The organism is Streptomyces sp. NPDC096205, from assembly GCF_044763135.1.
GTDB lineage: Bacteria > Actinomycetota > Actinomycetes > Streptomycetales > Streptomycetaceae > Streptomyces.
In genome coordinates, this window is the sequence record NZ_JBIWFS010000010.1 from 218,926 (window position 1) to 397,525 (window position 178,600).

Sequence of the window (178,600 nt, forward strand, 5' to 3'; positions counted from 1 at the left end):
ATTGCCGCCCGGGCCGCGGTCGGGCGCCCCAGCCCCGACCGCGCGTTGGGCGAGATTTTTTATTTAATCCCCCCGGCCGGCCCGGGGGGGGGGGGGGGGGGGCGGGCGCGGGGGCCCCCGCCCCCCCACAGGTCAGGCGGCATCCGTTCGGCGTTCGATCGGCGCAGCCATCGGCCGGGAACCCGCCTCCGGTGCCCCACCGGGGATGAGCCGCAGATGACGCCGCCCACGAGCGTGGCGAGGCACCGAGGCCGACGCGGACAGCCAGTTCTCCACACGGTCCATGGCCCACAGCATCAAGCACAGCGTGGGCAGCACTGCGACCGATATCGTGATCACCACGACGCGTCCCTTCATCGACAGGCGTTCCGCACCGAGTGCCCTCGCCTGCCGTTCAGTCAGTCGACGCTTGTGAGGATCACGTGAAAAGCCGCGTCCGGACCATGCGGTGGCCGCTGACGGGGAAGGCCTCCATTTCGCCGACGATCCTGTGTGCTGTAACCGCCCCTTGCCAAGGCAATGTGGGCAGCGGGTCCGAGTCGAACCGGTGGCGGCCCGGAGACCGGGCACGCGCGACTGATGACCTCCACACGGTCCACACCTCGCACCGACTCCTCAGGCCGGTGCTGAAGTCCACTCAACTCCCGGGTCAGGTGAGTCGACCCACGAGCCCGGACAGGCTCAGTGGGCCGGGCGCCGCGGGGCACTGGCCACCCCTGACGCCCGGCCGCTCAGCGCGGCATCCAGCGTCTCCTGGGCCATGCGCATCGCCTCGGCGAACTTCGGCTCGGCCATACGTTCCCAGGCCCGGTCCGGTGCGACGTCCTCGACCCGGCTCACCACCCACCAGATGTTGCCGAACGGATCCCGCACCCGGCCACCGCGGTCTCCCCAAGCGCTGTCGGCGACCTCGGTGATCACCTGCGCCCCGTGGGCAACAGCAGCGGCCATGGCAGCGTCCGCGTCCGGGACGTAGACCCGCAGCAGCGAGGGCATGGACGGCCAGTCGGGCCGTCGGTCGAAGGCCAGCACCACCGTGTCGCCGACACGGATCTCGCCGTGCCCGATGGAGCCGTCCTCGACCGGCACCCGGGCGAGTTCCTCGCCGTCGAACGCGGCGGTGACGAAGTCGAGCAGCGCACCGGTGTCGTCGGTGACGACCCACGGCGCAACGCTGGTGTAGCCCTCGGGTGCAGTGTGCTTCATCGTGCTGTCCCCTCGTGTGGTCCTGTGATGCGACGACCCTAGGGCTCCACTAGGACAGATTCCGGCCTATATCGCGCGCGGGTGGCTGCGGGCCGCCTTCCACCGCGGACCGCACAGCGCTCCATGAGCGATGGACTCTCCTCCCGCTCGCGGCTGCCGAGGGCACGGTACCGCCCAGGCGGGCGTGAGGTGCCACGGCACGTGGCGTGATGGACGGGAACGGCCGGTGGGCTGCGCAGCGGTCGCTTCCCCGCACGGCCGGTCACCGTGCGGCGGAGACGACGGTCATCGGAGCAGCACGCGGGGCCGGCGTGAGCTGGCTGAGCCTGTTCGCCTTCTCCACCGAGAGCCGGCCCCGCCCCGACGCCGAGATCGAATACCTGATGCATCTGGTGCGCCGGGTGCTGCGCAAGCACGCACCGCTGCTGCACGCCCGGGGCATCCGCTGCCGGTTCCCCGGTGCGACCGGCCCCCGCACCCCCGCAGAACTCGCCCGGGACATCGCCGACTGATGATCCTGACCGTCGCCTTCGACCACGGTGGGCGAGGCGGAACTGCGCCCGGCCGAAGCATGGGTTGGTCGCCCCGGCTGGATCGGCGCCTTGTTCGGCGGTGACCATCCCGACGCGTAGCCGCTACTCCGTTTTCCCGCACGGCCGTTGACGGCGCATGTGGATCGCCTGAAGTATCGATCACCTATGTGCGACCGGGGGCTCGGGGCATGTCGAAACGGTTCGACAACCCAACTCCACAGGGGAGGGACACGTGAGGAAGCGTTTGATGCGTGCGGCCGCCCTGGCCGGCGCCGTCGTCATGGCCGCCGGCCTTTCCGGCAGGGCACAGGCGACGTCAGGAACGGCGGCCGACGGGGCGGTGACCTCGGAGGAGAAGGGCCACTACCTGTTCTGCACGGGCCGGTCGGGCGACAGGTCCATCGTCGTCGACCTGTACGAGAACTCTCTGTACGGCTCGGTCGTCAGCGTCGTCGTAGAAGGGCCGGACGGGGAGTACGGCGGCGGCTCCAGCCCGTCGCGCCTCTTCGACGACGGCTCGGTCTCCGCCGAAGTGCTCATGGAGTCGCCCGGTGAGGGCGGTGGCACGGCGGGCACGGCGGTCATCCAGGGCACCTACGCTGCCTCGGGAGAGCCGGAGCGGGTCCACGACGTCGTCAGGGAGCCCTCCTGGGTCGTCGTGGCGCGCGGAACCAGGCAGCAGCTCAGCTCCTCGGTGAGCCTCACGGTGTTCGGCGAGACCACCCCGCTGTCCTGCGAATCGGGGTTCGCCTACGACCTCAAGGTGACGCGGACGCCGGAGTAGGCGTCCCGGTCCGCCGGTGGTGGGTCACCATCGGCGGGCCACTTCGACGGGCGCTCGTCATAGGCGTGCCGAGATGTGCACGCGGGGAACTCCGGGCAGCAGGTCGCCTTGGCGAGCTTCGGCTTCAACGCCTCACCGAATGGCCCGGCATGCGGAAAGCGTGTGCGAACTCAGTCCTGTCCACGCAGGACATGAAGGTCGAGCTCCGTGTCGGAGGTCATCAAGAAGCCGCAGCCACCGTAGCGGTCGGCGCCTTGGCATATGCCCGAACCCCAGCTCTGGACGAAGTCCACGGGATCGAGGGTCACGAAGTTGTTGTGGCGGATGATGTACCTGCACTCTTTGGCAGGCTCGTTGATGGTCTTGCCGCAGGCCGCTTGCTGCCCGTCGTTGTGCGCGACCTGCACCTCGCCGTCGGAGTCGGCATAGATCCGGATGGTCAAGGTCCAGTTGTCGCGCGGGCTGGTCTCTGTGCCGGCTGTCGTGGCAGGGCTCACCGGAGCCTGGTTCTCGGGGTCGGCTTCGCGCTCGGAGCTTCCTCCGTCCTGGCCTATTGCGCGATCGGGCGTTTCTCCGCTGCCCTGGCTCTCTTCGCCGTCGCGGGCTCCGGTGGAAGGAGCGTCGCCACTGCTGGGAGCGGTAGTGCGCTGGGATGGCCGGGGTACAGCGCCCTCCTCGACACCGGCGTCCCTCGGACTGCCGGACGTCTCCCTTGGGCGTGCCTTGGTCGTGCCGGGCGAAGCCGGTTCGGTCGCACCGGCTGAAGGACCAGCCGATACGGTGTCCGGGCGCAGGGCATGGTCCAGGAGCACGCCAAGCAGCAGCACGACAACCACCAGGACAGCCGTGACCGCGGTGATCGCCGCGGGGCGAGCGGTGCTCCGCGGTGGCTTCTGCCCCAGCCCTGAGGTCGACATGGGAGGAGCCGTTTCAGCTCCCGGTACAGCCTCCAGGGGAGTCGTCTCCGGCGTGCCCTCCTCCTCAGCCTCCTCCAGCACGGCGATGTGCCGGATCACCGACTCCCCCACCAGACCCAGGACTTGTCGGATCTCAAGCAGCGTGGCAGAGCTAGGGGCTGAATCTGACGGGGACTCAAGCCGCTGCGGGGGCTGAGTGATCAGTGGGATCTGCGTCTGGGCGACCTGCTGTACGTGCTGTAGGACCTCGTCCCGCAGACGCACCACCGAGGGCTCCAGAGCAGGGTGATCCTCAGGAGCATCCGATTCCGCCGCGCTCCCCGCTTGACCGAGACGGCTCTGCCTCTCCACTTCGAGGAGCAGCCGCCGTGTCTCGTCCTCGACCACGTACACGTGGTGCAACTCGGGCTTGGCCGCCGCCAGTGCCCGCATGTACACCTCATATACGTGGCAGCGCACGTCCTCGGTCAACGGTTGCTCGGCGATCTCCTCGACCAGGCTCAGAATCGCGGTCAGCTTCACACGGTTGGGAACCGTCCGGCCGTTCGCCATCCGGCTCAGCGTCGTACCGCTGAAGCCCGAGCCGAGGCGCCGGCCGATACGAGCGTAGTCCCAGCCCGACGCCTTCATCCGGTCGAAGAACTCCGTTCGCATCAGGTTCGCGAAGGCCCGCCGCTCCGGGTCGAGCTCGGAGGACAGCTCATTCCTCGGCCGGCCGCGGGCCGCACGTCCCGAGCTGTCCGACTGGTCGCCCCGCACCTCATCGGACACCCAGCCCCCTCCCCCACCCGGACTCGACGGAGTTGTTTCCGCAACGGCTGCGAAACTCCTTTGTTTCGTCCCGGCCAGCGGTTTCTTAGCTCTTGTGCAAGAAATTACGCCCTCTGACGGTGGGTTAAACGCTCTCGGAGCGACGTCCGGAGCGCGACCGACCCTCGTCCTAGGAGACCAGGATGGCCAACAAGGCCCAGCACCGGCAGGCGAACGCCCACACCCGCCCCACCCCTTCGAGCCCGGCGACGTCTCCCTCCCCCACGCCGTTCCTCGAGCTGCGTATCGGAGGACTCCACGTGACCGTCCAGCGTCTGCCGTACGGAGTGATCGCCTTCTTGACCACCGTCGGCGGTGCCATCAGCGGCGCGACCTGGATCGCAGGGCGATGAGCAAGCCGGACCCACCCTTGCAGGGGGCCGCTCGGCGAGCAGCCCCTTGCAAGGCGCCGAGGAACAAGCTCGCCCCGCTCGGCAGGGGCCCCCGAGGGGCGGCCCCACGGCTACGGCCCAGGAGACGGCACCGAGGGTTGCTCGGTGCGGTTGGCCCATCAGGACTTCATGCTCCGGATGTGGATGATCGACCAGTTGGGCCCTGACGACGGGGACCGTGACTGGTGCCCCGAGGCGCTGGCGTCCGACACGCTCGACGCGCTGACCTTCTCGCCCGCGCAGGCCGCTGATCTGGCTGAGGGAACTTGCGACAGGGCGCTGGGCGCACAATCGCCGTGCGGTATTGGCGAGATGGGGCGCTGCGCAGGTCACGCAACGCAGCCGTCGGCCGACGGGCCCTTCGCCGTGCCCGGCCTCGCGGCGGCCGAGCCGGCCGAGAACTACGCGGGCCTGCCCGTGGGGCAGACCACGCAGTCGGTTCCCGGTGGCTCTGGCGCTGCCCGCGCCCCTGATGCAGTTGCGGGTGGCTCCTGACCCCAGAATGATCAACGAGGCCCGAGTGCGCGGGTCCGCGGCAGCGGCGTGAGGAGAGTTGTGGAAGAAGTCATGCAGTACATCCGGGAGACCCACTGGCCGGACGAGGCTCCGGTGACGCTTCCCGACAAGCAGTTCCTCGCACAGTTCGAAAAGGATCACGGCATCCGACTGCCCGAGCAGTTCCGGGAGTTCCTGCTCCGCATAGGTGACGTCGAGCGCGCCCGCCTGGAGCCGGTCACCGTCACGGACGAGGACGGGTACACGTACCTGCCGGACCTCATGACCATCGCATGGGGCCAGGGCGTCCCGCGCGACCTGATCGTCCTGTGCGAGGACGAGGGCGACTTCTACCTCGTTCGCCCCGACGGTGCCGTCGTCTTCTGGTCGTGCATCAAGCCGGGCGGCTTCACGGAGGACTACTGGGAGTCCGTGTGGGACTGGGCCCGCAAGGAGTGGCTCCGCCTGTGACCACGGCGTGGAGGCGTTGACCAGGACAATCGGTTTGGCGAGCCTCCCCGCGGGTGACTACTTTGCGCGCGACATCTCGACTTCGGCGGCAAGCGCGACCAAGTCGCGGACGTGTGTGTAGTACATGGTCGCGTAATCGTCCTCGATCGCCGAGAGGACCTTCTCCAACACGGCCGCCATCCGCATCAGACCAGCGCGATGCTGTTCGCTGAGAGGACCGTCGAGGACGCCCATGGCATAGCCGTAGGCGTCCGCATCGAGCAGCACCATGTCCTGGCCCTCGATGTCCAGGCCGCGGAAGCCGGGCGGAAAGGGCCTGGCCATGTGCTCGGCCGTCATCCGTGACAGCGCGTCGCTCTTCTCTTCCGGCATGCCGAAGATCCTTGCACGGCCGGCGGACCATTACGACGCTCACCGCCACCCAAGGTCCGCCGCACACCTGCCTGTCGCTCCAGGTTGCGGAGCTGCACCGCCAGGCTGCCCTCCACCGCTTCGTGGGCGGGACCGCGACGTCCTACGGGCAGGACCTCCTCGCCCCTCCTGTCCTCCAGCATGAGGGCGAACGCCGTGTACAGCGCGGCAACTGCAAGAAACATGCCGCGGCTTCCGGAGAGGTAGCCGATCCAGGTGGCGCCGGTGAAGTCGAAGAGCGCCGCCGCGGTGAACCTCGGAACGGCGACACGCAGCACCAGCCACATCGACCGCTTGCGGTGGGCGACGAACGCCATCATGAGATGGAACACGAGAGTGGCTGATGCTGTTGAACGCCCTGGTGTTCATCAAGGGCATCCCCGAGGCCGGCGGCGACGTGCCCGGGCGCACGGTCACCACCGCCGGCATCGTCCTGGCGGCCTGGGCCGCCCTCATCGTCGGCATCGCCGCCCTCCTCTTCCAACGCCGGGACATCAGCTGATCCCCCGCCACAATCAGCGTCGGCGCCCCAGCCCGCGCTGAAGACGGTGTGTGTGCCGGGCCCTGGGCCGCTCGTTGAAGCCGGTTCGCGTAGGTCCAACCCCGGTGTCGCGTACGAGACTTGATTGCGGGGCTGCTGGTCGAACTCGCCGCACAGGAACTCTGGACGATCGCAAAGTGGGCCGGGGAGACCAGTCCGGTCGGCATCCCACCTGGCCCGGTCGGGCCAGGTGGGATGCCGACGCCATACGCGACGACGTGCGCTGCATACGTCCCGGCACATCTGCACGACCAAGGTCGCGGTGGGTCTGTACAGAGTTCGAGGACGCAACCGCTGGTCTGCCCATCGCGGGGTTGACCCCAGGCCGCGTGCCCCGTCCTGCGGTTCGGCCCGGTTGGGCCGGTGGCTGACCGTCGGGGCGCGTACGGCCGAGCTGTCCGCCGTACGCGCCCTGTACCACCGCCGACCGAGTCCCTAGCCCACGGGCAGCGGTGTGCAGGCGGCCCGGTTCGCGGCACAGGCGAACCGGCGCGCTCTGGGCGCGCCTGCGGGGTGCCGTCCGAGCCCAAGTCTGGTCGGCTCCCTTCCCGATTGCTGCAGGGGCCACCACCACGTGGACCTGGCGCGGGTCTGGCTGCGGGGGGCGTTCATGCGGCTCAGTTGACGTCCGCAGCAGCAGGTTGGTTCCAGGGCTCGATCCAGTCCCTGGTCTGTTCGTAGACCGTCCGGTCGGAGAGCAGCCCGAGGTGGTCGAGACAGCCGGCCTGGGTGTTGTGGGCGCCTGCGACGAGGACGCTGGTGCGTGGGTTGACGACGGTGTCGCAGGCCGACCACCAGGTGGCGTAGCGGGGGGTTGCGGGGGTCTCGTCGCCGGAGTTGAGCGCGGTCAGGAAGTCCGAGTCGACGCGGATCTCGGAGCAGGAGACGTCGGAGCACTTGTCGGCGTTCTGCGTGCCATGGTTGGGGCCGCCCAGGGATACCCAGGATTCGACCTTGGGGGAGCCGCCGAGGTACTTGAGGTACCACCGCGAGGACACTCCGCCCATGGAGTGGCTGACGATGTCGACCTGGCTCGCTCCGGTCGCCGCGAGGAGTTTGTCCACCTCGGCGGCGATTTCCTTCGCCGTGTTCAGGTTGGTCTGGTGGAAGTCGTACGTCCACGTGTGCAGGTAGTCATCGGGCCAGCCGTCGGCCTTGAACCAGTCGACCATGGTGTCCCACCTGGCGCCGGTGCCGCCCCAACCGTGCACGAACAGGACGGGGTTGGTGGGAGCGTCGTGGGTTGGCTGAGCGGCTGTTGCGGGGGTGGAGGCGGTCAGGGCGAGCAGGGCGGCTGGGACCAGGACGGCCCTCAGGTGTTTCTTCACGGGACCTCGATCACGAGCGGGGACGGGGAGGCTGCGCGAGACCGGCGGACGTGGAGAACCGGTGGCGCGCTAGTGCCGACAGGGGACCTGCGACGCTTGAAGTATCACTGAGAGTAATTGATCGCGTCAATTTAGTTACCATGCGTGTCGCATGACCGTGCGTCCGTTCGAGGCCGTGCTCCGGTTCCACCCGGGCGCTGACCCCAACTTCCTGAGCTGGGCGCAGGCCCTGCGGCCGGAGGACAGCGCGAGGTGACCGGGGCGGGCGGCCTGGGTGTTATGGGCGCCGGGCAGGCGCGCACGACGTGCTGAACTGCGCTCTCATCGCCGCCGGTTTCCTGAGGCGGGCGTCGGCGGTGTAGCCCCTTTTCAGGATGAGGACGGCGGCGGCGATGACGGTCATGAGGTTGGGGCTGCAGCGGGCTCGTCGGAAGTGCCCCAGGACTTCGGTGTCTTCGGTGTCGCGGCACTTCGTCCGACCGGTGCTCGTGCCGCCGGCAGGACCCGGTTGATCGTCCGCCGGGTCGCGGTGGGCTCCTGGCGCGGGAGGAGTCTGCATCGGCGTGGTCACCCAGGAGCCGAGCCCGGTATGGGTGAGGGCGGTGAGGTGGGGATGCTCCGGTGTTCGCAGGTCCTGTCGATGCGGTGGTTGGTGCGGTGGGTGCGGGCCGCGCCAGGTTATGGGGTGCGGTCGAGCAGTACGGGCGAGTTCCGCAGCAGCCTGCGGCGGTATCGGCTACGGCCTGCTCCTTCACGCCGTGACGACGGTGCTTGTGGGAGAAGTCGGCCCGACTGCCGCCCACCTGGTCGCATGCGGTAAGCCTTCCCGTCGAGCAGGACGTGAGCTGGGCCGGTTTCCCGCACAACCCGGCGCCAGGCCGGGTGCCCGCGGGGGCAGATGGCCGGCGGCGATGATAAGGGGCGGGCGGTGCCTACGGATGCGCCGGAGCCGGCGGCGGTCTCCATGAGCGGACCGGGCCGGCGAAGGTGGTTCAGGGTGATGCGAGCACGCCGGTGCGGATGGAGCTTGCCATGGCGGTCACCCTCCCGGGTGTCGATGAGCAGCGTTGTCCACTCGACCAGGGCGTGAGCCAGGTCGGGGAGCCAACAAGGGCCCACTCGCTGCTGAGTTGAGGCGTCGAAGATCTCTCTCTACGGAGGTCGAAGCCTTGTGTGTTGCAGGGAAGCCGCCCCGTCACCCGGCCGGTGGGCGCTTGGAGAGCGTTCGTTGGTTGCAATCCCGCCTCTTGGGGCCCGGAGGGGCTGTGCGCCGCGTCTGTAGCCGCACGGGACGCTCGAGTATCAGTGCGTCCCGGCTGGCCGAGAGCGTTCGTCGCTGCTTCGGAGAGCGGACCGCGCCTCATGGTGCCGGCTGCTGGGGTGTGATTCTCGCTTTCGGTGCGGGCGGGGTCTGTCGGGCTGTTCAGCCGGACGCCAGGACCAGGGCTGCGTTCTGCCCGCCGAAGCCGACCGACGTACTGACGGCCAGTCGGACCTGTGCTGGCGTGGTTTTCTGGGGGATTGCCAGGTCGACTGCGGGGTCGAGGCTAGCGAGGTTCGCGGTCGGGGGCACTTCCCCGTGCTCCATGGTCAGGATGGTGAGTGCGGCTTCGACGGCGCCGGCCGCGCCGAGCAGATGGCCGGTGACTCCTTTCGTGGAGGTGACCCAGGGGCGGTGCGGCAGCATGCTGCTGAGGGCTGCCGCTTCGATGGCGTCGTTCATCGGGGTGGAGGTGCCGTGCGCGTTGACGTGGTCGATCTCGCGCGCTGCCGCGTCCGCGTCTGCCAGTGCCGAGCCGAGCGCGGCGCGGATGCCGCGGCCCTCGGGCTGTGAGGCGGTCATGTGGTGGGCGTCGGCGCTGGCGCCGTAACCGACGACGCGCGCGCGGACGGGAACGCGACGGGCTGCTGCGTCGCGGGGCCTTTCCAGGACCAGGATTCCCGCGCCTTCTGCGCCTACGAATCCGTCGCGGTCCTCGTCGAAGGGCCGGGAGGCGCAGGCCGGGTCGTGGTTGCGCCGGGACAGGGCTCCCATCTGTGCGAAGCCCGCCATGACCAGCGGGGTCAGGCATGCCTCGCTGCCGCCGGTGATGACGATGTCGCACCGGTCGAGCAGGAGGAGGTCTCGTGCCATCCCGATGGCGGTGCTTGACGACGCGCAGGCGGTGGAGACCACGAAGTTGGGACCCCGGGCGCCGAACTCGATGCCGATCTGTCCGGAGAGCATGTTCGACAGGTGCATCGGCAGCACGAGTGGGGAGACCCGCTCGGGCCCGTGGTCCAGGTGGTTGCGGTGCTCCTTCTCGTAGGTGGCCGTGCCGCCCAGGGCGCAGCCGAGGACGACGCCGACCCGGGCGGAGTCCCATGCGCCAGGGGACAGCCGGGCATCCGTCAGGGCTTCGCGTGTTGCCACGATCGCGTACTGGACGAAGGCATCGAGCCGGTGCGCCCGGCGGGCGCCGAGATGGGCGGCCGGGTCGAAGCCCGGGACCCGGCAGGAGATGTGTACGGGATTGCCCGCCAGGACAGGGTCAAAGGCCGCGGTCGACCGCCCGGCAAGGACCGTCGACCAGGTGCTCTCCACACCGATCCCTGCGGGGGTGACCAGGCCCAGCCCGGTGACGGCTACGTCGCGGCTGGGCATCAGACGGTGGCGCCCCGGTGCTGCAGGAGCTCGACCACACCCGGCATGGTGGGATCCGCCAACAGTTCGCTGTCACTCACCGGTACACCGAACTCGGCCTCCAGAGCGAGCGAAAACTCGACGATGGCCAGCGAGTCGAGTTCCATCTCGTCGAAGGAAGAGGTTGGCGCGATCTCCTCAGCAGGAATGTTGAGCTTCTGGGAAAGAATCTCGCGCACTCGGCCGAACAGCACGTCATCCATGGGGGGTTGGTCCTTTCGAGAGGTGATTGCCGTGAGTGGTTGGTCCGGCTCGGACGCCGGCGTGGTGCATGCGGCGTCAGGGCTGGGGCCGCGTGTCTTCAAGGACGGTCAGTTCGGGCCAGCACAGAGTGGTGGCTCCCCAGGTGAGACCGGCGCCGAAGGCTGCGAGGGCGACGCGGTGGCCGGGGCGCAGCTGTCCTGTGCGTACGGCATGGGCCAGCAGGAGAGGCAGGGAGGCGCCGGCCGTATTGCCGATCTGGGCGATGTTCGAGGGGCAGCGGTCCGCGTGGAGGTGCAATCGCTCGGCGACAGCTGCCGTGATGCGGGCGTTGGCCTGATGGGTGAGCAGGCGGTCGAGGTCGCAGATCTGCCAGTTCGCCAGGTGCAGCGCCTCGGACGTCGCCTGCGCCATCCGTTCGACGGCGTGACGGAACAGCTGTGGTCCATCCATGCGCAGGAAGTGGTCGGCTCTGCGGCGGGAGGTGCGCTGGCGCGATCCTCCTGCGTCGACGATGATCAGGTCTGCTCGGTCACCGTCGCTGCCCAGGACGGTCGTGCCGACCGCACCGGCTTCGTCAGGAGTCCCTGCACGCAGGACCACCGCGCCCGCGCCGTCACCGAAGATGGGAGCGGTGGTGCGGTCGGTGGGGTCGATGAGGCGGGAGAACGTCTCGGAGGCAATCAGCAGCACCCGGCCGGCTGTGCCCGCCGCGATGAGCCCTTGGGCCGCAGCCAGGCCGTACAGGAAACCGGTGCACACCGCGGACACGTCAAAGGCGGCGACGCCGGACAGGCCGAGGCGGGCGGCGACCTGGGGCGCGGTGGCCGGGCACGGGTGGTCCGGTGTGGTGGTGGCCAGCACGACGCAGTCCACGCTTGATCGGCCACTGGACTTCAGTGCGCGCGCGCCGGCCTCGACGGCGAGGTCGCTGGTGGCTGTCCCCGGATCCACGAAATGTCTGCGGTGGATGCCCGTGCGGCTGCGGATCCAGGTGTCGGAGGTGTCCAGGGCCAAGGCGAGTTCGTGGTTGGTGACCACGCTGTCGGGCAGGCACGTACCGAGGCCGGTGAGAACCGCAGACGGGCCGCCCGCCGGGTTCACCCTTGACGGGGTGCCTCCAGCGGCAGTCACATCCCGGGCAGAGCACACCAGAGAAACCCCTTTCACGGGTCACAGCGGCATATGCCATGCAATGAAACATAAAGGGACGTGCGATGTCACGCCCCGTCAGAGGTGAATCTCGCGAAGGTGAGCGGTTTCTTCGATAAAATGAAGAGCAAATTTCCAGGTGTGTGACGGTCCTTGGCACTCGCCGACCATCACATTTGAAGTCCCTCGACGCTCATGTGTCCGCAGCGTGGAGCGGCGTGTCGGCTGGCACTCGTCGCGAGTGAACGAAAGGCTCTCCGACAGACACCTTTACCAGCTGGGGAAATGAGGAGAGCGCTGCCTCTCCCCCTCCCGTCCCTTCAGATCTTCACCGGACGGGGGGGAGGCGACTTCCTCTCTTCTGTGGGAGCCCTCCCCCGCTGCTTCTGACAAAAGTCCCGACCTCGACTGGTGGTTGTAGGAAATGCCGTTGCTGAAGGAGCCGGGAGCCGTCGGAATTACTCAGCGGCACCCTGACTTCCTGCGTCCGCTCTCCGTGGTCCCCGGCCGGCAGCGCTGGGCAGTGGGCGCCGTGCGCGGAAGGCCCGCTCTCGCCCGGCTCGTCGAGACCGAGCTCGGGCGGACTCCGGGCATTGAGCACGTTCGGGCCAACCCCGTCACGGGACGGGTGCTGTTCCGGCACGACCGGGCCAAGAGCCCGCGACAGGCCGCACGGCTGCTGGGCACCGCTGTCAGCAAAGCCCTCACGCACCTGCGTACGTCCCTGGCCCTTCCCCCAGCCGACCCCCAGGACCCGAGGCTGCCCGGGGTGCATGTGCCCGGGGCCGACCGGCTCCGCACGGTCCCAGGAACACCGTCGGTACAGCCCGTCGTTGAAGACGAGGGCAACCCTGGCCGCCAGGTACTGATGGTGCTCGCCGCCGGGGGACTTCTCGCCACCACTGCTCTGGGCGGCGGACCGTTCCTCATGGGTCTCCTGGCCCGTCCACTGGTCAGTCTGGGACTTGCCGCGGGCGCGACAACGGTTGTGGTGCGGCAGGCGTGGCGCAAGTCCGACCGTGACAAACGCACGGCCGGTGCCGCGCCGGACCGGCACCCGCTGCGACGCGTCATGTCCGGACACAAGAAGAAGTTCGCCACGGCGACCACGCTGTCGGTCCTGTCCCAGTTGGGGGAGACCGCGGCACTCGCACTGGGCTCGATGGCCGTGGTCGTGGTGGCCCGAGGTGTGAGTTCGGGCTTCGCTGCCGCCGCCGTCGGCCAACTGTCCACGCTCGTCGGCGCCGCAGTGCTGGTCTGCGCCTTCAGACTGGTGATGGAGTACGCCGCGGTCACCTCGTGGCACCGCCTCGGGCAGACGGTCGAGGACGACTGGCGGACTCGTACCTACTGCCATGTGCAGCGCCTGGCGCCGGCGGATCTGGAGAGTGAGCGCATCAGCCGCGTCACCTCGATGCTGACCGAGGACATCAACCAGCTGAGCGTCTTCGTCAGTTCGTCCCTGCACGAGGCCGTGCAGCTGGCCACCAGTTTCGCCGTCCTCGTTCCGCTGTACCTTCTGCTGGCCCCGCAGCTTGCATGGGTTGCCTTCACGCCGATCCCGATCGTCACCTGGCTGTGCTTCCGCATCCACGAACGCGCGATGGCGCGACGCGCCGTCTCCGGGAAGCAGCGGGAGCTGCTGAACAGCCGGATGAGCGACAACCTGCATGCGTACACCACGGTGAAATCCTCGCGTACCGAGGAATACGAAAGTGAGCGCGTAGCGGCGCTCAGCCGGGATTACATGACGGCAAGCCTTGAAGCGGGACGGGCCACGGCGGCCCAGGCGCAGATCGTACGGATGGGCGGCATGGCGGGTATGGTCGCCACCGTGTATCTGGGTGGTCGAGCCGTACTCAATGAGCAACTGCCGATGAGTGTGTTCGGGCCGCTGGCCGAGATGCCGGCGCACGCGTTGTGGAAGCTTACTCAGCTCAGTGTCATCATCGACCAGTATCAGCGGACCCTGATGGCTGTCGGGCGGGTCCAGTACCTGCAGGGTCTGCCCACTGAACCTGACACTCCGACCAGGAGGCTGGAGACCGACCGGGTCGAAGGGAAGATGGACCTGCAGCAGGTGACCTTTGCCTACCCCGGCCGGCCGGCGACACTCCGGAAGAGTTCACTGCTCATCGCCCCTCGCAAGGTCACCGCTATCGTCGGCACAACCGGAGCGGGAAAGACCACCATCGCCAAACTGTTGCTGCGATTCCGTCTGCCCGACAGCGGTCGCGTGCTCCTCGACGACATCGACGTGAGCGACCTTCCGCTGGCGGATCTGCGCAGCGCCATCGGCTATGTATCCCAGGAGCCGTTCCTGTTCGACGCCACGATCGCGGACAACATCCGTTACGGGACCTTCGATGCCAGTGAGGAACAACTCGTGGCCGCCGCACGCGCCGCGGGCGCCGACGCCTTCATTGCCGCACTCCCGGACGGTTACCACAGCATGGTGGGCGAACGCGGGACGGCACTCTCCGGTGGCCAGCGGCAGCGCATCGCCCTGGCCCGCACGATTCTGCGCGATCCCCCCGTCGTGATCCTCGACGAGGCCACCTCAGCGGTCGACAACGAGACCGAGGCTGCCATTCAGCGCGCGCTCCGGACATTCAGTGTGAACCGCACCATGGTGGTCATCGCGCATCGCCTTTCCACCGTGCGGGACGCCGACCGGATCTATGTCCTGGGCCCTGGAGGAGCGGTGGTCGAACAGGGCAGACACGAAGAGCTGGTGAGCGTTGGCGGCACGTACGCGACCCTGTGGAATCTCCAGGCAGGCAGTCGAGAGAGTGACGATGACTCCTGCCGCGAGCCTTGCTGATTCCCGGGCAACGCGTCACTACACACCACGCGAACAGGTTCCGTGGTGTGTAGTGACGCCGAGTGCGCCAAGGAACTCGGTGGAACACTAGCTCCCTACAGCACCATTGCCGGCATGTGCCTCGGCGGCAGTGCTGCGCACCTCGTTCCATGACTGACGAGAGATGTCCTGGACACCTTTGGCCAGCCTCACGGAGCCTTTGATGGTGCCTCGCGCCACTGACGCCATCGCACGCTTCGTGTACGGCGCCGTCGTTACGCCCAGCATGAAGGGCAGCAGAATTGGGAGCATGTGGTGTCTCCTTATTGTTTTGGACTGCCATCCGGAACCGAGGGCTTTGTTTCCGGTGGCACCACGTGCAGCCATCATCCGGGATTTCATGAAGACATGCGAGTTCCGATGCAGTGGTGGCGGGCCACCCGGACCAATTGATTCACTCTATCGAGTGTTCATATCACCGGCAAAGTTCCTGAAAAATGCTCACCGGCCGGCAGATGCACGGACGAGTGAAACTCGCGCGCCTCTCGCGAGAGGATCTGCGGGGAGCCGTTATGATCTCTACCGGCGACGATTGCAGGCGCGAAGTATTTGCGCCGGTCGCACGTGTGGAATTGAGTGTCGCAGAGAGGGTAGTTATGCCGCCTATCATCCCCCCTTTCCTCGCCGGCCTCCTGGCCGCTTCGGTGATGAAGAAGCTGGCGAAGCCAGTAATGCGAGGAATCGTGAAGACTTCGATCGGAATTGCCGCAGAGGTGCGGCATGCCGCACACCAGGCCGGTGAGGAGCTGCAGGACCTGGCGGCTGAAGCATCCGCAGAGATGTTGGCGACCGAGATCAAAAAGCAGAAAACCAAGCCTTCAACCGTATCGAACGGTGTACCCCACGCAACCAAGGGCTGAGTCCCACGTCACGGGCGAATTCGCGCCTTTGCGCCCTGGGAAATCCCTGAGCGCTCACAGCTGCGAACCCGTCGGCAGAGAGGTGGATGTGTGTTTACTGCGCGCCGCGTTCAGCACATCGGGCGCCTTACGCAAGAGGAAAGTGCCTCGCCGGAGAGCACGAGCGAGCGAAGCATCCCGGAAGAAGCCGGGCCGGCAGCGCAGAGACTCTACTCCGCGGAGCTGGTTCTCGACGAAGGGGTGTGCCGGCTCATTATTCACGATCACAGGCGAGGCACGGTCCAGAGCACAGCAGTCCCGTCCAGGATCGTCACCAAGATTCCCGTCTACCTGGAGAAGCTGGACCTGCCGCCCGGTGTTTGAGATGGGCAAGTCGGCGGAAACCGGCCTGCGGCAGCCCGCGCATGGTGTTCCCCTGCACGAAGAACAGAGAGCAGCTGCATGAGCGAGACGGCGTCCCTGCGAGAACGGAAAAGTGAAACGGGGAGTTCCAGGCGGCAGGAGTCCGGTACTGCCGTAGCTTCCGTACCGCTGATGGTCACGGGAAGGTCCGCCGGGGATCTGACGGAGGAAATCCGTCGCACGGTCGCCCAGTTGAGCACCACCCCACCGGACGACTTCCGCGAACTCGCTTATGCCTCTTGTGTACGCACGCCTCACCCGCACCGGGCCGTGGCGATCGCTCGCTCGGCCGACGATGCGGTGCAGCAGCTCACCAAGCTCATCACCGACGATGCGCATGCGGGGGTGCGGCGCACCACTGCCGCACCCCTAGGCGTTGGCTGTGTTTACGGCACCTCTTGCGCAGTCCGGGGCTCGGCGGTCCCCAACGGGAACATCGCCCTGATCTTCAACGGTGACGGCAACCAGTGGGCCGGCATGGGCGCTGACCTGTTCCGCAGGGAGGAGGTCTTCCGGGCCGCTGTCGAAGAGGTGGACGCCGAACTGGCCCCCAGGCAGGGCTGGTCGGTCTGCGACTACCTCACCTTGCCGCCGGAAGAGTGGCAACTCGACACCGCGCTGATCACTCAGCCCCTGACCTTCGCCTTCCAGGTGGCCCTGGTAGCGGTGTTACGAGACCGGGGCTTCCACCCGGCACTAGTGCTCGGGCGCAGCCTCGGCGAAGCGGCCGCCGCGCACACCGCGGGCGCGCTGACCACTGCTCAGTCCGCACTGCTCGTGACGGCTGCCAGTCGCCTCCTGGCACAAACCGCAGGCAGCGGAAAGATGATGGCGGTAGGGCTGGGGGAAACGGATGCCGAGCAAGTACTCCAGGCGTACTCCGGAAGACTTGAACTGGCTGCGGTCAACAGCCCCCAGCACGTCACCGTCGCTGGAGACGCGGCTGCTTTGGACGAATTGGGCAGGAGTCTGGCACGCCGTGGCGTCGCACATCGCGAACTCGCCCTGAATTCGGCATTTCACAGCTCTGCCATGGAACCACTGCGCGGACGCTTCATGGACGCGGTGGGCGACGATCTGGCACCGAGGCGGACACGGATTCCGTTCTACTCCTCGTTCACCGGTGCATGCCAGGACGGCCGCGCTCTCACCGCCGCGTACTGGTGGGGCAACATCCGGCACCCTGTGAAGTTTTCCCACGCTGTTCAGGCGGCCCTCACCGCGGGGGCGGACATCCTGCTCCAGGTCGGCCCCCACCCCGACCAGGGCACCTATCTTCGGCGGATTGCTGCGGCCCAGCGGCCGCGTATGCGCGCGGCCGTGCTGGCCGCATGTCACCGGGACACCGACGGATTGAGCGAAATCATGGCTGCTCAAGCCGCCCTGCTGGTCGTCGGCGCCGAGCCAGACTGGGATCTCTGTTTCCGCCGCCCGTGAGACTGCGCCACAACGGGACGACACGCAGGACCCGCGGAGTACAACTACGACCTGCGCGAATTCAAAGACGAGGCCCGACTGCCATTCGACATCCGGCTGCCCGAACGGTCCCGGGCACGGCGGCTGGTGTGCGGGCCGCTGCTGTTGTCCGTTGTCCATCGCGAGCCGGCTGTCGGTGCCCTCGGGCTCAGGGGCCCGGCGGTGTCCGTCAGGAAGGGCGGCTTGGGTCCAGGTGCGGACTCAGATCCAGACGGGCACGTGGTCCTCGGAGGAGCGGGCGCCGAAGCCGCCGTGCGGCAAGATCTCGTCGATCGTGGCGAGGTCGGTCCCGGTCGGAGGGACGTCGACGGCGCCGGCGTTCTCCTCGATGCGCTGGACGCTGCGGGCGCCGGGGATCGGCGCGACGTGCTCACCCCGGCTGAGCAGCCAGGCCAGGGCCAGCTAGGAGACGGTGACGCCCCTTGGCCGCGGCCAGGTCGCCGAGCTTGCCCACAGCCTCGACGTGCTTCTCGAAGTTGTCGGGCTGCCGGCGGGGGTCGACGTTGCGCATGTCGGTGACGTCGTATTCGTCGGCGGACTTGGCAGGACGGGAGAACAGCGGGACAGCCCGATCGGCCCTCTCATCTGCATGGTGCCGGACCTCCTCCGGCACGCGTTCTCACGGGAATTGCTGTTTGTCGTCGGGCCGTAGCGCCTTCAGGCCCGCGCGAGCGTCGATCGAGGCCGCACCCGACGGAGCTGACCAGCACCGGGCGACCCGATCGCCGCAGAGACGGATGCCGCCGCCCGGAAGCGAACAGGCCACGCGTATGTCGCCCGGACCCGGCTCCCGCCCGTGCACCTGCCCTGGCCCCGCCCGTCGCGACCGGCTGCCGGCTTGCCCCGGTGTGCTAGACAGGAAACAACCAAAGGGGCATTTTGCAGCAGCTCACGCTCGGAATCATGTCGCAGACCCGCAAGGAGAACGAGCATCGTCTGCCCGTTCACCCCGCTCATTTCGACCGCATCGACGCCGGTCTCCGCGAGCGCATCTACCTCCAGGAAAACTACGGAGAGCATTTCGGCGTCCCGGACAGCCGGCTCGCCCCGCTCGTCGCGGGCTTCCGCACACGCGAGGAACTCATCGCCGACTGCGATGTCATCCTGCTGGCCAAACCACTCCCCGATGACCTGGCGGAACTGCGCGAGGGTCAGGTCCTGTGGGGCTGGCCGCACTGCGTCCAGGACGAGAGGCTCACCCAGACCGCCATCGACCGGCAGCTGACCCTGATCGCCTTCGAAGCGATGAACCACTGGACCCGCAGCGGCGCCTTCAACCTGCACGTCTTCCACAAGAACAACGAGCTGGCCGGATACTCCTCGGTCCTGCACGCCATGCAGCTGACCGGCGTGACAGGCGACTACGGGCGGCGGCAGCGTGCCGTCGTCATCGGCTTCGGCGCGACCGCCCGCGGCGCAGTGACCGCGCTCAGCGCCCTGGGCGTGCACGACGTCGACGTGCTCACCGCGCGTGGCGTCACCGCTGTCAGCTCCCCCATCCACTCCGCGCGGATCGTCCACTTCGACCACGACAAGGCCGACGACACCCTCGACCCGCGACGCAGTGTCGCCATCACCGAGGACGGCCCGCTGCCGCTGGCCGAGTTCCTCGCCGGGCACGACATCATCGTCAACTGCGTGCTGCAGGACACCGACGCGCCGCTGATGTTCCTGATAGACGAGGACCTGCCCAAGCTGGCCCCCGGCACCCTGGTCATCGACGTCTCCTGCGACGAGGGCATGGGCTTCGGCTGGGCCCGGCCCACCACCTTCACCGACCCGATGTTCACCGTCGGCGACCACGTCCGGTACTACGCGGTGGACCACAGCCCCTCATACCTGTGGAACTCCGCAACCTGGGAGAACAGCGAGGCCCTCCTGCCCTATCTGGACGTCGTGCTCCAGGGCCCCGACGGCTGGGACACCGACGACACGATCCGTCACGCCATCGAGATCCGCCGTGGCGTCGTCCAAAACCCCAAGGTGCTCGCCTTCCAGCACCGCACCGCAAAGTACCCGCACGCCCACAAGGAGACCCAGGCGGCGGCGCGGCCGTAGCGTCGGGGCGTCCGGTGTTCAGCCGTCCTGCGACCGTTGTCCCGAGCCGCCGCACGGCGGGCGCCCTGCGGAGGAGTTCGAATCCGGCCCGTCCGTAGAGCTCCGAGACACTGGGCGATCTTGTCCCGCTCGTCCGACGGAAATAGGGATGCCGGATCCGGGGCGCGCTTCCTGTGGCACCGAAGGGCTGGTCCGCCGGCTGTTGGGACGGGTCTGGTCGTTCATCATCCAGTGCCGCTTCCTGTCCGTCGTGCCGGATTCGCGGAGCGGTATCGCCCTGAGTCGTGCAGCCGGTCAACGTCCGGTGCCGGCCTGTGTCGACGCAATGCCGCTTGCGAACAGACGCGGTTGCGACACGGGCTCGCCCTGCTCCCGTTCGGCGAGAGCGCGTCGGCCGAGCCCGGCCCGCGTCGCCGGCCGCCGCGCCTGACGTCAACCGCTCACCCATGGAAGGCAGTTGGCAGGAGATCTCATGACCACCGCACGACAACCCCCGCATCCCTCCCATCCCCTCCTGCGCCTGCGCCTGGCACCGCGCGGCGGCATGCCACGCCCCATCGATGGAGCGTGGTGGCCTCGTTCGTACGACCTGCTCGCCGAACTGCCCCGGCTGCTCGCCGGGTTGCCGCGCGCGTGGGGCCATATCACCAGCGTCACGGTCAACGGGGCGACCTGGCCCGCGGTGCCCGGCCGGATACTCGTCTCCAACCAGGTCGTAAAGCTGCACAGGACCCTCAAGGCATCCGCCGCGCACACCATCGTCCTTCTCGCGCCCGGCCAGGGGCGCTGGGACCTGATGGTCGTGCCACCGAATACGACCGACGAGGCCGCGGAACCGCTCATGGCGGCCGGGGCGGAGGGTCAGGCGCGAGAAGCTGTGAAGAACCTCGATGTTGATCTCGTGGGTCCGGGCGGGGGTCACACGCGTGCGGCGAACGGTCCGGCGCGGACTGCGCTGCCCAGCGGACAGAGAGGCTGATGCTGTACGGAGTTGGCTGAACTGTGAATCGCCTCCTTCAATCGTGGGACCGGGTGGCACCCGGTCCCACAAGCACGTCACGGACGCGAATCCCGCGGGGCCGCACTCGGGGAGCAGATGCTCATTGTCAGCGCAGACTGGTGGGTGCCGGACGGGTCCCCTGGGAGCCGGTCCGGATCCGGACCGGCCGGGGCACCGGCTCCGGGGACTGCCGCAAGATCACGCCAACCGGAAGGACGTCCAAGACCGTCGGAATTCAGTAGAGCATCGTGGGATGCGACCGCCGTGGTCATTGCCTTGGCTCACCTGCGCCTGTCCGAGCTCGCGGCACAGATCATCTCCGGCGGCTTCGACAGCACGGTCATCCCGGTGCCGGTACCGGACTGGCACGACGGCCGCCTCGGCTGACCGGCGTCAAGTCTTCGGCGCTGCCCGGTCGGTACCGGTGTTGATGAGGATCTGTTCGGCTTGCGTGAGATTGTCGGCGCGGACGGCTTCGGCCATCGCGGTGCGTGCCGCCTCGGGCGTCGCGTGCGGCGGGATGACGAGGAGGGAGAAGTAGTCCTGATCGCCCCTGGTGACGAGGACGGTGTCGTCGCCGACCGGGAAGGAGTCGATATGGACGACGCGGTCGTCGACGAGCAGTCGCGTCGGCAGCGCGTCCCAGGCTCCGGCGTCCAGGCCGACGCGCGTGAGCGGCCCGAGGTACTCGGTCAGCGCGGAGATCAGGGCGGGAAGCTCGGCTGCGATGTCACGGGAGCACGGCCACCACGCCCCGTCGAGAACGCCCCGCCGGTCATGCGTGGTCTGTAGCCGTACGACAGCCGTCCCCGGCTTCACCGCCTGGTGGACGGCGTCCGGCAGGAGCCTGGTCACACGCGGGGAACCGGAGTCGGACATGACACTCACCTGTCCGCGAGAGATACGGAGTGACTTACTCGTTTCACGGTACTCCGCGGCCCGCAGCGGTCGGAAAGCTCGCTGGTCACACGGGCCGGAGTAGGGTGAAAGATCCAGTCCACGGATCCATGCCCATGCGGGAACAACGAGGTCGTCATGCAGCCCCAGGAAACTCCCCCCGACGGACACGCCGACGTGCGCATCGTCGCCGCCTCTCCCGAGGTCGCCCGCCGGGTAGCGGAAATTCTCCGTCACTGCTTCGCCACCACGGAACAGCGCAGCTATCCCGCGAACGCCGAGGGAGGGACCCGCCTCGAGCTCACTGTAGACACCACCAGCGCGGCAGAACCGGCGCGGTCCTGGCTGGAAACCAGCCGCTCCTCGGGCAAGGACGACCGCCGGATGTGAGGAGATCTCCGGGAGCGGTCCGTTCGGCCTCTTCGGGGAGTAGCGTGAACCCATCGGGAGCACTTCGCGCACCGGCTCCGATACCGGTGTCGTTCCTGGTGAGCAACGGCACCGGGCAACTGCTCACGCGCAGGGGTTCGGAGACGGGTTCGCACGATGTCCGCGATCACCGACCATCCCTCGCCGCGCGCCGTGCCCTTCAGAGCCCCGACCGCACGCCTCGCCCTCAAATCCGTGGGCCCCTCCCCGGGGCAGGTCGAGCTGGACGGCGCCTGGTGGCCCCCGCTCCCGTGACCTGAGCCACGAACTGCCCGCGCTGGTCGACGTACTGGACCCGCTGTGGGGGCGGATCACCCGTATCGCCGTCAACCCCCGTATCACCACAGACATCTGAGTCAGCCAGCAGCACTCACCTGACCGGGCTCGCCCTCCTGCTCAGCAGCGCGGTCGTCACATGGTCTTCAACGTGCTCGTGACGCACGTGTGACCACGTGAGGCCGGCATACAAAGCCCCTGAGCACGCAGCACGAGTTCGACAGCACTCTGTCGCGGGCGGCGGCACCGGGCCGATCAAGACGGTCGAGGTGGGGTCTGAGGTCAGCTCCGCTGCAGGGGTGTCGGCCGCGGATACCGATGCCACAGCGCGGGAGCCGCTGGAGGCGTACGGCACACAGCTGGGCACGATGAGGTCCGCCGGCTGACTCGCCGGGCGGGGAGCGCTCGCTCGGCGCGGGCGCGGAGACCGGGGCCCACAGGACCTTGCACGGAGGGGTCAGCAGCATCGGTAAAGCGAGCCGCTTGTCGCCCGTGGTTCCCGGCTCGCCTCCGCCCGAATCCATGGCGACCTCGACACCGCGCTCAGCAGCCTCCAGCGCGCCTGGCGATGTGTGAACCGGCGGCGCGACACGTGGACGTGACCCCGCGTCGACGTCGCCCCCGTGGGCCGCAGTGTGTGCCGTGTCACGCAGTGCAGGGCTGTCAAAGTTGCCCAGATCACAGCGAAATGCCCGTTTGGCACCCATGCTCGAAGCGGACGCAGGTGCGCTAAGTGGGGCATATCTCCTTCGATTTCGGCACACCATGCCGAAGTGCTCCATGTCCCAGCGTCCGTGATGTTCCACCTCGCTCGCCCGTAGAAAGGTGCTCAGCATGGCCGCTTACCTGTGCCCGCCTGCCGTGATACACGGCGAACACACCGTGAAAACCAACCAGATCGTGGCGGACGTTCGCGGTCGGCACCCGCATGCCGTGTGGGCGCCGCGGATTGACGGCATAGCAGCCAGTACGGGCATCGAGAACCGCGGGTGGATGCTGCCGCTCGAGAGTGCCGTCGCGCCCGGACACGGGAACGGCCTGCCGGCCGCCGGTATCGGGCCGGCCCGCGAGGCGCTGGCCGGCGACGGGTTCACCGAGCACGACATAGATCGTGTGATCGCCGCCCTGGAGGCGATACCCGCGCCTCAGACCGTCCAGGAACGCACCGCTCCGGCCTGGGCGGCCGTACAGGCCTACGGGGAGCGTGCGGCGCGTGGGGCCCTGCAGATCGCCGGGCTCGACGCGGCGGATGTGGACTGCTTGATCACCAGCCACTCCACCACGCCGGCGCTGCCGGGGCTGGATGTCGCCCTGGCCAACAGGCTTTCGCTCCGCAACGACGTGATGCTGCTGCCGGCCACGCAGTGGGCCTGCATCGCCGGGACCCGCTCCCTGGCCCTGGCGGCAGACCTCGTGGCCGCGGACCCCGACCGGGTGGTCCTGGTCGTGATCGCAGAGGCGCTGAGCACGACCTACCAGCCCGCGGACGACACTCTGGAGTCCTTGATCGTCCGACTGCTGTTCGCGGACACCGCGGTCGCAGCCGTGGTCACGGGCCGCCCGCGGCCCGAGTCGGTGCTGCGCCTGGACGCCGCCTGGAACCACACACTGCCCGGTACCCAGGACCTGCACCGCCTGGAGACACGGGCGGACGGCACCCACTTCGTCATGGACCGGCGCGGGCCGCGCGCGGTGCAGGAGACGGTCACCGCCATGTGGGGGTGGCTGCACGCCCGTTACCAGCACGACCCCAACTCCTGGCACCCCGACGTTCTGCTCGCGCACCCCGGCGGGACGCGCGTGCTGGAGTACATGGAGCAGACGATGCCCGAGGCCTGGCCGTCGGGACTGCTGGACTACAGCCGGGACAGTTACACCAGTGGCAACCGAGGAGGCGCCGCCGTGTTCGACATCCTGCGCAGGGCGCACGACGCCGGGCAGAAGCCGGGCAGTCGTGCCGTCCTGTACGCGGCGGCCCCGGGCCTCACGGCCACCGCGTTGGAAGGCGAATGGGTGTAGGGCGCCCTTCGTGCCAGAGGGGTCGCCCGTGCCGCCGGTTGCGCCACCGGACTAGCATCTGCCGCGCGCCCCGGACATGGCCGCGTCACGTCGCGACCGACGCCCAGACCACCTTGCCGGTGTCGGTCCACCGCACCCCCCACCGGGTGGTGAGTCCATGCACGACGTGCAAGCCACGACCACCGTCTGCGAGGAGCCCCTTGCGGCCCAGCCGCGGCCTGCCGTTGCCGGTGTCGCCCACCTCGCACAACAGCCCCTGGCCGGACCTGATCAGCCGTACCGTGAGGGGCCCCTCGGCGAAGCGGACCGCGTTGGCGACCAGTTCGCTCACCACGAGCAGGACGCTGTCCCGGGTGGCATCCCTGGCGTCCCATTGCCTCAGCAGCGCGGACACCAGCGTCCGGGCCCGGGCTGCCGCGTCACTGCGGGCGGGCAGGCGCCAGGTCGCGGTGTCCTCCTTGCGGTAGCCGATCATGCGCGCGAGCAGCAGGGTCACGTCGTCGCGCTGCGGCACGGGCGCCAGTGTGGACACCACGCGCCGCGCGGCGTGCGGCAGGGCGTCCCAGGGGTGAATCGTGGACACGGCGTCCGCCAGCCTGCCGATGCCCTCGTCGATCGCCAGGGCGGGATCCTCCACCAGGCCGTCCGTGTAGAGGGCGAGCAGCGATCCGGGGGGTGCGTCGAACGCGTGCACGTCGAACGGCTCCCGCAGCGCGAATTCGGCGCCCAGCCCCGGGTGGGGCCGTACTGCCACGGGGCCACCGGGCCTGCCGGGGGGCACCAGGAGCGGGGGAAGATGGCCGGCGCTGGACAGCGTCACCTGGTGACTGACCGGGTCGTAGACAGCGATGCAGCAGGTCGACCCAAGGGCGCTGTAGCCGGCCGCCAGCCCGGAATCCGCGTCGTCCAGCAGTGACACGGTCTCGTCCAGGTGCTCCAGCACCTCGTCGGGCGCCAGCCCCGCGGATACCAGGGCACGGGCCTCCATGCTCAGCTGTCCCATGGTCGCCGCGGCTCCGAGGCCGTGCCCGACGACGTCACCGATCACCAGCGCAGTACGGCCGTCGGGCAGCGGAAAGCTGTTCACCCAGTCACCGCCGACGCCCGCGCTGTCAGGGGCGGCGGGCTGGTAGATGCTGGCGGTTTCGATGGTGTCGCCGCCGGAGCGTGGCAGGAGGCGGCGCTGGAGTGCCAGCACCTGGGTGTGCTCGCGCTGGTGCTGGCGGGCCAGGTCCACGTGATGAGCGGTCCTGCCCACCAGTTCCTGCAGGTCGAGCAGCTCGCTGTCGTCGAAGGGGCGGCCCTCCCGCCGCCAGACCTCCGCCACGCCCAGGACGACGGGCGGCGCGCCGTCCAGAACCAGCGGTATGCAGGCCACGCCGGCTGCCTGGTCACCGGGCACCAGGGCCCGTACCAGCCGCGCACTGCCCAGGGCCCGCTCGATCGCCGCCCGGTCGGGTATGACGATGGGCTGCGCGGCATCGTGGCGCTGTATCGCCTGCGCCAGCAGGCGGCTCGCGTCGCTGGGAAGATCATCGCCCGGGGTCACGTAGCCGTCGGGCCACGCCCGGTCCGGCACCAGGGCTGCCCGCCGCAGCCGGATGCGCCCTTGCTGCTGCCCGGTGACCGCCTCGCCCGTCCACACGGCGAAGTCGAGGTCGATCGCAGCCACGTCTCCCCAGGCCAGCAGAGAATCCGCAAGCGACTGTGCGGTCTCGCCTATGTCCAACGAGGTGCCGATGGCGGTCTCCGCGGCGTACAGGTGCAGCCTCTTGGCCATCGCGATCAGCGAGACGGTCAGGCCCTCACCATGTGCCGCGGCCAGGATGCTCATGGAAACCACCAGTTCCGACCCGTCGCTGCGCCGCAGTCGCTGGACTCGGGCGACGTGCGGCTCACCGGTCTCCAGGACCTGCCGCAACCGGCGGGTGACCGTCGGTACGTCCCAGGGCGGCAGAAGCTCGACGAAAGGGCTGCCGGTCACCGCCTCCACCCCCGCGAAAACGGGAGGGTCCAGATTGCAGCGGGTGATGCGCAGATCCCGGTCCAGGTTGACCGCGCCGAGGATCTGCTCCTGACGGCCGGGGGTCGGATCGGCTTGTTCGCGTGGGCGGGCTGCGGCATCCCCCTGCTGGTCGGCAGAACCGGCGGCCTCTGCCGCAGGGCCGCGCGGGATGTACCGCCCCAAAGCGCTGCTGACCATGTTGAACGGCGACGCAGGCGACGGGGACGGAGTGGGGTCGGAGTCCATGCGACTCTCTCAGCTCGCTCGCCAACCCCGGCACAGCACCGGAGTCGTACCAGAACCCGGACGACAGGGCCCCGAGATCCCTGACCGCACAGCTCATTCAATAACACCCGGCTCTGTTTCGCCTACGCCGACGGATCGCACAGTGACCACGCATGCCGATGACGGCTACGTTCGGTGACAAGGAGAGCCCGGCAGCGCTACGGCCGCGACGCCGGCAGCGCCGACCGGGCCCACGAACGAGGCCCGACTGCACCTTCGGGGTCGGCTGCTGCGACACCGCCGGTGGACGGGGACCCGACGGTCACCCCGGGGTAATTTAGGGTAGATCACGGAGTTTGCCCCTACCGGAGGTGCAATGATGCGCGCCGCGGCAGCGATCGTCTCTCTGGCCGTCGGCGGGGCGCTCCTGGTCACTGCCTGCGACAAGGGCGGGTCGGAGTCGTCGGACGCCCGCTACGGCGACTGTCAGGTCTCTGGACATCACGGGGAGTTCCACCTCTCCCCCGTGACGGCGGGCGCCCTCACGGTGAGGACGACCCTGCCGGCGCCCGGCTGGTGGAACGGCGACACCCCGGCGTCGGTGAAGAGCGGTTACGAGTACTGCATGGCCGCCAACATCGCCTACCGGTCCGGACTCGACCGGGTGAAGGTGGAGAACGCTCCCTTCCCGGACGTCGTGTCCGGCCGGGCGACGAACTTCGACCTGGCCCTGGCGCAGATCACGATCACCCCGGAACGGAGCAAGGTCGCCGAGTTCTCCCCGCCCTACCTCTTCTCGACCCTGGGAGTGTTGATCAGGGCTGGTGAGAAGATCGGCCAGGACGACATCCGTGACGTCCGTATCGGAGTGGCCGAAGGCACTACGGGCGAGGAGTTCGTCGACGACCGGCTGAAGCCCACCAAGCCTGTCACCGCCTACGCCAACGATCCCGAGATGATCTCCGCGCTGGAGCAGGGGCGAATCGACGCGGTCGTGCATGACACGACCATTCTGCTGGCGTCTCCCCAGAAACGGACGGGCAGCGTGCGCGTCGTGGGCCAGTACAGGACCGACCAGGGCTACGGCGCCCTGTACCCCGAAGGGTCGCCCGACAAGGACGTGCTGGACCGGATCATCAGGCAGCTGATCGACGACGGGACGCTGGCGAAACTGTCGGCCGTCTATCTCGGGTCCGCCTTCGGCCAGGACCCGGCGACGATCCCGTACTTCACGGTCGAGGACGCCTCCTGACCGTTGCCCGTGCGGCCGTCCTCGCGCGGGCGGCGGAAGGATCGCGCTGCCGCCTCACAGGTCGGCCATCGGGAACCCGCTGAGGCTCCCGGCGGCTCCGGCGTCGAGCGCCTGCTCAGCCCAGATGATCTTGCCGCGGTCGGTGTACCGGGTCCCCCAGCGACGGGACAGCTGCGCGACGAGGAACAGGCCACGGCCCCCCTCGTCGGTGAGCGTCGCACGACGCAGGTGCGGGGAGGTGCTGGTGCCGTCACCGACTTCGCAGATCAGGCTGTCGTGGTCGCGCAGCAGTCGCAGAGCGATGGGGCTCGCTCCGTACCGGATGGCGTTGGTCACCAGTTCGCTGACGATCAGCTCAGTGGTGAAGACGGCCTCGCCGAGCCCCCAGGCTTCCAGTCGGCGGGTGGCCTCGGCGCGGATGCGGGGGACGGCCGCGGGGTCGTCGGGCACCTCCCACTCCGCGACCTGCTCCGGGTCGAGCAGCCGGGTGCGCGCGACGAGCAGCGCGACGTCGTCGTGCGATCCGGCGGCCAGCATCGCGTCGAGCACCGCACCGCAGGTGTCGTCCAGGGTGGCGCCGTCCGTGCGCGCGAGCGCCTCCTTCAGCATGCCGAGACCGACGTCGATGTCACGGCCCCGGGCCTCGACGAGGCCGTCGGTGTAGAGGACGAGCCGGCTGCCGGCGGGCAGCAGGAGCTCGGCCGTCTCGACCGGCAGACCTCCTCCGACGCCCAGCGGCGGGGCGACGGGGATGTCGGGGAAGGTCACGGAGCCGTCGGGCGACACCAGGGCCGGCCCGGGATGACCCGCCCGGGCGAGAACGCACCGCCCGGAGACCGGATCGTAGACCGCGTACAGACAGGTGGCACCGGTGACGGCCTCGGTGTTGCCCTGGGCTGCCGCGTCCTGGTCGATCCGGGTGATCAGGTCGTCCAGGTGCAGCAGAAGATCGTCCGGAGGCAGGTCGAGGGCGGCGAAGTTGTGCACCGCGGTCCGCAGGCGGCCCATCGTCGCGGCTGCGTGCAGGCCGTGTCCGACGACGTCGCCGACCACGAGGGCCACGCGGGCCCCCGGCAGCGGAATGACGTCGTACCAGTCGCCGCCGACCCCCGCCTGGGCGGGAAGGTACCGGTGCCCGACCTCCAGGGCGGACAGCTCGGGGAGTGAGCCGGGCAGCAGACTGCGCTGGAGGGTGACGGCCGTGGTGTGCTCCCGGGTGTAGCGGCGCGCGTTGTCGATGCACACGGCCGCGCGAGTGGCGAGCTCCTCCGCGGGGGAGAGGTCGTCCGACTCGAAGGGGTCCTGCTGCGAACGCCAGAACTCCACGACCCCGAGTACCTGCCCTCGGGCCTGGAGCGCCACGGAGATCATGGAGTGGATGCCGTAGTCGACGACCTTCCGGGTCCGCTCCGGGTCCTGCCCTCGCCATCCGTCGGCCAGGGCGAGCTGCGGCACCAGGACGGGCCGGCCGGTGGTCAGAGCGATGGTCACGGGATTGTCGGGTACGTAACGCATCAGCGTTCCGACGGAGTGAAGGGGAGCATCGTCGCGGATGCCGGCGGCCGCGATGCGGCGCATCTCCCTGCTCACCTCCGTCGGCTCCTCACCGAGCAGCACGGGCTCCACCAACTCGACGGTGGCGAAGTCGGCGAAGCGCTCCACCGCCACCTCGGTCAACTCCTCGGCGGTGCGTTTCATGTCGAGCGTCGTGCCGATCCGCGTGCCGGCCTCGTAGAGCAGTTGCAGGCGCCCTCGCGCCACGTCTGCCCGGCCCGCGAGGGCGCGCAGCTCCGTGGTGTCCCGCAAAGTGGCGACGCTGCCCTCCTTCGGGCCCACCGGCCGTACGTTGACCGCGAGCAGGGTGTCCCCGGCCAGGAAGACCTTGTCCGTCGCGGCCCGGCCCGACCCCAGCAGTCCTGCCAGGGCCGGGCTCAGTCCGAGTGCGGTGACCGGCTTGCCCTCGGCGTCCGGCGGCAGGGCGAGCAGCCGACGCGCCTCGTCGTTGACCAGGAGCAGGCTTCCGACGCCGTCCAGGATGATCACGCCTTCACGCACCGCATGCAGCACCGCGTCGTGATGCTCGTACATGCGGGTCATCTCCACCGGGCCCAGGCCCCGGGTCTGGCGCCGCAGGCGCCCGCTGACCAGTGCCGATCCCCCCGCGGCCAGCAGGAGCGCGGCACCGCCGGAGGCGAAGATCACCGGCAGCTGGTGCTGGACGACGCTGGTCACCTTGTCCACTGTGACTCCCACGGTGACGAGGCCGACCGCGGTCCCCTTGTCGTCGAAGACGGCCACCGTCGAGTCGACCGCCTTGCCCAGACTGCTGTCGAACGTGGTCTGGTGGGGCTCGCCCTCGAGCGCCTTGTCGTAGGAGGGGGAGACGTGCTTCCCGATCTGGTCCGGGTCCGGGTGGGTCCACCGGAAGCCGTAGGGGCTGAGGGCCACGACGTAGTCGACACCGGTCTTCCTGCGCACCGCCTCGGCATGCGGCTGGAGTGCCGCCGTCGGGTTGTCGCTCTGCATCGCTTCCGCCGTGCCCGGGGCGTTCGCGAAGGATTCGGCCGCCACCAGCGACCGGTCCCCCGCCTCCTGGATCGCGCGGTTGCGGTCCTGGATCACGAGCACCACCACGGCCGTGGCGATGAGCAGCAGGAGGACCACCAGCTGCAACAGGAAGACCTGTCCGGCGACGCTGCGCGGCTTCAGCAACGACGGCACTCGCCGTCCGGCCGAACGGGTAGGGCTCTGCGGGCCGGCTTCCGGCGGCACTCGCTCGCCCCGACTGTCCGCTGGGGCATATTGCCGAGAGTTGCCCATTTCCTCAGTATCAGTGAGCGACCCCGCGGGCGCGGCTCAGGACGGGCTCGCGGGGCCGGCGGCGCCGTCACTCTCGCACCGGATGGAGGGAGGCGTCCGTTCACGTCCCGGCGTCAGGGACGGGACTGCGGAGGACTGCCGTACGGTCCGACACCCGCAGGCACTCCTCGACGAACGCGAGCGCCCTGAGGTGGTACGTGCGCGCGGCCCAGCCGAGGCTGATGTTGTGGCCGGCGCCGGGCAGGCGGTCCACGACCACGCGCGGCGCACCGGCCAGCCTGCCGACGACTTCGGCGACGTCCTCGTCCCCGTGGCGCCACCACGCCTCGTGCTCTGCGAAGGTCAGCCGGACGGGCACCCGGACCCTCGGCAGCACCTGGGTGGACAGCCTCTCCCAGCCGCCGACCGAGTCGGCCTCGCGTTGCGGCATCGGCGCCACGACCTCCGCGCCGGCCTGGAAGGTGCCGGAGGGATACAGGCCCAGTGGTCCCCAGTTGAGCCGTCGTAGGCCTGCGCCCTGCCGCACCTGCTCCCGCGGCACAGCGAGCCGGGTGCCGCACCCGGAGACGTCCAGTCCCAGCAGCCCCTCCGGTGCCTGCTCGGCCGCGAGCAGGAAGGCGAGCTTGCCGCCGAAGGAGTGACCGAGCAGCAGCACGCCCCCGCCCACGGCGCCCTCGCAGGCCAACTGCCGTACGGCGGCAGCGACATCGGCCGCCTGTTCGGCGAGCGGACGGCCGTGGGGCAGCTGGGCGGCGGACTCGCCGTAGCCGGGGCGGTCAAGAGCGACGACCCGGTAGCCGAGGTGCGCGCCGAGCGTCAGCAGGGACAGGTCCGGGTGGGCCTGGCCGTCGAAGTAGCCCGCGCTCATGCCGCCACCGTGCAGGGCGACGACGAGGGCGCGCGGCGGGCTGTGCGACGGCTCGCTCTGGAGCCCTGACAGGGTGACGGTCCCTGCCGGGACCGTGATGCGGCGCACGCCCGGCGCGACCGGGCCGGCCGCCTGCGTGCCGAGCGTGCGGGCCGGGCCAACGATGGCCTCGGCCATCAGGCCTTTGTCTACGGTCACGGCTCTCCACTCCTCGTACGGTGCGGCGGATCTTGCGGCCAGCATCCTTGGGGCGGGACGGCCGTTCAAGCACCCGCCGTCGCAGGTGGGTGGTTGCGCATCGTCCAGGCGTGGTCCCGTCCGTCGTGGGCGTCGGAGACGTTCCCGACCGCATGGCAGGAGCGGGCACGGCTGCATGACGACGAGGGGGCTCCGCGCCCGTGGCTGCTGCGCATCGCCACCACCACGCGGAGAATGTCCGGAGACGCCTGCGCCGCCGCCTGGCGTTCCCGGCACGGCAACGGCTGCCGCCCGTCGTCGAGGACTTCGTCCCCGCGGTCGCCGGGTGCATCGCCGACGCCCGCCGCCCGGCAGTCGTGCAGGGCGCTCGGGACCGGTCGCGGCAGCCCGAGCGGGAAGTGCTGAGCCTGTGCGTCTGGTCGGGCCTGGACTACCAGCATGACGTGCCGCCCTCGAACGTCAGCGCGAGGGTCAGTGCGTGAGCCGCCTGGCCGCGGCGGCACAGCCGCACTTCGAGCCGGACCCCCAGGTTGCGCCGGGCGGCGCGGACGGCGGCGCCCTCCACCGCGTGCCGGCCGAAGCAGCAGCGCACGGCGCTGGGCAGGGCTTCGCTCTCATAGCGTCCCGCCTTCAGCGCGGCGCGCACCACTCACCCGCTGCGGTCCACGGGCGGGAGCGGGCGTGCGATGCCCGAGGACCGGGGCACCGGAGCGCCAAGGCCGGGAAGCATCCGATGCCGGTCACCTCGGCAACGTCAGAACCAGGGGTTTCCTCGACAGCTACCAGGTGGGGGTCACGTCGGACCCGAAGCCGCCGCCGGCCGGGCGTTTCTCGAAGTGGAGATGAGGGCCGGTGGAGTTCCCGGTCGAGCCGATGTTGCGCTGCCCGGCCGCGTACGACCCTCGGTCCGCTTCCGTCCACTCGGGTCCCGGACCCGACCGGTACTTTCCGCACCCCTCCGCCACCAGGCGTTCGCCCATCGAGGCGATCAGCTGGCTGCGCTGTCCCTTGTGGCGGTGCCAGGGAAGGCATGTCCTTTTTCCTTCGGTAAGAGGCCGGATCACTCACGATCGGGTCGGCCTGCGGCTACGGCAGCGTCGGCGCGACCGAGCGGGCGAGCGGGCCGACGAAGTCCATGATCTCGGCGGGCACTCGGCAGCTGGTGCCGAGCAGGTCACCCACCAGTCGCCGTGGTCGGACAGCAGCGTTCCGAGCTGATCCCACTCCGGGAATGTGGGGTCCCGTCACCTGAGCGAGGTCACCCAGGACGGTCATGTAGCCGCCGACCGCACAGCGGCGACGCAGTGCGCGGGCCCGGCTGCCCGCTCACTCCCCCGGCCCGTGCCGGACCAGGGCTGCCCGGACGAGGCAGCGGGTAGCCAGGTGCGCGACCGATCGCTCGGCCTGCGCGAACTTCCACGCTCGAACGGTCCTACCGACGGTCCCTGCGTCCAGCCGTGGATGTATGCCGCAGAGGTGTGCGGCCGGTCGGGAGGGAAGCAGCCGGTTCACAAGGCGGCGCCTGGAGCCGCCCTCGTCATGCGGGCGGGAACCGTCCGCTCGGGACCCGGGTCACGCGGTGGACGCCGGCCGGTCCGCTCCGTACCGGAGGCCGTCGAGGAGCAGGTCGAGAAGGCGGCCGGCCCGTTCGCGCTGGTCGGGGGCGCTGGTGATCAGTGCGACGCCGGCCAGGCTGAAGCCGACGTCGAAGGGGTCGATGTCCGGGCGCAGGAGACCGGCCCCTGCGCCTGCCCGCAGCAGGGTGGTGAGCGTCGAGCCGAGCCTGTCGAGGGTTTCGGCGAAGGGGTCCGCCCCGGTTGCGACGGCGGCGCGCAGCGCGTCCGCCATGCCCTGCTTGGCAGCCAGGTAGTCGATGAAGTCGTCCATCCACAGGCGGAGCGCCCGGTCGGGCGCGTTGTCGGCGAGCAGCTTGGCGGCGCTGTCGCAGACACGGGCCAGCTCATTGCGGTAGGCCGCCTCGACCAGCGCCTCGCGGGTGGGGAAATGGCGGTAGAGCGTGGCCGAGCCGACGCCCGCGGCCTTCGCGATCGTGTCGATCGGCACGTCCGCGCCCTTCTCGGAGAAGGCACGCACGGCTGCTTCGAGGATGCGTTCCCGGTTGCGACGGGCATCGGCCCGCAGCACGCTCGGCTTGGTGGTCAAAGCTGCTCCCTTCATCGTGGCACCAGTCTAACTGGACAACCGGGGAGTCCCCCGTTTACCGTCGTCGACAACCGGGGGACTCCCCGGTTACGGGTGTCGGCCCGTTGCACCCCAGGCAAGGAAGACCCCCATGACCTCCCCCAAGACAGTTCTGATCACCGGTACGTCCTCCGGCATCGGTCTGGCCGCCGCCGTCGGCGCCGCCCGGGCGGGCTGGGCGACCATCGCCACCATGCGCGACACCGGCAAGGCCGAGGCCCTGCACAGGGTGGCCGCCGAGGCAGGTGTCGCGGACCGGATCCAGGTCAAGCGCCTGGATGTGACGGACCCCGCGGGCGTCACCGCCTGTCTGGACGAAGTCGTCACCGAGCACGGTCGCCTGGATGCACTGGTCAACAACGCGGGCGCCGCCCAGGTCGGCACCATCGAGCAGAGCAGCGTCGACGACGTCCGCGCGGCCATGGAGGTCAACTTCTTCGGAGTGGTGGCGGTGACCCGGGCCGCTCTGCCGCACCTGCGTGCGTCGAAGGGCCGGGTGATCACCGTCACCAGCGTCGGCGGTGCCGTCGGACAGCCCTTCAACGAGGCGTACTGCGCGGCCAAGTTCGCCGTGGAGGGCTTCATGCAGTCCCTCACGCCGGTCGCCGCCACCGTCGGCGTCGACGTCACGGTGGTCGAGCCGGGCGCGGTGGCCAGCGAGTTCGTCGCCAACCTCGGCCTGGACGTCCCGGCCCTGCTCGCCGCCGCCGGACCCTACGCCCCGGCGCTCGAGGCCTACATCACCCGCACCCAGCAGTCGTTCGGCAACGCCCAGACTCCCGACGAGGCAGCCGCGCCGATCGTCGACGCCCTGACCGCCGCCCGCCCGCCGTTCCGTGTCCAGACCTCGCAGTGGGCCCGCGACTTCGTCGCCACCACGCTCGCCGACCTCGACGGCTCCGCCGTCCGGACCCTCACCGACACCTGGGTGCGCTGACCGCCCCGCGTTCCGCAGGGCCCAGCAGCGCCCCCACTCCCGATCGGCCCGTGACACCTCGCAGTACACCTCGCACCAGCAAGGAAGATCACCATGGAACTCCGCACCCTCGGCAGCCAGGGCCTGACCGTCTCCGCCGAAGGACTCGGCTGCATGGGCATGAGCGCCTTCTACGGCAGCACCGACGAGGCCGAGTCCCTCGCCACCATCGACCGCGCCCTCGAACTGGGCGTGACGCTGCTGGACACCGCCGAGAGCTACGGCCCGTTCCTCAACGAGCAGCTCCTCGGCAAGGCCCTCACCGGCCGCCGCGAGCAGGCCGTCGTCGCCACCAAGACCGGCATCGAGTTCACCGACGACGGCACCCTCGTCGGCCACAACGGGCGCCCCGAGTACATCCGTCGTTCCCTGGACCGCTCCCTGCGCCACCTGGGCACCGACCACGTCGACCTCTACTACCTGCACCGGGTCGACCCGCAGGTGCCCATCGAGGAGACCGTCGGCGCCATGGCCGAACTGGTGGCCGCCGGCAAGGTCCGCTACATCGGCCTGTCCGAGGTCGCCCCGCACACCATTCGCCGCGCCCACTCCGTCCATCCGATCACGGCCGTCCAGACCGAGTACTCGCTCTTCGAGCGGGGCATCGAGGACGACGGGGTCCTGGCGACGCTCAACGAGCTAGGGATCGGCCTGGTCGCCTACTCGCCACTCGGACGCGGCTTCCTGTCCGGCGCGATCACCAGCCCGGACGACTTCGCCGCCGACGACTTCCGCCGCACCGACCCGCGCTTCCAGGGCGAGAACTTCGCCCGCAATCTGGCCGTGGTGGACGAGGTCCGCCGTATCGCCGCCGCCAAGGAGGTCACACCTTCCCAGCTGGCGCTCGCCTGGGTGCTGCACCAGGGCGCGGTCGCCATCCCCGGCACCAAGCGCCGCCGCTACCTGGAGGAGAACGTCGCCGCCACCGCCGTGACGATCACCGATGAAGACCTGACCGCCATCGAAACCGTCGCCCCGCGTGGCGTCGTCTCCGGCGACCGCTACGCCCCCGAGATGATGCGGAACCTGAACGGCTGACCCCCGGGGGGCGGGGCGCGTCGGGGTGTGTCGGGAAAGGGACCGCGGACGGCCCGGTCGGCCTGACCTGGCCTGGCTGGGGGTTCGCGGGGAAGGCCTCCGGCGACGGTGTCGACGTCTGCCCAGCACTCGGCCGCAGCGGCTGAACTCCTCGGTCAGCCAGAGCCGATTACGAAGCGGAAGTCGCGCAACGACACGGCCGCGGCAGGCCTGCGGCCGGCGAGGTAGGCCAGGGGTCCGCCGGGCCGAACGCACAGGCGCAGCCGACTCGTCGATGGGCGGCCGGCCACGCGCAGCGGAACCTGGCAGACCGCGCCGTCGGCTCGGGGTTGGAGCAGGTGGGATCGAAAGGGCACTCGCAGGGGAAAGCCCAGCAACTCCTGGCATACGACTGAGGCGTCCGGCTGCCCCCTAGTCGGCCCGTCGAGCGTCATCGTCGCGCGCAGTCCCCCAGGGCGGTGCCGTGTGGGGGCGAGCGGGTGGAAGGCCAAGGCGGCCGGCTGTTTCGGAATGGCCCACAGCTGACGCCCCCGGCCCAGCAGGCCGGACCCCCACAAGCCCTACCTGGAGCAACAGTTCGCCGAAGGATGTCGTCTTTGCGCCCTGACCGATGCTCACCTCCCGTGACAGCATCGTCACCATGGGAAGCAGACGGCACACTCCTGCCGGCGCACCACCGCTCACCGTGGGAGTGGAGGAGGAATTCCTGCTGGTCGATCCGGTGTCCCGGCAGGTGAGCGCGGAGGCGGGCAAGGTCGTGCTCGACGCAGCGTCCGAACTGGGGGTCCTGGTCACCCGGGAGATGACGCGTCACCAGGTGGAGACCCGCACCGACCCGCACATCGGCATGGCCGGGCTCGCCGAGCAGATCCGCTCCACGCGGGTCGCCGTCGCCCGGGCCGCCGCCGGACAGGGCCTGCGTATCGTCTCCAGCGGAACGCCCGTTCTCGGCCACCCCGTCCCGACGGCGTTCACGCCCGACCCCCGCTACACCAGGAGCGCCGCTCTGTTCGGCGCCCTGGACGACGAACAGGTCGTCTGCGCCTGCCACATCCACGTGGGCGTGCCCGACCGCGCCACGGCACTGCGGATCAGCAACCATCTGCGCCCCTGGGTCCCGGCACTCATCGCCCTCGCGGCCAACTCGCCGTTCTGGGCGGGCCGGGACACCGGCCACGCCAGTTGGCGCACCACGGTGTGGGGGCGGTGGCCGGTCGCCGGGCCCCCTCCCTACTTCGAGTCGGAGTCCCACTTCGAGGACCTGGTCGGCCGACTGGCCGCCACCGACAGCATCATGGACCGCGGCGGCCTCTACTGGGACATCCGGCCCTCCCACCACGTGCCCACGCTGGAGTTCCGGGCCGCCGACGCCTGCCCCACCGTCGGCGACACCGTTCTGCTCGCCGCCGTCGCGAGGGCCATGGTCGCCACCGCCTTGCAGGCAGTTCACGCGGGGGAAGCCCCGTTCCGGCCACAGCCTGAGATGCTGCGCGCCGCCTGCTGGCGAGCGGCGCGGGACGGCCTGGCCGGCGACGCCGTCGACCTGGCCGACGGCCGGCTGCGGCCCGCCGCCCAAGAGGTCGAGCGACTGCTGCACCGGCTGCACCCTGCGCTTCGACGCCATGGCGACGCCGACCTCGTGCGCGCGGGCTGGGCACGCCTGGGTGCCGAAGGCAGCGGCGCCGACCGTCAGCGCGCCGCCCACCGTCGCCGTGGACGGCTCACCGACGTCGTCGACCACTTGATCTCCACCACCGTCCCGGCCGACGACGTGGACGCACGGCGCTGACCGGGCCCGAGCCGCCCGTCCTGTCCCGCGGTCTTGTCCACCGCCCCTGCGGGTGTCATCGCCGGTGGTGGTCAGTCGCCGACGTGGATGCCGGGGCGTCGGTCGGGGTCGGGCTCGTGACGGCGGATGATCTCCCGGGTGACGGGTGCGGTGTCACCGCGGCCGAGCAGGAAGTAGCGGAGCATGTGCTTCAGGGGGCTGCCTTCGGCCCAGGCGAAGTAGCAGTGCGGCCGTAGGCCCGTGGTGTCGCGCAGGACCAGCAGGATCGCCGCGATGGCGTTGGGGGCGGCCGGCGCCTCGGCGCGCAGGATGCGGTAACCGTCGACCTCGACACCTCGCACGGTGAGGGTCTCGCTGAAGTCGGAGGGGTCGACGACGTCGATCTCCAGGAAGAGCACGTCCGCGGGGGCAGGCACCGGGTTGGACCCGCGTTGCTCCCGCTCCTTGCCGCTGTACTCCGCTCGGTCGCCCGTCTGGCGGCGGTTGGCGATGATGTTGATGGCGTTGTCGTGCGCGAGGGTGTCGGTGATGAACCGGCGGGCCTCGGAGTCGAAGACGATGCGGTCGGCACGCAGTTCGGTGGTGCGGGACACCCGGGAGATCAACGACACGATGACGATGCCGAGGATGAACGCGCCGGAGATGGCGATGCCGTCGGGCTTGTCGACGATGTTGTAGGCCAGGGCGTAGAACAGGACGGCGGTGAGCAGTCCGAACCCGACCGCGCTCGTACGACGGCCGGTGCGGGCGACGGAGAGGGTGACGGCGAAGGCGCCGGACACCATCATGGCCAGGATGCCGGTGGCGTAGGCCCCCGCCTGTGCCTCGACGTCGGCGTCGAAGACGAAGGTGATCAGGACCGAGACTGCGGTGTAGACGATCACCACGGGCCGGACGGCGCGCCCCCATTCCGGGGCCATGCCGTAGTCGGGCAGGTAGCGCGGCACGATGTTGATCAGGCCGGCCATGGCGGAGGCGCCGGCGAACCAGAGGATGAGGATGGTGCTGATGTCGTAGACCGTGCCGAAGGCTTCACCGACGTGTTCGTGCGCCAGCCAGGCCAGCGCACGGCCGTTGGCCGCTCCCCCGGGCTCGAACTCGCGCTCCGGGATCAGGACGGTGGTGACGAAGCTGGCGGCGAGCAGGTAGACGCTCATGATGAGCGCCGCCGTGGTCAGCAGCCTGCGGGTGTTGCGGATGCGCGAGCGAAGGCGCTGTTCGTCGTCGTCGCCCTGGGCGGCCACGAGCGGCATCATGCTGACCCCGGTCTCGAAGCCCGACAGGCCCAGCACCAGCAACGGGAAGGCCAGGAGCGCGGGTCCCAGCAGATCCCCTGCTCCGGTGCCTCCGTCGACCAGCGCGTCGGTCCAGGACGACCACGCGCCCGGGGTGGTGAACACATGGGCGAGGCCGACGCCGATGATGACCGCGTTGAGGACGAGGAAGACCGCGACCAGAGGAATGGCGATACCGACCGCTTCGCTGAACCCGAGCAGGAACACCCCGCCCAGCACCAGCAGCAACGCCACGGTGAGGGCGACCTCGTGGCCATGCAGGGCGGTGGGAAAGAACGGGTTCTCCACCACGTGCACAGAGGCGTCCGCCGTGGACAGGGTGATCGTCACGATCCACGACGTGACCACGAAACCGAGCAGGACCAGGACGAAGAGCTTTCCCCACCAGAACGGCAGCAGGTCCTCCAGCATCGCCACCGACCCCGCCCCGTGCGGGCTCTCCCGCGCGACGCGCCGGTACATCGGCAGCATCCCGAGCAGCGTCAGCGCCACGATCAGGAGCGTGGCCAGCGGCGAGACCGCACCTGCCGCGAGTGCCGCGATCGCCGGTACATAGGCCAGGCTGGAGAAGTAGTCGACGCCGGTCAGGCACATCACCTTCCACCAAGCCTGGGGCTCGGTGTGTCCCTCGCCGGCCGCGGGGCCGACCGGCTGTACCCGGTGACGCAGCATCCACCGTGCCACCTTGCCGGTCGGCTGTGCCCGCAGAGCCGGACTCGGTGCCTCCTCCGGCACAGCCATCCCGTCGCTGTCTGGCATGTCCCCCATCAGCCCTTTCCCTTTGGTGCGTACCTGTGCGTATGAGCGTGTGCCCGTCAATGGCAACGATCACCGAGTATGAGGCCTGGCGCCCATGGTGGTTGCCACCGGTGGGGGTGCCTTCAGCAGCCGGGGAGGACAGCGCAGCCGAGGAGAGCCCCTGTGGAGCCCGCCGCCGGGCTGCGGCGGGGAACGCTTGAGGACGCCTTCTTCAGAACCGTCCCGGATGCGGCGAAGCAGCCTCTAGCCTCAACTCCTCCAGAACATGCACGAGTTCGGGGGAAGCGGCTGAACACGATGAGCTCCTGGCAGCCGTATGGGCGCGCCTGCACCGTGCCCACGGCAGCGGGGACCTCTCGGTACTGCTGGAACCGGCCGCGGGGGCCGAGGCTGAGCACCTCATCCACCCGGCTCGCGGGCGACCCGGGCGAGGCGGTGCGGGGCCGGCCGCCAGGCAGTACGAGCTCTGGACGCTTCGCCACTCCTACCCAGCGTGGTGGTGAACGGTCACTGCCACCGCTGCGCGAACCCGACCGGGCTGCCGGTGGCTCGGTGCGCACCCGCCACAAGCTGTAAGACCACGGCACACACCGACGCACGGGGTCCAGCGACTCCTGCATGCCGGCCACAATGCAGGCGAAACCGGTGCCCCGCGAACCGGCGCACCGCGTCATTCCGAGGGAATGCGAAACTCGAATTCGGGACGGTCCCACGGCACGGCGGGCGGGTTCGCGAGCACGGTCCCTGTCCGCACTGCGCCGACGCGGTGGTAGAAGTCCTCGGCAGGCAGATGCGACACCACCCTCACACGGTCGAGCCCGGCGGCACGGGCCTCGGACAGCATGTGCGCGACGAGCAGTCGTCCAATACCCCGCCCTTGCGCTTCGTCGGCGACGAACAGCAGGTCGAGCTCCGGTGGGGCGAGGACGAGCGAGTAGAACCCGAGGACCCGGTCTCCATGCTCGTCGGCGCCGACGGCCACGAAAACGCGGTGGGCCTCGATGTAGTCAGGACCGACCCGGTAGCCCGCGACTGCGGCTGCGTACTTCCCCTCGTAGGCGCCCGAGCCACGCACGAGCCGCGTGAGCCGTTTGGCATCCCGCGCAACGGCCCTCCGTATCGTGATCGGCTGGCTGACCGGGGAAGTACGTCGTCCCATGGGGAGAGTATGTCGCACCGGGGAGTGCCTTCGTGCACCAGGCCGGCTGCACGGGGAGGCGTTCCTGCAGCGCTCCCGGGAGCCGCTCGCCCAAAGCCCCGATCGACCAAGCCACTGTCCGATCCGAAGCGGATTGCACCTTCGCGGACGTCGTCTGGGTGCGTCATCTCTCCCCGTCCGCGACGACTTCGAGCCGTGCCGGCACCTGCTTTCGCGACCGCTCCGGCAACCTCTTGCCCGAACGGCCATGGAGTCCGACGGCGGCCCGATAGCTGCCCATGTCGGTAACGGCCAGCGATCGGCTCTCTGTCAGCCGCGCAATTACATCTGCGCTGTGCTCGGACTCGACGAGTCCCGCACGCACACGCTCGCCTGGCGGAGGAGTCACGGCGACGAGGTACACCAGCGTGACGCGCTCACAGCTCCTCGAAGAGCGTCAGTGGCACTTCCTGCCCCACCCCGATCTCGGCCCAGATCGTCTTGCCCTGGGGGGTGTAGCGCGTGCCCCACATGCTGGTCAACTGGGCCACGAGGAAAAGCCCCCGTCCTCCTTCGTCCTCGCTGCCGGCTCGGCGCAGATGCGGAGAGGTGTGGCCTGCGTCCGACACCTCGCAGATCAGCGTCCGGTCGACGGCACGCAGCAGGCGCAGGGAGACCGGGGGGCGGCCGTATCGGATCGCGTTGGTGACGAGCTCGCTCATGGCCAGTTCCGTGACGAACGCCGCGTCGTCCAGCCCCCACTCCTCCAGCTTGCCTCGTACGAGTGCACGGCATCCGGCCACCTCGGCCGGGTCGGAGGCGACATGCCAGAGCGCCATGCTTTCCTCGGGGAAGGCGTGGAGGCGCACCAACAGGAGTGCGGCGTCGTCGTCGGTCGATTCCTGGGTACGCAGAGAGACGACCTCGTCGCACGCTTTCTGCAGCAACCCGGCCGAGGCGTCCAATGCACGGCACAGGGCCGCCAGCCCCTCGTCGACGTCCCGGCTGCGTGCCTTGACGATTCCGTCGGTGAACAGGGCGAGCACAGTGTCCTCGGCGAATTCGAACTCCACGCTCTCGTACGGCAGCCCACCGATGCCCAACGGAAGGCCTGTCGGCAGATCGAGCACTTCAGCCGCCCGGAGCTCTGCCCCACCGCCGACGGCGACCGGCGGCAGGTGCCCCGCACTGGCCATGACGCACGTACAGGAGGTGGGGTCGTACACGGCGTACAGACACGTCGTCCCCAGCGCCCTGTCCGTCGCCTCGTCACCGGGCATGGGGTGCGTTCCGATCCGCGCCTGGGCCACCAAGTCGTCGAGCCGGGTCAGGAGTTCGTCCGGCGGCAGGTCCAGGGCGGCCAGTGCCCGCACGCTCGTGCGCAACCGTCCCATGGTGGCCGCGGCGTCCACTCCGTGTCCCACCACGTCGCCGACCACGAGCCCGACGCGGGCGCCCGACAGCGGAATCACGTCGTACCAGTCGCCCCCTGCTCCGAGAGGGCCCGTGGCGGGGACATAGCGGTGCGCGAGCTCGATTCCGCTCGGTTGCGGGAGCGCTCGCGGGAGGAGGTCGCGCTGCAGTTTCAGCGCCGCGGTGTGCTCACGGACGTAGCGGCGGGCGTTGTCCACGCATACCGCTGTGCGCGACGCCAGTTCCTCCGCGAGGGCGCGGTCCTCCTCGGTGAAGGGCATCCGCGGCGACTGCCGCACGAGGGTGACCGTACCGAGCGTCGTGCCGCCGCGGAGCAGCGGCAGCGACAGCAGGCGTTGGTCCGCGGTCATCGGCCGACCGCCGATGACACCCAGCAGCTGGTCGCCCGGCACGACGGACGGGTCACTCGCGGTGCGCTCCGCCACGAGTCGCAGCCGCGCCGATGCGGCGGAAGCCGGCGGCGAGGCCTCTTCTCCGGCCAGGACCGACTCGGCGACCTCGATCCGTACGGAGTCGGCGAACTCCGGAACCACGAGCCCCGCGAGTTCGCCCGCCGTTCGCCTGACGTCGAGCGTGGTGCCGATCCCGCTGGCCCGTCCGAGGAGGGCCAGGCGAGTCTGCGCTTCGTAGCGGTCGGTGACATCGATGGCCGCCTCACAGACGCCCAGGGGGCGGCCCGTGTCGTCCTGCAGACGGAAGTACGAGCACGAGTACACCTGGTGGTGCTCGGAGGTGGCGGGAGTGGGCCCGCGCCAATGGACGTCGAGTACAGCTTCGCCGGTGTGCAAAACCCGCTCCAGCACCTCCTGCATGTCATGAAAGCCCGGAGGGGAGAGGATGGTGCCGTGCGGGTAGAGCGAGCTGTCGGGCTGTCCCAGCCATTCACCGTCGTGCCAGCCCATGCTGTCTCGCACGAGATCGTTGGCCCATACGAGGCGGGTGTCAGGGCCGTAGACGCTCAGACCCACGGGAGCCTGTGTGAAGAGCCCGGCCAGCATCGACTGGTCGGTCATCCACTGCCGATAGCGGTCGCCGGCCACCGCCATCACGACCCAGGCGGGCCTTCCCTCGTCCTGCTGCACCGGGAAAACGCGCAGGACCGTCTCGATGAGGGAACCGTCAGGGCGACGGACCGTGCGATGTTGTGTTGAATCCTGGCATGAGTCACGTCGCCAACGTCATGATCTCCGTCGGGCCGGATGATCGACCGGCTGCCGAAGAACTGAGCCAGTGGTTGCAGACGTCTGCCCTGCGGCGAGGCTTCGGTCCCGGCGCTGTCGGCTGGGTCGGCTCGCTCAACGAGATCACCGGCAGTGACACGCGTTGGGGTGGCGGCAAGTACCCGGAATGCGACGTCTATGCCGGAGCGCTCAACCACGCCGACCTGGCCGGCTTCGTGGCGCATGTCGAGCGCATCGTCTGGACGCACCCCGAGTTCGTCCAGCTGTTCGTGATGGACCAGGAGCAGGTCTACTTCCGTGTCTGGACGTTCCACGGCGCGAAGCTGCGGCAGATCGCGCCCGAAGGTCGAGAAGAAGGGGTCTGGCCGAACGGGTGACGTTCCTGACCTGCCAGGTCACATCAGATCCAGCATCCAGTCGACACGGCAACGCGGATTTCGACAGCGAGATGCGGAACCTGCAACAGAGAGTGGCCACGTCACGGAAGTTGAGCCAGAACCTGGAAGCGGGCAACGTTTGTCGACGGTTTCGGGTAGCAGTTGGCGACCAGACAGCTCGAAAATGCCGATGAGAACTGACAACACTGCGAGCTCTTCCCGGTGTCAGCGGGAAGCGCATACTGTGCGGTGTGGCGACTTACGACAGCATCGGTGCGACCTACGCTGACACCCGGCGACCGGACCCCCGAATCGCCGCCAGGATCCATCGAGCCCTCGATGGTGCCACCAGTGTGATCAATGTAGGAGCCGGCACCGGCTCCTACGAACCGTCACACACGGTGCTGGCTGTTGAACCCAGCTCAGTGATGATCGCCCAGCGCCCAGCCGGATCCGCACCGGCCCTGGAAGCATCCGCGGAGTCGATCCCTCTCGCCGACGACTCGGCCGATGCGGCGATGGCCCTCCTGACCGTGCACCACTGGAGCGACCTGGAAGCCGGCATCGGCGAACTCCTGCGCATCGCCCGGCAGCGGATCATCGTCCTCACCTTCGACCCCGACATCAACCACAGGTTCTGGCTTCTGGAGGAGTACCTGCCCGAAGCAGCCGCGTTCGACAGCACACGAGCCGTCGCGGTCGACCGCTTGGCCAGGCTGCTGGGAGGCGCCCGCATCGAAACCGTCCCCATCCCGCACGACTGCACCGACGGATTCCTCGCCGCCTTCTGGCGCCGCCCCGAGGCATACCTCAACCCCGAAGTGCGGGCCGGTATCTCGCTGTTCGCCCAGACCGGCGACGAAGTCCTCCAGCCGGGCCTGGCCCGGCTGGAGGACGACCTGTCCTCCGGCCGGTGGCACGAACGCCATGCCGACCTGCTCGGCCTCGAAGCCCTCGACGCCGGCTACCGGCTTCTCGTGGCCGACCTGTAGAAGCAGGCGAGCCGTCTGACTGCACACTCAGACCTGCGAGAAGGGGCCGGTCACGGCGGTGCGCCAGAAGTGACCAGCTCGCGGTGACATCCTGCCCTTGGGCCGCCCTGGTGCTGGCGAGTCGTCCGGCGGCAGTGCTCCCCGCGTCCGCAGGGGAACTCCGGTCGTTGTGTGCGTGCTCCCCGCACCTGCGGGATGGCCCTCAGGGCACCGTACGCCGGTGAGCGACGCAAAAGGGGCTCACCGGGTGGCGTACGGCTCCCGCAGGATCTTGGCATGGCCATACGCGTGCACTTCTCCGGCGAGGACTTCGCCCGCACCCGCATCCGGCAGGAGCTCAGTCCCGTACTCGAACTCAACAGTGTCGTAAGGGAGTTGCACAGGCGGGCGGCGGCCGGTCGTGCCGACGGACCGGCGGAACAGGAGGGCCCCCGATCAGCTCGCCGGATGCAGATGCTCTTCGACCTGATTCCGCAGCGAGGGTGGACACCCGAGCTGATCGAGGCCCTGCCCGTGCGGCGCTCACCCGCCCACGGCGCCGTATGGGAACTGCGAGCCGTGACCGGAGACCGGCTGCTGCGGGAGACAGAGCTCATGGAGCGCCGCCGTCCCCGGCCGCTGCCCGGTTGGATCCGGCGGCTGGGCGACGACCCCGGTCTGGCCGAGGAGCTGTCCGCGCTCGTGCGGCACACCTTCGAGGCGTTTCTCGCTCCCCGCTGGCATGGACTGGAGACGCTCACCCGGACGGCGCAGGCCACCCACACGCGCCGGCTCGCGGAGGAGGGTCTGGAAGCGGTGTTGCCGCGGCTGAATCCGGGGCTCATATGCTGGCGTCCGCCCGTGCTGGAGGTCAGGGTGGGCTCCGGCCACGCAGAGGACGTCCATCTCGACGGGCGGGGGCTGACCATCGTCCCGCGGGTGCTCGGCGGCACCCGGCCCGCCCTCTCCCCCACGGACGAACGGCTGTGGCTCACCGTCCCGGTGGCAGGACCCGGCCCAGCGCTCCGGCCGGCCGCAGAACCGACCGCTCCCCGCACCCCCAGGGCCCTCGCCCTTCTGCTGGGGGCCACCCGCGCCGCCGTGCTGTGGGTCATCGCCCATGAGCCGGGGTCCACCACCGGCGAGATCGCCCGGCAGGTGAACATCGCGCCGTCCAGCGCGAGCGAGCATGCGGGTGTGCTGCGGGACGCCGGTCTGACCGTGGCGCACCGTCACCGCAACACGGTGCGCCACAGTCTGGCCCCGGCGGGCGCCGCTCTGGTCCAGGCACACTTGGCGTAGGACCGTCGCTCTCCTGCGCTCCCGCCATGAGGACCGGGAAGGACGTCCGGCCTCAGCCTGATTTCAACCGCCTGTCACCAGGTCAGCAGGGCTCCAGGCTTCCACCGTCGTCGAGGCCGTCGTCCCACACCCAGCCGCTCACCGAGGTGCCGGCCACCCTCACGTGGGTCCAGGTGTTGCCGTACTCGTTGACTACGTAGCAGTGGTAGTAGAGGTACGTCCCCGAGTACAGCGTGTCGACGGTGTCGCAGGCGCCGTAGGGCCCCTTGTTGAGCGGATAGGTGCCGGTCACCCGGCCCTCGCCGGTCTTGTCCTTGTCGGACCAAGACCAGCTGCAGTCCACGGCGGCCGCCCTGCTGTCCGCCGCGCCCTCCGCCTGCGCTGCGGGCGCTGCGGCGAGAAGGCCGCCGACCAGTGCGGTGACGGCACCCGTGGCCAGGGCTGCGCGTCTGATCATGTCCATACTCCTTCATCCAGGAACTCCGGTGAACGACAGCCGCCGATTCCTCGGGCCGTGAGCGGGCCGCAGCGGTGTCCGCGAGCCAGACTCCGGGCCGGCCCGGGGACCGGTCCATGACATTCGGCTCCCGCCGAAAGTGGGCTCTACCCGCCGTGAGGGCTGCCAGGATGGGGGTGCTCCTCTCCCCGGGCATCGGGCCGAGCGGGAGAGAGGCCGGGCCACCGCCACGGACGGCGCTGAGGGCCAGCAGCAGGGACCTGTCGGCATAGTTCGGGCGGGGCGGCATCTGGTTTTTCGGAGCCCGCCTCCTGCACGGTCAGCGTCCTTGCCCGGACGTCGGCGGCGGGGCGCTGCGGGGTGCGGCGCGAGCGTCGTAGGGGGGCCGGAGCGCCTTCGCCGGGGACTGAAGAGAAGTCGCCCGCGCTGCTCGGCCGGGCGGGGCCGGCACCTGCCCGCCGGTCGCGGGGGACCGGTTCGTGGGGCTGGTGGTTCGGTTCAGTCGCGCGGCGCGCGCCAGGACCGTGGCATTGCGCAAGAGCGGGGCGCACCGCGTACCTCTTCCAACCAGCAGGACGGCCACAAGGCCAAGGGCGCCGTGGCCATCGATGCCTTCCCGGGACTGGGCTCCATCCTCGGTAGCAGCGGTTCGATCCGCTCCCACAGTTCACGACCCACGGAGACACCCTCGTGACCTGACCAACCGATCAAGGTCGGGCTGGGACACGATGATCGGTCGCGATACCGTCCGAGCGATCAGACTCACCAGGGGGATGGGATGAACGCAGAAACCGTCACCGCGGTATGCGCGGTCGTGATCGCCGTCGCGTCGCTGGTCGTTTCGGTCTACCAGACGCACGCCATGCGGCAACACAACCGCCACTCGGTGCGCCCGATACTCCAACTGCACCGCGGTTGGCCGCCGGGAGGCACGGCGGGGATCCGGCTCATCAATTCCGGACTCGGGCCGGCGGTCATCGTCGACAGCACGCTCACCGTCGATGACGAAGTGCTCGGCGGCTGGAACGCACGCAGTGTCGACCGCGTCCGAGACCGCCTGTCGGTACGCCCATCCGCTGTGACCTCAACCAAGGAGAGGTCATCGCCACCGATTACGAGCAGTACATGTTGAGCGTGGCCAGCTACGACCCGCAGAACCACGCTGAAATCGAGGACCTGGTCAACCGGCGGCTCACGCTCATGATCCGCTACGAGTCCCTCTATGGCGGAGAGAACTACACAGTTGTCCTAGGCCCCATTCGTTGACCGGGCGCTCTGCACCATACCGCCGGTCATTCTGTTAGAGCTTGTTAAGACCATCAACTTGCGCTTGCCCGCCGCCTGCTGCGCCCTTCGTACGGCGTTGTCGCGTCCGGGATTCTGTCCGGACACGGCCGTGACCAGTCCGGACAGTCCCTGGGTTGTCCGGGACCGCTGTGACCTTGAAAGAAGCCGGCGACGGCTGACATCTTCTTCGGTGTCCGGCCAGTCGAACCTCCTGATTGGTCCGGTGAGACGCTGCAGCGTCAGCGACCCAAGTGGGCACGAAACCCTCATTCCTAAAAAACGCCAAGCCGCCCGCAAGGAGCAAAGCGTCGCGCTGCAGCGGCCGCGGAAATTAAAGCGCCCTGGTACGTCAGAGGCTCAGCGCTACGTTCTCGCTGGACAGCATGACGGCGCGAAGCCGGGGCCGAGGTGACGCCGCGGCAACCGCTTTGCCGAAAGCCATACGCATGTTTCATCGACTCAGGAGACTGCATGTCAAGACGATCAGGAAGCCGTATAGCCGTCGCGTTAGCCGCAGGCGCCCTCGCATGCGGCATCTCGCAGGTGCCGGCGAGCGCCGGAGAATCTGCGGCAGCCGATTGGTACGTGTCTGGAGTGAGTGACTCCGGATGCTCCGCCTCAGACGGTGAGTACACCTACAGCGTCGTACCGGGCACCAACCCCACCCAGTACAACGCCGAATACAGCCTGTCGGTTTGGCGACAGTCGTGCGGAAGCTCCGTCACCGCCCATCTCCGCGTGCGATACAGCGAGTGGGACGGTTGGTCCTGGTACGACTCAGGCTGGAAGACCATCGCATCGAGCGCCGGAGGCGGCTACGACTACGACGAGATGTTCTCGGTCAAGGACGTCCGCTTCGCCGTCTGCGACTACACGTCAGCACGCGGCAACTTCAACTGCGGGTACGTCTCCTAAAGCCCCCTTTCCTTGCTCGCCGCCCCGGGATCTTCGGCACCGACTACGCGAAGCGTCCGGACTCAGCAAGGTCACCGTCTGCGGAGACCATGGGCAGCTTCGCTGAGGAGTAAGACGGCTGAGCCAGCGGCCCTGCCCTTCAGCACGATTCCGTGCAAGCCATGTCGATTGAGAACACCCACGGCCGGCGTTCTCAATCGACATGGCACCGAAGCAGGTCAGCAAACCACCGCCCGATGCACCACGACAGGACACGTTGGTTAAAAACGCCATTCGTTCGAGTGACTCCACTCGAAGCCGAAACCGTCTCGTGCACCGGACTGAAGGCTTGGGCCGGGGCGGCCACTGGAGGCACGGACCGGCGTGGGCAGAGACTGCCCCGTGACGGTGCACCGGTCAACAATCGAGCACTCGGGTTGAGTACGCTCAGTGACAGCGGGGATACAGTGCGTCCATGACTACTGAGTGGATCACAGACACTGGCGACGACTCCTACGTCTGCCGCATCAAGGACATCACCCTCACGCCCGCCTTCCCGGAGCCGGGCAAGGAGCTGCGCCTGGACCTGACCGCCGAGCTGGCGGAACAGGTCGACCTCACCCAGGTCGAATGCCACTTCCAGGTCAAGCTGGGCCTGATCACGCCGCTCCGGGCGACGTACACCCTTCCCGACCTGCTGGCCGCCTGGGGTGCGGAGCTGTCAGGGGACCCCAAGCCGCCGGCGGGTGAGTGGAAGCAGAGCTGGATCTTCAAACTGCCCAGGGAAATCCCGAAGGGCGACTTCCGCCTCTACCTCACCTCGTACACGAATACCGAGATGGACTTCCTCGACCTGAACGCCCGCTTCGACATGCGCAAGCAGTGACCGCAGACACGGCACAGCCGCACCCCTGAAGGGGCTGCGCCCACCCACCAAGGGGGCACAGCCCCTTCGTCATGTCGGCCCCTCGCCCGTCGACCGGGACCGTCCCGACTCCAAGCACACGCCGACCGGGGCTACGACTTCGACAAGTACCGCCGCCTGCCGACAGGGTGCGAAGAGGCGCACCCTCCTGCGGCGTGCCGCCCTGCACTGTGGTTCCAGTCAGTCGGTGGCCGTCAGTGCCTCGCGTGCGGTGGTGAGGATCTCCTCGGAGAGCGGCGAGCCTTTGGTGGCCCGGGACAGGACGAGTGCGCCGAGCATGGTGCACAGCCGGGTGAGGCCGTCCTGGTCCTTGGTGTCGAGCCAGTCGGCGAAGTCGCCCACTCCCTGGGTGTAGACGCGGCGGGCCTCGCTTTCTCCGCCGTCGCGGGCCATGTCGGTGGCGAGTGCGGCAACGGGGCACCCCTCTGCCGCGCTGTCGCGGTGCTCGGCGGAGAGGTAGGTGTCGATCAGCGCCCGCTGGGCGGCGTCGCGCTGCCCGGCGTACTGATCGAGCCCGTCCTTGTGGTGCTGGGCGAGTTCGCCGAACGCGCGGGCGGTGGCTTCGTCGATGAGTGCCTCCTTGGAGGCGAACTGCTTGTAGAAGCCGCCGTGGGTCATACCTGCCGCCTTCATGATGTCGGCGACGCTGACGTGGGTCCCCTGTTCCCGGAGCAGGCGGGACGCGGTTTCAACGACCCGTCGGCGGTTCTCCTCCGCCTGCGCCTGCGATACGCGGCCCATCGGCCACCTCCCGATTGGATGTCGACTGGCATCTATCTTAGGCCAGTGCTTAGATTGTAGTCGTAATCTAATTGTCGGGTCGCTTGACCGCGGCCGTGGCGCTGGGAGTGGGCATGGAACTGAAGGACGCGGTGGCAGTGGTCACCGGCGCCAACCGGGGGCTCGGGCGGCATCTGGCGGCCCAGCTCGTGGAACGCGGGGCCAAGGTGTACGCGGCGGCCCGTCGCCCGGAAGAGGTAGACCTGCCGGGTGCCATCCCGCTGCGGCTCGACGTGACGGACGCGGAGTCGATCCGGGCGGCGGCTCGCACCGCCTCCGAAGCGACGCTGCTGGTCAACAACGCGGGCATCTCCACCGGAACGCCCCTGATGACGGGCAGCCCGGACGAGGTGCGCTTGGAGATGGAGGTGAACTTCTTCGGCCCGCTCGCCGTGACGCGGGCTTTCGCCCCCGTCATCGAGTCCAACGGCGGCGGCGCTGTGCTCAATGTGCTGTCGGTCCTGTCCTGGCTGCACCCGGCCGGCCTCGGCGCCTACGCCGCGGCGAAAGCCGCGGCATGGGCACTGACCGGCGCGAGCCGAGAGGAACTGGCGCCCCGCGGCATCACCGTCACGGCACTGCACGTCGGATACATGGACACCGACATGGCCGTCGGCGTTCCCGCCGACCAGAAGACCGACCCCGCCGAGGTCGCTGCCCAGGCCCTGTCCGGCATCGAGCGGGGACTGCCCGAGATCCTCGCCGACGAGACCACCCGGCACGTGAAGCGGAGCCTGGCCGCATCGCCGGACGCAGCGTGAGGCGCGCCCGCCGCATCGGCGTGGGCGTCATGACCAGCAGTGATTACCAGAAAGTATCTCGTACCGGGGCAGCCCGAAGCGAGCGAGATCCCGTCCCTGTGCGGACGAGAGAGACGGCGATGAAGACCTTCTTGATCGAGAAATACGGTGACCAGTCCGCGGTGCGTGCCGCCGAGATGCCCGATCCGGAGCCGGGCGCCGACGACGTGCTGGTCAAGGTCCATGCCGCGAGCGTCAACCCGCTGGACTTCAAGATCCGCGACGGCGACTTCAAGCTGATCCTGCCGTACCGCCTGCCTCTCGTGCTGGGCAACGACCTCGCCGGAGTGGTCGTCGGGGTCGGCTCGGCCGTCACTCGGTTCGCGGTGGGTGACGAGGTCTATGCCCGGCCCGACAAGGACCGCATCGGTTCCTTCGCCGAACTCATCGCCGTCCACCAGAACGACCTGGCCCACAAGCCGGCCACCCTCACCATGGCGGAGGCCGCCTCCCTTCCCTTGGTGGCCCTCACCTCATGGCAGGCGCTGGTCGAGAGGGCCCAGGTCCAGCCGGGCCAGAAGGTCCTCATCCACTCGGGCTCCGGCGGAGTGGGCACCATCGCCCTCCAACTGGCCAGGCACTTGGGCGCACACGTGACTACCACCGCGAGCGCGGCCAACGCCGCTCTGGTCAAGGAACTCGGCGCAGACGTCGTCATCGACTACCGCGCCCAGGACTTCGAGGAGCTCCTGGACGGCTACGACGTCGTCCTGGACACCCTCGGCGGCAAGACCCTGGAGAAGTCGCTGCGGGTACTCAAGCCAGGCGGGAAGGTCATCAGCATCGCCGGGCCGCCCGACGCGGACTTCGCCCGCGAGCTCGGCGCGAACCCGGTCCTGCGGCAGGCGATGAAGGCGCTGAGCTTCAGGACCCGACGCCACGCCAAGCGCCGGGGCGTGACCTACTCCTTCCTGTTCATGAAGGCCGACGGCGACCAGCTGCGTGAACTCACCCGGCTCGTCGACGCCGGAGAGGTCCGCCCCGTCGTCGACCGTGTCTTCCCCTTCGAGCAGACCCGCGAAGCCATGGAGTATGCCGAGAAGGGCCGCGCCAAGGCCGGCAAGGTCGTCATTGCGATGGCGTGAGGGCCGGCGCTCGCGCGGCGGGCGGTAGGCGGAACCCTTCGACGAAGGAATCTGCATGGTGTCCCAAGCTGCGGCGTTACGGAGCTTTGCCGCCGGGTGCGCCGGCGTCGCCCTGCTGGTCGGGGCTGGAGCAGCCGTGAACGCGGCTCCCGCTTCGGCTGCTGAGGCAACGATCGTCGGCTCGGACCGCACCGACGCGATCACAGGGTCGTACATCGTCACGCTCAACAAGTCCGTGGCACGCGCCGATGTGCCGCGCGTCGCTCGTGAGCTGGCCGGCCGGCACAGCGGCCCTCTGGGCCACACGTACACCAAGGCCAGGCAGCTGGCGGCGGACCCGGCGGTGGCGAGGGTGGAAACGGACGGCATCGCGCAGGTCACCGGCATGCAGCCCAATCCGACCTGGGGCCTGGACCGCGTCGACCAGCGGGACTTGCCGCTGGATAGGTACTACACCTACCCGAGCCCGGCCGCGAACGTCACCGCGTACGTGGTCGACACCGGGATCCGCACCAGTCACCAGGACTTCGGCGGCCGGGCGGCCAGCGGCTACGACTTCGTCGACAACGACTCCGACGCCGCTGACTGCCACGGACACGGCACGCACGTAACGGGAACAGTCGGCAGCGCCTACGGTGTGGCCAAGGGGGGCCAGGCTCGTAGCCGTGCGGGTCCTGAACTGCGGCGGAACCGCCCCATCGTCGACCGTGATCAGCGGTATCGGCTGGGTGACGCGGAGCGCGGTGAAGCCCGCGGTCGCCAACATGAGCATCGGCGGGGACAAGAACCAGTCCCTCAACGACGCCGTGGCCAACTCCATCGGCTCAGGTGTGACGTGGGCTGTGGCGGCCGGGAACAACGGCGGCGACGCCTGCTCCTGCGGTGACGCCACCCACCCGCTCCCCTTCCGAGCGCTACGCCCGTCCGGCTTGTCACAAGTTGTCGATCCTCAGCTCGGAACGTGCCTTGCTCAGCAGGTCATCAGCGATCTTTTCACCTGACTTGCCCGCCGGCACATCGACGGCGACGGTGACACGTTCACCCTTGGATGTGGTGACGATCAGCGTCTTGTCCAGGCGCCTGGGCGTGCCTTCTCCTGCCTGGCTGTAGGTCATGGTGAACAGGGCCGCGTCCCGGCCTTGGTGCGTGGTGGGTGTGACGGAGGCCACGGCGGGAGAGCCGCCCGTGGGGGGTGTCCCGGCTTCGTTCTCCTGTTCCCAGCGCTGGCCGATGCCGAGTGCCGTCTCGGTGACGTGCTGTTTGCGGTTGACCAGGAGGGACATGTCGCCCTTGAGTGAGGTGTAACGGGTGCCGGTGATGGCGCCGGTCGAGTCCCCCAGGTTGTCTTCTGTGGTGATCGTCCAGTCGGCCGGGGCTGCCACGGTGAGCTGCATGCGGTACTCCTCGTACCGCTTCCAGCCGTCAGGAAGGTCGTCGCCGGTGAGAGCGAGCGTCACCGCGATCACGACGGCCAGAACGACCGCAGCCGCAGCGCCGGCCAGCCAGAGACGTCTGCGGCCCTCGGCCGTCGCTGTCGGCGCACCTGCGAGCACGGTGGCTGCACGGGTGGGCGGCGGTGAGGCCGGAGGATGGGCGACGTTGTACAGCAACTGCTTCGCGTCTGTGGCCGTCAGCCGCTCCTCGGGGTCCTTGCGCAGCAGACCGGTGATCACCGAGGTCAGTCCGCCGCTGTGCTGCGGAGTGACAAGCTCGCTCAGGAGGATGGCCTGAAGAGTGGAAGGGGTGGTCTGACGCCGGAACGGTGACACGCCCTCCAGGGCCTGATACAGCATCACTCCCAACGACCACAGGTCGGACTCCGGGCCTGGGCGGCGGCCGAGGACACGTTCGGGGGCGATGTACTCGGGGGAGCCGATGAAAGCGCCGGTCTCGGTGAGTTTCTGCTCTCCCTCCACCTGTGCGATACCGAAATCGGTGAGGACGACCCGCTCGTGGCGGCCGATCATGACGTTGCCGGGCTTGACGTCGCGATGCAGGACGCCGGCCTCGTGTGCGGCGGTCAGTGCGCCGAGCACGGCGAGAGCGATGCGGGCGGCTTCGGGCGGCGCGAGCGTGCCTTCGTCCAGCACCTCGGCGAGCGAGCGACCGTGCAGCAGCTCCATCACGATCCAGGGCCGCTCGCCCTCGGTGACCACGTCGAAGATGGCCACCACCGACGGGTGGTCGATCCGGGCCGCGGCACGCGCCTCACGCTGCATCCTGGCGTAGGCGGTTCGCTGCTCCGCCGGCGTGAAGTGCTCCGGGACCCGGGGCTCCTTGATCGCGACATCCCGGTCGACGACCTCGTCCCGGGCCCGCCACACCGTCCCCATACCGCCGGCGCCGAGCCGCTCCAGCAGCCTGTACCGTGACCCGACCAGGCGCCCCGCACCCATCCGGTCATCTCCGGCCCCGATGTGTTCCTCTCCCCCTGCCGCCACTGCCGCGCTCCCCACCGCCGGCCCCTCCCCCGGTGGCGGAAGCCGGTAACTGGTCTGCTCCTGGTGGTGTCCCCCGTCACTCATCATGGAGGCCATGATGCATCGTCCGTCAAAGGCCAACTGAGCGCCGAACATGCACATTTCGGCTCTGCGGTCCGTCGGATCGCGACGGTTGCGCCAGAGCGGGAGCTTATGTCCCACCCCGCGCGAACCGGGGTACCGCAGAGGTTTACCGCGGAAATCCACCTGCGGTTGTAGGAACCTGCCGCGGCTGCGGCAGAACCCAGGGGCGCGATCCCGAGGGCCATGGGTGTGGGCGGGTGCTGGCACTGCTCTTCGTCCTGCTTCCCGTCTCCACGTTGTCCGGCGCTGGTGTTCGAATCAGCGCTCCAGTGGTTGCGCAGTGGCCAGGTTCGCGTCGTTCGCGTTGTCCTGGGTCGGCATGATGAGGGCCGTAGGGCGTGGTCTCGTCGTCATGCGTCGGCGAGATCACGGACGTGGGGGCGGAAGAGCGAGAGGAACACGAGGGTGACGGCAACAGCCACTGACATCGAGAAGGCGGCCGGTGTGCTGCGCGCCGGGGGCCTGGTGGCCCTCCCGACCGAGACCGTCTACGGTCTGGGCGCCAACGCCGAAGACCCTGCCGCAGTTGCGCGGATCTTCCAGGTCAAGGGGCGCCCGCCCTCCCATCCGCTGATCGTCCACATCGGCAGCGCGGAGGACCTGGATGACTGGGTCGAGGAGGTGCCTGCGACGGCGCGCCTGCTGGCCGAACGCTTCTGGCCGGGGCCGCTGACGCTTGTCCTGCGGCGCGGCCGGCGGGTGCCGCTCGAAGCGACCGGCGGGCTGGAGACGGTGGCCGTCCGCGTGCCAGGCCACCCCGTCGCCCTCGCGCTGCTGTCGGCTTTCGGCGGCGGTGTCACGGCACCGTCCGCCAACCGCTTCGGCTCGGTCAGCCCCACCACCGCAGACCACGTCCGTGCGGAGCTTGGTGACGCCGTCGACTTCGTCCTGGACGGCGGCCCGTGCGAGGTCGGCGTCGAGTCGACCATCGTCGACGTCACGGGCGAGATGCCGACCATCCTGCGGCCGGGCGGGGTGACCCGCGAGGACGTGGAAGGGGTGCTGGGGCGCCCGGTCACGGTCCCGTCGACGAGCGGTGTCCGGGTGCCGGGTCAGCATCCGTCGCACTACGCGCCACGGGCGCGGGTCGTGCTCGCCGAGCCGGAGAAGGTCGTCGCCGAAGCCGAGCGCGCGCAGGAGCTGGGGCATCAGGTGGGCGTTCTACTTCCGCCCTCCTTCGCCGGCGCCGCGGTGAAGGCCCACGCCGTCGTGGCCCTCCCAGGTTCGATGGCTGCCTACGCGCACGCGTTGTACGGGCTTCTGCGTGAGCTCGACGAGCGGGGGTGCGACCTCATCGTCGCGTCCTTGCCGGTGGAGGAGGGGCTGGGGCTCGCCATCGGCAACCGTCTTCGTCGGGCTGCGGGGCCCCGGTCCTCTGCGTGAGCGTCCACGGCCGGAGCGGTCAGGACTGGGCGGAAACCGCCGCGTCCAGGCCGCGGGTGGCGACGGCCTGCGCGCTGCCGTCGGCCAGTCGGTAGGACAGCCCCACCACAGCGAGGCGGTCGGCGGCGACCCACTCGGCCAGGATGCGGGAGCGTTCGAGCAGCAGGTCCACGGTGTGTTCGATGTGCCCGGCCAGGATCTCCTCGGCCGTCTCGCGTCCGGCGGCGCGCGCTGCCGGCACGCTCGGGTCACCTGTTCGACCACGTCACGGACGAAGCCGCCCGCGTCTCCCAGGCCGCGGTGGGTGCGCCGTCCGTCCCGCTCGCGGCACGAACCCCGTCGGCGAGGTGGATGTCGTGGTGTGTCCGCCGCGGGACCGTCCCGGGGGGCGGGCTTGTTGCTGGACGCCGTACGGTCCACTCCACCTCCCGGGGAAATGACTGGTGGGAAGGGTAGAGACCGAGGTTAGAGTCCGCTCCGTGACGACATACCAGCTTGGTCCCGCCCAGTTCTATACGCGGGGGGAGAGGCTTCTGCGCGGCAAGGGTGTGGCGTCGGCGGTCGGCGCCGGGCGGGCCGAGGACTGGGTTGCGCTCGACCGCAGCACCGAGCTGGGCACAGGGTGGCGGGGACGTGTCCGGACCCGGATCGGTTTCCGCTGGTACGACCAGCGGGCGATCGCGGACTGGGCGCCGTATCAGCAGGAGTCAGGCCTAGATGGCTGCCCCTTGGGACGTCCGCCGGGCACCGAGTCCGAGATCGCCCTGTTCCTATGCCACAGAGACGCCCGGGTCCGTGCAGTGGCACTCGGCCTCGCGGAGTCCGGGGCGCTGCCCGCGTCGGTGCTGCCGCTCGTGCTCATCCGGTGTGCGGACACCGACGAGCGGGTACGGGAGCTCGCCCGCGCGACCTTCGACCGCACGCTCGCCGACGCGGACGAGGCCGCACTGCGGCAACTGGCGCCGCTCGCAGCGCTGGTGGGCACCCGGCGGCGGCACGGCACCTGGGTGTGTCAGGCAGTGCTCGGGCGGCTCGGCGGGCTGCCCGACGAGGCGCTGGAACAACTGATGTCCGGCGGTGACCGGGAGGCCCGGATCGCGGCCCTGCTCGCCGGGGCCGCGTATGGGCGGCTGGACAGGGAGCAGGCCTGGGCGATCGCCGAGGGGGACGCCGACGACGGTGTGCGCGGGCGTGCGCTGCGCACGGTGATGCGGCTGGCGCTCGCGTCCGGACGGCAGGACGTCCTCGACGACGCGCGGGCCCGGATCCTCGCGCGCCTGGATGCCGAGCCCTCGTACGACGTGCGCCGCGACACGTTCGCCGCCGCTGTCGAGGCCGACTTCTTCCGTGCGCGGGACCTGGCCAATCTCGCCCTCGGCCACCGGGACCGGCCCATCCGGCGGCGCAGCTGCGCACTCGCCCTCGCCGGTCCGGACGGGGACGGCGTCCTCGACCTCCTGCTCTGCGCGCGGGACACGGCCGTACGCCATGACGCCGTCGCGCGGCTGAGGGGCGCCGGCCGCGCCGACGAGCTGGTACGGCACCTCTCGGACCGCTCTCCCGCCGTCCGCGCGCTGGCATGCCGGGAACTCCGCGCGGCGGGCAACGATCCCCACGCCCACTACCGGGCAATGTGCACCGACCCGGCGACCGTCGAGCCGGCGGCACTCGTCGGACTGGCCGAGCAGCGGTGCCCCGAGGACGCCGCCCTGCTGCGGCCCCTGACTCGTCACCCTCGGGCAGCGGTGCGGGCCCGCTCGCTGTCCGCGCTGCGGATGCTCGGCGCGCTCGCGTAGGACGCGCGGCGCCGCGTCCGGCGCGGGCCTGAGGCTTGCGGCACATGCCCCACAGTGTCGGGCCGTTCCCGGGAGAGGGAGTCCCGCGCACCGGGGACGGCTCGAGCCCGGCCCGACCGTGTCCTGGCGGACAAGGCCTACACGTCACGCGAGGACCGTTACTACCTGCGACGACTTGGAATCCCGCACATCATTCCGGAACGCCCCCGCCAGCTCAGGTACCAGCAGCACCGAGGCTCTCTTGGCCTTCTCGTCGGGGAGGGCCTCGGTGTAGGCGAGGCGGGTGTGCCCGTCCACGGCCGAGTGCAGTTACACGTACCCGGCTTTGGCGCCCCTGGCCTTTGGCGCCCCTGGCCTTGGCCCGGTCCGCGGCCTTCGTCTGATTGCTGCCGCGACCGTGGGCGCGCCAGCCGCCGCCGTCGGGGATGCGGCCGACCTTCTTCACGTCTAGGTAGACCACGTGCCCGGGCCTGCTGGCGTGGATCTTCCGCCGTTCGCGGTTCGTCTCGCCGATGGGGTCGATGAACTTCCGCCGGCTCAGCCCCAGGGCGGCGAGGTGGCGGGTGACCGTCCGGCGGGAGCTTGGCACGCCGTCAGCGGCGAGTTCGAACGCGATCCGGGCCGCGGACCACTTGTGCTCCCGCCGCAGCGTCCCGATCCTCGCCACGACCCTGCAAGGGGGCGCTGTGGGTTGGCGGTGCGGTGCGGTGGAGCGGTCGAGCAGGCCCAGTTCCCCGTGCCGCCGGTGCCCGTTGAGGGCGGGTCTTGCAGCGTTCGATGAGGCGGTGGCGTCCTTCGGCGGTCAGCGGGGCGTTGCGGTGCGGCACGGGCAGCATGCGGACTGCCCTGCCCGGCGCTGAGCACCGCGCGCCATCAACCGTACGAGCAGGGGTGTTCATCGCGGCTGCTGTTCGGCAATCACAGCCCAGTCGTCCGCGGCGCGGCCGTCGGCGATCGCCTGGTCGAACACGCCTGTGAGCAGTTCGCCGAACGGAAGGGAGACCGCTTGGCCGGCTGCTGCATCGAGGGCGAGGTGGAGGTCCTTGCGTCCGAGTGCCGTGGTGAACCCGGCGGGCTGGTATCTCCGCTGCGCGATCATCGACCCATATCCGGAGTAGACGGGTCCGGGAAAGAGCGTCGAGGTCAGCAGTTCGACGAACTGACCCGGGTCGGCGCCGGCCGCGTCGGCGACGCTGACCGCCTCGCCGAGCGACTGGATCGCGCAGGCGATCAGGTAGTTGCCCAGGACCTTGGCGGTGTTGGCCTGCTCAGGCAGCTCGCCCAGGCGCCAGGTGCGCGATCCGATCACGTCGAAGAACGGCTGGACCCGGTCGATGAGTTCGGGCTCTCCTGCGGCGAGGATGTTCAGCGCGCCGGCCTCCGCAACGCCGACCCGGCCGAACACCGGGGCGGCGACATAGCCGATCCCGTGCGCAGCGTGCGCCTCTTGGGCCCGGCGGGCCAGCCCGACGCTCACCGTGGCCACGTTGACGTGGACCGCCCCAGGCCGGGCCTGTCCGAGGACCCCGGAGTCGAGGAACGCCTCCGCGAAGGCCGTGTCGTCGGACAGGACCGAGAAGACCACGGGGCACTGGAGGGCCTCCGTGACGGATGCGACGCGGAGGGCGCCGGCCTCCGCGAGCTCTTCCGCAGGCCCCGCCGAACGGTTCCACACCACAGTCTCATGGCCTGCCCGCACCAGATTGCGCGCGATCGCCCGCCCCATCCCGCCCAGGCCGATGACTGCAACCTCACCCATCGCGCAACCTCCACAGCGTGAACCCTCTTAGACGGTTCACACTATGTCGCGAGTCGGCGCCTGTGTCGAACTGGCTAAGATGGTTCAGGCAGGTCCATGGCGGTACGTACGGAAAAGGGGTGCCCATGGAGGCCCGTCGACTGTTCCGGCTGGACAACGAGGTACTGGCGTTCCGCTTCACCGCCACGATGAGCGACCGGGCCGGCGCGGAACCCCAGGAGCGGCTCTCCGACCCCGGCCGGCTAGAACTCTGGTTGCATGCCTCAGGGCTCAGCGTGCCTGACGTCTCGCCCGCCGAGCTCCAGGATGCGCTGACACTGAGAGAAGCGATCTACCGTGCAGGGCTGGCCGTCGCCGCCACCCAGCGCCCCGATCCGGCTGACGCGGCAATCCTGAACGGGGCCGCGGGCGCTGGACAGCCAAGGCCCAGTCTCGAGAACGGGCTCGCAGTCTGGCACCTCAGCAAGGAAGCACCGCTACCGGACGCGCTCGGAGTGCTTGCAGCCAACGCCATCCACGTACTCGGAGGCCCCGACCGCGGCCGGATCAAAGCATGCGAAGGCCCCGGCTGCGCCGGCCTCTTCCTCGACACCAGTCGCGGCGCAAACCGCCGCTGGTGCTCAATGAACACCTGCGGCAACAGGGTCAAAAAGGCCCGGCTTGCCAACAAGTAACCGACTACAGGAGACCGCCCCCAAAGCCGTCCGCCACCGTCTCGCACTCATGTAACAGGCGGGTCGCCAACTGCGGACACTGCCAGCACCCTGACAACAACAGTCACGACCCGCACCACTCGAGGTGGATGCTGACCTTTTGTCACCGGGGCCCTGTCCGAGCAGCTCGCGCACGTCGGCCTTGACGGGCAGCTTCTGCGTGCCGTCGCCCAGCGCAATGAAGGAGCTCCGCAACGGATGACCGTCGGTCGTCCCTCGGATTTTCACGAGCCCGCGGGTGCCGCCGCCTCAATGTGACCGAGGGCGGCGGTCATGCGATCTTCGACGTCATCGACGCCGACGGCGACAACCAGATCTCGACCGAGGAGATCGCCCGCTTCCTGCGCGACGTGTGGAAGGACGACTCCCCCCGGGCGATGAAGCTGTTCACCCAGGTGGACACCGACGGAGACAGTTTGATCAGCCGCTACGAATTCATCCGCGCGGTGCGTGAGCATTTCCTCTCCAACGACCCGGACGCACCGGGCAGCATTTTCTTCGGACACGTCTGACCACCCGCCGGGAAGACCGGCGTCTGACGCAGCGCGAGGGGCCACGCCGACTCCGGCACGACCCCTCGCGCGGCCTACGCCGCTGCCCAATTCAGCCCGAGGTCGGCCAGCGCCTGGAGCTTGTCCTCGGTGAGCTTCGCGCGCCTGCTCTTGCTGTTTCTCAGGAACACCCCGAGCTTGACCTCCGACCCGTCCGGAAGCTGCTCTACGTGGGCCCTGGCGGACCTTCACAGAGCCCTCGCGGGCCTTGTACGCCGCCCAGGGCCGCCACGCCCCTCTCGAAGGCGCTCATAGACGCCGTGGTCGGCTCCGGGGCGGGGCCGAGCGGCGGGATGCCGAGCTGCTCCAGGCGCTCGCGCTGCCCGTCGTGAAGGGCCTGCCAGACCTCGGGCTGGCGCTGCCGGGCAGCCCAGCCACTTCCGATGTCCATGCCGTGGACCGTGAACCCGGAAAGGACGTCGGCCTGGCTCTCTTCGTCGGCCACCAGCTCGCGCAGCGCGGCGTAGTGCCGCTGCCGGTGCGCCGGCCACACTCTCCCGCCGCCGGTGGAGTATGGATTCGCACCCATCAAGCCCCCTTGGTCCGCACCATGCCCCAGGAGGACCGGTGGGCTGGAGGATCACCCAGCCTGGCTCCGCTAGCCCTTGCGATCACAGACGGGCACAACGGCCGCCCGTAAACAACACGTGTCACGGATCAAGCTTGGCACCCGGCACTGACAACCGGCCGCTCCAGATGACCCGTCGCAGCACCACCAGGCCCAGATAGGCCGCACGCCGACGACGCCTCTGGCGAGAGTAGCGCTGATGGGCAATGCTCCTGTCACGACCGCGAGCGGATCACCGCACTGCTCGTTGTCCAGTTTCCATGCCATGAAGCATCGCAAGAAAAGCCCCGAAGCCTCCTGACGAAGCGTCAGCGACGTTAGCAAAGGGTTAGCAAGAGTCCTGCCACAGCTACCCACAGCTGGACACAGCGCGGAATGACCCAGCAATGCGCAGCGCGCCGAGAGTCCACCATCCACCCTCACGCACATGGCGGAAGGGCGGAAGGGCGGATGAGAACACACGACGGAAAGCTGATCACTCGCCACCGACGAGACCCTCAGTTTCGCAGGTCAGCGCACTCTGCCGCGTGGCTTCAGAGGCGTCACCGGCAGCTCGGGGGCAGGCAGCGGACCCCCGTCGTACCCCTTCACGTCGCCGAACCGCCTCTCTTCCATCCAGTCCCGCCGCGCCTGCTCGATCTCCTCCTGGGACCGTCCGATCCAGTTCCAGGAGAACGTACCGGCCGTGACCTGTGTTCCCCGGCTGCCCGGGCGAGGGTCCTGGCAGGAGGGGAACCGGCAGGTCAGCGGTGTCCCGCCCTCTCGCCAAGGCGTTCCAGGACCACGCTCGCCATGGCCTCCATGCCCCTGGCGTTGGGGTGAGCGGGGGCGGCGGGTACGGCGGGCCGCAGCGGCTCGACCCAGCGGTCGGCGGGCGCCTTGCACATGTCGTGCCCGACGGACGGGCCGTAGGTGTCGACGAACTCGGCCCGGTTCAGCCACGCCACCAAGCGCAGCATCTGGTTCAGGCGCTTGCCCGTGTCCCGGAGGTAGGGGAAGTCCTTCGCGGCGAACGGTACGGACGGGTAGCAGCCGCTGCCGTCGTCGGGCAGGAGGGCGGGATATCCGACGACCACCACACGCGCGTGCGGCGACCGCTCGTGCACCGCACGCAGCACACGGGCGACCTTCGGCGCCGTCTCGAGGATGTTCAGCGCGAGCCGGTCGACCCCGGAGGACGTGTAGTGGCGGCGGCACGGGTCGCCGGCGAGGTCCGTGGAACTGAGCGCGGCGCAGGTGCCGATGATGGAGCCGAACCCCATGTCGTTGCCGCCGATCTGCAGCGTCACCAGTTCGGTGCCACGTTGCAGGGCGTCCAGCTGGGGCCCGTTGGTCCCTTGCGCTTTCCACATCTCGTCGGTCTTGGCCCCGCCGCAGCTGACGTCCGTGAACGAGGCGACCTCGTATCGAGCTGCCACCAGCGAGGGGTAATTGTGGTCCGAGCGGGCACAGTTGGGGTCGACCTGGCGCGGAATCAGCGGCCCTGACGTGTACGAGTCGCCGAGTGCCACATAGTCGACGGGGCGGTGGGAGTGTCCCTCCCCGGCCAGGGCGGGAGCCGGGGCGCCGACACCGGCGACGAGAGCGCAACTGCTCAGTGCGACGCCCAGCATCGCGGTGCGGCGACGTCGCGGGCTGTCGCCGCCAGGACGCGTGTGATGGTTCATGAAGCTCCTCCCCTGAAGCCCGGACAGCCCGCGGCACGGGACGGGTCGGTACGGCGCACGAAGCATCGCGACACCGCGGCAACCGGACACACTCCTGTCCCACAGGCCCAACACCGCCTGTATACCGGCGAGTAGGGCCCGCGGACCAGAGTCGGGTCGCCGCCGGCTCGTTCGACTTTCGCCGGTAACGCTCGTGGCGACGCCGCGCGGTGCGGCCCCCGGACAGGGGTCGCACCGCGCGGACCGGGCCGTTACTGCGTCATCTGCTCGTGGCCTTCGTGCAGGCCGCCGCCGCTGCCGGAGTCACCCCCCGTGGGGGCGGAGTCCACCGGCCGGGTGAGCGGGGCGAGGTCGTATGCGTAGTGGCCGACCGCGTCGGCGATGACATCCACGTTGACGTCGAGCGCCCGCATGTTGATGTTGTGGATGTCGTCACCGGGGGCGTGGTAGTTCACGTCGTACGCCACACCGGCCTGGCCGCCGTACTTCGCGGCCTGAGCTTCGGTCTTGACGCCCTCCGCGCCGGTGAAGGTGCCACCGGCGGGGATGCCGACCTCGATGAACGGACCGTAGTCGGAACGGCCGGTGAAGTCGGTGCCCTCGTGCGGGATCCTCTTGGAGTCGAGGAAGTCTGTGATGCCCTTCTCCAGCTGGGCCGAACCCTCGGGGCCCGGGCCGGCGCCGGTCGCGTCCGAGTCGTCGCCGTCGAAGACGAAGTAGGCGGCGTTCGGAGAGGCGATCATGTCGAAGTTCAGATAGAGCTTGATCTGCTTGCGCTGCTCGTCCGTCAGCGACGCGACGTACGCCTCTGAGCCCAGCAGTCCGAATTCCTCCGCCGACCACCAGGCGAACTTCACCTTGTTCTTGACCTTGTACTGCGACTTGGCCAGCTCCAGAGCGACCTGGAGGATGCCGGCCGAGCCGGAGCCGTTGTCGTTGATGCCCGGGCCCTCGGACACGGAGTCCAGGTGCGCGCCGAGGAAGACGGTGTCGGCCGCGTTGCCGCCGCGGGTCTCCGCCACGACGTTGAAGGTCTTGCGGTTCTCGTGCAGTTCACGGATGTCGAGGGTGACCTTCACCGGGCCCTGGGCGGCCTGTGCGGCCAGGGTCTCACCGTCCGCCTGAGTGATGCCGCCGGTGGGGATCTTGCCGGCGGTGACATCTCCTATCGTGCCGTTGAGCGCGCCTTCGGTGTTGTTGTAGACGATGGCGCCGACCGCGCCCGCGGTATGGGCGTTGGCCTGCTTGACGGCGAAGGTGCAGCCACCACGCTTGATCAGGGCGATCCGGCCCGTGAAGGTGTTGCCGGCGAAGTCGGCGGCCTCGCAGCCATGGGTGCCGTCGGCGTCCACAGGAGCGACTGCCACGTCCGCGGTCACCCCGCCCTCGGGTCCGCTGGCGGTGTACGTCATCAGCTGGATGGGGATGTCGCGCGGCTGGGGCGAGACGACAGCGAGGGTCTCCGCGATCTCGTCTGTGTAGACGAAGTCGAACTCGTGGCGGGAGAGTTTGTAGCCGGCTGCCGTGAGCACCGCCTCGATGTAGGCGGCCGACTGCTGGTGGCCCTTCGAACCGGCCGCTCTGGTGCCGCCGTTGCGGTCGGCCATGGCCTGGAAGACCCTGAGGTGGCGGAAGGCGTCCTTGGCCGTGGCCTCCTTGACGAGCTTTCCGGCCAGTGCGTCGCCTCGGTCGGCCCAGCTCGTGCGGTGGGCTTCCGCGGTGGCGGGCCCGGCGAGGAGCAGGGGGGAAACGAGCGCGGCGGCGGCCAGGGTGGCGGTCGCCGCCGCGCTACGACGTGCGGGCATGTGGGTCCTCTCACTGCAGGTCGATGGATCGATCGACAGTCGGAAGAACGCGCTCAGCAGGATGGGATTGAGGCACGTTAACCCCATGACGGCCCACTGCCAAGGAGGCCGCCCGAACTGTTTCGAGGGCTTGAGCACGGGGCTGAGGAGTCGTCAGGTGCCAGTTCAGTGCCCTGTTCTGTCCAGGCCCACTGGGCCGTACAGGTGGTGTCGCCGCTTGGCTCGTGCCGCCCGTCGCCTGGTGATGGGATCAGTCAGCGCTGCATGAGCCGGATATCGGGATACTGGCGTTCATCGGCGGGCCACGGAACGGCCCATGGCCGGCCTTCCCTGTCTCGCAGGAGTGTGACCACGTTGTGGCCGTCGTAGAGCTCCTCGAGCGGCTGACCCGTGACGTGGGACAGGACCTGTGCGTAGCGGCCCATGTCGAAGGGGTCGAAGACGAACTTGGTGGACATGCCCTGAAGGGGCAGCTGACGTCCACGTAGTCGAAGCGGTCGCGCGGGTCCGTGGGCTGCTGTGCCTCGAAGACGAACACGGAAGCCGGGTGCTGATCGTTGTGCCACCGGACGGCGCCGCGGGCAGCCTGCATCAGCAGGTGGTGCATCCGGAAGGTCGCCAGGAACTTTGGCGAGACAATGGAGCCGCCCTGTGGGTCGCGCCGGTCGGCAAGAAGCGACAGTTCCCGGAACATGAGGCCGTAGTAGACCTTGCCCATCCACAGGAACAGGGTGGTGGTGTCCAGGGCCGCGACCGCTTCGGGGCCCTCGGCGAAGGCATCGCCCACCGCTTGTTCAATGCGTGACAGATGCTCGTTGTTGCAGGTGCTGCAGCAGGGAATCCTCATCTGCTTGTACGGCATCAGAGTGCCGTTGAGCAGCGTGATCTTCTCGTTCCACAGGTCACATCGCCGCAGCAGCCACTGTGGGAAGACATGCTCGTCGGTCCGGCCGTCGGCAAGGTCTGCCCCGCACAGGAAACAGCGGTCCTGGGTGAGGGCCTGGTCGCGGTCCCATCGGTAGATGAACCCCGGTATCCCGTCCTGGTCGTCGTCATGTGACACGAGCCGACCCTGGACCAGTTGGGGCGTCATACGTGCGCTTCGGGGAGGTGACGCCGGTGCACCCGGGAATTCTGATGGCCGCCGTCCGGCGCTTCGAAGCGCCACGCGAACCGGTGCGGGGCCACAACACCTCAGCGAAGCTTCACCGCGTTGCTCCCGTGCATGTGGGCACAGAGGAGGCCGTGGGGCGCGTGGGGGATGCGCATGCGGCGCATCAGGTCGCGGGTGGTGCGCATCGTCAGGGTGCTGCGCCAGGTGATGCCGGGGTGACGGGAACGGAGATGGGACACGGCTCGGGTGCCGATTCCGGTGGCGTGGAGGTGTGCGTCGATGTCGACGCCTGTGATCACTCCTTCACCGCAGACCGCACAGATCCGGTAGTGCACCTGGCCGACGACCTTGCGTACGTGGACGAGGAGCAGGCAGTTCTCTTCAAGCCCTTCATCGCCGGGGAGGTGAGTGGAGAGGAACTCGATGTCTCGGTACGCCAGGATCCTTCGCCGCAGCCGGCTGCCGAATTTGTGGAGTCGGCGGCGCCGGGACCGGCGAGGGGCGGTTCCAGTGTCGGGCGCGATATCGGTGAGGGTGCTGCGGGAAGCACCAATGTCGGTGTGGGGTTCGGTGCGGAGGAAAGCGCCTGAGGGGCGTGCGTGGATTCCGGCCATGTCCGCCCGTGTGCCCGAACTGATGCCGCCCACTCCCCCACTGTCAGCCGCGCGAGTGACGGTACACGCGCGCCTTGACGGCACGGGATTGCCGCATCGTGGCGTCAGGCGGATCCTCAGCCCGCGGCAGTGAGCCGGAGGGTTTCGGTCCTGGGCCGGAAGTGGAGCGCCGGGAGCCGGATGCACCCGCCGAGCTGGATCGGGGTGACTTCCGGGTCAGTGACGTGCCGTCGGTTCTTGCCCGTTCACGGCTGCCAGGGTCGAGCACGTCGTGCTCACCCGAGCAGGAACGCCGTGTTCCGTCGTTGACGCGGAAGCAGTGGCAGCGAGCACAGCGAGCGGCTCGCACCAGGAGACGGTCCGGGATTGGACGGAACTCATCCGGGCCTCGCCCACATCCAGACCTGACAGCCTGCGGATCTCTCACCTGGCTGAGCACGACAGTGGCCGAACAGGCCAACTGTCGTGCTCAGCCACAGCCGCTCGCTGCCTCGTGGGGCGGGGATGAACTTCCGGGGCGTTGCGCATTGTTCCGCTCTGGGGCGGGTGCAGCAACGTCACTTCCGGCAAGTTCGGAAGAGTCAGGGCCGCCGGGCAGGATCGCACAGCAGGTCCTTGAGATTGCCGTCGTCGAGGCAGACGCGCACGAGTGCGGCTCCCCCGACGACATCTGCGGGAACCACGAAACGGTAGTCCTTGGTATTGCCGCACGCCGTGTCGGAAGGCGCGGAGCCGGCCGAGCCCAGCATCCTGCCGGCGGCGTCGTAGGTGTACGCCCAGGTGCGCCGGCAGTACGCCGAACCGGCCGCGCTCACCGACTTGTGCGTGCCCACCACCTCGATCGATCGGTTGTACCAGGTGACCGTGCCCTTCGTCCACGTGTTCCCGACGGGGATGTCGAAAGTGGTGATCGGGTAGGCGACGGTCTGCGCGCCGGCGGCGGGAGCGCCCAGCAAGGTGCCCGCGGTGAGCACGGCGGAACCGAGGGCGGCGGCGAGATGAGCCTTCATGCGATCTCCAGGTTGGGTGAGCCGGTTGCGGCTTCACATCCTGGGCAGGTCGGCCCCTGTGGCCCACCTCTTAAGTCAGGGCTTAAGGGGGGCCCGGGACGACAGGCGCGGAGTCCTCGGGTCTCAGGGTTCCGTCAGGGCACCGGTCTGCAGCAGGGCCAGCCCGAGGGGAGTGATGAAGTGCAGTACAGACCCTCCTCGACGACTGGTGGTGATGAGGCCCGTGTTCCGCAGCACTGTCGCGTGCTGACTGGCCGCTGCGGCCGTGACGTCGAGGCGGCGGGCAAGTTCGCTCGTCGAGCAGCCTTCCGCTGCCACGTGCAGGGCGGCGGCTCGTGTGCGGCCGAGCAGAGACTCCAGGTTCCGCACGACGGAGCCGTCGGCTTCTGGCGGTTCGGTACCGGTCAGCGACCGGCGGAGAGCCGGCACAGTCAGTCGGGGAGGCTGGGCGGGATCGAGCGGGTCCCACAGAAAGCTCACCGGGTGCTTCGAGAAGACCGTGGGCGTGATGATCAGTCCCCTTCCCTGGAGACGCACGTCAACTCGGCGCGGGTAGGGAGCTTCGAGCACCGGTGGACGCCACCGGACCAGTGGTGCGCAGATCGAACGCAGCAGCAGATCGATGCCTCCCTCCAACATCAAGTTCGCGCAGCGGGTGGTCAGCGCGACCAGCTCGGACCGCCCTCGATGCCAGAAGGGCTCCACCGTCACCCGATGGCAGGCCCGCACGGCCTCGGCGAGTTGCTGCAGCGCGTCTCGGTCGCCCTCCGACACCCGTTTGGCCCATGACAGGTGTCCGGAACGGAAGTCGAGGCCCTCGAGCTCGCGGCGCAGCCGGGACACCGGGGCATGCAGCAGGTTGTCGACGGCGTGGTCCACAGAGGGCGCATCACCCATCAGGGCCAGCAGATCAAGCCCGGGACCGCGCACCGGGACCAGGGACGTCAGGGGGCGTGTGTCCGCTCCCATCCGGCCCGCGACCGCTGACCGCCACGAGCGGAGGTGTGGAAGCTCCCGGTTCTCCCTGAGCAGCTCCAGGCTGTAGTAGACCTCTGCTGCAACGCCGACCGTTGCGGCCACCCGGGTCCGGGCGAGGTCTTCGGCCGTGAAGTGAATGCGTAACACCGACCGGCCCCCTGCCATCGAAGTCGAGCGCGTGAGCGCACCCCCAGCATGCCCCAACACGCCGCGCCCGCCCCGGCGTTCAGGCGTCGGCGGCTTCGTTGCCGGGCCTGACCCGCAGCCCCCTACGCCGCGCGGACACGCCCCGCGAGCACACACTGTTCGCCAGCCTCATCATGCCGTGCACGGTCAAGGCCCGGACCGATCTGCAGGCGGCGAGGCCGAGGAAGGCTTCATGGACGACGTTGGAGGAGTCGTAGAGCTTCACGAAGCGGGCGGCGTCGAGGGTGCCGGCCGATTTCTCGATGGTCTTGTTGAGGGGCTCGAGGACGATCTCGGTGCCCAGGAAGCAGTTCACGGCGCCGGTGGGCATGCAGACGATGGGTTCGCCGCTCCCGCGCGGCCGGCACGTGGCCGGGACGTGGGCGCTGCTGCGCCGTTCGGCCCCCTCCGGTTCACCAGCGACGGAGCTGCCAGTCGCGCGGGGGGCACAGCCACGTCGCCCGTGCCGGCGCGTCGAACCGTCCGACCCGGAGCCCCCAGGACCGCCGTGGCCGTGTCCGTACCGAGCAGCCGGTGGCGAGGCCACACATCGGCGTCTGGCCGGGGTGACCCGCTCCTCGTTCGGGATGACCGGAGAATGGGTGACACAGCGGACATAAGTGCCTATTAGTTGATATACATCTTGCGTGAAGATGCGACGGGCCCTTGAGCGGGCGGTGCGGCCGCGTCGGTTGTCTGAGATTGGAGCTTCCGAGGAGAGGCATGCGGCCCTTCAGTACCGCGGTGACCCGGCAGACGCCGGGTTCCGTCACACGTCGGCCAGCCCATCCAGAAGGCACCCGGGCACATTGGTACGGCCCTGTATCTGTCGGTGTGGATCTGGCCGGCGCGGCACTGCCGGTCGCGGCGGCGATCGTGGAAGTGCACGAACCCCACCCCCTGCGCCTGGCAGCCGTCGCCGCCCTGCTCTGGCCGCTGATCAGAGTGGTCGGCAAGCGTTACACGCCCTCCGCCTGGGGTGACGGCGGCGGCCTGAGAGCCGTGGTGAGCGACTGGCTGGTGCTGGTCGGTGCGCTGGCAACGCTGCGTGTGCTGTGCGGACTGCAGAGCGTGCCGGCCGAGGCCTTCACGGCGCTGAGCCCCGCACTGGTCCTCACCGCGGTCTGCCACCAGATGATTCACCGTCATCTCCTGGCCGCCCGCCGCGACGGCCGCGCGCTGCGCCACGTCCTTGTCGTCGGAGAGGGCCCCACCATCGACGCGGTGGTCGCACAGCTGGCCCAGCGCACCGATCACGAATACGTGATCGTGGGATCCTGCCCGATCGGGGAGGACGATGTGCTCTCCGGTGTCCCGGTCTACGCGCGGCTGCCCCGCGAGGAGCCCGAGACTCCCGAGCAGGACGCCGCGACGGTGCTCGGGGCGGCCGACGAACTCTGCGCCGACCTGGTCTTCGTCGCACCGGGCCGGCACCTGTCGGGCGAGCGGCTGCGCCGGCTGTCCTGGGCGGTGCACGACCGGGGGTGCCCGATCGTCGTCCTGCCCGGCATCGTCGAGGTCGCCCGCCGGCGGGTCCGGCTCACCTCGGCGTCCGGGCTCACCCTGCTGCACATCGCGCCGCCGTTGCGCCATGGCGTGCCGGCCCTGCTGAAGGAAGCCGTGGACCGGGTGGGCGCGCTGCTGCTGATCCTTTTGCTCTCACCGCTGCTGCTCCTGCTGGCCCTGGCCGTGCGGCTCGGCTCACCCGGTCCCGCCTTCTATCGCCAGACGCGGGTCGGCCAGAACAACACGCCGTTCCCGATGTGGAAGTTCCGCACGATGGTCGTCGACGCGGACCGCCTCAAGAGCGAGCTGGAGGCGGCGAACGAGAACGACGGCCACATGTTCAAGATGCGCCGCGACCCCCGGGTCACCCCCCTGGGACGCCTCCTGCGCCGCTACTCGCTGGACGAGCTGCCTCAGCTGTTCAACGTCCTCCTCGGCCACATGTCCCTGGTCGGCCCGCGCCCTCCGGTGCCGGAGGAGGTCGTCAGGTACAACGCGGTCGAGATGCGCCGACTGCACGTCAAGCCGGGCCTGACCGGGCTGTGGCAGGTGAGCGGGCGGTCCGACCTGTCCTGGCAGGAGACGGTCTCCCTCGATCTGCGCTATGTCGACAACTGGTCCCCGTCCATGGACGTCAACGTCATGGCCCGCACCGTACGCGCGGTGCTGAACGGGCAAGGCGCCTACTGAAGCTGGTCCATCCGGGCAAGCCTGCCGCCAACACGCCTGGATCGCGGGTGATCCGCCCGGCGGGACGTGAAGGATCACGGAGCTGAACGCCTCTGCCTCGGAAAGGACACTGTCATGGCGCAGAGCGCAGTCGCCGCACAGCCCGGTGACTCCGGTCCGGCCACCCCGCACCGACCCGTCGTGGAGCGGTCCCTGCGCGGCTTCACCGGCGCCGGATACGACAAGGGACGTCCTCTGCTCGTACAGGCCGCCTGGTTCGCCGTCCTCCACCTGGTCTTCGTCAAATGGTGGTGCCCGCACCGCTGGCGCCCGGTGCTGCTGCGCGCCTTCGGCGCCCGCGTCGGACAGCGGGTGCTGATCCGGCACGGAGTGCGGGTGCACTGGCCGTGGAAGCTGGAGATCGGCGACGACGTGTGGATCGGCGAGGGTGCCTGGATCCTCAACCTCGAGCCCGTCACGATCGGCCACGACTGCTGCGTCTCCCAGAGCGCGCTGCTGTGCACGGGCAGCCATCGCCCCCGCTGCGCCACGTTCGAGTTCGACAACGGCCCCATCCGGCTGGAGCCGGGCAGCTGGGTCGCGGCCCGTGCCGTCGTCCTGCGCGGTGTCACGGTCGGCCGGGGCGGCGTCGTGGGCGCCGGCGCCGTCGCCCACCGGGACCTCGCGCCCGGCACGGTCCTGACGTCGAAGGGACGTACGGCATGAGACTCCTCCACGTGGTCACGCTCATCAGTGACGACGGTGCCTTCGGCGGTCCGCCGAGCGTGGCGGTCGCCCAGTCGCAGGAACTGGCCGCACGCGGTCACGACGTCACGCTGATGTCGCTGTGGCGGGGCAGCCGCCGGGCCCCGGAACGCATCGGCACCGTACGGCTGCGCTCGCGTCCGGCCCGTTCGCTGCTACCGGGGCGCGGCTTCATCGGCCTGCTGCACCCCCTCCTCCTGCGCGATCTGTGGCGGGCCATCGGCGGCGCCGATGTCGTGCACGTCCACGCGGGGCGCGACCTGGTCTCCCTCTCCGCCCTCGCCGTCGCCGCCCTGCGCCGCGTGCCGTGCGTGGCGCAGACGCACGGCATGGTCGAGCCGCGCACCGCGCTCCCCGTCCGGCTGTTCGACCTGCTCTACCTGCCGCTGCTGCGCCGGGCGCGCGCCTGCTGCGTCCTGACCGAGCAGGAACGCCGGCTGGTGGCGCGGGCGCTGGGGGCGGCCAGCCCGCCGCTGCGGATCCTTCCCAACGGCATCCAGCCGGGCCCGCCCGAACCGGCGCCCCGGCAGCCGCGCGAGCCCCATGTGCTGTTTCTGGCCCGGCTGCATCCTCGTAAGCGTCCCGAGGCCTTCGTGCAGATGGCCGCACTGGTGCACCAGCGGCTCCCCGAGGCCCGCTTCACGCTCTACGGTCCGGACGACGGAGCGCTGCCCGCCGTACGCCGGCTCATCGACGAGGGGCCCGCGGACGTGGTCCGCTACGGCGGGGCGCTGGATCCCGCCGAGACGCGCGAGGCCTATCGGAGGGCGGCCGTCCATGTGCTGGCGAGCGTCAACGAACCCTTTGGCATGACCGTCATCGAGTCGCTGGCCGCCGGCACGCCCGTGGTCTGCACCGACACCTGCGGCATCGCCGACGAACTGGCCCGCCGTGGCGCCGCCCTCGTCACCGACGGCAGTCCCGAGGCCATGGCGGCAGCGGTCTGCCGGCTGCTCGGCGACCCCGAGCTGTGGGCCCGGACGGCGGAGGCGGGCCGCCGCGTGGTCGAGGACGTCTACTCCATCGGCGCGGTGGTGGACCGGCTGGAGGAGATCTACCGGGGCAGTCGGCGGGAGGAACCCTTCGGCCGAGGCGGTGCGGAACCCGGCGCACGTCCGGCGGGCGCCCACCCCCGGCAGGAACCGGCCCCGACGGGCCCGGCCGGCTGATCCTCCGAGCCCGGCCACGGCACGTCCGTCCCACCCGACCCACCTCCTGGCTCGGCCACGCACCTGGCCATCCGACCCTCCCCGTCCCTACGACGCCGCGGCGCCGGTCCGCCGGCGCGTCCGGCGGCACTCCCCGAGCGGGGAGGCCGCCCGTTCAGCCGTGGCCGGCGGTGCGGGGCCGGCCACGTGAGACGCCCGTCAGGGCCGGCGGCGTCTCGCGCCGGCGGTCACCCTGTGCAGGATGTCCTCGAAACGTGAGGCGCAGCCCTCCAGGGCGAACTCCCGCTCGGCCAGGGCGCGGCTCTCCTTGCCCAGCCGCTCGGCCCGGGCCGGGTCGGACAGGACCCCCCGGACCCAGGCGGCCGCACCGTCCAGGGCCGACTCCTCCGGCGGGAAGACCGCCGACCCCGCCTGCCGGAGCAGCCCCGCGGCGAGGTTGTCGGCGGGCATCAGGCCGAGCACCGGCCGCCCGGCGCACAGATAGGACAGCGTCTTGGACGGAACCGAGAACTGCCCCGCCTCCGGACCCAGCAGGACGACGAGGACGTCGCCCGTGCCGAGCACCTCGGGCAGCCGCTCATAGGGCTGGAAGGGCAGCAGGGTCAGTTCGACGCCCCGCGCCGCGGCCGCGTCCCTGAGGACGGGTACGGCAGGGCCGTCGTTGACGACGACGAGGCGGACCGGGCTTCCCTGCTCACGCAGCCGCTCCGCCAGCCGCACCAGCAGCGCCGGGTTGTGCTTCAGCCCGAGCGTGCCCGAGTACAGCACCGTTCGTACGTCGTTGAGTCCGTGCTCCGTCGACCAGGCGTTGGCCCGTGCCACCGGGACGATCTCGTCCAGCGGCGCCCAGTTGGGGATGACGGTGACCTTGTCGGCGGTGCCCCACTGCTGGTGGACCCGCACGAACGAGTCGGCGATCACCACGACGGCCGCGGCCTGCCGCGCCGACCACTTCTCGGCGGCGCCGAACACCTTGGCCGCCAGGCCCATCGACTTGGCGACGTCGGCGGCGGCGAAGCTCTTCAGCGCGACCGCGGTCACGTCCTGATGCCACAGCACCCAGGGGATGCGCAGCCTGTTCAGGACGGCCGCGGTCGCGACCAGGACCGGGATCGGCAGGTTGGACAGCAGTGCCACGTCGGGTTTCTCGCGGCGGACCTGCCGGGCGAGTTCGAGACCCAGCAGGGTCTCCTGCCCGAGCCGGCGGAAGTAGGCTTCCTTGCGCAGCCTGACGCCGTCCCCGATGGTGGCGAAGCGCAGGCCCGGCGTGGGTCCGGCGAGGTCGCCCTTGCCGGAGACGTAGGCCGTGCACGTCGAGTGGACGACCTCGTGACCGCGGCGCGCCAGCTCTCGGCTCAGCTGGGCCTGGAACGGGTGGCCGCTGTAGTCGTGGACGAGGATCCTCATCGTCCCGCCGCTTCCTCGCAACGTTTCGGGCGTCACTGGTGGGAGCGCTTGACCTGGTCGTAGACCCATGCGTAGGTCTGTTCCAGTCCGTCGGTCAGAGAGACGGAGGGTTCCCAGCCGTAGATCTCGCGGATCAGGGTGTTGTCGGAGTTGCGGCCGCGCACGCCCTGGGGGGCGTCCAGCCGGTAGCTGCGCTCGCAGCGGATGCCGGCGATCTGCTCGACGATGTCGACGAGTCGGTTGATGGTCACCAGCTCCGAGGAGCCGAGGTTGACCGGTTCGCCGCTGTCCCCGTTCATGATCATCTGGGTGCCGTGCAGGCAGTCGTCGATGTACATGAAGGAACGGGTCTGCAGGCCGTCGCCCCAGATCTCGATGCGGTGGTCGCCGGAGAGCACCGCCTCGGCCACCTTCCGGCACACCGCGGCGGGAGCCTTCTCCCGGCCGCCGTCCCACGTGCCGTGGGGGCCGTAGACGTTGTGGTAGCGGGCGACGCGGGTGAGGAACCCGTAGTCCTCGGTGTAGTGGCGGCACATGCGCTCGGAGAAGAGCTTCTCCCAGCCGTAGCCGTCCTCGGGCTGCGCCGGGTAGGCGTCCTCCTCGCGCAGGGCGGTGACGTCCGGGTCGGTCTGCCTGGCGGCGGCGTAGACGCAGGCGGAGGAGGAGTAGAAGTAGCGCTCCACCCCGGCCTCTTGCGCGGCCTGCAGCATGTGCGTGCTGGTCAGGACCGACATCATGCAGGCGGCCTTGTTGTTCTCGATGAAGCCCATGCCGCCCATGTCGGCGGCCAGCATGTACACCTGCCGGGCGCCCCGCACGCCCGCCCGCGCGTTCTCCAGGAGCGACAGGTCGGCGATCACGTTCTCCGCGGCGTCGTGGACCTGGTACCACTCGTCCCGGGGCTTGATGTCGATGGAGCGGACGGTCAGCCCCTGGGCCAGGAGCGAGCCCACGAGATGCCCCCCGATGAATCCCCCACCACCGGCGACGACGACGTCGACCTGCTTGCCCATGCGCAACTCCTTTGTCCGAAGATCGGATGGTCCGGTGTGACCAAGGAATGCACATTTGTCCTGTTTATCTGTAAATGGCACGCCGTCCGACGTCCCCGCATCACCCGATGACGGTGCTGTGCGGACGGCCGCGTGGAGCCTCCCGGATTCGCGCGCGCCTGTACGGATTGGCAGGATTCAGGCGTTATAACCCTGTTGATGAACTTTCAGGCGAAAAACCCGACTGGCGAAGACTGTCGGCAGGGAGAGGTTCCCGTTCGCAGTGTGGCCGCGGTCTCCCTCTGGGCCGTGGTCCTCCTGGTCCTGCTACCGGGGCTGATCCTCCAGTCGGACGGCGCGCACCTGTCGGTCGCACTCGCCGTGCAGGGCGTGGTGCTGGTGCACACCGGTGTGGCCCTCGTCCGCGTGCTCACCGCGACGACGGTGCAGCTCGTCGCCCTCGGCTTCTGGGTCTTCGCCTACATCTGGCTCGGCCTCGCACCCCTGGCGCAGCTCGCCACCGACGCCTTCCCATGGTCCTACCGGGCCGGCGAGGGGACCGCCCTCATTGCCGTGGCCGTCATCGAAGTGGGGCTTCTCGCGCACAGTGCGGGGACCGCCGTCGCCGCCCGCCGGGAGCGCACCCGCGCGGCCAGGTCCGCCGCCTGCTCGCCGGGGCCGGTGGAACGGCTGCTGTCCCGTCGCCTCGCGCCCTGGCGCCTGCTGTCGCTGTGCGGGCTCGCCCTCGTCCTGGCGGTCCTGCTCGTCCCCGGCCAGCCAGGGGGCCTCGCCGCGTACTTCACGAGCCGTCAGGCGCTGCGGGAAGCGGGCTCCGCCGACGGTTCGGGCGACGCCTTCCTGTCGGTCCTACGCAGCTGGTGCCTTTCCGTGCCCGCGCTCTGGGCCCTGCTGGGCCTGCTGCACGTACCGCGCGCGCCCGGCGGAGACCGTCTGCTGCGCACCGCCCGCCACCTGCTGCTGCCGCTGCTCTTCGCCCTGAACGTCGTCGTCAACAACCCCGTCAGCAAACCGCGGTTCTGGTTCGGCACCATCGTGCTGACCCTGTTGTTCGCCATGCCCCGGCTGTGCCGGCCCCGCGCCTTCCGCGTCATCGCGGCCACGCTCATGACGACCGTGCTGCTGGTCTTCCCGTACAGCGACTACTTCCGCTACAGCGACCGGGAGCAGTTCACCGTCGTCTCCCTCTCCGCACAGTTCACCACCAACGGCGACTACGACGCCTTCCAGCAGGTGCAGACCGGCATCGACTTCGCGCGGGGCCAAGGGTTCTCACCGCAGGACGTGCTGGGTCCCGTGCTGTTCGCGGTCCCGCGCTCGGTGTGGCCGGACAAGCCGGGGGACACCGGCATCGCCCTGGCCCAGTACGCCGGCTACGACTTCGTCAACCTCTCCGCCCCCCTGTGGATCGAGAGCTACCTGTGGGCCGGCCCGCCCGCCGTGGCCGCCGTGTTCTTCCTGCTCGGCGCGATCGGACGGCGTCTGGACGACGTACACCACCGGCTCCGCGACCGGGCGGGCACCCTCGCGACGCTTCTGGTCCCGGCTCTGGCCTTCTACCAGATGATCTTTCTGCGCGGCAGTCTGCTCGGGATCGTGGGCCCGCTGGCGCTGCTGGTGACCGTTCCCCTGCTCATCACCACCCCCGCCGCCCGCGCACCCCGGCTTGTCCCGTCGGCGCCGCCGACCGCACCCACCCGACCCGCACAGCTCCCCGCGACAGGAGGGCCCACGTGACCGCCCCCATCCACTCCTACGACCGGTACGACGAGCCGGACCAGCTACGCGACCAACTGCGCCGACTCCTGCGCCACCGCGCCGTCATCGCCCTGGGCGTCGCCCTGGGACTCCTGGGCGGCGCCGTCCTGGCCCTGTCCGGCGCACACACCTACACCTCGACCAGCGAAGTCCTCGTACGCTCCACCGCCGACCCCTACGGCATGGTCAGCGTCTCCGCCGACAACCAGGTCAGCATGGGCACCGAGCGGCAGATCGCCGCCAGCGCCGCGGTCGCCGTCCGGGCGGCCCGCATCCTGGGGCAGGCCGACAGTGCGGCCGCACTCGAGGACGATGTGCGGATCACCAATCAGACGAAGTCCCAGGTCCTGCGCTTCGAGTTCACAGCCGGCACCCCGACTCGCGCGGCGCGCGGCGCCAACGCCTTCGCCGAGGCCTACCTCGCCGACCGCAAGGCCCGTAACGAAGCCGCCGCACGGCGGGCCACCCGCAGTGTGGAGCAGCAGATCAAGACGGTGGAGGCGGCGAAGAAGCAGAACAAGGAGGACGAGGTCACCAAAGCGGTGCAGAGCCAGCTGGACACGCTGCAGGAGCGCATCGTCGAGATCAACTCCCGGGACACCGACGGAGGTGACATCGTCCGCCGCGGCGAGGCGCCGGCCCGGCCCTCGGGGCCCGGCTGGCCGACCCTGCTCACGCTGGGACTGGCGGCCGGACTGGCCCTCGGCATCCTGCTGGCCTGGCTGCACTCGGCCCTCGACACCCGGGTCCGGTCGGCGGCGGATGCCCGGGCCGCGCTGGGCGGCCCCGTGCTCGGTCTGCTGCCCCGCAGGCGCGACGAGCACGAGGACGACGCCCTGCTGACGGTCGGCCACCGCGGCGGTGACCGGGCCGAGACCCTGCGCGCCCTGGCCTACCGCCTGCGCCGCTCCGGCACGCCCGCCGACACCGGCCGGATCCTCGTCGTGGCCCCCCGCCGCGACGCCGCCACCGAGGGCGTAGCCGTGAACCTGGCCGCGGCCTTCGCGGAGTGCGGCGAGGAGGTGCTGCTGGTGGACACCGACCCCGACACTCCCTCGCTCACTACCCGGCTGCCGCTGCTCCCGGACGACGCCCGCACACCCGCGGAGGACGACCTGCCCCAAGGGAGCGTCCTCGTCGACGCCGGCACCGCCGGGCGGTTCGCCTGCTGCTCCACCGGCGGCAGCGGTTCGCCCGCCCCGGCCGGCGTGTCCGCCACCGTCGACCGGCTGCCGACCGGCTTCGACGCCCGTACCGCGGTCGTCGTCAGCCGGCCGCTCCTGGACCACGCGGACGCTCTGGCCATCGCCCAGCGCGTCGACGCCGTCCTGCTGGTCGTCGCCCTCGACACCACCCGGCGGGACGATCTCCAGCGGGTGCGCGAGCTGATCGACTGTTCCGGCGGCACCCTGCTCGGCGCCGTGCTGGACGCCGGTCACCGGCCCGGACGTCTGCGTGGCCTCCTGCGGCGCCGGCCGGGGAGCGCCGAGGAGGCGGAGGCCACCACGCCGGTCGTGGAGCTTCCCGCGCAGGACGACACCCTCTCGGCCTCTCGCGGGTGACCGCCCCGGAAGCGACCGCCCCCGCCCCGAACAGCGTGGCCGCCGCCGCGCGAGGCGGGTGGTGGGGGGCGGCCGGTTCGGCGACCAATGCCGTCCTCGCCTTCGTCTTCGTCGGCCTGATCACCCGTGCGCTCGGAGCGCAGGGAGCAGGAGCGGTCTTCACGGGCGTGGCCCTGTTCACCATCCTCAGCCACACCTGCAAGCTCGGCGCCGACACCGGGCTCGTCCGCTTCGTCTCGCGCGACATCGCGGTGGGTGGTGGGCGCTCGGTGGGCGGTCTGCTGCGCGCGGCCCTCGTGCCCGCGGTCGTAGCCAGTACGGCGGCCGCCCTCCCCCTGCTGCTGTGCCCCGCGGTGGCCACCACGCTCCTGCCGCATCTGCGGCCGGCCGACGCGATCACTCTGGTACGGCTCTTCGGGCTGTTCCTGCCCCTCGCCACCGTGGGACTGGTCCTGCTCGGCGCCAATCAGGGCCACGGCACCGTGGTGCCGTTCGTCGGCGTCGAGCAGATCGGCAAACCCGTGCTGCGGCTGCTGATCGCCGTCCCCGTGGCCGTGTACGCGCCGGGCATGCTGCCCATGGCCGCCGCCTGGCTGCTGCCCGCCCTGGCCGGCACCGTGGCCGCGTGGCTGGCCCTGCGCCACTGCCGCGCCGCCCGCGGCACCACGTATCCGGCCGTCCGCGGAGCCGTTCCCTGGCGTGCCTTCTGGAGCTTCGCGGCACCCCGCGCGGTGTCGTCCGTGTTCGACTTCAGTGCGGTGTGGGTCGGCGTCATCCTGCTCTCCGCGCTGGCCACCAGCGCCGACGCGGGCGTCTACACCGCCATCGGCCGCGTCGTCACGGCGGGCACCCTGCTGCAGCTGGCCGTCCGGCTCGCCGTGGCGCCACAGATCAGCCGGCTGCTCGCCGTCGAGCAGATCGCCGAGGCGCGCCATCTGCACCGGGTGTCGACGTGCTGGGTCGTGCTCTTCTCCTGGCCGCTGTTCGCCGTCGTCGCCGGCTTCCCGGGGACGGTGCTGTCGGTGTTCGGTCCGGAGTTCGTCCAGGGCGCGCCCGCCCTCGTCGTGCTGTGCGGCGCCTCGATGGTCAACGTCGCGGTGGGCAACGCCCAGACCGTGCTGCTGATGTCCGGCAGGAGTTCCTGGCATCTGGCCGTCACCGGGGCGGCGTTCGCGGTGCAACTGACGATCGGGCTGCTCACCGTGCCGAGGTGGGGGGTTCTGGGTGCCGCCCTGTCCTGGGGGGCGGCCATCGTCGTGGAGAACCTCTCGGCCGCCCTCCTCATCCGTTTCCGGCTCGGGTTCACGACCGTGGACCGCGGCTACACCGTCGCTCTTTGCGCCGGACTCGCCGTGTCGGTGGTGCTGGCGGCCGTGCGCTCACTGACCGGTGACACCACGTCAGGACTCGCCGCCGGGATGACCTTGGGAATGTGCGTATTTGCTACTAGTTTGTGGTGGTATCGCAGGCCGCTGGGAGTGAGCGAGCTGGTCGGAGTTCTGCGCCGTCGCGCTGCGTGAGCCCAGACAGGGACGTACCGTCCGGGCTCAGCAGGTGTGTGTCATTCCCCGCGTGTCGCCCACACCACTGCCATCCGGGATGTCCATTGCGCCTGAGAAAGCTCCCGCCGAGGGCGGCCACCACTGCGGTCGCCGCCGCCCTCCTGTGCTCCGCCGCCCTGTTCCGTCCCACTCCCGCCCTGGCCGCCGGCGAGGCCGGGGCGGCGTTCACCGCCGATCCGCTGACCACGTGGCAGACGAACGGCATCGTCTGGTCGCTGGCGTATGCCCATGGTGTCGTCTATGTCGGGGGAACCTTCGACTCGGTGCGGCCGCCGGGCGCGGAGCCCGGCGTCCAGGAGGTCCCGCGCCGCAACTTCGCCGCGTTCGACGCGGCGACCGGAGCCCTGCTGCCCTGCGCGCAGTCGTTCACCGGAGGAGCGGGAACCGTCCGCGCCCTCAAGGCCTCACCGGACGGGCGTGTGCTGTACGTGGGCGGCTCCTTCAGCCGTGTCGGATCGACCGGCGTGGCGAGTGCCGTCGCCCTGAACACGGCCGACTGCTCCCTGCGCAAGGACTTCCGGCCGGCGGTGTCCGCGACCGTCCGGGCGATCGACGCCACGGATCGCACGGTCTATCTCGGCGGTGACTTCCGCCGGGTCGACGGCCAGATCAGGCAGCACATCGCCGCCTTCACCCCCAAGGGCGCCCTGCGGACGTTCCGGGCCGACGTCGACGCCTCGGTGCGCGCCCTGTCGGTGGTGCCCTCGCGCGAAAAGCTCTACGTCGGCGGGGACTTCGAGCGGGTCGACGGCCACCGGGCCCGCTCGCTGGCCGCCCTGAACAGCACCAGCGGGGCCCTCGTGCGCTCCTACCCGGGCTGGTTGCCGCCCCGGTCGGTGGTGAAGTCGATCGCGCAGGACGGCACCCGCTTCTACGTGGGTGCCGAAGGCCACGGCTGGGGCATCTTCGACGGCCGTATCGCGGGCCGCCTGGACGACGACAGCATGGTGTGGAAGGACTCCTGCCTCGGCGCCACGCAGGCCGTTCTGCCGTACCGCGGCGTCCTCTACAGTGCCTCGCACGCTCACGACTGCAGCCAGACGCCGGGCGGGTTCCCCGACCGGCAGGACCGTCAGCACCTGCTGGCCCAGTCGCCCCAGGACAGCAGCATCCTGCACTGGTTCCCCGACACCAACGAAGGGATCGGGGAACAGGTGGGACCGCGCGCGCTGGCGGTCGGCCGTGGAGTCATCTGGGTGGGCGGAGAGTTCACCCGGGTCAACGGCGCACCGCAGCAGGGCCTCACCCGCTTCGGCTCCGGTCCCGACACCGGGGCACCGGCGGTTCCCGCCCTCTCGCTCTCCGCGCAGCAGTCCGGACAGGTCACCCTGCGCTGGAAGGCCTCGTGGGACCGGGACGACGCCTCACTCACCTACCGGCTCTACCGGAACGACCGGCTGATCTCCACGCAGCAGCGGTCGTCCACCTACTGGGACCGCCCGTGGATGAGCTTCACCGACTCCGTGGCCGCCGGCAGCCGTCAGAAGTACCGGATCGCGGTGACGGACGGGACCAACACCTCCATGAAGTCCGAGCCGTTGCAGGTGACCGTGCCCGCGAAGGCGACGACCGTTGCGAGTGCCCCATGGACATGACCCGCATCGGATTCGCGCCCGGCGTCTACGACCTGTTCCACGTCGGCCACCTCAACATCCTGCGCCAGGCGCGCCGGCACTGTGACCGCCTCATCGTCGGGGTCACCACGGACGACCTCGTACAGCACCTCAAGGGCAGACCCCCGGTCGTCCCGTTCGCCGAGCGCCTGGAGATCGTCAGCAACCTGCGTTGCGTCGACGTGGCCGTCGCCGAGTCGGAGGAGGACAAGCTGGAGACGTGGAAGCGGATCGGTTTCCACGTCATCTTCAAGGGCGACGACTGGCGGGGAACGCCCAAGTGGGTGGAGCTGGAACGGCGTTTCGCACGGGTCGGTGTCGAGGTCGTCTACTTCCCCTACACCATGCACACCTCCAGCACGCTGCTGCGCGACTCCCTGGAGCTGCTCTCCCGGCACCCGCGCACGGAGTTCCCCTCAGCGCAGCTCGCGGAACCACTTGACCAGGAAGGCCGCCATGAACAGGAGGTGGGCCAGCAGCAATGTGCAGTAGACGGAAAGGAAGACGTGCTGGCTGCCAAGGAATAGGAAGCTGACGCAGGTCACGCCGTAGTCGACCGGCAGCAGCAACACGGACCGCAGGGCCGGTACGGGCTCCGCGGGCATCGGGGCCGCCGGCCACGGGGGCGCCGTTCGCCGCTTGAGCTGCTCCGTGAGGATCCCGGCGAAGAAGATGACCACGGCCGCCAGCTCGAACAGCATCGGGGCCAACAGGAAGACCTGGCTGGGCAGGGAGAAGAAGCGGTAGAACGACACCAGCACGACCAGGTGCACCGTGACCAGTTTGACGCAGTCCAGCACATGGTCCAGCCACTCACCGGACGGACTGCCCGAGCGCTGCGTGCGGGCGAGCTGTCCGTCCGCCGCGTCGAGGGCGAACCCGACGGCCAGGGCCGCACAGACGCAGACCGACAGCCCCGGACCGGGTCGCACCAAGGCCACGGCGGCCAGGGCGGGAAAGGTGAACAGGGCACCGAGCACTGTCAGTTGATTGGGAGTCGCCCCGGCACGGTAGGCCAGCGCCGCCAGGACGCGGCCGGCCGGACGGTTGACGAACAGGGTGTAGACCGACACACCCTTCGCGGGCTTCTGCGCGGCCGACATATGCCGGAGCACCTCAACGAACCCGGTCATGTCCCTCCTTGACGATGAAAGCGCTGAACAGCGAACAAAAGTGCTTAAAGGGTTGGAAGGGATGAAACAGGTGGAAAGAAGGAGATTATGACAGAGTGGGGAGGTTCGATGTCGCGTGTCACCCGTCGGCATCTTCTGCGTGGCGGCGCCTCGTTGCTGACCGCGACGGCCTTGTCCACCCGCAGCGCGCGCGCCCTCCCGCGCACGTCGGCCAAGCCGGACACCGTGGTCAACGTGGCCGATCTGGGCGCGGTGGGCGACGGGCGGACCGACGACAGCGCAGCCTTCGAGATCGCCTACTCGTTCGCCGCCGCACGGGTCTCCGAGGGAGCCGGCCGTGTGGTGATCGAGATCCCCGCCGGCGAGTTCCTCATCACCCGCCCGCACGCGCTGCTGAACGGTGTCGCTCCCTCGCAGCCCGCGAGCGGCCTGCGGTTCTCCGGCGCGGGCCGCCGTATGACCAGTCTCGTCTTCCGCCCCAAGACCGGCCCGGGCTCCTATCTCTGCCGGAACGAGGACGTGTGGTCGAACATCTCCTTCGAACGCATGCAGTTCAACTCGGCCACACCGGGCGCCTCCTTCTTCAACTCGTACTCGACCGGGCAGGCGCAGGACTACCGGTTCTCCGAGTGCGAGTGGATGGGGGAATGGGAGTACGGGCTCGCCCTGAGCGGCACGGACACCAACTCGGAGATGCGGTGGGAGGCCTGCCGGGTCGGCGGCCGCTATCGCCGGGCGTTCCTGTACTCCGGGCTGACGCGGGACGGACAGCAGGACCCGAACGACCAGGACCAGTTCCTCAACTACTGGTTCACCGACATGAAGGTCGAATACGAGTGGGGCAATTTCCTGGAGTTCCCCTACGGCGGTTCCATCACGTGCCGGGGCGGCTCCTACATCATCACGGACAGACGTCCCAAGAGCACCCCGGAGTACGGCACCACCAGCACGTTCTTCCGCTTCCCCGTCGCCGAGCACCACGACTCCGTGCAACGGTTCCACGCCCAGGACATCCGCTTCGAGGTGCGCAACCCAGACGTGGTCGTCATCGACTGCAGATGGAACGGCGGCATCGTCCACTTCAGCGACTGCGACGACACCGGGCTCGCCTACCAGGACTTCTCCAACGATGTCCGCTCGCACCGCTACGCCGTGGGCCCGCGCGGGCCGCTGATCCGCTACGACTCCTGCCAGTTGGTGGGCCGGCACGAATACCGGTCGGTCACCGCGACGGACCCCCTCCCGGTCCGCGCCCGCTACGACATGTGTCTGCTCCGCAGCCATACGGCAGGTGACTTCGCGGTCGACGACGGCACGGGCCGGGTCCCCTTCGTCCAGTTCGTCAACTGCATCGACGCCGCCGTCACGGACGACTCGCCCGCGCCGACGCTCCCCTCCGCCTCGCCTACGACCTCTCCCTCCGCCCCGCCTCCGAGCCTGACCCCTACGCCGGCCACGTGACAACTTCGGCCACCCGAACACACCGACGCCGGTCAGGTGGGCCGCTCCTGCCGGCAGCGCACGCCTTCCTGCCCCGGCGTACTCCGTCCGCGCCCACCGGCGCGGCAGCGGGTCACCCGTGGGAGGGACTTCTCGGCGCCGGTGGACCTACGACGGACGATTCGGCGCACAAGCTCACTGGCATCCGCAGTCCCGACGCCGGAAACAGCCCGTCAGCAAGATGGACCGATCCCGGTGGCCATTGCTTCAGGGGGCGCCTGATACTCCAGAAAAGAGGCATTGCCACGCTCCGGCCCAGGCCCTTTCACCGGGCTCACCACGGTGCGGCGCAGCGATGAGCACCCCCTCGTACCGCAGTCGGCCGCGCCGTTTCCCCGGAATCACGCGGCCGCGCCACCACAGGAAAGGCATCAGGATGTCACGCTTGGCGCATTCGGCGCTGCCTCGGGTTCGTCCGGGCATGGCCGCGCTCTCCGCCGTCGCCGCCGTCATGGCCCTCGGTCTGTCGGGGCCGCCCGCGACGGCCGCGGAACCGCCCTCCGTTCCCCGGGCGAAGGGCGCACCGTCAGGGATCAGCACGCTCGCGGACGGTCTGACGACTCCCTGGGGGATTTCGTTCCTCCGGGGCCACAAGGCGGCGCTGGTGACGGAACGCGACACCGCCGTGGTCTGGAAGATCACCCTCGACGGCGCCAAGCAGAACGTCGGCACGGTGCCGAACGCGGTGTGGAGCGAGGAGACGCAGGACAAGGGCGGCCTTCTCGGTGTCGCGGTGTCACCGACCTGGAACGGCACGACCGACCAGGACGTGTTCTTCATGGAGACCACACTCGAGGACAACCGGGTGGTCAAGATGAAGTTCGACGGCACCCGGCTGAGCGGTTACACCCCCGTCCTGACCGGAATCACCCGGGACAACCAGCACAACGGCGGAAAGATCGCCTTCGGGCCCGACGGGTATCTGTACGTCACCACTGGTGACGCCTCGCAGAAGAAGCTGGCGCAGGACAAGACGTCGCTGAACGGAAAGATCCTGCGCATCACCAAGAACGGTGCGGCGGCTCCGGGAAACCCGTTCGGCACACGCGTCTACAGCTACGGTCACCGCAACCCCCAGGGACTGGCCTGGGACAGCGCCGGACAGCTGTGGTCGACCGAGATCGGCGCGGAGGCCTGGGACGAACTCAACCTCGTCGAGCCGGGCGGGAACTACGGCTGGCCGACCTGTGAGGGCTCCTGTTCCGTCGCGGGTATGACGAACCCGAAGATGGTCTGGGACCCCGACGAGGGAGGCGTGCCCGCCCAGATCGCGGTGGTCGACGACGTGGTCTACGCCTCTACGCTGAGCGGCCGCCGGCTGTGGCGCATTCCGATCGACGCGACCGGCGAGGACGTCGGGCCCGCGACAGCCCACTACAACGGCGCCTACGGCCGGTTGCGCGCACTGGCCAAGGTTCCCGGCGCCGACCAGCTGTGGCTGGGCACGAGCGACCGCGGCGAGGAGGACGACCTCATCCTCAAAGTGACCGTCGAAGAATAACCGTCGACCGAAAGGCTCCTCCCGCACCCGGGAGGCGAACACCCCTCGCCGAAAGGAAGGTACGCACCATGAACGAAGCCGTCGAACAGGCCGAGCAGCCCAGCCGGGCAACCTCCGAGGAGACCGACCGCACCGCCTGGCAGAGTCCCGGGTACGCGGTCGTCGACACCGCGCTGGAAGTCACCGCCTACTCCCTCAGCGTCCGCTAGCCGCCGTCATGCTGCTGCAGGTGCTCGGTACCGCGGCCGGCGGCGGCATCCCCCAGTGGAACTGCGCGTGCCCCGGGTGCTCCGGGGCACGCGCCCACCCCGGGAGGCGCCGCCGACACGCCTCGCTGGCCGTCCGTGCCGGCGAGGGCCGCTGGTACCTCGTCAACGCCACCCCCGACATCGCCGACCAGATCGAGGCCCACCCGGAACTCCACCCCGGTCCCGGGCCCCGGCAGACACCGGTCGCCGGAGTCGTCCTCACCGATGCCGAACTCGACCACACGCTGGGAATCGGACGGCTGCGCGAGGCGGACGGCCTGGAGATCCTCGCCACTCCCCCGGTCCGCGAGGCGGTGGAGGCCCGACTCGGTCTCGGCACGGTCCTCGGCCCGTACACCACCCTGAGCTGGCGGGAGCTGCGGACCCGGGGGACTCAGCCGCTGCACACCGACGCGAGCGGCCCTGACGGATCCGGCGTACGGATCAGCGCCGTGCCCGTCTCCGGCAAGCGCCCGCGCTACGCCGCCGACGCCCCCGAGGACGACGCCTGGGTCGTCGCGCTGCGCCTGTACGACCCGGTCACCGGCCGGACCGCCCTGTACGCCCCTGCCGTGGCCACTTGGTCCGACGCGCTGCACCAGGCCGCCGCCGAGGCCGACTGCGTCATCGTCGACGGCACGTTCTGGGACGAGGAGGAACCCCGCCGCACCGGCATCTCCTCCCGCACCGCCACCGGCATGGGGCATCTGCCCATCGACGGACCGGACGGCACCGCCGCCGTCCTCGCCTCGCTGCCCGCCCGCTGCCTCTACACCCACCTCAACAACACCAACCCCCTCGTCGACCCCGCCGCGCCGCAGCACAAACGGCTCGCCCGGCTGGGCCTCGAGGTGGCCGACGACGGAATGGTGATCGAGCTGTGACCACGACACTCGCCCCGCCGGCGAAGCCCTGGAGCCGCGCGGAGTTCGAGGACCGCCTGCGCACGGTGGGCCAGGACCGGTACCACGACCGCCATCCCTTCAACATCCGCATGCACCAGGGCGGCCTCGGCCCGGAGGAAGTGCGCTGCTGGATCGCCAACCGCTTCCACTACCAGCGCCACATCCCGGTCAAGGACGCGCTGATCCTCGCGAAGCTGGACTCCTCGCGGCTGCGCCGCATGTGGCTGCGGCGGATCGAGGACCATGACGGTCGTGCCGACGGCGAGGGCGGCATCGAGCGCTGGCTGCGGCTCGGCGAGGCGGCCGGCCTGGAGCGCGAGACGCTGTTGTCGGGCGAGACCGTGCTGCCGGGTGTCCGGCTGGCCGTGGAGGGCTACGTCAACTTCTGCCGCCTCCGCTCCCCCCTGGAGGCCGTCGCCGCCTCGCTCACCGAGCTGACCGCTCCCGATCTCATGCAGCTGCGGATCGAGGCGTTCGAGCGCCACTATCCCTGGATCGCGCCGGACGGGCTCGCCTACTTCCGCGCCCGCGTCGACCAGGGCCGGCGTGACAGTGCCGAGGCGCTGGACCTCGTCATGGAGTGGGCCCGGACCCGCGAGGACCAGGAGCGGGCAGTGGCCGCGCTCTCCTTCAAGTGCGATGTGCTGTGGTCCCTGCTCGACGCCGTCCAGCAGTACGCGGGAAGGCCCGGGCAGGAAGAGCTGGCACAGGGTCGGGACGACGTACGGGAGCGCGTGTGATGCCGCGGAGCGCGGACCCGTGGCGCCCGGCGCTCGCCCCCGCGCTGATGCTGCGGCACGACGCCGTACGCGGCACAGACCTGCTGGTCCTGCCGGAACGCGTGGTCGTCCTCCAAGGGCATGGCGGCACGGTCGTCGGCCTGTGCGACGGCACGCGCACGGTGGCCGGGATCGTCGGCGAGCTCACCGAGCGCTTCCCCGGCGCACCGGTGGCCGACACCGTCCCCGCCTTCCTCGACAGCCTGCGGCAGGAGGGCTGGCTGACGTGACCGCCGCCGTGAACCCCGCGTCCGCCGAGCAGCCCGCACCCCCTTGGGCCCTGCTCGCCGAACTCACCCACGCCTGCCCGCTGCACTGCCCGTACTGCTCGAACCCGCTGGAACTGGCCCGTCGCTCCACCGAGCTGAGCACCGACGAGTGGGCCGACGTACTGCGTCAGGCCGGCGAACTGGGCGTCGTACACACGCATCTTTCCGGTGGCGAGCCGCTGCTGCGCCCGGACCTGGAGCGGATCGTGGCCGCCGCCGAGGCCGCCGGCATCTACACGCAACTGGTCACCAGCGGCACCGGCCTGGACGAAGCCCGGCTCGCCGCTCTCACCGCGGCCGGGCTGCGCAGTGTCCAGCTGTCCGTCCAGCACGCCGGCCCCCTGGCCAACGACCGCATCGCCGGACGCCCGGCCTCCTTTTCCGCCAAGGAGCGGGCCGCGACGCTCGTCCGCCGGGCCGGGATTCCGCTCGGCCTGAACGTCGTGCTGCACCGCGACAACCTCGACTCCGTCGACGCCCTCATCGAGCTGGGCCTGACCTGGGGGGCGGACCGCATCGAGCTGGCCAACGCGCAGTTCTACGGCTGGGGCCTGCTCAACCGGGCCGCGCTGCTGCCCACCCGCGAGCAACTGGCCGGCGCCCGGGAGACCGTGGAGCGCCGCCGGGAGCAACTCGCCGGGCAGATCGAGCTGGTGTGGGTCGTCCCCGACTACTTCGACGGCGTGGCCAAGCCCTGCATGGGCGGCTGGGGAGCGGTCTCGCTCACCGTCGCGCCGGACGGGACGGTGCTGCCCTGCCCGGCAGCCGCCTCCGTGCCGGACCTTCACCCGCCCAACGTCCGCGACCGCGAGCTCGCCTGGATCTGGAAGCACTCCCCCGCCTTCAACCGCTTCCGCGGCACCGACTGGATGACGGGCCCCTGCCGGGGCTGTCCCCGCCAGGAGGAGGACTTCGGCGGCTGCCGCTGCCAGGCGTTCGCCCTCACCGGCGACGCCGCCCGCACCGATCCGGCGTGCGCGCTCTCCCCCGACCACCACCTGGTCCGCGAGCCGGCCGACGACAGCGGGTCCGAGACACCGCCGTACGTCTACCGCCGCCCCGGGGCCGTACCGGCTCCGGGCCGGCCCCTGCTCGGCCGCGGCCTTTTCCACCGCGACCCGGGCCTGCCCCCGCGCACCCGTCCGGCGGCCGACGACAGCCCTGGTGGTGGCCAGGCTCAAGGTGGGGCCAACTTCCCCCAGGACAGGGCCCGGTGAGCCGCCGCCCTAGCCATGTTTGAGAAACTGCTGACCTGCTTGTCTGGCCGTCCGGGGAAGTCTCGGGCGGCCATCCAGATGGTGAAGACGTCCGTCGCTGCTGCGCGGCGTTTGCGGTGGCCGGCCTGGTCAGCCGGTTCCGGGATGGTGCTGCGGATCCCGCTCTTGCGTAAGAAGCCCAGTTCTAAAGCACGGCCTTAGGGGTTTCCACCGGCTACGTCGGGCGGGATGAGGGTGCGGCGGATGGCGGCGGCCGTCGTGGTGTGGGCCTCGGCCGACGCATCGTCGCCTCGGGCGGTGGCCAGGGCGGCCAGCGCGTCGTGGGTTTGGGCCTCGCCCGTCGGGTTGTTGACGGCCCGATGGAGAGTCAGGGCGTCCTCCAGGTAGGTGGCGGCCTCCTCGTGTCGCCGCTGCTCACGCGCGATGCCGCCCAGCGCGGTCAGCGCGAAGGCCTGGCCGAAGCGGTTGCCGGCCCGCTGGTGGAGCAGGATGGCCTCCTGGAAGCGCGTCACCGCCGAGTCCAGATCCCCGTCTGCCCGGGCGACGTGGCCGAGCCCGCGCAGGGCGTAGGCCAGGCCGATGCCGTCGTCCGCCCGCCGCTGGAGCTCCACCGCCTCCCCGAACAGGGCCCCGGCCCGGCCGAGGTCCCCGCGCGCCCGGGCCACGTGCCCCAGGCCGGTCAGCGCGTACCCCTGGCCCGCCAGGTCGTCCGCGGCGCGGGCCAACCGCAGGGCGGCCTCGAAGTGCCTGGTCGCCTCCTCGTGCTCGCCGCGCGCCCGGGCGACCTCACCGAGCCCGCGCAGCGCGTCGCTCTCCCCAGCCGGATCTCCGGCCGCCGCCAGCAGCCGGGCCGCCTGCTCGAATTGGGCGACCGCCTCCTCGTAACGGAGCCGGTCCCTTGCGATGTCCCCCAGTCCGGTCCGCGCCCGGCCCTGTCCCGCCTCGTCCCCGGCGCGTTCGGCCGCCGCCAGGATGTCCGCGTAGAGCGCCTCCGCCCGCTCGTCGCGCCCCTCGACGTACAGCAGCCGAGCGGTCCGTACGGCCAGACGGCTGCCCAGTTCCCAGCCCTCGCCCAGCGCCGCGGCGGCCGCCCCGGCGAGCTCCTCGGAGGCGGCGTTCGTCCACATCCGCGCGTGGTCGGGGTTGTCGAACGGCCCGGTCCCGCCGGTGGGGGCGGCCGCCGCGTACACCAGGCCGTGCGCGATGCCGATGACGTCGTCGAGGTGCCGGTAGAGGCTGTGCCGGCCGCGCTCCACGACCTCGTCCGGGTCCTGGCCGCCGACCAGCCGGCGCGCGTACGCGAGGAACAGGTCGTGGAAGACGTACCGGTGTTGTGGGAGCGAGGTCAGCATGCTGCGCTGGAGCAGCCGGACCAGCTTCACGGTGGCGAGTTCCGCCGGCATGCCGGCCAGCGCCGCTATCGAGGCGGCGTCGAAGTCCGGGCCGGGGTGCCACACGCACATGCGTAGCACCCGCTGCAGATCGGCGCTCAGAGCGTCGTACGAGACCCGGAACGCGGCCGCCGCGTCCTGGTCGGCGTCGTCCAGTTGCTCCAGGGGGTGCGCGGCAGAGCGCATCACCCTGAGCAGCGCGCGCGGCTCCATCTCGGCGAGCAGCGCGCCCACCGGCCGCAGGGCGAGCGGAAGATGGCCGCACAGGCGGGCCAGCTCGGCCAGCTCGGCGGCCTCCTGCCCGGCCGGTTCCGCCGCCGGGCGGCCCGCCACGCGCAGCAGGAGCTCCACCGAGGCCGCCGGCTCCAACTGGTCGAGTCCGGTCCGTACGGCCGTCTCCAGTCCATCGAGGCGGTACCGGCCGGTGACCAGGACCAGCGAGCGGCCGCCGCTGGACGGACCGGGCAGCAGCGGCTCGACCTGCTTGCCGTCGCGGGCGTTGTCGAGGAGCAGCAGGACGTTCTTGTCGGCCAGCCAAGCCCGCCACAGCTGGGCCTTGGCCGGGGTGTCGGCGGGGATGTCGGACCCGCTGAACCCGGCGAGCCACAGCAGTTCGGCCAGGACATCGCCGGGCTCGCGCGGCGTGCTGCCCGGGGTGAAACCGAACAGGTCGACCTCTAGGCGGGCGTCGGTGAACCCGTCCGCCAGCCGCTCCGCCAGGGCGCGGGCCAGCGCCGACTTGCCGGATCCGCCGGGCCCGTGCAGCAGCGCGACCGCCGGCCCGCGCCGGCCGCCCACGCCGCTCACGGCGGCCTCGCAGGCGGCGGCCAGCTCCGGCAGCCGGGTGGCGTGGCCGACCAGGATGGAAGGGGGCGGCAGCAGGGTGTTCAGGACGACACCGGGCCGCGCCTGGCCGGAAGCCCCGTAGAAGTAGTTGTTCTGGACGCCCTGCCCGATGACCGCCTGCTGCGCCTGCCCGGACGCGGTCGCGTTCAACGGGCCCGCCGTCCCGCTCCCTTCGACGGTCATCGCGGTGCCTGGAAGGTGTTGTGCTGCGTCCCCTGCCCCTGGACCGCCTGCTGCGCCTGCCCGGAAGCGGTGGCGTGTACGGTCACCTGCGCCGCGGCCGCGTTCACCGCAGGCTGCTGCTGGAGGAAGTCCACCAGCTCGCGCAGCCCGTGCTCCTGCTCCGGGGAGTCCTCCAGCAGGTCCTCGAACCGGGTCTGCCAGGCCGCCGCCTGCCGCGCCGCGGCCCGCTCACCCTCCTCCGGCCGGTCCGCGGCCACCTCGGCCAGTTCCTCACGGGCCCGCTCCAGCCGAGCCTCCTGGCGAGTCGACTCCTCCGGATCACCACGTCCCAGCAGGCTGGCCGCCCGCTCGCGGCATGCCTCCCAGGCATCCGTGGCCATCGCCTGTACGAGCGAGCCGCCCGCCGCCGCGGCCAACATGCTGAGCGCCTCTACGAGCACCGTCGTCCCCCTCCGTCCACCGGACCTCAACTGGCCCTGCGGGCCGGTCCTTTCATACCATCGGCGCAGGTCCAGCCGACACTCCGGGCTCTCCTGGCCCGTGGCGTCGCCGTTGCGAGTCGCTGCCGTCAAGCCCTCGACGGCCGGTGTGCTGCGCGCCGTCGGCCGGGCGCGCGCTCGCGCCGCGACTCCGTCTTGGTCTCGGTCTCGGTCTTGGTCTCGGTCTCGGTCTCGGTCTCGGTCTCGCCGCAGGCGATCGCGATGGGCCGGTTGGTGTGGAAGCCGGAGCGGTTGAAGGCCGAGTCCAGCCATGCGGTGGCCACCGGCCTCCCTCTGGAGACCTCCACGGCTAAGTCGTCACCGCGTGATGAGTTGATGTCGGCGCGGCTTCTTCACTCCATGCCGAACCTTGATGGACTACTGTCCATGTATTCTGGACACCTGTCTAGGAAACTTGAGGCGGGACAATCATGGCGACAACAGCGAACGTGCTGGTCGGACTGGTGGCGGCGCTGCACGCGTACATCCTGGTTCTGGAGATGTTCCTCTGGGAACGGAAGCCAGGGCGCGCACTCTCCGGCTTCGACGCGGAGATGGCGCGTGCCACCGCGCCACTGGCCGCGAATCAGGGGCTCTACAACGGGTTCCTGGCCGCCGGGCTGGCGTGGGGGCTGATCGCGGCGGACCCGACCGGGTTCCGGGTCCAGATCTTCTTCCTTGTCTGCGTGCTCGTCGCCGGGCTGTACGGCGGGTTCACCGCCAACCGGCGCATCTTCGCCGCCCAGGCCCTGCCGGGGGCAGTGGCACTCGCCGCCGTACTCTTGGCCCGGTGAGAGCGGAGCAGGGGGACCCTCGCACGGCTCGGACCCGGGCCAGACTTCGCCGTGCGCTGCTGGACGAGTGCGCCGACCGCCCGCTGGCCGAGGTCAGCGTCGCCGCACTGGTCCGCCGGGCGCAGGTCGGCCGCGCAACGTTCTATCTGCACTACGCCGACCTGGAGGCGCTCGCCGTCGACGCGTGCGCCGATATCGTCCGCGAGGCCGTCGACGCCCTGCACGCATGGCGCGGGCAGCCCGATCCCAAGGTTCCGCCGCCTGCCCTGCTCGACTTCTTCGGCCGTCTCGCACCACACGCCGGGCTCTACCGCGAACTGCTGAGCCCCGGCGGCAGCGGTCCGCTCGGCCATGTGCTCCACCAGGAACTGCGTGATCGCAGCCGAGACGAGCGTGCCTTGGCCGGCGCGCCGGAGCCCGACCTTGTCGCCTCAGCGGTGGCGGCGACCTTCGCCGGAGTCGTCGCCGACTGGCTCCATGGCCTCATCGAGGCCACCCCGAGCGAGATCGCGCAGCGAGTGTGGCGTCTGCTGGTCAACCTGCACCGCACTCCCCTGACCTGACCGGCCCGGCCCGGCCCGGCCGCGGGCGTGTCCGATTGCACCTGGACCTCCCGCTCAGGAAATCGCTCCGGATGAAGGCCCCAGGCGTCAGTACGGTCAGTCCGGCTGGAGCGGGGCGCCTCCTGCGGGCCTGTCGCCGGGTTGCTCTCACATCGGCGCTCGCGCATCACTCCGGCACGACGAGCGAGCGTTTCGAACGCTGTCCCATCAGCGAGGCGGCACCTGTCGGCATCGGTGCCCTCGACCGGTGATTCAGGGCTGGTATTCGAAGGCTCCGATGTCGCAGCCCGGCCCCTGTGGCCGGGTGACTCCACGCTGATCGGTCGACGGGCAGTCGGATGCGGCATCGCGGGCAGGGCTGTCGGGCAGCAGGGCCACGGTGTCCGTGGGACCGCCGTGGTCGGCGAGCGGGCCGAGGCGGGGGGCACGGCGGGGCAGGTCGCCTGCGGCCGTCAAGCCGCAGCTGTCGCCGCTGTCGAGGTTGCCGCCCAGGGACTCGATGGCGGCGAAGGCCTTCTTGCAGTCGCCGGAGGCTCGGCCGACGGTGTTCGCGGCGATGATGGTGTTCTGCAGGACGAGGTGGCCGAGCGGCGCGTCGACGACATCGGTGACCGATGAAGGCAGGCTGTCCAGATAGGCGGGGGCGATGTTGATCCCGCCGCCGCCGTCGGTGGAAGTGTTCCCGGTGATCGTGGAGTTGCGGATGTCCACCAGGCCGGTACCGCGTATGTCGATGCCGCCTCCGTACCCGGACAGGCTGCCCGGCCGGTCCCAGTCGTCGGTCACATGGTTGTCCGCGATCGTCGAGTTGAGCACGGTAGCGGAGTCGTCGAACCGGATCCCTCCGGCCTCGCCGGCCGTGTTGTCGCTGACGGTGCTCTCGATCAACGTCAGATGGGAGTCCGGGATGTTGAAGATGCCCCCTCCGTAGCCGGCGGTGTTACCCGTCACCGCGACCCGGCGCAGCGTCATGTTCTTGCCGTTGGCGATGCCGCCTCCACCGGGGTCGGTGAAGCGTACTTCCCGTTGCTTGGCCTCGCCTCCGGTGACGGTGAGGTCGGACAGTGTGGTGTCGGCCCCCATACGGAAGACCCGGTCGACGTGGTCGGCGTCGATGACGGTCTCGCGCGCACCTGCCCCGCGGAACGTGGTCGGCGCGGTGACGTTGAGATCACCTGTCGTGGGGTCGGCGGTGCGGGTGTTCAGGTAGCGGGGATCGGGAGGGATGCTCAGCCGGTAGCGGCCGGCGGGCAACTCGATCGTGCTGCCGGGCCGGCCGTTCGCGGTCATGACCGCGGCGCGCAGCGTGCAGGTTCCCGCGCTGGTGCGGCAGAGGCCGTCCGACGCGTCGGCGTCGATGGCGTCCGCGGTGGAGTCGACGGTGATGGTCGCGGGCTGGGCGTCGGCCTGGGCGGGGGCCGGTGCCGCGGCCAGGGTTCCCGCGACGGCCGCCAGTAAGGCGGTCAGTGACGAAAGGTTTGTCGCTCTGTTCATGGAGGGTGCCTCCTGCGGCTGTCCTGTCTCGCATCGGTCTCGTCGTGCGAGGCAGTGAGAAACATTTGCGTACATGACATGTATCAGAATGCATCTCAGCTATGGCAGATTCGATCCGGCCCCTCCTGAAGCCACATCAGGCGGAGCTTCCAAGGGGCCCACACGGGCTGACACAGGAGTTCGTGACGGGCTCTCAGCGCCGTCGACTCCTCTACGCGGTGACGGTCGTTGTGGCCGAAAAGGGCTACATCGCGACGACCGTGGCCGACGTCACCTCACGGGCGGGCGTGTCCCGCAAGACCTTCTACGATCTGTTCGCGGACAAGGAAGAGTGCTTCATCGCCGCGGCCGACGCAAGCCGTGAGCTCATGATCAGGTGGCTTCGAACGTCGTTCGCACATTCGTCGGCGCAATCGCTCTCCCCTGTCGCCACGCTCCGCGCCTCGATCCGCGCCTACCTCGGGCTGATCGCCGAAGAGCCGGAATTCGCCAAGGCCTTCCTCCTGGAGACCGCGACGGCCGGCGGCCGGGCACAGGAGCACCAGGACGCGTGCCGTTCCTGGTTCGCCGAGTCGATGCGCGCCTGGCGCGCCAGGCTTCCGGGTCACCCCGGCGTCCCCGATGCGCATTACATCGCCGCCGCCGACGCCACACACGAAGCCGTCTGCCGCTGTCTGCGCCGGGGCAGCATCGACGAGGTCCCCGGCCTGGAGGACATTGTGCTGCACATCTGCCTCGCCCTGCTCGGCGTGGCCGAACGGGATGAGGACGTACCGGGCTAGCCACGGCGGCTCAGCGCCGGACGGCGTGCGTGATGTCAGCACCGCAGCGGCGAATCTCGACCTCCGCCGAAGTCCTCGACCGCGGCTGCTGCCCGGATGACTGCAGGTGCCCCGCTGGAGTCGATGCGTCGGCGCGTACGCCTCTCGCCTGGCGGGTGTTGACCGTCATCGCGGCCGGACCCACTCGCCCTGACTCTCGCCGCCCCGTCCACGGACTGGCATCACCAACGTCATGACCTCGTACAACTGGTTCATTAACAGGCGTTTGAGGAAAGGTGCGGTGTGGCTCCTTGACTGATGCGGTCGTGGCGTGTGGCACAAGCGGGTGACCCCGACACGTGGACTTGGACGGCTCCACTGCATCAGACGTCGGCAAGCCGTGAGGCGAAGGTGTCGCCGGTTCACGGCGCGCGCTGACGCCGCCACCCGCATCAGGGCCTTCACGCCGTACTTCCTGACAGCACGGCACGCAAGGTGCCCCGGCAGCGGAAGGTACCCGGCGGCGCCCCTTGTACTCCGCCACCTCCATGTGGCCATAACCGGATGTTGCGCGGGGTGCCCGACATCACCTGGCCAGGGAGCCGGGGTTCCTCGTGGGAGGGGGCACAGCGCTGTGCGTACGCGCTCGGATGCCGGTCGGCCGCCGCCAGGCCGGCGGCGGCCGAGGTGCGCGGGACACTTCGGAACTGGCCCGCGTACCGGGTGAGAGCCCAGGGTGGCTCATGGGGTGGTGCTCGCCACGCCGCTCTCGTTGACGATGAAGTGCCCGTTCGGAGCACCGTTGAAGGTGCCGTTCTTGATCCACTCGATCAGTGCTGCCTGGAACGTGGCATGCGGACCAGACCAGGGGCGGCCGGGGCGCCCACCGTAAGGCGTTCCCGATTCTGGCGTGCATCGCGGGCCGGAGCAGCCTTCGAGATGCAGGGCGTGGCTCGCGCACTGCACTTGGACCAACACCTTGTTCGCCATCGGGAGGTTGTTGTAGATGGCGGACGAGTTGCTCGGCGGCGCGGTCGTGTCGTCAAGACCGTGGATGACCAGTGAGGGCGTGGTCAGTTGCTGCGCGACGGCGGTGTTCCAGCCGTAGCTGGAGAACGTCGGCGAACGGTTGAGACCGGTCGGGTGGTCGGGGTCATCCCCTCCCCATGTGCTGCCCAGGCGGTCCTCCTCCATGGCCTGCCTCCAGAACTGGCTTTGACTGTTGGGGACGACATGGCCGGTGCAGGCGGCGTCCCGTCCGGGCGGCATCGCCCAGGCGCCACCACTGTCGACGCGGGCGGTGAGTTTCAGCGGGAAGGATGTGAAGCCCGCCGGCGGTGTCACCTCCTCGGTCGGGGTGCCGAAGAACGACGACAGAAATACGGCACGGTTGACCTTCGCGATGACGTCGGCGCTTTCGGGGAGGACCGGGTTGGCCGCGTACAGCGTCCGGGCGACGAGCTGGCCACCGAACGACCAGCCGAGCAGCGTGACTTTGCCGTCCACCGGCTTCGCACGCGCGATGGCATCGTCGATGACCTGGCGGATGTCGCGTACCCACACATCGGTACGTCCGAAGCGGTGATTGCTGGAGTGCGCGCGCCTCTCCCCGTCGAGCGGGTTGTTCAAGAGCAGCGTCCCTTGCTGATCAAGGGGGAAGATAGCTGGGATATGGCTGCGGTCGCACCCCTCGGCGTAGGGGCAGCTGCCGTCCGGCAGATATGGTCTGAGGCTCGCGTTGCCGGGATCGTTGAGACCGTCGTCGAACCGCGTCGAGCGGCCGAAGCCGAGCAGACTCGGGGCGAAGGTGTCGATACCCGCCCGGGCGAGGGCCCTCTGAGCGCTCAGCGTTCCGCCACCGGGGGCCCGGTGTCGCAGGTCGAACCCAGGCGTGCCGGGCCAGGTGGCACCGTGGACCAGCACCGCAGCCCTGTTGGGCACGCTTGAGCATTTGCCGTGAGCGTACACAGGCCGGACCCGGTGCACCTGGATCCTGGCCGGACGACCGTCGAACCGCGGGTCCGGCATCAGCCCGGGGGGCACCGTGAAATTGAGGTAGTGATCCTGAAGACGGATGCCGGTCGGCGCCGCGTCGCAGGGCTTGGCCGACGCTCTGATGTCGGCGGCCGTCGCAGTGCCGGAACCGAGGGCGCCCGTGATCAGGCCGGCGGACAGGAGAAACATCACCCCTTCGCGGATGCCTGCCATGCGACGTCGCCGACGTGACCGTTCCGGTTCCCGACACGCCTGCCCGCCACGCGGTCGCTCGTGTCTCTCTAGGGTGGTGTCCATGCGATCTCCTGCCTGGGCTGCGACGCATCGGTCTGACACAGGAGCCCTCGGCCGGGCCCGCCCGCGTCGTCTAGGTGCCGTTAGCAGCAGCGTGTGGTGCCTTTGGGCACCCCGCGACGCAGGACCGGCCGAACGGAGCACTCACTCAGGATGCGTACGGGTTGATGTTCGACCACAACAGTGCGGTCAGGCCACGCCGGTCCTCATCGGACAGCTGCTTGGCCCAGGCCGGTTCGGCGAGGACGTGGTGGAGCAGCACACGAGGCTCGACAGAAGCACGTGCACCTGGATCCTGGCCGGACATTTGACCATCTGGTCGTACTGTTGGGCGATCAGGTCCCACTTGATGACCTGGGTCAAGGAGCCGCCGAGGGCCGGCCAGCCGGGCGGGTCGTCGTGGGGCCGATACAGGCGCATGCTGCCGAGGTTTTTCAGCGTGGGCAGCAGGCGGAAGTTCAGCAACTCGGTGTACGCGAAGCCGACCACCGAGGCGCCGTGCGTGTCCACATAGTCCTTCCGCTAGGAGGCACTCGTGCCACGTCTCAGCGTCGACCCCGTCGTGGGGACGACCGGGCGGATCCTGTGAAGGTGCCCGCCGACAAGGGGGTGGGACATAGGCTTGGCGACGCGGTCGTCGGGCGCGGATCTGCTGCGCCCGTGCTGTCGCCATCGACGGGAGCCGGGATGGGCTACTTGGACGGCATGGAACCACGCCTCAGAAAAGCGTTGGAGCTCCGCAAACTCTCCCTCCACGAGCGGGCAGACAGGAGGGGGTACTTCGACGTGTATTGGGATGACGGCATCAAGAGCGCCCCGGACGACCGCGGCCTCCCTGTCGGATTTCTAAATGTGTCCGCCCACTCTTCCGGCTTCACTCGGCGCAGGGTTGAGTTGTGGTGGGTCAGCGTTTCCAGTCCCGTCGTCCACGAAGTAGCCGCCAGGCTTCCTGACATCAATGAAGCCATCAGCGTGCTCCTTGTCCATCTCCCCGACCGATACTCCTGAACCAACCGCCGGCGGCATCCTTGAATACCTGTAGTGCGGTGAGAAGCGGACGAGAAACGGGTACGCCGCGCTGTCCGCCACCCTCGACACCAAAGCGGGCGACTGCATTCGCGGCCTGATGGCGTACGACTCCCACACCTGCGTAACGAAGTGGCGCTACGACGTAGTGCCCATCTCGCCCGCGCAGGTCTACGGTCGGCGGCGGCTACGTGATCGACGCCGTCGCGCGTGTGCGGGCCGCGTCGATGCTTGGCGGCACGCCGAACTGGCGCTTGTACTCCCGGCTGAACTGCGAGGGGCTGTCATACCCCACCCGGTGGCCGACGCCGGTCACGTCGTGCGGACGGTTGGCCAGCAGGAGCCGTGCCGCCTGCAATCGGATCTGCTTCTGGTACTGGATCGGGCTCATAGCCGTCACCGACTGGAAGTTCCGGTGGAACGCGGAGACGCTCATCCCGGAAGACCGCGCCAGGTCCTCGACCCGGAAGGCCTCGGTGTAGTTGTCCCGAATCCAGCTGACCGCTCGGGCTATGTGGTTCAAGCTGCTGTCCGCTAGGCCCAGTTGGCGGACCGCCTCGCCCTGCTCCCCTGTCATCAGCCGCCACAGAATCTCACGCTTGATCAAGGGGACCAGCACCCGGCGGTCGCGCGGCCGGTCCAACTGACGGAGCAGGCGGACGATCGCGTCGATCAGCTCCGCCGAGGCGTCGCTGACCATGATCCCCGGCCGGGGCGGTCCAGATGACCGAGGCAGGTCACCCGGCCCGGCCTGCAGCATCAACTCCGCGATGACGGCGGGTTCCAGCGTCATCCCGAAGCCGAGTTGCGGCCCGCCCGGTGCGACGCGTCCAGTCACCGGCAGATCGGCCGAGGCGACCAGATACTGGCCAACCCCGTACTCGTACACCCGCTCGCCGAGCGCGAGCCGCTTGCCACCCTGCGCGATGACAGCCAGCATCACGCCGGACATCGAGTACTCCGGCTCGGCGCCCGGGTCGGCCCGGCAGATCCGGACGCCGTCGATGGCCGTGGTCGGGTCAGGCCGCGCATGCCGCTCCAGCAGATCGCGAAGCTCGTCGAGGGACATGCTTCCATCTCATCACGGACTGACACGCTCCTCCCGCATGGCGAGAGGATCGTGCAAGGAGACGCGAAGAACGTGCGGGCGTCCGCGACGCGCAGGGGACGTCCTGGTCAGGCCGCTCTCGCGCCGCGGGCACCTACTCTCCGGTGTCCTCGTACTCGGCGATCAGTTGGCCTCGGGCGATGGCGTGGAATCGGAGGTGGAAACCGACGAGTGCCGGCGACGCGTCCGCATCCGGTCCCAGCTTCTCCTGGTCCACGGCGTACACCGTGAAGACATAGCGGTGCGGACCGTCCCCCGGCGGCGGCGCGGCACCGCCGAAGTCCTTGCTGCCGTAGTCGTTCCGAGCCTGCACGGCTCCTGTCGGCAGCCCCTTGAAGCCCCCGGTTCCGGCACCGGCCGGCAGCTCGGTGACGTCCGCCGGAATGTCGAAGACCGTCCAGTGCCAGAAGCCGCTGCCGGTCGGCGCGTCCGGGTCGTAGCAGGTGACCGCGTAGCCACGGGTGCCCGACGGCCCTGCCGACCAGCTCAGATGTGGTGAGGAGTTCCCCTTCGCGTACACGTGCGCGTCCGGCAGGGCCCCACCGTCCGTCAGATCTGTGCTGGTGACCGACAGCTCGGGCACCGGCGGGTGAAAATCATGCGGCAGCGGACGTCGACTCCTCGGGTCGCTCATTTCCGATTCCCTTCCCTTGCTCTCGATGAAATCGCCCGAACGGGCGTGATCCCGATCTGACCACGCATCGAGTGAGGACGACCGATCGGCGAGAGGATCGTGCAAGGGGTCGCAATCTTTGTGAACGTACCCCACTGGAGCTTTGGATCCTGCCCGTCGGTCGTGCGTCACCCGGCCTTGTCGTCGCCGCAGGTCGACACGGGCACGGCCCGCGGGGCCCGCTTCATGCCGCCGATACCGGACAGGTCCGCCTCCTCGACGGGCAGCTCGTCGCGGGGTTCCCAGGGCTCCAGATCGCCGTGATCGCGCTGCCAGGTGGTCCCCTCACGGTCCGCGAAAGTGAGGTAATAGACCTCGATGCTGTCCGGCGTCGGCTGAGGCCTCCAGCCGTCCTCGCGGCGGAGCGGAACTCTATGGCTGTCGGGGAACGTCGCCCGCCCCTCGGGAATCCGGTACATCCAGTCGTCGGGATCCAGCGCCAGATCCGAGCAGGGCGGCACGCTGGGCAGGGAGAGGGAGTAGGACACGGCGAGCTTCGTGTGGTTCCAGTCGCCCACCTTCGCGTCGAAGTACATGTCTACGTACGACACCGGGTCCGGCGACCTGTTCATCAGATGCAGTCGGATGCCGCCGTCCTCGCCGTAGTCGACCCAGGTCGTGATGCGGGCGGCCTGGGCGCGGTCCCTCTTCTCGGCGTCCTCGCGGGACTGGGCCAACTGGTCGCGCGACACCATGGCACCGTAGTAGGTGGCGATTCCGGTGAACAGCAAGGTACCGATACCGGCCACCACTCCCACCACCGTGGCGCCCCGAGCCCAGTCGACCCGCCGCCACGCCGACGTGGACGTGGTCGGCTCGGTGCGCCGTCTCCGCGTGTGTACCGAGTCCGGCCCCGGCCGCTGCCGTGCCAGCCGGATTCTCGCGTGCCGCCGGGTGCGCGTGCTGCTCATCCGTCTCCCTTCCGGTCGAGGGGAGAGACGCGATCAAGGGCGAGCACGGTTTCGACCTGGACCAGCCACCCGGCGCCGGCCCGACTCAAGCTCCCTCTGTCCTCGTCGGGCGGGTGGTCCCTCCTTCTGCTCCTGGTCGGACTCCGGCCATACGTAGGAGAGGTCGTTCGGTGTGCCGGGAAGGCGTCGCCGTGGGTGGCCCGGTCCTTGCGGAGGAGTACCGAGCGGTGACTGCGGTGGAACACTGCTTCTCCGAGCCAGGTCGGCCACTTCCGCGCCCTCGGGGCGGCTCCGCCCCCGCGGCCTTGTCCGCGGGCGTCTCGGCCTCCCAGCGCAACGGGTCCCCAGCTGGCGCTGGACCACTTCGCGAAGGCGGCAAGCGTCGTGAAGCGCACCGCCCGCGCGCCATGTCGTCACGAACGGCGCGGATCGCGGTGCCCGCCTCCTTGCCGCCGCGCCCTGTGCCTCACGCCGCCGCAGCGCGGAACGTACTGGGGCTCAGCCCCTTGTGGCGCTTGAAAGCGGCGCTGAAACCGAAAGCGTCGGCGTAGCCGACGGTCTTCGCGATCTGGGCGATGCTGAGGTCGGTGTCGGCAAGGAGTGCCTCGGCGTCGTCCATGCGGCATTCGGTGAGGTAGGCGAGGGGCGGGCGGCCCATCAGCTCGGTGAAGCGTCTGGCGAACAGCGCCCGGGAGACGCCGGCTTGTGCGGCCAGCGATGCCACCGTCCATGGATCGGCGGGCCGGTCGTGGAAGGCGTGCAGGGCGGGTGCCAGGACCGGGTCGGCGAGGCCGCGGTACCAGTTCGGAGCGTCGGCGCCCGCCTTGTCGAACCACATGCGCAACGTGCAGACCAGGGCCCAGTCGAGGAGCCGGTCCATCAGCGCCTGCGAACCGGGGGTGAGTCGGGCGGCGTCGGCTGCGGAGCTCTCCAGCCAGGCGCAGACTTCGGCGTCCTCGGTGACGACCAGGACGGGTGGCAGCGCGCGCAGGAGCCGTTCCTGGCGATGGCCGGAGGCGCGGTAGGCGCCCACGACGAGTGCCGTGGCTCCGTCAGGGTCGCTGCCCCAGTGGATGCCGCCGAGTTCCTCGCCCGAGCACGGGGCTTCGGTGGTGAAGCAGTTGATCTCGTACGCCGCGTGGGGGCGGTGGAGGGAAGCGGGCTCGTCGGCGAGATGGAACGGTGCGGGGCCGCGCACGACGGCCGTGTCGCCTGCGGCGATCACCCGCTCGGTGCCGTCGGGCAGCAGCAGGGTGCCACCCCCGCGCAGCACGGTGACCATGCTGAGCGGTGCGCCGTCGGTGAAGCGGATGGTCCAGGGCGCCCTCAGGACGGCATGGCTGACGACCGAGCCCTCGGCACGGATGCCGCTCAGCAGCGAACTCAGGGGATCCATGGGGGAATCGTAGACGATCTCCTATGTCTTGGAGACTTCCTCCCATGGATCATCTACGCGGCCGCGTTTGTACTGGACACACAGAACACACCGAGCCAGTCGGGAGACACTGTGCCGCAGCACAGCAGTGACGTCAGAACAGCCCTCGTGGTCATCGCTCACCACCGCAGCGATTCCCTCACCGCCCACACCGCCCGCCGTGCGGCCGCCCGACTCGAGGCCGCCGGATACCGCATCGACCTGCTCGACCTGCACGCCGAGGGATTCGACCCTCGGATGACCGTGGAGGACCAGCCGGACTGGGGCAACCGGGAGAAGACGTACTCGCAAGAGACGCACGCCCATATGCGGCGCATCCTCGACGCCGATGTGGTCGTCGCCGTCTTCCCCGTGTACTGGCAGAGCGTGCCCGCCGTCCTCAAGGGATGGATCGACCGCGTGTGGAACTACGGATTCGCCTACGGCCGCAGCAAGCCCCGCCTGGCCGGCAAGCGCATGCTGTGGCTGGGCCTGGCCGGCGCCACCGCCGACGATCCCGTCGCGAAGGGGATGCAGTCCGTCCTCGAGGCCCAGCTGAGTGAGGGCATCGCCTTCTACTGCGGCTTCTCGCACTCCACCGTGGGCCTGCTCCTCGATGCGGAAGAGCGACCGCAGCGCCTCGACGCCGAGGGCAATCTGCTCGTCGGCGCCGCGGTCGCCGGTGCCGAACGCGAGGCCCAGTACGCCGACTTCGACCGTCGGACCCTGGAGTTCGTGGACGGATTCCTCGCCGCCGACCCGCTGGCGGCCTGAAGGCACCCGCGCCCTTCGACGGAACCTTCGGGCTGACCGGCCGTCTCGCCGGTCAGCCCGAGGGGCCCCGCCCAGGGCCGAGATCACTCCGCTGAAACAGTTGGGGGCAGAGCGCCCTGTCGAGGGCTACGGGCGCCCGGATACAGTGCGCGAGACGGCAGCCCGGTCAGGGAGGGAAGCGTGACCGACACCAGCAACACCCGACCCGCCGACGGCGCGGCACAGGCCCCGCGGCCGAGCCGGCTGCACCGCCTGATGCGCTACATCCCCCTGATCGCCCCTGTCCTGCTGTGGGCCGTGCCCTGCTGGACGCTCCTGCACAGCGGACAGCACTGGCCACTGCCCTTCACGCTCGCCGGCACCGCCGTCTTCGCCCTCGGCCTCATCGGCATGCCGCTCGCGATGGCGCGCGGCCACGGCCGGCGCCAGCAGGACCGCGCGGCGATCGTCGGTGACACCCTGCTGGGCGCCAGCTGGGTGCTGTTCACCTGGTCCCTTCTGCTCGGCATCCTCCTGCGGCTCGTCCTGACCGTGGCCGGCGTCGGCGAGAGCCAGGACCGGGCCCGCATCGTCACGTGGGCCGTCCTCGGCGCGACCGCAGTACTGCTCGCCTGGGGGTACGCCGAAGCCCGCCGTGTGCCACGCGTGCGCCGACTCGACGTGCAACTCCCCCGCCTGGGCGCCGGATTGGACGGCCTCCGCGTCGTCCTCATCACCGACACCCACTACGGTCCCCTTGATCGCACTCGCTGGTCGGCGCGGGTGTGCGAGACGGTGAACACCCTGGAAGCCGACCTGGTCTGCCACACCGGCGACATCGCGGACGGCACGGCCGAACGCCGCCGCGCCCAGGCCGCCCCGCTCGGTACCGTGCAGGCCACCCAGGCCCGCGTCTACGTCACCGGCAACCACGAGTACTACAGCGAGGCCCAGGGCTGGGTCGACCTCATGGACGAACTGGGCTGGGAGCCGCTGCGCAACCGGCATGTCCTGCTCGAACGCGGAGGCGACACCCTCGTGGTCGCCGGCGTCGACGACGTCACCGCCGAGTCCTCAGGCCTGGCAGGCCACCGCGCCCACCTCGCCGGAGCCCTGCACGGCGCCGACCCCGACCTGCCCGTCCTTCTCCTGGCACACCAGCCCAAGTTCGTCGACCGGGCGGCCGCCGCCGGGATCGACCTCCAGCTCTCCGGCCACACCCACGGCGGCCAGATCTGGCCCTTCCACCACCTGGTCCGCATCGACCAGCCTGCCGTCGCCGGCCTCAGCCACCACGGCCCCCGCACCCTTCTCTACACCAGCCGCGGCACCGGCTTCTGGGGCCCGCCGTTCCGCGTCTTCGCACCCAGCGAGATCACCCTGCTCGTACTCCGCTCCCCCAACCTGGTGTAGCGCTCCGGGCAACGGCCGGGTGGGCGCTCGCCAGGACCCGTGCACGGGCATGCCCTGCGAGCCGACAGCACGGCTGCTCCGTCCACTTGCGCGGTCAGCGCGTCCGCCGCATACTCGGCTCCCGCGCCACGCTCCCTCCCCGCCACGGAACGGGGTGTCGACTTCCGCCCTGAACACCGAGCCCGCGCCGGCCGAAGGTCGCTGAGCATCTCGGCAACACCTCGGCGCCTCCTGCTCGCCGGCCGGCGCACCACGACATGGACAGACTGCCGCAACACTCCCGTCGTAATCCCGCCGCATGATTGATCGTTGGGCCGTGCAAGGACAACCGTCAGGGGGCACGCACCATGACCATCAGCCGCAGGACACTGCTCGCCGCAGGGGCGAGCGCCGGACTGCTCACCGCCTGCGGATCCAACACCGGGCGTGAGGACGACGCCGGTGCCGGGCCGGAACTGTCGCAGTGGTACCACCAGTACGGCGAGGCGGGCACCGAGCAGGCCGTGGAACGGTATGCCGACGCGTACAAGAACGCGAAGGTCGACGTCCAGTGGCGGCCCGGCAACTACGACCAGCAGACCGCCGCCGCACTGCTCACCGACTCCGGTCCCGACGTCTTCGAGGGCAGTCCCACCCTGGACCAGATCCAGGGCGGTCAGGTCATCGATCTCAGCGACCTGCTCGAAGACGTCAGGGACGACTTCAACCCCGCCGTACTCGCCCCGAAGACGTACGACGGAAAAGTCTGGGGTATCCCGCAGGTCATCGACATGCAGCTGCTCTACTACCGCAAGAGCCTGCTGAGCGACGCCGGCGTGGAGCCGCCGACCACCCTTGACGCGCTGATCGACGCGGCCGCGAAACTGACCACGAAGAAGGTCAAGGGGCTCTTCCTGGGCAATGACGGCGGTGCCGGTGTCCTCGGCGGAACTCCGTTGTACGCGGCGGGACTTCAGTTGGTCACCGACGACGGCAAGGTCGGCTTCGACGACCCCGCCGCCGCCCGCACCCTCGCCAAGCTGCACCAGCTGTACACCGACAAATCCTTGCTGCTCGGCGCCCCCGCCGACTGGTCGGACCCGTCCGCCTTCCTTCAGGGCCTGACCGCCATGCAGTGGTCCGGCCTGTGGGCGCTGCCGCAGGCACAGAAGGAACTCGGTGACGACTTCGGCGTGCTGCCGTTCCCGAAGGACGGATCGGGCGCTCCCGCCGTCCCCGTCGGCGCGTACGGAGCCGCCGTCAGCGCCCGCAGCAGGCACCAGGACACGGCCAAGGACTTCGTGCGGTGGCTGTGGGTCGAACGCACCGACTACCAGGAGGACTTCGCACTCTCCTACGGCTTCCACATCCCCGCCCGCATCTCTTTGGCGAAGAAGGCCGACAAGCTGAAGACGGGCGCGGCCGCCGAGGCGGTCCGCTTCACCGGAGAACACGGATACGCCCAGCCTCTGTTGTGGACCCCGGCGGCCCAGACCGCCTATCAGGACGCGCTGAGCCGGATCATCAAGAGCGGGGCGAACCCGGAGAGCGAACTGCGGACGGTCGTCCGGAAGGTGTCGGCCGAGCTCGACCGGGTGAAGAAGAAGTCGTGACGGCACACGCGGTGACGGCCCGCCGCAGAGCACGTGCCCGCACTCTCTGGTTCTGGGTCTTCGTCGGTCCGTTCGCTCTCGGGCTCGGCCTGTTCACCTACATCCCGCTGCTGTGGAGCGTCGCTCTCAGCTTCTTCGACGCCCACAACACCGTCACCCCCACCGACTTCGTCGGCCTCGACAACTACACGGCCATGCTGTCGGACGACGCCTTCGTCGACAGCCTGTACACCTTCCTGATCTTCACGGCGTTCATCGTGCCCACGACGTACGGGTTCTCGCTGGCCCTCGCCCTGATGGTCAACCGGGTGCACCGGGCACAGGCGTTCTTCCGGTCGGTGTTCTTCCTCCCGGCCGCATGCAGCTACGTCGTCGCCGCCCTCATCTGGAAGATGTCACTGTTCAACGGGGTGCGGTTCGGTCTCGCCAACACCGTGCTCGGCTGGTTCGGCGGCGATCCGGTCGCCTGGCTGTCGACCACCGACCCGCCCTGGTACTGGCTGGTCATCGTGACCGTACGACTGTGGCTCCAGGCAGGCTTCTACATGATCCTTTTCCTGGCCGGGCTGCAGCGGATCGACCCCGGGCTGTACGAGGCCGCAGCCGTCGACGGCGCCCGGCCCGGCTGGCAGGTGCTGCGGCACATCACGCTGCCCCAGCTGCGCGCCACGTCCGTCGCGGTCGTCCTGCTCCTCGTCATCAACGCCTTTCAGGCCTTCGACGAGTTCTACAACCTCCTCTCGGACGCCCGTGGATACCCGCCCTACGCACGTCCGCCGCTCGTCTACCTCTACTACGTCGCCCTCGGCCAGGGCCAGAACCTCGGGCTCGGCAGCGCGGGCGCGGTGATCCTCTCCCTGATCATCGTGGTCGTGACGGTGGGGCAGGCGCGCTGGTTCGGTCTGGGCGGGAAGGAGGAATGACCATGGAGGACGCGATGGTACGCGTCGGACGCGCGCTGCGGCTCGTCCTGCTGATCACTCTCGCTCTGCTCTTCCTCGTCCCCTTCTATCTGCTCGTCCGCAACGGCCTGTCGAGCGAGGAGGACATCACCGCCCCCGAATGGAGCTTCTTTCCCACTGAGGTGAGATGGGAAAACGTGCAGGAGCTCTTCGACGACACCTCCGTCCCCTTCGCCCGCTCCCTGCTCAACTCCGCGCTCATCGCGGTCGCGACGACACTCGGCACCGTGCTGCTCGCCTCGCTCGCCGGGTACGGTCTCGCCCGCATCCCCTACCGGCACGCCGACAAGGTCTTCTACGCGGTCCTCGGCACCCTGATGGTTCCGGCCGCCGTCACCTTCGTCCCGAGCTTCGTGCTCGTGTCGTCGCTGGGCTGGATCTCGACCTATCGGGGACTGATCGTCCCGACGCTGTTCTCGGCCTTCGCCTGCTTCGTCTTCCGGCAGTACTTCCTGGGCTTCCCCCGGGAGTTGGAGGATGCGGCGCAGGTCGACGGCCTGGGCTACTGGAGGACGTACTGGCGGATCGTCGTACCGAACTCACGGCCCGTCTTCGCCGCTGTCGGAGCGATCGTACTCATCGGCGCCTGGAACTCCTTCCTGTGGCCGCTGGTGATCGGACAGGACCGCAACGCCTGGACGGTGCAGGTGGCGCTGTCGTCCTTCACCACGTCCCAGGTCGTCAGGCTCCATGAGCTGTTCGTCGCGGCCGCCGTGTCGATCCTGCCGTTGCTGGTCGTGTTCCTGTGCTTTCAGCGGTGGATCGTGGCAGGCGTGGAACGGTCCGGGATCGACTGAGACCTCAGAAGGGCCCGCCTGGGTGTACCGAAGGTCCGTACCGTCTGGTCGAGTCGGCTGCCGCGGGTTGGTGCCCGTCGGCCGTCGTCCATGCGGTCGCCCATCCCGGCGTGCTCAGACACGGACGTGACGGAAGTGTGTGGTCAACTGCCCCGTCTCGTCGATGATGTGAAAGGCGAGGGCGGGTGGGTGGTCCAGATGGACGTGGTCCTGGGCGTGGGCGCGGTGTTCCCAGGGAAGACGGAGGGTGGAGACGACTCCGGGGGCCACCAGGACCGGGCGGCCGGCGAAGGCGGTCACCGCGGCGGTGTGGGCGTGTCCGCAGAGAAAGGCCGCGAGGTTGGCGTGGCGGTCGGCGAGGGCATGGAGCCGCCCTGCGCCGAACTGCCGGATGCCGTCGATGAACGGGACGTGCAGTCGCGCCGGCGGGTGGTGGAAGCCGACCAGCACGGGCGTCGACTCAGGGGTCTCGGCCAGCACGTCCTCAAGCCAGGTCAGTGTCTCGTCCGAGACGAACCCCTCGTCCTTGCCCGGCACCGATGAGTCGCACATCGCGATGACCACGCCGTCGCCGCGATGCACCTGGTTGACCGGAGTCGTCGAAGCCGCCTGCTCCAGGAGGTGAGTCCGGAACGTGTCACGCCTGTCGTGGTTGCCCGGGCAGAGCATCACCGGGTGCCGCGAGGAGAAGAGCCGGCGGGCCTGCTCGTACTCGGTGGGCAGACCGTGATCGGTGATGTCTCCCGTGACCAGGACGGCGTCCAGGTCGTACGGCAGGTCCTCCAGGTAGCGCACGACAGCGCGGGTGCGCTCGATGCTGCGCGGCTCACTGTCGATGTGGGTGTCGCTGAGATGGGCAATCACGATCATCGCACTACGTCCTGTCGCCGGTCGGTTGTTGATCACTCCCGGCCGAGGCTAGGCGGGCACTGGACCAGGTGTAAGGTCCAGTAACGTGCAGAAATCCTGGTCCGGTTCACGCGTCGACCTGCACCTTCGACTCGATGCCACCCAAGGCCGCCGCTCGGCTCTGGAGTCGGCGCTGCGCGACGCGATCCGCGAGGGGCGCCTGGCCACGGGGACGCTTCTGCCCTCCACCAGGGGGCTGGCCTGCGAACTGGGCCTGTCCCGTGGAACAGTGACCGCCGCCTACGACCAACTGGTCGAGGAGGGCTACCTGACGACCCGGCCCGGCTCGGGCACCACGGTGGCCGACATACCGCCAAGGACCGTGACGTCCCCGTCAGCCGCACCGGCACCGACCGGCCACCGGCACGACCTGCGCCCGGGGCTGCCCGATGTCGGAGCCTTCCCCGCCCGCTCCTGGCTCGCGGCAACACGCCGGGTGCTCGCGGACTCCCGCTCGGTCGTGCTCGGTGCCGGAGACCCGCAAGGCCGGATCGAACTGCGTACCGCCGTGGCCGACTACCTCGGCCGCACCCGCGGTGTGGTCACGACCCCCGACCGCATCCTCATCACCTCCGGCTACTACCAGGGGCTGAGCCTGCTCAGCGGTGTGCTCGCCCGCAGCGGCGCCAGGACGGTGGCCGTCGAGGACCCGAGTCACAACGTCTTCCGCGCCGTCGTCCAGCGCTCCGGGCTCGCCACCCCGCCCCTGCCCGTGGACGCCCACGGCGCCTGCGTGGACACCCTCACCTCCTCGGTGGACGCCGTGCTGCTCACGCCCTCGCACCAGTACCCGACCGGTGTCCCCCTTCACCCCGGCCGGCGTCAGGCCGTCAGCACCTGGACGCGCACCACGGGCGGGCTGGTCATCGAGGACGACTACGACGGCGAGTACCGCTACGACCGCCAGCCCGTCGGCGCCCTGCAGGGCATCGCCCCCGACCGGACCGTCTACTGCGGCACCGCCTCCAAGACTCTTGGACCGGCTCTGCGCCTGGCCTGGATGGCGCTGCCCCGCCAGTTGGTGAAGCCCATGGTGGAAGCCAAGCAACAAGCCGATCTCTACACCGAGAACCTCTCCCAGCTCGCCCTCGCGGATCTCCTCACCACTCACGCCTACGACCGACATGTGCGCGCCGCCCGCCTGCGCTACCGCCGACGGCGGGAACTGCTCCTGGACCGTGCGTCCGGCGTTCCGGGACTGGCCGCCCTGGGTGTCCCCGCCGGTCTGCACACCCTCCTGGCCCTCCCCTCCGACTGGCCACCGGAGGACGAGATCCTCTCGCTCTGCGCCCGGCAGGGAATCGCCCTGCGCGGCCTGTCCGAACTCCACAGCGATCCCCACGGACGTCCGCCGGGCCTCCTCATCGGCTTCGCGGCCCCACCCGAACACGCCTACCGGCCGGCTCTCGACGCGCTGTTCGGGACGCTCCAGAAGCTGGTGACGCGGCCGTGACGGTCCACCGCGGCGATCCTGCGCAGCCGCCGCAGCGCTCGTACGGACTCAGCGTGATCGGTTCCCGGTGCCGGTCGGGGCCTGCCAGGGCTGGAACCACGGGTCGGGCCACTGTTCGGCGGCGGCCAGCAGGGGGAACAGGGTGGCGCCGTCGATGGTTTCGCGGATGATGTCGGCGTGACCGCCGTGTCGGGAGGTCTCCTCGATGAGGTGCAGCAGCACCCAGCGAACGGACCAGTTCTTCACGTCAGCGGGGAACCATGGCAGTCCCTGTGGGACGGGCACGGCCTGACCGAGATCGGCGATTCCGGCGATCACTGCGTCTGTCTCCTGCGCAGCGGCCTCGTACTGGTCCAGCACCTCTGCGAGCGTCTCCTCCGCGGTGAGCACGAATTCGGCGGAGTCGCTTTCGTCTGCTGTCCGTTGTGGGCCGCGCTGCCGCTGAAGGATCAGGTCGGTCCAGCCGGCCTCGCACCGTGCGGCGTGTTTGATGAGACCCCCGATGCTCAGTTCACTGACGGTGGGCGTCATCCTCGCCTGATCATCCGTCAGTCCATGGGCGGTCGCGCGCAGAGACTGGCGCTGCTGGGTGAGATAGGCGAGCAGGCCTTCGCGCTCGTCGGCGATCGGCGGTACATGTGCGGGCATGGGGCTGACCCTCTCTCCTCACTGAGAGGCTGGTCAAGCCTTCTGTGAAAAAATTGTCAGCCTCTTGCGCAAGGCGAGAGCTGTGGCGGCCGGGCCTTCTGGGCTTCCTGTTCGCACGTCGTCAACCATCCCCACGAACAGGCGCGTTGCCGGATTTTGATTCGCCCGTCGCGTCCCCTGATGCCATGGCCGACAGAGTCGGCACCCGGGGAATTCAGACCGTTTCGGCGGAGGCCGGTGTACGTCGACGTAGAACGACAGTAGAGTCCGCTCGAAACTTGCTGCAAGAGATTGCACTCCGAGAGGGTCAGGCAATGCCGAGAGTTGTCCCGCCCGTGTCCGACGAGCGCACAGCGCTGACCGCCTACCTGGCGCACCAGCGGCGCGCTCTGCGAGCCACCGCCTACGGCCTGACCGACGAGCAGGCCCGTATGGCGGCATCTGCGGGCGAGCTGAGCATCGGCGGCCTCATCAAGCACGCGGCACGGTGTGAGGGCTTCTGGACCGACCTCATCCTCCAGCAGCGGTGCGAGGCGCAGCCGAAAACGGACGAGTTGAACGGGGAGGAATTCCGGCTCGGACCGGACGAGACCCTGGCCGAGGTGCTGGTCACCTACGCAGAGGCGTCCAAGCGGACCGACGCGGCGATCGCCGGTGTCCCAGACCTCGGGCAGGCGGTCCCGGTGCCGCAGGGGGCTCCTTGGATTCCCACGGAGGTCAAGGCATGGTCGATCCGCTGGGTCCTGTTGCACTTGATCGAGGAGACGGCACGGCACGGCGGTCACGCTGACATCATCCGCGAGAGCATCGACGGCGCAACGTTTGATCCGCTGCTCGCCGCAGCCGAGGCGTGGACCGACCCGTGGGTCCAGCCGTGGGAACCGGCGCCCCAGGGCGTCGACCGACGGCAGGTGCCGATCGATTGAGCATGCACCGAGGACGGGTTTCCCAGTCGCGGGCATGGCGGGGCGGGGCGCATGAGCCGGCCGAACGCTCAATCGCCCCGCAGCGCCGGGCAATCGCCTCGGCTCCTTCGACTCGAGGTTCGCGTGGGGCGACTTCGACACCGACCTGCGGCACATCTTGAGGACACCGCACCGGACTTGGACAAGTCGTGCAAGCCCGGCAAGTCCACGCATGCCTGTCGAGAGGGAGGTCGGGTACACGGTGCCTGTACGTGCTGGTGTGGACGCAGGAGGGGAAGTCAGGCAGTGACAGTGAAAGCGATGGGGTGGGCACACTCCTTCCCCATGAACCAAGGAGTGCGCGCCGGCCGTGAGTGGACACGCAGTCGTCTTGAGACCCTGCCGTGGAGCGCCGCCGAACCCGACAAGGTGGATGCCATCGTGCTGGCGGTGTCCGAGCTGATCACCAATGCGCATATCCACGCGCACAGCGACGCGCAGCTGGTTCTCACATGGGACGGCGACTGCCTGCAGGTGAGCGTCCATGACGACGACCCCTCGCTGCCCCGCCGACGCGATCCGGAGCCGGGCGCGCCCTCAGGCCGAGGAGTGGCCATCGTGCACCAGCTCGCCGACGAGTGCGCCTCAAGGTGTCAGCGGCACGGTAAGACAGTGACAGCGTGCTTCCGTCCCGCCGACCCGGGCGCGGGCGATCCGCGTGACGGTAGTTGACCGCCGCTCACCGGTGAAGCTCAGTGGGTATGACCGGCCTGCCTCGTGCCCCTGGAACGCGGAGCCGTGCCGACCCGTCCATCTGGCTCTGGCCCCTTGGCGCTCTGGCGCTGTACGCACTGATCATCTACGGGCTGATGTACCGCACACGCGCCCGTCACTCCGGCCTGCGGCTGCCTCAGGTCTGTGTCTTTGCCTCACCGTCCAGGAACCGTGGAGCAGACTGTCGACCGGTCAGGCGGCGCCACCGGGGCCCGCGGTGGTGCGGGCATAGTGTTCGGCGATGTCGTCGCTGGTCGTGGTCCACACGCCGGGGTGGTTGACGACATATTCGAGCGCTTGGTCCAGGTACTTCATCCGGAATGCCTGGCCGGTCACGAAGGGGTGCAGGGCCAGTGACATCACGCGGCCGCTGTGCGTGGAGTCCTCGTACAGCTGGTCGAGCTGGTCCTTGACGATCCGGACGAAGTCGGGGCCGCTGATGGAGTGGGCGGTGAACAGCCCCAGGTCGTTGAGTTCGAGGGTGTAGGGGACGCTCAGGAGCCCCGGCACGTTCAGCGGGAACGGCTGGTCGTCGGCGGTCCAGTCCAGCACGTACTGCAGGCCGAGTTCGGCGACGAGCGCAGGGGTCTGGAACGTCTCGCTGAGGGCTGGTCCCATCCAGCCGCGGGGACGCTGCCCGGTCGCCTTCTCGATGGTCTCGACGACCTCGGTCAGGTAGGCGCGCTCGTCCGCCTCGACCTCGGCCTGCAGGGTGGAGTTGTTCTTGCCGTGCGCGAGCCAGGCCCAGCCGCGTGCCCGTCCGGCTTCGATGATCTGCGGGTAGTGCTCGGCGACATCGGAGTTGAGCAGCACACTCGGGCGCACGCCATGCCGGTCGAACGACTCGATCATCCGCCAGATCGCCACCCGGGGGCCGTAGTCGCGCCAGCCGTGGTTCAGCGGATCGGGCACGAGCGCCGCAGTGCCCTGGTTGATGCTGGTGGACGGCTTGCCCAGGACGAAGTGCTCCACGTTGAGGCCGACGTAGAACGCCACCCGGGCGCCGTCGGGCCAGTGGATCGGCGTGCGTTCCGTGATGGGGCTGTAGTCGTACAGGTCGTTGTGCATGGGATTCCCTTCGAGAGAACCGTTCGTAGGGCAGCAGGGGAGCAGCGTTCAGCGAGAGACGATCCGTGTCGTGTCGCGAACCGATACGGATCGTGTCGCGGTATCGCGTCCGTGTCAACACGAACCGGTTCGTCTCCCCCGTGCGATAACGTGAGCTCATCAGCACCATGGAGGCGACATGAGCACGACGCGTACGCCCGACCCCGCCCGGCGCAACCCGCAAGCGACCGCCGCGATCCTCAAGGCCGCGCTCGACATGACCCGCGAGATCGGCTTGGCACGCGCGAGCATCGAGGGGATCGCGGCCCGCGCGGGCGTCGGCAAGCGAACCGTCTACCGCTGGTGGCCCTCCAAAGGCGCGGTCGTCCTCGACGCGTGGGCGCAACAGCTCGAAGAGCGCCTGAACCGGCGCCTCGAAACCGCGCAGACCGGCGACTTCGAGGCCGACCTGAAGCTGATGGTCAAGGACGCCTGGATCGACACGATCGGCGACACGCGTAGTGTGCTTGCGTCGATCGTCGCCGAGTCCCAGCACGATCCCCGCCTGGCCGCGGAGTTCCGCAAACGCCTCATCGACCCCGCCAGCGCGCTGGTCGCCGAGCGCATCCGCCGCGCCCAGGCGGACGGACAGGTCGCCCCCGACATCGACCCGTACCGCGCCATCGAGCTGATCTACGCCCAGCTGTATTACCGGCTGCTCGTCGTGAACGGCCCGCACGACGAGGCATACGTCGATGACGTCGTCGAACTCGCCATGCGAGGGCTCAGGCCCTCGCGCCAGGACGGAGCATGACCCGGAGCGGGGATGCAGCGGTTCAGTACCAGTCCGATCAGGGGCACGGATGCGGTCACCAGTACCCCGGCAAAGGTGAGGACGGCAGTGAGCCGGGAGGTATTCCCCCCACCGAAAGCGACTGGGCTGAGCAGAAGCAACACTGGCAGAGCCGCCAATTCGGCTTCTGGATGCAGCGCGGTGCGACGCCGAGGACCGCGGGACGGCGGACCGGGCATCACGACTGTGCCTGTTCCCTCGTGGGGCGAGGCCAGGAGTACGCCGAGCAGGACTCGGCGGGAGCCGAGCTGAAAGCGATCCGGGAGCTCGTCGACGCCTGCTGGACCCACCGGCCTTGCCGGACCGACAGCCGGTTGATCAAGTGAAAGCGAACCGATTCGGCGCGCCTTTGAAGTCGGGCAACACTGATCAACAGCGCTAAAAATGACGACCTTTCAGAAAACGCTACTCAGCGCCTGGCTTGCGCCGATACAGTCCGACATGCGTAAACCCCACATCTACCCGGTGACGCCGGGACGTTGGAGGTGCACATGGCGCTGGTCGTGGTTCGGTTGCACCCCCAGGGGGACCCGGTCTCGGGTTCGGATTTCTCGTCGGCGCTGAACGGGCTGACGATCCGTGTGTTCGATCTGTCCACGTCGGGGAGCGAGGCACAGATCGGCAATCCGGCGAGTTACGTGGCTCCGCCGGATCCGCTGCATCCGGAACTGCCGCATCCCAACACGGGAATCGTCCAGCACTTCCGGCTCACCAGCCCGCTGTCGGGCATGTTCGAGCGGCTGGCCTCGGCGACCGCGCTCTTCGAGATCGCGCCGCCGAACCCGCCCGCGGGCCGCCCCGAGCACGGCACGCGGGATCTGCGCGTGGAGGTGTCACGGGGCGGCGGTGTCATCCTCGTCCGCCGGATCTTCATGAACGTTCCGGAGGCTTCCGGTTCGATCCCGGTCGACCGCGGGGTGTTTCCCGGCATCGGCCCGACCTCGCTGTACCTCGGCGTACCTCCGGCCGGCACCCAGATCGACCCGGCCGACGCGTACGTCGAACTGCCCGCCGACGGCAGCCCGCCGGCATACGACGGGCTGCTGAACGCCGTCGCCCGGGTGCTGGGACACGACCCCGGGGGGCCGGTCTCCCTGACCGGGCTCAGTGTGCCGCAGGCCAGGCACGTCGCCCGTGAGATCGTCTGGAACCAGAAGTTCCGGCCGATGCCGGTGCCCGGCACGACCGACCTCGGCAAGCTGTACACCACGCCGGTCAGTACTGCCGACGACGCCGAACGCGGCAAGTTCGAGGCGAAGTTGACCTCGTACTACGCCCAGGGCGACGCGGACGCCGAGCGGCTGACGGGCTATGTCTACGCCCTCACCACGGCGGTCGACGCGGAGGACCGGACGACGAAGGCCACCCAGGCGGCCCTCACCTTCCCCGTGCTGCCGGGGCAGACCGGCACCGGCGAGCGGTACACCACCGCGCGGGCCCTGGTGACCAACCTCCCGGCGAACGCCCGGTTCACCGTGCCCGCTCGCTACTTCTACGCGCTCGGCGCGGGCCTGCCCGTCACCTTCGACGCCGAGCAGCGCTACCGGTCCGCCCTCCTCGCGGACACCGAGCGGCTGCGCGTCATGCTCAAGGCCGCCAAGGACAGCGGGGTGATCAAGGAGCAGCCCCCGGCCTCCCCGCCACCGCTCCCCGCCGGACAGCCGCCGGTCGGGGACGCCCCCGCCGTCACCATCGCCCAGGCCGTACGCCGGCTGCGCGCCCTCGGGGACACCTCGGGCAAGCCGCCGCGGATCGCCGCGACCGGCGATGTCCTGGCGCTGGTCACCGGCTGGCTCGCGGTGACCCAGGCCGACATCGACACCGGCTTCTGGGACACCGTCGTCACGACCCACGCGAGCGGTCACCTCGACCTCGTGCTCACCGCGCTGACCCGCGGGTACGTCGTCCAGCCCGGCAACACCCCGCTGCGGACGAAGATCCGCGCCACGCTCGCGCCCGCCGACGCGCCCGCCCTCTCCCGGATCACAGCGGCCGCGTGGGAGGCGTTCTTCCGGAACGACGCGTCCTGGCCCGGCACTCTGCCCGACTTCACCCGGCCCGGTTCCCTGGACGAACGGCTGCAGGCGTTCATCCAGGAGGTACGCAAGTTCTTCGTCCTCGCCTCGGCGGTGCAGGCCGCCCCCGACAACGCCCCGGACGCGCCGCCGCTGCTGCGCGTGCCCGACGGCGATCCGGTCAACCGCTTCACGGCCGCCTACCACGCCCGCGCGGGCGCCGACTTCGTGTTCGGCGGCACCAACGACCCAGGACACGTCCAGGACGCGCTCAACGACGTCGCGAACACCCTGTTCCCGACCGACGCGCGTGGGCGGGAGTGGCTCGCTGCCGCGATCTCGACGGTCGACGACCTCATGCGGCTCGTCGCCGTCGTCCCCGCGTCGCTGCGCTTCTCGATCGCCGAGGCCCTCTACGCCCGCGGCTTCACCAGCGCCGCGCAGGTCGCCGCCCGTACCCGACAGGGCCTGCGGGACGCCCTGATCGGCACCGTCGCCATCGACTACGCCGATGCCCTCGGCTCCGCGGCCGGTGGCCCGGCCCCCGATCCGGAGCCGGGCGGCGACGGCCAGGCGGTGCCGGTCAACCCCGACGGATGCCTGGTCGACTGCCGACCGCCCGACCACCTGTCCGCGCTCGGCCCCGTCGCCTACCTCAAGGCCCTGCTCGCCCTCCCGCTCACCGCGGACTGCCACCAGCCGGACGGCACACCGCACGGCGACGGGGTACCGCCCACCCTCGGCGACCTCGTCGTGGCCCGCCGCGGTCCCGTCGACCAGTTGCGCGCCACCGCAGCGAACCTCGGCACCGCGATCCCCGTCGTCGACCTGGTCGACGAGTCCCTGGAGGCCCTGGCCGGCAGCCCGGGGACGGGCAAGGGGGCCGTCCACGACACCTCCGCCGCTCTCACCGACGAGGATCTCGCGGCCCGGCCCGAGCACTCCACCCCCGCGGTGCCTCTGCCGGCCGGCGCCACGTACACGCCCCTCGCCACCGACGTCAGCCACCCGCTCCTGCCGTACCACCAGCCGCTGGACATCGCGCGCAGCCACCTCGACGTCCTGGGCACGTCCCGGTACGAGGTCATGCGGGCCTTCCGCCGCGACATCACCGAGTTCGTGATCGACCCGGCCGCCGAACCCGCCGAGTTCCGCCGCACCCTGTGGCGCTACCCGCTGCGGCTGCCCATCGCCCTGGAGTTCCTCGGGATGAGCCCGCAGGAACACGCCCTGCTGTTCTCCCCCGGCCCGACCACCAGCCCGAGGAAGGGCACCCCCGTCTGGGAGTACTACGGGTTCGCCCGCAAGACCGAGAACGACCGCTCCTGGACGGACCTCGTCGTCCGGCTGCCGCGGTTCCTCGAGGCGACCGGCCTGGACTGGTGCGAGTTCCTCGACCTGTGGCGCAGCGGGATCGTCCCGTTCGGACGTCGGAGCGAGGAGGGTCAGGACCGTACAGCGAACGAAGCCGAGGAGCCGGCGTTCCCGGACTGCGAGCCCTGTCGGCTCGACGACTACGTGCTCGACCTCTCCCTGGCGGACCTGCGCCGCCTCGCGGTCGTCGTACGGCTGTGGCGGATCCTCAACCGCGCCTGCAAACCCGCCTTCGGCTTCGACCGACTGGCCGATGTGGCCGCCGTACTGCCCCTGTTCGCCGCGGACGGCTCCCCCGTCCCCGACTTCGTCCGGCAGTTGGCCGCGCTCCAGCTCCTGCGCCGCCACTTCGGACTCCCCTTGGCGCCGCACGGTCACGAACCCTCGGCCGAGACCCCGCCGGGAACCGGGCGCAGCCCGCTGCTCGCCCTGTGGGCCGGGCCGGACGACCCGCACTGGGACTGGGCCGTCGGCGCGCTGCTGAAACACACCGGCGAACACGCCGTGCGGCGCTTCGGCTGCCGACCCCGTCCCGCGAGGTTCCTGGAGATCCTCGCCGAGAACCTCGACCCGCTGTCGGTCCTGGCCGGGTTCGACCCCGCCGACCCGCAAGCGCAATGGCACGCACGCCCCACCAGTACCCTGCGCTACGCCGAGGTGCTGGCCAAGCTGTACGCCAGCGAACTCGGCGTGGGCGAGCTGCTGTTCCTGTTCACCGTACGGGACCACGCCCAGGGCGACGACCCGTTCAGCCTGCCCTCACCCAACGAGACGCGGGACGATCCGCTGACGCTGCCGGACGACGACACGGCCAACTCGCTGTGGGGGCTGCGCGAGCGACTGCTCAACGTCGATGACACGGAAGATGCCGCGGACGATGCCGCCGACTGGTCGTGGACCCAGATCGACGCCGCCCTGCGCACCGAGTTCGGCTACACCAGCGCTCCCGGCGCGGACCCGCTGTACCGGCTCGGGGCACACTTCTTCCCCTCGCTGCTGGAGGACGACGGCATCGTCGTACCGGTCGAGGACCGGCGCTGGAGCGCGCCGCTGGCCGGTTCGCCGCCCGCGATGTGGAACACCCCGCCCGACGGCCCGTTCCGTCATGCCGCCGGCCGGCTCACCGCCGGGCTCCCGCTGCGGGACGATGCGGTGGCCGCGAAGCTGGCCCGTATCCGTCAGCTGCGCCCCGAAGAGCAGCACGCCGTACGGGAGTTGCTCGCGGGGCCGCGAGCGGACCTGACGCCGTTCGCGTTCCTCTTCGAGGACGCCGAGGCCGCGCTGCGTCTCCTCGTGCACGAGGGGGACGAACGGGAGCGGTTCGCCTTCTTCGGCCGCTCGGTGCGCCGGGCGGTGGCGCGTGCGCGGGTCGTCGCGGACCATCTCGCGGGGCACGTCGAGGCGGCGACGGGACAGCGCCGGGAGGGGACGGCCGCGCTCGCCAAGGCCCTGCTGCTGGCGCTGCACGGCGACGAGAACGCGGGCCTCGCCCCGTGGGAGAACGACGCCGGGACCACGCCCGCCGTGACCTGGGACGGTGTGAACGGGGCCGCACTGGCGGCCCTGCTCTCGGTCACCGGCACGGGCCTGCTGGGCGAGTACCGCCGGGTCACCACGTCCGGAGAGGGCCCGCTCGTGTGGCGGCAGCCCACCTCCGGCCTGCGGCTGTTCGGTCCCGGCCGCGACGAGGCCGCCGTCGCCGTGCCCGGCCTGGTGCCGGGGCTCGACGCCACGCTGACGGCGGGGCAGGGCCGGTTCGCCGGCGTCCGCAACGGGTTCGCGCTGAGCGACCCCACCGGCGAACCGCTCGGCGCCGCGGAGGGCTTCGCCGTCCGCTGGACCGGCAGCCTGCTGGTCGAGACCGGCGGCGCGTACACCTTCTACGCCGGTGCGCCCGGGCAGGACGGCGAGATCCCCGACCCCGAGGCCGCGCGGGCCCGGCGCTGGCGTGTGGTGCTGCGCCGGGGGCAGCGCGTCTGGGTGGTGCTGGCCCGGCACTGGCCGGGCGAGACGGGCGCACCCGAGTGCGCCTCCGAGCTGGAACTGCGCCGCGGTGCCTACGACGTGGAGATCGAGTTCGTACAGCCGGCACCGGAGTTCGCCGAGGCCGACGACGTACGACCGGCCACGACCGGATTCGAACTCGCCTACCGTGGCCCGGACTCCGAGGGCCGCCCCGTCGCCCTCCCCCGGCACCGGCTCTACCGGCGCACCCAGGACCCCGGCCCGCTGGACGGCGGCCTTCAGGACCTCACCGACGTCGAGCGGCGTGCGCTGCGCGAGCGGTACACCGGCTCGCTGCGTGACGTACGCCGTACCTATCAGCGGGCGTTCAAGGCGCTGCTGCTGGCCCACCGGCTCGGACTGTCCGCCGCACCCGTGGCGGACGACGGACAGTCCGAGATCGGCTACCTGCTCACGCACCCGGACCGGTTCTCCGGAGCGGCCTACCGCAAGGAGGGCGCCGCCTACACGGTGCACCTGGCGGGTTTCGACCCCGACCTGCTGCCGGTGGCCGACCCTTACCTGTCCCCGGATCCGGCCGTGGACCAGCGGGTCGCGCCGTCGGTCGCCCGGCAGCAGGCACTGACCGACATCTGGGAGCGCCTGTTCGACCACACGGTCACACGGGCCGGGACGACGGGTTCGCCGGAGCGGCCCCTGTGGCTGCTGTTCCACGAGTCCGCGGAGGGCCACCCCGACCTGCCCGCGGATCTGCTGCGGTACGTAGGCGTCGATCTGCTGCGCACCTCGCTCGTCACGCTGTTCGACGGCGGACCCGCGCTGGTCAGCGACGACCTCGTGGACGAGCGCTGGCCCATCCGCGTCTGGCACGCCGACCTGCTGTTGCGCAGGGTGCTGCGCCGCTTCCTGGTCGCGGACGTGCGCACCGCGCGGCCGGATCTGTGGGCCGCGGACGACCCGGCGGCCGGCGGCAACGCCAACCTCACCGCCTTCGTCGCCGACGGCTATCTGTCCGCGGGGCCGCCCCGCCGGTACGGCGATCTGCGCGCCCTGAACGACGGTCTGCGCACACGCGGTCGCGCCGCCCTGCTCGCCCACCTCACCCGTTTCGACCGGGTCACCGGCGTCGGCGGCGCCCCGGTGCGCGAGGCCCGGCAGCTGAGCGACCTGTTGCTGCAGGACGTGGAGGCGGGCCTGTGCGAACGGGTGGGCCGCATCGACGACGCCATCAGCGCCGTACAGACGCTGGTCAGCCGGGCGCGGCTCGGTCACGAGCCCGACTGGGTTCCGGCTCCCGGCTTCCTCGCGCTGTGGGACGCACAGTTCGCGCGCTATCAGGTGTGGGAGGCGTGCGCGCGGCGGCGGTTCTACCGCGAGAACTGGGTCGACGTCGACGAGCTGGCGCTGGCCCGGCGCAGTGAGGCGTTCGCGTTCTTCGAGGCGCAATTGCGGCGGGTCACGCTGACCCGGCCGGAGCCGGGCGGGCTCGACGTATGGGCGCAGCCGCCCGCACCGGAGCACCCGGGGCTGGCGCTGCTCCAGGTGCGCGACCCCGCCACGCTGCGCGAGGTCGACCCCGCCTGGCACGGGTTCGACCTGCTGGGGACGCCTCAGCGGCATGCCCGGCCGTCGTGGCTGGCGGCGGTGCACGCACCGTCCGGCGACCGCGGCGACGTACCGCCTGACGGCGGAGACGGCGACGGCCAGCAGCCGCCGGGGCACGGCGGGGACGGCGAGCAACCGCCAGGCCATGGCGGCGACGGCGAGCAGCCGCCTGGGCACGATGGGGACGGCCAGCAGCCACCGGCCCATGGCGGACACGACCAACGGCCCCCGGGCCATGGCGACGACCAACGGCCCCCGGGCCATGGCGACGACCGGCAGCCACCAGGGCATGGCGGGGACGATCATGAGCCGCCGCGCGACGGCCCGGTCGGGCTGGGGGCGGCCCCGCGGCGCGACGAGCGCGGTCGGCCCGGCGACGACGACAGCCCGTCGCCCTCGGCGGCGGTGGAGCTGCCCTGGTGGGTCGAGGCGCCCGTGCGGCTCGGTACCCGTTTCCTGCGGGTCGCCGCCGCCGGCGACCCGGCGGTCACGGCAGGGCCCGGGACGATCGGGCTGCTGCCCGGCCCCGCCGCGTCGTCGTGCTGTGCCACGTGCGGCTGCGAGCACGGCCCGTACGTCGACGAGTACTACTTCTGGCTCGCCGACGCCCGCCTCCACGACCCCGTCGAGCAGGACCCGGGCTGGCTCTGGCACGAGCCCGACCAGGTACCCGGCTTGTTGGTGTGGCCGGAGACGCGGGCTGTGCGGCTGGCGTGGTGCCGGGTGCGGCACGGGGAGTTCGGCCCTGTCTGCCACAGCAGTGAGGCCCTGCGCTGCACGGCCGGTGCGACCCTCGGCTTCGCCGGACGCACCGACGACTCCGTCCACCTCGTCGTCACCGGCGGCATCGCGCCGCCCGGCCACGCGGCTCAGCCGCCCGGGTTCCGCTACGACATCGCCGACGACGACGTCGTCGTACTGCCGCAGGCCGTGGCCGCCCCACCGGCGCCGCAGCCGCCGGCCGGTCCGGTGCACCCGGGACAGTTGCCCGCGTATCCCTACTTCGTGTTCCACAGCCCCGGGGCACCGCTGGTGCCGGCTTCGCCGCACGCCCCGGCGACGGCCGTGGCAGCCGCGCTGCGCGCGCACTGCCGGCCCGGTGCGGCGCTCGGCTGGTACCGGCTCACCGCGGACGTCGCCCACGGTGACGCCTCCTGGCTGCGCTGCGCTAGGCGAGAGGAGCACAGGAGGCATCGTGGATGCTGTACGGACAGCACGCGGGCCTCCGAGCAGGACGTGCGGCGGCGCAGCATCGTGCTGCACCACGCCGAGACCCTGCTGGAGTGGGGCGACGCGTTGCTGCGGGCCGGGGGCAGCCCGGAGGATCTCAGCCAGGCGCGGGTGGTCTTCGACGGGCTGAAGGCGATCCTGGGCCGGCGGCCGCGTCTGGTGCTCGACGCCGATACGACGCCGCCCAGCGAGGCGCCGACGGTCGCCGCGCTCGTCCCGCATCCGGCGCCGCCGAACCCTCGGCTGATCGGGCTCTACGACAGTGTCGAGGACCGGCTGTGTCTGATCCGCGCATGCCTGGACGCGCAGCGGCTGCCCGCCCTGTGGCCGCCGGGCGGCCCGTTCCTCGGGAACACCGAGCGGCCCGGCTGCGACGACGTCTGCGTGCCGGACAGTCCTTACCGTTTCGCCTTCCTGGTCGGCCGGGCCCGCGATCTCGCCACGGAGGTGCACGGCCTCGGTGTGGCGCTGCAGAGCGCGTTCGAGCGCGGGGACGCCGAGTTCCTCGCGGCCCTGCGTGCGGACCAGGAGCGGCAGTTGCACGCGCTGTCGGTGCAGACCCGGCGGTTGCAGTGGCGGGACGCGGACTGGCAGGTGCAGGCGTTGCAGAAGACCAAGCAGATCGCCCTCACCCATCGCCGTTACTACGCCGACCTCGTGGAGGCGGGGCTGATCCAGGGCGAGAACGACTACCTGTCGCTGACCGAGCAGTCCGTGGGCAGCCACGGTACGGCGATCCCGCTGGAGGCGACGGGACAGGCACTCGGCTTCATCCCCGACATCTGGCTGGGCGTGGCCGGCATGGGCCCGCTCAACGCCAACCAGCTGCCGCTCGGCACCAAGCTCGCCGGGGTGTTCTCGGCGGCCTCGCGCATCGCGGGGATCTTCGGGACGATCGCCGGGATCACCGCCTCGGAGCGGCTGACCGAGGCCGGCTGGGACCGGCGTACGGCCGAGTGGCGGCACCAGGTGGAGATCCACGACATCGAGATCGAGCAGATCGAGCGGCAGATCCTCGCGGCCGAGCGCCGCCGGGACGCCGCGCTGCACGAGCTGGACGAGCAGCAACTGCGCTGGGAGCAGGCCAGGATCACCGAGGAGGTCGTCCGCGACAAGCTCACGGGCCATGCCCTGTTCCTGTGGCTGCAGCAGGAGACGGCCGCGCTCTACCGGCAGACGTACGAGCTGGCAGCCCGTGCGGCGGTGCAGGCACGGCGGGCCTTCGAGCTCGAACGCGCCCTGCCCGCGGGGAACTTCCTCGCCGACGCGCGCTGGGACCGGCTGCACGAGGGGCTGCTCGCCGGTGAGCGGCTCACGCTCGGGCTGCGCCGGATGGAGCAGGCGTACCTCGATCTCAACGAGCGCGAGTACGAGCTGACCAAGCACATCTCGCTGCGTCTGCACGCGCCGGTGGAGTTCCTGCGGCTGCAGGCCACCGGGCGGTGCGAGATCGAGCTGCCGGAGTGGCTGTTCGACCGGGACCACCCGGGGCACTATCTGCGCCGGATCAAGAGCGTGGCGATGACGGTGCCGTGTGTCGCCGGGCCGTACACCGGGGTTCACGCGCGGCTGACGCTGCTGGCGAGTACGACGCGGGTGAGTCCGGTGCTGACGCCCGAGGCGGCACCGTGCTGTTCCACGCGGGCCGACGGGTGTGGCTGTGGGGGCGGGTGCGAGGACTCCGACACGGGCTGCGGCCAGGGCGGTTACGCCCTGCTCCCCGAGGATCCGCGTGCGGTGCGCCGGTACGCCGCCCAGGAGGCGGTGGCCACCTCCAGCGGCCAGAACGACAGCGGCATGTTCGAGGTCCGCTTCCAGGACGAGCGCTATCTGCACTTCGAGTACCAGGGCGCGGTCAGCCGCTGGCTCCTCGAACTCCCCCAGGACGACAACCAGTTCGACCTGTCAAGCGTGACCGATGTCGTCCTGCACCTGAACTACACGGCACGGGAGGGCGGCACGGCCCTGGCGGCGGCGGCACGGCGGGAGGCACGCAGGCGGCTGCCCGGCGACGGACTGCGCGTCTTCGACGTCGAGCAGGACCTGCCGCAGATGTGGTCCGCCTTCTCGCGCGCCGCCGAGGACGAGGAACGGCGGTTGCCGCTGCGGCTGTCCCGCGCGATGTTCCCGTTCCTGCCCGGCAACCGGGGCCTGCGCATCCGCCGGGTGGAGTTCTTCCTCGAGGCCGGGGGCGCCTGCCCGTCGGTGCACCACCCGGTGCGGTTCAGGCCACCCGGGCGCCGGGGGGCCGAGGAGTACGAGGTCGTGGAGTGCGTGGCCTCGCGCGACTGGCCGGAGCTGTTCCACGGTGTGCTGCCCGACCTTGACGCGCAGGGCGTTCCCACGCTGGTGCCCGGCGCACGGGAGGCCGACCTGGGCAGTGTGACGGTGCCGCCGCAGTTCGGGGAGGTGTCGCGGCTGTGGCTGCTGTGCAGCTACGAGGTCGACGAGTGTGACCGGAGCGGGCGATGACCGACCTGGACCAGGGCGCGCCCGCCTTCCCGGGCGGGGCGCAGGAAGACGCCGGGACCAGCCCTGTCCGGCCCCGGCAGGATCCGCTGCCCGGGCCGGAACTGCCCTCGGCCGGCGGGGCGGTGCGCGGGATCGGGGAGAAGTTCGGCACGGACGCGGTGACGGGCACGGGGTCGTTCGCAATTCCCGTTCTCCTCACCGCCGGCCGGGACGGCTTCGGCCCGCAGATGTCGCTCGCCTACGACACCGGACAGGGCAACGGGCCGTTCGGGTTCGGCTGTTCGCTGCGGCTGCCGTCCATCACACGCCGCACCGACAAGGGGCTGCCCCGCTACGACGACGCACACGAGTCCGACGTGTTCGTCCTGTCCAGCGCCGAGGATCTCGTCCCCACCGGGCGGGACCGGCGGGTGGGCGGCCATGTGGTGCGCGGCTACCGTCCGCGGGTGGAGGCGAGCTTCGCCCGGATCGAGCGCTGGACGAGCCTCGACGACCCCGCCGATGTGCACTGGCGTTCCTGGTCCCCGGACAACGTCCTGACGGTCTACGGCATCGACGCCGACGCCCGGATCAGCGACCCCGAGGAGCCGGAGCGCGTGTTCTCCTGGCTGATCAGCCAGACCCGGGACGACCGCGGCAACGCGATCGCCTACGAGTACGATCGCGGCGACGGCGTACGGGACCGGGCACAGCGCTATCTGCGGTGTGTCCGGTACGGCAACGCCGTCCCCCTGCTGGACGACATCGGGGAGCGCCCGCTCTCCGTGACCACGGCCGAACTGCGCGCGATGCGGTGGTACTTCACGCTCGTCCTCGACTACGGCGGCCACGACGAGGAGCGGCCTGCCCCGCAGCCGGACCGGCGCTGGTCGCCCCGCCCGGATCCGTTCTCCTCACGCCGCAGCGGTTTCGAGCTGCGCACCGAGCGGCTGTGCCGTCGGCTGCTCATGTTCCACTCGTTCCCCGAGGAACCCGACGTCGGCGACGACTGTCTCGTGGCCGCGACCGAGCTGACATACGCGCCGACCCCGGCGCCGGACGAGGCGACCCGACCGGTCTACGCGGAGCTGACCGCCGTCACCCACGCCCGCTTCCGGCGCCGGCCCGAGGGCGGGTACCGGCGCAAGGCGTTCCCGCCGGTGGAGATGGCCTACAGCCAGGTCGCCGTCCGGCACGAGGTGCAGATGGTGGAGGCGCGGGAGCTGGCCCGGCTCCCGCACGGCCCCGGCCGGCTGCGCTGGGTGGACCTGCACGGCGAGGGCATTCCCGGCGTGCTGACCGAGCATCCGGGCGCCTGGTACTACCTGCGCAACCTCAGCGCGCTCACGGACGCGCCGCACTTCGGCCGGCCGGCGCCCGTACCCCGGGTGCCGAACCGGAGCCTCGCCGCGGGTGCGGAACTGCTCGACCTCAGCGGGGACGGCCGCCTGGACGTCGTCGACCTGACCGGGCCGCAGGCCGGGGTGTACGAGCAGGACGAGCACGGGGGCTGGCGACCGTTCCGCCCCTTCGCCGGGCCGCTGGTCAGCGACCCCGGGGCGGACCTGCGCCTGGTCGACGTCACCGGGGACGGGCTCGTCGACGTGCTGCGCCTGGCGCCCGACGAGCTGGGCTGGCACGAGGGGCTCGGCACATCGGGCTTCGGCCGCGAGCAGAGGGTGCCGGTCGATCCGGCGCAGTGGCGGGGCACCCGCGTGGTGTTCACCGACAACTCGGGTGCGCTGCTGCTGGCGGACATGACCGGTGACGGGCTGCGGGACCTCGTTTGGATCGGCTGCGCGCAGGTCTGCTACTGGCCGAATCTCGGTTACGGCCGCTTCGGTCCGCGTCAACTGCTGGAGAACTGCCCGCGGTTCGACACCGACGACCGGTTCTCCCCTGGCCGGGTGCGCCTGGCCGACATCGACGGGACCGGCACCAGCGACCTCGTCTACCTCCATCCGGACGGGCCGCGCCTGTACTTCAACCAGTCCGGCAACGGCCTGAGCCGCGAGGTCCGGCTGCACGGGCTGCCCCCGGTCACCGACGTGGACGACTGCGACGTCGTCGACCTGTTCGGCAACGGCACGGCGTGCCTCGTCTGGACCTCTCCCCTGCCCGGGAACGCGGGGCGGGCGGTGCGCTACGTCGATCTGATGGGCGCCAAGCCGCATCTGCTGACCCGGACGACCAACAACCTCGGCGCCGAGACCCGGATCCACTACCGCTCCTCGACGGCCTTCTACCTCGAGGACGAGGCCGCGGGGCGGCCCTGGCGTACGCGGGCGCCGTTCCCGGTGCAGGTGGTGGAGCGGGTCGAGTCGATCGATGTGGTGGCCCGGCACCGGCTGACCACGCGCTATGCCTATCACGACCAGTATTTCGACCCTGTGGAGCGGGAGTTGCGCGGGTTCGCGGTCGTCGACCAGTGGGACACCGAGGACTTCGAGGCTGCCGAGGACTTCGACGCTGCCGAGGACGCGGGAGACGCGGGGTGGGAGAACTCGCATCCGGTCGCGTGGGAGAACTCCCACCCGGTCGCGCCCGTCCACACCCGCAGCTGGTTCCACACCGGCGCGCTGGGGCCGGGAGGCGCGTCGGCGCACGAGTACGACGAGGGGTGTGCCCGCGACGGCGTGCCCGACAGCGTCCTGCCCGAGGGGCTGACCCCGCAGGAGGAGCTCGAGGCCTGCCGTGCGCTCAAGGGCATGCTGCTGCGGCAGGAGGTGTACGGGCTCGACGGCTCGGAGCACGAGTCCGTGCCGTACAGCGTGCTGGAGCGCAACTTCACCGTACGGCTGCTGCAGCCGGCCGGCCGAGGCCGGCACGCGGTGTTCCTCGCGCACCCCCGGGAGCAGTTGACGTCCCGTTACGAACGCGACCGCGACGATCCGCGGGTCACGCATGCGATCACCCTGCGCGTCAACGAGTTCGGCCAGGCGCTGGAGGAAGTGGCCATCTCCTACGGGCGGTTGGCCACCGACCCGCAGCTGACGACGCCGGTCGACCGGGAGGAGCAGGCGCGGACCCTGGTCACCGCCGTCCGGTACGAGCACAGTGAGCCGCTGCTGGACGATCCCGGCCACTACCGGCTGCCGGTGCCCGCGCAGCAGAGCACGATCAAGGTGCGGGACGTCGTCGTGCCCGAGGGCGGCTGGCTGCGTTTCGAGGACTGGACGGGGTCGGGGGCGCCGTTCGCCCGGCCGCACCGGCTGCTGCGGCGCACCCGCACCCTGTACCGTCCCGACGACCTCGGCGGCGCCGACCCGCTCGCCCTGCTGCCGCCCGGCCGCGCGGGGCGGCGGGCGATTCCCGGTCTCGGTCTGACCCTGGCGTTCACCCAGGACGTCCTGGCCCGCGCCCTGACCCGGGACGGGCGGCCGCTGCTCACGCCCGACGACCTCGACGCGGTCCTGCGCGAGGGCGGCTATGTGCCAGGTGACGCCCCCGGCGAGTGGTGGGTGCCGTCGGGGCGGACCTTCCTCGGGCCGGCCGGCGCCTTCCCCGGCGAGGCGGCGCAGGACGAACTCGCCTACGCCCGGGCGCACTTCTTCCGGGCGCGCCGTTACCGCGATCCCTTCCAGGACGGCGTCACCAGTCCCGACCGCGAGGTGTGCTACGACCGGTACGACCTGCTGCCGGTCGACACCGTGGACAGCCTCGGCAATCGCAGCACGGTCGGCGAGCGCGGTCCTGACGGGGTGCGCGAGGACTCCGGCCTGGACTACCGGTTGATGAGACCGGTCCTGGTGACGGACTCCAACGGCAACCGCTCCGCCGTGGCGCTCGACACCCTCGGGCTCGTCGTGGCGACGGCGGCCATGGGCAAGCGGGGCGAGGGGCTCGGGGACTCGCTGGAGGGGTTCGACGACGCGTTCGTCGACGCGCCGGGCGGGGACGGCGTCGAGGACGCCGAACGGCTGTTGCTCGGTGCGACCCGGCGCGTCTGCTACGACCTGGAGGCGGTCCGCCGTACGGCGTCCGAGCCGGTGGTGCAGCCGCTGTCGGTACGGACCATCCTGCGCGAACGGCACCTGAGCGACCTGGCACCGGCCGAATCCTCGCCGCTCCAGCAGAAGTTCGTCTACGTCGACGGGTCCGGGCGGGAGATCCAGGCCAAGACCCAGAGCGACGAGCCGGGCGGCTGGATCTCCAGCGGCTGGAAGGTCTACAACAACAAGGCGAACGTCGTCCTGTTCCACGAGCCGTACTTCACCTCCACGCACCGCTACGAACCCGGCCGGCGCGAGGGCGTGTCGACCGTCCGCTGCTACGACGCCACGCAGCGGCTGGTCGCGACCGTGTTCCCCGACGGGACGTACACCAAGCGGGTGTTCGGCGCCTGGTGGTCGAGCACCTGGGACCGGGCGGACACCGTCCTGGACGATCCACGCCGCGATCCCGACATCGCCGTGGCCACCCGCGGCCTGTCCGGGCTCCTGCCCGCACAGTGGCGGCCGTGGTACGAGCAGCGGATCGACGGCGGGCTCGGCGACGCCGAGCAGGCGGCAGCCCGGGCCAGCGCGGCCCACGCGAACACCCCGGACAGGGAGTGGTTCGACGCGTTGGGCCGGGCCGTGCTGGTCCGGCGCACGGACGGTCGGCACGCGGTGGACAGCCGGGTGGTGCTGGCGATCACCGGCGAGGTGCTCGCCGTCCACGACGCCGTGCCGGACGAGGATCCGCGCGGGCGTGCGGTCAGCCGTGCCGACCACGACCTGCTCGGCCGGGTCGTACGGCACTGGGCGCTCGACTCGGGGACCCGCCTGCGGCTCGCCGACGTCCTCGACCAGGAGCTGCGCACCTGGGACTCCCGCGGCCATGTCTCCCGCACCCGCTACGACGCCGGCCGTCGCCCCGTCGCCGTCCTGGTGAAGGGCGCCGACGCCGAGCGGCCCGAGGCCGAGGTGACCGTGGAGCGGGTCGTCTACGGGGAGACGCTGCAGGACGCCGAGGAACGCAATCTGCGCGGGCGTATCCATAGGCGGTACGACCAGGCCGGATTGGCGGTGTGCGACGGCTACGACTTCAAGGGCAGCCCGAGTTCGTCCACGCGGCGCGTGGCGGTGGCCTACGACCGGGTACTGGACTGGTCCGGACAGCCCACGGACGACGACGGCCTGACGCCCACGGGCGAAGACGGCCCGGCGCCCACGGGCGAAGACGGCCCGGCACCTGCGAACGAGGACGTTCCGGAGCCCCCGGACGACAGCGCGTTCGAGCCCGCGCGTCTGGACGCCTCCACGCGCCTGGACGCGATGAACCGCCCGATCGTGCTGAACTCGCCCGCCCTCGACTCGTCGGCCACCATCACCCGCTACCGGTACGGCCGTTCCACCCAACTGCGCGCTCTCCAGGTGCAGATCGAGGGCGAGCTGGACGCCGACGGGCAACCGGTGTGGACGGACGTCGTCACCGCCATCCGCTGCAACGCCCGCGGTCAGCGCACCCGCATCGAGCGGGGGAACGGGCTCGTCACCGACTTCACGTACGACCCGCTGACGTTCCGGCTGGTCCGCGTGCGCACCTGCCTCGGGGACAGGTGTGTGCAGGACCAGCACTACACGTACGACGCCGCGGGCAACCTGCTGCTGGTGCGGGACGACGCCGTACCACCTGTCTTCTTCCGCAATCAGCGCGTCACGGGCGAGTCCGCCTACCGCTACGACGCGCTGTACCGCCTGGTCGAGGCGACGGGGCGCGAGCAGCTCGGGCTGGTCGACGCGAGCGGCCCCCGGCCCGGGGCACACCGGTCGGTCGCGCATGTGGAGGACGGGATCGCCGTCGGGCGGTACGTGGAGCGGTACGCGTACGACGCCGTCGGCAACCTGCTGCGGATCACCCACCGCGGGAGCGATCCGCAACACCCCGGCTGGACAAGGGAGTTCCACTACGCCCCGGACTCCGGGAACCGGCTCATGGCCACGTCCAGCACCGACGGCCCACGGGAGACGTACGCCTACGACGCGCACGGGAACACGGTGGCGATGCCGCACCTGGCCCGGATGGAGTGGGACCACCGGGACCGGCTGAGGTCGACGTGGCGGCAGGTGGTCGACGGGGACGGCGAGGACGGCGAGGCGGGTTCGGTCGTCGTCGATCGCACGTACTACGTCCATGACGCGACCGGGGTCCGCGCGCGCAAGGCGACGCGGCGTTCCAGCGGTGGGCTGGTGCGCGACGAACTGTTCCTGTCCGGAGTGGAGTTCGTCCGGGCGCACACCGGGCGCCATGCGGGCCTGGTCCGTACCGGCCTCGATGTGGGCGACGGGGTCGGTGTGTTCGCGCGGGTCGAAACCCGCAACGACGTGGAGGACGGCTCGCCGCGGCGCCGGGTGCGGCATCAGCTCACCGACCATCTGCGGTCGGTGGTGCTGGAGTTCGACGACGAGGGCAGGCTGCTGTCGGCCGAGGGGTATTCGCCGTACGGCGCCACCGTCTGGCGGGCCACCCGCGGGCAGACCGACGCCCCGGCCCGTAGAGGGTTCCTCGGCAAGCAGCGCGACGACGAGACGGGCTTCTACGCCGTCGGTGCCCGGTACTACGTTCCCTGGCTGGGGCGTTGGCTGTCGTGCGACCCGGCGGGCCAGCGCGGTCCGACGAGCCGGTACGCGTACGCCGCCTGTGATCCGGTGAACCGGCTGGACGACAACGGCGCCTGGGACATCAGCTGGAAGGACGTCGCCATCGGGGCGGCGGTCGCCGTCGGAACGGTCGCCGTGGTGGCGGTGGTCGTGGCGAGCGCGGGTACGGCGGCGGCTCCGCTGCTCGCGGCGACGGCCACGACGCTCGGGGTGAGCGAGGCCACCGTCGTCACCGGGGTGGTGGTGACCGGCACCGCCTTCGGTGTCGCGGGGACCGTGAACACGGCCAACGAGGTGGCGACGGGCCGGACGATCACCGGCAGGGTGCTCAGCGACCAGGAACGCTCACGCAAGCTCGGTGCGCTGCCGGTGGAGGCGGTGGCGACCATCTTCGGCATGCGGGGCATCACCTTCGGAGGCGGTGGCGGAGGCGCGGCGCCGAGCATCGCCGCCGATGTGTCGGTCAGCGCCAACGGGACCGCGGCGCTGGCCCGGCCGAGCTTCGACTTCGGATTCAGCCTGCCGAACGTCGTCGCCAACACCGAGGCCATCGCGCCGGCGCTCATGGCCACCGCGGTTCCCGTGGTCAGTGCGATCACGGGCGGGGGCGGGGGTGGCGGGGCGTCCGGCGGTTCGGGCGGGTCCGGGGAGTCCGGCGGGCAGTCCCAGGAGCCGAACCAGTCCGTCAAGCCGCCACCGGAACCGAACAGTTCGTCGGCCACCGGGTCAGGTCCGGGTGTGCAGCCCGAGCCGAGTCCCGCCGCAACCTCCGACGCCGCGGGGGCCGCCACCGGCGGCAACGGCGCCAACGGCTCGACGTCCGGGGGTTCTACGGCGGGCCCGAACATCGCCCCGTACAAGGACATCGGCGGCCACCACATCCACCAGTCGGCCGCCAACTCCCCCGCCGGGCAGACCTCCCGCTCGGGCAACCCCAACCACGGCGACGCCCTGGCCATCGAGCAGGGCGTACCGGGATTCACCGAGGCCGACCACAATCTGGCGTCCGCGCTGCAACGCAACGCCAACCGTGCGATGTGGGGCAAGGAGATCACCGACCAGCCGATCGGTCCCGTCACGATCGCCGCCAGTGGAGAGGGCACGGCCGTAGGCACGCCGTCGCCTTTCTTCGAGGACGTCAAGGCGTTCTTCGCCCTGGTCGCGGCGGGCCGTTCACCCGAGCAGTCACTGGTGGACGTCCTGCGGTCGCGGGCGCAGATCGACGCGTCGGGGGCTTCGACGGTGCGGGTGCCGACGCGGTGACCCCTCCTGGGCGGGCCGCGCAGTCCTCGGGCCCGCCCAGGAGGTGGACTTCCCTGGGTTACAGGGTGCGCTCCAGCCGGTCGGTGATCAGCTTCACGAACCGGGCCGGTTCCTTCGGGCGGCCGCCCTCGGCGAGTACGGCGAGTGCGTACAGCAGTTCGGCGGTCTCGGCGAGTTCGCCGCGGTCCTCGCGTTCCGTGTAGGCCTGGTTGAGGGCCTTCACCAGCTGGTGTTCCGGGTTGAGTTCGAGGATCCGCTTGGTGGCCGGCACCTCATGGCCCATCGCGCGGTACATGTTCTCCAGCGCCGGAGTGAGGTCGTCGGCGTCGGAGACGATGCAGGCCGGCGACACCGTGAGGCGGGAGGACAGGCGGACCTCCTTGATGTCGTCGCCTAGTTGCCCGGTCATCCAGCCGAGCAGTCCGGCGTACTCCTCGCTGCTCTTTTCCTTCCCGGCGTTGCCGTCCGCGCTCTCCCCGGTGTCGAGGTCGACCTCGCCCTTGGCCACCGAGCGGAGCTTCTTGCCCTCGAACTCGCCGACGGCGTCCACCCACACCTCGTCGACGGGATCCGTGAGCAGCAGGACCTCGATGCCCTTGGCGCGGAAGGCCTCCATGTGGGGAGAGTTCTCGATGCTCTGCACGGAGTCGCCGGTCAGGTAGTAGATGTCGTTGTGGCCGTCCTTCATCCGCTCCACGTACGCCGCGAGCGTGGTCGGCTCCTCCGCGTCATGGGTGCTGGCGAAGGACGACACGGCGAGGATGGCGTCGCGGTTGTCGGTGTCGGTGACCAGGCCCTCCTTCAGGACGGCGCCGAACTCCCGCCAGAACGTGCGGTACTTGTCCTGATGGGAGGCCATCAGGTCCTTGACCGTGGAGAGCACCCTCTTCGTCAGGCGGCGCTGCATCATGCGGATGTGGCGGTCCTGCTGCAGGATCTCGCGCGAGACGTTGAGGGAGAGGTCCTGTGCGTCGACGACGCCCTTGACGAAGCGGAGGTAGGGCGGGAGGAGTTCCTCGCAGTCGTCCATGATGAAGACGCGCTTGACGTAGAGCTGCAGGCCCCGCTGGTGGCCCTGCGTGAACAGGTCGTGCGGGGCGTGGGACGGGACGAACAGCAGCGCCTGGTACTCGAAGGTGCCCTCGGCCTGGAGGCGGATCGTCTCCAGCGGGTCGCGCCAGTCGTGACTCAGGTGCTTGTACAGCTCGTGGTACTCGTCGTCGGAGACCTCGTCGCGGGGGCGGGCCCAGAGCGCCTTCATCGAGTTCAGCGTCTCGGGCCCGGCCTGCTCGCCGTCGTCGCCCTGCTCGGGGACGAGCCGGACGGGCCAGGTGATGAAGTCCGAGTACCGTTTGACGATCTCCCTGATCTTCCAGGGGGAGGTGTAGTCGTGCAGTTGGTTCTCTGGGTCGGCGGGCTTGAGGTGCAGGGTGACGGCGGTGCCCTGCGGTGCCTCGTCGACGGTCTCAAGGGTGTAGGTGCCCTCGCCGCGGGACGTCCAGCGGGTGCCCTGCTTCTCGCCGGCGCGGCGGGTCACCAGGGTCACCTCGTCGGCGACCATGAAGCCGGAGTAGAAGCCGACGCCGAACTGGCCGATGAGCCCGTCGTCGTCCGCCGCGTCCTTGGCCTCACGCCACTCCTGGAGGAACGTTGCCGTGCCGGAGTTGGCGATCGTGCCGATGAGGCGGGTGACCTCGTCGTACGACATTCCGATGCCGTTGTCCCGGACGATGAGGGTCCGGGCCTCCTTGTCGGCCTCGATCTCGATGTGCAGGTCGGACACGTCGGCGTCGAGGCCGTCGTCGCGCAGGGAGGCGAGACGCAGTTTGTCGAGGGCGTCGGAGGCGTTGGAGACGAGCTCCCGCAGGAAGACGTCCTTGTTCGAGTACACCGAGTGGATCATCAGCTGGAGCAGCTGACGGGCCTCGACCTGGAACTCAAACGTTTCGGTCGGCATGGTTCGCGAGTACCTCACTGGGTCACGGTCGCCTGAACTGGTGCGTTCACTGTAAAACAGCCAGTCACCCCTGACAGACACACCGGGGTCGAATCATGCGTCCGGCGGGTGGCTCGCAGGTACTTCCCGTGTGGCCGGATCGGCGTGGGGTACGCGGGATGCCCCCGGAGCCGTCAGGGCTCCGCCTGGCGCAGGACGCGACATCTGGAGCTTCGATGCGATCGCAGCAGGACACCCCCGGCCCTCGCACGACCCCGGTGGCTGTGATCACCGGGTCCGACTCCGGTATCGGCCGTGCGACCGCCGTGCGTCTCGCGCAGGCCGGCATGGACATCGGCATCACCTGGCATCGCGACCGTGAAGGGGCGCAGCGGACGGCGGAGGAGGTACGGGCGACGGGGCGCCGGGCCGCGGTCGCGGAACTGGATCTCACCCGGCTCCCCGAGGCCGCCGGGGTCGTCGACCGGCTGGCCGACGAACTGGGCCGGATCGACGTGCTGGTGAACAACGCCGGGACCGGCACCATGACTCCCTTCCTGGAGCTGGACCTCGACACGGTGCGGCAGGTCATCGACGTCGACCTGGTGGGTCCCTTCCTGTGCGGGCAGCGCGCCGCCCACCGCATGATCGGCCAGGGCGGCGGTGGCCGGATCATCAACGTCACCAGCGTCCACGAGCACCAGCCGCGGGTCGGCGCGGCGCCGTACTGTGCGGCCAAGGGCGGACTCGGGCTTCTCACCCAGGTCATGGCGCTGGAACTGGCCGAGCACGGGATCACCGTCAATGCCGTCGCCCCGGGTGAGATCGCCACGCCGATGACGGGCCAGACGGACACCGACGTCACCGACGAGCACAGGCCGGGCGTACCGCTGGGCCGTCCGGGCGACGCCCGCGAGGTCGCGGCCGTGATCGCGTTCCTCGCCGGTCCCGACGCGTCCTACGTCACCGGTGCCTCGTGGGTGGTGGACGGAGGGATGCTGCGGATGGGCCCGCAGGCCGGCTCCCATCTGCCGGACGACGCCTGGCGACGCCCCTGAGCACGGCTCCGGAGCACCAACCGATCCACACCGACCGGACGTCAGCCATGACGACCTGCCCTGGTGATGAGTTTTCGCGCCCGCACCCGTCACACCTACGACGGGACACGACGAGACGGAAGGATGACGTGATGGGTGCGGAAGCGCGGCTGGAGGAACTGGGTGTGAGCGGGCTGGGCGACATCGACGAGTCGGCGTTCTCGGGGCTGGCGGAGCGGCACCGGCGGGAGCTGCACGTGCACTGCTACCGGATGCTCGGGTCGTTCGAGGACGCCGAGGACACCGTGCAGGAGACGTTCCTCCGTGCCTGGCGACGGCGGGAGACCTTCGAGGGGCGGTCGACGTTCCGGGCCTGGCTGTACGGGATCGCCACCAACGCCTGCCTGGACCTGCTCGCCAGGTGCCGGCCGGAGCCTGCGACCGGCGGCGAGGTGCTGTGGCTCCAGCCCTACCCGGACCGGCTGCTCGATGAGCTGCCCGCGGGCGATGCGGACGAGCCGGAGACCGTCGCCGTCGCTCGGGAGACGATCGAGCTGGCGTACCTGGTCGCAGTCCAGCACCTCGCGCCGCGCCCGCGGGCCGTGCTGATCCTGCGGGACGTGCTCGGCTGGCCGGCGAAGGACGTCGCGGGGCTCCTCGGGGACTCCGTCAACTCTGTCAACAGCGCGCTGCAGCGGGCCCGCGCCGGCATGCGGGAGCACCTGCCCGCCGAGAGGCAGGACTGGACCGGCGGCGAACAGGACGCCGGGACGCGCGAGCTGGTGCGCCGCTACACCGACGCCAGCGTGGCCACGGACATCGCCCTGCTCGCCGCAATGCTGCGGGACGACGCCCGCTGCTCGATGCCGCCCACGCCGGGCCTGTACGTCGGCCGCGACGCAGTGGTGAACGACTGGGTCGAGAGCGGCTTCGAGGGCATGAAGGGCCTGCGCGCCGTCCTCACGTCCGTGAACCGGCAGCCCGCCGTCGCCTTCTACCTCTGGCAGAAGCAGGAGGACGCGTACCTGCCGCTGACCATCGACGTCCTGCGCATCACCGGCGGGGCGATCACCGAGATCATCACGTTCCACGACGACCGGTTCCCGCGGCTCGGGCTGCCGGACCGTCTGCCCGCGGACGGCACGGAGTAGTCACTCCCGGGCCCGTCGGTGTGCTGTTCAGTTCAAGTGGTGTGTGTCGTTCAGCGCCCGTACCGTCGCGGTGCCGTCCTCGTCGTACGTCACTGTCGAGAGGGAGGCCGCTGCGACTTCCATGCGGAACAGGCTGTGGGGTGGGGCCTGGAGGGCGAGGCGGATCAGGGTTCTGATGGGGCCGACATGGGAGACGACCAGGACCGTGGCGCCGGCGTACCGGGCGAGCAGGGCGTCGCGTACGGCGGCGGACCGGTGGGCGACCTGTTGCATGGGCTCGCCCGCCCCCGAGGGGGGAGCCTCGGGCGAGGCGAGCCATGCACTCAGGTCGCCCGGGTGGCGTTCGCGGACTTCCGCGAACGTCAGACCCTCCCAGGCACCGAAGTCCGCTTCCCGCAGGTCACGGTCGGCCTGGACGCTCAGGCCGAGGCGCGTGGCCACGGCCTGAGCGGTCTCCTGGCAGCGCCGCATCGGTGAAGTGACGACCGCCTCGATGTCGCCGCGGCGGCCGAGGGCGTCGGCCACCGCCTGGGCCTGGCGGCGGCCGACGGGCGAGAGTCCCGGATCGGATCCTCCGCTGCCGGAGAGCCGCCGCTCAGGGGTGAGCAGGGTTTCGCCGTGCCGCAGCAGGACGAGCGTCGTCACGTCACTCACTTCGTCGTCTTCGCGAAGTGGTCCCGTACGGCGTCGGTCTGCTTCTCCATGATGTCGATGATGCCCTCGACCACGTTCAGGTCGGCGTCCTCGGCGATCTCCAGGATCCGCGACCAGTCGAAGAAGCTGCGGGCCGGGTCGTTGGTGATGGGGAACACCCGGATGGTCGCCTCGTAGCTGGCGACTCCGCTGGTGGGGGCGACCGCCCGGTAGGACTGGGTCTTGTTGATCTCGTCGCGGGCGGCGATCTCCTGCTGGACGACGTTGCCGCTGAGCGTGAGCTTGAAGTCGTAGCGGGCCGGGACCGTTTCGACCGAGCCGCCCTCCACCCAACTCACGTCCCGGTGGACGTCCAGGTCACCGGGGGACACGATCTCCAGGATCTGCATGGCGTCACGGATCGTCGCCCACACGGTGTCCGGGTCGGCGTCGAGGACGGTGGAGTGGTACATGGTGTGCTTGCGCTGGATCTTCGGCACGGGTTGCTCCTAGCTCTTGGCGATGAGGTGGTTTCCGAGGACCAGATAGTCGATCTCGGTGCCCATGAAGCAGTTCAGGGCGTCGGTGGGCGTGCAGACGATGGGTTCGCCGGCGACGTTGAACGAAGTGTTGATCAGGCAGGGCACGTCGGTGAGTTCGGTGAACCTCCGCAGCAGCGCCGTGAGCCGCGGGGTGCCCTCGTCCGTCAGGGTCTGGATACGGGAGGTGCCGTCCACGTGTACGGCACCGGGGATGCGGTCCCTGTAGTCGTCGCGGACGGGGAAGACGAACGTCATGTACGGGGAGCTGGTCTTGCGCCCCATGTCGAAGATCTTCGGCGCCTGCTCCTCCAGGACGAGCGGGGCGAACGGGCGGAAGGGCTCGCGGTGCTTGACCCGGGTGTTGATGATGTCCTTGATGTCGTCGAAGCCGGGGTTGGCGAGGATGCTGCGGTGTCCCAGGGCGCGCGGCCCGTGCTCGATGCGGCCTTCGAACCAGCCGATGACGACCTTCTCCGTCAGCAGCCGCGCCACCTGCTCGACGACCTCGTCGTCGTCCAGGCGCGAAACCATGACACGGCCGGCGAAGCCTTCAAGGGCCTCCTCGATCGCGGCGTCGTCGTAGGCCGGCCCCACGTAGGGCGTGACGGGTGCGGCGGCGGCGAGGATGTCCGCGGGGCCGGTGCCGGGATGGTTGAGCCAGGCGTGGGCCGCGGCTCCGATGGTGATGCCGGTGTCGGAGGCGCCGAAGCTGACCTGCATGTCCTCGAAGCGGGAGCCTTCGAACAACGGGGTGTTGTTCAGGCAGTTCAGGGCGACGCCGCCTTCGAACAACAGCCGGTCGAGATCCGTCCTCTTCTCCAGGTGGCTGACCTGGTGGGCGGTGGCGACGTTCAGCATCTGCTGCGCGGCGGCGGCGACGCGGGCCTTGTAGGCGAGGGTGTCCTCGAAGGGACCGAAGTACTCCTCGAACAGGGCGTCGTGACTGTGGAGGTTGTCGGTCTGCAGGGGCTTGGTGAAGGAGTAGCGGCCGTCGGCGTGCAGCGTCAGAAGGTGCTCGACGAACGGGTTGGGAGTCGGCGGGGTGGTGTAGCCGGCCAGGCCCATCACCTTGTACTCGTCGTTGTTGGGGACGAAGCCGAGGAAGCGGGTGATGGAGGAGAACAGGGTGCCCATGGAGTACTGGGCACCGATGACACTGTCCTCGAAGACGGTGATCTTGCCGTCGCGGATCTCGCCCGTCAAGGTCGAGAAGCGTTCGGCGCGGCCGTCGCTGACGAGGAACGCGGAGTCCTTCATGCCGGCGAGGTAGTAGCCGGTCGTGGCGTGGGCCAAGTGGTGAGGGACGAAGCGGACCTTGGCCGGGTCGGGGCGGTGTCCGGTGCGGGCTGCGAAGTCCGCGAGGATCGCCTCGTGGCTGACGACCTGGTCGAACAAGTCGGCCATGTCGCCCATGAGGCGGGTCTTGGCGTCCTCGCGCATCGGCGAGTTGCGGATGCCGTCCTGGATCTCCTCCAGCACCTGGGGGGTCCAGTTCCAGGGGAAGGCGAACAGGTCGACCTCGTCGAACGTGATCCCGGCTTCGTTCAGGCACCAGTCGATCGCGTTCGTGGGGAAGTCGGTGGTCTTCTTCTCCCGGTTGAGGCGTTCTTCCTCCACCGCGGCGACCAGGCGGCCGTCCACGAGGAGTGCGGCGGCGGCGTCGTGGCCCAAGAGGTAGTGCTTGTTGATGCCGGTCGCACCGAGGCGTTCGGAGAAGAACTCCGACACCCGGCTGAAACCATTACATCCGAGAACTATCACGGCATTCTTTCCTGTTATGGGGCTGCTTCGGCTACTTGGGCTGCTTGACGATCAGCAGGTCGCGGAGCTTCTCCCCCGCCGCGGGTGCCTGGCACAGGCCCGCGCCGGTGAATCCGGCCGCGTACAGAAAGCGGCGGGTGGGGTGTTCGCCGATGAAGGCAGTGTTGTTGGGGCTGGCGTCGAAGTCCCCGGTCCACGCACGATGCAGGCCGATGCCGTCCAAGGCGGGGAACAGGCTGCCGAGATGTCCGCCGATGCGGCCGAGCCAGGCTTCGCGTGTCTCGCCCGCCTTGGGTGCGCCCATGGCGAGGAGGATGCGGTCCTTCCACGAGCGGATCCGCAGGCCCGAGGCGGCGTGCATCGTCATGGGCAACTCGGGGTGCGGCGAGGGCGGGACGTCGGTGAACAGCATCTCCATCGTGCGGGGTGTCATCGGCAGGTCGACCGATGCCATGGACGCCACCTCGCCGGACCAGGGACCGGCCGTGCACACGACGCTGTCCGCCTTGATGCTGCCGCGCGGCGTGTGGACGGTGTTGTCGTCGTCGATGCCCGTGACGGGTGTGTGGGTGAAGAGGCCGGCACCGTGATTGCGGGCGGCGGCAGCGTAGCCGCGGACGATGTCGAGCCCGTCGACGTGATACGCCTCAGGAGACCAGGCAGCGGCCAGGACAGCGCGCTCGTTGATCAAGGGGTTGAGTCCGGCCGCGTCGCGCGCACTGATCAGTTCGACCTGGACTCCGGCGGCCTTCTGGGCCTGCTGGGTGGCCTCGAACTCGGCGATCTGCTGTTCCTCGGTGAACAGCGCCATGAAACCGAGCCGCTTCAGGGCGAGAGGGGCCGCGGTGTGGCGGGCGAACTCGTGGTAGGCGTTCAGGCTGCGCACGGCCATCTGCCCGGTGCGGGGGTCCCCGGGGAAATAGGTGCGGACCATGCCTGCGGTGTGCGCGGATGCCCCGCCGCCGAGGCCTCCGCGTTCCAGCAGCACGGTGTCCACGCCGGCTTCGGCGAGGTGGTAGGCGGCGGACGTGCCGATCACTCCCCCGCCGATGACGACAGCCTCGGCGCGGGCGGGCAGGGCGCTCGGCATGACTACACGCCCGCCTTGGCGCCCTGCTGGCGGAGGTGGTCCCCGGTGTCCCACGGGTACAGCTGGAGGTTCCAGCCGCCGAGGCAGTTGATGTAGAGGGCCATCTGGCTGGTGACGGCGTAGAAGTCGTCACGGTCCAGGCCGTCGAGGACGTCCAGGAAGCGCTGGGTGAACGCCCACAGCTTCTCCAGGCCGCAGTAGCCCAGGAACTCGGCGGGGACGCCGACCAGGAGGCGGGTCATGTGGACGAGGGCTTCCATGGGCATGCCCTGGACGGCAGCGCGGACGAGCCCGCCGTAGGCGGCGTAACCCAGCGGCCTGGTCTCGCCGTTGACGAACAGCAGGGTGGGAAGGACGGTGCCGAAGTTGCCCGCCTGGGAGGGGATGATGCCCTGGTGGAGGTCGTCCAGCTCGGCCGGGGGTGCGAGCCAGATCTTCTCGGTCTCGGCGCGGATGTCGGAGATCAGCCGGCCGGCGACCGTGTTGGTGGCGTGGAGCATCGGGATGCGGTGGCCCCCGGGCTCCCCGGCGCGGCGTACTTCGGCGAGGATCTGCTTCTTCGTGGAGTAGACGGCGTCCCAGATCGCCGCGCCGGCCTCCAGCAGGGCGGGCATGTCCGCCGCACGGATCTGGCCGACGGGTGTGGCCGGCATCGGCTCGGTCAGCGTGCCGTACTTGATGCCCAGGTGCTGCAAGCCGGAGCAGAACACGGTGCCGTCGGGGGCCTCGCGCCGGTCGGGGATGCGGGTGGTGTGCGGGGTGTGCAGCAGGGTGGGTATCGGCGCTACGTGGTAGAGGTGCTCTCCCGCGACGAGTGCGTGCCCCTGAAGGCTCTGGTAGGGCAGAGACTCCCACAGGGCGTCGGCGAGTGCCGGGTTGCGGTCGTCAAGGTCGGCGGTGACCGTGATGCCGAGGTCGGGCCAGGAGATCTCGATCTGACGGCCGAGCAGCTTCTCAGACAAGGCTTATCCCGTTCGTTGGTTCGGCTTGCCCGAGGAGTACATCGTCGATGGGCGTGTTCCAGCCAGGCGTCAAAGACATGAAACGGGAGCAGCCTGAGAACGGTAGTTCGTGGGTTCCTACGAGAACCGGGCGTCCGGATAACGGTCGTTGAGCACCCTGATCGTGAACCCCAGGGCACGAAGCGTGAGTTCACGCGGGCCGTGGGCGACGCAACGACGACGGCCATGCCTGGTCGACGAACCCGGCGTCGGTACCCGCAGCGGACGCGCTCGTTGTCGCGCTCGGAGCGGCCGTCTCCTCCTGATCCACTCGAGGGGCCGGGACCGAACCTCGCCTGTCGGAGAGGTCACGCCGTGATGGTCGGCGGCACGGTCGGGAAAGAGCGCCGTTCGAGCCACTCGCGGATCAGCTTGCCCTCCCCCGCGTCGGGCGGCCGACCGCGACGTCGCTGATCATGTGGCCTGCGTTGCCGGGCCGACCGTCGTCGGAGATGACCAGCCAAAAGCCGGAACCATTCACTCATTCCTTATGTCTCATCCAATATCAGCACCAAAACCTGCTTCAGGGGACATCATGGGACGTAAAAGCAGATCATGGGCCGCACTCCTGGTCGCTGTCACCGCACTGGGAGTGACCACCCTCCCGGCGGACGCCGCGCCGGTCGCAGCCGTGCAGAGCACCGCCTGCCCCACCGGCTGGGGAAGCCTCGCCAAGACACGCACCGCCGGTACGACGACGCCGGTGACGAACGTCAGGACCGGCCGCCACGCCTGCTACGACCGGATGGTCATCGACATCCCCGGCGCAAGCAGGAGCCACCTCGGCTACTCCGTCAGGTACGTCAGCCACCTCTACCAGGACGGATCGGGTCGCCTCATACCCGTCGGCGGCGGAGCCGTCCTGGAAGTGCGGGTGACAGCGCCCAGCTACGACCCCGACACCGGGGCGCCCACCTATCCCGCGAAGCCCGGCCGCTCCCTGCCGGGCGTCGACCTCACCGGATACCGCACCTTCCGGGACACCCGCTTCGCCGGCAGTTTCGAAGGCGACACCCAACTCGGACTCGGCGTCCGGGCCCGGCTGCCGTTCCGGGTCCTGCTGGTGGACGGCCACGTGATCGTGGACGTGGCCCACAACTGGACCGGAGCGCGCTGACTCGCGTCGGCGTCAGAACTGGAGGGAGGCGAGCCGGTCGGTCACGAGTCGGTCGCCCTCTGCGGGGCGACCGGCTCAATCCGGCAGTCGCAGCCGTGACGGGGCCGGGAGGAGGCCAGGCCGGGCATGCAGCGAGAAGATCAGCCGCTCGGATTGTTCACCCGTTCGGCGTAATCCTCGGTCTGCTGGCGTGGTGTCGTTTCCGCAGGTCGGATAAGGGGGGCAGGGGGCCCCTGGCAAGGAGGAGCGTCGTTACGGTCGCGGGGTGTCCAGTGGCGCGTTTGCCTGGTTGCAGTGCTGTCGTCGGGTGCCCCAGGCACATGCGTCGGGCCGACCCGAGGGCAGCGGACGGCCGCTCGGAAGGAGTGCGCATCTCATGGCCAACGAATCTCAAGGGAACGCCCCCGTCGATTCGGTGAGGGAGACGCTCGACAGGGCCATCTCCGACGTCAACCGCATTCTCGGCCTCCAGGGACTGCCCGCCGGCAACGACGCCGCGGTGCCCATGGCCGGGGGCAGCACCATCTCGGTCACCTGCAGCACGTACAGCTACGGCTGCGGCGGCACCACTCTCAGGTGAGAAGAGGTCCGTCGGTCCACCGGGGCTTTCACCACGGCCCCAAAGGGTGAACCGCCAGAATCACCTCGCCCGGAAGAAGGGGAAGGAGCTTCGTCTCATGGCCGGTGAACCCGAGGGGAACACTCCCCTCGAATCGGTGAGGGAGACGCTCGAAAGAGCCGTCTCCGACATCAACCGCGTCCTCGGCCTCCAGGGACTGCGCACCGGTGACGACACCGATGGGCCCCCGGTGGGCTTCAGGACGATCAGCGCCACGTCGATCGGCTGCAGCACGTACAGCGTGGCGTGCGGTACCCCGACCATTGCGCGGTAGGGACTCCCATGCGACAACCACTCCGCCGGGGCCCGCGCCGCGGCCTCGGCGGGTGAGCCGCCGTGAACCGCCTCGCGGCCGTGGCCGCCCACCATCACTTCGGTCTCGTCGATCCCCGATACTACGAGCCGCTTTCGCGCCGCCCCATCACCCCCGAGTACCGCGACGCCCTCCGCCGGCTGCTGCCGGCCGCCTGGGTCCTGCAGCGCGGCGACGTATGGCTGCATGCGCGGGGTCCTGCGGGGGCGTCACCGCCCATGGCGGAAGCGCCCTCACAGGGCTTCAAGATCCATGTCTCCTCGACTCCAAGCCACGCGCTGCGGCTGCTCGAGCTCGTGGTGCCCGTGTGTGTGGAGTACGGCGTCGAGTTCAAGACCGCCGGCGACCCAGTGCTGCTGAGTGTGCTCAACTCCAAGCTCCAGGAACGAGGTCACTCGGGCAAGTTCATGACCCTCTATCCGCCGGACGAGGGGGTGTTCACAGAGCTGATCGAGGCACTGCACCGGCGTACGGCCGACGAGCCGGTCGAGGGCCCGTACATCCTCTCCGACCGGCGCTACCGTGACAGCAGGGTGCTCTTCTACCGCTATGGCGGCTTCCGCCCCCCACGACGGCTCAACATCGACGGCACGACGAGTACGTACCTCGTCTCGCCCTCCGGCTCCTACGTCGCCGATGAACGCCTGCCGCACTTTCATCTGCCCCACTGGGTCCGCGACCCGTTCGCCGTGCAGGCCGACGCCCCCGAGGAGGAGACCGAGGAGAACTCCAGCGGCATCCTTCTGAACGACCGTTACCTCATCGAGGGGGCGCTCGTCTTCTCCAACGCGGGCGGCGTGTACCACGGCACGGACAAGATCACTCTGGAGCCGGTCGTGGTCAAGGAGGCCCGTCGGCTCACCAACTGCTGGACGAGCGAGGACCGCGTGTGGGACGCGGTCGATGTGCTGCGCCATGAGTACGACATGCTGCGGCACCTGGAGGGCCTGGACTTCGTTCCCCGGCCCATCGACCTCTTCCGCGACTGGGAGCACACCTTCCTGGTCGAGGAGCGGATCGAAGGCATCGCCCTGCATGATTTCTGGGCCCGGGACGACCTCATCCTCGCGCCCTACATCCGCCGGGAGGGGCGGCTGGAGCGGTTCGTTCCCCGCTTCCGCAACGTCGCCGAACAGCTGATCGCGATGGTGGAACAGGTCCATGCACGAGGAGTGCTGCTCGGTGACCTCTCGCCGAACAACATCCTGATCGACCCCGTGACCCAGCGGATGCGGCTCATCGACTTCGAGTGCGCCGTCCGCGAGGACGACGAGGCCGCGCTGCGCGAGTACGGCGGGCAACTGGGGACGCCCGGCTTCCTCAACCCGGAGCGCTTCTCTCGCAACAGGCTGCTGCCCTGCGACGACTGGTACGCCGTCGCCATGCTCCTGCACGGCTGCGTAGTCCCCGTGACGGCACTGTTCAGCCTGAATCCGGCGGCCAGGGACGTCTTCCTCGACGAGTTCGTCGAACTGGGCCTTCCCGCCTGCGCGAAGTCCGTCATCACCCAGCTGATGGCCGGAGCGGTGGATGAGGCGAAGGCCACCCTCGCCGCATGGGAGAGGGGCGGGAACACACGACGTCCGACGCGAACAGCCCTGGCATCGAACGGTGTTCCGGAGCGCCTCGTCACGGAGGTGCAGCACACCCTGGCCGGCCTGGCGGACGGCTTGCAGCGGACCATCGACGACGGGCGCTCCGACCGCCTGTGGCCGTCCGACCCCGTGGTCTTCGCGACGAACCCCCTCAGCGTCGCCCACGGCGCATGCGGCCCGGCGCTCCTGCTCCGTGCCACCACGCACGAGACACTGCCGGACGAGGTGACCTCCTGGATGCTGCGCCAGCCCGTCGACACGGACACCTGTCCGCCCGGTCTGTATCTCGGTCTGGCCGGCATCGCCTGGGCCTTCCATGGTCTGGGCCTGGAGGACAGGGCCGAGTCGGTGATGAAGCTGCTGTACACCTCGCCGCTGCTGTACGAGGAGCCGGGTGTATTCCTGGGGACTGCCGGATGGGGCATGGCCTCCCTTCAGTTCCACACCGCGACCGGGGCTCAGGTCCACCTCGACCACGCCGTACAGGCGGGTGAGCATCTCCTCACCACCGCACAGAACGAGGACGGGACCCTGTACTGGCCGTGCCGTCAGGACGAGTTGGTGCACTACGGCTACGGTTACGGCGCGAGCGGCATCGCGCTGTTCCTCCTCCATCTGTACCGGGCGACCGGTGACGACCGCTTCCGCACCGGCGCCGTCCGCGCCCTGGAGTTCGACCTCGCTCACGTGAGCCACAGCGAGTTGGGGATGCAGTGGCCGCGGTTCCAGGGCGAGACGGTCGTGTATCCGTACTGGATCCACGGAAGCGCCGGCATCGGCAGCACGCTGGCACGCTTCCATCACCTGCTCGGCATCGAACGCTACGGCGAACTCGCCCGGCGCGTCGCGGACGACACGTACGTCAAGTACGCCTTCGTCCCGGGTCTGTTCGAAGGTCTCTCGGGGATCGGCGAGTTCATGCTGGACATGTACGTCTTCACCGGCGAGGAGCGTTACCGCTGCAATGCGTTCGACATCGCCGAGACCCTCCTGTGGTTCAAGATCGAAGGGGAGGACGGCACGGCGTTCCCGGGCCGATGGCTCACCCGCATCTCCCATGACTACGCGACCGGTTCGGCGGGCGTGGGCCTGTTCCTCTCCCGGCTCGTCCACCCTCACCCCCGCCACTTCGTCGACCTTGCGCCGCCCGGCCCGGCAGAGTGATCCCACGAGTGGCCGGAGCCGGCCGGCAGTCCACGGCAAGCACCGTTGCAGTACTAGGTCGTCGCCGTCACAGGTTCGGCGGTGGGCCTGGTCCAGTGGATCCGGGTCGCGCACAGGGACACGGTCAGGGCGCAGGCCGCGACGACGGCCATGCCCCATACCAGGCTGGTGGCCCCGGCGACGAAGCCGATCAGGGCCGGTCCCGCGAGCAGCCCTGTGGTGCCCATCGCCGCGACCAGTGCCAGGGCCTCGGGGCCGCGCGCGGCGGCCGCGACGTAGACGCACGGGGTGACGGCGGCGACGCCGAGGCCGACGCAGGCGAAGCCGAGCAGGGTGGGCAGCACGCCGCCGGCCAGGAGGGCGAGGGCGAGTCCGGTGCCCGCGAGGGCACTGCCGAGGCGGACGATCAGGGCGTCGCCCCAGCGTTCGCGCCAGCTGTCGGCCATGAGCCGCGCCAGCACCATCACGACCGAGACCACGGCGATGCCCATGGGCACCAGATGTTCGGGCGCCTTGACGACGTCCTTCAGGTAGAGCGCGGACCAGTCGTTCATGGCGCCTTCGGTGACGGTGCCGAAGGCCATGGCGCAGCCCATCCACAGCGTCAGCGCCGACGGCAGGAGCAGTCGGCTGCGGCGGTCCTTCTTCTTCGCCTCCCGTGGCTTCGCGGGCTGTTCGTCGGTCAGCAGGCGGGGCTGGGCGTAGGCGAGGAGGAGCAGCAGCAGGACGGTGGCGACCATGAAGTGGGCGGTGACGGCGGAGGTCACGAGGTTCATGCCGGAGGCGAGGAGCGCGGCGGCGAGGGAGCCGGCGCTGAAGGTGGCGTGCAGTTGGGACATGGCGGTGCGGCAAAAGCGGGCCTCCAGGGCGGCGCCCTGGGCGTTCATGGCGACGTTGAGGCAGCCGACGGCGACTCCGTCGAGGCAGATGACCAGCAGCGCGACCGGGTAGTCGGGGGCTGCGGCCAGGGCCGGCAGCAGGGCGCCGAGGCACAGGGCGGAGACGCAGGCGAGCCGCCGGGAGCCGAGCCGTCGCATCAGCACCGCGACCAGCGGGAAGGAGGCGGCGGCGCCCGCGCCGCAGGCCATGAGCAGCAGGCCGAGTTCCTCCTCGGTCATGTCCAGCCGGGTCTTCAGCGCCGGGAGCCGGGCGGCCCAGGTGGCGTACTGGAAGCCGAGGAGACAGAAGAGTGCCGCTATGGCCGACTGGGCGCGGCGGAACTCGCCAGGGGCCCGCAACAGGTCACCAGGGACGCGGAACACGGTCATCAGCCTGCTTTCTGTGCATGGTTGTTTCGGCCCCCGCGTGCGCGTCGTGGAGTGCCGTCGACATGTAGACCGCGTTTTCGCCGTAGCTCGTGGGGAGTTCGACCTCGCGGTGGGTCAGATAGCCGTGGGCCGCCCAGAAGGTCTCCATCCCGCCGACCGCGATCAGCGAGATCCGCCGGTAGCGCTGGGCCGAGGCGGTGGCGGTGAGCCGGTGCAGCAGACGGCTGCCAAGCCCCCGTCCGCGCAGCGGTTCGGCGACGACGAGGTCGTGCAGATGGAGGTTGGGCGAGCGGAAGACGGTCCGCTCCGGGCGGCTCAGGTCGGGGTAGCGGAAGGCCGGGTAGGGCAACGCGAGCACATAGCCCGCGAGGCGGCCGTCGAGATGCAGGACGAGGCAGGTGCTGGGCGAGGCGCGGCCGCGCGATTCCAGGGCGGCCCTGCCCTCCAGCAGGGAGCTGTCCCGGTAGGCGGAGGCTTCGAGGGCCGCCACACCGGGCCAGTCGGCGGCGCCGACCGCCCGGATGCGCACATGGTGGGGCATGGCTCAGGCTCCTTGGCGGGTGGTGCTGTGCGGCAGCGGGCGGAAGCCGTTGAACCCCTGGGTCAGATAGCTGACGGCGTACGCCCCGGCGGACAGCACCCAGACCGGGTCGCCCGAGGCCGCCGCTCGGGGCACCCGCACCCGGGGGTGCTCGCTCGGGTAGGCGTCGTCGCTGTCGCAGGTGGGGCCGGCGACGACGGCGGGCACGTACTCGGCGCTGTGGGTGGGGAAGACGAGCCGGTAGCCCAACTGATCCATCTCGTACAGGCCGTTGAACTTCCCGCAGCTCAGGTAGAGCCAGCGCACCCGCTCGCCGTCGGGCCGGCCCCGCTCGGTCAGCCGGGACACGTGCGCCCTGATCGCGCCGTGGTCGGCGACCAGGTGCCGGCCCGGCTCCATGACCACGGACAAGGGGGCCGGGGACAGGTGCCTGAGCCGTTCGACGCCCTCGCGGATCACCACGAACATCTTGTCCAGCGGGGGTTCGAGCGCGATGCCCCGCCGGTCGACGTAGCCGAGGGCGGGCAGTCCGCCGCCGAGGTTGACGTGGTCGGGCACGATGCCGCGCCGGTGCAGCGCCGTCAGCGCCTCGGCGAGCGAGTCGAAGGCCGTCCGCCAGGCCGCGGTGGTCATCTGCTGCGAGCCGACGTGGAGGGAGAGCCCGGCCGGGGTCAGGCCCGTCGCCCGCGCGGCCTCCAGTACCTGTACGGCGTCCTGCGCCGAGCAGCCGAACTTCCGGCTCAGCCCCCACAAGGCGCCCTGTCCGCCCATGGCCAGCCGGCAGAACACGCGGGAGCCGGGGGCGTGGACGGCGATCGCCGTGACGTCCGCCAGGCTGTCGGTGGCGAAGTCCCGGATGCCGAGCCGGTGGGCCTCGGCGATGTCGGTGTCGGACTTGACGGTGTTGCCGTAGTGGATCCGGTCCACGGGCACCCCCGTGCGCAGGGCCAGCGCGATCTCGCCGGGGCTCGCGGCGTCGAAGCCCGCGCCCCGGTCGGCGAGGCAGGTCAGCACCTCGTGGACCGGGCAGGCCTTGACGGCGAAGCGGACGGCGAGGCCGGGCAGTTCCCGCAGCAGTCCGTCGTACTGGGTCTCGATGCCCACGAGGTCGTACACCACCCGGTCGTCGGTGGCGGCGGCGAGTGCCGCGCGCAGGCGGGGGCTGAGCCGGCCGGTCACGGGGTCGCTCCGAGAAGCCCGCGGCCGGCCTGGACGAGGGGCGCCCAGGACTCGGTCAGCAGCGCGAAGTCCTCCATGTCCTGCCGGACCTCGTCGAGCAGCCGGGCCCGGCGTGGGCGGAGTTCCCCGGCGAACTCCGCGTATCTGCCGCCCAGTCGGCGATAGGCCCGGTCGATCTGGTCCAGGCGCCACTCGTTCTCGGTCCGGTCCAGGCCGGTGCTCTCGCGCAGGAGGGCGACGACAGCGTCGGCGCGGATCTCCTGCCGGTCGTCGAGGAGGGCGGCTCCGGTCGCGGCCATGCGGTCGTAGACGAAGTTGAAGTAGAGCATCGACAGCAGGAACTTCACGAAGCGTGTCTGGTAGGCGGTGAAGCCGGTGTGCGTGCGCCGTTCCGGGGTGTGGAAGTTCTCGATGTGCCGGTTGTGCAGGACTCCGGGGAGGGTGGCGTCGTGCACCAGGTGGATGTGGAAGTAGTCGCTGCCGATGGTGTTCCGGGCGGGCGGCAGCGGCATCCGCTCGTACACCCGGTGCTCGAAGCCGATGTTGCACATGTCCACCCGCATCGGGTCGACCAGGGCCAGCTGGGTGCGGTCCTCGGTGTACGGGGCGGTCCCGGCGCCGGTGAAGGACTGCGCGACCAGCTGTCGCTTCCGCTCCGCGGTCCAGTGGCCGGGCGCCCACAGGCTGACGACGTTGTCATAGACGTCCGGGTCGAGCGCGCGTATCTCGGCGATGTCCACGGAGAGCTCGCCGATGAAGGAGCCGCCCGCCATCGACACCGGCCGGCCGTCGTACGCCGGGTCCAAATCCTTTTCGGACACCTCGGCCGAGACCTCGGCGGCGCTCCTGCCCAGTGCGGTCAGTTCGGGGTGGACCGGGAAGACCGGGACGCCGTCCTTGGTCTGGTAGCGGGAGTCCGAGTCGCGGCGGTGCACCGAGCGGCAGCCGAGAGCGGCGGCGATCAGGAAGGCGCGGTTGGTGCAGGCGCCGTAGGAGACCTCCGAGGGCAGCATCAGGTCGAGCATCAGGTCCGGCTTCGGGACGCGGGCGCGGTCGATGACGGTGCGCAGGAAGTCCCGCTGGCGGGCCTCGTCGAGGTGGTGGACCGTGACGTGCGGGGCCGGGGCGAGAGCGGCGACGGTCCGCGCGTGCTCGGCGTGGGTCCGCTCGTCGCAGGAGTCCAGGATCAGCAGGTGCACCTCGACGCTGAAGTGCCGGGCCGCGTAGGCCGCTTCCGCACCGATAGCCGAGATCATCGGGGAGCAGGCGCGGTCGGTGGGCAGGACCATGCAGACGCGGCGCCGGTTCACCGGGCGTCCCAGGGGTCCAGGCCCAGCACCTTGCGGCCGAGGCCGGTCAGGTCGGCGGCGCCGTAGCGCAGGGACTCGTGCTTGTCGGCGTCGCCGAGCAGGGTGCCGTTCCAGTCGGGGGTGCTCAGGGTGCGCCAGGAGTCGATCCGCGAGCGCCTGAGCTCCTGGTGTTCCTCCAGTGCGGGCATCATCGACAGGTACTGGACCGCGCGGGCGCCGCTGCCGGAGTTGGGGGCCACACCGTGTGCCAGCAGCCCGTTGAAGATCAGCAGGTCACCGGCGTGCAGCTCCGGCCGCACCAGGGGGAACTCCCGGCGGTCGACGGCGGGCCGGACGGGGTCGCGGCCCTCGGGCTGCTCGACCCGCCACCGGTCGAACCGCCGGAACAGCTCCGGGCAGCACTGGAACCCGCCCAGTTCGGGCTGGGTGTCGTTGAGCGCGATGATGCCCTGGACGCGCTGGGGCAGCACCTCGAGGGTGGTGTCGACGTCCCAGTGCAGCTCGATGTCGAAGCCCTGCTCGGTGGGTTCGATCAGGGAGCGGCAACGGTTCTTGATGTTGGGCGGGTTGAGGTTCAGCCGGTCCAGGGTGGTCCACAGCTCCTCGCAGTCCCAGATGTCGACGAAGGCGTCGTACACCCTCCGGTTCTGGCGGCTGTCCCAGATGAGCTGGTGGTGGTACGCCTCGACGAAGCCGTAGACGAACAGGTCGCGGTCCAGGTCGGAGCGGAACTCCCGCTCCTCGTACCAGGTTTCGGGGCGCTCGGGGTCCAGGTTCTGGAAGTCCCAGGCGAAGTCCAGCAGGGCGCGCGCGGCTTCGGGGGAGATCGCCTCGCGGACGACGACATAGCCGTACGTCTGCCAGGAGGCGAAGTCCTCCTCGGAGAGCACGCGCAAGGGCAGGGACTTCTGGATGCCGCGCAGGGGGGTGGGGGTGAGGTAGGTCTCGCCGTCGGCGCTGAAGTAGGGGCGGTTCGACGCCGCCCGGTACAGGTGCTGGTGAGAGGCGGGCATGGCTGGTGCTCCAGGCTCGTTCGTGCTGCGGCCGAATGGCCGAGTATTGGACTAGACCAAGGGGGGGTATGGGGGGCTATAACGGAGTCCGCCGAGCGGCCGGAAGGCAGGACCATGACCACCGATGCCGGTGTGCGAGCGCCCAAGTACTACCGCGTCAAGGAGCAGTTGCTGGAGTTGACGCGGACCTTGGGGCCCGACGCGCCGATCCCGGCGGAACGGTCGCTCGCGGTCGCGCTGCGCACCTCGCGCACCACCGTCAGGCGGGCCCTGCGGGAACTCGCGGGCGAGGGCCGCCTCGACCGGGTGCACGGCAAGGGCACGTTCGTGGCACGTCCGAAGATGTACGGGACCCTGCGCCTCGGCTGCTTCGCCGAGGACCTGCGGGCCCAGGGGGTCGAACCGGCGACACGGACTCTGGACGCCGGCCCGGTCGCCGCCGACGAGAAGCTCTCGGCCCTGCTCGGCGTCGGCGTCGACGAACCCGTGCTGCGCGTCGAGCGTTTGCTGCTGGCCGATGGCCACCCGCTGGCGATCGAGACGACGCACCGGCACGCGGGGGCCCGGCGGGCGGCGGAGGGCGAGGTGACCGTCGAGACCACGCTGGCGACCCCGTACGAGGCCGCTCTGCTGCGCACCGACGTGGGCCAGCCGATGCTGCTGGTGACCCGGCACTCGCGGACCGCGCAGGGCGAACCGGTGGACTGGGTCCGCTCGGTGTACCGCGGCGCCCGCTACCGGTTCGTGACGCCGCTGCTGCGGGCGGCGGGCTAGGGCCTGTCTTCCGGATCAGGTCGGCTGACAAGGAGTCGGCCTCGTTGCCAGGCCCGGCGACGCCGGCCCGATGTGCACCACGGGCCCTAGGGCCTGTCGTTTGGATCAGGTCGGCTGAAAGGGACTGCGCTTCTTGGCCGGGTCGAGCGGGGTCTGGTGCGTGCAGCTGCAAGGCGGAGGAGGGCGTCGACGCGGAGCGTCGGCAACCGACGACAACGCCGCAGATGTGCGTGCCAGACCCCGCGACGCCGGCATGATCCAAACGACAGGCCCTAGCACACGGCATGCGCGCTCCCGACCCCCAGGATGCGGCGGCGGGTCCTCGCCAGGGATTCCGGGTCGGCGCGGTCCACGTACCAGGGGCGGTTGAGCCGGTCGGAGTTCTCCCGCGGCACCAGGTGGACATGGAGGTGGAAGACGTCCTGCCACCCCGCGGGGCGGTTCGCCTGGAACAGGGTCAGGCCGTCGGGCTTCAGCACCCCGTCGAGGACCCCGGCCATGCGGTGGACGGTCCGCATCACCGCTGCCGCGTCGTCCTCGGTGATCTCCCAGATGTCCGCCGCGTGCGCGCGGGGGATGACGAGAGTGTGACCCTCCATCACGGCGGTGTTGTCGAGGAAGGCCACGGTCCGCTCGTCCTCAAAGAGGATCTCCGCGTGCAGCCGGCCCGCCACGATGTCGCAGAAGACGCACTCGGACGCCATGTCAGCCCCCGTCCTTGCGGGCGGCGGCGTCGATCAGCTCGCGCCAGCGGCGGACGGCGGCCGGGTCGACCGGGCTGTCCCAGCCCCGGTGACGCACCGAGGTGCCGACGTGGAAGGCGTCGACGCCCCGGGCACGCAGCGCGGGGACGTGCTCGGCGCCCAGTCCCCCGCCCGCCATGACGGCCAGGGTGTGACCGGGCTCGCCCTGGCGGTCCGCCTCGGCCAGCAGCGTGGGCAGTCCTTCCGCGACGCCGGCGACGCTGCCCGCGGACAGCAGGGTGTCCAGACCGGGCAGCCCCTCGACGGCGAGCCGTAGCGCCGTCCGGTCGGCCGCGTGGTCCACGGCCCGGTGGAACGTCCAGCGGCAGCCCGGCACCGCGTCGAGCAGGGCGCGGACCGCGGGCAGGTCCGGCGCGCCGTCCGCGGTGAGGAAGCCGAGGACGAACTCTTCGGCGCCTGCCGCCCGCAGTGCCCCGGCGGCGGTGCGCAGGGCGTCGAGGTCGGCGGCCTGGAAGCCGCCCTTGTCGCGCAGCATGACCCGCACGGGCACGGTGACGGCGTCCCGGGTGCGCACGAACTCCGCGAGCGCGGGGGTCATGCCGTCGGCTTCCATGTCGGCCGCCAGCTCCAGCCGGTGAGCGCCGCCCGCTGCAGCGGCGCGCGCCTCCTCGGCGGAGGTGACGACGACCTCCAGGATCGCCTCGCCCATGGCTCAGACCTCCGTCCGGGTCGCGGCGGTCATGGCGGGCGTCGGCGGCGGCCAGGTCATCCCGGTGAGATCGGGAACGATCAGATCGGCCGCGGCCAGCGCCTCGGCGGACTGGGTGGAAGTGATCGCCACGCAGTCGGCGCCGGCGCTCTTCGCCGCCGCGACCCCGGCCGGGGCGTCCTCGAAGACCACGACGTCGGCGGGCGAGACACCCAGCGCCGCACAGCACATGAGGCAGCCTTCCGGATCGGGCTTGCCGCGGCTCACGTCGTCGGACGTGACCAGCACGTCGAACAGGTCCAGCGCCCCCACCGCGCCGAGTTCGTGCCGGGCGTAGTCCCGGGTGCCCGAGGTCACCAGGCCGAGGGGGACCCCCGACCTCCTCAGCCGGGCGAGGAGGTCGAGGGCGCCGGGGATCGCGCCGACCGGGGGCATGTCGGGGAGGGTCGTGTAGGCGAGGGCCTCGGCGAAGAGTTCCTCCACGGTGCGTCCGGGAAAGCTGGGCAGGTGGTCGAGCAGTGCCTCCCGAGGGGGCCGCCCGGCGAAGCCCCGGATGACGGCGTCGTCGTGGGGGACGCCGTGGTTGCGGAAGAGCCGCGACCACGCCTCATGGCTGCGGGGCTCGGTGTCGATCAGGGTGCCGTCGAGGTCGAACAGCGCGGCGGTGTACATGTCGGTTCCTTCGGTCGATCGGTGGCTCACCGCACCTGGGCGGAGAGGGCGGCCAGGTCACGGGCGGTCCTGGAGAGCGGAAAGCGCGCCGCGTTGGCGAACCCGGACCGGCGCAGGCCGTCCAGCGCGCCCGGGTCGTCCCGCAGCCCGGTCAGCTCGGCCAGCGCCCGCCGCGGATCGGCGAGGAGATCGAGGGGCAGCGCCGAGTCGGCCAGCGCGTCCCGCAGCCCCGGCACGGGCTGGTACGCCACCGGCAGCCCGCACGCCTGCGCCTCCACGGCCACCAGACCGAACGCCTCCAGCTTCGCGGACGGCACCACCAGCAGATCGTGCTCGGCGAACGCCGCCCACAGCTCCTGGCGGCTCAGCCACCCGAGGTGCCGTACGGCCGACAGGTCCCGTTCCCCGGCCAGCCGCCGGAACTCGGCGGCCGGCGCGGCCATGCTGAGCCGCACCCCGGGTACGCCGGTCAGCAGGGCGGCCAGTTCGGCGGCGCCCTTCTCGGCGGTGAGCCGGCCGGCGTACAGCACGCGGAGCGGCCCGTCCTCCCGGGGGACGCGGACCGGCGGCTGGGCCAGCAGGGCGTCCGGGACGCCCCAGGGGATGTGGACGATACGGCCGCTGTCCGTCCGCGGGGCCAGCCGGCGCAGTTGGTCGGCCATCCCGGCCGTCGGCACCACCAGGGAGCGGGCCGCCTCGACCGCCTCCCGCAGCACCGCGCCCTGGGTCTCGTACTCGGCGGCGAACAGCAGGTCCGTGCCGTGCACCAGGCCGATGGCGGGCTGCTTGGGGTAGCCGCGCAGCAGTGCCGGGGTGGCGCCGAAGGCGAGGTGCTGGAGGTGGACGACGTCCTGCTCGGTGTGCGGGAAGCGGGCGGTGACCGCGTCCGTCAGCCGGTCGACGTAGGCCCAGAAGCCTTCGCCGCTGAGCTGTTTGCCGGGGACGTCCAGCAGGGCGAGGGGGCTTGCGTCGGGCGGCGCGGTGGCGTCCGCGACCCCGGGGGTCAGCATGAACGCGCTGGCCGCCAGCGGCCCGTCCGGGTCGAGGTACAGGTCCTTGAGCAGTTCGACGCTGCCGCCCGGACTCCCCCAGGGCAGGTCGAGTCCCGTCAGGATCCGGGGCGCGCTCACCGCAGCTCCTCGTACAGCCGCGAGATGTCGATCCCGCTGGTCCGGGTGTATTTGCGGCCCAGTCTCTGGTAGCTGGACATCGCGCCCTTGGCGACCAGGAAGACGATCTTCCCGAAGGGCATCAGCGGATAGACCCGCACCGGCCGCGCCACCCGTATCTCCAGGGTCCAGCGGATGGCGTGGCCCACGTGTCCGAGCGGGGCGGAGACATGGACCCAGATGCCGAGCGCGCCGAGGCTGCGGTCACCGTTGATCATCTGGGCGTAGCGCTCGGAGTGGGTGCGCTCGTGGGTGACGCCGAGGTAGAGCTGGCCCGGCCGCAGCACCATGCCCTCGGGCGGGATGACGTGCTCGGTGACCCGGGTCGCGGCGGCGGCGTCCAGCTCGTCGCCCTCGCAGACCCGGATGCGGTCCCCGAGGTGCCAGTCGTAGGCGTTCGGCGAGATCCGCTCGGCGTTGTACGGCTCGATCACGATGTCGCCGCGCTCCACGGCGGTGGCGATGGCTTCGCGGGTGAGGATCATGTCGTCGGTACCGCCGCGTCCTTCCAGTAGCGGGACTCCTGGGGGCCCGCCGAGGACTGGTACTTGCCGCGGTAGAGGTCGACCTCGCCGAGCGACACGAAGAACATGATCTGGCCGATCTTCATCCCCGGGTACACCCGCAGCGGCCGGACCGGGGAGAGCATCAGCGTCCACTGGCCGTGGAAGCCGATGTCGCCGATGGGCGCCGTGATCTCCACGAACAGGCCGAGCCGCCCGACCGAGGACCGCCCGAAGAGCAGCGGCACGTACTGGTCGGAGCCGACCTGTTCCACGGTGTGCCCGAGATAGAGCTGGTCGGGTCTGAGGACATAGCCGTCCTCCCCGATGACGATCTCCCGGGTGGCGTTGGGCCGGTAGGGGTCGATGACCTCGTCGGTGTAGGTCAGCAGCCGGTCGCCGAGGCAGACGTTGTAGCTGTTGGGGTTCACCTGGGCCGGGTTGAACGGCGAGATGACGATCCGGCCGTCGTTCGCGGCCTCGGTGATCTCGGGACCGGTGAGGATCACGCGGCCCTCCCCGCTCCACCCGTGGCACCCGCGACGCCCTCGAAGTCGAAGTCCACCCGGTCCGCCACGTCCAGCTCCCGCAGCATGCGCAGGATGCCGGAGAAGTCGGTGACGAGCAGGTCCGCGTGTCCGCCGCTGCGGGAGTCCTCGACGATGTCGCGGGCCTTGGGGATGCCCGCGAACTCCAGGACCTTCAGCCACCAGTCGAAGTCCTCGGCGCAGAAGGCGTTGATGCCGGCGGGCAGGGACGCCACGAAGAAGTCCTGCTGCGGCTTGGTGAGGTTGACGAAGACGTCCTTCATCACCTCGACCATGACCGGGCCGTGCGCCGACTCGTCGCGGGCGTGCAGCCGGGCGATCGTGGAGTGCAGCGGCTGCACGGTGGTGTCGCGGGCCATCAGGTCGAGGAAGGCGTTGACGCTGACCTCGCCGACCGTGGTCCACAGCAGGAGGAGCAGATCCGACTCCCAGCGCTCGGTGGCGGCGTCCTGCGCCTCGTACAGCAGCCGGTTGGTGACGGGGTGCCCGCAGTCGGGTTCGGCGGTGATGCCCCGGGCCTCGCGGGTGCGCTGCATGCCGAGCATGTGCATGTACGTGTGCCACACCTCGTCGATGTGGGACTGCCGCACGATCTCCTTGACCTCGAAGCGGTCCACCCCGGGGAACACGGCGTGGCCGAGCTTCTCGAAGGTGGGGTTGACGACGAACTCCTCGGCGGCCACGACGCGTTCGTTGTACGCGATCCAGCCCAGGGTGTTCACGGTGCGCCGCTTGTCCTCCGGGGCGTCCCGGAAGTCGGGGTGCTCGCCGAACGGCATCAGCGCGACGGGGTAGTCGAGGAGTTCGGGGTCGTACTCCTCGGCTCCGGTGACCTTCTCCATGTCGGTGCGGACGGTGGCCCGACGGGGCCAGGCCGCCGCGAGCCGGCGGAGCGTGCCGGGGCCGACCTGGCCGGTGGCTTCCTCGATGGTTCCCAACTCTTGCGTTCCTCCGTTGTCTTGCCGCGTCATTCGGCCGGTCCGGCGGTAGGGCGGGCCTCGATGACCCGGTATCCGCTGAAGCCGAGCGGCGCGCCTATCTCTGTCAGCTCGAGGCCGGCGGCGTCGAGGAGCTCGGTGAACTCCCGCTCGGTACGCTCTCGGCCGTGGGTCAGGACCATCAGGTTGAGGTCGCTGACGGTGAGGAAGGGGTCGGTCGTGGTGTCCGCGACAGGCGGTGCGACGACCTCGACGATCAGCACGCGGGCCGTGTCCGCCATGGCCCGGCGGCAGTTCCGGAGGATCGTCACGCAGGTGTCGTCGTCCCAGTCGTGCAGCACGCTCTTGATCACATAGCGGTCGCCGCCCTCGGGCACGGCGGTGAGGAAGTCCTCGGCGGCCACTTCGCACCGGTCCGCGACGCCCGCGGCGGCGAGGACCTCCGGGGCCGCGGCCACCCCCACCGGGGTGTCGACCAGAATCCCGCGCAGGTGGGAGTGGTGCCCGAGCACCCCGGCGAGCAGGGCGCCGTTGCCGCCGCCGACGTCCACGACGGTCTTGACGCCGTCGAAGTCGTACGACCGGGCCAGCGCCTGGGCCTCAGCGCCGCCACTGACCGCCATCGCGGCATGGAACTCCGCGCCCAGCTCCGGATCGGCCGCGAACAGGTCGAAGACCGAGCCTGCGGTGACCGACTCCACGGACGGCCGTCCGGTGCGCAGACATTCGGTGAACCGTCCCCAGGAGGCCCAGACGGCGTCGCTGAAGTAGGGCATCAGCATCGGGCGGACGGACCCGGGCACGTCCGCGCGGAGCAGGTGCCCTGCCGGGGCCAGCCGGAAGCCGTCCTCGCCCTCCTGCTCCACCACGCCTAGGGTCGCCAGGCCCCGCAGCAGCCGGCGCAGCGCCGGGGCCCGGGTCCCGGTGCGTTCAGCCAACTCATCGGTTTTCAGGGGCTGTTCGGCCAGCAGGTCGGGGAGGCGCAGCCGGGCGGCGGAGTGGATCATCTGGGCGGGAATGAAACCGAAGGCGAGGCGGTAGAGGTGGGCTGCCGCCATCGGGTCGATCGCGTTCACGTGCCACTCGTTTCTGGACGTACTCGATGAACTGGACGAACGGGAGCGAAGGAGATGGGCAGTGCGGTCAGCCCGCACAGGATGCTGATCTGACGCCAGCGCAACGCGTCGGCGGGGACAGCCAGTTGCAGTCCGTCGAACCGGCCGAGCAGCGCTCCGAGTGCCGTGGTCGCGAGCATCCGGGCCAGCGGGGCGCCGAGGCAGTAGTGGATGCCGTGGCCGAAGGCCAGATGGGGGTTGGCCGTCCGCCGCACGTCCAGGGTGTCCGCGTCCAGGAAGGCACCGGGGTCCCGGTTGGCCAGGGACAGGCCGATGTTGACGACCGAGCCGCGGGGGATCACGGTCCCGCCGATGACCACGTCGTCGACGGCGACCCGGAGTGCGGACTGGCCCGCCGATCCCTCGTAGCGCAGCAGTTCCTCCACCGCCGACGGCAGCAGCGCCGGGTCGTCTCGGACCAGGGCCAGCTGGTCCGGGTGGAGCAGCAGGGTGAGCAGTCCGTTGCCGATGAGGTTGGTGGTCGTCTCGTGTCCGGCGACGAGCAACAGCACGGCCAGGCCGATGAGTTCGTCCTCGTCGAGACTGCTGCTCTGTTCCTGGGCCACGATGAGGGCGCTGAGCAGATCGGGCTGCTCGTCCGGCGCCAGGTCCGGTCGTACGGCGGCGCGCTTGGCCGCGACGAGCCGGGTGAAGTAGGCGCGCAGCCGGCGGGAGCGCTCCTCGCGGGTACGCGGTCCGGCGGCGGTGGACAGGGTGCGTGCGGCCCAGGTGCGGAAGACGTCCCGGTCCCGGGTGGGCACGCCGAGCAGCTCACAGATGACCAGCACGGGCAGCGGGAAGGCGAGGTCGGCGATGACGTCCGCACGCCCGGTGGGCGCGAGGACGTCGAGGAGTTCGGCGGTGACGGCCTCGGCCCTCGGCGCCAGCGCGTCGATCCGACGGCGGGTGAAACCGTGGGAGACGAGTCCGCGCAGCCGGGTGTGGTCCGGCGGATCGTTGTTGGCCATCGGGGAGTAGGCGTTCGCGGTGTCGACCGGATGGCCGAGACGGCGCGGGTCGTTGGAGAGTCCGGGGGCACGCAGGGCCTGGCGGGCCTCGGCGTACCCGGAGATCAGCCAGTACGTGAAGCCGCTCTCCTCCCGTACCAGGCGGACCGGTGGCTGCGTGCGCATCCGCTGGTGGACCGCGTCCGGTTCGGTGAGCAGCCGGTACGGACTGAAATCGAGCAGCGGTTCGAGATCCGGCTTGGTCTGCACCTGTTCCCCCTGAGTCGACCGACCGGATCACCTTCGCACCGTGGCCGGAAGCTGTCGTCCGCCCCTGGACCGGATTTGCTTCTCAGACTGGAGGTTGAGCTTCCGACGCCGTCTCCACCGGCCGCCGACTGGGGCCGTGAAGCCGGGATCGAATGCCGCTAGATCTTTCCGGCGACCTATCAGTACTCTGCAGGACGAGACGAGTGGTCCAGACCAGCGGTCGTGGCCGTTTCCCGTTATGTCCGTCTTCGGGATTCATGCACTCATGGGGGTTATTTCACAGCATGACGAACACAACTGGGGCTGACTGTATACGGGTCGTGATCTGCGACCCACGCCATCTGATGCGAGCGGGGATGGTCAGCGTCCTGGAGAGAGAACCGGACATCAGCGTGGTGGGCGAAGCCCTCGACGGCCGGGAGATGCTCGCCGCGGTGCAGAGCCTGCACCCGCATGTCGCACTCATCAACCACGACGCCGACGCCGTGGACGGCATCGCCATGGCGCGCAGTCTGCGGAGAATCGACCCGGACAACGCGCCGGGCGTCCTCATGCTCAGCTCGAGGACCGAGCACGCGGAGCTGCTGTCGGCGCTGAAGGGCGGGGTGCGCGGTTTACTCCCCGGCAACTGCGCCCCGCGGATCCTGCCCGCCGCCATCCGTGACATCGCCGGCGGCGCGATGGTGCTGAAGTCACCGAACGCCGTGCAGCTGATCGGCAGACTGCTCAACCGCTCACCCGAGGTGGCCGCGTTCGCGGGCTCCGGGAAGCTCGAGCTGCTCACCACCCGGGAGCGCGATGTGCTGTCACTGGTCGCGAACGGCCACTCCAACCTGGTGATCGCGAAGATGCTGTCGCTGAGCGAGGCGACGGTCAAGTCCCACCTCTATCACCTGTGCCAGAAGCTCGGCCTGCGCGATCGCACCCAGGCCGTGATCCTCGCGTACGAGACGGGTCTGGTCCGCCCCTGCGCGGCCTGATCCGGCGGCCGGGGGCGGTGTCGGTGGCAGCGACCGACACCGGCACCGTCCTCAGCCCGCCGCGGGGAGCAGTTCGGCCGCGTCGACATGGCTCACCGCCACCGACAGGAAGGCGTTCGCGGACGCCGGATCGCTCGCGACCCAGCGGGTGAACTCCAGCCTCTCCTCGGTCACTTCGAGCCGTGCGGTGTCGAGCGCGGTCCGGTAGCGCGGCTCCATCAGCCGTCGGTGGCCGTCGGCATAGCGGTCCAGGGCGGTCTCCAGCTCCCGGTCGTCGTGCAGCCCCGCGCCGACCGACCCGGCGAGCAGTGCGGCCTGTTCGAAGGCGTCGCTGATGCCGGTCCCGGTGATGGAGTCCTTGTGGCATCCGGCGTCCCCGACCAGGACCCAGCCCGGCCCCCTGACCTCTCGGATGTGGTTGAGCTGGCTGCCGGTGCCGCGCAGCCGCTCCACGCGCCGTGCCGCCAGGGCGCGTTCGGCCAGGTCGGGGGCGGTGGTCCGGATGGCCTCCTGGTAGGCGCGGTCCGCATCCCGCCGTATGTCCTGGAACTCCGCCTGAGGGAAGTAGGCGGCCACCAGGGTGAGTTCGTCATGGGTGCCGACCACGCCGATGAGCCGTCCGGTCCGCTCGTACACCTCGAACTGTGCGGGCAGCCCCTCCCAGTAGCCGTAGTAGACGCAGGTGCGAGGGGTGTCCTCCCGCTCGACCGCCGCACCGCACAGGCCTGCCAGCGTCGAGCGCATCCCGTCGGCGCCCACCACCAGCCGGGCCCGCACCGCGCTCTCGGCCCGGCCGGTCCGGCAGCGCACCCCGGTCACCCGGCCCCCCTCGGCGAGCACCCCGGTGACGGTGTGCCCCTGCCGGAACTCGGCCCCGGCCTCGACGGCCGCGTCGATCAGCATGCTGTCCAGGACGTACCGGCGCGGCGCGTACACCGCGTCGATGCCCTCCTCCACAGGGACCGGGCCGGCGAGCCGGACGTCCTGGAGCGTGTAGGAGATCCGGCGCACCGGCGGGCAGCCGGTCGCGGCGAGCCGGTCCAGCAGCCCCCAGCGCCGGAGCAGCCGCAGTCCGGGCCGGTGGATGTGCTGGGTGGAGAGGGTGTCGCTGGGGAAGGCCGCCCGGTCCAGCAGCAGGACCCGGTACCCGGCCCGCGCGAACAGCAGCGCGGTCGAGGCACCGGCGCTGCGCGCGCCGGCCACCACCACGTCGTAGGACTCCATGAGTCGGGTGCTCCTTCTGTTCAGAAACCGGCTCGCAGGGGCAGGTGCGGGTCCGTGCGGTCCGGTGCGCGGGGGCCCACGGTCACCAGCACCAGCGGCTGGAGCGGACCCGTGGTCAGACCGAGGGCCGACCGCACACCCTCGGGGTCGAAGTCGCAGTGCACATGGCTCTCCAGGCCGGCGGCCGCGGCGGCCAGCGCGATCCGCTGGGCCGTGGCACCGGCGGCAATGTTCTGCGCCCGGTACCAGCGGTCCCCGCAGCGCTCGACTCCGTTGCGCGGATCGCCGCAGACCGCGAGGACCGCGGTGGCGGTACGGCATTCGTCGGCCAGCATGGGGCTCTTGGCCGCGGCGAGCACGTCCGACGCGGCGTCGGCCCGCCGGGTGCCGATCAGCGCGTGGGCCTCGGCGTCGTACACGTACGCGCCCGTCTCCACCTCCGGGACCCGCTGGAGCAGTCCGGCGAGTCGGACCGGGACCTCCGCCCCGGTCATCGGGGTCCCCGCGGCGGCGAGGAGGGCGGCGAGCGTCCGCTCGGCCACCGGGGCCGGCCGGAAACCGTACGCCGTCCGGCGGCCCGGGAAGCCGTCGACGAGGTCGAGGGCAGCGGCGGGAAGGGCGTGCCGGGGGCCGTCGGGGAGCGGCCAGGGGGCCGGGCGGTCGCCGAAGTCCCCCGGTGCGGCGCGTCGGATCGCGGCGTGCAGGGCGGCGGCCTCGGCCAGGGCGGGGACCTCGGTGATGGGAACCGCGGCGGGCACGGCGACGGGCAGCTCGGTGACAGGGACCGGGCCGGCTTCTGCGACGGATGGCCCGGTGACACGGACCGGGTCCGGCTCTGCAACGGGCACCTCGGAGACGGGGACCAGGCCGGGCCCTACGACGGACAGCCCGCTGACACGGACCGGGTCCGGCTCCGCGACGGGCACCTCGGTGACAAGGACCGAATCGGGCCCTGCGACGGGCACCTCGGTGACAAGGACCGGATCGGGCCCTGCGGCGGGCACCTCGGTGACAAGGACCGGGTCCGGCTCTGCAACGGGCACCTCGGAGTCGGGGACCAGGCCGGGCCCTACGACGGGCAGCTCGGCGTAGTGGCCGGTGGCAGGCTCCGCTGCCGACGCGTCCGGCCGGTGCAGGGTGATCACCGCGAACACGCTCTCCGCGAAGGAGGAGAGGCCGAGCAGTTCGTCCAACGCGGCGTCCTCGTAGCGCAGATGGACACTCGCCGTCAGGCCCGCCGCCTCGGCCGCGGCCACCGCCTGCGCGGCCGCCACCCCGACGTCGAGGCTTTGGAGGCGGTAGCCGAAGACTCCGTACTTGGCCATGTTGCGCCACAGCACGCTGCCCAACAGCAGGACAAACTCCGGTTCCCGGGCCGGCGGTTCGGCGAGCAGGGGCATGACCAGGTGACGTCCGTCGTCCGCACGCAGGTGCTCCAGGGCGTGGTGGACCGGGTCGTAGTGGGAGAGTCCGGCGGGGAGACCGTCCAGGGCGGGGTGCGCGAGGTAGAACTCCACGGGGTAGCGGGAGCCGGAGGCGGCTGCGGTACGGCCGGGTGACAGGAGCCTGCGGCGGGCGGCTGAACCGCCGAGGCCGAGCGGCATGATGCCGCTCATCCAGCGCATCCGGGTCAGTCCGCCCGCCCGGTGCAGCAGCCAGGACAGACGCCGGAGCGGGTCCGCGTCCCGGGGGTCCGGTCGGTCCGGCAACGGCCGACGGGGCGCCGACGGGTAACGCTTGTAGACCGGCGGAAGCCGGAGCGGATCGGCCGCGGGCAGCGCGTCCGGCGGCTGGTGGCCGGAGTCGAGGTACTCCAGTGCGGCCGAGGATGTCGAGGACGTCATGCGACCCTCCAGTGCGAGACGGGCATCAGATAGCGCTCGTCGACGCCCGGGGTGCCGAGAGCGATCTGGAACACCGGCTCGTGGCCCGGCGGCAGACGCAGCGCGTGGGCGAGCGGTCCGGCGGCGTAGCCGTTGTGGATCCGCGCGGCGAGCCCGGACCGAGCGCTCAGCACGCACAGCCGCTGCGCGACGATGCCCGCCTCGTGGTGCAGCACCCGGAACCCCCGGTCGCCGAAGGCCAGTTGGCCGCGGCGGGCCGGCACCGACAGGAAGACGACGGCGTTCACCGTGCGGTAGTCGATATTGGCCGCCTCCAGACCGAGACCGGCGGCCCGGGCGGGACCGAGGTGCCGTAGGCCGTGTGCGGTCACCTCGTGCACTCCGTCCTCGGCCCCGGTCACATCGACCGCCCACAGGTGCGCCCGCACGGGCGGCGCGGAACCTTCCGGCACGGCGTCGGACCCGTACGGCGTGAAGGCGGGCAGGACCGCGTCGAGCACGGCCGCCACCGGCACCGGCCGCGGCTTCGGGTGGAACACCGGTGCGCCCGAGGTGCGTGCGCGCAGACACTCGGCGAGTTCCCCGGCCGGGGCGGGCGCGGCGGGCGCGTGCTCCTGGTGGGGCAGCCGGGCGAAGGACGCCGTGTCGGTGAGCCGGGCGGCGGTGTCCAGCTCGATGAGGTCGGCGAGCGCGCCGACACCGGTGGCGGGACGAGCAGGCAGTGGCGCCGATGCCACCTCCGTCTCGACGGACGCCGGGTCGGGGCCCCCGCGCTCCGCGTACAACGGCACCACCGCGGCCAGGCTCTCCTCCGGACGCGAGACCCCGATCAGCCGCTCCAGCGGCCCGTCGAGGAACTGGTGCCGCACCTGTCCCCGCACACCGAGCGCGCCCGCGACCATGAGCGCGTTGCCGGCCACCAGACCCGTCTCCTGAGCACACAGCCGGTACGCGTACGCCCCGTACCGGAACGCCGTACGCCAGAAGACCGTGGACAGCAGCAGCACGCCCACCGCACCCTCCAGGTCCGTGCCGAGCGCCGCGCCGAGCACGGAGCGGAACTCGCCGGCCCGCAGCAGGACGAGGGCGTGGTGCGCGGGGTCGTAGGCGTACACGCCCGCGGGCAGTCCGTCGTGGCCCGGCGTCCACAGGTACGTCTCCACCGGCGCGAAGCAGCGGGCGGAGGGTGCAGCCCGGTGGTAGGGCCAGCGGGCGGTGGGGCCGAACTCGGTGCGCAGGACACCGCAGGTGTAGTGCAGCAGCGCGGAGTGGAGGCCGGCGCTCGGCGCGGGCGGGCTTGCGGTGCCGTCGCCGAGGGCCCGGCTCAGCGTGCCGAGCCTGCGGGGCGGCGACGGCAGCGGATACCGGGGCAGCGAGCCGTGGCGGGTGAACCGCTCCGGTTCCTCCGGGGCGCCCTCCCGGCCGCCCGGCCCCCGCCGGATCAGGTCGGCGTAGTCGTGCAGGGACCGGTGCCAGTACCGTGCGCCGGGCGGCTCGGGGGCCCGGTCTGCCCCTTCGACATCAGTCATCCGCGGGGTCCTCACGGGAACGGGTGGGGGTGGGGGTTGATGTCCTCAGGCGTCAGCGCACGGTCGCGGTAGCCGAGTTCGTACGGCACGGTCAGCAGCCTCGGGATTCCGTCGACGCGCCGGTTCTGGTGCCCGAACGTCATCGGCAGGGTGCCCGGCACCATCACCTTGACGCAGGCGAAGCCGCCCGCCCGGTGTTCCGGGGTCGTCTGGTCCACGACCAGCACGTCCAGGCCCCGGTCCAGATAGCGGCGGAGCATCTCCTCCAGGTCCGCCCGCAGATCGGTGTGCGCGGGCCACCGCCACTGCTCCTCGAAGCTCGCGAACGGCCGTGCCTCGCGCTCCCCCAGCAGGAAGTCGAACCGGTCGAAGGCGTCCTCGTGGCTGTAGAGCACGGAGTGGTCGCCCATCACCTTCACCAGGGACGGGTCGCGCACCATCCGTGCGGCGCGTTCCCGCTCCGCCGCGTCGTAGATCTTGGCATGCTCCAGCAGATGTGCCGTCTCGTGCAGGACGTTGACGACGGCTTTCTCGGCCAGCAGCGCGGAGCCGCCCGCGCACAGCACACGCGGTCTGCCCGGGTCGCCGAGCGTGTCGAGCCCGACCGCCCAGAAGCACGGGACGCCCTGTTCCAGGGTGGCCGAGTACAGGCGTACCTCGTACCCCGTCCGTTGGCGCAGATGCTCGATCATCATGGGGATCGAGCGGTCCCGCGCGGAGTCCGGGTCGACGCGCGGGATCGGCATCCGTCCGTACCAGGTCATCAGGAAGGCGTCCCGTTCGGCCACCTCCAGCAGCCCGCACAGGACGGCCTCCTCCAGGCAGCCGCCCATGGCGCAGCCGTTGGAGATCTCGTAGACGAAACGCGGGTCGTCGTGGCTGTGCGCCGCGTAGTAGGCGTACCGCTCGGGGACCAGCACCGGCTCGGCGCGGGCGAAGGACCAGCCCCACACCCAGGGCATCACCAGGTCCTCGTGGTACCGGATGTAGGGGAAGCCGGGCAGGTCGTGGCGGTCGTCGGGGTAGAGCCCGAAGGTGCGCGGGTCCATGGCGCGTTCCCCCAGCTCCCGCCTGCTCGCCGTGACCGTGGTGCGCCGCCCCCGCGGCTGCTCCCCGCCGAACCGCTCCAGGGCCTCCAGCAGGGCGGTGATCCGGGAGGTGCGGTAGTCGGTCGTACGGCCCCACCCGTGCTGCGAGCTGTTGCCGCGCAGGGAGCTGAGCGGGGCCACCGCGCGCGGCAACGGCCCGCCCCGCTCGTCGTCCACGTACGGCACGACACCGGCGGCACGGTCCACGTAGAGGTCGTACAACTCCTGTTCGCGCGCCACGACGTTCTGCACCCGGAAGACGTCGGGCGCGGGTTTGGGGCGGGCGACCGGGGCGATCCGTGCCGCCTCGGGACCGTCGGGCGGCAGACCGCCGCAGTCCGTGCAGAGCGTGTACGGCAGGTAGCGGTGGGAGCTGACGGCGAGCGAGGCGAGCTCGACGCGGAGGAACCGGTCGCCCGGCCGGCGGCCCTCGGCGGTGCCCGCGCGGTCGGCGGCGTCCTGCCGCAGGGGTTCGCCGGTCAAGGTCGACCGGAGGAGGCCGACGGCGAGTTCGGCCGCGACGGCCGCCGCCGTGCGGTTGCGCAGCGGCGAGAGCCGGGCGGACAGAGCGGTGCTGTGGCGGGCGCGCAGGGTCTCGTGGTGCTGGGCCTTGTCGCGGGCGAGGCGGCGGCGCCAGTCGGCGCAGGTCGGGCAGGCGTCCCCGACGACGGGTCCGACATGGATCGCGTCCGCCCCGGTGCTCAGCGGGATCCAGGGGACCCCGGCCGCCTCCGCGGCCTTGCGGATCTCGGCGTGGCCGGTCGTGTCGGCGGTGTCCGAGGCCACCAGGACAGCGGCGCAGGAGCCGAGCGCGTCGGCGAGCGCGCCGTGGTCCGGCCGTACCAGCGCGAAGGAGCGGGCCAGGACGGCGGCGGTGGCCCGGTCGAGGAGTCCGCCGTCACCGAGCAGGGCGACCGGGCCGGTGGGGTGCTCACGCATCGAGCAGCACCACCCGGACGAGATGCGGCAGTACGGCGTGCACGGCCGGGTCCTGGTCCAGCGGTACGACGACCGGTTCGAGTCCGTCGGCGCGCAGGGCCTCGACGAGCGGGCGGTGCCGTTCCCCGTCGGCGCCGTCGGAGGGGGCCCACAGGGAGACTTCGGGCGAGGGCGCGTACTCGGTCTGGTCGTGCGCGTGGGCCTGGTGGGCCAGCAGCAGGCGCCCCAGGGCGGACGCGGCGGCCTCGCCGGGGGTGAAGCCGGCCCCGTGCTCGGTCAGTCCGGTCTCCGCATCACCGAGGCGGAAGGCGTAGGCGGTGACCCCGGCGGGAGCCCGGAGCGCATACGCCGACAGTTCCTCGCCCGTGGTGAGCAGCAGATCGCGGATACGGATCGCGGAGTCGTCGAGGTGAAGGTCGGCGAGCGCCACCGGCTCCTGCTCCTGCTCCTGCTCCTGCTCCTGCCACTGAGTCGGCACCCGTCGCACGAGATGGTCCAGCAACGCCCGCTCCACGGCGTCGTCCCATGTCGCACCGGCGCCCGTACCGACGGGGAGATGCCCGAACACCTCGTCCACCGGCACGTCCCTGGCCGTGCCGTCCGCCGCCGCGAACCCGGTCACCGCGGCGTCCGCCGACAGCGCGCCGGCGCGGACGGCGTACGCGGCGAGTCCGTGCCGCAGCGCGGCGTCCTGGGCCTGTGCGAAGTCGGCCCCCGCGCCCCACACCGGGAAGGATGCCCCGGGGCGCCCGGGGTCGGCGACGGCGACGCGGACGACCCGCAGCGGGAACTGCTCGTAGTGCCCCTCGGTCACCGGCCCCAGCACCCCGAGCCGCTCATCGGTCAACGCACGCACACGTTCGGCGAGTTCGCCGCCGACAGAGGCGTCCGGCGCTTCGGCGAGCCGGTGGACGGAGGTCTGAAGCGTCTCCAGGTCGACACGAACGGCACCGGCCGCCGGGGTGTCCTCCTCCGCGACCCCGGTGACGTGCTCGAAGGCGCGGAACACCAGGTGGTTGGCGACGATGCCCGGGACGGGCCCGGTGAGCAGGTCGCTCCGTGTCTCCGCCACCGGGCTGCCCAGTCTCCGCCACAGCCTCTCCCAGCGCATCGCGGGACGGTCCGCCGGGCACACCGGCCCGATCCAGGCCTCCTCGCCGAGGAGGGTCACGGCGATCAGGGTCCGGCCGAGTTGTGCGCAGGCGAGGTCGACGGCCGTGAGGTGCACGGGACGGGTGCGGTCGGCCGCGTACAGGACGAGGTCGGCGGCCTCGACCGCGTGCCGCAGCGCCGCCGTGTCGGTGACGTCCAGCGATCCGTGGTCCAGGTGCTGTTCCACCGCACGGTCCCGGGCGTCGTCGGCGAGTTCCTCCAGCCGCGCGCTCACCCCCGGCTCCTCCCCGCCGGTGGTCAGGGCCGAGACCCGGGCAACACCCGTGAGCAGGGCGCCCTCCACGGTGGCGCAGAGCACCGCGCCCGCGCCGAGGACCAGGAGGCGGGTACGGCGGTACCGCTGGAAGCGCAGCGCGGGCGAGTTGCGGAAGGACTCGACGAAGGCGATCTCGGTGGCATACGCCTCCAACTCGGCCTCCGACAGGGTGTGTTCCTCGTCCTCGCCGACGTCGCGGACCAGTCCGGCCTCGTGTAGCGCGCCGACGAGCCGCTCGACCATCTGCCGGGTCGCGGGCCGCATGCTCGCGGTGAGGTCGCCGACGCTGTGTCTGCCGTCGAGGTGCGGGGACAGCTTCTCCAGCCACGCGTAGGTCGAGGCGCCCTGGAAGGTGACGATGTCGCTGCCCTGGCTCAGCAGCACACCGTCCCCTTCGGGGGTGGGGGTGAAGAAGACGCCGGTTCTCATCCGCGGGCGCATGGCCGCGATCGTGCTCTGCATGGTGGAGGACTCCGCATTCTGCTGGTCGGGCTGCGCGCCCCGGGCGAGTCGTGAGGTCGATCGTGTCAGCGGGCCCCCGCCCCGGTCGTCCGTCGGCAGTCTGCATTCCTGCCTCCGCCGAGAAGGGGCGGGCGGGCCCGGTCTCCCACTGGCGTGGGGGCCGGGGACTCAGATCCGCTGGTGTTGGCGGGTCAGCTCCTCCAGCACCGGGACGAGTTCGGCGGGTCCCGGAAGACGCGCCAGCTCCTCGCGCCAGAGACCAGCGCCGTCCCGGCAGTCCTGGAGAACCGACCGCAGAGCCGCCCGCAACGACTCGGGGTTCGACTCCCCTCGCCGCAGGGCGACTCCGGCGCCTTTGCGTACGAGTTGTACGGTCGCCGCCTCCTCGTCCCAGGCCGGCTCCGGAACGATCAGCTGGGGCACGCCCGCTGCGGCGGCCGACGCGAAGACCTCGGCACCGCCGTGGTGGACGACCGCCGAGCAGCTCGGGAGAAGCCGCGCCCAGGGGGCGTCCAGCGGGCCGACCAGCTCGAGGTCCAGCTCCCGCAGGGCGTCGGCGAACTCCTCCCCCGCCACCCAGACCCGTGGTCCCAGCGGTCGGCCGCGCAGCCGCTCCGGGATGCTGCCGCCCCCGCCGTACGGCACCCAGCGCACGTTCTCGTACCGGACGCCCGGCGCGGACAGCCGCATCCCGGGCGGCATGGGGTCGACGGTCCACTGGCCGAGGACCAGTTCCTCGGCGTAGGGCAGACCGTAGGGTTCGAGGAGCTGCTGCATGGTCTCCTCCAGCGGCTCCGGGAAGCCGTCGCCGGGGGCCTGGTCGTGGTAGCGCGCCGAACGCCCGCGCAGCCAGGCGATGTTGTCGCGGCCCCACAGCAGGCGGGCGTGGGCGGCTCCGCCGACGCGGGCGGCGACGGCGGCCGGGAGGCAGAAGGGGTCCCACAGCACCAGGTCGGGCCGCCAGCGGACGACGGTACCGGTGAGCTCCTCCAGCAGGGGGCGCAGGGCCGCGAAGGCACGGGTGGTCCGGTACCACTGGGCGCCCCAGTCGGGGCAGTCCCCCGGGCCGATGTGCAGTCCCCCTCCGGGGTGGCCGGCCAGGGCGGGGTTGCGACTGAGGTCGGTCAGCGCGGCGAGGTCCTCACCCTGTCCCACCGGGACGGCCGCGAGCCCCGCCCCGGTCACCCGGCGCACCAGATCCGGGTGGGTGGCGACGCGCACCTCGTGGCCGGCGTTCTGGAGCGCCCAGGCAAGCGGGGGCACCGGGAAGGCACGGGCCGCGACGGGAAAGGCGGCGAACAGGACACGCACGGGTCACTTCTCTCTCGCCGGGTGCTCGATGAGCCGGCGGCAGTGGTCGACGGTCTCGGCAGGAAGCGGTTCGAAGAGGACTTCGGGCGGGTGGCGTCCGGGTGTGGAGCACACGGGTGTGCGCTCGGGCCCGGCGGAGGAGGTCGCGGGAGCGCGCGGCCGCTCCGGTGACGAGGCAGTGCGTCATGAGGCGATTCGCACGGTGCTGTGGTCGCCGAGCACCAGCCGGTGCGAGGTGGGCACGCGGGGCGCGGGTGCGACCTGGGCGTGGCAGCCGATGAGGGAGGCGTCGATCCGGCGCACTCCGGTGATGGTCGCTTCGCTCAGCACGATGGAGAACTCGATCTCGCTGTCCTCGATCCGGCAGTTCTCGGCGATCGAAGTGGACGGCCCCACATAGGAGTTGACGATGGCCGATCCGGCGCCGATCAACGCCGGGCCCACGATCCGGGAGCCCCGCACGACCGCTCCCGCGCACACCCTGACCCGGCCGACGAGTTCGCTGTCGGCGCTGACGCTGCCCTCGACGGCGGGTTCGAGCACCTCCAGGACTCTGCGGTTGGCCTCCAGGATGTCGGCGACGGTGCCGGTGTCCTTCCAGTACCCGGTGATGACGGTCGGGCGGATGTCCCGGCCCTGCGCGAGCATCAGCCGCAGCGCGTCCGTGATCTCCAGCTCGCCCCGCTCGGAAGGGGCGATGGCGCGGACGGCCTCGTGGATGGCGGGGGTGAACAGGTAGACGCCGACGATGGCCAGATCGCTCGCGGGCCGCTCCGGCTTCTCCCGCAGGTCCGTGACGCGTCCGTCGGCGGAGAGCGTGGCGACGCCGTAGGCGCTGGGGTCGGGGACCCGGGTCAGCAGGAGCTGGGCGTCCGGGCGGTGCGCGCGGAACTCGTCGAGCAGCGCGCCGATGCCGCCGACGATGAAGTTGTCGCCGAGGTACATCAGGAAGTCGTCGTCACCGAGGAAGTCCCGGGCGATCAGTACGGCGTGGGCGAGGCCGAGCGGCCGGGGCTGCGGAAGACAGGTCACCCGCAGCCCGAAGTCGGAACCGTCGCCGACGGCCCGCCGGACCTCGGCGGCGGTGTCACCGACGATCACCCCGACGTCCTTGATCCCGGCGTCGGCAATGGCTTCGAGGCCGTAGAAGAGGACGGGCTTGTTGGCGATGGGGACGAGTTGTTTGGCGGAGGTATGGGTGATCGGGCGCAGTCGCGTGCCCGCGCCGCCCGCCAGCACGAGGGCTTTCACGAGGGTCCTTTCGATGCTCGGTGCGTCAGGGTGCTCAGTGCCTGGGTGCGCGGAACGCGGCGACCGTGAGCGGGCCGAAGACCACGAGCAGCAGCAGGGACCAGCCGAGCGTGGCGGCGATCGGGTGCGCGATCGGCCAGGCGGCGTCGGCGGGTGCGGCCATGGGGTTGCCGAACAGCTCCCGTACGGCCGACACGACCGCGCTCACCGGGTTCCAGTCGGCGAGCAGCCGCAGCCCCGTGGGCAGCCCTTCGGTGGGCACGAAGATGTTGGAGATCATGGTGAGCGGGAACATCAGCATGCCGACCAGGTCGGTCGCCGACCGGGAGGGCATGACCTGGCCGATCCACATCCCCAGCCAGCTGAAGGCGTAGCGGGCGAGGAGGAGCAGGGCGAGCCCCGCCACCACCCCGGTCGGGCGCCAGCCGACCAGCAGCCCGCAACCGGCCATCATCACCAGGGTGATGACCCCGCCGAGGCACTCGGCGAGCGACTGCCCGACGGGTACACCCGTGCGGCTCATGGGCAGCGAGTGGAAGCGGTCGGTGATCCCCCGCTCCTTGTCCTCGGCCACCACGGCCGCGCTGGCGGCGATGCCGAACACCGCCATCTGGGCGAGCATGCCGGGCACCAGGAAGTCGACGTACGAACCACCGCCGGGCGGCCGCATGTTGCTGCCGAGCACGTAGACGAACAGCAGGGTGAAGAGCAGCGGGATCGCCAAGGCCATCACGGCCCGCTCCGGGGCGCTGCGCAGGTGCAGGAGATAGCGCCGGGCGACCGTCGCCGCATCCCCGGCGCACCAGCGCAGCCGGGACAGCAAGGGTTCTTCGGCGGTGTGCCAAGTGGTGGGCGGCAAAGGCGTGTTCACACGGACTCCCGGTCCCGGTCCGGCCGGCGCATGAGGTTCAGGAACACCTCGTCCAACGTGGGCCGGCGCAGGGCGAGATCCGCTACGGCGATGCCGGCGGCCTCCAGTTCGCGCAGTGCGGTGGCGAGCACGGCCGTGCCGGGCGCCGCGTCCGCGCCGAGGGCCAGGGTGACCCGGCGGGGGTCGTCGCCGGTGCCGGGATCCCGGCCGCCGGCCCGGGCCAGGATCTCGGCGGCCCGGCCGCGCTGTCCGGCGTCGCGGACGGTGAGGTCGATGGACTCGCCGCCGAGCGCGGACTTCAGCTCGAAAGGGGTGCCCTCGGCGACGACCCGGCCGCCGGTGCCGTCCGGGTCGTGCAGCACGGCGATCCGGTCGGCGAGATGGTCGGCCTCGTCCAGGTACTGCGTGGTCAGCAGCACGGTCGTCCCGGCCCGGACCAGCTCCCGCACGCTCTCCCACAGACCGCTCCGGCTCTGTGGATCGAGGCCGGTCGTGGGCTCGTCGAGGAACATCACCGCGGGCGGGACGACCAGCCCGACCGCGAGGTCGAGCCGCCGGCGCATCCCGCCCGAGTAGGTGCGCACCGGCCGCTGGGCCGCCTCCAGCAGTCCGAACCGCTCCAGCAGCTCCTCGGCCCGTCGCCGTGCGGCGGCTCCGCGCATCCGGTACAGCCGGGCGAACATCTCCAGGTTGTCACGCCCGCTGATCACCTCGTCCACCGAGGCGTACTGCCCGGTCAGCGCGACGCTTGCGCGCACCCGGGCGGGATGCCGGACGACATCGTGCCCGGCCACGCGGGCGGTTCCGCCGTCCGGGAGGGACAGGGTCGCCAGGATACGGACCAGCGTGGTCTTCCCCGCGCCGTTGGGCCCGAGCAGTCCGCAGACAGTGCCGGGTGCGACGGTGAGGTCGACTCCGCCCAGGGCGGGCGTCGCCCCGAACGCCTTGTACAGGGCGCGCACCTCGATCGCGGGGGTGTCGGGCGGGGGAGGGGGCACGGGTTCTCCTCGGGACGAAGACTTACGGTCGGGTCCGGGCGGCGGGGCGCAGCCGCACCGGCAGCGTCAGCAGCCCGCGCATGTCCCCGACGGGACGCCACTGCGGGGGCGCGCTCGGATCGGCCGCGGCCAGCTCCGGCCAGCGGTCGAGCAGTACGGCCAGGACGGTCTCCGTCTGGAGCCGGGCGAGCGGCGCGCCCAGGCAGAAGTGGATGCCGTGGCCGAAGGAGAGATGGGGGCCGCGCGCTCGGGTGAGGTCCAGCCGGTCGGGCTCGGGGAAGACGTCCGGGTCCCGGTTGGCCGCCGAGAGCGCCACGCTGACGACGCTGCCCGCCGGGATGACCGTACCGGCGACCCGTACGTCCTCCCGTGCCACCCGCAGCGTGGTCCGCGCCAACGACGCCTCGTAGCGGAGGAGTTCGTCCACCGCGGAGGGCAGCAGCTCGGGACGGGCGCGCAACAGCGCGAGCTGGTCGGGATGACGCAGCAGGGCGTCGACCGCGTTGCCGATCATCCCCGTCGTCGTCTCGTGGCCCGCCACGAGCAACAGGACCAGCAGGCCGACGAGTTCCTCGTCGTCGAGACGCTGCCCCCGGTCGTGCGCCACCACGAGGGCGGCGAGCAGGTCGGGCTGCTCCTCCTGGGGCAGATCGGTGCGGACGTGGGGGCGCTTCGCGGCCACGAGGGAGGCGAACCAGCGGTGCAGTCTACGGGTGCGCTCCGCGGGCCCCGCTCCGTTGCCGGAGACGGTGAGCATCCGGGTGGCCCAGGTCAGCAGCGCGCCCCGGCTGCGGTGCGGCACCCCGAGCAGCTCGCTGATCACCAGGACCGGCAGCGGGAAGGCCAGCGCCGTCATCAGGTCGACGCCGTCCTCGTCCGGGACCGCGTCGAGGAGTTCCCGGGTGAGCCGTTCGACCCGTGGCCGTAGCTCCTCCACCCGGCGCGGGGTGAACGCACCCGAGATCAGCCGCCGTAGCCGGGTGTGGTCCGGGGGGTCGCTGTTGACCAGGGGCAGGAAGAAGCTGTCGGCGCCGGAGACGCCGTACCCGGCGGAACTCAGCGTCTCTTCGGCGAGCCTGGGGTCCTTGGAGAACCGGGCGTCGAGCAGCACGGCTCTGGCGTCGGCGTGCCGGGTGATCAGCCAGTACTCGAGGCCCTGCGGGTTGCGCACGAGCCGGGGGCCGGGGCTCTCGCGCAGCCGGGAGTAGTAGGCGTGCTGATCGGTGAAGAAGGCGGGCGTGTCGATCTCGGTCGGCGAGGTCACCGGGAGTCCAGCAGGGATTCGATGGTGTCGGCCGCTGCGGGGGCTCCGCCGGCCCGCTGGATGTGCCCGCGCATCTCCTGCACCCGGGCACCGAACGAGGAGTCGGACAACACCCCCAGCGCCGCCTGTCGCAGACCGTCGGCCGTCACCTCGCTCCGGTGCAGCATCACCCCCAGACCCAGCTCCACCACCCGGTCCGCGTTCGCCCGCTGCTCACTCATCTGCGGAATCGCCACCATCGGCACCCCGAACGACAGCGACTCCATCACACTGCCCATCCCCGCATGCGTCACGAACAGATCCGCCTCACCCAACACCCGAAGCTGCGGCACATGCGCCCGCACCTCCACATGCCCAGGCACCCCCGCCAACCGCGCCGGATCCACCCGGTCCCCCACCGCCATCACCACATCCCACGGCAACCCGGCAAACGCATCCACACACGTCTGGAAGAACCCCAGATCATCGTTGTGGATCGTCCCCAACGACACCAGCACCAACGGCCGCTCACCACCCGACCGACGACTCCACACCCCGTCGAACCGGCGATCCGACCAGCAAGGCCCCACGAAGTGGAAGTCCTCCCCGAACGTCTCGCCCCGGAACTGGAACTCACGCGGGATGAACACCAGCGCCGGACCCGACTCGCTCCCGGTCATCAACTCCTTGGGCCCGAAGGGGACTTGCACCCGCTCCAGCAGCTTGGCGACGCCGTGGAAGACGCGCATGACCTCCGGGTGCAGCGGATCGACCTCGGTCCGGTCACTGGCCAGCGACCAGTCGGCGCTCGCCGCGAAGGTGGTCCGGTACGGCAGCGCCGTGATGCCCCGTCGTGCCGCGGCGAGCCGGGCCGCCCACCCGGACGGGTCGTCGTACACCACCAGATCGGGCCGGTCCGCCGCGAACGCGCGGTCCAGCGGCCCGAGTACGGCCACGGTCTCGCGCAGCAGGTCGCGGAGCACCTTCGCCAGGTCGGCGCTGCCGAACCGGTCCGGACGGTCCGCGGCGCTGTCGTCGGCCGGCAGCCCGTCCATGGTGGACTCGTAGAGCAGCGGCGTCGCCCCGGTCGCGGCCACGGCGGCGGCGAACCGGTCGGTCGTCGCGAAGCTCACCCGGTGCCCGCGCCGCGTCAGCTCCTCGGCGACACCGAGCGCCGGGTTCACATGGCCGTGTCCGGGCAGAGCGAAGAACGCGATGTGCGCCGGGCGTGGTCCACCGGCCTGGCGGAGACCACTCATCGTCCCACCTCGGCCCGCACCAACACGGATTCGATGGTGTCGGCCGCTGCGGGGGCTCCGCCCGCCCGCTGAATGTGCCCGCGCATCTCCTGCACCCGGGCACCGAACGAGGAGTCGGACAACACCCCCAGCGCCGCCCGCCGCAGACCGTCGGCCGTCACCTCGCTCCGGTGCAGCATCACCCCCAGACCCAGCTCCACCACCCGGTCCGCGTTCGCCCGCTGCTCACTCATCTGCGGAATCGCCACCATCGGCACACCGAACGACAGCGACTCCATCACACTGCCCATCCCCGCATGCGTCACGAACAGATCCGCCTCACGCAACACCCGAAGCTGCGGCACATGCGCCCGCACCTCCACATGCCCAGGCACCCCCGCCAACCGCGCCGGATCCACCCGGTCCCCCACCGCCATCACCACATCCCACGGCAACCCGGCAAACGCATCCACACACGTCTGGAAGAACCCCAGATCATCGTTGTG

Annotated in this window: 150 protein-coding genes and 8 pseudogenes; 73 read left to right on the forward strand and 85 right to left on the reverse strand. The window is 70.5% G+C overall.

Translation table 11 applies throughout. The annotated features are described in order from the left end of the window. Positions 1-681: 681 nt before the first annotated feature. On the reverse strand, positions 682-1,206 hold the full coding sequence (locus ACIQ6Y_RS32950) for a VOC family protein (protein ID WP_404044601.1): 525 nt from the start codon (positions 1,204-1,206) through the stop codon (positions 682-684). A 209-nt stretch (positions 1,207-1,415) separates the two neighbouring features. Between ACIQ6Y_RS32950 and ACIQ6Y_RS32955 the strand changes: the two are divergent. Next, positions 1,416-1,753 (forward strand): annotated as a pseudogene (locus ACIQ6Y_RS32955) (undecaprenyl diphosphate synthase family protein); the annotation flags it as partial. Positions 1,754-1,971: 218 nt separating this feature from the next. After that, positions 1,972-2,523 (forward strand): hypothetical protein, encoded by a 552-nt coding sequence (locus tag ACIQ6Y_RS32960; RefSeq protein ID WP_404044604.1) that lies wholly within the window; start codon positions 1,972-1,974, stop codon positions 2,521-2,523. 170 nt (positions 2,524-2,693) lie between these two features. Here ACIQ6Y_RS32960 and ACIQ6Y_RS32965 read toward each other — a convergent pair whose 3' ends face one another. Beyond that, positions 2,694-4,211: a hypothetical protein gene (locus tag ACIQ6Y_RS32965; RefSeq protein WP_404044607.1), complete on the reverse strand. Its 1,518-nt coding sequence runs from the start codon at positions 4,209-4,211 to the stop codon at positions 2,694-2,696. 182 nt (positions 4,212-4,393) lie between these two features. Here ACIQ6Y_RS32965 and ACIQ6Y_RS32970 point away from each other — a divergent pair, with 182 nt between their 5' ends. The 3 genes from ACIQ6Y_RS32970 (at position 4,394) to ACIQ6Y_RS32980 (ending at position 5,608) form a co-directional block, all read left to right on the forward strand. Further along, positions 4,394-4,603 carry a hypothetical protein gene (locus ACIQ6Y_RS32970; RefSeq protein ID WP_404044609.1) on the forward strand — a complete coding sequence of 70 codons (210 nt, stop codon included), beginning with the start codon at positions 4,394-4,396 and terminating at the stop codon, positions 4,601-4,603. A gap of 150 nt (positions 4,604-4,753) precedes the next feature. After that, on the forward strand, positions 4,754-5,137 hold the full coding sequence (locus tag ACIQ6Y_RS32975; protein WP_404044612.1) for a hypothetical protein: 384 nt from the start codon (positions 4,754-4,756) through the stop codon (positions 5,135-5,137). Positions 5,138-5,209: 72 nt separating this feature from the next. Then, a complete protein-coding gene (locus ACIQ6Y_RS32980) occupies positions 5,210-5,608 on the forward strand; it encodes an SMI1/KNR4 family protein (RefSeq protein WP_404044615.1) in 399 nt (132 codons plus the stop codon). A 57-nt stretch (positions 5,609-5,665) separates the two neighbouring features. Here the strand turns inward: ACIQ6Y_RS32980 and ACIQ6Y_RS32985 are convergent, their stop codons facing one another. Together ACIQ6Y_RS32985 and ACIQ6Y_RS32990 are read right to left on the reverse strand one after the other, a co-directional pair. After that, positions 5,666-5,980 carry a hypothetical protein gene (locus ACIQ6Y_RS32985; RefSeq protein ID WP_404044617.1) on the reverse strand — a complete coding sequence of 105 codons (315 nt, stop codon included), beginning with the start codon at positions 5,978-5,980 and terminating at the stop codon, positions 5,666-5,668. Then, a complete protein-coding gene (locus ACIQ6Y_RS32990) occupies positions 5,944-6,336 on the reverse strand; it encodes a hypothetical protein (RefSeq protein ID WP_404044620.1) in 393 nt (130 codons plus the stop codon). Before ACIQ6Y_RS32990 ends, ACIQ6Y_RS32985 begins: the two co-directional genes overlap by 37 nt. Positions 6,337-6,362: 26 nt before the next feature. On the opposite strand from ACIQ6Y_RS32990, the gene ACIQ6Y_RS32995 reads away from it, so the two are divergent. Beyond that, positions 6,363-6,521, forward strand: a complete 159-nt coding sequence (locus ACIQ6Y_RS32995; protein WP_404044623.1) for a hypothetical protein — start codon at positions 6,363-6,365, stop codon at positions 6,519-6,521. 656 nt (positions 6,522-7,177) lie between these two features. On the opposite strand, the gene ACIQ6Y_RS33000 is transcribed toward ACIQ6Y_RS32995, so the two are convergent. The 5 genes and pseudogenes from ACIQ6Y_RS33000 to ACIQ6Y_RS33020 form a co-directional block, all read right to left on the reverse strand. Next, positions 7,178-7,888 carry an alpha/beta fold hydrolase gene (locus ACIQ6Y_RS33000; RefSeq protein WP_404044625.1) on the reverse strand — a complete coding sequence of 237 codons (711 nt, stop codon included), beginning with the start codon at positions 7,886-7,888 and terminating at the stop codon, positions 7,178-7,180. Between the two features lie 364 nt (positions 7,889-8,252). Beyond that, positions 8,253-9,007, reverse strand: a pseudogene (locus ACIQ6Y_RS33005) (hypothetical protein); the annotation flags it as partial. Between the two features lie 304 nt (positions 9,008-9,311). Then, a complete protein-coding gene (locus tag ACIQ6Y_RS33010; protein WP_404044628.1) occupies positions 9,312-10,532 on the reverse strand; it encodes a beta-ketoacyl-[acyl-carrier-protein] synthase family protein in 1,221 nt (406 codons plus the stop codon). Next, positions 10,532-10,774: an acyl carrier protein gene (locus ACIQ6Y_RS33015; protein ID WP_404044631.1), complete on the reverse strand. Its 243-nt coding sequence runs from the start codon at positions 10,772-10,774 to the stop codon at positions 10,532-10,534. The genes ACIQ6Y_RS33010 and ACIQ6Y_RS33015 overlap by 1 nt, the downstream gene beginning before the upstream one ends. A 76-nt stretch (positions 10,775-10,850) precedes the next feature. Continuing rightward, positions 10,851-11,876 (reverse strand): beta-ketoacyl-ACP synthase III, encoded by a 1,026-nt coding sequence (locus ACIQ6Y_RS33020; protein WP_404044634.1) that lies wholly within the window; start codon positions 11,874-11,876, stop codon positions 10,851-10,853. Positions 11,877-12,348: 472 nt separating this feature from the next. Here ACIQ6Y_RS33020 and ACIQ6Y_RS33025 point away from each other — a divergent pair, with 472 nt between their 5' ends. From ACIQ6Y_RS33025 to ACIQ6Y_RS33035, 3 genes are all read left to right on the forward strand, one after another. Next, complete coding sequence (locus tag ACIQ6Y_RS33025) at positions 12,349-14,748, forward strand: ATP-binding cassette domain-containing protein (RefSeq protein WP_404044637.1); 2,400 nt, start codon at positions 12,349-12,351, stop codon at positions 14,746-14,748. 551 nt (positions 14,749-15,299) lie between these two features. Beyond that, a complete protein-coding gene (locus tag ACIQ6Y_RS33030) occupies positions 15,300-15,647 on the forward strand; it encodes a DUF5132 domain-containing protein (protein ID WP_404044640.1) in 348 nt (115 codons plus the stop codon). 441 nt (positions 15,648-16,088) lie between these two features. Then, on the forward strand, positions 16,089-17,486 hold the full coding sequence (locus ACIQ6Y_RS33035; protein ID WP_404044643.1) for an acyltransferase domain-containing protein: 1,398 nt from the start codon (positions 16,089-16,091) through the stop codon (positions 17,484-17,486). Between the two features lie 240 nt (positions 17,487-17,726). Here the strand turns inward: ACIQ6Y_RS33035 and ACIQ6Y_RS33040 are convergent, their stop codons facing one another. Beyond that, positions 17,727-17,927: an aldo/keto reductase gene (locus ACIQ6Y_RS33040; protein ID WP_404045117.1), complete on the reverse strand. Its 201-nt coding sequence runs from the start codon at positions 17,925-17,927 to the stop codon at positions 17,727-17,729. Beyond that, a complete protein-coding gene (locus ACIQ6Y_RS33045) occupies positions 17,896-18,138 on the reverse strand; it encodes a hypothetical protein (RefSeq protein ID WP_404044646.1) in 243 nt (80 codons plus the stop codon). The genes ACIQ6Y_RS33040 and ACIQ6Y_RS33045 overlap by 32 nt, the downstream gene beginning before the upstream one ends. A gap of 266 nt (positions 18,139-18,404) precedes the next feature. Here ACIQ6Y_RS33045 and ACIQ6Y_RS33050 point away from each other — a divergent pair, with 266 nt between their 5' ends. Next, positions 18,405-19,583, forward strand: a complete 1,179-nt coding sequence (locus ACIQ6Y_RS33050) for a N(5)-(carboxyethyl)ornithine synthase (protein WP_404044648.1) — start codon at positions 18,405-18,407, stop codon at positions 19,581-19,583. A gap of 472 nt (positions 19,584-20,055) precedes the next feature. Continuing rightward, positions 20,056-20,562, forward strand: coding sequence for a DUF5994 family protein (locus ACIQ6Y_RS33055; protein WP_404044651.1), 507 nt, complete (start codon positions 20,056-20,058; stop codon positions 20,560-20,562). Between the two features lie 414 nt (positions 20,563-20,976). Here ACIQ6Y_RS33055 and ACIQ6Y_RS33060 read toward each other — a convergent pair whose 3' ends face one another. Next, positions 20,977-21,462: a DUF5994 family protein gene (locus ACIQ6Y_RS33060; RefSeq protein WP_404044654.1), complete on the reverse strand. Its 486-nt coding sequence runs from the start codon at positions 21,460-21,462 to the stop codon at positions 20,977-20,979. 156 nt (positions 21,463-21,618) lie between these two features. On the opposite strand from ACIQ6Y_RS33060, the gene ACIQ6Y_RS33065 reads away from it, so the two are divergent. The 4 genes from ACIQ6Y_RS33065 (at position 21,619) to ACIQ6Y_RS33080 (ending at position 24,204) form a co-directional block, all read left to right on the forward strand. Further along, entirely contained in the window at positions 21,619-21,870 is a 252-nt protein-coding gene (locus ACIQ6Y_RS33065; protein ID WP_404044657.1) for a hypothetical protein, read from the forward strand. 156 nt (positions 21,871-22,026) lie between these two features. Continuing rightward, the gene (locus ACIQ6Y_RS33070; RefSeq protein ID WP_404044659.1) at positions 22,027-22,164 is read left to right on the forward strand and encodes a hypothetical protein; all 138 of its coding nucleotides are present in this window, start codon (positions 22,027-22,029) and stop codon (positions 22,162-22,164) included. A 22-nt stretch (positions 22,165-22,186) separates the two neighbouring features. Beyond that, complete coding sequence (locus ACIQ6Y_RS33075) at positions 22,187-22,264, forward strand: hypothetical protein (RefSeq protein ID WP_404045119.1); 78 nt, start codon at positions 22,187-22,189, stop codon at positions 22,262-22,264. Between the two features lie 755 nt (positions 22,265-23,019). Continuing rightward, positions 23,020-24,204: a type III polyketide synthase gene (locus tag ACIQ6Y_RS33080; RefSeq protein WP_404044662.1), complete on the forward strand. Its 1,185-nt coding sequence runs from the start codon at positions 23,020-23,022 to the stop codon at positions 24,202-24,204. Between the two features lie 85 nt (positions 24,205-24,289). Here ACIQ6Y_RS33080 and ACIQ6Y_RS33085 read toward each other — a convergent pair whose 3' ends face one another. Further along, positions 24,290-26,455, reverse strand: coding sequence for a SpoIIE family protein phosphatase (locus tag ACIQ6Y_RS33085; protein ID WP_404044665.1), 2,166 nt, complete (start codon positions 26,453-26,455; stop codon positions 24,290-24,292). A gap of 358 nt (positions 26,456-26,813) precedes the next feature. On the opposite strand from ACIQ6Y_RS33085, the gene ACIQ6Y_RS33090 reads away from it, so the two are divergent. Beyond that, positions 26,814-27,686, forward strand: coding sequence for an ABC transporter substrate-binding protein (locus ACIQ6Y_RS33090; RefSeq protein ID WP_404044667.1), 873 nt, complete (start codon positions 26,814-26,816; stop codon positions 27,684-27,686). A gap of 54 nt (positions 27,687-27,740) precedes the next feature. Here the strand turns inward: ACIQ6Y_RS33090 and ACIQ6Y_RS33095 are convergent, their stop codons facing one another. Together ACIQ6Y_RS33095 and ACIQ6Y_RS33100 are read right to left on the reverse strand one after the other, a co-directional pair. Continuing rightward, a complete protein-coding gene (locus ACIQ6Y_RS33095) occupies positions 27,741-30,506 on the reverse strand; it encodes a SpoIIE family protein phosphatase (RefSeq protein WP_404044670.1) in 2,766 nt (921 codons plus the stop codon). 100 nt (positions 30,507-30,606) lie between these two features. Further along, on the reverse strand, positions 30,607-31,482 hold the full coding sequence (locus ACIQ6Y_RS33100) for an alpha/beta hydrolase (protein ID WP_404045122.1): 876 nt from the start codon (positions 31,480-31,482) through the stop codon (positions 30,607-30,609). Between the two features lie 290 nt (positions 31,483-31,772). Between ACIQ6Y_RS33100 and ACIQ6Y_RS33105 the strand changes: the two genes are divergently transcribed. Beyond that, positions 31,773-32,054, forward strand: a complete 282-nt coding sequence (locus ACIQ6Y_RS33105; protein ID WP_404044673.1) for a hypothetical protein — start codon at positions 31,773-31,775, stop codon at positions 32,052-32,054. 297 nt (positions 32,055-32,351) lie between these two features. Here ACIQ6Y_RS33105 and ACIQ6Y_RS33110 read toward each other — a convergent pair whose 3' ends face one another. The 3 genes and pseudogenes from ACIQ6Y_RS33110 to ACIQ6Y_RS33120 all read right to left on the reverse strand — a co-directional run bounded on the left by ACIQ6Y_RS33110 (position 32,352) and on the right by ACIQ6Y_RS33120 (position 33,735). Next, a complete protein-coding gene (locus tag ACIQ6Y_RS33110) occupies positions 32,352-32,636 on the reverse strand; it encodes a peptidoglycan-binding protein (RefSeq protein WP_404044675.1) in 285 nt (94 codons plus the stop codon). A 25-nt stretch (positions 32,637-32,661) separates the two neighbouring features. After that, positions 32,662-32,889: pseudogene (locus tag ACIQ6Y_RS33115) on the reverse strand (AAA family ATPase); the annotation flags it as partial. Positions 32,890-33,144: 255 nt separating this feature from the next. Next, positions 33,145-33,735, reverse strand: coding sequence for a TetR/AcrR family transcriptional regulator (locus ACIQ6Y_RS33120; protein ID WP_404044678.1), 591 nt, complete (start codon positions 33,733-33,735; stop codon positions 33,145-33,147). Positions 33,736-33,865: 130 nt separating this feature from the next. Between ACIQ6Y_RS33120 and ACIQ6Y_RS33125 the strand changes: the two genes are divergently transcribed. The 3 genes from ACIQ6Y_RS33125 to ACIQ6Y_RS33135 all read left to right on the forward strand — a co-directional run bounded on the left by ACIQ6Y_RS33125 (position 33,866) and on the right by ACIQ6Y_RS33135 (position 37,577). After that, entirely contained in the window at positions 33,866-34,711 is an 846-nt protein-coding gene (locus tag ACIQ6Y_RS33125) for an SDR family NAD(P)-dependent oxidoreductase (RefSeq protein WP_404044680.1), read from the forward strand. A gap of 93 nt (positions 34,712-34,804) precedes the next feature. Further along, positions 34,805-35,788: an aldo/keto reductase gene (locus tag ACIQ6Y_RS33130; protein WP_404044683.1), complete on the forward strand. Its 984-nt coding sequence runs from the start codon at positions 34,805-34,807 to the stop codon at positions 35,786-35,788. A 640-nt stretch (positions 35,789-36,428) separates the two neighbouring features. Further along, on the forward strand, positions 36,429-37,577 hold the full coding sequence (locus ACIQ6Y_RS33135) for a glutamate--cysteine ligase (protein WP_404044686.1): 1,149 nt from the start codon (positions 36,429-36,431) through the stop codon (positions 37,575-37,577). Positions 37,578-37,648: 71 nt separating this feature from the next. Here ACIQ6Y_RS33135 and ACIQ6Y_RS33140 read toward each other — a convergent pair whose 3' ends face one another. The 3 genes from ACIQ6Y_RS33140 to ACIQ6Y_RS33150 all read right to left on the reverse strand — a co-directional run bounded on the left by ACIQ6Y_RS33140 (position 37,649) and on the right by ACIQ6Y_RS33150 (position 43,285). Further along, the gene (locus ACIQ6Y_RS33140; protein ID WP_404045124.1) at positions 37,649-39,613 is read right to left on the reverse strand and encodes an amino acid transporter; all 1,965 of its coding nucleotides are present in this window, start codon (positions 39,611-39,613) and stop codon (positions 37,649-37,651) included. A gap of 688 nt (positions 39,614-40,301) precedes the next feature. Beyond that, positions 40,302-40,790: a GNAT family N-acetyltransferase gene (locus ACIQ6Y_RS33145; protein WP_404044689.1), complete on the reverse strand. Its 489-nt coding sequence runs from the start codon at positions 40,788-40,790 to the stop codon at positions 40,302-40,304. A gap of 416 nt (positions 40,791-41,206) precedes the next feature. Then, a complete protein-coding gene (locus ACIQ6Y_RS33150) occupies positions 41,207-43,285 on the reverse strand; it encodes a SpoIIE family protein phosphatase (RefSeq protein WP_404044691.1) in 2,079 nt (692 codons plus the stop codon). A gap of 77 nt (positions 43,286-43,362) precedes the next feature. Between ACIQ6Y_RS33150 and ACIQ6Y_RS33155 the strand changes: the two genes are divergently transcribed. The 3 genes from ACIQ6Y_RS33155 to ACIQ6Y_RS33165 all read left to right on the forward strand — a co-directional run bounded on the left by ACIQ6Y_RS33155 (position 43,363) and on the right by ACIQ6Y_RS33165 (position 46,034). Further along, positions 43,363-43,761 (forward strand): squamosa promoter-binding protein 15, encoded by a 399-nt coding sequence (locus ACIQ6Y_RS33155; protein ID WP_404044692.1) that lies wholly within the window; start codon positions 43,363-43,365, stop codon positions 43,759-43,761. Between the two features lie 353 nt (positions 43,762-44,114). Then, positions 44,115-44,753 carry a methyltransferase domain-containing protein gene (locus tag ACIQ6Y_RS33160; protein WP_404044694.1) on the forward strand — a complete coding sequence of 213 codons (639 nt, stop codon included), beginning with the start codon at positions 44,115-44,117 and terminating at the stop codon, positions 44,751-44,753. 276 nt (positions 44,754-45,029) lie between these two features. Beyond that, complete coding sequence (locus ACIQ6Y_RS33165) at positions 45,030-46,034, forward strand: ArsR/SmtB family transcription factor (RefSeq protein WP_404044696.1); 1,005 nt, start codon at positions 45,030-45,032, stop codon at positions 46,032-46,034. Between the two features lie 82 nt (positions 46,035-46,116). Here ACIQ6Y_RS33165 and ACIQ6Y_RS33170 read toward each other — a convergent pair whose 3' ends face one another. Continuing rightward, positions 46,117-46,491 carry an SH3 domain-containing protein gene (locus ACIQ6Y_RS33170; RefSeq protein ID WP_404044698.1) on the reverse strand — a complete coding sequence of 125 codons (375 nt, stop codon included), beginning with the start codon at positions 46,489-46,491 and terminating at the stop codon, positions 46,117-46,119. Between the two features lie 778 nt (positions 46,492-47,269). Between ACIQ6Y_RS33170 and ACIQ6Y_RS33175 the strand changes: the two genes are divergently transcribed. From ACIQ6Y_RS33175 to ACIQ6Y_RS33190, 4 genes are all read left to right on the forward strand, one after another. Beyond that, a complete protein-coding gene (locus tag ACIQ6Y_RS33175; RefSeq protein WP_404044700.1) occupies positions 47,270-47,623 on the forward strand; it encodes a hypothetical protein in 354 nt (117 codons plus the stop codon). 2 nt (positions 47,624-47,625) lie between these two features. After that, positions 47,626-47,757: a hypothetical protein gene (locus tag ACIQ6Y_RS33180; RefSeq protein WP_404044702.1), complete on the forward strand. Its 132-nt coding sequence runs from the start codon at positions 47,626-47,628 to the stop codon at positions 47,755-47,757. Positions 47,758-48,516: 759 nt separating this feature from the next. Then, complete coding sequence (locus ACIQ6Y_RS33185; protein ID WP_404044704.1) at positions 48,517-48,693, forward strand: hypothetical protein; 177 nt, start codon at positions 48,517-48,519, stop codon at positions 48,691-48,693. A 454-nt stretch (positions 48,694-49,147) separates the two neighbouring features. Next, entirely contained in the window at positions 49,148-49,558 is a 411-nt protein-coding gene (locus tag ACIQ6Y_RS33190; protein WP_404044706.1) for a hypothetical protein, read from the forward strand. Between the two features lie 219 nt (positions 49,559-49,777). Here the strand turns inward: ACIQ6Y_RS33190 and ACIQ6Y_RS33195 are convergent, their stop codons facing one another. Then, on the reverse strand, positions 49,778-50,338 hold the full coding sequence (locus ACIQ6Y_RS33195; RefSeq protein ID WP_404044709.1) for a TetR/AcrR family transcriptional regulator: 561 nt from the start codon (positions 50,336-50,338) through the stop codon (positions 49,778-49,780). Positions 50,339-50,451: 113 nt separating this feature from the next. Between ACIQ6Y_RS33195 and ACIQ6Y_RS33200 the strand changes: the two genes are divergently transcribed. From ACIQ6Y_RS33200 to ACIQ6Y_RS33210, 3 genes are all read left to right on the forward strand, one after another. After that, on the forward strand, positions 50,452-51,138 hold the full coding sequence (locus tag ACIQ6Y_RS33200) for an SDR family oxidoreductase (protein WP_404044712.1): 687 nt from the start codon (positions 50,452-50,454) through the stop codon (positions 51,136-51,138). A gap of 119 nt (positions 51,139-51,257) precedes the next feature. Continuing rightward, complete coding sequence (locus tag ACIQ6Y_RS33205) at positions 51,258-52,262, forward strand: NADP-dependent oxidoreductase (RefSeq protein WP_404044714.1); 1,005 nt, start codon at positions 51,258-51,260, stop codon at positions 52,260-52,262. 136 nt (positions 52,263-52,398) lie between these two features. Next, positions 52,399-53,148, forward strand: coding sequence for a S8 family serine peptidase (locus ACIQ6Y_RS33210; protein WP_404044716.1), 750 nt, complete (start codon positions 52,399-52,401; stop codon positions 53,146-53,148). A gap of 46 nt (positions 53,149-53,194) precedes the next feature. Here the strand turns inward: ACIQ6Y_RS33210 and ACIQ6Y_RS33215 are convergent, their stop codons facing one another. Next, entirely contained in the window at positions 53,195-54,949 is a 1,755-nt protein-coding gene (locus tag ACIQ6Y_RS33215) for a serine/threonine-protein kinase (protein WP_404044718.1), read from the reverse strand. 282 nt (positions 54,950-55,231) lie between these two features. On the opposite strand from ACIQ6Y_RS33215, the gene ACIQ6Y_RS33220 reads away from it, so the two are divergent. Continuing rightward, positions 55,232-56,209: an L-threonylcarbamoyladenylate synthase gene (locus tag ACIQ6Y_RS33220; protein WP_404044720.1), complete on the forward strand. Its 978-nt coding sequence runs from the start codon at positions 55,232-55,234 to the stop codon at positions 56,207-56,209. 19 nt (positions 56,210-56,228) lie between these two features. On the opposite strand, the pseudogene ACIQ6Y_RS33225 reads toward ACIQ6Y_RS33220, so the two are convergent. Beyond that, positions 56,229-56,491 (reverse strand): annotated as a pseudogene (locus ACIQ6Y_RS33225) (carbonic anhydrase); the annotation flags it as partial. 197 nt (positions 56,492-56,688) lie between these two features. Between ACIQ6Y_RS33225 and ACIQ6Y_RS33230 the strand changes: the two are divergent. Continuing rightward, a complete protein-coding gene (locus ACIQ6Y_RS33230) occupies positions 56,689-58,005 on the forward strand; it encodes a hypothetical protein (protein ID WP_404044722.1) in 1,317 nt (438 codons plus the stop codon). Positions 58,006-58,149: 144 nt separating this feature from the next. On the opposite strand, the gene ACIQ6Y_RS33235 is transcribed toward ACIQ6Y_RS33230, so the two are convergent. From ACIQ6Y_RS33235 to ACIQ6Y_RS33245, 3 genes and pseudogenes are all read right to left on the reverse strand, one after another. Then, the gene (locus ACIQ6Y_RS33235; RefSeq protein ID WP_404045151.1) at positions 58,150-58,302 is read right to left on the reverse strand and encodes a hypothetical protein; all 153 of its coding nucleotides are present in this window, start codon (positions 58,300-58,302) and stop codon (positions 58,150-58,152) included. 91 nt (positions 58,303-58,393) lie between these two features. Beyond that, positions 58,394-58,832, reverse strand: a pseudogene (locus ACIQ6Y_RS33240) (IS481 family transposase); the annotation flags it as partial. A 68-nt stretch (positions 58,833-58,900) separates the two neighbouring features. Further along, positions 58,901-59,764 (reverse strand): NAD(P)-dependent oxidoreductase, encoded by an 864-nt coding sequence (locus ACIQ6Y_RS33245; protein ID WP_404044724.1) that lies wholly within the window; start codon positions 59,762-59,764, stop codon positions 58,901-58,903. Between the two features lie 125 nt (positions 59,765-59,889). Between ACIQ6Y_RS33245 and ACIQ6Y_RS33250 the strand changes: the two genes are divergently transcribed. After that, positions 59,890-60,438, forward strand: coding sequence for a CGNR zinc finger domain-containing protein (locus tag ACIQ6Y_RS33250; protein WP_404044726.1), 549 nt, complete (start codon positions 59,890-59,892; stop codon positions 60,436-60,438). 141 nt (positions 60,439-60,579) lie between these two features. Here the strand turns inward: ACIQ6Y_RS33250 and ACIQ6Y_RS33255 are convergent. Next, positions 60,580-60,720 (reverse strand): annotated as a pseudogene (locus tag ACIQ6Y_RS33255) (DUF1905 domain-containing protein); the annotation flags it as partial. An 11-nt stretch (positions 60,721-60,731) separates the two neighbouring features. Between ACIQ6Y_RS33255 and ACIQ6Y_RS33260 the strand changes: the two are divergent. Next, positions 60,732-60,989, forward strand: coding sequence for an EF-hand domain-containing protein (locus ACIQ6Y_RS33260; RefSeq protein WP_404044728.1), 258 nt, complete (start codon positions 60,732-60,734; stop codon positions 60,987-60,989). A 205-nt stretch (positions 60,990-61,194) separates the two neighbouring features. Here ACIQ6Y_RS33260 and ACIQ6Y_RS33265 read toward each other — a convergent pair whose 3' ends face one another. From ACIQ6Y_RS33265 to ACIQ6Y_RS33285, 5 genes and pseudogenes are all read right to left on the reverse strand, one after another. Next, positions 61,195-61,557, reverse strand: a complete 363-nt coding sequence (locus ACIQ6Y_RS33265) for a helicase associated domain-containing protein (RefSeq protein ID WP_404044731.1) — start codon at positions 61,555-61,557, stop codon at positions 61,195-61,197. 549 nt (positions 61,558-62,106) lie between these two features. After that, positions 62,107-62,265: pseudogene (locus ACIQ6Y_RS33270) on the reverse strand (pirin family protein); the annotation flags it as partial. A 74-nt stretch (positions 62,266-62,339) separates the two neighbouring features. Further along, entirely contained in the window at positions 62,340-63,263 is a 924-nt protein-coding gene (locus ACIQ6Y_RS33275) for an SGNH/GDSL hydrolase family protein (RefSeq protein ID WP_404044733.1), read from the reverse strand. A 251-nt stretch (positions 63,264-63,514) separates the two neighbouring features. Beyond that, positions 63,515-65,068: a M28 family metallopeptidase gene (locus ACIQ6Y_RS33280; RefSeq protein ID WP_404044736.1), complete on the reverse strand. Its 1,554-nt coding sequence runs from the start codon at positions 65,066-65,068 to the stop codon at positions 63,515-63,517. A gap of 250 nt (positions 65,069-65,318) precedes the next feature. Next, on the reverse strand, positions 65,319-66,131 hold the full coding sequence (locus ACIQ6Y_RS33285; protein ID WP_404044739.1) for a hypothetical protein: 813 nt from the start codon (positions 66,129-66,131) through the stop codon (positions 65,319-65,321). Between the two features lie 32 nt (positions 66,132-66,163). Between ACIQ6Y_RS33285 and ACIQ6Y_RS33290 the strand changes: the two genes are divergently transcribed. Next, positions 66,164-66,772 (forward strand): hypothetical protein, encoded by a 609-nt coding sequence (locus ACIQ6Y_RS33290; RefSeq protein ID WP_404044742.1) that lies wholly within the window; start codon positions 66,164-66,166, stop codon positions 66,770-66,772. Positions 66,773-67,377: 605 nt separating this feature from the next. Here ACIQ6Y_RS33290 and ACIQ6Y_RS33295 read toward each other — a convergent pair. The 3 genes from ACIQ6Y_RS33295 to ACIQ6Y_RS33305 form a co-directional block, all read right to left on the reverse strand. Beyond that, a complete protein-coding gene (locus tag ACIQ6Y_RS33295) occupies positions 67,378-67,806 on the reverse strand; it encodes a hypothetical protein (protein ID WP_404044744.1) in 429 nt (142 codons plus the stop codon). 123 nt (positions 67,807-67,929) lie between these two features. After that, positions 67,930-68,931, reverse strand: coding sequence for an ArsR/SmtB family transcription factor (locus ACIQ6Y_RS33300; RefSeq protein WP_404044746.1), 1,002 nt, complete (start codon positions 68,929-68,931; stop codon positions 67,930-67,932). 79 nt (positions 68,932-69,010) lie between these two features. Further along, positions 69,011-69,301, reverse strand: a complete 291-nt coding sequence (locus tag ACIQ6Y_RS33305; RefSeq protein WP_404044749.1) for a hypothetical protein — start codon at positions 69,299-69,301, stop codon at positions 69,011-69,013. A gap of 503 nt (positions 69,302-69,804) precedes the next feature. Here ACIQ6Y_RS33305 and ACIQ6Y_RS33310 point away from each other — a divergent pair. From ACIQ6Y_RS33310 to ACIQ6Y_RS33320, 3 genes are all read left to right on the forward strand, one after another. After that, positions 69,805-71,166 (forward strand): sugar transferase, encoded by a 1,362-nt coding sequence (locus tag ACIQ6Y_RS33310; protein WP_404044751.1) that lies wholly within the window; start codon positions 69,805-69,807, stop codon positions 71,164-71,166. Positions 71,167-71,280: 114 nt separating this feature from the next. Further along, positions 71,281-71,871, forward strand: a complete 591-nt coding sequence (locus ACIQ6Y_RS33315) for a putative colanic acid biosynthesis acetyltransferase (RefSeq protein ID WP_404044754.1) — start codon at positions 71,281-71,283, stop codon at positions 71,869-71,871. After that, the gene (locus ACIQ6Y_RS33320; protein ID WP_404044757.1) at positions 71,868-73,079 is read left to right on the forward strand and encodes a glycosyltransferase family 4 protein; all 1,212 of its coding nucleotides are present in this window, start codon (positions 71,868-71,870) and stop codon (positions 73,077-73,079) included. Before ACIQ6Y_RS33315 ends, ACIQ6Y_RS33320 begins: the two co-directional genes overlap by 4 nt. 198 nt (positions 73,080-73,277) lie before the next feature. Here the strand turns inward: ACIQ6Y_RS33320 and ACIQ6Y_RS33325 are convergent, their stop codons facing one another. Both ACIQ6Y_RS33325 and ACIQ6Y_RS33330 read right to left on the reverse strand, forming a co-directional pair. After that, positions 73,278-74,486: a glycosyltransferase family 4 protein gene (locus ACIQ6Y_RS33325; RefSeq protein WP_404044759.1), complete on the reverse strand. Its 1,209-nt coding sequence runs from the start codon at positions 74,484-74,486 to the stop codon at positions 73,278-73,280. Between the two features lie 32 nt (positions 74,487-74,518). Further along, complete coding sequence (locus tag ACIQ6Y_RS33330) at positions 74,519-75,499, reverse strand: NAD-dependent epimerase/dehydratase family protein (RefSeq protein WP_404044762.1); 981 nt, start codon at positions 75,497-75,499, stop codon at positions 74,519-74,521. 264 nt (positions 75,500-75,763) lie between these two features. Between ACIQ6Y_RS33330 and ACIQ6Y_RS33335 the strand changes: the two genes are divergently transcribed. From ACIQ6Y_RS33335 to ACIQ6Y_RS33355, 5 genes are all read left to right on the forward strand, one after another. After that, positions 75,764-77,233 carry a hypothetical protein gene (locus tag ACIQ6Y_RS33335; RefSeq protein WP_404044764.1) on the forward strand — a complete coding sequence of 490 codons (1,470 nt, stop codon included), beginning with the start codon at positions 75,764-75,766 and terminating at the stop codon, positions 77,231-77,233. Next, positions 77,230-78,816 (forward strand): hypothetical protein, encoded by a 1,587-nt coding sequence (locus ACIQ6Y_RS33340; RefSeq protein ID WP_404044767.1) that lies wholly within the window; start codon positions 77,230-77,232, stop codon positions 78,814-78,816. The genes ACIQ6Y_RS33335 and ACIQ6Y_RS33340 overlap by 4 nt, the downstream gene beginning before the upstream one ends. Then, positions 78,813-80,336, forward strand: coding sequence for an oligosaccharide flippase family protein (locus tag ACIQ6Y_RS33345; RefSeq protein ID WP_404044770.1), 1,524 nt, complete (start codon positions 78,813-78,815; stop codon positions 80,334-80,336). Before ACIQ6Y_RS33340 ends, ACIQ6Y_RS33345 begins: the two co-directional genes overlap by 4 nt. Positions 80,337-80,422: 86 nt before the next feature. Next, positions 80,423-81,973 (forward strand): fibronectin type III domain-containing protein, encoded by a 1,551-nt coding sequence (locus ACIQ6Y_RS33350; RefSeq protein ID WP_404044773.1) that lies wholly within the window; start codon positions 80,423-80,425, stop codon positions 81,971-81,973. After that, positions 81,964-82,518, forward strand: a complete 555-nt coding sequence (locus ACIQ6Y_RS33355) for an adenylyltransferase/cytidyltransferase family protein (protein ID WP_404044776.1) — start codon at positions 81,964-81,966, stop codon at positions 82,516-82,518. The genes ACIQ6Y_RS33350 and ACIQ6Y_RS33355 overlap by 10 nt, the downstream gene beginning before the upstream one ends. Here ACIQ6Y_RS33355 and ACIQ6Y_RS33360 read toward each other — a convergent pair. Next, entirely contained in the window at positions 82,408-83,124 is a 717-nt protein-coding gene (locus tag ACIQ6Y_RS33360) for a CDP-alcohol phosphatidyltransferase family protein (protein WP_404044778.1), read from the reverse strand. The genes ACIQ6Y_RS33355 and ACIQ6Y_RS33360 overlap by 111 nt on opposite strands. Before the next feature lie 108 nt (positions 83,125-83,232). Here ACIQ6Y_RS33360 and ACIQ6Y_RS33365 point away from each other — a divergent pair, with 108 nt between their 5' ends. The 7 genes from ACIQ6Y_RS33365 (at position 83,233) to pqqE (ending at position 89,543) form a co-directional block, all read left to right on the forward strand. Continuing rightward, positions 83,233-84,585, forward strand: coding sequence for a glycosyl hydrolase family 28-related protein (locus tag ACIQ6Y_RS33365; RefSeq protein ID WP_404044781.1), 1,353 nt, complete (start codon positions 83,233-83,235; stop codon positions 84,583-84,585). Positions 84,586-85,045: 460 nt separating this feature from the next. Beyond that, positions 85,046-86,125, forward strand: a complete 1,080-nt coding sequence (locus ACIQ6Y_RS33370; RefSeq protein ID WP_404044782.1) for a PQQ-dependent sugar dehydrogenase — start codon at positions 85,046-85,048, stop codon at positions 86,123-86,125. A 68-nt stretch (positions 86,126-86,193) separates the two neighbouring features. Further along, on the forward strand, positions 86,194-86,334 hold the full coding sequence (pqqA, locus tag ACIQ6Y_RS33375) for a pyrroloquinoline quinone precursor peptide PqqA (RefSeq protein WP_404044785.1): 141 nt from the start codon (positions 86,194-86,196) through the stop codon (positions 86,332-86,334). 8 nt (positions 86,335-86,342) lie between these two features. Further along, positions 86,343-87,257 carry a pyrroloquinoline quinone biosynthesis protein PqqB gene (pqqB, locus tag ACIQ6Y_RS33380; protein WP_404044787.1) on the forward strand — a complete coding sequence of 305 codons (915 nt, stop codon included), beginning with the start codon at positions 86,343-86,345 and terminating at the stop codon, positions 87,255-87,257. Next, positions 87,254-88,018: a pyrroloquinoline-quinone synthase PqqC gene (gene pqqC / locus ACIQ6Y_RS33385; RefSeq protein WP_404044790.1), complete on the forward strand. Its 765-nt coding sequence runs from the start codon at positions 87,254-87,256 to the stop codon at positions 88,016-88,018. Before pqqB ends, pqqC begins: the two co-directional genes overlap by 4 nt. Then, positions 88,018-88,287: a pyrroloquinoline quinone biosynthesis peptide chaperone PqqD gene (gene pqqD / locus ACIQ6Y_RS33390; RefSeq protein WP_404044792.1), complete on the forward strand. Its 270-nt coding sequence runs from the start codon at positions 88,018-88,020 to the stop codon at positions 88,285-88,287. The genes pqqC and pqqD overlap by 1 nt, the downstream gene beginning before the upstream one ends. Further along, positions 88,284-89,543, forward strand: coding sequence for a pyrroloquinoline quinone biosynthesis protein PqqE (gene pqqE, locus ACIQ6Y_RS33395; protein ID WP_404044794.1), 1,260 nt, complete (start codon positions 88,284-88,286; stop codon positions 89,541-89,543). Before pqqD ends, pqqE begins: the two co-directional genes overlap by 4 nt. Before the next feature lie 197 nt (positions 89,544-89,740). Here the strand turns inward: pqqE and ACIQ6Y_RS33400 are convergent, their stop codons facing one another. The 3 genes from ACIQ6Y_RS33400 to ACIQ6Y_RS33410 form a co-directional block, all read right to left on the reverse strand. Beyond that, a complete protein-coding gene (locus ACIQ6Y_RS33400) occupies positions 89,741-91,963 on the reverse strand; it encodes a tetratricopeptide repeat protein (protein WP_404044797.1) in 2,223 nt (740 codons plus the stop codon). Then, positions 91,960-92,382 (reverse strand): hypothetical protein, encoded by a 423-nt coding sequence (locus ACIQ6Y_RS33405; protein ID WP_404044799.1) that lies wholly within the window; start codon positions 92,380-92,382, stop codon positions 91,960-91,962. The genes ACIQ6Y_RS33400 and ACIQ6Y_RS33405 overlap by 4 nt, the downstream gene beginning before the upstream one ends. Before the next feature lie 149 nt (positions 92,383-92,531). Further along, entirely contained in the window at positions 92,532-92,726 is a 195-nt protein-coding gene (locus tag ACIQ6Y_RS33410) for a hypothetical protein (RefSeq protein WP_404044802.1), read from the reverse strand. Between the two features lie 147 nt (positions 92,727-92,873). Between ACIQ6Y_RS33410 and ACIQ6Y_RS33415 the strand changes: the two genes are divergently transcribed. Continuing rightward, a complete protein-coding gene (locus ACIQ6Y_RS33415; RefSeq protein ID WP_404044804.1) occupies positions 92,874-93,236 on the forward strand; it encodes a DUF1304 domain-containing protein in 363 nt (120 codons plus the stop codon). Beyond that, positions 93,233-93,799 carry a TetR/AcrR family transcriptional regulator gene (locus ACIQ6Y_RS33420; protein WP_404044807.1) on the forward strand — a complete coding sequence of 189 codons (567 nt, stop codon included), beginning with the start codon at positions 93,233-93,235 and terminating at the stop codon, positions 93,797-93,799. The genes ACIQ6Y_RS33415 and ACIQ6Y_RS33420 overlap by 4 nt, the downstream gene beginning before the upstream one ends. Positions 93,800-94,051: 252 nt before the next feature. Here the strand turns inward: ACIQ6Y_RS33420 and ACIQ6Y_RS33425 are convergent, their stop codons facing one another. Further along, positions 94,052-95,293 carry a choice-of-anchor Q domain-containing protein gene (locus tag ACIQ6Y_RS33425; protein WP_404044810.1) on the reverse strand — a complete coding sequence of 414 codons (1,242 nt, stop codon included), beginning with the start codon at positions 95,291-95,293 and terminating at the stop codon, positions 94,052-94,054. Positions 95,294-95,511: 218 nt separating this feature from the next. Between ACIQ6Y_RS33425 and ACIQ6Y_RS33430 the strand changes: the two genes are divergently transcribed. Next, the gene (locus ACIQ6Y_RS33430) at positions 95,512-96,075 is read left to right on the forward strand and encodes a TetR/AcrR family transcriptional regulator (protein ID WP_404044812.1); all 564 of its coding nucleotides are present in this window, start codon (positions 95,512-95,514) and stop codon (positions 96,073-96,075) included. A 720-nt stretch (positions 96,076-96,795) separates the two neighbouring features. Here ACIQ6Y_RS33430 and ACIQ6Y_RS33435 read toward each other — a convergent pair. After that, positions 96,796-98,262: an alpha/beta fold hydrolase gene (locus tag ACIQ6Y_RS33435; RefSeq protein WP_404044813.1), complete on the reverse strand. Its 1,467-nt coding sequence runs from the start codon at positions 98,260-98,262 to the stop codon at positions 96,796-96,798. Positions 98,263-98,532: 270 nt separating this feature from the next. Next, entirely contained in the window at positions 98,533-98,853 is a 321-nt protein-coding gene (locus tag ACIQ6Y_RS33440) for a Tn3 family transposase (protein WP_404044815.1), read from the reverse strand. An 81-nt stretch (positions 98,854-98,934) separates the two neighbouring features. Between ACIQ6Y_RS33440 and ACIQ6Y_RS33445 the strand changes: the two genes are divergently transcribed. Further along, positions 98,935-99,351 carry a hypothetical protein gene (locus tag ACIQ6Y_RS33445; RefSeq protein WP_404044818.1) on the forward strand — a complete coding sequence of 139 codons (417 nt, stop codon included), beginning with the start codon at positions 98,935-98,937 and terminating at the stop codon, positions 99,349-99,351. 205 nt (positions 99,352-99,556) lie between these two features. Here the strand turns inward: ACIQ6Y_RS33445 and ACIQ6Y_RS33450 are convergent, their stop codons facing one another. From ACIQ6Y_RS33450 to ACIQ6Y_RS33465, 4 genes are all read right to left on the reverse strand, one after another. Further along, on the reverse strand, positions 99,557-100,438 hold the full coding sequence (locus tag ACIQ6Y_RS33450) for an AraC family transcriptional regulator N-terminal domain-containing protein (RefSeq protein ID WP_404044819.1): 882 nt from the start codon (positions 100,436-100,438) through the stop codon (positions 99,557-99,559). A 133-nt stretch (positions 100,439-100,571) separates the two neighbouring features. Beyond that, a complete protein-coding gene (locus ACIQ6Y_RS33455) occupies positions 100,572-101,111 on the reverse strand; it encodes a YbhB/YbcL family Raf kinase inhibitor-like protein (protein WP_404044822.1) in 540 nt (179 codons plus the stop codon). Positions 101,112-101,278: 167 nt separating this feature from the next. Then, positions 101,279-102,061 (reverse strand): hypothetical protein, encoded by a 783-nt coding sequence (locus ACIQ6Y_RS33460; protein WP_404044824.1) that lies wholly within the window; start codon positions 102,059-102,061, stop codon positions 101,279-101,281. A 466-nt stretch (positions 102,062-102,527) separates the two neighbouring features. Beyond that, the gene (locus ACIQ6Y_RS33465) at positions 102,528-103,457 is read right to left on the reverse strand and encodes an AraC family transcriptional regulator (RefSeq protein WP_404044827.1); all 930 of its coding nucleotides are present in this window, start codon (positions 103,455-103,457) and stop codon (positions 102,528-102,530) included. A gap of 147 nt (positions 103,458-103,604) precedes the next feature. Here ACIQ6Y_RS33465 and ACIQ6Y_RS33470 point away from each other — a divergent pair, with 147 nt between their 5' ends. The 5 genes from ACIQ6Y_RS33470 to ACIQ6Y_RS33490 all read left to right on the forward strand — a co-directional run bounded on the left by ACIQ6Y_RS33470 (position 103,605) and on the right by ACIQ6Y_RS33490 (position 108,992). Continuing rightward, on the forward strand, positions 103,605-104,249 hold the full coding sequence (locus ACIQ6Y_RS33470) for an NAD(P)H oxidoreductase (protein WP_404044830.1): 645 nt from the start codon (positions 103,605-103,607) through the stop codon (positions 104,247-104,249). A gap of 180 nt (positions 104,250-104,429) precedes the next feature. Beyond that, positions 104,430-105,641, forward strand: coding sequence for a metallophosphoesterase (locus tag ACIQ6Y_RS33475; RefSeq protein WP_404044832.1), 1,212 nt, complete (start codon positions 104,430-104,432; stop codon positions 105,639-105,641). Positions 105,642-105,988: 347 nt separating this feature from the next. Next, the gene (locus tag ACIQ6Y_RS33480; protein WP_404044835.1) at positions 105,989-107,233 is read left to right on the forward strand and encodes an ABC transporter substrate-binding protein; all 1,245 of its coding nucleotides are present in this window, start codon (positions 105,989-105,991) and stop codon (positions 107,231-107,233) included. Continuing rightward, a complete protein-coding gene (locus ACIQ6Y_RS33485; protein ID WP_404044838.1) occupies positions 107,230-108,156 on the forward strand; it encodes a carbohydrate ABC transporter permease in 927 nt (308 codons plus the stop codon). The genes ACIQ6Y_RS33480 and ACIQ6Y_RS33485 overlap by 4 nt, the downstream gene beginning before the upstream one ends. Before the next feature lie 2 nt (positions 108,157-108,158). Further along, positions 108,159-108,992, forward strand: coding sequence for a carbohydrate ABC transporter permease (locus tag ACIQ6Y_RS33490; RefSeq protein WP_404044841.1), 834 nt, complete (start codon positions 108,159-108,161; stop codon positions 108,990-108,992). 114 nt (positions 108,993-109,106) lie between these two features. On the opposite strand, the gene ACIQ6Y_RS33495 is transcribed toward ACIQ6Y_RS33490, so the two are convergent. Further along, entirely contained in the window at positions 109,107-109,862 is a 756-nt protein-coding gene (locus tag ACIQ6Y_RS33495) for a metallophosphoesterase (protein WP_404044844.1), read from the reverse strand. 85 nt (positions 109,863-109,947) lie between these two features. Between ACIQ6Y_RS33495 and ACIQ6Y_RS33500 the strand changes: the two genes are divergently transcribed. Further along, the gene (locus tag ACIQ6Y_RS33500; RefSeq protein ID WP_404044847.1) at positions 109,948-111,354 is read left to right on the forward strand and encodes a PLP-dependent aminotransferase family protein; all 1,407 of its coding nucleotides are present in this window, start codon (positions 109,948-109,950) and stop codon (positions 111,352-111,354) included. A gap of 48 nt (positions 111,355-111,402) precedes the next feature. Here ACIQ6Y_RS33500 and ACIQ6Y_RS33505 read toward each other — a convergent pair whose 3' ends face one another. After that, positions 111,403-112,002 carry a DinB family protein gene (locus ACIQ6Y_RS33505; protein ID WP_404044850.1) on the reverse strand — a complete coding sequence of 200 codons (600 nt, stop codon included), beginning with the start codon at positions 112,000-112,002 and terminating at the stop codon, positions 111,403-111,405. A gap of 314 nt (positions 112,003-112,316) precedes the next feature. Here ACIQ6Y_RS33505 and ACIQ6Y_RS33510 point away from each other — a divergent pair, with 314 nt between their 5' ends. Further along, a complete protein-coding gene (locus tag ACIQ6Y_RS33510; RefSeq protein WP_404044853.1) occupies positions 112,317-112,928 on the forward strand; it encodes a DinB family protein in 612 nt (203 codons plus the stop codon). Positions 112,929-113,213: 285 nt separating this feature from the next. Continuing rightward, positions 113,214-113,639 carry an ATP-binding protein gene (locus ACIQ6Y_RS33515; RefSeq protein ID WP_404044856.1) on the forward strand — a complete coding sequence of 142 codons (426 nt, stop codon included), beginning with the start codon at positions 113,214-113,216 and terminating at the stop codon, positions 113,637-113,639. A gap of 234 nt (positions 113,640-113,873) precedes the next feature. On the opposite strand, the gene ACIQ6Y_RS33520 is transcribed toward ACIQ6Y_RS33515, so the two are convergent. Next, positions 113,874-114,749 carry a polysaccharide deacetylase family protein gene (locus tag ACIQ6Y_RS33520; RefSeq protein WP_404044859.1) on the reverse strand — a complete coding sequence of 292 codons (876 nt, stop codon included), beginning with the start codon at positions 114,747-114,749 and terminating at the stop codon, positions 113,874-113,876. Positions 114,750-114,927: 178 nt separating this feature from the next. On the opposite strand from ACIQ6Y_RS33520, the gene ACIQ6Y_RS33525 reads away from it, so the two are divergent. From ACIQ6Y_RS33525 to ACIQ6Y_RS33535, 3 genes are all read left to right on the forward strand, one after another. After that, positions 114,928-115,542, forward strand: a complete 615-nt coding sequence (locus ACIQ6Y_RS33525) for a TetR/AcrR family transcriptional regulator (protein ID WP_404044861.1) — start codon at positions 114,928-114,930, stop codon at positions 115,540-115,542. Between the two features lie 530 nt (positions 115,543-116,072). Beyond that, entirely contained in the window at positions 116,073-126,242 is a 10,170-nt protein-coding gene (locus ACIQ6Y_RS33530; RefSeq protein WP_404044863.1) for a neuraminidase-like domain-containing protein, read from the forward strand. After that, entirely contained in the window at positions 126,239-134,068 is a 7,830-nt protein-coding gene (locus ACIQ6Y_RS33535) for a SpvB/TcaC N-terminal domain-containing protein (RefSeq protein WP_404044866.1), read from the forward strand. The genes ACIQ6Y_RS33530 and ACIQ6Y_RS33535 overlap by 4 nt, the downstream gene beginning before the upstream one ends. A 58-nt stretch (positions 134,069-134,126) precedes the next feature. Here ACIQ6Y_RS33535 and htpG read toward each other — a convergent pair whose 3' ends face one another. Further along, positions 134,127-136,025: a molecular chaperone HtpG gene (htpG, locus tag ACIQ6Y_RS33540; RefSeq protein ID WP_404044869.1), complete on the reverse strand. Its 1,899-nt coding sequence runs from the start codon at positions 136,023-136,025 to the stop codon at positions 134,127-134,129. A gap of 215 nt (positions 136,026-136,240) precedes the next feature. On the opposite strand from htpG, the gene ACIQ6Y_RS33545 reads away from it, so the two are divergent. Both ACIQ6Y_RS33545 and ACIQ6Y_RS33550 read left to right on the forward strand, forming a co-directional pair. Next, positions 136,241-137,062, forward strand: a complete 822-nt coding sequence (locus tag ACIQ6Y_RS33545; RefSeq protein WP_404044871.1) for an SDR family oxidoreductase — start codon at positions 136,241-136,243, stop codon at positions 137,060-137,062. 131 nt (positions 137,063-137,193) lie between these two features. After that, positions 137,194-138,192, forward strand: coding sequence for an RNA polymerase subunit sigma-70 (locus tag ACIQ6Y_RS33550; protein WP_404044873.1), 999 nt, complete (start codon positions 137,194-137,196; stop codon positions 138,190-138,192). 27 nt (positions 138,193-138,219) lie between these two features. Here the strand turns inward: ACIQ6Y_RS33550 and ACIQ6Y_RS33555 are convergent. From ACIQ6Y_RS33555 to ACIQ6Y_RS33575, 5 genes and pseudogenes are all read right to left on the reverse strand, one after another. Next, positions 138,220-138,831 (reverse strand): annotated as a pseudogene (locus ACIQ6Y_RS33555) (histidine phosphatase family protein); the annotation flags it as partial. A gap of 11 nt (positions 138,832-138,842) precedes the next feature. Further along, positions 138,843-139,325: an SRPBCC family protein gene (locus ACIQ6Y_RS33560; protein WP_404044875.1), complete on the reverse strand. Its 483-nt coding sequence runs from the start codon at positions 139,323-139,325 to the stop codon at positions 138,843-138,845. Between the two features lie 9 nt (positions 139,326-139,334). Beyond that, complete coding sequence (locus ACIQ6Y_RS33565; RefSeq protein ID WP_404044877.1) at positions 139,335-141,095, reverse strand: carbamoyltransferase; 1,761 nt, start codon at positions 141,093-141,095, stop codon at positions 139,335-139,337. A 64-nt stretch (positions 141,096-141,159) separates the two neighbouring features. Next, positions 141,160-142,218 carry an NAD(P)/FAD-dependent oxidoreductase gene (locus ACIQ6Y_RS33570; RefSeq protein ID WP_404044879.1) on the reverse strand — a complete coding sequence of 353 codons (1,059 nt, stop codon included), beginning with the start codon at positions 142,216-142,218 and terminating at the stop codon, positions 141,160-141,162. Positions 142,219-142,220: 2 nt separating this feature from the next. Next, on the reverse strand, positions 142,221-143,180 hold the full coding sequence (locus ACIQ6Y_RS33575; RefSeq protein WP_404044881.1) for a hypothetical protein: 960 nt from the start codon (positions 143,178-143,180) through the stop codon (positions 142,221-142,223). 574 nt (positions 143,181-143,754) lie between these two features. On the opposite strand from ACIQ6Y_RS33575, the gene ACIQ6Y_RS33580 reads away from it, so the two are divergent. The 4 genes from ACIQ6Y_RS33580 to lanKC all read left to right on the forward strand — a co-directional run bounded on the left by ACIQ6Y_RS33580 (position 143,755) and on the right by lanKC (position 148,027). Then, positions 143,755-144,336, forward strand: a complete 582-nt coding sequence (locus ACIQ6Y_RS33580) for a hypothetical protein (RefSeq protein WP_404044884.1) — start codon at positions 143,755-143,757, stop codon at positions 144,334-144,336. Positions 144,337-144,712: 376 nt separating this feature from the next. Next, positions 144,713-144,916, forward strand: coding sequence for a hypothetical protein (locus ACIQ6Y_RS33585; RefSeq protein WP_404044886.1), 204 nt, complete (start codon positions 144,713-144,715; stop codon positions 144,914-144,916). Between the two features lie 97 nt (positions 144,917-145,013). Then, the gene (locus tag ACIQ6Y_RS33590; protein ID WP_404044888.1) at positions 145,014-145,229 is read left to right on the forward strand and encodes a hypothetical protein; all 216 of its coding nucleotides are present in this window, start codon (positions 145,014-145,016) and stop codon (positions 145,227-145,229) included. A 62-nt stretch (positions 145,230-145,291) separates the two neighbouring features. Then, positions 145,292-148,027, forward strand: a complete 2,736-nt coding sequence (gene lanKC / locus ACIQ6Y_RS33595; protein WP_404044891.1) for a class III lanthionine synthetase LanKC — start codon at positions 145,292-145,294, stop codon at positions 148,025-148,027. A gap of 53 nt (positions 148,028-148,080) precedes the next feature. Here lanKC and ACIQ6Y_RS33600 read toward each other — a convergent pair whose 3' ends face one another. Genes ACIQ6Y_RS33600 through ACIQ6Y_RS33620 form a run of 5 tightly spaced genes read right to left on the reverse strand, consistent with a single transcriptional unit; the run spans position 148,081 to position 153,338 of the window. Then, complete coding sequence (locus tag ACIQ6Y_RS33600; protein WP_404045127.1) at positions 148,081-149,268, reverse strand: MFS transporter; 1,188 nt, start codon at positions 149,266-149,268, stop codon at positions 148,081-148,083. A 1-nt stretch (position 149,269) separates the two neighbouring features. Further along, positions 149,270-149,836 (reverse strand): GNAT family N-acetyltransferase, encoded by a 567-nt coding sequence (locus tag ACIQ6Y_RS33605; protein ID WP_404044894.1) that lies wholly within the window; start codon positions 149,834-149,836, stop codon positions 149,270-149,272. 3 nt (positions 149,837-149,839) lie between these two features. Beyond that, positions 149,840-151,015 carry a type III PLP-dependent enzyme gene (locus ACIQ6Y_RS33610; RefSeq protein ID WP_404044897.1) on the reverse strand — a complete coding sequence of 392 codons (1,176 nt, stop codon included), beginning with the start codon at positions 151,013-151,015 and terminating at the stop codon, positions 149,840-149,842. Next, positions 151,012-152,304 (reverse strand): DUF6271 family protein, encoded by a 1,293-nt coding sequence (locus tag ACIQ6Y_RS33615; protein ID WP_404045130.1) that lies wholly within the window; start codon positions 152,302-152,304, stop codon positions 151,012-151,014. Before ACIQ6Y_RS33615 ends, ACIQ6Y_RS33610 begins: the two co-directional genes overlap by 4 nt. Positions 152,305-152,321: 17 nt before the next feature. Next, complete coding sequence (locus ACIQ6Y_RS33620; RefSeq protein WP_404044899.1) at positions 152,322-153,338, reverse strand: phytanoyl-CoA dioxygenase family protein; 1,017 nt, start codon at positions 153,336-153,338, stop codon at positions 152,322-152,324. Between the two features lie 114 nt (positions 153,339-153,452). Between ACIQ6Y_RS33620 and ACIQ6Y_RS33625 the strand changes: the two genes are divergently transcribed. After that, entirely contained in the window at positions 153,453-154,112 is a 660-nt protein-coding gene (locus ACIQ6Y_RS33625) for a GntR family transcriptional regulator (RefSeq protein ID WP_404044902.1), read from the forward strand. Between the two features lie 272 nt (positions 154,113-154,384). Here the strand turns inward: ACIQ6Y_RS33625 and ACIQ6Y_RS33630 are convergent, their stop codons facing one another. The 9 genes from ACIQ6Y_RS33630 to ACIQ6Y_RS33670 are packed head-to-tail and all read right to left on the reverse strand — an operon-like array spanning position 154,385 to position 161,687. Beyond that, positions 154,385-154,816, reverse strand: coding sequence for an HIT family protein (locus ACIQ6Y_RS33630; protein ID WP_404044904.1), 432 nt, complete (start codon positions 154,814-154,816; stop codon positions 154,385-154,387). A gap of 1 nt (position 154,817) precedes the next feature. Next, positions 154,818-155,525, reverse strand: a complete 708-nt coding sequence (locus ACIQ6Y_RS33635; protein ID WP_404044906.1) for a copper homeostasis protein CutC — start codon at positions 155,523-155,525, stop codon at positions 154,818-154,820. 3 nt (positions 155,526-155,528) lie between these two features. Further along, positions 155,529-156,197 carry an HAD family hydrolase gene (locus ACIQ6Y_RS33640; RefSeq protein ID WP_404044908.1) on the reverse strand — a complete coding sequence of 223 codons (669 nt, stop codon included), beginning with the start codon at positions 156,195-156,197 and terminating at the stop codon, positions 155,529-155,531. Between the two features lie 26 nt (positions 156,198-156,223). After that, complete coding sequence (locus ACIQ6Y_RS33645) at positions 156,224-157,327, reverse strand: glycosyltransferase family 4 protein (RefSeq protein ID WP_404044910.1); 1,104 nt, start codon at positions 157,325-157,327, stop codon at positions 156,224-156,226. Beyond that, entirely contained in the window at positions 157,324-157,851 is a 528-nt protein-coding gene (locus ACIQ6Y_RS33650; RefSeq protein WP_404044913.1) for a dCTP deaminase domain-containing protein, read from the reverse strand. The genes ACIQ6Y_RS33645 and ACIQ6Y_RS33650 overlap by 4 nt, the downstream gene beginning before the upstream one ends. Continuing rightward, positions 157,848-158,378 (reverse strand): dCTP deaminase, encoded by a 531-nt coding sequence (dcd, locus tag ACIQ6Y_RS33655; protein ID WP_404044916.1) that lies wholly within the window; start codon positions 158,376-158,378, stop codon positions 157,848-157,850. The genes ACIQ6Y_RS33650 and dcd overlap by 4 nt, the downstream gene beginning before the upstream one ends. After that, positions 158,375-159,355 carry a diiron oxygenase gene (locus ACIQ6Y_RS33660; RefSeq protein WP_404044919.1) on the reverse strand — a complete coding sequence of 327 codons (981 nt, stop codon included), beginning with the start codon at positions 159,353-159,355 and terminating at the stop codon, positions 158,375-158,377. The genes dcd and ACIQ6Y_RS33660 overlap by 4 nt, the downstream gene beginning before the upstream one ends. A 29-nt stretch (positions 159,356-159,384) precedes the next feature. Continuing rightward, positions 159,385-160,431 carry a methyltransferase gene (locus ACIQ6Y_RS33665; protein ID WP_404044921.1) on the reverse strand — a complete coding sequence of 349 codons (1,047 nt, stop codon included), beginning with the start codon at positions 160,429-160,431 and terminating at the stop codon, positions 159,385-159,387. Next, positions 160,428-161,687 carry a cytochrome P450 gene (locus ACIQ6Y_RS33670; protein ID WP_404044924.1) on the reverse strand — a complete coding sequence of 420 codons (1,260 nt, stop codon included), beginning with the start codon at positions 161,685-161,687 and terminating at the stop codon, positions 160,428-160,430. The genes ACIQ6Y_RS33665 and ACIQ6Y_RS33670 overlap by 4 nt, the downstream gene beginning before the upstream one ends. A 320-nt stretch (positions 161,688-162,007) precedes the next feature. On the opposite strand from ACIQ6Y_RS33670, the gene ACIQ6Y_RS33675 reads away from it, so the two are divergent. Continuing rightward, positions 162,008-162,667: a LuxR C-terminal-related transcriptional regulator gene (locus ACIQ6Y_RS33675; protein ID WP_404044926.1), complete on the forward strand. Its 660-nt coding sequence runs from the start codon at positions 162,008-162,010 to the stop codon at positions 162,665-162,667. Between the two features lie 51 nt (positions 162,668-162,718). Here ACIQ6Y_RS33675 and ACIQ6Y_RS33680 read toward each other — a convergent pair whose 3' ends face one another. The 12 genes from ACIQ6Y_RS33680 to ACIQ6Y_RS33735 form a co-directional block, all read right to left on the reverse strand. Then, entirely contained in the window at positions 162,719-163,891 is a 1,173-nt protein-coding gene (locus tag ACIQ6Y_RS33680) for an NAD(P)/FAD-dependent oxidoreductase (RefSeq protein WP_404044929.1), read from the reverse strand. A 20-nt stretch (positions 163,892-163,911) separates the two neighbouring features. After that, positions 163,912-165,735, reverse strand: a complete 1,824-nt coding sequence (locus tag ACIQ6Y_RS33685; protein WP_404044931.1) for a SagB family peptide dehydrogenase — start codon at positions 165,733-165,735, stop codon at positions 163,912-163,914. Beyond that, entirely contained in the window at positions 165,732-167,264 is a 1,533-nt protein-coding gene (locus ACIQ6Y_RS33690; protein WP_404044933.1) for a SagB family peptide dehydrogenase, read from the reverse strand. Before ACIQ6Y_RS33690 ends, ACIQ6Y_RS33685 begins: the two co-directional genes overlap by 4 nt. An 11-nt stretch (positions 167,265-167,275) precedes the next feature. After that, a complete protein-coding gene (locus ACIQ6Y_RS33695; RefSeq protein ID WP_404044935.1) occupies positions 167,276-169,291 on the reverse strand; it encodes a TOMM precursor leader peptide-binding protein in 2,016 nt (671 codons plus the stop codon). Beyond that, positions 169,284-171,182 (reverse strand): hypothetical protein, encoded by a 1,899-nt coding sequence (locus ACIQ6Y_RS33700; protein WP_404044937.1) that lies wholly within the window; start codon positions 171,180-171,182, stop codon positions 169,284-169,286. The genes ACIQ6Y_RS33695 and ACIQ6Y_RS33700 overlap by 8 nt, the downstream gene beginning before the upstream one ends. Positions 171,183-171,350: 168 nt before the next feature. Then, positions 171,351-172,493, reverse strand: a complete 1,143-nt coding sequence (locus ACIQ6Y_RS33705) for a nucleotide disphospho-sugar-binding domain-containing protein (RefSeq protein WP_404044939.1) — start codon at positions 172,491-172,493, stop codon at positions 171,351-171,353. A 183-nt stretch (positions 172,494-172,676) separates the two neighbouring features. Next, a complete protein-coding gene (locus ACIQ6Y_RS33710; protein ID WP_404044942.1) occupies positions 172,677-173,744 on the reverse strand; it encodes a glucose-1-phosphate thymidylyltransferase in 1,068 nt (355 codons plus the stop codon). Between the two features lie 34 nt (positions 173,745-173,778). Next, positions 173,779-174,615: an ABC transporter permease gene (locus ACIQ6Y_RS33715; protein WP_404044945.1), complete on the reverse strand. Its 837-nt coding sequence runs from the start codon at positions 174,613-174,615 to the stop codon at positions 173,779-173,781. Beyond that, complete coding sequence (locus ACIQ6Y_RS33720; RefSeq protein ID WP_404044947.1) at positions 174,612-175,613, reverse strand: ATP-binding cassette domain-containing protein; 1,002 nt, start codon at positions 175,611-175,613, stop codon at positions 174,612-174,614. The genes ACIQ6Y_RS33715 and ACIQ6Y_RS33720 overlap by 4 nt, the downstream gene beginning before the upstream one ends. Before the next feature lie 22 nt (positions 175,614-175,635). Further along, entirely contained in the window at positions 175,636-176,877 is a 1,242-nt protein-coding gene (locus ACIQ6Y_RS33725) for a cytochrome P450 (RefSeq protein WP_404044949.1), read from the reverse strand. Next, on the reverse strand, positions 176,874-178,115 hold the full coding sequence (locus tag ACIQ6Y_RS33730) for a macrolide family glycosyltransferase (RefSeq protein ID WP_404044952.1): 1,242 nt from the start codon (positions 178,113-178,115) through the stop codon (positions 176,874-176,876). The genes ACIQ6Y_RS33725 and ACIQ6Y_RS33730 overlap by 4 nt, the downstream gene beginning before the upstream one ends. After that, positions 178,112-178,600, reverse strand: a 489-nt coding sequence (locus ACIQ6Y_RS33735; protein ID WP_404044955.1) for a nucleotide disphospho-sugar-binding domain-containing protein, incomplete at its 5' end; no start/stop codon positions are given. The genes ACIQ6Y_RS33735 and ACIQ6Y_RS33730, both read right to left, overlap by 4 nt.

Bases quoted from the DNA above. Each gene is read 5' to 3' on its own strand.
- ACIQ6Y_RS33295 (WP_404044744.1), bottom strand. From the start codon at position 67,806: ATGAAGGCTCATCTCGCCGCCGCCCTCGGTTCCGCCGTGCTCACCGCG.
- ACIQ6Y_RS33530 (WP_404044863.1), top strand. From the start codon at position 116,073: ATGGCGCTGGTCGTGGTTCGGTTGCACCCCCAGGGGGACCCGGTCTCG.
- ACIQ6Y_RS33480 (WP_404044835.1), top strand. From the start codon at position 105,989: ATGACCATCAGCCGCAGGACACTGCTCGCCGCAGGGGCGAGCGCCGGA.
- ACIQ6Y_RS32985 (WP_404044617.1), bottom strand. From the start codon at position 5,980: ATGCCGGAAGAGAAGAGCGACGCGCTGTCACGGATGACGGCCGAGCAC.
- ACIQ6Y_RS33585 (WP_404044886.1), top strand. From the start codon at position 144,713: ATGGCCAACGAATCTCAAGGGAACGCCCCCGTCGATTCGGTGAGGGAG.
- ACIQ6Y_RS33065 (WP_404044657.1), top strand. From the start codon at position 21,619: ATGCAGCCCCAGGAAACTCCCCCCGACGGACACGCCGACGTGCGCATC.
- pqqB (WP_404044787.1), top strand. From the start codon at position 86,343: ATGCTGCTGCAGGTGCTCGGTACCGCGGCCGGCGGCGGCATCCCCCAG.
- ACIQ6Y_RS33080 (WP_404044662.1), top strand. From the start codon at position 23,020: ATGGCCGCTTACCTGTGCCCGCCTGCCGTGATACACGGCGAACACACC.
- ACIQ6Y_RS33505 (WP_404044850.1), bottom strand. From the start codon at position 112,002: ATGCCCGCACATGTACCGCCGATCGCCGACGAGCGCGAAGGCCTGCTC.
- ACIQ6Y_RS33060 (WP_404044654.1), bottom strand. From the start codon at position 21,462: ATGTCCGACTCCGGTTCCCCGCGTGTGACCAGGCTCCTGCCGGACGCC.
- ACIQ6Y_RS33365 (WP_404044781.1), top strand. From the start codon at position 83,233: ATGTCGCGTGTCACCCGTCGGCATCTTCTGCGTGGCGGCGCCTCGTTG.
- ACIQ6Y_RS33095 (WP_404044670.1), bottom strand. From the start codon at position 30,506: ATGGGCAACTCTCGGCAATATGCCCCAGCGGACAGTCGGGGCGAGCGA.
- ACIQ6Y_RS33325 (WP_404044759.1), bottom strand. From the start codon at position 74,486: ATGAGGATCCTCGTCCACGACTACAGCGGCCACCCGTTCCAGGCCCAG.
- ACIQ6Y_RS33400 (WP_404044797.1), bottom strand. From the start codon at position 91,963: ATGACCGTCGAAGGGAGCGGGACGGCGGGCCCGTTGAACGCGACCGCG.
- ACIQ6Y_RS33205 (WP_404044714.1), top strand. From the start codon at position 51,258: ATGAAGACCTTCTTGATCGAGAAATACGGTGACCAGTCCGCGGTGCGT.
- ACIQ6Y_RS33315 (WP_404044754.1), top strand. From the start codon at position 71,281: ATGGCGCAGAGCGCAGTCGCCGCACAGCCCGGTGACTCCGGTCCGGCC.
- ACIQ6Y_RS33035 (WP_404044643.1), top strand. From the start codon at position 16,089: ATGAGCGAGACGGCGTCCCTGCGAGAACGGAAAAGTGAAACGGGGAGT.
- ACIQ6Y_RS33545 (WP_404044871.1), top strand. From the start codon at position 136,241: ATGCGATCGCAGCAGGACACCCCCGGCCCTCGCACGACCCCGGTGGCT.
- ACIQ6Y_RS33200 (WP_404044712.1), top strand. From the start codon at position 50,452: ATGGAACTGAAGGACGCGGTGGCAGTGGTCACCGGCGCCAACCGGGGG.
- ACIQ6Y_RS33360 (WP_404044778.1), bottom strand. From the start codon at position 83,124: ATGACCGGGTTCGTTGAGGTGCTCCGGCATATGTCGGCCGCGCAGAAG.
- ACIQ6Y_RS33625 (WP_404044902.1), top strand. From the start codon at position 153,453: ATGACCACCGATGCCGGTGTGCGAGCGCCCAAGTACTACCGCGTCAAG.
- ACIQ6Y_RS33620 (WP_404044899.1), bottom strand. From the start codon at position 153,338: ATGCCCGCCTCTCACCAGCACCTGTACCGGGCGGCGTCGAACCGCCCC.
- ACIQ6Y_RS33450 (WP_404044819.1), bottom strand. From the start codon at position 100,438: ATGTCCCTCGACGAGCTTCGCGATCTGCTGGAGCGGCATGCGCGGCCT.
- ACIQ6Y_RS33435 (WP_404044813.1), bottom strand. From the start codon at position 98,262: ATGGCAGGCATCCGCGAAGGGGTGATGTTTCTCCTGTCCGCCGGCCTG.
- pqqA (WP_404044785.1), top strand. From the start codon at position 86,194: ATGAACGAAGCCGTCGAACAGGCCGAGCAGCCCAGCCGGGCAACCTCC.
- ACIQ6Y_RS32950 (WP_404044601.1), bottom strand. From the start codon at position 1,206: ATGAAGCACACTGCACCCGAGGGCTACACCAGCGTTGCGCCGTGGGTC.
- ACIQ6Y_RS33510 (WP_404044853.1), top strand. From the start codon at position 112,317: ATGCCGAGAGTTGTCCCGCCCGTGTCCGACGAGCGCACAGCGCTGACC.
- ACIQ6Y_RS33140 (WP_404045124.1), bottom strand. From the start codon at position 39,613: ATGGCTGTGCCGGAGGAGGCACCGAGTCCGGCTCTGCGGGCACAGCCG.
- ACIQ6Y_RS33130 (WP_404044683.1), top strand. From the start codon at position 34,805: ATGGAACTCCGCACCCTCGGCAGCCAGGGCCTGACCGTCTCCGCCGAA.
- ACIQ6Y_RS33055 (WP_404044651.1), top strand. From the start codon at position 20,056: ATGACCACCGCACGACAACCCCCGCATCCCTCCCATCCCCTCCTGCGC.
- ACIQ6Y_RS33280 (WP_404044736.1), bottom strand. From the start codon at position 65,068: ATGCCCGCACGTCGTAGCGCGGCGGCGACCGCCACCCTGGCCGCCGCC.
- ACIQ6Y_RS33305 (WP_404044749.1), bottom strand. From the start codon at position 69,301: ATGCCCACCGGCGCCGTGAACTGCTTCCTGGGCACCGAGATCGTCCTC.
- ACIQ6Y_RS33125 (WP_404044680.1), top strand. From the start codon at position 33,866: ATGACCTCCCCCAAGACAGTTCTGATCACCGGTACGTCCTCCGGCATC.
- ACIQ6Y_RS33265 (WP_404044731.1), bottom strand. From the start codon at position 61,557: ATGGGTGCGAATCCATACTCCACCGGCGGCGGGAGAGTGTGGCCGGCG.
- ACIQ6Y_RS33495 (WP_404044844.1), bottom strand. From the start codon at position 109,862: ATGATCGTGATTGCCCATCTCAGCGACACCCACATCGACAGTGAGCCG.
- ACIQ6Y_RS33570 (WP_404044879.1), bottom strand. From the start codon at position 142,218: ATGCCGAGCGCCCTGCCCGCCCGCGCCGAGGCTGTCGTCATCGGCGGG.
- pqqD (WP_404044792.1), top strand. From the start codon at position 88,018: ATGCCGCGGAGCGCGGACCCGTGGCGCCCGGCGCTCGCCCCCGCGCTG.
- ACIQ6Y_RS33630 (WP_404044904.1), bottom strand. From the start codon at position 154,816: ATGGCGTCCGAGTGCGTCTTCTGCGACATCGTGGCGGGCCGGCTGCAC.
- ACIQ6Y_RS33525 (WP_404044861.1), top strand. From the start codon at position 114,928: ATGAGCACGACGCGTACGCCCGACCCCGCCCGGCGCAACCCGCAAGCG.
- ACIQ6Y_RS33010 (WP_404044628.1), bottom strand. From the start codon at position 10,532: ATGCCCAGCCGCGACGTAGCCGTCACCGGGCTGGGCCTGGTCACCCCC.
- ACIQ6Y_RS33330 (WP_404044762.1), bottom strand. From the start codon at position 75,499: ATGGGCAAGCAGGTCGACGTCGTCGTCGCCGGTGGTGGGGGATTCATC.
- ACIQ6Y_RS33320 (WP_404044757.1), top strand. From the start codon at position 71,868: ATGAGACTCCTCCACGTGGTCACGCTCATCAGTGACGACGGTGCCTTC.
- ACIQ6Y_RS33425 (WP_404044810.1), bottom strand. From the start codon at position 95,293: ATGAACAGAGCGACAAACCTTTCGTCACTGACCGCCTTACTGGCGGCC.
- ACIQ6Y_RS33030 (WP_404044640.1), top strand. From the start codon at position 15,300: ATGATCTCTACCGGCGACGATTGCAGGCGCGAAGTATTTGCGCCGGTC.
- ACIQ6Y_RS33635 (WP_404044906.1), bottom strand. From the start codon at position 155,525: ATGGGCGAGGCGATCCTGGAGGTCGTCGTCACCTCCGCCGAGGAGGCG.
- ACIQ6Y_RS33695 (WP_404044935.1), bottom strand. From the start codon at position 169,291: ATGCGTGAGCACCCCACCGGCCCGGTCGCCCTGCTCGGTGACGGCGGA.
- ACIQ6Y_RS33025 (WP_404044637.1), top strand. From the start codon at position 12,349: ATGCCGTTGCTGAAGGAGCCGGGAGCCGTCGGAATTACTCAGCGGCAC.
- ACIQ6Y_RS33550 (WP_404044873.1), top strand. From the start codon at position 137,194: ATGGGTGCGGAAGCGCGGCTGGAGGAACTGGGTGTGAGCGGGCTGGGC.
- htpG (WP_404044869.1), bottom strand. From the start codon at position 136,025: ATGCCGACCGAAACGTTTGAGTTCCAGGTCGAGGCCCGTCAGCTGCTC.
- ACIQ6Y_RS33165 (WP_404044696.1), top strand. From the start codon at position 45,030: ATGGCCATACGCGTGCACTTCTCCGGCGAGGACTTCGCCCGCACCCGC.
- ACIQ6Y_RS32995 (WP_404044623.1), top strand. From the start codon at position 6,363: ATGCTGTTGAACGCCCTGGTGTTCATCAAGGGCATCCCCGAGGCCGGC.
- ACIQ6Y_RS33605 (WP_404044894.1), bottom strand. From the start codon at position 149,836: ATGCCCCACCATGTGCGCATCCGGGCGGTCGGCGCCGCCGACTGGCCC.
- ACIQ6Y_RS33465 (WP_404044827.1), bottom strand. From the start codon at position 103,457: ATGGATCCCCTGAGTTCGCTGCTGAGCGGCATCCGTGCCGAGGGCTCG.
- ACIQ6Y_RS33370 (WP_404044782.1), top strand. From the start codon at position 85,046: ATGGCCGCGCTCTCCGCCGTCGCCGCCGTCATGGCCCTCGGTCTGTCG.
- ACIQ6Y_RS33145 (WP_404044689.1), bottom strand. From the start codon at position 40,790: ATGGGACGACGTACTTCCCCGGTCAGCCAGCCGATCACGATACGGAGG.
- ACIQ6Y_RS32970 (WP_404044609.1), top strand. From the start codon at position 4,394: ATGGCCAACAAGGCCCAGCACCGGCAGGCGAACGCCCACACCCGCCCC.
- ACIQ6Y_RS33590 (WP_404044888.1), top strand. From the start codon at position 145,014: ATGGCCGGTGAACCCGAGGGGAACACTCCCCTCGAATCGGTGAGGGAG.
- ACIQ6Y_RS33070 (WP_404044659.1), top strand. From the start codon at position 22,027: ATGTCCGCGATCACCGACCATCCCTCGCCGCGCGCCGTGCCCTTCAGA.
- ACIQ6Y_RS33175 (WP_404044700.1), top strand. From the start codon at position 47,270: ATGAACGCAGAAACCGTCACCGCGGTATGCGCGGTCGTGATCGCCGTC.
- ACIQ6Y_RS32980 (WP_404044615.1), top strand. From the start codon at position 5,210: ATGCAGTACATCCGGGAGACCCACTGGCCGGACGAGGCTCCGGTGACG.
- ACIQ6Y_RS33700 (WP_404044937.1), bottom strand. From the start codon at position 171,182: ATGCAGAGCACGATCGCGGCCATGCGCCCGCGGATGAGAACCGGCGTC.
- ACIQ6Y_RS33415 (WP_404044804.1), top strand. From the start codon at position 92,874: ATGGCGACAACAGCGAACGTGCTGGTCGGACTGGTGGCGGCGCTGCAC.
- ACIQ6Y_RS33275 (WP_404044733.1), bottom strand. From the start codon at position 63,263: ATGAACCATCACACGCGTCCTGGCGGCGACAGCCCGCGACGTCGCCGC.
- ACIQ6Y_RS33580 (WP_404044884.1), top strand. From the start codon at position 143,755: ATGGGACGTAAAAGCAGATCATGGGCCGCACTCCTGGTCGCTGTCACC.
- ACIQ6Y_RS33085 (WP_404044665.1), bottom strand. From the start codon at position 26,455: ATGGACTCCGACCCCACTCCGTCCCCGTCGCCTGCGTCGCCGTTCAAC.
- ACIQ6Y_RS32990 (WP_404044620.1), bottom strand. From the start codon at position 6,336: ATGGCGTTCGTCGCCCACCGCAAGCGGTCGATGTGGCTGGTGCTGCGT.
- ACIQ6Y_RS33680 (WP_404044929.1), bottom strand. From the start codon at position 163,891: ATGGAGTCCTACGACGTGGTGGTGGCCGGCGCGCGCAGCGCCGGTGCC.
- ACIQ6Y_RS33245 (WP_404044724.1), bottom strand. From the start codon at position 59,764: ATGGGTGAGGTTGCAGTCATCGGCCTGGGCGGGATGGGGCGGGCGATC.
- ACIQ6Y_RS33155 (WP_404044692.1), top strand. From the start codon at position 43,363: ATGAGTCACGTCGCCAACGTCATGATCTCCGTCGGGCCGGATGATCGA.
- ACIQ6Y_RS33640 (WP_404044908.1), bottom strand. From the start codon at position 156,197: ATGTACACCGCCGCGCTGTTCGACCTCGACGGCACCCTGATCGACACC.
- ACIQ6Y_RS33650 (WP_404044913.1), bottom strand. From the start codon at position 157,851: ATGATCCTCACCCGCGAAGCCATCGCCACCGCCGTGGAGCGCGGCGAC.
- ACIQ6Y_RS33520 (WP_404044859.1), bottom strand. From the start codon at position 114,749: ATGCACAACGACCTGTACGACTACAGCCCCATCACGGAACGCACGCCG.
- ACIQ6Y_RS33690 (WP_404044933.1), bottom strand. From the start codon at position 167,264: ATGACTGATGTCGAAGGGGCAGACCGGGCCCCCGAGCCGCCCGGCGCA.
- ACIQ6Y_RS33405 (WP_404044799.1), bottom strand. From the start codon at position 92,382: ATGTTGGCCGCGGCGGCGGGCGGCTCGCTCGTACAGGCGATGGCCACG.
- ACIQ6Y_RS33490 (WP_404044841.1), top strand. From the start codon at position 108,159: ATGGAGGACGCGATGGTACGCGTCGGACGCGCGCTGCGGCTCGTCCTG.
- ACIQ6Y_RS33535 (WP_404044866.1), top strand. From the start codon at position 126,239: ATGACCGACCTGGACCAGGGCGCGCCCGCCTTCCCGGGCGGGGCGCAG.
- ACIQ6Y_RS33015 (WP_404044631.1), bottom strand. From the start codon at position 10,774: ATGGATGACGTGCTGTTCGGCCGAGTGCGCGAGATTCTTTCCCAGAAG.
- ACIQ6Y_RS33455 (WP_404044822.1), bottom strand. From the start codon at position 101,111: ATGAGCGACCCGAGGAGTCGACGTCCGCTGCCGCATGATTTTCACCCG.
- ACIQ6Y_RS33685 (WP_404044931.1), bottom strand. From the start codon at position 165,735: ATGACGTCCTCGACATCCTCGGCCGCACTGGAGTACCTCGACTCCGGC.
- ACIQ6Y_RS33135 (WP_404044686.1), top strand. From the start codon at position 36,429: ATGGGAAGCAGACGGCACACTCCTGCCGGCGCACCACCGCTCACCGTG.
- ACIQ6Y_RS33090 (WP_404044667.1), top strand. From the start codon at position 26,814: ATGCGCGCCGCGGCAGCGATCGTCTCTCTGGCCGTCGGCGGGGCGCTC.
- ACIQ6Y_RS33460 (WP_404044824.1), bottom strand. From the start codon at position 102,061: ATGAGCAGCACGCGCACCCGGCGGCACGCGAGAATCCGGCTGGCACGG.
- ACIQ6Y_RS33170 (WP_404044698.1), bottom strand. From the start codon at position 46,491: ATGATCAGACGCGCAGCCCTGGCCACGGGTGCCGTCACCGCACTGGTC.
- ACIQ6Y_RS33250 (WP_404044726.1), top strand. From the start codon at position 59,890: ATGGAGGCCCGTCGACTGTTCCGGCTGGACAACGAGGTACTGGCGTTC.
- ACIQ6Y_RS33195 (WP_404044709.1), bottom strand. From the start codon at position 50,338: ATGGGCCGCGTATCGCAGGCGCAGGCGGAGGAGAACCGCCGACGGGTC.
- ACIQ6Y_RS33355 (WP_404044776.1), top strand. From the start codon at position 81,964: ATGGACATGACCCGCATCGGATTCGCGCCCGGCGTCTACGACCTGTTC.
- ACIQ6Y_RS33730 (WP_404044952.1), bottom strand. From the start codon at position 178,115: ATGAGTGGTCTCCGCCAGGCCGGTGGACCACGCCCGGCGCACATCGCG.
- ACIQ6Y_RS33190 (WP_404044706.1), top strand. From the start codon at position 49,148: ATGACTACTGAGTGGATCACAGACACTGGCGACGACTCCTACGTCTGC.
- ACIQ6Y_RS33615 (WP_404045130.1), bottom strand. From the start codon at position 152,304: ATGGTCCTGCCCACCGACCGCGCCTGCTCCCCGATGATCTCGGCTATC.